This window comes from Cohnella silvisoli (assembly GCF_021190915.1).
In the GTDB taxonomy this organism is placed as follows: domain Bacteria; phylum Bacillota; class Bacilli; order Paenibacillales; family Paenibacillaceae; genus Cohnella; species Cohnella silvisoli.
Genome location: NZ_JAIOAP010000011.1, coordinates 57,276 through 254,331 on the forward strand (window position 1 = coordinate 57,276; position 197,056 = coordinate 254,331).

Here is a 197,056-nt window from a genome sequence, read left to right on the forward strand (position 1 = left end):
GGATAGCGATGAAGACGGGTAACCGTAAACATAGATTCAAACGCAAAGCCGGATTATTCGACTTATTTATGCTTATAATGATGACTCTACTCTTGGCAGGCTGCGGAACGGCAAAGCAGCAAGCCGGTACGGTCAGTACCGCATCTCCAGGCGACGTAACTCTGGTACTTGGGGCGTATTCCGTTGCGAAAGATGCGTTACAGGATATTTTGCCTCTTTTCCAAGCGGAATGGAAAGCCAAGACCGGACAACACGTCAACTTTCAAGAATCTTATGAAGCCTCTGGAACCCAGGCGCGGGCAATCATCGGAGGTTTCAAAGCCGATGTAGGTATTCTGGCGATGGAGAACGACTTTAATAAAATAAGCAAAGCCGGCCTGCTGCGGAAAGACTGGAAGAAAGATACCGATAACGCGATGATCACGCGATCCATTGTTGTGTTGGGGACTAGGCAAGGCAATCCACTGGGCATTAAGGATTTTGATGACCTGACGAAGCCGGGCGTTAAAGTGCTGTATCCGAATCCGAAAACGTCCGGCGGCGCGCAATGGGATATTAACGCTATATATGGTGCAGGATTGAAGCGTTCGGAGGAAGAAAACGGCGTCAAGGACCCGAAAGCGGCGAAGGAATTTCTAGCCTCGGTGCACCGCAACATCGAGTCGATGGATAAGAGCGGTCGCGCATCAATGGCCGCCTTCGAATATGGTGTGGGTGACGTTATTGTTACTTACGAGAATGAATTGCTCGCCCGAATCGCAAACGGCGTAGCGTATGATATCGTGGTTCCAAAGCGGACGATACTTATCGAGAATCCGGCGGTGGTCATCGACAGTTATGCCGACGAACATGGCGTCCGCAAAGCTGCCGATGCGTTCGTAGCTTTTCTTCACGAGAGCAAAGCGCAGGAAATATTCGCCGAGCATGGCTTCCGGCCGGTTCAGGCAGCTGCGGCCGATCATTGGCAAAGCCGCTTCAAGCAGCCGGAGGAGCTGTTCGACATTAGCTATCTCGGCGGATGGAAAGAAGTCGCGAGTACCCTTTATTCGCCCCGAGGCGTGTGGTATCAGGTGCTTGCGGGGAAGTGAACGGGAATCGCAATCGCGGACTGGGGCTCTGATGCCCCAGTTTTATTGATTTTCAGGAAGGGAATGGAACATAATTCGACGAATTGTTATCCAATATGGGGTGAAAATGTATGACTATTCGTGTTTGTATCTGCGATGACGATCCTGTCTTTCTAGATCTGCTATCAGATTATTTAAGCAAAAATGCGGATATAGAAGTCGTTGGGATATCGGAGAACAAAGCTGAATTAATGGAACTATTACGGACAGTAACCCTCGATGTACTGCTGCTGGATATGAACCTTTCTGGAGATTATCAAGGTGGATTAAACGCGGCGCTCGAAACGCAATGGTTAGGGCTGGACTTGAAGATCATCATCCTATCTTCATTTGATCTAGAAGAAGTTGTCTTGCAAGCGATGACGTTCGGTCGGGTAGTCAATTATGTAACGAAGGAATATTACAGAGACATTCCAGAAGCCATACGTCAGGCTCATGCAAGCAAGTCAAGTATTCATCACTCCTCGGCACGGAAGCTGGTTAATCGATTGATTAATACCCAGGAGGAGCAATTAAAATCGCAGATCACCAAGCTGCAAGTACAAATTTTACAATTGCTTAGCGAAGGGGATGATCGAAGCCAAATCGCGGATAAGCTATTCTATTCGGAGCAATCCATCAATAATGAGATATTTAAGGTAAGCAAGCTGTTGAAGGGTAAGTTTCCCTATCTGGAATGGCTGAGGCTCAAAAAGCAAAATACGAATGAGATTGTGGGTTTGGCTAAAAAGTTGAACATTATACCATAAAGAAATTTTCATTTAAATACTCTATTCATTGAGTATTTTTTTTTGTGTTCAAAAAACGATAATGGAGGATGAAGGAACTAACGAAAGAGGGTGTACTCATGGATATGGGGCGGTTAACATCCATATCTTTCTTTGGCGATTTTTCCATGACGGATATTCAGCAAGCCTCCCTTTATATGAGTGAAAGGACGTTTAACCGAAACTCGTTTGTATTCATGGAAGGCGAGGTCGGAGACGAATTGTATATCGTTCTGTCGGGAACCGTGGAAATCAACCGTTTCGAGAATGGCAGGAAGTCCGTGCTGACTACTCTCAAAGAAGGCGACTTTTTCGGGGAAATGTCCTTGTTCGACGATAGGGAGGTTCGATCGGCGAATGCGGAGGTGTTGGATACCGCCGTGCTTGCAGCCATTGAAAGGCGTAAGCTGCAATGCTTGCTTGAAACCAATCCGGGTGTTACTTATAAGCTGCTTACCGTATTGATTAAACGACTGAGAAGAGCCAACGATCGGATTCACGACATCACATTTCTAAACGTTCGAGCCCGAATTTATAAACAATTGCTTCGGCTAGCAGAAGAATATGGCATTAAGCTCAATCAAACCATCATGATTAATTTGCGGTTAACGCACCAGCAAATTGCCGATATGGTAGGCTGCACGAGAGAAATGGTATCGAAAGTGTTAAATGAGCTGCAGGAAGAACATGTCATTATGATCAATAAGAAACGAATTATCGTGAAGAACCAAATCATGTTGTCGGATAAAGTAATCAGTTTCTAATCGATTGTCGGCCGCCGGAGGATATCATGCCTACATTAGTTTTAATAACCGTTATCTTATTGTATATATACGGTCCGAAGAAGGAATCGATTAAATGGTTAATATTCGCGATGAGCTTCGCCGCTTTATACGATCTGGACCATCTGGTTAGTGGTTCTGCATTGCCACTTATTTTTTTGCATAAAGTTGTGACCCCGTATGGATTCCTGATGTTCTCTATCGTTCACTCGGAGCTCGTAAGCTCTCGAACGAAAAACGCATTGGCTGTCGGGCTGTTCTTCCCTATCGTTATGATGTGCGCTATCGCTGTCGAGAAACTCAATCTAGAGTTGGATTATCAAGTGTTGCTGCTGTGGGTTGCCCCCTACTATCTGACCACAAGCTTTCTACTCATCTTCGCGTATGTGAAGGAACGGAATCCCAAGAAGAAAAGATTGCGTCTAATCGCTGCGTGTGTCGTCGTTCCATCCACAATCGCCGATCTTTTTTTAGAAAATGTCGTTCAGGCACTCGGATTCCATGTAAATGAGTTTTGGTATATGTATATGTTTGCGGCGACCGGGTTTGTTATCTTCATCGTATTTGCGATCCGCTTCGGCGTGTTCGGCGTTAAAATCAAGTTTGAAAAGCAATTGTTGGATCAGACGATTACGGGGATCGCTTCGGGTACATCGATGCTTAATCACGCGTTGAAAAATCGAATCACCAACATCGACATGTTGGCTCTCCGAATGCAAGAAACCTCGAAGCTGTTGCAGTACCAGCATATTAACGGTGACGTCAAGCTCATTCTTGCCGAGACCAAGCATATGATGCAGATGGTTAAACGTATTCAGAAGCAAATAGAAGAGGTTGAGATTATAGAGGCTGCCGATAACTTAAATGAAATTGTCAGGCATGCGCTGCAATCCAATCAATATTTATTTGAAAGCAAGCATATTTCCGTCACCGTGAATGACCTTGCGCAATTCCGAATCCTGTGCGATAAGGTGCATTTGCAAGAAGTGTTTAGCAACGTGCTTCGAAACGCGATTGATGCGGTGGAGGCGGGCAAGGGAGTGCTTTCGATTACGGTCTATGACAACAAAAGAAACATTCTTATCGATATTGCAGATAATGGAAAAGGGGTCGCGAAGGAAGCAGTCCATAAAATATTCGACCCCTTCTATTCAACCAAACACAAGGAGGACAATTTCGGGCTAGGGCTGTCTTATTGTTATCTTGTCGTACGGAAGCATGGCGGAAAAATAGAAGTGGCGGGCAACGAGCCGTCAGGAGCGACCTTCACCGTTCATTTGCCCAAATCGCGCATCGTTTAGTAGTTACGAATCCTCGTCAACTAGCTTATAATCATTGTAGGGTTAGTTGGCGGGAGGGTAATCATTGCTTTATTCAGCCATTCTAGATCTTTCTCTTGCCGTTTTTCTTCTTTATTACGGTCCAAAGCAGGAGTCAAACAGGTGGGCGGTTCTTTTTTTGATTTTTACCGGTGTGGGCAGCTTTTCCGAAGTGGTTATGGAGCCGGATTTGCGCAGTTTCTTCTTTTTTATCCTTCAAGCTTGTTCTCCATATGGATTTGTTATGTTCGCTATTTCCTATTCCGAGGCTGTAACCCGGCGAACCAAGAACGTTTTGGCTTACGTGCTTCTCCTGCCTTTATTTGTGACGCTGCTCATCAGTCCGCTGAAGCCTGAAATACAGATTGATTTTATTCTCATGCTCTTATGGACGGCTCCTTATTATTTGGGGGGCTGTTTCTTGCTGGTTTCTTCTTATTTAAGGGAAAGGAATCGTGTAAAGAGAAAATATCGACTCCTTACGGCCTGCTTCTTTGTTCCACCCATTATCGCCATTGTCGTATTTAACCATATTACTAGAGCGGTTAAGCAAGATTTTGACGGCTACTTTAACTTATCAATCGTTGTTTGGTGCGGCTTTGCTTTTTTCATCATTGCAGCCATTCGTTTCGGAGTACTTGGGGTAAGAATAAGGTTTGAGAAACAGCTTCATGACCAGAAGATTAAAGGGATTGCATCTGGCGCCGCCATGTTTAATCATGCAGTGAAAAATCGCATAACCAATATTGACATGCTGACGGGAAGAGTGAGAGAGCTTGTAAAATCCGAACGCAACGAACAAATTGACGAAGATATTAAGCGGATTATGGCAGAAACAAAGCAGGTCATGCATATGGTCAAACGGATTCAGAAGCAAATTGAAGATGTGGAGCTAGTGGAAGGTACGGCGAACTTAATCGATTTGATGACACATGCATTGCATGCCAATCGTTATCCGCTCGAAAGTAAAAGTGTTTCTATTAGCACTGACTATTCCGTAAACTGCAATATGATGTGCGATAAGCTCCATCTACAGGAAGTGTTCAATAATTTAATAAGCAACGCGATCGATGCCGTGGAGGGTGAAGGCGGAACGCTTGCAATTAGAATATACGAAGCCAAGAGTGGAATCCGGATCGATTTTACCGATAATGGAACAGGAATGGTTAAGAAAGCCGAAGAGCAAATATTTGATCCGTTCTATTCAACGAAGCAGCGGGAGGAAAACTTCGGACTTGGTTTGTCTTATTGCTACCTAATCATGCAGAAGCACGGGGGAAGTATCAAGGTGTCAAGCAGTCAGGGCGCGGGGACAACCTTTACCCTGCACTTGCCGAAATATCGCAGAATACGAACTTCAAACAAAGGAGGTTAGAAGCATGATTTCGAAAAACTGCAAAGACAGAGTTAATTTATTCACAAGCTAGTTTCTAGTGCAGAGCGCATATTGTATAAGTAAGTTTATTAAGGATCCGGAAGGGCGATATGCCTCGAAGGATTCTTTTTTTGTTTGTTTTGTGAACCCGTTTACAGTTTTTAACATCAAACTCTTCTATACTTGCAGATATTAAGAGTATTGGGAGGATAAAAATGAAAAGCATTTATGTTAGAAAATGGACGATATTCCTGGTGATTGCATGTATGATGTTGTCGTCCTTCAGCTTCGTTTCTGCAGCGGAGTCTGCCAAGTCGGATGTAAAAGGCCATTGGGCGGAAAGCCAATTGAACCAATGGGTGGAGAAAGGGCTTATTAAAGGCTACGCGGATGGCACAGTGAAGCCGAACAACCCGGTTACACGCGTAGAATTGACCGCGCTCATTAACCGCGCTTTCGGATTTACGGAGAAGGCGGAGATCAACTTTAGCGATATGCCCCCTGGAAATTGGGCTTATGAAGAAGCTGCGATAGCCGTTAAGGCCGGTTACATAAAGGGCAAATTAGGCGGCACTTTCGGCGGCGGCAATCAATCAAGCAGACAAGAAGTCGCCGCAATCATCGCCAGATTGTTGAACTTGCAAGGCGATGAAACTACTGCTAAAGCCTATGTGGACGCATCTTCGTTCGCATCATGGAGCAAAGCGGCTATTGGCGCGGTATCGTCCAAGAAAATCATGCAGGGGTATGGGGATCAAACGTTCCGACCGCAAGCGCCGATTACGCGTGGAGAATTGGTCGTAACGCTGGATCGCGCCTTGAAATTGAAAGCGGTGAAAGATCCAACAGAGAATCAAGTAGATAAGAACACTTATAACGCCGCAGGAACTTATGGTCCGGTAAGTGGAACGGAAGCCATTAGCGGTGATGTTGCAGTTAATGTCCCAGGCGTCACCCTGCAGAATATGGTAATTAGCGGAAACCTGCTGCTTGCAGAAGGCATCGGCAGCGGGGATGCTTTCTTGAAGAACGTCACGGTTAAAGGCACGACGACCGTTCAAGGCGGCGGCGAGCACAGCATTCATCTGGACAATTCCGTGTTTGTTAAGATTATCGTAGACAAGAAGGGCGGCAAGGTGCGTCTCGTAGTAGAAGGAACAACACTCATTGAACAACTCATCAACAAGTCTCCGGTTAATCTCGAGTTGGGGAAAGACGCTAAGATCGTAAGCCTTATGGTTGATGCTCTATTGAAAGCGTTAGGTCAAGGCACCATCGAGAAAGCAATCATTAGCGATGAAGGGAAAGGCTCAGCTTTCGAGAAACAGCCTGTAAAGCAGGAAGGGTCAGGAGCGCCAACGCCAACGTCAACGTCAAACAATAGCGGCGGAGACGGTAATGGATCAATACCAACATCGATTACCGTAACAAGCACCCCTGTGATCGCGAATATCCCCGTTGCCAACGGCACGTCGCTAGTATCCGTTCTTGGCAATCTTCCTTCAACCGTGCAGATTACATTAAGCGACGGCACAACCCCGACCGTTAACGCAACATGGAACGGAGGGACGCCTGCTTATAACGCAAGCATAGCGGGAACGTATGTATTTTCTGGAAAACTGGCATTGCCTAAAGGAGTAACCAACCCGAACAATGTGCAAGCATCTGTTAACGTTGTTGTTTCAAAGGCATTGCCAACGCAAGTATCATCGACAATCGTAACAGGCGTAGTATCATCGTTCTCAGATATAAATGTTGCCAAAGGCACATCGCTGAAGTCTGTTCTTCTCGGATTACCAACAACTGTACAAATTACATTGAGCGATGGCACGAACTCGACCGTTAACGTAGCATGGGACGGAGGGACACCTGCATATGACGGGGATAAAGACGGAATGTATATATTCTCTGGAATGCCGGTATTATCAAGCGCAGTAAGCAATCCAAGCGGCGTCCAAGCAAAGATTAACGTGATTGTTTCGATTACCGTAACAAACGCATCTGCGATTTCCGATATTCCCGTTGCTATCGGCACATCGCTGTCATTGCCATCAACCATTAAGCTTACATTAAGCGATGGTACAACCCCGACCGTTAACGTAACATGGGACGGAGGAACACCTCAATATGACGGAAACAAAGCGGGAACGTATATCTTTTCTGGTTTGCCGGACTTGCCGGGCAGTGTAACTAATCCGAGCAACGTCCAAGCCAAAGTTAACGTTATTGTCGCAGCGCCGGTGCCAACACCAGTTACCGTAACAAACGCATTCGCGATCGCTGATATCGCCGTTGCCAACGGCACGTCGCTGTTAACTGCCGGATTACCGACAAACGTTCAGCTTATGTTAAGCGATAATTCAACTCCAACCGTTAATGTGACATGGGTTAGTGGAGCCCCTGAATACGACGGGAATACAGCAGGAACGTACACATTCTCTGGAATACTGGAATTACCGATCGGAGTTACTAACCCGACGAACGTCCATGCGTCGGTTAAAGTGATTGTTGCGCAAAGCCTTGCAGAGGCTGCACTAGCTGACATAAATACGAATGTAAAGTCAGCAATCACTAACGGGCTTCCAGCGACATTCACTGTACAGAATTTAATGGATGCTGGTGTAACGAATATAAACAATGCCTGGATAACCTTCTATCAATTTCAAGTAGCTGTGGTTAGGAATGCAAAAGGTAATACTGATTTGTTATTAACCGAACTGCAAGATGCCATTGATAAAATCAATACAGATGCAACGCTGGTACCAACAGCTGCAGCATTTATACCAGTGAATCACTTTAACAATCAGTCGCCTGGAAATAATAATTTGGAATCAGGGGATTTGATCCTTCTTACCTTCAATGTAAAGTTGGAGAAATTGAGCGCATTGGCCGCTATTCAAGCTGCTGTAGATGGTGCATTTGGTAGTGGTAATGCCACAGTAACGACAGGCAATAATATTACATTTAATATTATTGTTAACAACAATAAGAACATTCCTCTCCCTCCGCAGGGTGCGCTAATTACCCTTGCCGCCAACACGGTTCAAAACTATATGGACGGGATGATAAAGAACACAGCGCCTATAAGTTTTACAATTGAAGATAGTCTGAATCTGACACCGCAATTAAGCGGCGCAGATACAGCAGACACACAACATATCGTTCTAACCTTCACCGGCCAGTTGTCCGGTTCAAATGCGGATCTTGCAGCGTTTAGCGTATCTGGAATAGCTCCGAACCCAACTATTATCGGGGTTGTTGTTAACAACCAGACAGTAACTTTAATGTTAGATACTGCTATGGTCTCAACGGATCACATCAAGATCAGCTATACGCAGCAAAATAATGCCGACGATCTGCAGACTGCGGCAAGCGTCAAGGTTCAGAATTTCGTCGATGCAGACGTGAGCAACCATTTGATGATGGCGCCGTCGATAGCAGCCATTAACGCGGCGATTGATGGACTAGATGGAATTGTCACGCTAGAAAAGCTTCAGTTGGCGAGTATTTCCAATCTTAATGAGGATTACGCCTCTTATTACGCCTATTACTATCAAGCGTTGTTGAAAGATGAGAAGGATACTATTGGAGATTTGACAAAGGATGAAATTCAAGCAGCAGTGGATTTTATAAATGACTACCTGGAACCGCTAATCCTCATCTATGAAGCCATATTGGCGGGTGATGCCAGCGCAACGTTGAATCAATTGAAAGCCGCACAGATAAATAATATAGTCGACTCCTACGCTGATGATTATCAGGAAATATTCGTCCATTATCTGGCATTGACGCTTTCCGATCCATTGAGCTATGCTCAACTGCAAGATATTGTCGATAATACCGCTTCCATAATGGCATCTATCTCGGAAATTAACACTGCGATCGATGCTGGGGATGCGAACGCAACAGTAGCCGCAATGGATCAATCAGGAATGTTCGCAAATATTAACATGCTATATGCGAATGGATATCAAGCGGCATTATCCGATGCTAAAAACTTGCAGCAATCTAGCTTAAAGATAGCTCAAATTCAACAGATTATATTTGATGTAAATAGTATTACTTAAGCCAGAACGAAGCATAACCCCTATGATCATTGATCATGGGGGCTTTCTTTTTTCCATTTTGTGAAACAGTTCACAGTTTTAATAATCATATTCCTTTATGATTGCGGATATCAAGAATTTTGGGAGGATAAAAAATGGTAACCAATGGAATGAAAAAATGGACAGCAATCTTGCTGATCGTTAGCATGATGTTTTCTTCTTTTGGCTTCGCTTCTGCAGCGGAGTCCGGCAAGTCGGATGTGAAAGGACACTGGGCGGAAAAGCAGTTGAACCAATGGTTGGAGAAAGGCCTGATCAAAGGGTACGCGGACGGTACAGTGAAGCCGGACAACCCGATTACGCGTGCGGAATTGATTTCGCTCATCAATCGGGCTTTCGGATTTACCGAGAAAGCGGATGTGAGCTTCAGCGATGTCCAATCGAACAACTGGGCATACAGTGAAGTGGCGAAAGCCGTCAAGGCCGGATATATTAAGGGCAACGCCAACGGTACTTTTGCGCCCGGCAATAAGACGAGCAGGCAAGACCTTGCCGTCATCATCGCGAGGTTGTTGAAGCTGCAGGCTGATAATCAGAACGCGGTTGTTTTCAGTGATGCGGATCGTTTTGCTTCTTGGAGCAAAGAGGCTATTGGGTTGGTAGCAGCCAAGAAAATCATGCAGGGTTATACTGATCAGACGTTCAGACCGGATGCGCAGATCACACGTGCGGAAGCGGTTGTCACATTGGATCGTGCTTTGCAAGCGAAGGCAGAAACACAGAAAAGTGCGATTAACGCTGCTGGAACCTACGGTCCGAAGACCGGGTCGGAAACCATTGACGGCGATGTTGTCGTTAACGTCCCGGGTGTAACTCTACAGAATACGATCATCAACGGAAACCTGCTGCTTGCAGCAGGAATTGGCAGCGGCGACGCTTTCTTGAAGAATGTTACGGTTAAAGGCACGACTACAGTATCGGGTGGGGGCGAGAACTCTATCCATTTTGAGAACTCCGTTCTCGTCTCTATCGTTGTTGATAAGAAAGACGGTTCCGTGCGTATTGTTGCGGAGGGTAAGACTACAGTTGCACAAGTAATAGTAAAGTCATCGGTAACGATAGAGGAATCTTCTGTATCCGGCGACGGATTTAAGGACATTACATTGACTGACGTGCTTCCGGCAGGTTCCAAGGTCACGATGAAAGGTTCTTTTGAAAAGGTAGACGTGGTTGGGAAGAAAATCTCCATTGAAATTCCGGAAGGCAGTGTAACTGAATTAATTGTAGAAAAAACTGCAGATGTTACCCTGAATCTTGGTAAAGACGCTAAGATCATCAAGCTTATAATTGACGCAGTATTGAAAGTATTAGGTCAAGGATCAATTCAGAAAGCTATCATCAACGTCGACGGAAAAGGTTCAACTTTCGAGAAGCTGCCTTTGCTAGAAGAGGGGGCAGGAGCAACGGCAACCTCTACTTCCAGCACGGATTCATCTTCTCCATTAAGCAGCGCGAAAGCGATTACGGCTTTTAGTTTCGCTGAACAGACAGGAGCGGCAACGATTGATGCGAATGCTCACACTGTAAACATTCAAGTAATTAACGGAACCAACCTGAATGGATTAACAGCGACATTCACGTTATCGGCTGGGGCAACGGCGAAAGTAGTTAATACCGATCAAATCAGCGGAACGACACCCAATGACTTCAGCAACGCAGTAACCTATGTCGTAACAGCGCAGGATAACAGCATGCAGAGCTGGACGGTAAACGTAAGTGTAGCGGCGGCGCCAAGCAGCGCGAAAGCAATTACGGCTTTCAGTTTCGCAGAACAGACAGGAGCGGCAACGATTGATGCGAATGCTCACACCGTAAACATTCAAGTAATTAACGGAACTAACCTGAATGGATTAACAGCGACATTCACGTTATCGGCTGGGGCAACGGCGAAAGTAGGTGCCACCGCTCAAACTAGCGGAACGACAACTAATGACTTCAGTAACGCAGTAACCTATATCGTAACAGCGCAGGATAACAGTATGCAGAGCTGGACGGTAAACGTAAGTGTAGCGGCGGCGCCAAGCAGCGCGAAAGCAATTACGGCTTTCAGTTTAGCAGCTCAAACCGGAGCGGCAACGATTGATTCGATTGGCCACACTGTGAATATTCAAGTAGCTAACGGAACCGTCCTGAACGGTCTGAAGGCGACATTCACGTTATCGGCTGGGGCAACGGCGAAAGTAGGTGCCACCGCTCAAACTAGCGGAACGACAACTAATGACTTCAGTAACGCAGTAACCTATATCGTAACAGCGCAGGATAACAGCATACAGAGTTGGACGGTAAACGTAAGTGTAGCGGCAGCGCCAAGCAGTGCGAAAGCAATTACGGCTTTCAGTTTAGCGGCTCAAACCGGAGCGGCGATGATTGATGTGAATAACCATACTGTAGATATACAAGTAGCTTACGGAACAAACTTGAACAATAGTTTAGTAGCAACATTCAACTTATCAGCTGGGGCAACGGCAAAAGTAGGTGCCACCACTCAAATCAGCGGAACGACAGCCAATAACTTCAGCAACATAGTAACCTATGTCGTAACTGCGCAGGATAACAGTACGCAGAACTGGACGGTACTTGTAATTGTGGCTCCTAACAGTGCGAAGGACATCACTGCTTTTAGTTTCGCGGTACAGAACGGAGTGGCAACGATTGATTCGATTGCCCACACTGTGGATATTCAAGTATTTAGCGGAAACAACCTGAATGGTTTAGTAGCAACTTTCGCTGTATCTCCTGGGGCAACGGCAAAAGTAGGTGCCACAGCTCAAACCAGCGGAACGACAACCAATGACTTCAGCAACGCAGTAACCTATACCGTGACAGCACAGGATAACACTAAACAAGACTGGACGGTAAACGTAACCGTGGCAGGGCTAAGCAGCGCGAAAGACTTTACGGCTTTCAGTTTTGGGGCTGGAGATGCTGCTCCCGCAACAATAGATCCGATTAATCATACAATAGCTATTCAATTGCTTTCTGGAACTAATGTGAGCGTGTTACAGCCAACATTCACTATATCCAATGGCGCAACGGTTACCATAGGCGGTGTCAATCAAATCAGTGGAACAACGCAAAACTCTTATTTGAATCCTGTAGTTTACAAGGTCACAGCCCAGAACAACAGTGTGCAGAATTGGACGGTAACGGTTACCGTAGCAGCGACGGTTAGCAGCGCGAAAGCAATTACGGCTTTCAGTATTCCTGGACAAACCGGAAGCGCAGTGATCGATATGATTGCTCATACCGTAGATATTCAAGTTCCCAATGGAACCGTTGTGAGTGCTCTGAAAGCGACATTCACTTTATCTCCAGGCGCTACAGCAACAATAAATGGCACCGATCAATTTAGCGGATTTACTTCAAATAATTTCGGTTCCTTTATCGTCTATACAATAAAAGCGCAGGATAACAGCACACAGCCATGGAAGGTAACGGTTACCGTATTGGCAATACCAACCTTAACGGCAGCCGCGGCACAAGGTTCAACACCTGGATATTCGAAATTACTTAATGTAATTGCAGGTCCAGGAAATCACCTCTATGTACTCGTGCGAGGAAGTATTCTCCTAACTCCGAATGTTGGAGATCCAGCACCAAATAACATTTTGGGAGAATTAGATAATTATGTTGTCGGTACTGAATTCCCAGCAAGTGCAGTGAATAATCAAGTACACATCTATGAAGTGGATAGTAATGGTAAAGTCATGAAATTCCAACTGATTACGTTGACAGCCGCAGATATTAAGCCAATTGCAACTGGAAGTCCAGCACCATCCACAGTCGCAGTTGCAGCACAGGGTTCTGCTCCTGGAACTACTAAGATCATCGCCACGCCTTTCAATGTTGGGAGCCATATCGCTATTAAGTTAGCGTTCAGTACTACGAATGTACCACTCGTTGGAGATTCATTGCCGGCAGGACCGACTGTACTGAATAACTATATGGGCGACGAAATTGCAGGAATGGATAATACAACCAACAAATATATAGTGGTGTACGAGGTAGACTCAGCGGATAAAATAGTTGCTTGTAAAGAGATTAAACTGATAGCTGCTGATATTACGCCGGTGGGAGCATTGCCAACGTTATCTGCAGCTGTGACGCCAGGTACTGCCGCGGGAGCGACGTCCGTAACAGCAACAGTTAGCAATCCTCTGAATCATTTGGTCATTTACGGTTCGAAATCTGCATTTCTAAGTCTGAATATAGGGGATCCCGAACCAACTATTTCAAATGTGGGTCTTGTATCTCAATATACTTCTGGTTTAGATATCACATTCATGGATGCTGTAATGAAAATATATTTAGCCGTATATGAAGCAAATAGCGACGGAATTATAGTTAATTATAAGTTAATTACGCTGACCTCCGGGGACTTTAAACCGCAGCCAGCGGCAACGATAACGCCAGATGTGACGACAATTAATGAGGCTTTCAATAACTTGGGAGTATTGAACGGCGGCTCGATTGCTCTTAACTTAACGAACAGCACATTTGATTCTACAGGTGTAGACCCGATAACAGGGGATGTTACAAACGATGTTATTATAACCAGCTTGCCTGCGGGATTGAGCTATACCGCAACTTTAGCAAACTCAGGAAAAATTAATGTAGATATTACGGGAGCTGCAATCAATCATGCAGCTGCCGATAGTACAACGATATCGATAACGGTAAAAGCAGCGCTAATAAATGGGGCCGTGAGCGATATTATTATTGGTAATATCCAAATCATTTTTGTAGATTAATAATACTGCATTAACTAATCAAAACCGTTCATAGTCATCTTGGAGAGCCAATCGCATTCAGGCGGTTGGCTCTCTTGTTGCTACTTTTTTCCGATATATCGTCTCATTTTGTGAACCCGTTCACAGTTTTTCATATCGTATTCAACTATACTTGCGAGTATCAAGGGATCGAGGAGGAATTAGGTTGGAACAATCATTGTATGCAAAATTCGGGGGAGCAGAAGGGTTAGCTCCAGTGGTAGATGAGTTCTACAAACGCGTTTTGGGGGATGAAACGGTCAATCATTTTTTCAAACATACGGACCTGGACCAGCTGCGTAGGCATCAAACCCATTTCCTTAGCTTTGCTCTGGGCGGGCCTAATCAATATACGGGTAGATCCATGGAGAAAGCTCATCAGGGATTAAACCTTCAGGGCGAGCATTTCCAAGCCATCGCGAAGCATCTTCAAGGCACGCTTGAGCACTTCAATGTAAGCAAAGAGGATATTGCCAAGGTGTTCGAGCTTATCGTTCCGTTGGAGAGCAGCATCCTGCATAAGTGAACAATCTCTAAGAGCCAATCGCATTCAGGCGGTTGGCTTCTTTATGTCAATTTGAACATGAATTTGTTGCAAATTGTGTTCCAGTTCACATTATTTAAGCTGGAATTCATTTATCTTATAAAGTAAGAACAGATGAAAAGGAAGTGTATTCATGTTAAGGAAAAATGTGATCAATCGAAAAGTTGCCGCATTTATCATCACACTGATTATGGTGCTGTCCATGCTGCCTATCACGGCAATGGCTGATAGTGGCAGCACTGGGTCAGGCAAGAAGGTCATTACGCTTGATCCTTTGTTTCAGAATGCATTGATCAAGATTGACGCCATACAAGGAGCGGCTGCAGCACAGCTCATTAAAGCGCAGCGCGATCTATTGTTAAGCGCCATACAAGCGGCAGACAATCTAAACGATAAGGTCGCTTCTCATCAGAAGAAAGTGGAATTGCGCCTCTTTAAAGTGAATACGATCTTGAACACTTTCGGGGACGCGGTTGTTCCCAAGATAATAAGCAATGTGGAGTTAGCTTTGGCAGACACTCAAACGAATGTAGTCATCGCACAGAGCAAAGGAATTAATGTAACCCAGTCCAAGCAGCTAATTGATCAAGCGATAAGTTTGATTGCCAGTGCCAAAGGTACAACCGACCTTGCGGCTTCGCTGGATTATGCATTGCTCGCAGGCAATTCACTCGAACTGATTGGAACGCTTATCGGTTCAGTGGGAACGACTACGCCTCCAACTGTGACACCGACGCCAGCTACCACGCCACAGTCGACCTCACAGCCGACCTCGACCAATTTGTGGACGACCATCGAGACGCCGAGAGCATGGGATTATGTCCCGACCACGCCTAGTCAGTCCGCATGCGGCGCTTCAGGTACGATCTATGAGGTTGGGATCGGTCAGGCGTATACGAAGCTGTCTCAAGTGCCATGGCTTAAGCTGCTGCCTTGCGATACGGTTAATATTCATTGGCAGCCCGATCCGTATAAGGAAATTACGTTCCTCACGAACCGCGGGGCAGCTAATAAGTTTATCCGCATAACGGGGGTGCTTGGACCTAATGGCGAGCGTCCGGTCATTGATGGGAATGGCGCAACACAGACGCCCGGACTTCCATTTCTCAACCCTTTATTTGATAAAATCGGACTTTTTGTGATCAGCCCGCCCCAAGGCTACGCATGGGGATATAAGCCAGGCTATATCGAAATTTCGAACCTTGAAATCAAAAATGCCAATCAGACTAATCCATTAACGGATACTAAAGGAGCGGCTGCAGCTTGGCACAAATTTGCCAGCGGCATCTATATTGAACGCGGCGAGAATATTGCGATTATCAATTGCGACATTCATGATAACGGCAATGGTTTGTTCCAGAATTCGAAGTACGATGAACAAGGGCAGTCACGCTACCTGCTTGTAGAGAGAAACTATTTGCATGACAACGGCAATGCCGGCAGCGCAAGCGAGCATAACGCTTATACCGAAGGCGTAGGAACCGTATATCAGTACAATCGTTTTGGCAACACAAAGGCAGGCTCTTATGGCGATAATGTGAAGGAACGTTCTGCAGGCATCACGTTCCGTTATAATTTTTTTGAAGGCGGAGCGTTCATGATGGATTTGTTGGACCCGCAATCCAACGCTTCCTATGAGAAAATCCAAAAGGATGCATGGGGCAGCCTCTTGGTAAATTCAGTGTATATCTACGGAAATACGATGTTTATGCACACCGAGCCTAGCCCGACAGGCTGGCAGCATACTGTATTAGGCTTTGGGGATGGCCCATATAGCTGGGGCAATATCCGTAGCGGCAAAGTTTACTTCTATAACAATACGGTCGTTTCCCAGTATGATTATGAATTTTGGCATCAACCGGCTATTACACTGTTCAAGATCAATAACAATGCAGGGACGCCTACCGTACAAGCCAGAAATAATATTTTTCATGCGATGTCCGTTACACCCGGGGCTAAACCGGAACCATTCGCTATCTTCCATGGTTACGGCAATGCGGACTTCTCGAACAATTGGATAAGCCTAGGGTGGTTGAACGCCAATCCGAATGTGAATACGAAGCCCGGCAATGCCGATCCGGCAGGACCTTCGTGGGCTGGCAACGGAATGTCGAACATCTTGTCCAACCCGCAAAATAATCCAGGCTTCGTAGATGCCGCTAATGCTAATTTCGCCCTAATGGCAGGCTCACCGCTTATCAACGCAGGAGCAGCACTGGATCCGGAAGTGGTGAAGACGGGGAACGTACCAAGTTTCGAGTACCTGAACCATCAGTCCTTCCAGCCGCGTAAGGTAGATTCCCTGATTGATTTGGGCGCTTTTGAGAAATAGAGGTTAATCGATCGATTCATAAACTGACAAATTTCTCGTTTTGTGAACCAGTTCACAGTTTTTATATACCTCTTCCTCTATGATTGCGGTAACAAGAATTGTGGGAGGATATGGATGGCAAACAATAGAGTGGTAACTAATCAAATCTGTTCATAACGATGTCGAAAGAGCTAATCGCGTTCAGGCGGTTGGCTCTTTTCGGTGCAATTGCAATGCAGGCAGCTAAGGTTTTTTGCGCAGGGTTGTTATTAAGCGTTTCCATGAATCTGTCATGATATCTTCGAAAATGAGAGGGAGTTTATCAGATGGTACTAGGTAAGCAAAAGATTGCAATACTATTGGTTTTATGTTTATTTTTGCAAGGCTTGGGTTTGTTAGTAATGCCTTCGCAAAAGGCAGAAGCGGCGATTGACCCGACTTTGCAACCCGCAGTCGTTGCATCGGGAACAAGTCATACGTTATTCGTATTATCGGATGGTACAGTAAAGGTAAGCGGCTCGGATGCGAGCACAGGAGCTATGGGGTTAGGGAACACAACAGCAAGTTATTCGACTCCGACAGCTGTGCTAGGATTAACGAATGTTAAACAGGTAGCTGCTAACGGTTATAACTCATATGCGGTGCTTAAGGATGGCACTGTTAAAGCTTGGGGTCAGAATGCTAACGGTCAATTGGGTCTGGGAAATACAAGTGTGACTTACACACCAACTCTGATCTCTGGTCTTACGAATGTTAAGCAACTCGCCGTTGGTAACGGATTCGCTATTGCATTGCTTCAGGATGGCACACTGAAAGGGTGGGGGACGAATACCTACGGTGAATTGACCACGCTTGCGGCAACCAATTCACCGGCCGTTATTCCAGGGCTATCGAGTGTAAGGCAAGTTGCTGCAGGTGATAAGTTCGTGGTGGCCCTGCTGACGGATGGTACTGTAAAAACGTGGGGGTATAACAACTACGGGCAGCTTGGAACGGGGAATACGGCCAATCAAAGCAGCCCTTATACGATCTCCGCTTTATCAAACGCTATTCAAGTCGCAGCTGGTGGATCGCATACTATGGTGCTGCTTGCCAATGGCAGCGTGAGTTCATGGGGGTATAACAGCAACGGGCAGCTTGGGAATGGCAATACGACAAACAATGTTACTCCATCAACGATCTCCACGCTTAGCAACGTGAGGTATGTATCAGCAGGAGGGGACTCATCGTACGTCATCCTTATGGACGATTCCATTAAAACTTGGGGATATAATGTTTATGGGCAATTGGGCTTGGGTTCGACTTCTGCAATGTCGACACCGACATCTGTTTCGGCTTCGGTTATACCTGCTTATATCTATGGGAGCGGGACGGGCAACAATGCCTTTATGATTGGGCTGGATGGCAAAATCTATGGAACAGGTTACAACACAAGCGGCCAATTAGGGATTGGTAATGGTACAAATCAGAGTGTGTTTACTGTTGTCTCGGGTCTTACGACCACAGTGAGTATGCTGGATATGAATGTGTCTATAACTTCGGGCTTAAGTATTATTTCCGGTTCAACTTCGAACTCGTCGTTTTTACTTATCAACGGTACGGTTAAGGCGTGGGGACGTAACAATAATGGCCAGCTAGGCCTAGGTAACACTACAGATCAGACAACACCTACGGCGATTCCAGGACTGAGCGGTGTCAAGCAACTTACAGTGGGTCAATCTCATACGTTGGCCCTGATGGAAGACGGTACGGTCAAGGCGTGGGGGTATAACAGCTCCGGCCAGCTAGGCTTGGGTAACACGACAACTCAGACAACACCTACCGCGATAACAGGACTGAACGGCGTCAAGCAACTAGTAGCGGGTCAATATCATACGTTGGCGCTGATGGAAGACGGCACGGTCAAGGCGTGGGGGCGTAACGATTACGGACAACTAGGCATAGGCAATACGACGAATCAGACAACACCTGCAGCGATTACGGGATTGATTGGCGTAAAGCAACTGACAGCAGGTCCATATCATACGTTTGCCCTGATAGATAACGGCACGGTCATGGCGTGGGGGTATAATGCTAACGGTGAACTTGGTCTGGGTAACACGACGACACAGACAACTCCAAAAGTGATAACGGGACTAATTGGTGTAAAGCAACTGACAGCTGGTTATAATCATGCATTGGCCCTGATGGAGGACGGAACGGTCAAGGTATGGGGGCATAACGGTAGTGGTCAGCTAGGTTTGGGCAGCACAACAAATCAGACTATACCTACCACAATCACAGGATTCAGCGGTGTGAAGCAATTGGCAGCGGGTGAATCTCATACGTTGGCCCTAATGGAAGACGGATCGGTCAAAGCGTGGGGGGTTAATGGTAACGGCCAATTAGGTTTGGGTAACACGACGAATCAGACAACCCCTACTGCGATTCCATGGCTAAGCGGCGTCAAGCAACTGGTAGCGGGTCAATATCATACGTTGGCCCTTATGGATGAAGGCATAGTCAAGTCTTGGGGGCGTAATGATTTCGGCCAGCTTGGTATAGGAAACATAACAAATAAGACATCACCAACCTCAATTACGGGACTCATTAGCGTCAAACAACTGGTAGCGGGCTATAATTATACATTAGCCCTGATGGAAGATGGCACGGTCAAGGCGTGGGGACGCAACGATTACGGTCAGCTAGGCTTAGGCAACACGGTGAATCAGACAACACCTACTGCAATTTCAGGACTGATTGGCGTAAAACAACTAACAGCTGGTTATTATCATACATTGGCCCTGATGGAGGACGGAACGGTCAAGGTGTGGGGGTATAATGCTAACAGTGAACTTGGTTTAGGCAACACAATAAATCAGACAGCACCTACCGCGATTATGGGGCTGGTCAGTGTCAAACAACTGGTAGCAGGTTATTCTCATACATTAGCTCTGTTGGAAGATGGCACGGTTAAGGTGTGGGGGAATAACTATTACGGACAACTGGGCCTTGGCAACACGACAGCTAAGACAACACCTAACGTGATTCCTGAACTGAGCGGCGTCAAGCAATTGGCAGCAGGTTATTCTCATACATTAGCCCTGATGGAAGATGGTTCGGTAAAGGCGTGGGGGAGAAGCAATAACGGCCAGCTTGGCTTAGGCCCCTTGACAACTCAGACAACACCAACCGTGATTACAGGATTGATCGGCATCAAGCAACTGGCAGCAGGTGATTATCATTCGTTAGCCCTGATGGAAGACGGATCGGTCATAGCGTGGGGGTATAACAATAACGGCCAATTAGGTTTAGGCAACACGACGAATCAGACAACACCTACCGCGATTCCGGGACTGAGCGGCGTCAAGCGATTGGTTGCAGGTCAAAATCATTCGTTGGCCCTAATGGAAGATGGTATGGTCAAGGTGTGGGGGCTAAACAATTACGGTCAGCTAGGCTTAGGTAACACAACGTATGTGCAGGCAACGCCTACTCTGAATACGGGATTGAGCGGTGTAAAGAAACTTGCAGCGGGTTCTTCTCATACCTTGGCCCTGATGGATGATGGCACGGTCAAAGCGTGGGGGTATAACGAATACGGACAGCTTGGAGTGCCAGGTAATCGATATGTACCCACTACAGTAGATTACTTTTCCATAAATAGCTTCAAAGTAAGCGTAGTTTTTACCAGTTCATTCGACAGTTTGTCGTTTGTAAGCTTATATCTGGACAACGAGACAGAGCCAAGAGAGCGAACCACTACCGTCTTATCTGGAGGATCAGCATCTCTTAGCTTTCAATCCATCGCTTATGCAACGCTGCCAAGAGGAACGCACACTGCGCGTGTGGTCGCCCAAATTGGCGAACAAATCTACGAAAAGACGACTGCTTTCACCGTTACAGAAGGCAGCCTCAGCTATCCGCTTGATGTGGTTTCTTCAGCAAGCTCCATTACCGTACGCGGTAATACAGCCGAGACGACAACCGATTTAGCAACGGCGCCTTATCAAATTACAATTGGTTCTCAGTCTAGTGGCTGGTTTTCGCCGGGTTCAACCGCAGTTTCTTCGCCGCTGCTTGATTTCGCGGGAACCGGAAACAAAAGAATCGTTAAACTATCCAACGGCTGGTGGGCTGTGGCTGGTTATACGGGAACTGCTTCCTCCGGTATCCGGTTTATGGTGTCCAAGGACCAAGGAAATACATGGTCACAACTCGCCACTCTCGTGGATTCGGCCAACATTACTTCCCCCCCGGCAATTGCAGCCTCCGGGAACAATATCGTGGGTATCGTTCGGTATGGGACTAGCGGAGTCCGCAGCTTTGTTATCAATGCAATAACTCAAACGAATGACAATATGATCGCTCAGACCACTACAATCGACAGTGGTCAAACCGTTGTACCTGCTTCAAGCGGTGTTGCCATCGCAGTTGACACCAGCGGGAATGTACATGCCGTTTGGGTCAGTAAAAATGCTTCCTTTTCCAACAGCTACAATCTGCGTTATATCAAAAGCACAGATGGCGGGCTCACCTGGGCGGCGGTGCAGCAAGTCACTACACAGAACTTAGTAGGGAACAATTATGCTAACCCTTCTATATTACTTGTTAATGGAACAACACCGGTACTTTTCAGCGAATACGTAAGCGGAACGACCTATGCAATCTCTCAGCAATTATGGAACGGTTCAAACTGGACTGCATCGACCCCGGTTAGTGTTGCAACCTATCCGCAGCAAAGTCACCAGGTGTACGCGGACGGCTCCAACCTTTATATGGTTTGGTCGGCAGCGAGCAGCACCCAGCCGACGATTAATAACATTTGGTTTATCAAGTCGACCAACGGGGGATCGACTTGGACTTCACCTGTCAGCCTCATTTCCGGAAATACTGCAAGTCAAGAGCTGCCTGTCGTTACATCGGATAATCTTAATAAGCTGCATGTCGTATTTAGCGGCATTGACCCTGCTGTAAGCGCAACAGCTTATAATCTGCGCCTGATGACTTCTGCGAATAGTGGAGGCACATGGTCGGCACCGAAAACATTGACATTCCTTACCTCAGGGAATGCAACTAGCCCGATCGTCATGCAGGATGTCAAACTGAGCTACGGCACAGACAATCCTCTTGTCATTTACAACAACACATCAACGGGGCAAACCGAAATTCGCGGAACCGCAAATACCGGCGCGATCTTTACCGCATCCGCTTTGACCCCGGATACGAAGTATCTCGTCAAGTTTGAAGTTAAAGACAGCGGCGGGATCATCCGTATTGTTACTAAAGACGCTTACACACTTGCGATTAATCCGGCGATGACTATCCAGCAACTAACAGGACAAGCACCCATCCTGACCGTAACCGACACGAACCCGGGTACAACGAAATACCAAATCACGTCGGGCAACAAATATCTCAGCTCCGAAGGTCTGCTGGTTGCCCAGCCGGTCAGCTTCGCGCTGCCTGGCAAGATACTCACCTTGTCCAAATTAGATCGCCTGAAGACGTACAATTTCAAAATCAGGGCGATTAACCAAGAAGGGATCGCCACGAATTGGTCTTCGCTGGTTCGCGTTGGCCCTCCTATCGTACCGCCCGCGGTCCCTAAAAACATCAAATCTCAGCCGACGAGCAGCGCAATAACCTTAAGCTGGTCACCGGTTTCAGAAGCCACAGGCTATGAAATTGAAATAGACAATTCATCCACGCTCATTTCCAATGGCCGAAGCTTGAGTTATAAGCATGAGTCTCTTACACCGAATACCCTTCACCAATATCGTGTTCGCGCGGTGAAGAGCGGTACAGCCGGATCATGGAGCGCACCCCTTATTCAGCGTACGCTGTTAATCGCACCTGTCTATCCTACAAACATTATGCCAGCAGCAACAGCTAAGACCGTTACCTTAACGTGGAATACGGTTCAAGGTGCTGTCGCCTATGAAGTAGAGTGGGACGGTCAAAGGTTTACAGCAGGGCAACAATCGACCTTCAAACAGGTAGACCTACCGATGGCAAGCCGTCACACGTACCGCGTTCGTGCGCTTAATGCTGGCGGGGCAAGTCCTTGGAGTCCAACACAAATCATCAGTACAACGAACACCCTGCCCAGTGTTCCCGTTGTGGCTGCGCAGATTGTTTCAGACAAGTCGGTTAGCCTGCGCTGGGATACGGTACTTGATGCGCTTACCTATGAAGTAGAAGCAGATGGGGCTATCGTCAGCTTAATCGATGCGACAACGGCATCTTTTACGGGCCTTAACCCACAGACAACGCATCAATACCGCATTCGCGCAGTTAATGAACTGGGTGCGGGCAGTTGGAGTGCACCGATAAACATGACGACTTACTTACTCCCAACACCAAGCGGAATGACCGAGCAGCTCTCGGATACGTCCATCACATTTACCTGGACGGCCGTCACTGGCGCTGCTTCCTACGAGGTAGAAGCAGATGGGCAAGTGACAAGTGTATCGATGGCCACCTATTCACAAACCAGCCTTACGCCGGAAACGCCGCATACGTACCGTATTCGAGCGATAGGAACAAGCGGAGAGAGCGGATGGACGGAGCCGTTCATTTTCACCACACTCCCATCCAAACCAGCAGTTCCTGCAAATGTAACAGCCACTGCCTCCAAAAATCAGGTGTTTCTGAATTGGAGCGCCGTATCGGGCGCACTCGGTTACGACGTAGAGTTAGACGGCGTTGTCATCGTCGATAATTTCACCGACACCAACTACAGCGATACATTATTAAACCCTTTCTCGCAACATCAATACCGGATACGCGCGCGCACAGATGCCATTGAAGGCGATTGGAGTGCGTTAGTGAGTCTGCGTACATTGCCGGACAAGCCTACGATTCCATCTAACATTGCCGTTACTTCGACTGCCAATATCGTCTCCCTTTCTTGGGCAAGTGATCCAACGGCCACAAAATATGAAGTTGAAGTGGACGGGCAAGTGTTCGATGCAGGCGTAAAACCGGAGTACAAGCACCGCCGGGTCGTTCTGGGCACAGAGCACAAGTACCGAATTCGGACCACCAATGTGAGCGGTGTCGGTGCATGGAGCGGCAGAATCATTAACAATACGCTCGTTGCCCGCTTATCGAAAGCCGGAACGATCGATATGGGCATGGTCGGCAAAGACATCATGGACTTTAGCCGCTATACGCTTAAAGTGACGTATGATCCTAACGCCGTTGAAATCGTAGATTTATCTACCTTAACGGGAATGAAGGAACTCACGACCGGCCGAATCGCTGGCACCGATGTCATTGTCTCTGCATTCAGGCCAGGTGAAGTCACCTTTGTAACCGACAAAGCCATTTCGCCGGACGAATCCTGGACCGGTGTCATTAACAGCGTGCAGATGAAAGCGAAAGTATCTGGCGGATCCTCCATCACGTACAGCGTTATAGAAAGACCGGACAACCCGTAAACCTAGCACGATCCGATTTTCATTTCATAGGACGAATGCTCTACTTTCCTAAATAGCTACACCAAACCAAGCACTTATTCTATTTTCCGTTGGAGGATTCTATGAGCCGAACGCTACGCTTAATCGCGAACATCAGCCTGTTTATGCTACTCTTTACTACCCTCTTCTTTGACTATAGCGCGCTAGCCGCGCAAAATCCGCAAGCTGCAAAAGCTGCGCCTCGTCACAAAACAGAACTGATTGTCAAATACAAGAGCGGCGCTAAAAGCCAAAATATAAATGCTGCGATTAAAACCAAGCTTAAGCTGGAGAAGCTGGAGTCCAAGCATAAATCAAAGAAAAACCGTGTCGAGGTTCTACAGATTGCTGACGGCGACAACCTCGATCAGACGATTGCGGAGCTCAAAAAAGATCCGAATGTCGAATACGCCCAACCCAACTATCTGCTGTATGCGAGTGAACTCCCCCAGGATGCCCGTTTTGAGGAGCAATGGGGACTGCTTAACAACGGACAAAACATCGGCTTTCAAGCCGGCAGCGCAGGCGTCGATATCGATGCCGTTAACGCTTGGAACGTAACAACGGGTTCTTCATCCGTTCTCGTTGGCGTACTGGATACCGGTATCGATATGACGCACCCCGACCTTGCCGCCAATATCTACACCCATACAGCGGAAATCCCGGACAACGGCATCGACGACGATGGCAACGGCTATATTGACGATGTTCACGGTTATGATTTTGCGAATGAGGACGCCACCGTCTTTGATAGCAGTTCTGATGACAAGCATGGCACGCATGTCGCGGGCATTATTGCGGCTGAAGCCAATGACGTTGGCGTTCGCGGCGTTGCGCCGGGCGTAAGCCTCTTGCCGCTCAAATTCATGACCGGAGGCGCGGGATATACCTCAGACGCGATCGAGGCGATTGAATATGCGCAAAGCATGGGCGTAAGCATCCTTAATGCTAGCTTCGGCGGACCGGAAAGCAACCCTGCTCTTCAGGAAGCTCTTGCGCAAAGCGGGATGCTCATAGTTGCAGCTGCGGGCAACCACGGGGGAAATGTAGATACAAGCCCCGTGTATCCAGCATCTTATCAACTGACCAACCTCCTTTCCGTTACGGCAGTCGATAACCAAGGCAAGCTGGCGGCATTTTCCGGCTACGGTTCCACCGTCGATGTCGCAGCGCCGGGTGTTGGTATTATAAGCACGATCCCCGGGGGCGGTTATGCCTATTTAAGCGGTACAAGCATGGCTGCGCCTTTTGTCACAGGTATTGCTGCGCTCATTAAGAGTCAGTACCCGGATTTAACAGGCGCGCAAATTGCGGAGCGGATTAAAGGCACCGTTACGTTCGCAAGCAACCTTACCGGAAAAGTTGCAACAGAAGGCTGGGTAAATGCCGCTAGCGCACTCACGGGACAAGTCACGGCACCGCCTGTTAAGCCTAAATCACCAACCGATGAACCATCCAAGCCAGGTAATGGCGGCATGGTCGTCTCCTTAGCGGCTGAAGTTTCCCCAGCGCTTCTCGAGCAAATCCATTACGGAGAAGAAGGGGTTAATGTCGCGACGGGCAACTATGGGAAATCGGTAACCGACCTGAGCGTAAGCTCTCCCGGATTTATCGTGAACATTAGCCGGACTTACAATTCCAAGGATGACAGAACGACCAGCTCCATGGGACGCGGCTGGACGTTTGGTTTTGAAGGCAGTGTCAAGGATGACACGACCAGTCCGAACAGCCTTAAAGTCGTCAAGCTGCCAAGCGGCGGTGCGCAGGTGTTCGTTAAGAATCCAGATGGCAGCTACACCGCCAACGATTCCCACAGCACGCTTGTCAAATTACCCGACAACACGCATGTCCTTACGACGAAGGATCAATACACGTACGGATTTAATGTCGCAGGTTTTCTCACTTGGATGCAAGATCGCAACGGTAACCGCGTGAACATCGAGACGGATGCGCAAGGTAAAACCCGTAAAATCACCGATACGGTTGGACGGATCTTTACCGTCGGCTATAACGCAAGCGGCTACCTGACTTCCGTAACCGATCCAATCGGTCGTGTGGTCACATATGGCTACGACGCACAAAACCGGCTTAATCAAGTGACGGATCCGACGAACCAAATCATTGCAAAATACACGTACGATAGCTCGAACTACTTAACGGGTGTGCAAGATGGCGCAAACACCGTGCTTGAGACCAACACCTACAACCACGCCGCCGGGACAGATCAGCATAAGGTGATGAAAACGGCAAACGCGTATGGCAATGCTTTCCTATACACCTACGATAACCTCGCTCGCCAAACGACGATAAAGGATCTCGCAGGCCTTACCACGATCAAGTGGTATGACACGGCGGGGTATGTCGTCAAATCGCAGGATCCCGAGGGACGCTTGACGATAGCGGACTACTTCCTGGATGCCAACAGCTACAACAAGTTCGGGGAAGAGAAAAACATTTTTGACCGCAACGGGAATAAAACAACGTATGAGCGCGACAGTAACGGCAATATTACCAAGCAGATTAATCCGGACTACACCTTTAAGGAATACGCCTACGACACCAAAAACAATTTGATTTTAGAAAAGGATGAGCTCGGCAAACGAACCGAATATATTTACGATGCAAACAAAATCAGACTACTGCAAAAAGTTCAGCCCCAGAGCGGCACGGATGTGTATAGCGAAGGCGCAAACACGGATGATTATGCCATTACCACTTATCAATATTTCTCCGATGCGGAGTCTGCCCGGTTAGGCTATAGAGCGAAGGGATTGCTCCAAACCGAAACCGATCCGGAAGGCGGCACAGTCTCGTACACATACGATTCTGAGGGTAACAAACAAACCGTTACGGATGCGGCGGGAGATGTGACTACGTTCGCCTATAATGGTATTGGCTGGTTGACGGGGCAAACGTCACCTGCCGGTTACCAAACGGAATATGTGTATGACAAAGCGGGACGGCTGGTTCGAACCATGCAGGAGGGCGGGGAGACGAGCTTCTCGGCGTACGATACGATGGGACGTTTGGTACAATCGATTTCTCCCAACGTCTACAAACCCGAGGAAGATGGCTTAAATGATGTCGTGCCTACGAATGTATATAAAAACAATTCCGTTGGTGTACGGCTTGTCTATGAAACGAATGGCCTCTTAAAATCCAAAACCGACGCGCTAGGCAATGTAACTTCGTATACGTATGACGGTTATGGCAATCTCGCAAGCGAAACAAAGCCTAATGGTTCGGTTTACTTGTACCAATACGACGTCATGAACCGTCTCAAGAAAACGATGTTCAAGACGAATAATGAAAATGTTCCGGTTACGCTCGATACAACTTCTTATGCCGTACTTGCGGGTGGAAGCTCGCAGAAAAAACAAACGGTTTATTTTAGCGATGCGGATACAGCTATAACCACTTGGACCTATGATAGTAATGGCCGTGAGGCAAGTGTAATCAGGGCAGACGGAACAAGTGTATCTACCGACTACTTTGCCAATGGGACGATCAAGTCAACCAAAGATGCACGGGGGAATAGTACGTATTACCGCTATGATGGTCTGAATCGCCTGACGGGAAGCTGGTCCCCGCTTGATGGGGGTAAATATTCATACAAAGGCATCGCCTACGACCGTACGGGGCGTAAGACGATGGAACAAACGGGTAAGGATGCGGTTTCCTTGTACAGCATCCCATCCGGAGATCGCGTCATGTGGAGCAAAACCAGCTACACGACAGATGGGCTGGTTGCGCAAACGTTTACGAGTGCTGGCGGCCGTACCGCGTTCCAATATGACGAAGAAGGCCGCGTTGTCCGCGAGGATGTATTTACTTCTGCAGAGGAATCGCTTATCAACGAATATACTTATGACTATAGAAGCAAGCCCACCGAGAAGAAGCAGCACGTGCGCAACGGAGACCTTGCGGGCAACGATTTTACCGACGATAGCGACACCATATTGTTGACAAGCTACGCCTACGATGCGGAAGGAAATCTATTAAATCAAACGACACCCGATGGCATTGTTACAAGCATGACTTATGACCTCTTAGGCCGTGTTCTGAAGACGAAGACCGAAGGGGTAGATGAGAATGGATTGCCTACAGAAATTACAGCGTTCAGCACGTATGATTGGGCAGGGAAGACCCTTACGAACACAGATCCCAAAGGGAATCTCACCTCATTCGCCTATGACCAACGAGGCAACCTGCTTAATCAGACAGATGCACTAGGCGGCGTAACGGCTTATACGTATGATCGTGCGGGACGTAAAACCATTCAGGTGTCCCCGCAAAATTTTGATGCGAATAAAAGCTTAACGGATCTGAGCCGTACAACCTATGTATACGATAAGATGGGCCGTGTGCAGCTCGAGAAGGAAACCTTTACAGAGAAGAAAGTGAACCCTACGACCTATGCGTGGGTGGATACGCCAACCGAACTTGTAACCAAAGCCTACTTATATGATGCAAATGGCAATGTCATCAAAGAACTCGACGGAGAAGGCTATTTGGCGGGTACGGGGGCCTCTAATCTAGCTCGGATTCAAAGCGGTTATGGAACGGAAACGACCTACAATGCGGCTAACTTGCCTGTCACGCAAAGAGATGCGGTAAGCGTCGAACGCGGACTTAAATGGACGACGAAATGCCTCTATGATGGTGCAGGTAGACAAGTGGGCGTGATCAATGCCAAAGGCGTCGTGAGCGGAACTAAATACGACGATGCCAGCCGGGTAGTTGGTCAAACGGTCCGTGCTTCTTTGAATGCACCCGAAAAGGTGCTCAAGACAAGTACCTATGACTTAGCAGGCAGAGTCATAAGCGAAACAGACGGCAATGGGAATACAGCAACCTTTATGTACAATGCCTTTAGCCAAACGCGGACCACCTTTGAACCGGGTGATGACTCCATTGAGGCTTACACGACAACAAATCAATATGACGTTACGGGTCATCTCGTAAAAACAGAAGATTCACTTGGCGTTACGAACTTATCTGTGTATGATGCGCAGGGGAAAGAGATTAGCCATACCGAGCAGATGAAAGATGGGTCACAGGCGATTACAACGTCTGTTCGCTATGACAAAAACGGCAACGCCCGTTTTGTTACAGACGGTAATGGCAACGTGACAGAAAATCTCTATGATGCCTTAAACCGGCTGATTGAAACCAAAGCTTCGGTTACGGATGTCTCAGGTACCAAAACCACACATTCCACGACCTTTGGCTATGACAAAAACGGGAATAAGCAGTGGGAGCAAAACTGGCTGGGTAACCGCCAGACATTTACGTACGATGAACGCAATCGCTTGAGTTCCACCACCGATGCGGCGAATGTTGTCGTGCAGAAGCTGCAATATAACGCCAGCGATGTGCAAACGTCGGTTTACGACGCGCTTAATCGCCAAACGACGTATACTTTTGACCACAACAATCGCCAGCTTTCCGTTACGGATGCGGAAGGGCATACAACGTCGCAATCTTATAACGATGTGGGGCAAAAAGGCAGCCAAACCGATGGCTTAGGTCATTCCACGCAGTATTCGTATGACGAATTGGGCAAGCTTGCATCTGTCATCAATGCACTGGGTGAAACGACAGCCTATACGTATGATTTAAACGGAAACACGCTCACCCAGAAGGACGGTCGCGGGTTTGTCACTTCGTTCGAGTATAACTTAGCGAACAAACTTACCAAACGCATCGACCATGGCGGACGCAGCGGTAAAGCAGGGAGCTTCCTTTATAACCAAGCCAAAGTGGAGAGCTACTCCTATATGGGCAGCGGTCAAATGAAAACCAAAATCGACCGCAATGGGAACACCACCGCGTATGTTTATGATGCGCACGACCGTCTTCTTTCTCAAACAGTCACCGGTGTTGGTCTTGTGCCAAAGGATAATCAGATTTTCTACACGTATGACAATAACGGCAACCAACTCAGCATGAAAGACGGCACTGGCTTAACGAACCGTACCTACGATGAACTGAACCGAGTCATTACGAAATCCGTTCCAGGTATGGGGACAAGTACATTCCTATTAGACCAAACTGCAGGTCTCACGGCTGGATTTGTTTCCGAAGTCACGACCGATGTCAAAGGGAATGTGACAACGAAGATTTACGATAAAACGAATCGTCTATCTGAAGTCAAAGATGGTGCCTCGGTCCAAGCTTCTTATCTTTACTATGCAGACGGCAGCCAGCAGCAGGTTACTTATGCGAGTGGCGCCAAGGAAGTGTATACGTATTACAAAAACAATTTGCTGCTAAGCTTAAATAACTATCAAGGCACAACGCTGCTCGATACGTACTCGTACATCTACGACAACGCCAATAACCAAAAGTCGAAGACGGAGACGGTTAACGGCGTGTCTAAGGGAACGACTTTGTACACGTACGATGCCCTTAACCGACTAGAAACTATTACGGAGCCAAGCGGGAAAAAGACGGAGTATACGTTTGACCCCTCAGGGAATCGCCTGAGCGAGAAAACCACGCAAGACGCTGCGATAACGCTGATCTCTTACGGGGTGAATGAGCAAAATCACCTGTACGCCACAGCTGAAGTCAAATCGACAGGCGAGACACAGCAAACGAACTTTTATTATGACAACAACGGCAATTTGATTAACAAGACGTCTGAATTCCGCAAGAAGATTGACCCGGCGAACCCGCCGACGCCAACCTTCGGCCTATTTATTTATGGCCAGTCAAATCCAAACCCACGCATCTCCGATGTCCTTGATGGTGTAGCACGCTATGAGTACGATGGGTTTAATCAACTCGTTAAAGTGGGCACCGGCAATAGCGGCGCTATCTACCAATACAACGGCGACGGTCTTCGCGTCAAGAAAACGGCAGACGGGGTTACGACGTCCTATCTATACGAGTATGATAAAGCAGTGCTAGAGACAGATGGCAAAGGCAAACAAGCCGCCCGGAATCTCTACGGACTCAATCTGATCTCACGAACCATGGGCACAGACAGCTATTTCTACTTGTACAACGGCCACGCCGATGTAACGGCACTGATCTCACCTACGGGTATATTAGCCGCTTCTTATGAGTATGATGCTTTTGGTAATATCACGAACAAGACGGGTACTGTAAATAACCCGATTCGTTATGCGGGATACCAGTATGATGAAGAGAGCAAGTTCTATTACCTAAACGCGCGTTACTATGATCCAAAGCTAGCTCGGTTTTTAACGGAGGATACGTATCGTGGGCAGGCGAATGATCCGTTGTCGTTGAATTTGTATACGTACGTTGCTAATGAACCAATAAAGTATGTGGATCCAACGGGTCATTTAATTCAAGGTATGAACGGGGCAAGTATAACAAAGCCAAAGACAACATCCGGATCAACAATTAAAGCAGGAGATTCTGGAGATAAGGTAAAAGCCGTTCAAGAAATGCTTGTAAAAGCAGGGTATAATATTGCTACTGACGGTAATTTTGGACCCAAAACACAGGCGGCAGTTTTAAATTTTCAAAAGAGTCAAGGTATTAAAACCGATGGAATTGTCGGCAATCAAACGATTAATGTTTTAGGGGCATCAAATTCAACTAAAAATGCTCCTGACTCTATCAAAGAGGCGGTCATAAGTAACGCTAAAAAATCTTTAACAGGCAACATAAGCTCCGACACGATTTTAATGTCTAGCGGACAATTTCAACAAGCACTCCAACAAGTGGAGAGTACTAAGAAACAAGCGGGAACAGATCGGTATGTCACGACAACTGTCACGGAAAATAAAGTTGTGATTACGGGAACAGCTACTACTCCAAAACCTGTGCAACCGGAACCTGTAAAGTCAACTTCATCAATTACTAAAAACAGCAGTGATAACGATGTGGATATGACACAGTGGGTTGAGCAAATGTTTGGCAAACCAAAAAAGTCATCAGCAAAGAAAATTCTTGAGTTTGCAGAAGAAACATCAGGATATTCTGCGTTAAAGACGTTGGGGGATCCTAAATCAACCCAGTTAGATGTTTATGTTGCAATTGCTTCAATTGCACCAATACCGGGTCCAGATATAAAAATTACAAAAGAAAAAGTGGGGCAATCTAAGGGTACTTTCTATCATGTAACATCTAAGGAATCTGCACAGCAGATTATGGAATCTCAAATGTTAGGGAGACTTAATAATCAATGGGAATCAAGGGTGTTTGCTTGGACGGAACAACCTACCAAATCGCAAGCTAAGGCTGCAGGTATTGGAAGTCGTACGGAGTCTGTCATAGAATTCAAAACTAATGCTTCATTTGAACCAGATGTTGGAATTGTAAATCCAAAGATAAAAAACATTACAGTACAAACTACAGATACGCAGGGTGTACCAATAAACATCTTCGACACTAAAGAAGTTGGATTTAAGAAGAGGTGGTGGGAATTTTGGAAATAGAAAAAATTAATGTTGACATTATTGAAGGCTTATACTTCCCTAAAATGGAGAATTACGGGCAGATGATAGATTACATCAAAGAATTTCACTATATATTTGAAAAAGGAAAGTCTTATGGGATTATCGGTGAATGTGGCGAAGGAGGCTGGGGATTATCTTACAATTTGGTAGGTAGAGAACATTGTAAAGACGGTGATATTCTGATTAACCAAAAAACAGCAACAATGGAGGATTTAAAGAGCATTAGCTGGTATGTAGGGGAGAGTACACATAATCGATGGTTATTCTCAAATAAAAGTATTTTGAGTCAGCTTAAAAACGGTGTCAGTAATAATCAATTTAAAAATAGAAAAAGTGTTGAAGAAATTGTTGATATGTTTGGACTCTCCAAAGATCGATTGAAAATGAAATTCGAAGAATTAGGTTGGGAGAAATGGAGGACTTCGATTGCAATCGGTTTTGCAAATGGCAAGCAAGTATTCTGTTTTCCTTGGGTCTCTACAGGATGGATTAATGATTTAATTATGAATAGCGCTATTCATATTTGTATCGATGTTTTGAAAAAAAACGGGTCAATTATCATTCTACCCACACAAAGGGCAGAGAGCGTAGATTTTTTTCTAGACGATATTGTGTATCTCCAAAATCAAAGACATACAATTTCAAAACGTGCAAGAGAAGTTGTAGAGAATTATAAACAAAGTAAATTATTGAAAACTAATGAGTGAATCTACAGTTTTACTTTACCTTGATAGGCTAAATGCCTCTCAAGGTTTTTTTAAAAATAATAAGCACTATTGCCAAAGGACGGCCGCGGGTTTGTCACTTCGTTCGAGTACAACTTAGCGAACAAACTCACCAAACGGATTGACCATGGCGGACGCAGCGGTAAAGCAGGGAACTATGTGTATAATCAAGCTAAAGTGGAGAGCTATACATACACGGGCAGCGGTCAAATGAAAACCAAGATCGACCGCAATGGGAATTTAACATCTTATGTGTATGACGCGCACGGTCGTCTTCTTTCCCAGACGGTAACGGGTGCTGAGCTTGTGCCTAAGGACAATCAGATTTTCTACACCTATGACAACAACGGCAATCAGCTGAGCATGAAGGACGGCACGGGTTTAACGAGCCGTACCTATTTTAAACCGGGTCATCATGAAGTCCGTTCCTGGCATGGGGACAAGTACGTTCCTATTAGACCAAACGACAGGGCTCACAGCTGGATTTGTCTCCGAAGTCACGACCGATGTCAAAGGCAACGTGACGACGAAGATTTACGACAAAACGAACCGCTTGTCCCAAGTCAATGACGGCGCCACGGTCCAAGCTTCTTATCTTTACTATGCAGACGGCAGCCAGCAGCAGGTCACCTATGCTAGCGGTGCGAAGGAAGTGTATACGTATTACAAAAACAATTTGCTTAAGCTTAAATAACTATCAAGGGACAACACTCTTAGATACGTACTCGTATCTTTACGATAACGCCAATAACCAAACGTCGAAGACGGAGACGGTTAACGTCGTGTCTACGGGGACGACTTCATTCACGTACGATAGCCTTAACCGACTAGAGACGATAACAGAGCCTAGTGGCAAGAAGACGGCCTATACGTTTGATCAGTCAGGTAACCGTTTGAGTGAGAAAACCACGCAAGGCGCTGCGATTACGCTGATCTCTTACGGGGTAAATGAGCAAAATCGCTTGTACGCCACCGCGGAAGTGAAGTCGACCGGCGAGATGCAGCAAGTGAACTTTTATTATGATAACAACGGCAATTTGATTAACAAAACAACCGAGTCTCGAAAGAAGATTGATCCAGCGAACCCGCCGACGCCAACATTCGGTTTGTTTATATATGGCCGGTATTGACCTGATCCCACGCATTTCTGATGTCCTTGAGAGCGTAGTAGTATTTCCAAAGTTAGGCTTTTTCAGGATTGACTAACTAATCAAGGAGTAGCTCGCTCATCATTACGAACAAATCCAATAAATGGGTAAAAAACAGCCGACGCGGGAATACTCTATTCCGCACGGCTGTTTTTTTTGTCTTGTACGCGAAAACAGACAGGAAACGCCTGCTATTTTGACGAACTAATGTACGACTGCAAATAGGGAGGACTTACTTTGTTGAAACCAACCAGTATTCGAGCCATGAATTTCATTGTTTATTTGAAGATGGCGATGATTTTTGTCGTTCTCGTAGCATCCTTGTCCGTATCCAAAATACCGGAGGGCAAAATCGGAATCGTTGCGCTGAATATCACGATCCCGATTCTCTTCATGGTCGTGATGCTATTATTCATCCGCAGGCGCAAACAGTTTCCGGCTCTCATTACCGCGTTTATCGTCCTGTGGTTTTCCAATGATCAGATACAGCTTATCCTTTCCGTTGTCACCATCCTATTGTTTTTCTTGAAGCCGACCAGAGATTATTTCCGCAGCGTGAATGCGATTGCGCCGGAACTGGAGTCTGTGCAGGAAGAGCAAACGGAAATATCGGAAGAAGCGGACGGAGAAACGCGGGCGGAGCCTTTACCGAAACCGCAACCCCGGTCTAAGAAAGATCCGGAAGTCTATATTCGCGAAGCGACGCCCGAGGATGCGGACACGATCCATACGCTGATGCATATCGCCTTCGAAGAATTTAGGACTGCGATACCGCCTTCCGGCGCCTTGGAAGAAACGAGCGAATCGATATTAGAGGCACTTCGGGATCAAGGCGAATCGGCGGCTATTTTGTATGAAGACGATACGGCAACGGCAATGGTTAGGTTCAAGTACATCGACGATGCCATCTACTTCTTCCGGTTGTCCGTTATTCCGCCAAGGCGCAGAAGAGGTTATGCAAGACAACTTATTAAATGGATCGAGAAGCAAGGCGTAACGAAAGGAATGAACATTAGCCGTTGCAGGGTAAGGCAATCGGTTCAAAATAACTTAGTTCTCTATCAGGACATGGGTTATGAGATCGTGGATCAGGAGCTGATCGTTCGTCCTGCGGGAACAGTCAAAGCGCTTACGATGGAGAAGAAACTAGGGATAGGGTAACGGCTACGGAAAGCTTGTCCTCATCGACGATAAGCTTGGAACTGTCGACTTGATAAGGTTGGCCTTTAAGCGTCACTTCGCCTACTAGTCGTAGAATAAATAGCAGTTGCTCGATATCCGGCACGTCTGTTTCCGAAATAGAATGATCCGGGAGATGCCATTGCACCTTCATGGTTTCGAATCTTCCGTAGATTCTTGTTGCTTGCTTCGCCTTCTCGACCGATTTTCCAAAACAATTAATACAACGACACAGACACCGGCCAATATCCAGAACCACAAAGGTCGATCAAGACTCAAGCTGATTCGCTCCTTTCAACCTATATCTGTAATTTTCATCCAACTCTATTTTATGTTGAAGTTATTTCAAAAATCAACACATTTTTTGAATAATCTTCAAATACCTACGTGAAAAATCCCATATCCCTTATACTGAGGGCAAGAGGGGATGAAATAGTGACGACTTTCGGTAAACGACTAAAGGAAGCCAGAACGCATAGACAGCTTACTCAGAATGAAGTAGCCGGTAAGCTTGGTATTGATTTCACGACGATATCCAAGTACGAGAACAATAAATCGCAACCCGACAACGAAATTTTGCGGGAGCTCGCGAGCATGTATGAAGTTTCGCTGGACTGGCTAATTACCGGACAATTAAGCGGCGATGAGAAATCGTCGAACAAAATTCTCGTAAATGGCGTATTGGAGCCCTTGACCGAGGAAGAAGCCCGGCACCTGCTCGATAGCCTGGAAATGTTCCGTCTACTCAAAGCAAAGCGAAATAAGGATAAGGATAAGGAAAAATAATTCGTGTAAACGGCGCCCCTATGCTGCTTAAGGCGCCGTTTTTTGTTACAGACAAATACTTATGTTGCAGCAAAGAGAAGGAGACGCGACATGCTCCCAATAACAGATGAATCTGACAAGCGCGTTCAGACAAATATACGCAACGTCGGAATATTCGCGCATGTCGACGCGGGAAAGACGACAACGACCGAACAGATCCTTTTTCGCAGCGGACGAATTCGTTTCTTGGGCAGCGTCGATGAGGGCACGGCCCAGACGGATTGGTTGGAAGTGGAACGAACACGGGGGATTTCCGTCCGTTCGGCGGTTACTCGATTTCAGTGGAACGGTGTACAAGTGAATCTGGTAGATACTCCCGGACATGTCGATTTTCTCTCCGAAGTGGAACGGTCGCTTAGGGTGATGGACGGAGCGGTCCTTATCGTTTCCGCGGTCGAAGGCGTGCAAGCCCAGACGGAGGTCGTCTGGCAGGCTTTAAGAGATTTACGCATACCGACGCTTATATATATTAATAAAATGGATCGCATAGGCGCGGATCCTGCTGGAGTCGTTGCTGAAATCCATCGGCTGTTATCGGCCGGAGCGGTTCCGATACAAGCTCCCGAAGGAGTCGAAGGGGAGTTTAAGGGTGCAGTCGATTTGCTCGGTTTGAGCGGCAGCACTAATGCAAATGCAATACCAATAGCATCGGAGCTTCCGGAAAATGCACAGCAAAGCCGCAATCATTTGGAGGAGAAAATCGCCGAGCAGGACGACACGCTCCTTAATCGCTATTTCGATCAAGGCGAGCTAGCGGATGCGGAGCTTTTGCCTGTGCTTACGGCAAGCATTCGGGAAACGAAACTGTTTCCGGTGCTGTTCGGCGCTTCCAACAAAGGAATCGGCGTAGACAAGCTGATGGATGCGATTGTTTCTTTGCTGCCTCCTCCTGATGGAGAGGAAACCGCTCCTCTGTCGGGTGTCGTTTTCAAGCTTGAAAAGGACCCGATCATGGGGCGGATGGCTTATGTCCGTCTTTATGGCGGGATTCTTCGAAATCGGGACACCGTGCGCAACCATGCTTTGGATATCGATGAGAAGGTCACGCAAATCAGGAAAGTCGAGGGGCAGCGAAGCGAGGACGTCGGTATCCTGAAGGCAGGGGATATTGCCGCGGTATGCGGCTGGAGCCGGGTCCGTATAGGTGATATTATCGGCGCTCGCGAAGGAGTGCCGGGTGAAAGACGGCTAGCGGAGCCGCTCTTGACGGTGCAGGTCCATTGGAGCAACGAAGCGGAATATCCCGCGGTCGTAGCGGCCTTCCATGAATTGGCGGACGAAGATCCGCATCTTGACGTGCAGTGGCTGCAAGAGGACAGGGAGCTTCATCTGAGGGTGATGGGACCGATACAAGTGGAAGTGCTGGGACATATGTTGATCCAGAGATTCGGTCTAGCCGTTTCGTTCGGGGCACCTTCCGTTATATACAAGGAAACACCCGTACAACCGGGCGAAGGATTCGTTGCTTATACGATGCCCAAGCCTTGCTGGGCAATCTTGCGGTTTCATATCGAGCCAGGCGAACGGGGGAGCGGCTTGCAATACAGCGCTATCGTAAGATCCGAGAAGCTGCTGGACAGCTATCAGAACGAAGTGGCAAGGCGGGTGCCGGAAGCGCTGCAGCAAGGCTTGCGAGGTTGGCCGGTTACCGACTTAAAGGTGACTTTAGTCGAAGGAGAGCATCACGTCTGGCATACGCATCCGCTTGATTTTGTCATCGCGACTCCGATGGGTATCATGGACGGACTCGCGAATACGGGAACGATGCTGCTCGAACCGATACTTCGGTTTCGGCTTTCGACTCCGGAGGAATTCGGCGGAAAGCTGATGAGCGAGCTTGTCGTTATGCGTGGGGAGTTCGACACGCCGTTCGTGCGGCAGGGGCGGATGGAAATCGAAGGGAAGCTGCCTGTAGCAACCTCGCTTGATTTTCCCGCGCGTCTCGGGTCGTTGACCAAAGGGAGGGGAACGCTGACGACCTTCTTCGACGGGTACAAGGAATGTCCAGCAGATGTGAAAGCCGAGCGAGCAAGGCGGGGCGTTAATCCTTTGGACACCTCGAAGTATATATTGGCTACTCGTAATGCTTTGACACAATAAATAAGAAGATCCTCTTCGGAAACAACCGGAGGAGGATCTTCTTTGTGAACAAAAGATGCTGCTTGGGCCAGATAGCGGTATGCGATAACTTTATGTTAGTCAACCGCTGCAACATTCAATACAAACTTCTCCAGAACGTGTTTAACACCGTCGTCGTTGTTGCTAAGCGTGATGTAATCGGCGATTTCCTTCAGCGCCGGAACGGCATTCGCCATCGCGACGCCAAGTCCTGCGGTTTCGATCATCTCGTGATCGTTCATGGCATCGCCCATAGCGATCGTCTCTTCCATCGGAATGCCGTAATGCGCGGCAAGGAAACGCAAAGCGTGCCCCTTGGTTCCTTCCGGATGCAAAAATTCCAAATAGTTGGGCTTCGACTTGGTCAAATGCACTTTGGAGCCGAACAGCGCCTTAAGCTCGGGAAGCAAGGAATCCAAACGCGCCGGCTCGTCGATGATCAACAGCTTTGTTTGTTTTTCATGAGCAATAACGCGGCGGAAATCGGGTTCGATCGTATAAGGAATATTGGATTGCTTGGCATAGGCGCGGATTTTGTCGTTCTCTTCAGGGACATGCAGTCTGTCGTCGATATAGCTCTGCAGATGCAAACCATGAGCCAAGCAATATTCGTATAATTGTTCGGCAACATCGACAGGTACGGAGCGCTCGTACAGCACTTCCTCGTCCATCAGATTTTTGATCAGAGAGCCCTGATAAGTAATAATCGGTACGTTCAACCCGACTTGGCGGGCGATTTTCTGAGCGGAATCGAACATTCGTCCGGTCGCGATCGTCAAATGAGCTCCAAGAGCGATCGCATCGGTCATCGCTTGGCGGGTCGCATCGGACACCGTCAATTCATCGGTTAACAAAGTATCGTCTAAATCCATGGCAATAAGGCGGTAAGGCATCTGTTTCTCCCTCTCTGTCTCTTGATTATCGTACCATTGTAACGCAAATCCGCTTTATCGAAAAGCCAGTCATCCATGCTATAATGGTAGAGAATTTAAGAGGGAGTAGGGTGATCGTGACAATGACACGTCTGCGTTGGGGAATTCTTGGCTGCGCCGCGATAGCGGATCGGGCAGTCATTCCGGCTATTCATGCGTCGGAAACGGGGGAGCTGCTAGCGATAGCTAGCCGCAGCGAGGACAAAGCCCGCAGCAAGGCGGAGCAGTTCGGCATTCCTAAGTTTTACGGGAGCTATGAAGCGTTATTGGCGGATCCGGAAATCGATGCAATATATATTCCGTTGCCGAATCACTTGCATAAAGAGTGGACGATCGCGGCAGCCCAAGCAGGCAAGCATGTACTATGCGAGAAGCCGCTGGCTATGAATGCTCGGGAAGCGCAAGAGATGGTAGATGGCTGTAAAGAAGCGGGAGTCCATCTGGCTGAAGCGTTTATGTACAGGCATCATCCTCGCATCGCTAGGGTAAAAGAAATCGTCGCTAGCGGAGAGATCGGGGAACTGCGCGGCATTCGTGGAGTTTTTACATATAACGGAACCGCAAACAAAGAGGATATTCGGCAGGTAAAAGAATGGGGCGGCGGGGCGCTCTATGATGTTGGCGTGTATCCGTTAAGCGCAGCTCGGCTAATCATGGGGGTTGAGCCTGAAGCGGTTACCGTTCAAGCTCTTTTCTCTCCCGAACACGACGATGTGGACATGATGGCATCCGGGTTGGTAGAATTTCCGGGCAATGTCGCTTTAACTTTCGATTGCGGCATGTGGGCTTCTTTCCGCAACGAGCTTGAGATCGTAGGGACGGACGGTACGATCGTGCTGAAGCCTTCATTCGTGCCTTCGAAGGAAACCGACGATATTACCATTCAAGTCGGAGATAAGGTTCGCCGCGAAGGTCCGTACGGAGTCGACGCGTACGTAGCCCAATCCGATCAATTCGCTCGTACCGTATGGGGGGAGGAGCCGCCCGCATATTCCCCGCAAGATGCGGTCGATAATATGAGGCTGATCGATGCTTGTCTGGCATCTGCGCGTACTCGTCAGCGGATTGTTCTATAAGTTAATGTCCTGCTACGGAAAGCCCTCTTTTTCTGCCGATTGCAGACAAGGGAGGGCTTTTTTTCGCGTTTCTGCTGCAACCGAGCAGTTTGTAGCGTTTAAGCTCCATTTTCGATGCGCTTAAGCGCTTCAAGCGCTTTTCGGCCGATCGAGTCAGCCGTACTCATCACAATCTTCTTGCCTAATTCGGCAGATGCGTATTTAAAAGGATTTTTGCCTCCTATTCCATCTGAGCCCATCATATCGAGGTCATCGCTTTCGAGATCTGCGCTGCCTCTAAGAGCATCTAGATCTACCAGGTCGGGATTCGTATACATCATGCACGACGTTTCCCACGCTCCGGCATGATCCATCTGAAAAGGGATTTCTGTGCTGGGAGTATGATACGCTCCTTCGAAAATGGCAAAACCGGTGGATGTTTGGCCATCCGTTGCGGATTCGATTGCCCTTTGCATAATATCGCGCTGCTGCTCCACATTGTGTCCCGTCACACCCACTATCACTTTCCAACCGCTGTATACGAGAGCTTTTGCGATTCCTGTCATAGCTGCCTCGAACATTTCCTCTTCGTTAAAACTTAACGTGTAGCCCTCCCAATCTTTCGGTCCCCAATTTACAAATCCGAGCAATCCCTGATAAAACGGAGGCAGCACGACACCGCCATGCAGCAGCGCGGCTTCGGTGCAAACGGCATGGGCTTTAAACCCGTCCACGCCAAGAGGATTATGCAAGCCATGCCATTCCATAGCTCCGGCTGTAATGTAGGCGATCGGACATTGAGCTCGTATTTCTTTGACTTGCTGCGGCCTCAGAAACTCGTAACTGACTTTTTCATAAGACTTCATCATGATGGCGTCTCCTTTTCGGTTTTTGTGCATTGCCCGAGATCGATGTACGCGTAGAGCGGATAACCACTCATCCAAACCTTCTGCCTTTTCATTATCCGATTCTTCATTTTCCTCCTCCTTACCTCATTAGAAATGGTCTTACAATATCATTGTGAGAGACTGCCCAATTCGGCGTAAATATCGATTTCTCTGTTTTGGTTACGTTTTCATATCTTCTTGAACTGGAGTATGATTGACAAGATATGAGAACGTAATGGACGACAACAGTTCGATATTTACGCGGCTTACAGCCGACTCCCATAATAAAATTGTTCGAACATATAAATGGTCCATCCAGGGAGGTTAACGCATGAATCGCAAGAGAATGGCAAGCTGGGCGTTGGTCGGGACATTGGTTTTATCCGCTGTCCTGTCCGCCTGCACGGACAACAAAAACTCGAGCAATACGTCATCGCCGTCACCATCGTCATCATCGACTTCCAGCCCCGCACCGTCTTCGTCGGCTTCGGCCCCCGCTATGGCGGATGGTCCTCTTGGCAAATACGATCCACCCATCACGGTAACGACGGTACGCATGTTCAACAGCGGGCTGGAATTCGTGAAAGGCCAGGATTGGGACAACAACGTGTATACGAATGGACTGAAGGACGAACTTGGCATCATCGTGAAAAACCAGTGGATCGTCGATGACCAGCAATATACGAATAAGTTAAACGTATCGATGGTTTCCGGCGACCTGCCGGACGTCTTCGAAGTTACGCTGCAGCAGCTTCAATTGCTGGTGGAAGCCGGCGCGCTAGCGGACCTGACCGATGCCTACAACAAATACTCGTCCGATTTGACGAAAAAAAGCTTCGGCGAGGGCGACGGCATTGCGCTGAAAGCCGTTACGTTTAACGGCAAGCTGATGGCGATACCGAACGGCGGAACTACCGGACGGGAAGACTCGCAATTCATCTGGATTCGCAAAGATTGGCTCAAGAAGCTGAACCTGCAGCCGCCGGCAACGATGGACGACGTCGTCAATATCGCCAAAGCGTTCGCGACGGGCGATCCGGACGGCAACAACAAGAAAGACACTTTCGGACTGAACCTCGATTACAACCTTTTCAACGGTTGGGCGGGGCTCGATGGCTTCTTCAACGGTTATCACGCTTATCCGTACAACCCGGGAGGACCTACGGCGACCGGCTTGAACCTGATGTTCCTGAACAAAGGCGGTCAGTTGGACTACGCCGACATTCAACCGGAAGTGAAGACGGCTCTTGGCAAGCTGCAGGAGTTGTACAAAGCCGGAGCGATCAATCCGGAGTTCAGCGTCATGAGCGGGGAGAAATCGGCTGAACTCGCGACGGCCGGCAAAGTGGGCATGACGTTCGGCCAGTTCTGGAATGCGGGATGGCCGCTGAACGAAATGAAATCGAAGGATCCGAAGGTCGATTGGGGCGTGTTCCCGCTCGTCTCCGCAGATGATCAACCGGTGCTCAAGACAAGCAACTCGATTACGCCGACCCGCTTCTGGGTCGTGAGCAAAAACGCCAAAAACCCCGAAGCCGCCATCAAATTCCTGAATTTCTATTTGGAGAAAAACTACGGCGAAACCCGGGACGAAAACTACCATTCGGTTAAGCAGGACGGTAAAGACATTGCCACCTTCGGCCTGTCCCCAGTACTCGGAGGGTTTTCGGAAACGAACCAGAACGATTTCTACGCGGTGCAGGATGCATTCAAATCGAACGATCCGTCCAAGTTGAATCCGACGGCCAAAGGCTATTACGACGGAATCGTCAACTATCGCAAGGGCGACCTGAAAGCCTGGCCGAACGAGTTGATGTTCGGCACCGAAGACGGAAGCGCCTACGGCATTCTCGGAACTTATAAGAAGAACAACGAGTTCATGACCAACGCGTATCTAGGCGCTCCGACCGCGACGATGGCGAAGAACGGCCCGGCGCTCAAGGATCTTGAGGTCAAGGAATTCACGAAGATCATTATGGGCGAACAGCCGCTGGACACGTTCGACACGTTCGTGGACAACTGGAAGAAGCAGGGCGGACAGCAAATACTCAATGAAGTGAACGAATGGTTGAAGCAGCATCAATAAAGAACGGAGGGGTGGAGAAATCCTTCACCCCTTTCCTCATGGAAAGGAGGGGCGGACATGGCGCACAAACGATGGGCTCGGGAGATGCCGCTGCACCTGCTGGTTTGGACCGGCCTCGCGTTCGTACTGGTGTTCTGTTACGGACCGATGGTCGGAATCGTTATCGCTTTTCAAAGATTTTTGCCTACGAACGGTCTGTTCAATTCGAGATGGATCGGCTTCGATAATTTCCGGCAAATCGCGGAAATGCCGGACACGACCCGCGTCATTTTCAACACGGTATACATCGCAGTCATGAAAATGGTCGCCGGCTTGATCGCGCCGATCACGATGGCGCTTTTGCTGAACGAAATCGCCCAAAAGGCGTTTAAACGCACCGTGCAAACGATTATTTATTTGCCGCATTTTCTGTCCTGGGTCATCCTGTCCGGCGTTCTCATCGACATCCTGTCGCCCAACTTTGGAATCGTCAACGATTTGCTTGGCTCCCTGGGTATGCCGCATGTTTACTTTCTTGGCGATGAGAAGTGGTTTCCATTCGTATTGGTCGGAACCGATGTTTGGAAGGAATTCGGCTTCAGCACGATCGTCTTTTTGGCCGCGCTGACGGGCATTAACCCTGCGTTGTATGAAGCGGCGGTCATTGACGGGGCTTCGCGCTGGAAGCAAACGCTTTATATTACGCTGCCCGGCATTGTGCCGATCATGGTGCTGATGGCGACGCTCAGTCTCGGCAACGTGCTGAACGCGGGTTTCGATCAGGTGTTTAACCTGTACAACCCTTCCGTATACTCCACCGGGGATATCCTCGACACGTACGTCTACCGTATGGGACTGCAAAACTTCCAATTCGGCGTAGCGACGGCGGTCGGACTGTTTAAATCGGCGGTATCGTTCGTGCTTATTTCCGTCTCGTACGTGCTTGCATACCGATTCGCCAACTATCGCATTTTCTGAGGAGTGACGGGTATGGTCCAACATAGAACGATCGGCCGGCTGTTGTTCGTCTCGGCCAATTACTTGGTGCTCACCGTGCTCGCGCTGCTTTGCATTTTGCCGGTCGTCAACGTGCTGGCCGTTTCGCTGAGCGAAGGATATTACGTCGGGGCGGGTTTGGTGAAGCTGTGGCCGGTCGGATTTACGCTTAAATCGTACGCATTCGTTGCCGAGACTCCCGAATTCATCCGATCGGTGTGGATATCGGTGGAGCGGGTTGCGCTGGGCGGAGCTCTTAATATGCTGCTGACGGTGATCGTCGCTTACCCGCTGTCCAAAGAAGCGGGGCAACTGCGCCTGAGAACGCTGTATGTATGGCTGTTCGTGTTCACGATGCTGTTCTCCGGCGGATTGATACCCACCTACGTAGTTATCCGGGAGCTTCATCTGCTAGATACGATGTGGGCGCTTGTCCTGCCGGGCGCCGTGCCGATTTTCAACGTCATTTTGCTGCTCAATTTCTTCCGTTCGCTGCCTAAGGAACTGGAGGAAGCAGCGCACATCGACGGTGCCACCTACATGCAAACTTTGTGGCGGATCATCGTTCCGCTCTCCAAACCCGCTCTGGCGACCATTACGCTGTTCACGATCGTGGCGCACTGGAACGAGTGGTTTAATGGGCTTATTTACATGAACATGCCCGAGAAATACCCGCTGGCCAGCTATTTGCAGACGGTCATCGTGCAGCGCGACATCAGTCTGACGACCGATCCGATGATGATGGAACGGCTCGCCGATTTGAATAACCGGTCCGTTAAAGCGGCGCAAATTTTCCTCGGAGCGCTGCCGGTCTTTTGCGTATATCCGTTTCTGCAGCGTTTTTTTATGTCCGGTATCGTGATGGGAAGCATGAAGGAGTGAGCTTATGAGCGAAAAATTCGAAATCGCGGTTTATTATTTTCCGCAATATCACCCTGATCCGAGGAATGACGAATGGCATGGCAAAGGTTGGACGGAATGGGAGATGCTCCGCCGGGCGACGCCGCGGTTTCCCGGCCATGCGCAGCCGAAGGTCAGCGTCTTGGGCGAATACGACGAGTCGCTGCCGGAGACGGCGGAGAAGCAGATCGCGCTTGCCGCGGATCACGGGGTCGATACGTTCATCTACGATTGGTATTGGTACGACGGCAAGCCGTTTCTGAACGGAGCGCTCGACCGGGCTTACCTACGCGCGCGCAACAATGATCGTTTGAAGTTCGCGCTCATGTGGGCCAATCATGATTGGTGGGATCTGTACCCGGCGCCGGGCGGTTCGTTCGGGAACTTAACGTCAGGCCGAACTTCGCGGGAATCGTTCGAAGCGGCGACCGACTATATCATAACGAATTATTTAGCCCATCCCTCTTATTGGAAAGTCGAGGGGAAGCTGTATTTTTCTATTTTCGATTTCTACGGGCTGGTCGAAGGGCTCGGCGGTATCGAACAAACGAAGGCGGCGCTGCAATCTTTCCGCGACAAAACGTTGAAAGCCGGCCTTCCGGGCCTGCATCTGAACGCGATTCACGGCAGCGTGATGATCTTTTGCCGGTACAAGGACATCCCGGATGCCGACGTTCTGCTTCACGCTCTCGGATTCGACAGCGTGACGTCCTATAACTGGCATCAGGATACGCCGATGCCGAATTTCCCCGCTACCGATTATGCAGACTACGCCGAAGTCGCGATGCGTGATTGGGAGAAAATCAGGAAGCAATGGACGCTCCCCTATTATCCGTCCGTTTCCATGGGATGGGATCCAACTCCGCGGACGGATCAGTCGTTGAACTATGAACCGCTCGGTTATCCGTATACGGCCGTGCTGGTGGACAATACGCCGGAGCAATTCGAGAAGGTGCTGCGGCGCACGAAAGACGATTTGCGCGAGAAGGGTCAATCGATATTCATGATCAACGCCTGGAACGAGTGGACGGAAGGCAGTTATCTCGAACCGGATACCGTTCATGGAATGGGTTATCTGGAAGCGGTCAGGCGGGTGTTCGGCAGCTCCTGATTAGGTTGGACGAGGAAGGAAGGGATGGACGACCGGGCAGCGAACTTACAAGGAGATACTCCTAATCTGGATGAGAACTGGGTGCCTGAATATGTACAAACGCATCGGCGGTATTTTTCCGAAATTGGTCGTTGCTTTCCTGGCGGTCATCATCCCGTTGTGCGCGCTGGGGATCATGATGAACCGCATGGGTGAGGAGAGCGTACGAAGCGAGTGGGTGAGTTCGATGAGCTCGAGGACAATGTTCTATTTGAACACGCTCGAATTGGAAAACCGCCACATTCTGGACTTGCTTTCGGAAAACGTTTACGACTCGGATTTGTCCCATCTCAGCGTGTTGTCCGATATCATGTCCGAATTCGAATGGGCGGAAGCGGTCAAGCGGGTGCAGGCTAAGTTGCGAACCATTCGGCACTCCAGCATCTACGTGAAAAGCGCAAGCGCCCATATTCTAACGCTCGGCCGGACGATCAACGATACGAAGGGAATTCTCGGCGCCATCGACGAGGATTATGAAGCCGTCAAGCCGAAAGGACAATTCGACGATTCGGCCGTGCTGTCATGGCACGACCGGTTGTTCATCCGCCAAGCGTTCCCGAACGGGTCTCCCGACCCGTCTTTCGTGCTTTCCGTGGAGATCAACCGCAGCGAACTGCAGGGGACGCTGCGGAACATGGCGAATTACGGTCAGGCGGGTGCGGCTTTGATCAGCCTCTCCGGCGATTGGGACGTTGCGTTTGAGGAGTCGGCCGAATTCGCGTCTACATCCGCTTCAGAAGAGGGTGCCGATGCCGACGCCGTCGGAGGATTAAGGGAGTTCCTGCGTAAAGAAAACCCCGGCGAGCCTTCGGACAGCAGCGGGTCAATGGAGCTGAACGGGACTGCCATGCAAACGTCGTGCCGCTATTCGGGTTCACTTGGCGCTTATTTATGCCTCTATGTTCCGCAAAAGCAAATGTTCGGCCAGATCGCCGCTTACCGAAGCTGGTTCTGGGTACTGTCCGGAGCTTCCATTTTGATTATCCTGCTGTATTCCTACGGAATTTACCGGATGATCCACCGGCCGTTGCGGAAAATGATCCACTCGTTCCGAAGGGTTGAAGACGGAAGGCTTGAGCCGGTCGTGCCGCCGAAAGGAAAGGATGAGTTCCGGTATTTGTACCTCCATTTCAACCGGATGGTGGACTATTTGAAGACGCTCATTCACGACAATTACGAGCAGAAGCTCCGCGCGAAGCAGGCGCAGATCAAGCAGCTGCAGTCGCAGATCAACCCGCACTTTTTGTACAACACGTACTTCATTCTTTACCGGCTGTCCGAGTTCGGAGATTTGGAAAGCATCGGACGGTTCAGCCGTTATCTTGGCGAGTATTTCGAATTCATTACGCGCCACAAGGAAGACACGATTCCGATGGAACTGGAAGTACGCCATACGATGACTTATCTCGAAATCCAGAATATGAGGTTTTTTAATCGATTCGCCATCGAGGTCGCCGAGCTGCATGAAGATTGCCGATCCGTGTACGTGCCAAAGCTCGTCCTGCAGCCGATCGTCGAGAACGCCTTCAAATACGCGCTTGAACCGCGTATGGCGGGCGGACGGCTCCGGGTCTCATTCGAAAGAACCGACGACCGAATCCTCATCGAAGTGGAAGACAACGGGGAGCGGTTGACCGACGAGGAGCTCGAGTCGCTCGACCGCAAACTCAAGCAGTCGTGGGAAGAGGAAGAGAGCACCGGAATGATCAACGTGCACCGCCGCCTCCGGCTTCTGTGCGGGGAGGACAGCGGCGTTTCCGTCAGCCGGGGAAAATGGGGCGGCCTGAAGGTTACGCTAAGCATCCGCGTGGAGGACAAATAGGCTTAGAGGGAGGCGCGGGACATGTATAGATTGCTTATCGTAGATGACGAACCGATTATCGTCGAAGGTTTATACGATAAATTTCAGCAGCTCGCGGACAGTCCATATGAGGTTTACAAAGCGTTTAACGGCGAAGAAGCGCTGGAAGTCGCCCGGCGCGTCCGGGTGGATTTGCTGCTCACGGATTTGAAAATGCCGGGGATAGACGGCCTGGAGCTGCAAAATGCGGTCGGGCAATTGTGGCCGAAATGCAAAACGATTTTCCTGACCGGCCACACCGATTTTCATTCGATTCAAGCTTCTTTGCGCAGCGGCGCATTCGATTATGTGCTCAAGATGGAGGAAGACGCGAAGATCATTCAGGCCGTCTTCCGCGCGGCGGACAGAATCTCGGAAGAGAACTCGCTCGACCGGATGCTAAGCGATGCCCGCAACCGCTGGACGCAGGCGCTGCCGATTTTGCGCAAGGAATATGTGCTGGAGCTGCTGCACGGGGATCCCTCCACGCCGACCGGCCGAGCGGCGCGGTTCGCGGATCTGAAGCTTTCGCTGCGGTCGGATATGCCCGTGCACTTGTGCGTCGGGAGGGTGGACGAGTGGCGGGAAGACATTCATTCCGGCGACAAATCGCTGTTTCTGTACGGGGTCCACAATGTGATCGACGAACATTTCGCGGACGGTTACGATTGCCTATTCGTCACATATGGGCAGGATCGGTTTCTATGGCTTATGCAGCAGCGTCGCGAAGGGTCTGACGGAGCACGGAGCGATACGGGCGCTGCAGACCGGAAATCGCAAATACTAGGTTTGGTCGAATCGGTGCAAACCGCCTGCCGCACGTTCATGAAGCTGCCCTGCTCGTTCGTCGCCGGCTGCATGCCTTGCGATTGGGAAGAACTGTCCCGGAAATTCGGTCGGCTCGATTTCCAACTGACGCAAGGTCTCGGATTGGGCCGGGAAATGCTGTTATCCGATGGCTTCGCATCCGCGTCGACGGATTCGGAATTCCAGTTTCACGAGAGGGAAATCGGCCTGCTGACGCAAGCGCTTGAACGCAAGGACGGCATCGATTTCCACCGGAGGCTGGACGTCTTGTCCGCCGCGGTACGCGAGACGGATGGAATCCGCTCCGGCTCTGCCCTGGCGCTGTTCTATTCGCTATCCTCCGCATTTCTGCTGCTGTTGAATCGGAGGGGGCTGTTGGAGGCGCTGTCGGAGAAAATAGACATGAATAAGCTGCTGGGAGCGCAGGCGCATGCGACTTGGCGGGAGGCGGCGCGTTTTTTCGGCGAGCTTGCGGATCTGGTTATCGAGTCGGTGGAGGCGGAAAGCGGAAAAGAATCGAGCGAAGTCGTGCTGCGGGTGGAAAAGTTTGTCCGCGAGAACGTCGGAGGCGATCTGTCGCTGGCCAGGCTGGCTGAGGTCGTACATTTGACGCCATTCTATTTGTCTCGGCTGTACAAACAGCAGACCGGACACAACCTGACCGACTACATTACGGAACTGAAGCTGAGCCGCGCCAAAGAGCTGCTGGTTGGCACGACGAAAAAAATATACGAAATCGGCCTGGAGCTCGGCTTCCATTCTTCGCCGTATTTCAACCACTATTTTAAGAAGATGACGAACATGACGCCGCAGGAATACCGGGACACTTGGGCCCAGCGGGTGACATGATGGCTGTCTGCGATACGAGAAAGGAGTTTCGCCATGCATGAAATCGTCGATTTCATTCCCGTCATCTGGCGCGAGCCACTTGAACCGCGGACAGGCCGCTCCAACTTGGCGATTTGGTTGAACGGATTCACCGGTGCCAAAGAGGATGTCGCTCCCTTCCTGGAACAATTGGCGGCCGCAGGCTACGTGGCGGTTTCCTTCGATCTTTACCAGCATGGGGAGCGGCTGATGGAGCCTCAGGAAGTGATGGTGCGCAGAGTAGGCGGCAACCGGAGAAAATATTTCTGGGAGGTGCTGGGGCGCACGGCAGAAGATTTTCCGCGGGTCATCGATTGGGCATTCGCACGTTTCGGAAACTTCGGCGGCGTTGCGGTCGGTGGCGTCTCAATGGGAGGCGACATCGCGCTGACGGCCGCTTTGGTCGATCGGCGCATTCAAGGCGTTTGCTGCATGATCGCGACGCCGGAATGGATGAGGACGGGAGCGGAGGAGGCTCAAGGCGAGCCTGATTCTTATACCGCCGGCCTGTATGAACGGCTGAATCCGGCTACCCACTTGGAACGGTATGCGGAACGGAAGCCGTTCATCCATTTTGAGAACGCGGAGAAGGACCCATGCGTTCCTCCTGCCGCGGCCAGGCGGTTTATGGAGGAACTTCGCGTCCTGTACGGAGAAGATGCCGGGAAGCTGACTCTTCGTGAGGAGCCGGATCTCTACCATACCGCCACACCCGGCATGTGGAAAAATTGTCATACTTGGTTTCAACGAGCAATGGAGCACGGCTGAGAGGCACAATCTTGCTCCGGAAAGCCCTCTTTTTCTGCTGATTGCAGATAACGAGGGCTTTTCCACATTCTTTACAACTTATCGAATAGCCCCGCCAATAGTATGGCAGATTTGCAACCTAAAGCATGAACGAGTCGTTGTACCTTATAGACGATTCGTTTTTCAAGGAGGGCCATACGATGATTAAATCTCAAATTCGATTAAAAGCAACGTTGTCAGCTCTGATCTTATTATCTTTAGTTGTAAGTGCCTGCGGCGCCAAGGGAAAGTCCATTGAAAGCCCATCGCCATCTTCATCATCATCCTCTTCGACAACACCGGCTCCGACCGAGTCATCGTCGGCATCGCCAAGCGAAACGCCGAACGTATCGATACTTAAGCAATTTCAAGAACAAGCGATGGCAGGTCAGCCAGCGGATGAGTTGTTTGCTTCGTTTAAGCAGATCATCGGGGATGCACAGCCTGCCGAGGCCGACGAGATCGTTCGCGCTTTGGAGGCTTTTTACGAGAAAAACTTGCCTGATGCCGGGAAAAAGTTCGAAGCCGACAATGTTCAGCAGGTATTGACCGCTTTAAAATGGCCCATAAGCGAGGAACAGGCCGCAAGCATTAAAGTCGATACAATAAAGAGATTAGTTCAGGAAACGCTGGGCGGAGGATACAAGCTGGAAACTGCGGAAGGCTTTATTTTCCCGATCGTGGACTATGGCAAATTGCTTTCCTACGGGGACCGCGTAACGACTCCGATGAAAACCTATTTAGATTTAATGGCTACCGAATCGGAATCCGCTTCGGCCGAAGACGGCGGGCTCATCATAACTTTGGACGAGTTGTCTTCCCGGACGTTGGCAGCGGAGAGTTACGTTGTGAACTTCCCCGATTCCCCGGAAAGAAGCAGAGTAGAAGGCCAATTTATTAACTACTTATCCATGTATTTGGTGGGGCTCGACAATACGCCGATTTTTGACTATGACACCTTCGTTCTGTTGCCCGCCGTCAAAAAACAGTATGAGCAAATGGTCGCTTCGCACGCCGGGACGATTACCGGACAGATGACGAAGCAACTGCTGGACGTACTCGGTAAATCCGGGGATGCTGTGTTCGTCAAGAACAAAAACGGCGAACAAACGGACATTCCGGCAGTGAAACAATTCCGTGATCAAATCGAATCTAACGCCCGTTCCAAGCTTCCGGTTGGAAAAAAATAATTCAGGATATGCCAAAAACGCATAGCAGGACTTAAGCGATCCCCCATCGAATTGCTTAGCATAGGCGTCTTGGGGGGATAAGCATGAAGTCGATCGCCGTGCAGGAACTGAAGGAAAAGTTCGGCCTGGAGGTGCTGGCCGGGGGAAAAAATATGCAACGCGAGATAGTTCGGTCGAGGGTGCACCGTCCGGGATTGGAGTTCGTCGGGCACTTCGATTTTTTCCCGACAGAGCGAGTACAGGTTCTGGGGAAAAAAGAAATCAACTATTTGCACAAGCTGAGCGAGGATGAGCGGAACGAAAGGATTGGAAACATCGTCAAGTATCATCCGCCCTGCTTCATTGTAGCGGCGGGGCAGGACGGGTTGAAGTATTTGATCAAATATTGCAAGGAAGAAGGCATCCCCTTGCTGCGCACCGCCGAAACGACGACGGAGTTTATCGCCAAGCTGGACGCTTTCCTCGTCAAAGCGTTGGCGCCGGAAATCACGGTGCACGGGGTTTGTGTGAATGTATCGGGCATCGGCATATTGCTGCGCGGCAAGTCAGGCGTCGGCAAAAGCGAAACCGCCCACACGCTGATTCGTCGGGGGCACCGACTCGTGGCTGACGACGTCGTTGTGTTGAAAAAACTTGGTCCCGAAACACTGCTCGGCTCGCACGACGGAAAAACGCGGGAGTTTCTGGCTTTGCGCAGCATAGGGCTCATCAACGTCGTCCGGCTGTACGGCAGGAAAGCGTTCCAAGACGAGACCCGAATCGTGCTCGATATCGAGTTGACCCCATGGCAGGAAAACACGCTGAACAACGAGCTTGAGTTGGAGCATCGGTTTTCGGAATATCTCGGAGTGCGGGTACCGCATATCCAAATTCAGTTGCAGCCCGGGCGGGACGTGGCGGGATTGATCGAAGCGGGGGCCAACAGCTGGTATTTGCGGCAGCAGGGATATAGCGCGGCGGAGGAGTTCATCAAACGTCTTGAGGACGGCGGGCAGTAAGCGGATTATGCATATTCAGGGGGCCGCCTCGGAAGTCGTCGAACTTCCGGGGCGGCTCTTATCATGAAGCCTGTTGGCTCTTTTTTCTTATTTTAGCTACAAGCAAAATTCATGAAGTACGTGATATCGGGATATGCGACTATTGAATACACACGGCCTTCCGGCGCGTTTTCCGAAAGCTGTACATGACTAGATGGAAGAATAACACATAGGAAGCGAGTACTATCAAATATGTGGGAAACGAATGTGCCAGATTCCACCCTTTGTACTTGAAGATGCCTGCCATAACGGTCAACCACTCGAAACCGACTGCCAACAGAGCGCAGAATACTATATAAAACAGCACGGAAATCTCCCGAAAGCGAAACCGGTCATATACATACAAAAACAAATAGCCGAATGGCGGATACAAGTTCCAAGTTAAGAAATCCGCATAACTGTACTTTGGCGTGTCGTTAATATCGTAAAGATCAAGAGGGGGCGTGCCGAGGATAAGATCCGACATAATCGAAATCGCAAAGCAAAAGACGTAAATCAGTATGGAGACGGAAAAGGGAAAACGCCGGGGGAGTCGGAATAGCAGAGCGAATAAAAGCAGCAGGGACAAGAGTATGAACCACTCATTCTGATCGAAAAAAGAACCCGAATGCTTCATAGAGTTTCTTTCAACTCCCTGTCCAAAATGTAATGAAACCAACTATATGCCGCAGCAGCCAGCAGCAGCATGCTCAACCAAATCAGATACGACCAAGGAATCGTCCAATCGTTGTGAGTCAATACGCCAAAGCGTTCCTCGGCGTACTCTAGGCAGGTCAGGAGCCCGGCGAAAATAATGATCCAGCATGCTCGAGTGAGCCATTTTCGACAAGCGACGTACATAAGCAGCATCCCCATAATCAACAATGGGTTTAATATGAATATACCAATGATGTACGACCAGAATTTCTCGAGTTGCATTGAATATTCAACCCGCTTCAGATTAAGCGACACGACGAAAACGTAATTGGCCTGAACAAAAATAAACAACATCCATACAAATAGGATTTCCAACGAATGCAGTTTTTTGGGAACGGTAATGAAGCCGATCATCGCAATCAATGCGACGGATAAAAAGACGGTTACGGTCATTTAATCCTCCATGGCGGATCATCGGTTTTTAGTTTAAGGATAGAATGCCCATAGTTGGTAAAATGAATCCAAGATCGTTGAACGCGTGTCCGCCATATAGTTTCATCCAAGGGATTTTTCCGTTACAATACAAGGAGATGCCTTACACCGAAAGAGGAATACGCCATGAACGTCGTCGTTGCGACGCTGAACGCTAAATACATTCACACCTCGCTTGCCTTGAGATATTTGAAATCCTTCGCTCAGGGTGAGTTCGAGGTGGACATTGCCGAGTATACGATCAAAGACCCGTCGATGAGCATTGCGGCCGACCTATTCTCAAGGAAGCCCGATGTCATCGGCTTTTCCTGTTATATCTGGAATATCGAAGAAACGATCGTCGTCGTGGACATGCTTCGCAAAGTTATGCCCGATGTGAAGATTATGCTAGGCGGACCGGAAGTTTCCTATGACACGGATTATTGGATGAACCGGTTAATGTCGGTTGATTTCATCGTTATGGGCGAGGGAGAAGAGACGTTCCGAGACTTGCTGCGGCAAATTGCCGGGGAACGAAAGTATCATTTCGTGTTCGGAATGGCTTACCGCAAGGACGGAGAAGTCGTCATCACACCGCCGCGCCCGAAGCTGGATTTGAACGTCATTCCGTCGCCGCATCGATTCGATCAGGACTTGGTGCCGATGCGCAACCGAGTCGTCTATTTCGAGACGAGCCGGGGCTGTCCTTTCAGCTGCCAATTTTGCCTATCGAGTATTGAGGTTGGCGTGCGTTATTTCGATATGGAGCGGGTCAAGGCCGATTTGACTTATCTAATCGATAACGGCGCTAAGCTCATCAAGTTCGTGGATCGCACTTTTAACATCAAACGAGAGTATGCGATGGAAATCTTTCAGTTCCTGATCGATAATCATCGGGGCTGTGTGTTCCAGTTCGAGATTACCGCCGACATCATGCGGCCCGAAGTGCTCGATTTCCTTGCGGACAATGCGCCCCCGGGGGTGTTCCGCTTCGAGATCGGCGTACAATCGACGAACGATCCGACCAACCTCGCCGTTCAGCGCCGCCAGAATTTCGCCAAGCTGACGCGTACGGTCGTGAAGGTCAAGGAAAGCGGCAAGATCGATCAGCATCTGGATTTAATCGCCGGGCTGCCGCATGAAGACTACGATACTTTCCGTAAGACGTTTAACGACGTGTTCGCTTTAAGACCGGAAGAGCTTCAGCTCGGTTTCTTGAAAATGCTGCGGGGAACGGGGCTGCGGATCGACGCCGGGAAGTATGGTTATGTTTACTCCGAACGAGCTCCTTATGAGATGCTAGGCAACGATCTGATGCCGTTCGGGGATATCGTGCGAATTAAACGGGTGGAGGACGTGCTGGAGAAATTCTGGAACGCCCACCGGATGGACAGGACGATGGAATACTTGATCGAAGAGGCTTATCCGTCCCCGTTCGATTTCTTCCAAGCGTTCGGAGACTTCTGGGAATCGAAGGGCTGGAGCCGGATCGGCCATCAATTGGAGGATTTGTTCTCCAGGTTATGGGCTTTCCTGGAAGAGGATGCGCGGCCGGAGTTGGACCGTGACGTGGCATTCGGATTGTTGAAAATCGACTACTATTTGCAGCATAAATATAAACCGCGCAAGTTATGGTGGGACGAGCGGCTGGAGAAGAAGGATTGGACAGCCGGTTTGAAATATGCCGCCGAGAAATTGGGTATGGATGATCGCGAGTTGCAGAAGAAAGGGACGCTGGATCGTCTTCCTTTCGATTACGGGGTTTGGGTCGAGGAAGGACGAGTGGACTTATCCAATCCTTCGATGCTAGTGTTCTTATATTCCGGAGAAGAAGCGGGACCGCAATTGGTGGCGCTGCCGCAGCCGGACGGGCAAGCGGCAGTCGTTAAATAAAAGACGAGAGGTGACCGGTCAATGGTTTACAATGCAAGCTCCGATCGTTATTCGACTATGAAGTACAATCGCGTAGGACGTTCCGGCCTGAAAATTCCCGCGGTATCGCTTGGTCTCTGGCATAATTTCGGCGGTATCGATACTTTCGAGAACGGACGGGCTTTAGTCAGACATGCTTTTGATTTAGGCATTACCCATTTCGACTTAGCGAACAACTATGGTCCGCCTCCAGGCTCCGCGGAGCAAATGTTCGGCCAATTGATGGCGACCGACATGAAACCTTACCGCGACGAAATGGTGATCTCGACCAAAGCGGGTTATTACATGTGGGAAGGTCCTTACGGGGAATGGGGCTCGCGCAAATATTTGATCTCCAGTCTAGATCAAAGCCTTAAACGTATGGGTCTTGATTATGTCGATATTTTCTATCACCACCGTCCCGATCCGGGAACGCCTCTAGAAGAAACGATGATGGCGCTAGACCACATCGTACGTTCCGGTAAGGCGTTGTATGTCGGGATTTCCAACTATCGCGCACCTGAGGCGAAAGAAGCAATCGCGATTCTTAAGCAACTGGGCACTCCTCTACTTATTCACCAACCGCGTTACAGTATGTTCGACCGTTGGATCGAGGACGGGCTCCAAGACGTGCTCGAAGAGGGCGGAGTCGGATCCATCGTGTTCTCGCCGCTGGAGCAGGGCTTGTTGACCAATAGATATCTTGGCGGTATTCCGAAGGATTCCCGTGCTGCAGGCGCTTCGGTTTTCTTGAACGAGGGCAACCTGACAGCGGATAAGCTGGACAAAGTACGCCGGCTCAACGAAATTGCCTTGGAACGCGGCCAATCGCTTGCGCAGATGGCGCTAGCTTGGGTGTTGCGCGGCGATCGCGTTACGAGCGTGCTGGTCGGTGCGAGCAAGACGAGCCAGTTAGACGACAACGTTGCGATGCTAAGCCGCCTGGAATTTTCCGCGGAAGAGCTGGAGCGAATCGAAGCGATATTGAAATAGTATAGGTTTCGCCCGTCGGAGAGTCGCTTCCGTCGGGCGTTTTTGCATGCTGGAAGTTACTTTGGAGCGTCGTGGTTTAAGTTGGTCAAATATAATGTACTCTTTTGCCAAAATGATGGATTGCAGCGTCTAGCATTGGCTAGTATGATCGATGGAGATACCCGAGCATGCCATTGAGCAATAAGGAGACGATAGACCGATGACGAGCACCGTGATATCGAGACGGATAGAAGAGCTTGAGAAATTAGCTCCTCCGTTGACTGCTAAGCCTGACCTGGACAAATACTGGGAGCAGTCGCTGAAACAATTCGCTAATAAGCCTTTGAACGCGACGAAAATTCTCGTGGATACCCCTTTTCCGCACATGGAAGCTTATAAAGTCATATTCGAAGGCTTTGACGATACCCCGATTCATGGATGGTATTTATTGCCTCGTAATCGGCCCGATGATAAGCTCCCCTGCGTCGTTATCTACCACGGTTATACCGGGAGCAAGGGGTTGCCCGAAGATTATGCCTCGTACATATTAATGGGAATAGCCGTATTTGCTATCGACATTCGAGGACAGGCGGGAGAAACGGGCAACTTGATGCCTCAGGATTACGGGATGACAAGGGGCTGGATCACGCAAGGGATATTGTATCGGGATTCTTGCTACTACAGAGCGATTACGATCGATGCCTTGAAAGCATTGGATTGGGCAAGCGAGCAACCCGAAATTGACGCATCCCGCATTTGCGCTTCGGGCGGAAGCCAAGGCGGCGGGCTCGCGATGATTGCAGCGGCTTTGTCCGATAAACCGGCGATCGCTGTAGCCCATATCCCGAACATGTGCCAGATGGACTTCGGAGTATTGAATTCCAGCAGCTCACTAGTGGAAGCTGCCGCTTTCATCGAACGTTTTCCTCACCATCTCGAGACGGTTCTCGATACACTCAGTTATTACGACAACCTTAATTTGGCGCACCGCATCCGGATTCCAATCCTCGTAACGGTGGGCCTCAAAGACCCGGTTACGATGCCGGAGACGATTTATGCGGCATACAACCGCATCCAGTCGGAGAAGACGATTTTGCCGTTTCCGTTCTCCGGTCACGTCGTTACGGGCGAGCAGAATCGCAAAGGGCTGGAATTCATCTCTAAGCATTTTCGTTTAGGTTAGAAATACCCTTTCAGCAGCGGTCCTTGTATATTTCCCGCATCACATGCCCTAATTCGGGTAATATCAATCTTGTCATAGCCAGTCGCACCGCGCCCGTTGAACCGGGCATCGAGAATACGGCCGTCTGCCCCATGGTTCCGGCGATCGCCCGTGACAAGATGGCAGCCGAGCCGATATCCTCCGTAAAACTCAAATAGCGGAAAATTTCTCCGAAACCGGGCATTTCTTTGTCTAATTGATCTCTTACCGCCTCATAGGTCGTATCCCGTACCGCTATCCCGGTACCGCCATTCAGCAGAACGGCTTCCACTTGCGGATTTTCGGCGGCTTTTCGGAGCAGCTCCTTAATTCCTTCGTACTCATCCGGAACGATCGCATAGTCCGCAATGCGGAAGCCGGTTTCCTCCAGCAGCTGTCGGATCAATTGCCCGCTCTTATCCGTTTCCGGCGTACGGGTATCCGATACGGTTATTATCGCGCAGGAGACGCTTGACGGCGCTTCCCGTCGGTGTTGTTCCGTTGAAGTCAACACAATAAGCCCCTCCAAATCAAACGGCGAATCCATAAGGATTCGCCTTGTCATTATTATTTGTCCGTAGTAGGTTCTACAGGCCCGGTTGTTCCATCGTGTTGTCCGAATGGACGGTTGCAGCTTCGTGTTCTTTCTCAGGGAGTACCTCAGGTTGTTTCGCAGGTTCTTTCACCAGACGATCGACGACAGCCGGGACTACCAGAGTTAAGGCATAGGCCAGTGTCATCCACACGGTGTAGGAATGATGCTGTCCTTCGTTAAAAGCCGGGAATACCGACTCCCGATGCCATACCGTGTACGTACTGAGCAGCAAGCCGACCGCAGCCGCGACGAATCCGAAACGTGTTGCGGAGCCGCGTTCGCGGAACAGCTTGAGCCTTACGATCAAGGCCATCCCGATCAGCAGAAGGAAGGATAGCATTTCCAGCAAAAACAGCGACGATCCGAAATAAGGATCTTCCGTTTCGAGTACGACCCATTTCCCGAACAACAGGAAGAAAAGGGTAGGGACTGCCCATATCGCGACACCTAATCCAACTAAAATAATTCCTTGCCGCATGACAATCCATCCTTTCGCCATCCGCTTAGTCTGAGTACTCGCCCTATCATTTCGACAAAGATTGCCGTTTTCCTCTTAAGGGACTAAGCTGCGAAGTACGGTCATCGTGCCATCCAGCGTATATTGGCCTAGATTCGCCGGAAGAAGGAAGCAATCTCCCGCTTTCGCATCGACAACGCCGTTAGCCCAACCGATGCTGCCGGATCCTTCGCATACGATGAGGATGACGAAGCTGTCGGCGTTAGTGGAGAGACTCCATTCCCCCCGAACGACCCCTTTGTCCGTCGTAAAGTAAGGGGAAGAGGCCAGCGTAAGCCATTCGCCAGGTTTTGCTCCATCCGTATCCATTCGCGCCGCACCGGAACCCTCGTAGGCAGTTACGTTTAATGAATCCTCGATATGTAACTCGCGCGGTTTGCCGTCCAATCCGGGGCGATTATAGTCGTACAAGCGGTAGGTTGTGTCCGAGTTTTGTTGGATTTCCGCGACGACAACGCCCGCGCACAGCGCATGAACGGTGCCGGCAGGGATATAGAACGTGTCTCCCGCTTTCACGGTTACTTTCTGCAGGCTGTCCATAATACGTCCCTCTTCGATAGCTTTGGCCATTGAAGCCCGATCGACTCCCGGCTTCAGTCCATAGATGATTTTGGCATCCGGCTTGGCGGCGAGCACGTACCACATTTCCGTTTTGCCGATTTCGCCTTTCGGAAGCCCTTTATAATCGTCGTTAGGATGAACTTGGATCGACAGGTCGTCATTGCAATCCAGCAGCTTGATCAGCAGAGGAAAACGACCGTTGCTGGAATTGCCGCCTTTGGATCCAAACCAGGTATCTCCGTATAACTCGCGGATTTCGTCAAGACCTTTGCCAGCCAAGGCGCCGTTCGTGACATGCGATACGCCGTTCGGGTGATCGGCGATCATCCAGCCTTCTCCGATGACGCCCTTAGGCACATCGAATCCGAATTGCTCAAGCGCGCGGCCTCCCCAAACTCTTTCTTTGAATTCCGGTTTAAAATGCAATGGATACGGTTGTAAGCTCATTTTATTCGGTTCCCCCTCGCGTAGTTTGGAAAAATTCTATCGCTTCCCCATCCGGTCCATCGAAGAAAAAGTACTGGCTTCCATTTGGCAAAGTCGTAATGGCTTCGTCTAAGCCGGCAACATTCAAGGAGCTTAAACGGCGAAACTCCTCTTTAATATCGTCAACGGTAAACGCGATATGATGAACGCGCCCGGACTTAGCTACTTCCCCCGTAAAACCTTCGATCAATTCCACCTCGGTTTCCGAAGATGCCTGAAACGAGAGAAAAGCCAATCGAATGACGCCATTCGTGTGGTTAATCGTCTCCGTATGTTTAAGACCGATAACTTTCTCGTAAAAAGGAATGGATACTTCTAAAGAACTAACCATGATGCCGACATGCTCGATTTTGCGCGCTGCCATTTGTATTGTCCTCCTATCTTTTGTTCAAAGCGATTAAATAAGGCGCTGCCGCCTTCTGCGGAAACCGGTACACGACCGTTTGTGCTAGGGAGGGCTCGATTTCCGAAGCCCAAGCCAGCACGGCGTCCGCTTCCGCCTGCCCGCCCTCATGGCCGGGATAGACGACGACCGTAAGGATACCGCCGCTGCGAAGAAGCGGCAGCGCAGCATCCAATGCGGCTAATGTAGTAGGCGTTTGCGTAATTACAGCCTGCGATCCGCCCGGCAAGAAGCCGAGATTAAACATGATCGCGGCGATCTTCCCATGGTGTGCCGATGCGATCCGATCCTTCATAACTTCATGCCCGTCATGAACAAGAGTAACCGGAGCAAGCGATTCGCCGTCCGCTTCCGATTCCAGCCTGTTCCGGGTTTGCTCAAGCGCTTCGGACTGAATATCAAAGGCATAGACGGTTCCACCTGTACCCGCCGTACGCGCAAGGAACAAGGTGTCCGAGCCGTTGCCAGCAGTTGCGTCGATAACGATGTCACCAGGCCGTACTTTTTCCGCCACCCATTTCTGCGCTTGGCTAACAACAAAGAGAAAACCCATATTAAAGTCCCTTCCAAGCTTTACCCTGCCAGCTATTGCGCCGAACCAACTCGGCGTCGATGGCGTTCAGCACTTCCCATTTGCGCAGGCTCCACATCGGACCGATCAGCAAATCCCTCGGCGCGTCGCCCGTCAGCCGGTGGACGATCATCTCGGGAGGCAGCATCTCAAGCGAATCGATGACGAGCGATACGTATTCGTCTTGGTCGAGAAACCGGAGCAAGCCTTCGCGCCACTGGCGAACCATAGGCGTTTTGCGCATGAGATGAAGAAGATGAATCTTGATGCCTTGAACGTCCATTCGGGACACTTCCCGCACCGTTTCCAGCATCATCTCGCGTGTTTCGCCGGGCAGTCCGTGGATAATGTGGGCACAGACGCGGATGCCGCGGGCTCTCAACCGGTTAACCGCGTCCTTGAAGCAGTCGGTGTCGTGCGCGCGATTGATTAATTGGGAAGTGGATTCGTGTACCGTTTGCAAACCCATTTCCACCCACAGGTAGGTACGCTCGTTTAATTCGGCGAGATAATCGACGACATCGTCTGGCAAGCAATCGGGTCTAGTCGCGATAGACAAACCGACAACTCCCGGCTGCTCGACAATAACCTCATAATACTCGCGGAGCGTCTCCACCGGCGCGTACGTATTCGTATAAGCCTGGAAGTAGCCGATATATTTCGCTTCGGGCCATTTCAAGTGCTGGCGGTCCCTGATTTCATTAAACTGAGACACCAGATCGTTCCGCCGGCTCCCGGCGAAATCTCCGGAGCCTCTGGCGCTGCAGAACGTACAGCCGCCCGCGGCGATGCTCCCGTCCCGGTTCGGGCAAGTGAATCCCGCATCCAGCATGACCTTGAACGTCTTCGTGCCGAACGTCTCGCGCATTTCGTAATTCCAAGTGTGAAATCTTTTGTCCGCCCATAACAGGGGGTGTTGCGTATCCGTTCCAATCGTTGCCATCGATGCATCCGTCCTTTGAAGAAGTCGGTATAATTGTAGCGAAATTCGGGCGAAAATGCGAGGGCGGACGTTCATGCAGACGCTCTCATCCATTTAACCGATCGATAATCCCCATTCCCATCCCAAACTAACATCGAAATAAAGGCGATATTTCCGACGCTTCAACTTGCTATACCTAACATGATGTGTTATATTAAAAGTGCGCCAAATCAACAAACAAATCTAACATCACACTTATTTTTCATCGCCTAATTCATACCATTTCCATATCTCGGGCAAGCTAGGTGCAAAGTTAAAATTAACCGATTGGAGAGGTGACTGCAATGAATACAAGCGTACGGATACCGCAAGGGGACGAAACGGTTAAAGTGGAGTTGACGGTTAAAGAAGCGATGGCGCTGGCCGGAATCAAGTTTCACAATAACCACAATATCGAGGTTTCAGCCAAGAAAAAGCTGAATCACATCATCGAGGATCATTATATCGAGGAAAACCGTCCGATTAACTAAGTCGAGAATACTCGCACTCGTTAAGAAAGGTCGAATGCCCATTTTGGGTATTCGGCCTTTTTTGTGTTTGACAAATTCATGGATCGCTTATATAGTTAGTTACATAAGTAACTAACCGACTAACATGGTGGTGAATAAATGACAATATCGATGGACGACAGCCGCCCGATCTTCTTGCAAATCGCCGAACGGATCGAGAATGACATTATCGAAGGAGGACTGCCCGAGGAATCGCAGGTCCCCTCAACGAATCAGTTCGCGGCCTTCTATCAGATTAACCCGGCGACGGTAATGAAAGGTGTGAATTTGCTCGTGGACCAAGGCATTTTGTACAAGAAGAGAGGGATTGGCATGTTCGTGGCAACGGGCGTAAAGGCGAAATTGATGGAGAAGCGCAAGGAACTCTTTTACGAGCAATATATCGTGACGATGGTCAGGGAAGCGGATAAGCTGGGAATTACGGCAGATCAATTAACGGAAATGATTCGGAGAGGGGATAAAGCGTAATGGGTAACGTAGTGGAAACAAGCGGGCTGACGAAAACCTACGGTAAGGTAAATGCTGTCGACAATGTCAGTTTTACGCTGGAGGATGGCAAGATTTACGGGTTGCTTGGGAGAAATGGTGCAGGAAAAACAACGATCATGCATATGATCACTGCCCAATTGTTCGCGACCAGCGGCCAGCTTAAGGTATTTGGGGAAGAGCCGTTCGAGAACAATCGGGTACTCAGGCAAACCTGCTTTATTAAAGAAAGCCAGAAGTACCCGGATAATTTCCGCGTTGTGGACGTATTGAATGTTTCCCCGCTTTTTTTCCCAAATTGGGATCGGGAATTCGCGTATTCTCTCATTAAAGACTTTCAGCTGCCGCTCAAGCGGAGAATGAAGAAGCTGTCCAGGGGAATGCTCTCCTCCGTCGGCATTATCGTTGGTCTTGCCAGTCGTGCGCCGCTTACGTTTTTCGATGAACCCTACTTGGGTTTGGATGCCGTAGCAAGAAGCTTGTTTTACGATAGATTGCTTGAGGATTACGCAGAGCATCCGCGTACGATTGTGCTGTCAACCCATCTGATCGATGAGGTTAGCCAATTGCTCGAGCACGTATTGGTAATCGACAACGGCAAGCTGATTATTAACGAGGAAGCAGAAGCTCTAAGGGGCAGAGCATCTACAGTGGTTGGTTTAACCTCCAAAGTAGAGACATTCCTTGCCGGCAAGGAAGTCATTCATCGCGAGCCGCTCGGGGGATTGATTTCGGTAACGTTATTAGGCGCTTTAACTGCCCAAGACCGCAAAAAAGCCGCGGAACTCGGATTGGAAATTACGCCGGTATCGTTACAGCAAATGATCGTCTATCTAACGAACGGAAAAAACGCCAGAGAGGCAGGAGTTTCATGATGAATCGAGTAAAGGGAATTATACGGACGCATCTGACTGACAGGTTGGGGTGGATCTTTCTTCCGTGGATCATTCTTTCCAGCAGCTTCGCGTGTAATCTGATTATTGCCGGCCTGAGCGGAGAAGAGTTTTATACCGGCGGTTTGGCTTCCATCTATGTATACATGACGATACTCGGGATCATGATCGTTGCCCAAACGTACCCTTTCATTATCGGGTTCGGTGCTAGGAGAAAGGACTATTTTCTCGGGACGGCAGCAACGATTGCTATTGTTAGCGCGGTCTTCACGCTGATGTTATGCGTTCTTGCTGTCATTGAAGTACAATCGGGGGGCTGGGGCGTCAATCTGCACTTTTTCAATCTGCCCTATTTAAGCGAAGGTTCTGCGATCGAAAGAATTTGGATTCAGTTTAGCTTGATGACCAATCTTGTCTTCATCGGATTTTTCTTCTCTTGCATTTATCGCAAGTTCGGCCGCAATGGGATGTTCCTATTCTTTGTAGCATTGTCCGTTGTACTTTCATTCTCTACCTACTTCATTACTATCGCCAACGGATGGGATGAAATCTTTAATTGGTTGAGCGGAATCTCGGCCGTCCATCTTGCAACTGGATTGTTCGTTCTGACACTGGTATATTTAGGGTTATCCTATGGGTTGCTTCGCAGAGCGACGGTTTAAAATAGGATTAGCGAATTAAATGAGTCAAGGAGCCGCATAGAAGCATGAAACTACCCTTTAAATTGCTTAGCGCATATTTCCTCAGCATAGTTGCGGCGATTGGTTTCGGAGTCATCGCCTTACTGATCGGCAGAAACAAAATCTCCGTGTTCGATTTATCGATCATATCAACCGTCCAAGGCTGGGAAAACCCCGCGCTGACGACCGTAATGGAACGATTCAGTTGGTTAGGCACTACGCCCGTGGTGGTTTTCTTGTCGATTGGGATCTTAATATTCCTGGCGGCCATTCTCGGTCACCGGAAGGAGTTGCTGCTATTCATCGCGATTATCGGCGGAGCTCCCCTGCTTAACAGCGTTTTGAAATCTGTTTTCCGACGCGAAAGGCCGGATATCCACCGGCTTGCGGAAGAAGCAAGCTATAGTTTTCCTAGCGGCCATTCTATGGCTGCTTTTGCGCTTTACGGCGGGTTGATCTATTTGCTGTGGAGGCATGTGACGAGCAAAGCGGGCCGGGTTCTACTCGTTGCATTAGGTTCGATTATCGTGCTGTGTATAGGGATTAGCCGCATTTATTTAGGCGTGCATTACCCTAGCGACGTTATTGGCGGGTATTTGGCAAGCGGGGTATGGCTTAGCTTGTCGATTGGGATATTCCAGAGCATGGGAGGGAGAAGGAGATGATTAACAGAAGAGAGCTGCTCGTCTCGTATTCGAAGAAATTTTCGGTGCATCGGCGGATGTGGGAAACGGAATGGAACCGCAGGAACACAACGGACCTATCGTATCCGCAATTTCTGATTTTGAACATATTGGATCAGGAAGGTCCCAAACAGTCGAAGGAATTGGTCAATTTTTTTTCCATAACCTCGGGAGGAATAACGGCCATTGCCAATAAATTAATTTCGCAAGGGCTGATCGTCAGAACGCGTGATGATCATTTGGACCGCAGGGCGGTTCTCATGGAAATTAGCGATAAAGGCCGCGAAATATTGAAATCTTTGGAATCCGTAAGAGATCAATCGTTCGAAACCATCTTTGCATGTCTTACCGATGCCGAAATCGCTTATTTAGAACAGATATACGGGAAGTTGATTGGCGATAGGCCAGTGAGGTGAACAATAAGTAACAATAAATGAACAAAGAACGGGAATAGCGGCAGTCCGGAAGGACATGAAGCTTCCCGTTCTTTTATTTTGTGAATTATTCTACGATCAGTTTACCGACCATACTATCGTGTCCCGTACCGCACATAATCGAGCAGTTGAAATCGTAAGTGCCTGCTTTATCCAATACAATCGTTGCCGATTCGCCGTTTTTGATTTTTACGTTCAGGTCTTTAATTTCCAGACCGTGGTTTCCGCTATCGTTTTTCAGCGTCAAGACGATTGTATCGCCGACTTTGGCTTTGATCTCTTGAGCATCAAATTCAAAATTAGTTGCAGTTACCGTAATTTCCTTCGTTTCTCCACCTGCAGCAGGTGTGCTTGCAGAAGAGGAAGCAGAAGCTGGAGCAGAATCTGATGGTGACTCCGAAGAGCTCGGTGATGCGTTGTTATTGTTGTTGCTGCCGCATGCACTCAAGGCTAGTACTGCCGAAAGAGCCACAAGCGCAAAGAATAGAGTTGATTTTCTGGATAATTTCATCATATTGGTTCCCTCCTGAACTAAAATACAAGTGCTGATATTCCTTACTAGTAAGTAACCCGTCAACGAAGAAGTATACTCTTCGACATACGAACTCGTCAACTATTCTTTACCCAACCTTTTAGTTATTGAATAATATTCCAGCTATCTACATGGTAGTTGACGTTATATAAAAATAGGCGTAGTATTCGATTTGTAATATATCTTATTAGTAAGATACTAACTCGTCACATTAATTTAAGAAAGGGGTCTTTCATTCGAAAAACGCCGCGTACTGCCGGATCATTACCCATGATTCTATCAGGCAGCTCTTTCTGTGCGTGCATTTATCGTTAGGGAGATTTCGTTTATCGTCAGAATACAAATTTAGGGGGAACACACATTGAACAAAAAAATGGCTTTGTCCGGCGCCGTTATGGCTGCGGTACTTGCGCTGACTGCGTGCAGCTCGAATAATAACTCAGATGGGTCACCATCATCATCCGCGTCGGGTTCTCCGTCAGCTTCTGCTGCTTCACCGTCGGCATCACCGTCGGCAGGTACTAAGTTTGAAAGCTTTCCAACTTACGGATTCGATTTAGCGAATACACGCCACGTTCCTTTTAAAGAAATTACCGCAGACAATGTCAACGAGCTTGGCGTTGTTTGGTCGGCAGATCTGAAAACGTTGGATGCAGACGTTAAAAACGGTAACCAATCGTATCCGGTTGTTGTGGACGGAGTTATATACATCACGACCAGCGGCAACCAAGTATTCGCATTCGAAGGAGCAACAGGCAAGCAGTTGTGGCACTTTAAACCGAGCGCCGATCTGGCAAAGGACTTCGGTAAAGCCGGAATCGTCGCTAACCGTGGCGTCTCCGTCGGCGAAGGTAAAGTGTTCATGCTGACAATTGATAATCATATCGTAGCTTTGGATCAGAAAACCGGCGAGTTGGTCAATTCGGTCAAGATCTCAGACAGCATCGAAGGCGTAACGGTCGAAAATGGGTATTACGAAACGACTGTTCCTATCTATTACAAAGGCAACATTTATATTGGCAGCAGCGGAGGCGATAACGGTGTGCGCGGCTTCGTCGCTGCTTACAAGGCGAGCGATCTGACGCCTGCGTGGGATGCTCCGTTCTGGACTGTGCCGCCGAAAGGCCAAGATTGGTTGGCAAACAGCAAATACCATGGTGGGGGAGCAGTTTGGAATCCGGTTGCCATTGACGAAGAAACGGGCATTATGTACTTTGCGGTCGGCAACCCAGCTCCGGACTTCTATGGTGAAGATCGTCCGGGCGCGAATCCATATACGGATTCCGTTGTAGCCGTAGATAGCGCAACAGGCAAATTGATCTGGTCGCAGCAAGAAATCAGCCATGACTTGTGGGACTATGACGCTGCAGCTTCTCCGATGATCCTTAATGCAACCGTGAATGGGAAAGCGCAGAAGGTTGTCGTTGAAGGCGGTAAATCCGGCCAATGGTGGGCTTGGGACGCTGCGACTGGCGATGTCGTCTGGGACGGCATACCGTTTGCGAAAATCGACCACCCAAAACCGACTCCGGAAGGCGTGCTCGTCTATCCTGGCGTTCTCGGCGGAGAGAATTATGCTCCGGAAACGTATGACCCGGCTAGCAACTATGTCCTGATTCCAGGCATCGAATATCCAGCATTGATTAAGAGCGCCAAAAACCAAGATGGAGCTTTCGACAAGTCTTTCACCGGCGCTTGGGCATTCGGTACAGCTATGGGCGAAACGCCAGCCGATATCGTGCCTTACGGTACCATTACGGCAATTGACGTAAACACGGGTAAACAAGTATACCAGAACAAAACAAAAGACATGATGCGCGGAGGTCTGACGAGTACAGATACCGGACTGGCATTCTACGGCGAATTGGACGGTAAAATTAATGCGATGGATATTAAGTCGGGTAAAGTTCTCTGGACGTTCCAGACCGCCGGCGACAATATCCAAGCGGCTCCGGCATTCTTTACGGTTGATGGCAAGCAGTACCTGACCTTCACATCAGGCGGCACGAAGCCGAAAATTCACGTTATTGCAATTGGCGGCGACAAAACTCAAGGCAGTACGGGTACAGCTGACAACGGCAATGCACATGCTGCGAAATAATGAATTGCAATAGAGTTTGCGTAGTTGCGGGTTCTTAGGAACCCGCTTCTTGTGCGAGTAAAGGGGAGTTGCATCATGCGATTGCGATTATATTCCAAAGCGGCCGTCTTAGTTTTGTTAGCTTCCGCTCTTGCGGGTTGTACCGGTTCCAAATCGGACAACGAAGCCCAGGATTTTCAATTAAAAATAGACCAATCCGCGTTTTCCTTGAAGCAATGGAAATCGGACGGAACCCATAGATCTATCGTCAGCGGTACATTCATGCATGGAGATCAGCCGGTAGTCAATGCGATTCTGCATGCCGGTAACAGCAAACGGGACATTGAGACCCGCGATGATGGCTCCTTCCAGATTCTTCTGGATCAGAGCCTGTTAGGCCGGACGAGCGTACATGTAATATCGCTCGAGAAAGCAACGATTAATGGAAAACCGATCTCTCAGGATCTGACCGATAAAGGGAAGGCTGTTACTTCTGCATTTAATGTGAATTACCCAATTGAAATTATTTCAACCGCAATCTCTGCTCAAGACCCGAATCAAACGGAAATCAAGGGCAGGCTTAGAGCGGACCAGACGGCTTCTGTTGCATTTTTCCAAGAAGATAAATTCAAAATTGCGGGACTCGTGAAAGACGCAGACGGGAAGCCCGTGTCAGGGGCGGTCGTATGGATCGATCGAGATGCTGGGGAAGGCTTCGCCAAATCCACTCCGACCGACGAGAATGGACAATATAGTATGTACTACTTGCCGGAAGAGGATGAAGACACTAACCTCAGCGTTACAATAGGTACAGTGAAGTACACGCTTCCCGCGAATAAAGTATTTCATTTTCCGGAGGATACGAGTTTGAACGTGGATATCACTTTACCCCGCGAGGGCACGGTTATCGATGACAAACCTCCGACTCTTGTGAGCCATACTGCTCCCGGTGCCCTGTACCTTGGTTTGTTGGTCGGTCTCGATGTCGCGGAAAATGTGAATTATTCTGTAACGATACCGGATGCAGAGGGCAATTTCACCATTACCGTACCGACTAGCGTGTGGGAGAAAAATCCGACGTTCTTCGAAACGAATATGAAAAAGTTCATCGAGAAAGACAAGCTTCAATCCGGAGATTCGTTGCCTTCCTCCTTCATAGAAGTGGAGCAGAACGCTCCCCATAACATTAAGGCAAAGTGAACGCTAGATAATCGAATAACTTAAATAGCCGCGTCAGTGACGCGGCTTACTTATATTGCGATAGCTTATTCTACAATAATATTGCCTGTCATGTTGTCATGCCCTTGGCCGCATTGGATGGAGCAGTGGAACTCGTAAGTACCCGCTTTATCCAGTTTCACTTCTTGAGTTTGTTTGTTTTTGAGCTTTATGCCCAGTTCATCGCTCGTGAATCCGTGAACGCCAGACTTGTTAACCAATGTCAGCTTAAGCGTGTCGCCGACTTTAGCTTTAATCTCCGGTTGATCGAATTTCCAGTTAACCGCGGTAATTGTTACTTCCTTAACTGCTCCGCCGGCTGGTGCGCTTGCGGCAGGGGAGCTAGGTGCCGGCGAATTGCTGTTGTTTTTGCTATTCCCGCATGCGCTTAGCGCAAATACTGCTGCCAGAGCGACGAGAACAAACAATAAAACCGATTTTCTCATCAATAAAGTTCCTCCTGAAGTCTTTATTTTAGAGCGCTTTTCAGTAATATGCCCGGTTTCCAAGGAAAACGGTTCCGAAAAGAGTGGTTTATTGTGGAAACCTCCCTTTACAACGGGCGGCACATTGGGCAAAATAGGATTCATTAACGATAGGCAACCGAGCGTTGCGGGAGGATTAAGGGATGAGACTTCGCGGCAGAAAAAATATAAGGGAAAGCTTGGAGCGTCAGTCGGACCTGGTCGTGCTTGAGCCACAGAAGTTGAAAGGGCGTTGGCACGAGTTTTTCGGCAACGACAATCCGATTCGCATCGAGTGCGGCATGGGCAAAGGCCAGTTTATCAGCCGGATGAGCGTGAACAACCCGGAGATTAATTATATCGGGATGGATATTTACGACGAATTGCTGCGACGAGGCAGCGAGAAAGCGCGGACTTTGTGGAAAAACGAGAAGGGCGCCGACGAAGTTCCGAACTTGGCTCTCGTAAGGGGAAACGTGGAATTCCTCGAGAAAATGTTCGAACCGGGGGAGCTAGAGCGCATTTATTTGAACTTCAGCGATCCATGGCCGAAGTCGAAGCATGGCAAGAGAAGGCTCACTCACCCTCGTTTTCTAATGAAATACAAGGAAGTTCTAAGCGACATCGGGGAAATCCACTTCAAGACGGATTCGCTGACCTTGTTTGAATTCTCGCTCAATAGCTTCTCCGATGTCGAATATCAGATGCGCAATATTTCGTTGGACTTGCATCGCAACGGAGTTCGGGACGATCTCGTTCTTACCGAATACGAGACGAAATTCGTTGGCAAGGGAATGCCGATTTATCGGCTCGAAGCGGTTATCGGAGCTAAAGTTCAACAGGAACACAGACGCCAAGTGGCGGAGGACTTGGAGGAACAAGCTCGCAGAGGCAGCACGCGGAACTATGAGTCGGGTGACGATTCGGATTTGGATACGGACTCGGACACTGACGAATAAACAGCAAGCGGCCGTACCCGGGTGAGAGCCGGGTACGGCCGTTATAATAATCGTGCTTGCCCTGGGGCAAGCACGTTATTTTGTATAAGGGCTTAAATCCACAGCGAAAGTAACAGGGCAGTCGTGCTTCCGAGCAATGCGCCGGCTACCGTATCGCTCGGGAAATGAAGCCCGAAGTAGATGCGCGATAAGGCAACGCCGATTCCGATCGGCAACAATATGGGGATAAGCAAGGGCTCCGTGAGCATCCAGGGCGTCAGCATCGCGAAAGCCGCCGTCGTGTGGCCGGACGGGAACGAAGGGTCTTTGAGGGGATGGCGATTCGTGTTGATTTGCGGAAACACCTGATACGGGCGCAGCCTTGGCGCGCTTCTTTTGGCGATGGCAACGGGGATATGGCTGGCCACCACTGCTGCAAAGGCCGTCCAACCGGCTTCGCTCCACGGTTCCGGCGCGAATAAGCCGGCAGCCAGCGAGATGCAGAGACTAAAGGTAGCTCCAGCGATTAGGGACAAAGTATAGAAGAGCCAGTTCAATGCGGAACGGTTCCAACGAATGTTGACATGCAGGAATAATGGGCGTTCGACTTCCTGAAGCATGCGGTATATTCGGCTCATATTCCCTCTCCTTTTGTAAGCGGGCTGATCAGCCTGCCAGGTACTGATTATTCTTCCTGCATTAAGCATACAACTCAATTATTAAGCCAGTATTAAAGGATGATTTGACATCCCGATAACGTCCTTTATGTAAAATGGAGGAAACCGACGGGGAGGGATTACCCATGTCAGAAATCCGATTGGCTTTATTTACGGATACGTATTTTCCGGAGATTAACGGTGTAGCTAAGACATTGGAACGCTGGATCGGGTATTTGCGCAAGCAAGGCATCGAATGCCTTGTGTTCGCGCCTGCGAGGCCGCGCGGGGAGAAGACGGTATCGGAAGTTGCGGAAAGGCTGACAAGCTTGCCGTTCTTTCTCTATCCGGAATGCAGGCTTGCGGTTCCCCAGACCGGGAGCGTCGAGCGCAAACTGCTGAATTTCAAACCGACGGTAATTCATGTCGCGACACCATTCGGCACGGGCGTAGCAGGTCGGCATTTGGCGATTAAACACAGATTTCCACTAGTTGCCTCGCACCATACTCATTTTGTGCGATATTTGCCGTTTTACAATCTTCAATGGATGGGTAAACTTTTATGGAGATATTTGCATTGGTTTCACCGCCCTTGCAAACGAATATATGTGCCTTCGAGATCGGTTTTGGAGGAGTGCCGCAGGGATGGATGGGAAGGGCTTGAAATCTGGAGCCGCGGCGTCGATACGGAACGGTTTCACCCAGTTGTAGATCGTGAGGCGTTGCTTAATGAGGTCGGCATGCCAACCTCGCGCTTTATCGTGCTGTATGCCGGACGAATGGCACCGGAGAAGCAAACGGAAGTGGCGGTGGAGGCGGTTGACCGGTTTGCTTCGAGAACGGGCGCTGACGTGGAGTTTGTTGTTGCCGGAGATGGTCCTGCGGCAAACGATATCAAGGCATTGACCTTACGGCGAGGCATTCAAGCGCGATTTCTCGGTGCCATTCCCCAAAACCGGCTTCAGCAATGGATGGCAGCTTCGGACGTGATGTTATTTCCTTCGGCGACGGAAACTTTCGGCAACGTGGTGTTAGAAGCGATGGCATGCGGGTTGCCCGTAGTAGGCGCGGCTGGAGGGGCTGTGCCGGACACCATTCGGGACGGCGAGAACGGCCTGCTCTGCCAGCCGGGGGATGTAACTGCGTTTGCCGACAAGTTAGAGCGATTGTACAAAGACGCTTCCTTGCGGGCAAGGTTGTCTGCGGCAGGCGTTCACGAAGCGGGATATCGTTCGTGGGATGAAGTGTTTAAAGGGTTGAAGGCGAGCGTCGACGATGCGATAGGTACGTTAACTGCAACTTTATGAGTTTCCCAATCGTTAATTTACTGTGAACAGGGCATAGGTCTCCGGATAGAAAAAGAATGGAAATCGATGAAAAGCTGCGCTGAGACGTAGCAATTCCCGCCGCTTGCGATGCTCCGTTGCCGAGAACCCCGCATCTTGGCTGTAAGCCGCAAATATGGGGGGAATGCCCTTTTGACAAATGAACGCAAAATGGACAGAATCAAGAAAGTGTCTTTTAGAAGGTGCTCCTGAGAAAAATAACAAGTCAATTTAGAGAGAAAAACAAAAAAAAGAAAAAGGGATCTAGGGGGTACAACCGAATATGTTCAACAATCTTCTTTTGGTTGTTCAGGTGTTATTTTTCCTGATTGGCGCGTATCAAGTCATTTTGTCTTTTTTTGGATGGTACCGCAAGAGAGAGCGCATTACCCATAAGCCGACAAAGTCGTTTGCCTTATTGGTTGCCGCCCACAATGAACAAGCCGTTGTCGGAGCCTTGATTGAAAATTTACTTAAATTGGATTACCCTCGCGAGCTGTTCGACATCTTCGTTATTTGCGATAACTGCACGGACGGGACGGCGGATATTGTACGCAAATACCCAGGGGTTCATGCTTGCGAACGCTTTAACCCTAATCAAAGGGGAAAAGGCTTTGCCATCGAATGGATGCTTAAGGAATTATGGAAAAATCCTAAGCAATACGATTCCATTGTCATGTTCGATGCAGACAACCTAGTGGCAACCAACTTCCTGCAACACATGAACGAAGATCTTTGCAACGGACATCGGGTCATTCAAGGTTACTTGGACACGAAAAACCCGAACGACTCTTGGGTCAGTGCCGCGAATGGAATCAACTATTGGTTTTGCAACCGTTTATGGCAAATGCCGCGTTATAACTTGGGACTTTCCAACTTTCTCGGCGGAACGGGCATGTGTTTCGAGACAAAGCTGCTGAAGGAAATGGGTTGGGGAGCGACGAGCCTGGTCGAGGACTTGGAATTCACGATTCGTTGCATTCAACGCGATATTTATCCTAAATTCAACTACGATGCGCGCGTATACGACGAGAAGCCGATTACGTTTAAGGCCTCTTCCCGTCAGCGTCTTCGTTGGATGCAAGGGCATTTCGATATTACTCGCCGTTACATGCTTCCGCTTCTGTGGCAGGGAATCAAGGAACGCAGCATGGTTAAGATCGATGCGGCGCTATACGTTTTTAACGCATACAACTTCCTGCTCGGTTTCTTAATTACCGCCACGCTCTGGTTTGATCTTTTGCTGCCGGGCGAAGCGCATTTCGATTCTATTTATTCCATTGCGCCTGCATGGCTGGCAATACCGATTTCCATTTACATTTACTTGCAGGTCCCGCTTGCCATGTTGCTGGAGAAAGTGAATTGGCGCATTTACCTTAAGCTCGTTATGTTTCCGATTTTCTTCTTTACATGGTGGCCGATTACGTTCTACGCTTTCTTCACGCAGAACAACAAAACCTGGAGCCACACGGAGCATACCCGTGTTATCCGGCTGGAAGAAGTACAAGGCAAACAGATGTAATCGCAGCGGATCCTCGGACTCTCTCCGGGGATTTGTTGTATAATCACGGGTATAAGCATTGAGCGCTGATTGTGATAAAAGCGGGGAGGCAATCTCTTGGTGGAATCCAGAACGTTCAAAGGCCCTCTGTTAAGACCGCCCGGTGTAGGTACATGGATTTATGTAGATGTTCCATTTGATGCGGAATCGATATTCGGGAGCAAAGGGCAGGTTCGGGTGAGGGGAACGGTGAACGGTGCCGTCTTTCGGAGTACGCTGATGCCGCGCGGCGATGGCACTCATTACTTGGTCGTTGGCGGCGAGCTGCGCGAGGCGGCGGGTGTCTCCGTTGGAGACGAAGTTATGGTAAACTTGTCCGCGGATACGGATGAACGGATAGTCGAAGCTCCGGATGATCTGCAAGCCGAGCTTGCGGTTCATGAGGCGGCGAATAGGTTTTGGGCTGCTTTAGCGTATTCCTATAGGAAAGAGTACGTAAATTGGATAGAGGACGCGAAGCGGGAAGCGACTTGGCATTCAAGGATCGCCAAGGCGGTCCAGATGCTAGCGGAAGGTAAGAAATTGAAGTCTTAATGTCGCTATGGCAATACCGGTGATTTAGCGTTGACATCCCATGTGCAGCATGATATAGTGTTCGTTGTGACTGATTTATGTAAATTATTCAGCACGCACAAGCAGAAGCACCCGCTTCTCACCTGATCGGCAATTGCTGACGGGTATGCGTAGCCGACGAGATACGGCGATTGCAGGAACTTCGGTTTCCTTGCATGACCGTTAACGTTAGGACTAGGATGCGGGTCAATGCGACTCGTATTTTTTTGTTTTTACCCACAACTTAATCGACAGTTTATTTCGGAGGTGGAACATTATTAGCAAGGATCATCAACTCAACGAGGAAATCCGGGCGAAGGAAGTCCGACTGGTCGGCCCTGAAGGCGAACAAATCGGTATCAAACCTTTTCGTGAAGCGATGCAGATGGCAATTGACGCGAATCTTGACCTAGTTAACGTAGCACCGCAGGCGAAACCGCCGGTGTGCCGCATTATGGACTACGGGAAATTCCGTTATGAGCAGCAGAAGAAAGAAAAGGAAGCCAGGAAGAATCAAAAAATCGTCGACCTCAAAGAAGTTTGGTTTCGTGCTAACATTGAAGAGAATGACTACCAGACGAAGTATCGTAACGTCGTGAAGTTCTTGAATGAAGGCGACAAGGTCAAATGTTCCGTTCGGTTCCGCGGTCGTGAAATCACGCACGCGAAGCTCGGTCAGAAGATCTTGGAGCGGGTCGCGAACGAAGTAGCAGAAATTTGTATTGTAGAGCGCATGCCTAAGCTGGAAGGCCGCAGCATGATTATGATTTTGGCTCCGAAAGCCCACTGACAGGAGGATACAACTCATGCCTAAGATGAAAACTCATAGCAGCTTGAAAGATCGTTTCAAAATTACCGGAACAGGTAAAGTAAAACGGTACAAAGCTTATAAGAATCATTTGCTGTCCCACAAATCGGGACGCGCAAAACGCGTATTGGCTGGTCAGCCGTTGATGGCTCAAGGCGACGTTCGTCGTCTGCAGCAACAACTTGGCAACCTTAAATAATCGTCAACATCGTTATATGAACACTTCCGGGAGGTAATGAATCATGGCAAGAGTCAAAGGCGGATTCGTAACGCGCCGTCGTCGCAATAGAATGTTGAAATTGGCAAAAGGTTACTGGGGCGCGAAACATCGCCTGTTTAAGAAAGCTAAAGAACAAGTAATGAAATCCCTTATGTACGCATACCGCGACCGTCGTCAGACGAAACGGAACTTCCGCAAATTGTGGATCGTGCGTATTAACGCCGCGGCTCGCCAGAATGGCCTGTCTTACAGCAAGATGATGCATGGCCTTAAATTGGCCGGTATCGAAGTAAACCGCAAAATGCTTGCCGACCTAGCCGTGAACGACATCGGCGCGTTCAATTCGCTAGCCGGCGCTGCCAAAGAAAAAATCAACGCGTAATTTGCGTACAAGCAAGGGCTCCGGGAAACCGGGGCCCTTTACGTGTTTTTCCGGGATCATAGCCCCATTTTTCCGCAGGCGGACAGAGGTACATGCAGGACCAGCTCCTTTTCCATAAGCTACAAAACAACCAGGAAGGAGGTTTATACAATTGGCGCATATTACTCGTTCGCAAGCCCAGAAGATGGTGGGTAAAAGCATTTATGCGGTGCGTAAAGATGGTTCGGCAGTCTCGGGCAAACTTGTCCGTGTGAGCGGGGATCAGTTAGTCCTTGAGCAGCCGAAAGGTAAAAAGGTTCAGACAAAAGCCATATTCCCGCTTTTGTTATTTGATGTACTTGCTATTGACACATTTGATGGCTTTGGTTTTGATGGCTTCGGTGGTGGCTTTGGCTGGTGGTAAGTGGAAACTGAATAGCTGAAGCATCAGCGGAGCTTTGCGAGAGTGCCTTATCGGTACTCTCTTTCTGCATGTTCGGGGCTATTGGTACATATGCGAGATGCACTCGATATTTTCTCTTACTTTTCTCCTATTGGATTTATAGAACTCTCACAATTGCCGGGTAAAATTAAAATTGTAATCAACACAAACACAAAAAGGGAGTGTAGAACATGTTCAAAACGAAGAAAACATTGATCGCCGTCCTTTCCTCGGCACTGCTTATCACGGGTGCGGGAAGCGCCTTCGCGGCATCCGGCACAACGGCCTCGACAACAGCGAAAGCGGGAACGAGCAGCACTCAGGCAACAACGAAATCAAGCACCGCTGCAGTCAAACCGAAAGTTGAAAAAGAAGATCCGAATAAAGGCAAAACGGAAAAAGTACCTGCTGTGAAACACAAGGTTACCAAACATAAGATCATTAAACATAAAAAGCATAAAAAACATATCACAACCAAGCCAACAACCAAACCAGCACCGAAGCCAACAACCAAGCCAGCACCGAAGCCAGCCGTTCCCGTCAAGAAAACAACTGCCACGAAGTAATCTTTCGCAATAACGGCAATTCATCAGAACTACAAAGGCGGGAAGCTTAGTTCCCGCCTTTCTTTTTTATGTACTGAGTAGTAATCTTAGGGAAAACCATCGTTTGTCGGCCCATGGTACGTTAGGAGGCTTGTCATGTCCCGTATAATCGTTGTGGACGATGATCGGAATATTTGCCAATTGATATCGGAGTACTTGAAGAAAGACGGGCACGAGGTCGAGGAATTTTTCAGCGGTGACGGACTGATCGAACGGATCAAGAAGGAATCACCGGATTGCCTTATCTTGGACATAATGATGCCCGGCATCAACGGCCTGCAACTGCTAACCTTAATTCGAAGCTTCAGTGAAATGCCAATTATTATGGTTTCGGCGAGGGGAGAAGAGATGGATCGCATTATGGGGCTGGAGCTTGGCTGCAACGACTTTCTGGGGAAACCCTTCCATCCCCGCGAATTGGTAGGCCGAGTCAGATCCATGATGCGTCTGGTTGAATCTTATCAAACTCCGCGAACGGAAGCTCTAAAGCCGCCTATTCGGGCAGGAAATCTGCTGATTTCAGAGGAGTACCGAAAGGTACAGATAGAGAATGGGCCGGAGTTGTCGCTTACGATTCGTGAATTTGAGCTTTTGCTGCATTTTGCGAGAAATCCCAATCGTCCTTTTAGCCGAGAGCAGGTCATTCGTCAAGTTTGGGATTACGATTTCCTTGGCGATGTTCGGGTAGTCGATGAGTTGGTTAAACGTCTTCGAAAAAAAATACTCGATTTGGCCACAGGGATTAGTATCGACACGGTTTGGGGTTATGGCTACAAGGCCACGGTGGAAACGACGTGAAATCGCTAAGAGCCCGAATTTTGTGGTCGATGATGCTCGTAATGGTGTTTTCGGTAGTCGTGACGGTTGGATTCTGCTCCCACATCGTTTACCGAATGCTTGTCGATCAAACTAAAAATCAATTACTGCTCCAGCTTGATAAAGCCGTTAGCATTCTGGAGGGCGGAAGCCCCGATGATTTGGAGCCGAGCGATTTGACGCTTCGATTTAAGAATCATCAATTTAACGCAGATTTTTATGTGGTAGATGCTTCGGGGATTGTAGCAGCCGCAAGCAATGAGGACTTTATCGGCAACCCTCCAGTCCTTCAGCTGAGTAAAGAGTATGGACGCGATATGCTGCAAGGAAACAAAGTGATGTATGTACTGCAAAAAACGGAAGGATATACAGTTGTTCTTTACACGCCGGAAAAAATATTAAAGCGCATGTTTAATGAGGCACTCCTTCTTGTTTTTGCTTCTATTACCGTAAGCAGTCTGATTTTGTACGTCATCGGTTTTCTGCTGATTTGGAAAATCACGCGCCCGATCGTTAAGCTGAAGGAAGCCGTTAATCGTTATGATCCCTATCGGGGGTTGCTCACGGTAACTCGGGTAGGAGCGACTGAAATCGACGAACTGATGCTTACGCTGCAATCGATGTCGGGTCGAATTCGCAACCACCATGAGCACCAGATTGATTTCTTGCAAAATGTATCCCATGAGCTTCGCACGCCGTTGATGTCCATTCAAGGATACGCTAACGCGATTAAGGATCAAGTCGTGTCTCAGGAGAAGGGGCTTTCCATCATAACGGAAGAGTCTTATAGATTGATTCGAATGGTAGATCGGCTTCTCGAGCTAACCAGACTGGAAAACCCGGAACTCCCGCATGAGGAACAGCCGGTCGATCTAAACGAGATGGCAAGTCAAGCAAGCGAATTATTGTCCACCAATGCTGCCGACCAAGGGGTTCAGATCACATGGACGAAACGGGAAGTTATCATCATGGTCGCTGCGGAGCAGCTTTTTCAACTTCTGATCAATCTTCTGCAAAATGCGATTCGTTATGCGGCAACAGAGGTTCGCATTTCATTCGGAACGGATAAAGAAGGGTGGTTTCTTGCCGTAGAGGATGACGGGGAAGGAGTCCCAGCCGAATGGCAAAACCGGATTTTCGACCGCTATTTCAAGGGCGAGTCCGGTCAGACGGGTCTAGGACTCTCCATTTGCCGACGAATAGCGGAGAGCCTGCAAGCCGAGCTTAAATATGAAGCATCGGAATTGGGAGGTGCGCGTTTCTCTGTGGTAAAATCAAAAATAGTTTAGAGGTTTGACTAGTTCGATGACTTTTAATGCATAGATCGTTCGAAGGGTTTGATAACCGAGGCGATGGTAGAAGCGGAGCGCGCGCGTGTTTCCTTCATCGACGAACAATTGGGATATTGTGCAGCCCTTTTTGCGTCCATACTGCTCTGCGCGTGCCATAAGCTCCGTACCCCAATGTTTATTCTGAGCCGTTGAATCAACCGCAAGCAAGTCGATAAATAAAGTTGTGCCGCGAAATTCCATATGCAGAAACCCAAACGGAGTGCTTCTCCTGGACCGGGCAGCGACTAATGTAGCGCCCCTGCGCAGCCGGCGGGTAATTTCGTAATGTAATCGGCTGTCCCGGGGATGCTGCCACGGAGAGATCGGAACTAACTGCGTACGAACAAGCGCTACAATGCTTTTATCGTCACCTTGTTGTCGCCATCGAATCATGCGGGATTCATCCCCTGTTCTTATGTCCTCGGTTAAGTCAGTTTTGCTGAATGCCGATTGTACAACGTATGAACAAGGTGTTTGAACGGTAACGGCGAAGTTGTGTATTGACGAATGGCCTGGCGAAGAATATAATTGATGCTAAATCGACTGAAATACAAATGGCCGTGATGAGGAAAAAGCGATGGGGCTCTTATGCTCAGAGAGTGTCGGATTAGCTGAGACCGATGCCTTAACCCCTGTACGCGAAGTCTCCTCGGAGCTGTTCGCCTGAACGCCCGAAAGGGTCATTAGGGAGAATCGGATTGGCGCACGTTATTGCGCTTAAGGTATGAAATATTCCCTGACTATGTCAGAGGGAAGCATACTTTATAAGGCCGTCATCGCGAGATGTGCGGCAAACTCGGGTGGTACCGCGGAAGCAACAGCCTTTCGTCCCAAGACAGCCATATTGGCGTTGGGATGAAGGGCTTTTTTATTTGTAGAAAGGAGGAGTAAGGATGAGCACACAAGGGGTTACATTGAAGTCCAAGCAAGAATTAATCGAGAAGTGGAGCAAGCCGGAAGTCATCACGGGGTCGGAAATACTGCTTCGCAGTTTGTTACTGGAGGGAGCCGAGTGCGTCTTCGGATATCCGGGCGGAGCCGTTCTCTTCATCTACGACGCCATGCACGGCTTTAGCGATTTCCAGCATCTTCTGACGCGCCATGAGCAAGGAGCGATCCATGCGGCAGACGGATATGCGCGTTCTACTGGCAAGGTGGGCGTATGTATAGCTACTTCCGGGCCGGGAGCAACGAACCTGGTGACGGGGATCGCAACCGCATATATGGATTCCGTGCCGCTCGTTGTCATTACGGGTAACGTAGCGACTAGCTTCATCGGTACGGATGCCTTCCAAGAAGCCGATATCGTCGGCATTACGATGCCAATCACTAAACATAGTTATCTGGTACGCAAGGCGGAGGACCTGCCTCGCGTGATCCATGAAGCTTTCCATATTGCGAATAGCGGGCGTAAAGGTCCGGTGCTTATCGATATTCCTAAGGACGTATCCGCGGAGAAGATTTTGTTTCAGCCGGTAACAGAGGTGAACTTGCGCGGGTACAATCCGACGGTTCAACCGAACAAGATGCAAGTGGAAAAGATGCTGCGCGCGATCGAGAAGGCCGAGAAGCCCGTCATTCTTGCCGGGGGTGGCGTAATTTACTCCGGAGCGCATGAGGAATTGTACGAATTCGTTACGAAAACGGGCATTCCGACGACAACGACATTGCTCGGTCTAGGAGGTTTCCCAAGCGGGAACGAGCTTCACATGGGGATGCCGGGAATGCACGGGACGTATACGGCGAACACAGCCATTCAAAATGCGGATCTGCTTATCAACATCGGCGCAAGGTTCGATGACCGAGTAACAATGAAGCTCAAAGGTTTTGCGCCTCACGCTAAAATCGTCCATATCGATATCGATCCTGCGGAGATCGGCAAGAACGTTCCAACCGAGATTCCGATCGTAGGAGATGTTAAAGCGGTTCTCCAACTGGCCAATGCCGGCGCGAAACGCGCGGACAAAGCGGATGCATGGCGTGCTCAGGTCAGCCAGTGGAAAGCAATGAAGCCTAACAAATACAAGGATTCCGAAGTTGAACTGAAGCCGCAATGGGTCGTATCGATGATTCACGAAACGACCAAAGGCGATGCTATCGTAACGACGGACGTTGGTCAGCATCAGATGTGGGCAGCGCAATATTATCCGTTAAACAAGCCGCGGTCCTGGGTTACATCCGGAGGATTGGGCACGATGGGCTTCGGGTTCCCTTCCGCGATCGGCGCCCAGATGGGCAATCCGGACCGGACGGTCGTCTCCATTAACGGAGACGGCGGAATGCAAATGTGCGCGCAGGAACTGGCTGTCTGCGCAATTAACAACATTCCGGTCAAAGTCGCGATTATCAACAACCAAGTGCTTGGAATGGTACGACAGTGGCAGGAGATCATTTACGATAACCGCTACAGCCATATCGACCTTGCAGGTAGCCCTGACTTCGTAAAGCTTTCCGAAGCTTACGGGGTTAAAGCATTCCGTGCTTCGAACAAGGAAGAAGCGCGCAGCGCATGGCTCGAAGCATTGCAGCATCCCGGGCCAGCCGTCGTGGAATTCGTCGTTCGCAAGCATGAGAACGTGTTCCCGATGGTCACGCAAGGTTCGACAATTGGAGAGATGCTGATGGGGGATTCCGAATGAACCGTAAACATACGATAGCGATTCTCGTGAACGACCAGCCCGGCGTGCTGCAACGGGTGTCAGGCCTGTTCGGCCGCCGCGGCTTCAACATTGAGAGCATTACCGTCGGGTCATCCGAAGAACCGGGATTATCCCGTATGGTCATCGTTACTACCGGAGATGATCATACGCTGGAGCAAGTCCAGAAACAATTGTACAAGCTGATCGACGTTATTAAAGTCATTGACGTCAGCGGCAATCCGATGGTCGGCCGGGAACTCGGCTTGATTAAGATCGGAGCGGAACCTTCGGCGCGTCCGGAAATTCTCGGTATTGTGGAGACGTTCCGCGCCGCGGTTGTCGATATCGGCCCAACGACTTTGATCGTTCAGGTTGTCGGCGATACCGAGAAGATCGATGCCATGATCGAATTGTTAAAGCCCTACGGCATTCGCGAGCTTTCGCGCACGGGCGTGACGGCGATGAATAGAGGCGTCAGATAGTGTAGAATAGAGAAGTATTTTCAGCGCCCGCTCGGAGCGGGTGTTCGAGGAGAGAAAGGCCGGCAACGGAGATCTCTCTTGGAACGCCCGCTTCGAGGGTCGACAAATTATCTTTTAATCATTTTAAGGAGGAACACAATTCAATGGCAGTTAATTTATTTCATGAGAAAGACGCCGATCTTGGCGTTCTTAAAGGCAAAACAATCGCGGTAATCGGCTACGGCAGCCAAGGACATGCCCAAGCGCAAAACCTTCGCGACAGCGGTCTTAGCGTTATTATCGGACTTCGCTCCGGTAAATCCGCGGACAGCGCGCGCAATGATGGTTTCGAAGTGCTTTCTGTTGCAGATGCAACCCGTAAAGCGGATGTTGTGCAAATTCTCATGCCGGATGAAACGCAAGCGAGCGTATACAAGAACGAAATCGAGCCAAACTTGAAAAAAGGCGCAGCCCTTATGTTCTCCCACGGTTTTAACGTTCATTTCGGTCAAATCGTAGCTCCTGCGGATGCGGACGTCCTTCTGGTTGCTCCTAAATCCCCAGGCCACATGGTTCGCCGCACTTACGTTGAAGGCTTCGGCGTACCGGGATTGATCGCCGTTCACCAGAACGGAACGGGCAAAGCATTCGACATCGGTATGGCTTATGCCAAAGGCATCGGCTGTACTCGCGCGGGAGTTATCGAAACTTCCTTCCGCGAAGAAACCGAAACCGACTTGTTCGGAGAGCAAGCTGTTCTTTGCGGCGGTGCATCGGCGCTCGTTAAAGCCGGTTTTGAAACGCTGGTCGAAGCGGGATACGCTCCTGAAATGGCTTACTTCGAATGTTTGCACGAATTGAAGTTGATCGTTGACCTGATGTATGAAGGCGGATTGGCTTCCATGCGCCACTCCATCTCCAACACGGCTGAATACGGCGACTATGTAACAGGCCCTCGCATCGTAACGGATGAGACGAAAAAAGAAATGAAACGCGTACTCGAAGATATCCAACAAGGTAAATTCGCTCGCGACTTCATCCTTGAGAACCAATCCGGACGCGCATTCCTTACGGCTACTCGACGTAACGAAGCTGAGCACCCGATCGAAGTGGTTGGCGCTCAATTGCGCGGCATGATGCACTGGATCACGAAGTAATAAGGCAATAAGCTCATAGGAAACCCCGGCATAGCATAGCCGGGGTTTTTGTTAAAGAACCGGCGTCTAATGTGATCAGAAAACGGCGTGTACCGCGAATAGATTATGTTATAATTTGAACAAAGTCATGAAATGCTTCAGGAGGTGCGGGCACGACCCTACCATGAGAAAAATTTATATTTTTGATACGACGCTTCGGGATGGAGAGCAATCTCCCGGCGTTAACCTGAACACTCAGGAAAAAGTTGAAATCGCCTTGCAGTTGGAAAGGCTAGGAGTAGATCGGATAGAAGCAGGTTTTCCTATAGCATCCCCTGGCGACTTGGCGGCGGTGCACGCGGTTGCTCTCGCCGTGAAGAATGCAACCGTAATCGGACTTGCCCGTTCGCGGGAACAGGACGTGGATGCAGTTCGCGAAGCGCTGAAGGGTGCGCGCGACCCTGGAATCCATCTGTTCCTCGCAACATCGCCGATCCATCGCAAGCACAAGCTGCGGATGGAGAAGGAGCAAGTGCTGGAGACGGCGGAGCGGATGATTCGTTACGCGAAACAGTTTTTCGATAAAGTCGAGTTTTCTCCGGAAGATGCCGGACGTACCGAACTGGATTTCCTATGCCAAGTAACCGAAGTGGCTATTAGAGCGGGAGCGACCGTCGTGAACATTCCCGATACAGTCGGCTATTTGACGCCTTATGAATACGGTAATATTTTCAAGACTCTAAAAGAAAACGTGCCGGGAATCGAGAACATTCAGTTGTCCGCGCACTGTCATGATGATCTGGGGATGGCTACGGCAAACGCCTTGGCTGCCATCCTCAACGGAGCGGATCAAATCGAGGGTACGATCAATGGAATCGGCGAACGCGCCGGCAATACGTCACTGGAAGAAGTGGCGCTTACGCTTGCGACCCGGGCGGAATATTTCCAAGCGACAACGACCTTGAATTTGAAGGAAATTGCCCGCACAAGCCGTTTGGTCAGCAAGCTTACGGGTATGGTCGTACCGGGCAACAAAGCGATCGTCGGCGCCAATGCGTTCGCGCACGAGTCCGGAATTCATCAGGATGGCATGCTGAAGGAGAAAACGACGTACGAGATCATTTCTCCGGATACGATCGGGCTAAGGGATAGCAAGCTTGTTCTTGGCAAGCACTCCGGACGCCATGCTTTCCGGGAGAAGCTGATCGATCTTGGATACGAGCAGTTGACGGAAGATCAAGTGAATGCGGCTTTCGGTAAATTCAAGGATGTCGCGGACCGTAAGAAAACCGTCAGCGATGAAGATATCCGCGCGCTTCTTGAGGAGAAAATCATCGAGACCCCCGAAGTGTTCGCGCTGGAACAGCTTGTTGTTTCCTTCGACAGCCATTCGACTCCGAAAGCGACGGTAACGCTCAAAACTACTCAAGGAATCGTGAAACACGAATCCGAAGGCAACGGTACGGTGGATGCGATCTATCATGCGATCGATGCGCTTACCGGCGAAACCGTGGAGCTCGACGATTACACGATTAAATCCGTAACCGACGGGACCGATGCGTTAGGCGAAGTCCACGTTGTTCTTAAGCAAGAGGATTCTTCCGCGCAAGGCCGCGGAGTGAGTACCGATATCTTGGAAGCCAGCGCGCGCGCTTACGTCGATGCGTTGAACAGGCTTATCGACAAGCGCAACGCGCCAACCCGCAATCGCCGAGACAACGTCACGTTGATTTAACAGTTCAGGAATGGGGAGCGACAGATGAACTATCAATTTTCCGCGAGATTGGGCACTTTTTCCTCCTCGGCGGTCCGTGAAATTTTGAAGCTGACGCAAAGAAAATCGATCATTTCATTCGCCGGCGGTTTGCCCGCCGAGGAGCATTTCCCGGTCGCTGCGATCGGGGAAGCTTTCCAGCGGGTGCTGGCGGCAGGCAACAAGGCATTGCAGTACGGTCTAACGGAAGGCTACTTGCCGCTTCGCGAGAGCATCTGCGGTTGGATGGCGCGCAAAGGGGTAACCGTAACTCCGGACGACATGCTGTTGACGACAGGATCGCAGCAAGCCATCGATTTGCTGACCCGGATTTATATCGATCCAGGCGACGTGATTTTGGTGGAACGACCAACCTATTTATCCGCGCTGCAGGTGTTTCGTTCTTATGGCGCTACCCTGATATCCGTAGATACGGACAATGACGGAATGGATTTGGACGACTTGGCGGCCAAGCTGAAGCAGTACCGTCCGAAAATGATTTACGTTATTCCTACGTTCTCCAACCCAACAGGCAAGGCTTGGAGCCTGGAGCGTCGTAAAGGCGTGCTTAAGCTGTGCAGGGAGAGCGATACGCTCATCCTGGAGGATGATCCTTACGGCGAATTGAAGTTCGGAGATGCATCGGTAACGTACCCGTCGATCTTTTCCTTAGATGAGCATCCAAACGGTTCTTGCGTCGTCTACACGAGTACTTTCTCCAAAACCGTGGCACCCGCGCTTCGGACGGGTTGGGTCATGGCCGATCCCGAAATCATCCGCCATATGGCTCGCGCCAAGCAGGCTGCTGATTTACATTCCAGTTCGCTCGATCAGCAAACGCTGTATCAATTGATGGAGCATTTCGATCTGGACGGTCACATCGAGTTCGTCCGTAAGGAATACGAGTCTCGCATGCGCCAGATGGCAGACCTGCTGCGCGAGCAGCAATGGCCGGGCGTCGTGTGGAACGAGCCAAAGGGCGGCATGTTCTTCTGGTTGGAGCTGCCGGAATCGGTCGATACTGCAGACTTGCTCAAGACGGCAGTCGATTTGGGCGTTGCATTCGTACCGGGAATTTCGTTCTTCGCGGACGAAGACGCTAAGAAAAACACGATGCGGCTCAACTTCACCCATAATGATCTCGAAGGTACCGTCAATGGGATGAAACGGTTAAATCAAGCGATGGAGAGCGTACTGGTGAAGTGAGGATGAGGAACAACAGAGGAGTAAACCAAGGGAGTATAATGCTCCGATGGTTTACTCCTCTTCATTTACTCTTAATTTACTCTTCGTTAACCAGTACCCTCATTACGTTCTCCATAGAGCCGCAAGCTTTTTTCGATACTTGCTTTCTTCCTCTGTTTCAATCAGGTTTAACGCTTTTTGTTTTATTTCTTCATCTTTGACTTCATCATATAATTTTTTTAGACCTTGAATAATATCGGATCGAATCAAAGTATAATTTTTCTCGTCTTTACAGTTATCAAAACGATTAGCAAGCTGACTGACCACCATCTCTTTTTGTTCAGGTCCGGCTAAACCAATTTTCCAAACCGATTGCAAGCTGTGCCTTGCGGTGACAAACATCTTATCTTTTGTCACTTCCCATAAGGCTGGGAAATCCCTGAGTATTCTCTTCTCAGGATCGCTTTTGGCCAAACTGGAAAGAAATTGCGCAGCCCTTGATCTTCGATGATTATCAGGATGAGCCAGATCTTCCTTTAATTGATCCCATACTTCATAAGACCAATCCACTTCTTCTTCCGTAGCTTTCATAATATGGACGTAGGCCTCGTACCGAAAGTCTTTATCCTCATTGTCTGGATTATCAAAATAAGATCGAATAATACTGTCCATTTCCATCCTCCCACTTAATCCGGATCGATTTTGCGATACAACTGAATTGTCTTATGATTTTTTTCCTAGGTCAACTGCCATGATACACTATACTGGGCGACGTATACAGAGTCACCGTTAGGTCCATTGTTTTAATAGTCATTGCCTATAGAATCCATAGTTATTATCTATTTTGCCACTTGGGCACATATGTACTACAATTGAGAGATAGTCTCAATGGACAACCTATAACCTAAATTGGAGTGAATCATAACCATGTCAGAAGTTAAAAAAATTGCCGTCATCGCCGGCGACGGTATCGGTCCGGAAGTCGTAGCGGAAGCCGAGAAAGTATTGAAACGTACGGAGGAACTGTTCGGCTACAAATTCGAGCTTGAGCATGGCCTGTTCGGCGGTATCGCCATCGATGAAAGAGGCACGCCGTTGCCGCAAGACACACTCGAAATGTGCCGTAAAGCGGACGCTGTTCTGCTTGGCGCGGTAGGCGGACCGAAATGGGATAACAACTCGAAAGAGCTTCGTCCCGAAACGGGATTGCTCGGCATTCGGAAAGCTCTTGGCCTTTTCTCTAACATTCGTCCTGCTGTCGTCTTCGATTGCTTGAAGGACGCTTCCACCCTGAAGCCCGAAGTTCTAGAAGGCACTGACCTGATCGTTGTGCGCGAGCTAACGGGAGGCATTTACTTCGGCGAGAAATTCCGTCGTCAAGGCGCACATGGCGAAGAAGCGGTTGATACTTGCGTATACAATGTGACGGAAATCGAACGCATCGTGCGCCAAGCGTTCGAAGTCGCTCAGAAACGCAGCAAGAGATTGGCTTCCGTAGATAAAGCGAACGTACTGGAAACTTCCCGTCTATGGAGAGAAACGGTTAATCGTATCGCGCCGGAATATGCGGATGTTGAAGTGGAGCATGTACTCGTAGACAACTGCGCTATGCAGCTGTTGCGTCGTCCGTCGAGCTTCGACGTTATCGTTACGGAGAACATGTTCGGAGATATTCTGAGCGACGAGGCAGCGATGCTGACCGGTTCAATCGGGATGTTATCCTCCGCTTCGCTCGGTGAAGGCAGCTTCGGATTGTACGAGCCTGTCCACGGCTCTGCTCCTGACATTGCGGGACAAGGCATCTCGAACCCGATTGCTACGATTTTGTCGGTCGCGCTAATGTTCCGCCTTACTTTTGGCTACGAAGAAGCGGCAGCCGCAATCGAGAAAGCAGTTAAGAACGTACTTGATGCCGGACATCGCACGGGAGATATCGCAGTCGATAAGAGCAAAGCGATCGGAACGACGGCTATGGGCGATCTGATCGTTGCAGCTATAACGCGTTAATTATAATAATTCTAAAAAAAGAATTGTTATCATCTTGACTAGTTTGTCCGTGAATGGTACGATTTTTAGCGTGAGCAATAAACAGAAAGCACTGGCGACAAGGTCGGGCTTATAGGAGGTTTTTTGAAGATGGCAGAGCGTTTGGTAGGTCGTCCGGCACCGGATTTCTCTTTGGAAACAGCGCTAGGAGACGGCAAAGATTTCGGTAAAGCATCGCTGTCCGATTATCGTGGCAAATGGTTGGTATTGTACTTCTATCCGCTTGATTTCACTTTCGTATGTCCTACGGAAATTACGGCTCTATCCGAAGCGGCCGAAACTTTCAGAGGACTGAATACCGAAGTTCTCGGCGTCAGCGTAGACAGTAAACACAGCCACCGCGCTTGGATCAATACGCCTAAGAACGACAACGGTCTTGGCCAATTGAACCATCCGCTTGCTGCGGATATTACGAAGCAAGTCGCTCGCGACTATGGCGTCCTGATCGAAGAAGAAGGTATCGCGCTGCGCGGCCTGTTCATCATCGATCCTGATGGCGAATTGAAATATCAAGTCGTAAACCATAACGATGTAGGCCGCAGCGTTGAAGAAACCCTTCGTGTGCTGCAGGCGCTGCAATCCGGCGGTTTGTGCCCGATGAACTGGAAAGCAGGCGACAAGCACCTCGTCGCTAAGTGATAACATCAGCTTGATCAAGCAAGCTCCTCGGAAGAAATTTCCGGGGAGTTTTTAGTCTCTTGCAGTGTAAAAGCGGCAGGAATTGTGTTTATGGGTAGAGAATATAGTGAGAAGAATAAAGGATGCTTTTGAAGGAGGGGAAGGCGATGAGCTTCTGCTGCGGAGCTAGCATGATTGGAACAAAGGGGACGTTAAAGCACTATAGAACTCGGATTCACAACGTGCCGATATTGTTCTGTCCGGTTTGTCACCGTATCGAAGTGCACTATCTGGTGGAGAATGAATACGAAATTTTGGCCGAATATGCGCATGGCGACGGAGCGTCGGAAGTCGACTTCCATGATTATGTGGATGAATCGGACAAAGCCCTCCACGAGAATTGCGTCAACAACGAAGACGAAGATCCAATGCTTATCGTGCAAAGCCAGATCGATATGTCGCTTGATTTGCTTACATTCGCTAAGGAAATCGGTGATTCCGAATGGGAACAGCAATTGAAGAAACGCCTGATCGTTCTAAGCCAGAGGCGCCATAAACTGAAATTGAAACGAACTCCAGGAGGCACGATCTAAGAGGGCTGCTGGTGTAAGCATAGAAGATGAAACCATTGAGGACTGCCCTGAAGTAGATCTCTTCTGCTTAGGGTAGTCCCTTTATTTATTGTCGGGGGATACCCCCTCAAAATCGGACAGTCATTCGAATGTTATGAGTAAGGGGTGAGCGAGTGCTGCTCGTACTTTGGAAAAAATGGCGTCATTCATCGAGTAATTCGGCTCGTTCTCCGGACAACGCAGAGGCTCGAACTCCAGAACGTATGGTAGAGCAAATCCAGAATGGGGACCATGAGCTGAGAAATGAGCTGATTCGTCAATATCATCCATATGTTTTAAAAACAACCAGCCGATTTTTTCGCCGATATATCGATCCGCAGCAAGATGATGCTTTCAGCGTAGCGTTAGCTGCTTTCAATGAAGCGATTAGCGGGTATTCTCCCGAAGGCGGCAGGCTATTTTTGGGTTTCTCTGAAACGGTTATTAACCGGAGGTTGATCGATTACGTCCGGCAAGAAAGCAGGCATGCCGCAGTGGTCCCCTACAGCGCCTTCGATACGGAAGCTGAAGACGGCGGCGGCGAGATCAACCACATTGAAGTCTCGCAAGCTATAGAGGCATATAACCAAGAGCGAACGTCGGATGAGCGGAAAATGGAAATTGCAGCACTAACGGCAGAGATGGAACTGTATGGGATTACTTTTAATGATTTGGTCCAGCATTCTCCACGCCATCAAGATTCTCGGGAAGCATTGCTGAGGATGGGAAGAAGATTGGCAAGCGAAGAGACGATGTTCCGCTTCCTTCGCGAGAAACGTCAGTTGCCTATTAAAGAGCTATGCGAGGCTGAAGATATATCGCGGAAGACGGCCGAGCGCCATCGCAAATATTTGATCGCCGTCAGTCTGATCGCTTACGGCACATATCCATTTTTACAGGGATATATCGGATTGGACCGTTACGGAAAGGGGGAAACGCCATGAATCGGGGAACGGTTATGGCTCTGAATAAAAGAACGGCTGTCGTGTTAACGCCGGATGGGCAATTCGTACGGGTCAAAAGGCAAGCCCAGTTCGAGGTAGGTGAAGAGATAAGCCATTCTGTTGCTATTCGTTCGCTTCCCCGTGTTCGGCAACGGTTGTTGCAGGCTGGTGTTTTTGCTTCAGCTTTAGTGTTGGTCCTGTTAAGCTTTTTAATGTTTCGAACGCCTCCCGTTGTCGCTTACGTCACAATGGACATCAACCCTAGCATAGAACTGGGACTGGACGCCAAGGAACGGGTAAGAGAGCTGCGCGCGGTTAATAAGGATGCTGAGGTCATTATCGCAGGCTTGAAATATCGTGGTCAGGATTTGGAGAAGGTAATGAACGAACTGGCCCGCAAGCTAGTCGATAAGCATATCCTAACGCTGGATGACGGGGAAGTCGTAATTGCTAGCGTTCCAGTAAGAGTGGTAGGGGATCAATGGGAGACACAGGTTACGCGGAAAATGACGCAAATTCTCAACGATGCAACTAAGCGGGGAAATCCTGAAAAGGCGGTTAGTCTTGACGTAACGACGATTTCCTTGCCCGTGGAAGTGCGAAACGAGGCTGAGGCTAACGGAGTTTCTTCCGGTAAGATGGCCTTCTGGCTCATCTCGAAAAGCCAGGGGCACGAATTGTCGATCGAAACTTTGAAGAGCCAGTCGCTCAAGAAAATTGCCGCTTCGTGGGGAGGCGTCAATAAGGTTATGAGTAAATACGAGCAAAAGAAAGAAGACAAGGAAAACAAGGTTGAGAAAATAGACAAAAACAAGGACAAGAACAAGGACAAGAACAAGGACAAGGGTAAAAACGAAGACAAGAGTAAAAACGAAGACAAAGGCAAAAATGAAGACAAGGGAAAAAATGAAGACAAAAGTAGAAACGAAGACAAGAGTAAAAACGAGGATAGAAGTAACAGGGAGAACAAGCTAGACAACAAGGCAGAAAACAACGATGACAACAAGGACAAAAATAAAGACGGAACAAAAGACGAGGAAGATAAACCCGAAAAGGCTAACATGAAGAATGATAAGAGCAAACGCATCGACGATAATAAGCAGGATGATAAGTCCGATGACAACGACGATAACGAGGCTAAAAGCAAGAGAGAAAATAAGAAACGCGATAAGAAAGAATCATGGAATCGACTGATCGATGAGGCTAAACAGAATAGGCATTCGAACAGGGATGATGACTGATTTCAGCGTTCGTCATTGATCGACAACTTCTCCCGTTGACAGTGTTGCTCTTTAATGGCTATGATTTGATTAATTTGATCTTGCCATAGCAACAGCTTTGTTGATGGGAGGAATGCAAGATGGACGGATGGAGAACGCGTTATTTTCCGATTCTTGCCGAGTTTGTTCGAAGCGGGGGACAATTTGTCCGTCCTGAGACAAGGGAATTATGGAGAGAACTAAGTCATTTGCCAGCCGACGACATTCTGGAGCATCACGAAGAGAGCGTGAAGTTTCTGCTTTCCTATGCAGATCCCGAAGACCGGATGACTTTCGTTCACCGGTCTCTTTTGTTTATAACGGAGTTGCTTATTTCTTTGCGTCTACCGGAAGGGGCGGCGGCAAGAGAAGAGGCCGATGCGGAACGATTGCTTCTTAGCGCCAGCGCGATTCATTCGGCGCCTATGGAAGAAGAGCATCCGAATAAATTTGAAACCGTTCTCCAGCATATGGACAGCGGAATTGCTTTATTCGACGGCGCAGGCAATTTACGTTTCCTAAACGTTCAGATGTCGAGGATGCTACAAGCCCCTAGAAGATCGTTAATCGGCTGCACGCTTTATCAGCTTTTTTTTCATGCCAATCTCCAACTATCGGTTCGTAGAAACTTCTTGCGGATTTATAGGGAAATGGTATTGTATCGCCGATTCCGCGGTGAATTTCAGGACGCGAACGGGCGGTTCCTGCTCGTAAGCATTTCGCAAATCGAGGAATTGGACGGAGATTATTTGATTAGCGTTAAAGATGTTTCAGAGTACAAACAGATCGAACAAACCGCTTTTCAGAACGACAAGCTCGCAATGCTTGGGAAAATCGCCGCCGCTATAGCGCATGAAATTCGTAATCCGTTAACTTCGATTCGGGGGTTTATCCAACTGCTGAATCCTTATCTTAAGGAAGTCGGCAAACAAGAATATGGACGGATTATTCTCTCGGAGATTGATAGGGCCAACGATATCATATACGAGTTTCTTAACTCCTCCAAACCGTCGGCACCGATGAAGCAAACCGTTCTCGTGGGTCTTTTGCTTAAGGAATCGATATTGCTGTCGGAGAGCGAAGCGTTAATGAAGGGGTGCGAGCTGCATAGTGAAATTTTCGATCCCTATTTGACCGTTGCCGTAGACGTAAAACAAATCAAACAAGTATTTCTGAACATCGTGAAAAATGCAATGGATGCCATATATGAAGTGAAGGGCGAACGTAAAGGACTAATCGATATATCGGCAAGACGGGAAGGGAAATATGCCCTTATTTCGATTAAAGATAATGGCAAAGGAATGGAACGGGCAACCTTGAATCGTCTGTTCGATCCTTTTTTTACGACGAAAGATGAAGGCACGGGCCTAGGCCTGTCCGTTAGTTACCGCATAATTTGCAATCACGGCGGAACGATTCATGTCGATAGCCAGTTGAACGAAGGGACGGAATTTTTAATTTATTTGCCATATGTCGAGGGAAAAGAGTAGAATCTGGTTTAAGTAAGAGATTTCACTTAGGGTGGGAAACAATCCTCATGTTATGGACACGATGGCCTTTGAAATGGAAGACAACCCTGCAAGGAGTTAGGGGCTCGGATCAAGCTGCCGATTTGATTATTGTTATCACGGATCGGGCAGCCATCGAAAACAATCGCGAGCTGCTGCACCCGGAGTTGGATAAGGGCTTGCGCGATATGGCGAAGCGTGGTGCGTTCCAAGGCAAATCAGGAGATACGGCGTTGCTGCCGACTCTAGGGTTGATTCCGGAGAAGTACGCCTTATACGTTGGCTGCGAGTCTGCTCCTTATACTTCAAAGGCGCTGCGGGATGCTGCGGGCAGCCTAGGAGCGAAATTACTGGCCTACAAAATAAAGAAGGCTGTCTTTGTTGTGCCCGCAGGTTTGTCCCAATCCATGGTGGAGCGTCAATATAGGACGGCTTCTTGTGCAGTTATGGAAGGGTTACTGCTTGGGTTGTATCGGCGAAACAGCCACTCGATGTCGGGGAGAACGGTCTCGTCTCTGGAAGAAATCGAGTTTGTTGTTCGATCGGAAGTTGACGTTGATGAATGGAATATTGGCTTGCAGCAAGGCTTTCAAATTGCTGATGCGGTTTGTTATGCGCGCGAGCTGACGAACGAACCCGCGAATCGGCTTACACCGGAGCGGCTGGCGGAGGAAGCGCGATTGCTCGCTGATGAGTATGCATTGGATTGTCGAATATTCAATGAGGAAGATGCCGTTAAAGAAGGTATGGGCGGTCTGCTGGCCGTAGGCCAAGGAAGCGCCAATCCGCCTCGTATGATCGTCATTCATCATAAAGGTAAACCGGACTCCAAGGAGACGCTCGGTTTGATCGGCAAAGGAGTGACCTTCGATACAGGCGGAATATCAATTAAGAAGGCGGCAGGCATGGAGGAAATGATTTCCGACATGGGCGGCGCGGCGGCGATCATGGGAGTCATGAGAACGATTGGCGAGTGGAAGCCGGCTATGAATATCGTGGCGGTCATTCCGGCGGCGGAGAATATGCCTTCAGGAAGCGCATTTAAACCCGGGGATGTCATTCGCACCTACAGCGGGAAAACAGTCGAAGTACTGAATACCGATGCGGAAGGTAGAATCGTATTAGCCGATGGATTAACGACCGCATTACGTCATGGTGCGACATCGCTTATCGATGTCGCGACTTTGACCGGCGCAGTCATGCATGCTTTAGGCGATGTGACGACTGGAGCGCTCACCAATGAAGAAACTATGCTGCAGAGCTTTCTGCAATCTGCCCACCGTGCAGGGGAATACGTATGGCCTTTGCCAAGCCATCCGGAGTATGAGCGCTTACTCAAGAGCGAAGTGGCCGATGTGAAAAATCATGGAGGCACATGGGCGGGCGCGATTGCGGGGGGATTGTTCGTAGGTTATTTTGCCGAGGAGCGTCCTTGGATTCATCTGGATATCGGGGGAACGGCCTGGATGTGGGATGACCGAGGGTTCGAGAGCAAAGGCGGAACGGGCGTTATGGTACGTTCTTTGCTTGAATATATCCGTAATGAATCGGGTTATGTAGGTTAAGGGATATGCAACAACATGGGGGAACACTTGATGGGGAGATTTTTCAGGGGATTTCGGCAGACGCTGGCAATTCGGCAAAGCGAGTCGGAAAACCGCAGAGGCTTGCGTATTTCGCTAATCGAAGGAATACCCGCGAATATACTGGCCAACTTATTGGGCGGTCCGCTTCAGACCGTTTATTTGACCTATCTCGGATTCACGGCTTTTCATATCGGTTTAGTATTGGCGATACCTCCCTTCGCTTTGCTCGTTCAAATATTCATTGCTTTCGCCATGCAGACATGGCACAATCGCCGGGTTTTCATGGCTCTGTTCGGAATCATTCATCGAATCTTGTGGATAGGTACAGGACTTATTCCGCTTACCTTTTCGGAAGATTCATGGATTCCGATATATATTGCCTTATGGCTAAGCTCTATGATCTTTGCTCAGGCCTGCGGCGTCATCTGGACTTCGTTAATGGCGGATGTTGTTCCCCCGGCGATAAGAGGCAAATATTTCGGCATTCGCAACACGATCCATTGGGCTGTCGTATGCATCACTTTGCTAGCTGGCGGTCAGATCATGGAGTGGCTGCCGGGCACCCAAGGCTTCACCGTGTTGTTCTCGGTTAGCGCGGCGTGCGTCATCTGGAACGGATGGGCGTTGTCTCGATATCCGAATCCCCCGTTCCAGCCATCGGAGAGCGGCAAATCTCTCAAAATGTTAATCAGACCGTTTTCTGATCGGAGATTTCTATCGGCTACGTTTTTCATATCCTTATTCGTTCTTCTGATGAATATCGTTATCCCGCTATTTTCATACGTTATGCTAGAAATTATCAATCTAAGCACTAGCAAAGTAACCTTGATTATTATGCTGCAAAATTTAGTGATGATGATCAGTTACTACTATTGGGGCTTGTTAAACAGCAGATATTCTACGAATACGTTGCTATTATGGACTTTTCCGCTTATCGCGGCCTCTTGTGCGGTGTGGGCGGGAATGGCGATACTGCCCGTTATGCTCATCTTGATCGTTGTACATGTGCTGCTTGGCTTCGGTTTCGCCGGATATAATTTGCTAGTGTTTAATTTCTTGATCGGAGATTCGCCAAAGTCGGAGAGACCGATGTACGTAGCCGTATTCTCGGCTTTCACCGGAATCGCGGGGTTCATAGGACCGGTTGCGGGCGGTTGGTTATATGACCAAGCGGCGAGCGGACCGTTATGGTTGCAGACTTACGGGCTGACCACTTTCGCGGGCGCGGCTTTATTGGTTTTGGCGCTCGTTTTGGCCCCGTTTGTATTTAAGGACCGTCGCGGTCATAATTGAAATATCAACGTGGAAGGACGTGACATCATCATGGAATCCCAAAGATCCATCAAAGACCGCACGCCGCCAGGTCAGCGTTTAACGGATGGTTTTCCGGTACTGCATCATGGGGATGTGCCTCATTATCGGGATTTAAGCAAGTGGGATTTGAAAATATTCGGTCAAGTGGAGCAACAAGCGGTTATTCCCTATGATGAATTTATGAAGCTGCCGCGCCGAGAGTACGGCAACGACATTCATTGCGTGACTACATGGTCCAAACTTGATAACGTATGGGAGGGATTCCCGGTAGCCGCTGTAATGGAACGCGTGAAGCTGAAGCCCGAGGCCAAGTTCGTCATGCTTCATGCCGAGCAAGGATGGACGACTAATTTGCCTCTTGCGGATTTTCTGCGGGACACATCTTTCTTTGGAATCAAGCATAACGGAGCTGAGCTGACGCCCGAGCACGGCTATCCTGTTCGCATGGTCGTCCCTCATCTGTACTTCTGGAAAAGCGCCAAGTGGTTGCGCGGCATCGAATTCATGGTTAAAGACAAGCCGGGGTTCTGGGAACGGAATGGGTACCATATGTATGGCGATCCCTGGCAAAGCCAGCGCTACGATTTTGATTAAGTTGTCATTGAACATAGTAATCACAAAAAAGAGCGCTTAATGCGCTCTTTTTCTTGAATCAATAATTGATTAAACTAAAGGGCAAGATAGTGCGAATGATGCGAGAAATTATAATCAATAAGCAATTGGTTTCGGATATCTTAATAATTATTTGGGGGCCACTATGCAAAAGTTAAGTAATTCCTTCAGTAGAGCACTTAGAACATTTTCCTACTGGATAGCAAATGGTACTGTGGGACTACCAATACTTGAAGGTATTGATTATTCTTGTATATTTGAAGAACCGAGTGCTTTAGAACAAGCTTATGCCATTTTTGCAAATGTTATCGAGATGGATGAAAAAGGAATAGTTTGCAATGCCAAATATGCAGAAATGAGGGCAGCACAGTTTATTCGAAGTTATGTTGATAATAGTTATAAGGTTAAGCCCGAATTTGAAGGTTGGGAAGTTGCACTTTATTAGAGGGTATTAAGTATTGAGCTAATGGGTACTTTGGTTTATTGAAGTAACGGGCAGGACTACAAGTAACACTAGGCCGATTATTGTGTCCACTATCTTGTCTAAGACATTGAGCAGTAGACCAAAAATGTCATATCAAAACCGGTGCCCGAGCTTTGGAGCGCTGATTTTTTTGTTTCCCCGGGGCATACTCGCTAAATATATTTTTCAATTTTCTGGAAGTCTCAAAGGAAAAGTGAGAACCCTTAGCGAATAATGTTGCATCCACTCTAAATACCGAAGGTGATCCAATGAATTTTTGTCCACATTGCGGGGCTAAATTAGAGATTAAGTCGAATTTCTGTACTTCTTGCGGAAATGGCCTTCAATCTTCAGAAGTAACACCGAAACTAAAGAGAACAACTTCGGTTGTCACCGTAACCAAGAAAGAACCGAAAGAAAAGAAGGTGCCAACACCGTACGTGTTTGGACTGACCGGCATGGTTTTGTCTGCGGCTATTGCACTTGGCTTATTGAGCCTGGGCGACTTTGAACTTTATTCCTTCTCTTTATGGTTTGTTATTCCTATAGGTGGGATCGTACTTGGCATAATTTCAACGTCCGTTTATTTTTGGCGAATCGTTAAAAAGGGATTTAAGCCATCAAAACATCATTATATCATCGCAGCGGCGATGGCAATACTCACATTCTTTTTCATTCAGTACGGCGAATATCGAATGACCTACGTGGATGAGGGTAAGGAAATCAATCATCAATTTGATGGTGACCATATCAGTAACTATATGGACCAAGATGATAATGCCTTCACATTTGCGCATTACGTCACTTATAAGCTCAAAAACAGTAATTCTAGTTTATTGTACCGCGGCAGGGAGATCAGCGAGATTGACTCGTCCGCGGGGTATAATCTATTCAGTTGGATTTTGGACCTTGTCGGGTTCCTCTTAGGTGGCTTATCCTCGGGTTTATTATCAATCTCGGGGAAAACGCATTGTACGGCTTGCAAGCGCGCATACGTAAAGGAACATAGGCTGGGAGAGCTCAGTTTAGGGAAAGTAATTGAGACCCAAAGTGGACTTGTTCATGTCATTGAATCTAATAATTTTCCCGCTTTTATCGAAATGATCAATCGAGAAGATATTTTCAGTAACAACGAAGCCGAGGTCCATGAGGAGACATATGTAATCAAAATTGGGGCATGTCCAAACTGCCAGCATGGATATGTTATTATGAGATATTATTCTAAGAATTCAGAAGGCGAATACGACGAAAACGAATCTAAGAAAATCGTCATTCCGATTACGGATGCTTTTGCATCAGAAGCGATCTCTTATGTTTCTGCAGCTTGATTCAGTTATCCATTAGTGTACAGAATGTTCTATGCAGGCAGGCATCGGAGTTTTAGTTATATTAAACATTATGGCGTACAGCATCTTACCGCAAGCATCTCTTTATAGGTCCGAATTTCCTAACTGAAAATTTCAAATGCGGGTGAAGTGTTTTTTTGCGTTTTCAATTCAAGTTAGATGATTAAGCTAACTGGGAACGTTAGCTCAATAAGCACGAAGAGACGGCAGCCGTAACATTCGGCTGGTCTCAACAAAGGGCAGGATAGCTTAATTGTAATCCGCGGAACTCGTACTAAATGTAGTAATATAGGGTTTAGTAACAAAAAATTAAACGTTCATTTTTGAGGGGCAATCTCATGAAGAAAAGAAAGAAAATTAGGGATTTAATATATGTTAGCAGTGAGTATCAGACGAATTGTTTTTATTCGTATGGAGTAGAATTTCATGAATTTATGGACTGTGTAGATAATAGACCAGAGAACTTATTGCTACTAAAACATAATTTTGATAGTGCACAATTGAATCAATATTCTAGATTTGATTATGTTACAAAGCAAGAAATTAATGAATTAATTGAGGATAATGTTTATTGCTACGGAGATTTTTGTTGGGTGGACTTCTCGAAAGAAGAGGATTTGGATGCCTTAAGCAACAATCATATTGCAGAATTATTGTTTTTTGGTCATCTTGCTAAGCCATTACATAATATCCCGAAGGAGAGATTTGCCTATTTTGCACATGACGATGGCTGGTTTAACAAGCTCTATGTTACAGAACTAAATGATTATGAAATTCTTTTAGCCAGGATTATTGCTTTGAAACTTCATAAGATTACTGGAAGAAAAATATTTGCTATCCCAGAGGACATTTCATCGTTACTTATAGACTACACAAGGGATGGATTATTTATTGATTTATCAAAAGTTATAAAGAGTAAAGTTGAATTAAAAATACCGATAACCACAATCGGACATTTCACGGATATGGACAAAGTCTACGACATTAGAGACGAAATAAGTGATTACACTGTTTGGTTAGTATATTCAAAAAAGTTATGGAAGCTAATGAAAGAAGACTGATTTCATCTAATAATTCAGAGGTAGCCAGATCATTTGGCTTCGATTTCTCTATCATAAATCAATGTTTTGATTCAACTAACGGGGAACGATAGTTGTATAAAGTACGTCGCCCCCTTTAAGGAGCAAAGGTACGATTTCGACTGAAGGATGTAAAAAAGCGCCTCCGGAATTTCATTGCCGGAAGGCGCTTATTTTATCACCCGAAGGTGATCTCTTTAAACTTTTCTTTCCATGGAGAAACGGCCGGAATAGCTTGAAATAATTCTTCGGCTTTATTGGTGTATAGAATCTGGATCACTTTGGAGTATTCGATACATCCGGAGTCCTGAATGTACTGCATGCATTCCGTCTTCATCTGCAAAAACTCATCCGCATTCATTTGTCCCACATAGAATTGTTCGATCGGCGGAAATTCCTCATTGCTATCTGCCAATAGGAAGATGATTGGCAAAGTTCGTTTCTTCTGCAGGAGATCGTTTTTTACGTCATACCGGAGCAAATCGTTCACATCGTTCCCGATCTGGGCGATCACGCCTATACAGTCCGCCAATTCATTTATTCTGTCCGCGGTCTCACGGTCCAAGCCGTCGATTAGGGAGTAACCCATGAAACAAGCCAAACGGATCAACGATCCGGATTTACTCTGCACCATGTCGAAATAATCCGCTTCGGTGTTTACGGATTGGCTTACATCTTTGTGTTGCCCCTCAACGGACCGGGCGAGCAGCTTGCCGATTTCGTTGGGTATTCGGGAATGTCCAACCTCCCCGATTTCGGCCATGAAAATGGCAAGCATGGAGAGAACGGCATTCAAAGCATGCGACTGGGGACACTTCATCCATGGCTTCGAAAAGTTATCCTGATCTTGCAGGTCATCTACGATATCCAGAGACAAGATTATCATTTCCGTCAGAGCGGCAATCCGCTCGATGAATGGTGAAGTGCCTCCTAGCATGTAATGGGTATATATCGTCATGGATGACCATCGGGAGTTCTCATCCGTCTTTTCCTGGATGCATTCCTTTAACATCTTCTTCAGTTCTTCATCCTGAAAATGCTTGTCCACTCTATGCAGCATGTCTTCAAGCACGCCTCTGTTCAATCGGTTTCCCCTCAGCTTTCCTCGTTGTCCTGTCTGTTTTGCACAAACCTTCTGATCGCTTGAATTCTGTTCTGGACACCCAGCTTATCGTATATTTTCCTCAAATAGTTATCGACTGAACGTTTGCTGACATGAATAGTTTCGGCGATCTGATCATATGTCGCCCCGCTGACCATCATCGACATCATGCGGACTTCCTCGTCCGTCAACAACGCGGGATTGGAGGCGTCCGGGGAGGAAAGCTTGATTTTGTAGAAGATGGAGTGAGGCAGCACAATATGGTTGTCCAGAATGCAGGCTACCATATGTTTAAGTGTCTTCTCGCTCGTTCCTTTCGAGATGATTCCGCTTACCCTAAGCTCGAGTAATTTATGGACTAAATCGGATACATCCACACCGGTGAAAATCACAATATGCGCATGTGGAGAGATGCGTTTGATGTGCTCCGTCAATTTCGTTCCCGATTGATCCGGAAGCTGGTAATCAAGGAAGATCAATTCCGGGTTGTACGCTTCGACAAGCTCGATACACGTTCGGCCATCGTAAGCTACACCGACCACCTGAATCCGATCCATCTGCTCCAACAGCTGCTTAGTCGCTTCGGCCATCAAAGGATGATCGTCCACCACAATGGCTTTGATGGTCTTCGTCATGCCGTCCGCCCTTCTTTCATCGGGAATGCTGCCATGAATTTCATACCTTGCCCTTTGCCTGAGCTTAACTCAAAATGGCCGTTCAGAGACAAAATCCGGCTTTTCATATATTCCACGCCGGTCCTCGAAGCTCCGATTTCCCTTAGCACAGTGTCACCGGTGTCGAAGCCGACGCCGTCATCCTCGTAAGATAACACAAGACGTGATGCCGATGCCGAAATTTCTAGTTTGATTATGGAGGCCTGCGAATGTTTTTTGGCATTGTTCAGAAGCTCTTGTACTACGCGGAACAGGTGACGTTTCGTTTCCATGTCGCATGCTTCAATGAAGTACGCCCTCGCCGATTGAAACTCGATTTTAAAGTCAGCTGCGACAGCCTCCAGTTCTACCAGCTTCTCAATTGTTCTAATGAGGCCGATTTCTTGCAGTAGAAAAGGGTGCAATTCGAAACAGCTCTGCCGCAAATTCATGTTGATAATATCGATGTAATCGATGATCCCGTTCATTTGGGCTAGATCTTCCGGATTGAAATCGTATTTCTCCATGAGGGAGGTGCATCTTCGCTTGAGGAAAAACAAATCTTGCATCGTAGTATCATGAAGATCGTTGGCTATGCGCACCCTCTCCTTCTCCTGCAGCTCGAACATAAGTTTACGGAACCAAGCGAAATCCGCTGACACCCCCTCTTGCGGTATGTGCGCGGCCAGTTGCTCCAGCTTCATCGTAAGCTTGCGGATCAAATGAATATTTTCCAAGCTGACGGCCAAATACGAAATGATGAGATTCAACCATTGCGTCTCTTCAAATCCCAAATGCGTATTCGTCTTCTTCCGAGTTAAAATCAGATAGCAGGTATACTCCTCATTATGAACGAGTTCGTAGCGGGTGTACGAGGGATGCTCCAAAACATCAGATGCGGCTAATCGTTCCACCTCGTTGGCATCGATGTCCCCTTCGCTGATCACCTCTTCGGAATCTTTGTAACGGAACACAATGGCACCTCCGAATACCTGCAAAGTCCGAATAATATCGATCAGGATAATATCCTTCAACTCGCGGAAACTGGAGATAAGTCCTAGTTTTTTGGCGATCTTCTTGAGCGATTCCTGCAAACGATATTTTCTCGGAAACATAACGCGTTCGAGACTGGTCGTGAAGTATTCGAGAGAGTATAAAATCAAAGAAAGTAAGACGACACATAGAATAAAGGAGATGAACAGTCGGCTTGCATCCGATTCCTCAGGATACAGGAGGGAAATTACCCCGACAATCACGCTGCTGGGAAACAAGGAGAGCGCCGATGTTAAGGTGAATCTGCGAACAACCAAATCGATATCGTACAGTTTTTTTGAAGCCAGTAAATAGGTGAACGAAAGAGGGAAAAACAGGACAGCCCAACTCGAATAGAAGGAATCTACCCAGTAATACCCATACAATATTCTAGGAATAAAAGAAAAACAGATCAGCGGTGTAAAAGAAAGGATCAGAGACACCCATATCATCTTGATAAGGATAGAAGTATTTTTGTTTGATTTCCGGTACCTAATAAAGATATAGAATAAAAAAATCAAGTTCAGAAAAACTCCGAGAATAAAAAAAGGGACCATGATCATGCTAGTTGCCACGTATATATAATAGGTTGCATTTGTTATTATCCATAACCAGTATACAAGAAAGGTAAGTGGCACTATGGCGAACAAATAGCGAAGAAATCGATACGGTAGGTTCAAACCGCACTTTTCTTTGAAAAATATAATAAAAAAGTGCAATAAAACAATGGGAAGAAGCATTAAACAAGTACCGATTAAACTTTTACCTAACAAGTCCCCCCGGATTGAGGCTCCAAGGCTCATAAATGTGACACCGATATTAAAAAATAGAAAGGATAAGTGCTGTGCCGATCTTGATGAAGGCATCCATTTACATAGCAACGCGGCTACGAACAGACTGAAGACTTGGCCTGACAGACCCAACGTATCCGACAATGAAATCTTCTTGAAATTATTTGTATCAATCTTGAACTCAACACCATTTCTGGAGGCCAAGATGGTTTCCGCTTGTTCAAGCGTTTTCCATCGAATGACGGAAGAAAATTGATTGACATCCTCTTCGTTCACTTTAAGTATAATGTCCCCTAAGTTCAAGCCTGATTTTACTTTTCCATCTACTCGGATAACGGTCCATTCATTATTGGTTTTTTTCAAATCCACTCCGATATAAGCATAACTAGCCATAATATAAACGAACCATAGTTGGATGGGAATAAATAGATATATCAATATTTTTACTAACGATCCGAATTTCATCGTTTCCTTCTTCTCCTTTGTCGAATCTTGTAATATAATAGCTTTGTATAATAATCTATTAAGGCGGGATGGTTGGTTATGACAACGTTGGCTTGGTCTCCTGCATTGCGTCATGAGGTAAAAAGACTTAAATTTCTCAGAGTGTACGAAGATGAGCGCTCCTTGAGCAGTATCCAGCAAGCAGGCGGTTCCTTATCCGATCAAGAAAAAAGAGCGGTGGACAAAACTTTTTCCGCAAAGGCAAGTGATCAAGCAAACACATCTTACGATTACTGGATGTAACTAAAAGAAACTCGTAAGTCCAAACGAGGCCGTCTATTAATTTATAATAGACGGTCTCTTTTTTTGTTCTCCTAGTAGCTCGCTTGCATGCTTATGCAAACTTTTTTTGCATCAACATGCACTAAAAATGGGATGACCCTCTTAGTGCTTAGCTATATGATAATAATATACCACATTAACATTTTTTACCTTAAAAATTTGAGGAAAGGCGGGATCAAAAACGATGAATGTGGACCATGAGAATGACCGTCAATATATCATTCTTGCCGTCCAAACGGTGTTATCCTTGCATAAAAACAATTTATCGATAGATTCTCGGACAATCCAGGAAATATCGGAGGATATCGTGAGGAAAGCTCAGATGTTCAAGCGGATATCCGAGGAAATAGAAAGTGAATCAGAAAAACAGGGGAAGACGTGGGGAAAGTTGTTGCGCAAATTGAGTGACGAAGCGTTGATGGATAGTTACTATGAGGCAAACAAGCTTTTGCTGGAGGAAGAATTTATCGCATTATTGCTTGAGGAAATAAATAGAAGAGGAATCGACGTCGACTCCGTCCGAAAAAAACATCTTGTCCTAAATAGGGAGATTTCCATAGACTCGTAATTGAGACAATTCAGTTCGAAGTTATTATAAAAGAGGCACGGGCGTGATTTAATCGCTTGTGTTTTTTTGTTATGTTTTAGGACGCGAAATGATATTTGAGCGATTGGCTTAAAGAAAAAGGTTCTTTCTTGTAGGAAAATATTGTTATAATTGTTATGAGGTGATTCGATTGGCATGGAAACTATTCGACCCAAGTGGCGCCTATTTAACAGGGGACATCATACCTTTTACCCAAAAGGATTTTGACTTGGTTCCCCGCCATAAAGGTAATTAATAGTAAGAGAGGGGTGTGTGTATATCGACTCAGTAGAAATCGCGTCACACAGCCGTCAAATGCCGAATACTCAAAGACATTTTGTGAATTTGGCTGACATTATGTTTGCGTTTGCAACGAAGTATAGTTTTGACCGAGAGCAAGATGGATACATATCCTTAATCCCGAAAACCGGACTGAGCTCCCATTATCAAAAAAAGTACAATGCCTATCCTACAGCCGGGCTTCTTTGGGGGATTACACCTATTGTTACCGGTAAGTTGATTGGGTTATACTATATTTAAGGAGTTGATGCACATGGCAAGACAACGAAGAGGATTAGGAGTACGGGTAGGTCTTTCAACGCGACGCTCAGTCATTAAAGCTTTTCACGGCTTATTGGCAGTGCCGAGACCGATAAGCTACACGGACGAACAACTCAATGCTGATCTTCGTGCATCTCGGGAGATAATGATACGTGAAAGCAGCGAGGAAGCGATATTAGAGGCGAAGCGGATGGCAATGCAGCATATCTCAACCGTAGAAGGTCGGAATGGCGCACGCATATAATGACGAACCGCGTGAACTCGCTTAGCGCGGGTTTTTTTTGTAGTTGGATTTGCTTAGCGTAGATAACGGGATAGTGAAAAAATGAATACCATCAAATAGACTTATGCTAAACCAAGGGCGTGAATCATGAATTTTAGTGAATTAAAGCGCACTGTTCAAGAAAGCGATAATATCGTTTTTTTTGGTGGGGCAGGAACCTCGACGGAAAGCGGGATTCCTGATTTTCGTTCGGCAGATGGCTATTATTACATCAATAAAACTTCAAAATATACGCCAGAAGAAATATTGAGTCGCAACTTTTTTCTTGAACATACAGAAGAATTTTATCAGTTTTATAAAAAGCAAATGATTTATCCGAATGCGAACTATAATCCGGGTCACGAGGCTTTAGTTGAATTAGAATTTAGAGGTCAACTAAAAGCAATTATTACACAAAACATAGATGGGTTACATCAGATGGCTGGCAGCCGCAATGTCCTTGAATTGCACGGCTCGATTCAAAGAAATCACTGTATGAACTGTGGAACTTCTTACTCTTTGAAATATGTGTTAAATTCCATGAATACAGTACCGGAGTGTCAACAATGCACCGGGATTATAAAGCCGGATGTGGTTTTATATCAAGAGGAGTTAGACACGAAATTATTACAGAATGCGAAATCGTATATCGCTGAGGCCGAAGTTCTCATTGTTGCTGGAACTTCCCTCACTGTGCAGCCCGCTGCAGGATTAATACGGCATTATAGCGGTGACAAATTTATTCTAATTAATAAAAGCGCTACACCTTTTGATGGAATTGCAAATTTCATCATTCCAGATCGTATTGCTAAAGTCTTAGCGGCATTGATTAGTCATAATGTCGATTAACGAAAAATAGCGTTCCCCACCATGGGAAACGCTATTTTTGGGATCAAACATTTTTGAATATATGAAAACAGTATTTACTCAACCTCAAAGCCAGCGGCTTTCCACGCTGCTGTGCCTCCATCGATATAAGCGACGTCCGTAAACCCCATTTGTTTCAACAGATAAGCGCCTAGCGCTGCTTGTCCACCGGCTCCGCAGGTTACGAGCACAGGCCGGCTTCTATCGGAGAGGTCCGAATCGCGGAAATGCTCTGGAAGCTCTAAATCCGCGCGGATCGGCAGCATTCCTAACGAAATGTTTTTGCTGCTTGGAATCAATCCGCATGCTCCTGCAGCATCCGCATCCTGTACATCGACAACGAAAGTGTTCGGGTTAGCTTTGATTTTCTCGCGAGCCTCGGCCGAGCTCACTCCTGGAACGTTAGCGCGTGCTTCTGCCACCATTTGCTTAAAAGTAATTGCCATTCCAAATTCCTCCTTAAATTAAGTAACTGTTTCTAGATTAATATAGTTCATGCTCCATCACAAGAGAGTCACATAGTCACACACTTGACAACAGTAACTGTAACTAGTATTATTACAGTAAGGCAGTTGAAAATAAGGCGACTAGCAGAGAAAGAGAGCTCATCGTCGTTTTTTTTAACTGAAATGTAAGGGATTTTGTTACAGTTTGCGCATTATATTTTTCCGGATGGGTGGTGTAGGAGATGAAAGTTGAAGTGAGCGATTGGGTGCAAGCGAAAACGAACAACGGAGAATTGATTCATGGTTTTATCGATGCAGTGGATGAGGCACAGAGAATGGCTAACGTGATCGTCGTTAAGTCGGATAATGAAGAGTCGATAGGGAAACCTATCGCCGTGCGAGAACAATGGTTGAGGAAGCTGCCGGAATACGCGATTGAAGATGAGGGATCAATCCAAAGCCTGATCGATGTTGCTTTATCGACGAGGGATGAGCAATGGTTTAATGAACTTACCGAGAAATTAACGACCATTCAACGGAATACGCATACGGGTAATAATAAACCCGTTGCTTATCCATCTTCTACGAATCAATTAGGATATCCGGTCTGAAATAGTGGACATAACAGAAAGTAATTGGGGATAAATAAGCGTAATAAGGAGAACCTCTTCTCGAGAGCGGAAGAGGTTCTTTGGCATGATTGTTTACTAAGTACGCTTGAGTATAGTTCTTTTGCCGAGTGTTTGGTTTCGCTATAATAAGAGAGGAAATCAATTTCTATCCGATTAGGAGGATCATTTCGTGAGTATTAAACTACCTTTGAATAAGCACGGCTTCGAGTCAAGCCAACTCGTTCTCGGATGTATGGGTCTTGGCGGGGGATGGAACAGCAATCCTATTACGGCGCAGGATCTTAAGCAGGCGCACGCGGCCGTGGATGCGGCATTATCTATCGGAATCAACATGTTCGACCATGCGAATATTTACGGGTTCGGCAAGTCCGAGCAAGTATTCGGCCAAGTGCTGAAAGAACGCCCGGAGCTGCGGAAATCGATGATCGTGCAATCCAAGTGCGGAATCAGACCCGGAACGGACGATTATCCGCGGACGCGCTTCGATTTTTCCGAAGAGCACATCTTGACTAGCGTTGATGCAAGCTTGAAACGCCTCGGCATCGAGAAACTGGACATCTTATTGCTGCACAGGCCGGATCCATTGGCGGATCCGGAAGAAGTGGCTGAAGCGTTCAATAAGCTTAAGGCATCCGGGAAAGTCGGAAGCTTCGGCGTTTCCAATATGAGCGCAGCGCAAATGCAATTGCTGCAGGCAGACTTGGACGAGCCGCTCGTCGCCAATCAACTGGAGCTCAGCTTGCTGAAGCTGGATTGGCTGGATTCGGTCGTTCATGTCAATCAAGAAGAAGGCAAGCTCTCTTCCTTCCCGGAGGGAACGGTTGAATATTGCAGGCTCAACAATGTTCAGATCCAAGCTTGGAGCCCGTTGGCACGAGGGGTATACAGCGGCAAAGACATCTCCGAAGAGAGCGCGACGGTACAGGAGACGGCAGCCCTAGTTGCCCGTCTTGCCGAAGAGAAGAACACGACACGGGAAGTCATTACCCTCGGTTTCCTGCTTCGTCACCCGGCGAACATCCAGCCCGTTATCGGAAGCGCAACCCCGGAGCGGATTGTAGCTTGCGGTGGAGTTCACAAAAACACGTTGTCGCGCGAGGAATGGTACCATCTATACGTCACCTCTCGTGGACACGGTTTGCCTTGATGGCAGGCTAAGCAAAATAAACGAGCTTTCCTCCGCGGAAGGCTCGTTTCTTTATTTGCAGAATGGATGTAAAATGTAAGAGTACCCAATACGGAGAATAGAGGTGATGGAAGTGGAATTAATCGTAACGCCTTCCGCGCTGTCATGCTTCAAAGGGGAATGGGGATTCAGCGACGGAGAAGTCATTCGCGTATTCGTACGTTACGTTAGCGGTGGAGAGGTTCCATTTGCATTCGGCATTACGCGAGATACTCCATTAGATGCCGCTGTCACGACTGTCGCCGAGCTCTTGACTTTTTACATGGAAAGCAAGGACGTTTGGTTCCTGGAAGGCAAAAGTCTCAAGATCGATTGCCTGGGCGAGGATATCGTATTTCATTTCGCATAATGGCCTCAGTTGACAATGCAATAGAGGTAGCAAAGATAAACGGTTTGTTGTAAACTAATAATCATTATGTCGAGAAAAGCATACGCAAGCAGAGAAAAGGAGATTTAACGAACATGACGGTACATAGCAAAACGAGTCATTGCAAAATCGTGGATTGCACGGTTCGCGATGGTGGCCTCGTCAACAACTGGGATTTCAGCGTTGAGTTCGTGCAGGATCTGTACGAATCGTTGAATGCATCGGGCGTCGAGTACATGGAAATCGGCTATAAGAATTCCCCTAAATTGCTGAAAAGCGAAGGCAATGAAGGTCCATGGCGGTTTCTGGACGATGATTTCCTGCGCAAAGTGATCCCGGTAAAGAAAAACACCAAACTGTCCGCGCTAGTAGATGTTGGCCGCGTGGATGAAGCGGATGTATTGCTTCGCAGCGAGTCTATGCTGGACTTAATTCGCGTTGCTTGCTACGCGCGCGATACGGCTAAGGCGATCGAACTGGCAACCTTGTTCCATGAGCGCGGATATGAGACGACCATCAACATTATGGCTCTGTCAGGCGTTATGGATAATGAGCTGAATGAATCGCTTGCTATGATCAACGAGAGTCCGATCGATGTCGTGTACGTCGTCGATTCGTTCGGAAGCTTGGATCCCGACGACATGCGCTTCCTGGTGGAGAAATTCCGCCGCTCCCTTAAGAACAAGCGTCTTGGTGTCCATACGCACAACAACCTTCAGCTTGCGTTCGCGAATACGTTAACGGCAGCCCAATTGGGTGTGGAATTTCTCGACGCTTCCGTATACGGCATGGGTCGCGCCGCAGGCAACACGCCGACGGAGCTGTTGCTTGCCAAGCTCACTCGTCCGGAATACAGCTTGCGCCCGGTGCTCGGCATGATCGAGAAGCATATGATCAAGCTGCGGGAGAAGGAAGAGTGGGGTTATCTTATCCCTGACATGATTACCGGCACGTTGGATGAGCATCCGCGTTCGGCTATGGGATGGCGCGCGTCAGAGAAACGTGATCAGTTCACGGATTTCTACGACAAGATGACGACGCCGGAAATATTTCACAGTAAATAAGAACGTTAAATGTATGAAGGAGCCGACCGGCAAGTCGCAATGACTTGGGGTTAGCTCCTTTTTGTTGCGCCGAATAGGCAAGCTAATGCTGACCCTATCAATTGTTTCTCGACAAAATTCGTTCCTTACGCTATTCTTTTGACAAAAGATGGTCTGTTGGGGAGGGATTGAAATGAAGGACGAAGCCGGAGAAGGGTACACCGTAATTTCCCGGTTAAGAAGCCGCAAAAGTTTGCCGTCTTTATCGCCGGACTATGCATGGCATCCCCGATTGGATGAAGATATCGCAGCCCTATCGGAAGAACGATTGGCCGACGGACGCCCTGACGGCTTAATGTCTTCCCAAGCTTGGAAGGCAGCGCTGCATCTATGGAATGACAGCTTGGCTGCGGCGCATGAGCTAGTCGAGCATCTGGAAACTCCGTCAGGCGCGGCTCTGCACGGAATCATGCATCGGAGGGAAGGCGATTTCGACAACGCGAAATATTGGTTCCATCAAGCGGGCGATCATCCGGCTTTTCATGGTCTGCAATCAAGAGCGGCTAGCTTTCTGCGAGAGCAGAACATCCCTAGCGGCCCGCTGAAGGAAACGTTCGATAAAATGGTGATGCAGGGAAACTGGAATCCGTACCTTTTCATTAGCGCAATAGCCATTCAAGAAAGCCGTTACGGCGAAGAAGAAACGCGCAGCTTGTTGGAACACATTCAACAGTTGGAGCTTGAAGCGTTGATCCGTTTTCTCGAAGGTAGAATCGGCTTAAATAGCTTGAACTAATCCGCCTTCTTTTTACGAAACGGCCACCAATTGGCCTCTCCGAGCAGGAAAGCGAATGCCGGAACGATTAATGCCATGAATAGAGCGGCGTACAGCAGCAAACCGATTAAGGTACCCACTCCGATCTGAACAAGCGTGTCAACGCCCGAGAAGCTGAGGGCACCGAACGTTCCCGCCATAATGACGGCTGCCGAGCCGATGATTCCGCCGGTAGTTCTCATCGCTTTGTCCATCGCCATAACCGCTTCCCCGGGGCGATATTCTTCTTTGAACCGAGCCATCAGGAAGATGCTGTAATCGACCCCAAGCGCCACGATAATGAGGAAAATAAAAAAGGAAACCGTCCACGATAAACCCGGAAATCCTAATATTTTCACAAACAAAAACTCCAATAAACCCATCGTAATCAAATAGTTAAATCCAAGCGAAATAAGAACGTATAAAGGTGCCGCGATGGAACGAAGCAAAACGACTAACACGATGGCAATACCCGCGAGCACGAGCAATCCGGTTTTTACAAAATCACGGTAAGAAATGTCGCGCAGCTCATTGTACTTGGCCGAAATTCCGGTGGCGAACGCTTCCGGACTTTCAAGCGCGGTCGCATTCAGGCTTTCGCGAAGCTCCTGCGTAATTCCTTGAACCGCATTCAACGCATCGGAGGAATAGGGATTCGGTTCGAGAATAAGCTCGAACTTCGTCGTTAATCCATCCGGTGAAATATAATAGTCTAACGCTTGTTGTTTGCGCTTGGCTGCGGCACGCTCCGCAATGGCTTGTTCCTCCGTCTTCTTCTCTGGTTTAGAGACGCGTTTCATCCCGTCTAGCTGGGAAGCGAGCAATTCGCTTAAAGCGCCTTCCAGTTGCCGGATAGCCGGCCATATTCCGATATAACCCTGGCTTAGCGGAGCGGCTCCCAATGCTAACGCTTTAAGCCCTTCTAATAAAGATTGTTGTTGCTCCAATAAGGATTTGATGATGGAGTTGACATCGGGACTTTTAAGCTGTCCCGGGACCGTCAGCTCTTCCGGCTTATGTCCGAGAGGGCGAACGGCGCTTCTAACCTCTCTTACGCCCTGCACTCTCGTCAGTTCGGAGCTGGCCTGTTCCAGCGCGGCAAGTCCTGTCGGGGTGCGCATGGATTGCTTTGAAGTAATAGCCATCGTAACGGGGAATACTTCACCCTGGCTGAACGCCTTTTCCACTTGACGGAAACCGATCACGGACGCAAGAGCGGGGCTCATCTCCGAGATGTCGTCGAATGAGCGTTTGCCATGAAAGAGCAGCGTCAAAGGCGCGAGGAAAATAACTGCCGACAATAACACCATAACCGATCTCTTCGAAGCTAAGGAGGCGAGATTTCCCCAAATCCTTGAGTCATCGTGTCCGTTGGAGCTTGCTTGACGCAGAGGCCAAAAAATCGCTTTGCCGAATATGAGCAGCAAGGCGGGAGCTAGCGTCATAGATGCGAAGACGGTTACTACCATGCCTATGGCTACGCCAATCGCAGAGCGGTATAAGCCGAACTCTGCGAGACCGATGATAAGAAAGGCGATAAAGACGGTGCTCGCTGAGTAAATAATCGTTTTTCCTATCCCATTCATCATTCTGGACATGGCGGCTAGTGCGTTGCCGTCACCGCCTGACAGGAATTCTTCGCGATATCTCTGGATCATAAGGATGCAATAGTCCGTACCCGCTCCGAAAAGCACGGCGATGAGGAAGGATTCGGTGAAATGGGAAACCGGAACTCCGATTGCAGTTGCCGCTCCAATCAAACCTCGCGAAATGACAAAGCTGATCCCAATCGTGACAAGAGGAATAAGGGGAGTGACCGGCGATCGGAATACGAATAGTAAAATGACGAGCACGATACCTATAGTCAGTATTTCCGTTCTATGTAAACCGTTCTGAGAGGATTGCTGAAAGTCTTGGGATAGCGCTGCGCCGCCTGTCAATGCGGCCATCGTTCCAACCGGAGAGCTCTTGAGCAATTGTTTGAGCTGGTCCAGAGTCGTTCTCGTCTCATCCTGGAAGTCGGTCGTGGGCAAGTTGACGATAGCGAGCATCGTCGAACCGTCCTTGCTCAGCAATCGTTCGGCGAGTTCCGGCTGCGTCTGGGCCGTTAGCAAGCTGGTGATATGCAATTCTTCTTTGCGTGACTCTAATTGTGCTAGAAAATCGCTCATCCAGCTTTTATCCGCATCCCGTAATCCTCCCTTCCTTGAAAGAACGATTACCGCATTCGAAAAGGATCGCGAAGCCGGATTAATTTGCTGCAATAGCCTAGTCGCCTGAACGGACTCGGCGTTGGCTGGCAGAAACTTCTGTTCCGTATTGCGCACGACCGTTTGCAGATCCGGCAACAAGAAGAAAGAGAGGGAAGCTATCACAATCCATCCAACGAGAATAGCCCATCTCAGCTTGGATATCCATGTCATCCATTGATTCATGGCTGCCCGTAGCCCTCTAATTGTCCATCCCCTCGAATGGCGGCGGCGAGATGCTGCGGGTTAGGATGGAAAAATGCCCTTCCCCGCATCTGGCGCCCCCCGATCGTCGTTGCTTTCACGTCGACTCCGATTTCATCGGAATCCGCGAACTGTTTAAGAAGATTCTCGTCCGTCATGCCTTCAACGTCGATGAACCACAGGCGCGTGCCATATTCAGAAACGATCATGAGCTTGGCGCGTGAGAATGCGAGGCTCCAAGTTGCAGGCCCTTGATTAATGGCGAGATCCGCCAAGTCGTATGTTTCCACTTTTGAACCAATCCTCCCTTGCCGATATTATAATTGTAACGTTTTATCCGAAAAAGTTGCAAATCATAGTTGTGAAAGGGGAGAGATTGTGCGCAATTCGGCGATTTCCGTACAACCGTTGGGTGACCGCGCTCTTACGCTTTTATGGACGGGGCCCGTTTCGACCGCAGCTCTAGCTGCAAAAGCTCGTGCCGTCGAGGAACTAGCTTTTCCGTGGTTTCAGGAAGCGGTACCCGCTTACCGAACGATAACGATACATTTGTGTTATCATACTTTCTCCCTAAAGCTGGCTGCGGATGAGCTTGTTCGGTCATTGGACTCGATATCGGACAACCAACTGCCCCCGCCGAGGCAAGTAGAATTGCCGGTTGTCTACGGCGGCGAGCAAGGCCCCGATCTTGCGGAGAGCGCTAAGAGAAGCGGGATCACGGAGCAACAATTCGTTCAGCGTCATGCGGAGGCTGCTTATGAGGTTGCCATGATTGGATTCGCGCCCGGGTTTCCTTATTTAAACGGATTGAATAACACTTTGGCGCAGCCGCGCCATAGCACTCCGCGCATGAAGGTATCAGCGGGAGCGGTCGGCATAGCCGGTAACCAAACGGGGGTATATCCCGTTGCTTCGCCGGGCGGTTGGCAGATTATAGGCAGAACGTCGAAACGGTTATTCCGGCTCGAAGCGGATGATCCCTTTCTCCTTGCGCCTGGGGATATTGTGAAATTCGTTCCGGTTGAGGAGTTTGAGGAACTAGAGGAACTAGCTGAAGCTCCGATAGTCTCGCAGGACATACCGACTCCGGAGGAAGCGAAAAGGAATCAGCTGATTCCCGCGCTTACGGTGCTGAAGCCCGGACTGCTTACGACTGTTCAAGATCTGGGACGCAAAGGATGGCAAAGATTCGGTGTAAGTGTTGGGGGAGCCATGGATGAGGCGGCGGCGAGAACGGCTAATCTCCTTGTCAACAACGACGAGGATGCCGCCGTTCTGGAGTTGACCTTGATCGGCGGAAGTTATCTCATCGAGCAGGATTTGCTCATTTCCTTATGCGGCGCCGATCTTGAGGCAACTGCGAATGGGGAGCGATTGCCTATGAATCGACCCGTGTACCTGAGTCAAGAAACGACATTGTCTTTCGGGCGGGCCGTATCCGGCTGCCGAGCCTATCTCGCGATATCGGGGGGAATCGATGTTCCCTATCTGCTTGGAAGTCGAAGTGCGGACCCTAGGGCGCGGATGGGCGGGGGTTTCGGCAGAGCTTTGAAGACGGGAGATTGGCTTGGTTCTCTGCAGTCTTCTGAACAGGCGGATATGCTTAAAGCTAAGCTGAGAAAGAAAATGATCGATAGCCATGCCCGCTGGAGCTCCGTTAGCTGGTGTACGATGGGCTGGCCCGAGGGAGCAGCCTATCAGGCAACTCAAACTAACTTAATTGAGTCGCGCGTCATTACGTTGCGAGTGCTCCTAGGTGCCGAATGGGAGGAATTTTCGCCTGATTCACGGAAGCGGCTATTCAATGAGCCCTACCGTATTGAAGCTTCCTCCGATCGCATGGGACTGCGACTGTCGGGCGGAGCTATAATAAGGGATAAGCACGAAGAGCTGCAATCGCACGGTGTCGTCTCTGGCACCATTCAGGTCCCGCCGAACGGGCAACCGATAATTCTTGCGGCGGCCTGCCAACCTACCGGCGGCTATCCGAAGATCGCGCATGTCATAAGCGCGGATTTACCGCTGCTGGCTCAGGCGGTACCTGGGGATTGGCTTGGCTTTAAGCTGACCGATATCGGGACGGCTGAGCAAGCCCTTAGAGAGCGTGAGAAAGATTTGGCGATATTGAAAGCGGGAATGTCAATGTTTGCCCGCTCATAGGACTTAGAAAGGTAGGGGAGCGTAATTAGATGATAACGATCGATTTGAACGCGGATATAGGGGAAGGGTTCGGCGCTTATGAATGGGGTTCGGATGAAACCCTGTTGGAATACGTCTCTTCGGCTAATATCGCTTGCGGATTTCACGCGGGAGATCCGCATACGATGAGTAAAACCGTGGAAAGCTGCCTGAAGCACGGTGTTGCCATCGGCGCGCATCCAGGATTGCCGGACCGGCTTGGATTTGGCCGTCGCGAGATGGCGGTCACGCCCGAGGAAGCCGGTCACTTCGTTCTCTATCAAGTTGGGGCGCTCCAATCGTTCGTGCGAGCGTACGATGGCAGGCTGCAGCACGTTAAATTGCACGGGGCTCTATATCATATGGCGGCAAGAGATGAGCAAATGGCGCAAACGATCGTTAAGGTCATTCGCCTGCTTGAGCCCGAACTGCTGCTTTACGGTCCATCCGGAAGTTGTTTGCATGCCGCTGCAGATAGCGAAGGAATTCGTTTTATATCGGAAGGGTTTGCAGACAGGGCATATATGCCGGATGGAAGTCTGGTTCCTAGGCATTTGCCCGGAGCTGTAATAGAAAATACCGAATCTGCCGTTAACCAAGCGGTCTCTTTAGCAAGAGCCGGTCAAGTTCAAACCCTATGCCTTCACGGAGATACGCCCAAAGCCAAAGAGCATGCCGAGCAAATCGCTCATCGCTTGCGATCATCGGGTGTTTCCATACAACCGCCGGGAAGAATTTAGACGAAATTTGTCGAAATATTGTCGAATGATTTTCCAACTAGCAGGAAACCGACTATTCATGTGGAAAATATAGAGAGGAAACCTAAGTCTTTCTTCTTAGAATAGGTAAATCGTCGGGGGCCTGAAATGTCGATTAATCGCGCCGAATTAAAAACAATAGGGATGGTTATCGCAGCCGTTTCGGCTTTTTGTTTAATACAGTGGGGCAATGATTGGTTGGAGCAAATACTCGGACATATAAATCGTCAAGCCATGCATACAATGCTGGAATCGTTGGCATTCGCTATTTGTTTTGCTATTTTGATATTGGGCTGGATGGTTTTCGTACCGACATTATGCAGGCAACGGCTTATGACAGCCGCATTGTTCACGGGAATTGGCTTGCTTGATTTATTGCATACAGCCAGTTCTCCGGAAATGCCCTTATTCGATGCCGCTGTCGGAGATACGCCGAGTCTCCTCTTAAATTGGATCTCGCAATGGCTAAGCGCACTCGGACTTCTTATTGTTTTCTCGATGAGGAATCCGATGGTTAAGTCCCGAACTCGCATTTACGCGATTATCCCCGTTGTTTTTACGGTGGCGATCGTTTCGATATTTGTTTTTAAGACGCAAAATTGGAATCAATCGTTCATCGACAGGCTTGCTCCTATTCAACTAATCTCAACTTTGCTGCTTTATGCGGCAGGTATTTGTATCCTTTTGTTCCGCAATCGAATTGAAAGACCCGCATCTATGCTTACAATTGTCCAAGCGCTTATCTGGCTGTTTCTTGCCAAGATCGAAGAGTCGCTAGGAACAGGGACGGGCTCGCTGCAAAATCTGATCGGGGATTGCTTTAAGCTGGCGGGTTACTATTGCCTATTGAAGGGCATCTATTTCGTTCTGATCGAGGAGCCCTACAAACGGCAGAAGAAGACGGAAGCACGCATCAATTATTTGGCGTATCACGATGAGCTTACGGCACTGCCTAACCGTCGGTTATTCGCGGAACGGGTTAGGGCGGAGATGGGGCGTTCGGCGCTTGAAAGAAGCCGGTTCGCGTTATTATGGCTCGATTTGGACCGGTTCAAAACGATCAACGACTCCATGGGCCATGCTTTCGGAGATCGTCTGTTGGTCGCGGTAGCTGAAAGATTGGCTAAATTCACGGAAAAGCCGGAAAATGTATTCCGATTAGGCGGAGACGAGTTCACGGTAATTCTAAGCGATATTAATGGGGAAAAAGAAGCGGAGGCAGCCGCTCAGCGTCTGGTGGATGCATTCGAGCTTCCGGTGAAAGTCGGACCTTCCGCATTCCATATTACGAGCAGCGTCGGAATGGCACTGTTTCCGGATGACGGCAATTCTCTTGATCTGTTGCTGCAAAATGCCGATACGGCTATGTATAGCGCCAAAGAAGCTCGAAACAGCTGGAAGAGATACGCCATCCAGATGAATTTGAAAGCCAAAGAAAAGCTGCTGCTGGAAAACGATTTGCGTATCGCCCTGGAACTGGGACAGTTCCATCTCGCCTATCAGCCATTGGTTGATCTGGAGCATGAGATTCTGGTCGGGGCGGAAGCTCTGCTCAGATGGAGTCATCCTCAGAAAGGGGAGCTTCCTCCTTCTGAATTTATTCCGCTTTGCGAAGAGAACGGTTTTATTCTTCCACTTGGCGAATGGGTGCTTCGCAATGCTTGCCAGCAAATGAAAACTTGGCAGGACAAAGGCTTTCCTCCTATCGTAATGTCGGTTAACCTGTCCATTCGCCAATTCCGTCAGCACGATCTGTGCGAGCGTATCGAAAAGGTACTGGAAGAAACCGGCTTGTCGCCGCAATGGCTGGAGCTTGAGATTACGGAGAGTATTATGGCGGATGTAACCTTCGCGACAGAGATGCTGGAGCGCCTTAAGAAGCTTGGCGTCCGGATCAGCATCGATGACTTCGGTACAGGTTACAGCTCGCTTTATTATTTGAAACGTTTTCCGATCGACAAGCTGAAGATCGACCGATCGTTCGTTAACGATGTCTTGACCGATCGTAACGACGCGGCTATCGTTTCGGGCATTTCTGCTATGGCGAGAAACTTAAACCTGACGGTTACGGCCGAGGGGGTAGAAAGCGCGGGGCAAGTGGCTTTTCTCAAGGAGCTGAAGTGCCAGGAAGCGCAGGGGTACTTTTTCTCCCGGCCCGTTCCGCCCGAGCAATTTCTTTCGTTGTTCGAGTTGGATAAAGGCAAGCGCACTATGAAGGAGACGATCGCGTGAGCGAAGGGCATCAGGTCAGACACCATGCGGTCAGAGTTTTTGTTTACGGGTCGTTGCTGCCAGGCTTGACGAATTATAGTGTCATCGAGCCTTATTTGTTAGCGGCACATCCAGGGCGTATTCGCGGCAGACTCGTCGATTATGGCCCCTATCCGGCTTTATTGCTCGATCCGAATCGGTACGTTCGCGGCATGTGGATGGACATTCGTATAACAGGCATGCCAACGCTCGATGTTTTGGAAGGGTTTGTCGGAATAGAAGAATCAAACGATTACGAAAGAGTTTGGATAACGGATGCAGATGATCCCGCCTGGTCGGGCTGGGTGTACATATGGACGGAATCGCGAGGTTATCCTCTGGTAGACGGGGATTGGTGGCCGGATGTGGTTAGAGATAAGGGTGAGGGGCGGGTACGCGGTCGAATTTGATTAGATGGAAATGTGGCACTAACAATCGACACAACAAAAACCGTGAACAGGTATAGTTGCCTGCCCACGGTTTTTTTGTGTTTAACTTACCTAAATGTGTTTTATGCGGTTACCAGTTCCGCCCGAGCGAGCACAGCAGCTTCAGTCATACGCTTTAACGCGGCCAGCGTTTCGGGCTCGCCGCGCGTTTTGAGACCGCAGTCGGGGTTGACCCAGAGACGGTCTGCGGGGACGACGGCAAGTGAATCGCGAATGACCGCAAGCATCGTCTCGGTTTCCGGAACGACAGGGCTGTGAATGTCGTATACGCCGAGTCCGATGCCATTGGCATAGGGTTGATGCTCCAGTGCATGAATCAAGGAGCCGTGGCTTCTGGACGTCTCAAGCGAGATAACATCTGCATCCATCGCTTCGACGGCATCAATGATTTCATGATAGTCGCAGTAGCACATGTGAGTATGAATTTGGGTTTCATCGCGGACGCCTGCTACGCTGCGACGGAAGGAGCTAACCGACCACTGCAGGTATTCGGGCCATTCCCGGCGTTTCAGAGGTGCGATCTCGCGGAGCGCAGGCTCGTCGACTTGGATCATGCCTATGCCGGCTGCTTCCAGGCGCAACACTTCTGCATCCAATGCTCGCGCGATTTGATCGGCAATTTCCTTGCGGGAAATGTCGTTGCGGTAGAACGACCAAGCTAGCATAGTGATTGGACCAGTCAGCATCCCTTTGACCGGACGATCGGTCAACGACTGCGCATACAACGTATCCTCCAGCGTCATGGCGCCACGATCCATGACGTCTCCATAGATGACAGGAGGCTTGACGCAACGCGAGCCATAGGATTGCACCCAACCGTTCGTCGTAAAATGATAGCCATCCAGCAAATGGGCGAAATGTTCAACCATGTCGGTACGCTCGAATTCACCGTGAACTAGAACATCGATGCCGATTTCCTCTTGGCGGCGAATCCACAGTTCCGTCCGTTCCTGCAGCAGTTGGCGATAGGCATCATCGCTTAGTTTACCGCGACGCCAGTCTAGCCGGGCTTTACGGATATCGGCCGTTTGCGGAAGGCTGCCAATGGTTGTCGTAGGAAGGAGCGGCAAATTAAAGCGCTCAAGCTGCAAAGCATGGCGTTCAGCGAACGGCGCACGCCCCTTGACGCTCTCCTCGCTTGAGCCCTGAGCGGCTGCACGATGCCTAGCGGGATGGTTCCGCAGAGCAGCCAACGCTGCGCGGTTTTCCTCTAGACGGGGAGATAACTCGCCAACTCCGCCATTCAACCGAGCCTCTAATGCTTCGCTTAGCGCAACGACTTCTTCCAGCTTCTGATCCGCGAAAGAGAGCGAGCCGCGAACGATGTCGTCCCCGCTGGTCTCTACGGCAACGGTTACCGGTGAATGCAGCAAGCTGCAAGAGGGTTGAACGATTAGCTGGTCAGCTGGAAGTTGAGTCGCCAGTTCCTCAAGTAAACCCAAAGCTTGGTCCGGGTCTACCCTCCATATGCTGCGCCCGTCAACGACACCTGCGCCGAGTTTCTTGCCTATAGGCCAGCCGTATTTTCTAATCGCGTTCAGATTGTCATCTTTGCCCCGCACGAAATCCAGACCGATCGCATCGACAGGAAGAGAGAAGACGGCTTCCGGATGCTCAACTGCTCCGAAGTAAGTTTGAAGCTGAATGAGAAGCTTCGGATTCGAAGATTTAAGCGCACCGTATACTTCCTTCAATAACGCTAGATGTTCTTGCGGCACATCGGTTACGAGCGAAGGCTCATCCAATTGAACCCAACCGGCACCAGCCTTGACCAATTGTTCCAGAACGGAATTGTAAGCAGGGATGAATGAGCGAACAACGTCGGCGAATGCGGAGGAAGGTACGCCTTTGGCTAGTCGAACTAATGTATAAGGACCGATGAGAACGGGACGCGTTAACAAGCCGGCCTCGCGTTTGGCTTCCGTAAAAGCGTCCAGCCAAGGATTGAATACAAGCTTAGGATTCGGTTGGTCGGCTAACTCAGGTACGAGATAGTGATAATTCGTGTCGAACCATTTCGTCATCTCGCACGCAGGCGCACCTTCTATGCCGCGAGCCATCGCGAAATAGACGGCCAAAGAATCAGGGGTTCCCAGATGACGGAATCGACTAGGAATAAGATCGAATGCCGCAATATGGTCAAGCACGGAATCATACAAAGTAAAGTCTCCGGAGGGTACCCAGGCAACGCCTGATTTCTTTTGTCGGAGCAGACGTCGAATTCGCAATTCCCGCATTTCCTTCTGAAAGCTTTGTTCTTCGCGCTTCCCGCCCCAGAATTCCTCCAACAATTTTTTCCATTCGCGATTTTCCCCAATGCGCGGGTAGCCGAGACCGGCCGTCGATACGATTGCCATTACAAGCGCCACACCTTTCAATTGTTTTTTTGAACCTTCAAATGAACACCAAAAAAGCATCTTCGCCCCAATTTAGATAGTTTAAAAAGGCAAACATGCTTGTGCGATTATGCATAACATGTGCCGGATCATCCCTATCTTCCGTAGGTTCCTTGGCTGTTCCAAAACAACGGCAGGTCTCTCTGGCTGCGGATGAACGAGTTCTAATCATCCGATACAGTGGCGGGACCGCGTCGGATTCGCACCGACTTCCCTATTAAGCCGCTCACCATTCGCTAAAGCTTACGCTTTCGGACGAATTGCGGCGCCGTTGTTTCTTTGTATGAGGTTGTTATTTATAACTATACAATGTTATGCATATATATGCAATATAAAAGAAACCCTTCGTTCCCGATTACGGATGCGAAGGGTTTTTGTTCGATAAACTATTTTAAAGGTCGCCCCAGTTCAAGTTGGACGACTTGCTGTAGTTCGTTACCTTTTGCTCGAAGAAATCGGTTTTCATGCTGTTCATGTTGCTGAAGCTTTCGACCCAGCGCATCGGGTGCTCCGTAATTTCCGGATAGAGGATTTCGAGGCCGAGCATCTTCAAGCGTTCGTTGGATAAGTACTTAATGTAGCTGTCGATAATTTCCGCGGAGAGTCCGGGAATTTCGTTGTTCGTAATCGACTGGCCCCACGATATTTCCGTTTCGACGGCAAACTTCATCATCTGGCGCAGCTCTTCAACCAGTTCAGGCGTGAACAGGTCCGGATTTTCCTTGCGGATTTCGCGGAAAATGTTCTGGAACAACGCCAGGTGAGTCAACTCGTCGCGTTGGATGTACTTAATTTCGGATACGGTACCGAGCATTTTTCCTTGACGGCCGAGCGCATAGAAGAAGCTAAAGCCGCTGTAGAAATAGATGCCTTCGAGAATGTAGTTGGCCATAATCGTCTTAAGAAGATTTTTATGGGAAGAATCCGCGATGAAATTCTCGTACAAATCGGTAATGAACCGGTTGCGGGCAAGCAATCTCTCGTCGTTACGCCACAGATTATAGATTTCATCGCGGGCTTCCGCGGAGCATACGCTGTCTAGAATGTAGCTGTAGCTTTGGCTGTGAACGGCTTCTTGGAACGTTTGAACAGTCAAGCACAAGTTAACTTCAGGAGCCGTAACGTATTCGTTCACGTTTGGTAAATTCGCCGTTTGCAAGGAATCGAGGAAGATGAGGAAGCTGATAATCCGGTCATAGCTTTTGCGCTCCGCTTCCGACAGCAGCTTGTAATCTTTCGCATCCTGGGCGAGCGGAATTTCCTCGGGAATCCAGAAGTTGTTCATCATCGTGCGGTACATCTTCGTAGCCCATTCATATTTCACGTTATTGAGCTCGATCAGGTTGGTGGTGTTGCCTCCGATGATTCGGCGTTTGCCCCAGTCCTGGTCACCGTGCTCGTTAAACAGTTTTTTTCTCGTTAATTGCTCATCCATTTTCTTTGTTCCTCCTGAAAATAGTTGCCGAATAACCGCTGCGAGAATGCATTTCTCCTTCCGGCAGTTGTTGAAATCGACTTGTCTTGATTCCGATTGGCGGAAACAAGTCGATTTCAAAGACTGCACGTAAACTCTCCAGGAGAAACGATTCTCTCCGCTTACGCGGCAACATTAAATGATGAATCGCAAGACCAATCCATACCAAGGCCGAAAAAACGCCGGTTAACTCGCTTTTTTATATTAAGCGGAACAGCTTACGCAGTCTTCGACTTCGAGAGATTTGTTGCGGCAGTAGTAGACGGTTTTGAGTCCGTTTTCCCATGCGGCCATATACAGGTCAAGGAATTCCTTGGCGCTGATCGTCGGCGTAACGTATAGATTAAACGACTGAGATTGGTCGATGTGACGTTGACGACGGCCGGCAGCCTTGATGCTCCACAACTGGTCGATGTGATGGGCTTCCTTGTAGAACCACATGTTTTCCGGCGACAGGTTCGGCGCGGTTTGCGGGATAACGGCGTTCTTCTTCTCTTCGACCCAGAATTTCGCGAAGATCGGATCGATTCCAGCCGTTGATCCGCTGATCAGGGATGTGGATCCCGTAGGCGCGATGGCGAACAACCAAGCGTTGCGAAGGCCTTTGGAAGCGACGTCAGCCTGAAGCTCTTTCCACTCGGGGCTCGTGTAGTCGCGGCGCGTGAAGTATTCGCCCGTCTGCCATTCGCTGCCTTCGAATTGGGAATAGGAGCCTTTCTCTTCGGCTAATTCCATGCTCGCTTTAATCGCGCAGTAGTTGATCCATTCATACAGCTCGTCCGCTGCCGTAAGATGCTCTTCCGACTCCCAGGCGATGCGGTGATGGGCAAGCCACTGATGGTAACCGCTGGAGCCGAGTCCGACGGCACGGTACTTGTTATTCGTGATTTTCGCTTGCGCGGTCGGATAGTGGTTCAAGTCGATAACGTTGTCCATCATGCGCATCTGAACGGCAACCGTATCGGCGATCTCTTCCTTGGTCAAGTTGCGACCCAAGTTAATGGAGGACAGATTGCAAACGACGAAATCGCCGGCTTTGACTTGGGAAGTAATGATGCCGTCGTCTTGAGTGACCGAGATCAGCTCGGCGGCGCTCATGTTCTGGCAAATTTCAGTGCATAGGTTGGAGCAATAAATGGTACCTTTGTGTTTGTTAGGATTGGCGCGGTTCACCGTATCGCGATAGAACACGAAAGGAGTTCCCGTCTCGAAGCTGCTTGCAAGCAGCTTCTTCATAATGTCTATAGCCGGAACTTCGTCTCTCGAAAGCGAAGGGTTCTTAACGCATTCCTCGTAACGGCGTTCAAATTCATCGCCATAGGAATCCTCGATGGAGTAACCCATCGTCGTCCGAATTTCGTGCGGGTCGAACAAGTACCAGGAGCCGCGCTCCTGCACGGTTTTCATGAATATATCGGGTATGCAGACACCGGGGAAAATATCGTGCGCCTTCATGCGATCGTCCCCGTTGTTTGTTTTCAAGTTGAGGAAATCGAAAATATCCTTGTGCCATACGTCCAAGTAAACGGCAACCGCGCCTGAGCGAACTCCCAGTTGATCAACGGCAATCGCGGTATTGTTGTAATTCTTGATCCAAGGGATGACGCCGCCGGCGGCGCCTTTATATCCACGGATAGCGGATCCGCGGGATCTTACTTTTCCGACATAGATGCCCATGCCGCCGCCGAATTTGGATACTTGCGCAAAGTTCATATCGGTATTGTAAATGCCCCACAAATTGTCCGGAACCGTATCGATGAAACAACTGGACAACTGGTGGAACGGTTTGCGTGCGTTGGCAAGCGTAGGCGTAGCTACCGTCATGCGAAGGGAGCTAAGCGCATCGTAGAACTTGCGTGCCCAATGCAGCTTGTCCTTCTCTTTCATGGCTAAGTGCATGGCGACTCCCATGAACAATTCCTGCGGAAGCTCAAGCGTTTCGCCTTGAAGGCCGCGGATGGTGTAACGGTCCGATAACGTCTTGATGCCGATATAGTTGAAGAGGTAGTCCCGTTCAGGTACGATGTAGTTACCCAACTCGCGGATTTCCTCGCGGGAGTAATGCTCGAGAATGTATTTGCCATACAGGCCTTTGTCTGTCAAATACGTAATAAGGGAGTAGAAGTCGCCATATCCGAAATAACCGTATTTGCGGTGAACCGCGGCTTCCTTATATAAATCGTAGACGTGGAGTTTAGCGGCAACGAATTGCCAATCAGGCTCCTCTGCGGTTGTTTTCTCTACGGCTACGCGAATGAGCGTGGATTGGATCTCTTTGGTGGCGATATTGTTGCGGAAATGCGGCAGAAGCGCTGTTTCAAGCTCCAAGGAATCGCACCCGGGATACCCTACGCACGCGAAATCGATAACTTTTTTCATTTTGGAAAAAATAAGCTCTTCTACTTGACCATTGCGTTTAATTATGTTCAACCTATTACGCCCTCCATCCATGGATAACACAAGATATTGTTTCCGTATGAAGAAGTTATAACAATATGTAGCGAGTGTCAAGGGGGATACGGGCTATGGTTCCAGAGTCCCGATCATGAAGAAAACGAGAGAAAGAGAAAGCAGGAGGTCGTTTTTATGACATTATCCGATAAGATTCATCGGTTTTCGCAAGGTCATTTTCATGGAAAAATTTTTCGGGTGGGTTTGCTGATCCTATTGCTTGTATTCTCGGTTTTGAGTTTCGTAGGACATGCGGAAGCCCATGCCGCATTGGAACAAACAACGCCATCGGCGAATTCGCGTATGGACGTTAGTCCGCCGTCGATCGAAATCGTATTTAATGAAAAATTGGATAAAGGCGGAGCGAAGCTGCTCGTATTGAATGAGTCGTCCCGCAACGTTGCCAAGGGAAAACCGGAAAGCTTTAAGGAAGGCAAAGGGTTGCGGATTGCGCTGCCGAAGCTTGGCGAAGGATACTATACCGTCTCTTATTCCGTCATATCCGCGGATGGCCATCCGGTATCGGGCGCTTACGTATTTACGGTCGGCAATCCTGCTCCGCTGCCGGATGCAAGCCAGCTAGATCCCCATCAGCAGGTCGGACACTCGCATGATCACGGGGGAGCGGGCTTATCCCAGCAATCGTTTCTTCTTTATGCATCGAGAATTATGTATTATGCGGGGCTGCTTGTCGTTGCGGGTCTCGCATTATGGAGCTTGCATCGCCAATCAACTTCGGTCGTGCGTGAGATGCGCAATCAATCGCTGGCAATTGCGGGGAAATTCGCACTTATTGCGACGATGGCCTACGTGTTTTTCAGTTTGCAGGATTTAGGTCAAGGGGAGCCGCTATCGGAGTGGGGGCGGATATTGACGGAAACGACGATCGGAAAGCTCTACATAGCAGAGCTGTTGCTGGCATTGGCTGCTCCATTGTTGCCATCGCTCGGCTTGGCGGCGCGGCTATTCTGGGCTGTTGCAGCGCTATTCGTGGAAGCGTGGTCCGGACACGCCGCGGCGTTTAACCCAATCGCTTATACGATCGGATTGGATTTCGCGCATTTGGCCGCCGCCTCTCTATGGAGCGCAGGGTTGGTGCTGCTTCTGGCTATTTGGTACAAGGAAAGGCCGGAAGCGGGCAGATTTGCTCTTCTTTTCTCCAAATGGGCGCTTATTTCGTTCATGGTTCTGTGGGTAACGGGAGTGCTGTCCACTTTGGATTTCCTACCTTCTCTTGAATATTTGTTTTATACCGCATGGGGCAAATGGCTGATCGCCAAAGCCGCGATATCGCTGCTTGTAGCGATCACGGCGTTCATGATTCGGCTGCGTCTGAAGAAAGGCGACCTTCCGCATGGCAGTTTACTAAAGATAGATGTAGGATTATTGGCAGCCATCGTGCTGAGCGTGGGTGTGCTTACGTATCAAACCCCATTGCCCGCGAATAAAGAACTCAATTTTCACCGGATGGGAACCGAGATGCACGTTACGCTGAGAGTGACGCCGAACACGCCGGGAGATAACCAGTTTACGCTTAAAATATGGCTGCCGGAATCCATCGGGAAAGGTGTTCCGAAAACCGTGCAGTTACGCTTGTTGCCGCTGGATAAGGAAGGCATGGGATTCATCGATGTGCCGATTAAGGAGTATACCGATGAGGAAATGGACGCTTTTCCGGACTATAAGAAGTCCACTTATTCGGCGGAAGGGCCGTATCTACCGTTCGCTGGCCAATGGAAAGCGCAGATCCGGGTGACGGACTCCGAGGATAACGAGAAGGTCGTGGAGACGACTTATCGGATTTACTAGACAAAAATCCCATTCCACATCATCGTGGAATGGGATTTTTATTGGCTGCCCGCAGCGCGTGCCGACGTTAATCGGCAGTATGCGTTTTTCTCCACTCGGTGGGACTGTCCCCGAATTTCTTCTTGAACATCCGGCTGAAATAATGGATGCCGGGGTAGCCGACCGCTTCCGCGATGTCCTGAACGCTCATCTTCGTCGTGCGAAGGTAAGAGGTGGCGGCATGCATCCGCAGTTCGTACAAGTACTGCTGCGGAGTCAAATCGGTCATCTCCTTGAACAACCGGCTAATATAAGAGGGCGTATATCCGGATCGTTCCGCGAGTTTGTCCAAAGTGATTTCATGCGTAAAATACATTTCCGTGTACCGAATGAGGTCGTAAATATGATTATGGGCAGACCATCTATCGGACAGTTGGGCCGATGGCGCGGAATGGTTCTTGCGAGCTTCGCGAATATGAACAACATGATCGATCAAGAACAACAGCTTCTGGATATCGCAGGATACAATTCGCCGGAACGTCTCGTCGGTCCGCTTCAGGTGCGGGATCCACAGTGTTTGTTCGATCATAGTCAAGGTTGCCGCCAATCCCGCTATTTCGCTCCCGTTCCATTGAAGATTGCCTTGCATGGAATTCCAGGCGAGGATCGTATCTAAGCTTGGCATGTAATCGGAAGCTTGCAGTCGAAGCTCGACGAACCAGCATTGCAAAGAAGGCGTAATTTGTTTGACGTGATGCGGGGATGAGGGCGTAACGATGAACAAAGCAGGTCCTTTCGCTTTGTAAGTATGGTCGATCCAATGAATGAGCGCCTCTCCGGAAGAAATATACAGCAACTCGTGGAAGGGATGAATGCCGCCACCGATGTCTTTGTTTATTCCCTCTGAAACGATCTGTTCGAATTGCCGAATGTACATGAGGGTTCAGTCCTTTCCGCCTTTCCAGTCTGGGACTGCCATTCCTAGCCTCAATTTAATATAAGCCGCTAGTTTTGTAAATAAAACGCTCGGGGCTGCACCGGACCAATTGTTCCTGATTGTGTAAACCGGGGTTAGAAAGCAGGCGTCCAGCCGTGGAGAGCGAAATCATTCGTTACCGGATTTGATAAATACAACCTCTTGTTTGCGGGTTTAAAATGAGGGAGATACATCCTTGCAATTATGAAAGCGCTTCACGATGGATTGCACCCATGAAAATGGGAATTCGGAAGGAGGAAAAATGATGTCTACGAAACGCAAGAGAAAGATGGGAAGTTTCCTTGTCGTATTGCTAGCCTTTCAAGCTTTATCCCTTGTCGGCTCCGAAAGGGAGACGCAAGCGGCGGTGTTGCCGGCGGATCGAGGTGAGGCTCCCCAACTCGCGGCCTATTGGCCTTTCGACGAAGGAAGCGGGACGTCTGCCGCCGATGCGGCTGTCGACGATGCTGCGGCGAATAACGCGACCGTAGGCGCTTCATGGACGGCGAACGGAGTTCTGGGTAGCGCGCTCAGCTTTAGCGGCAGCAATAGCGCCATTATCGGCAATTCCCCAGAGCTTAATATTACCGGAGATCTTACCGTTTCCCTCTGGTTTAAGCTGGACCAAAGCCTCGCGGCCCAAACGAATGCTTACCCGATTTTGTATAACAATCAGGACGGTGCAGGACTGAAGGGCTATACCCTGTACGGGAACAAAGCTGCGAACACGATCAACTTCCGGGTGTTGAACGGAATCGGTTCCCCGGGCTATGTCGACGCTTATTTCAGCGCGTCGGGACTTGCCATCGGGCAATGGTACCATGTGCTGGGCACGTATAACGGGGGCGAGGTCAAGGTTTACTTGGATTCCGAGCTAAAGGATACCCGTCCGTTCAGCGGCGCCGTCGGCGCTACGACCACGAGCTATTCCATCGGCAACGCCTTTCAAGGCGCGATTGACGAGGTCCGGGTATACAAGTGGGCGATGAACGAAGATGAAGTTGTCGGCATTTATAAAGGAATACGCAATCCGTGGCGTTCGAACGCAAAGCTTTTCCAAGCTCCTGCCGCCTCGGACATCGAGTGGGTGGACAGCGTAGGGCCGGACTACAGCCTGAAATATAAAAATACCGAGTATTTGGGTAACATGTCCCGGGTTTTTGCCTACTATTCCGTTCCCTCCAACATTCCCGCAGGGCAGAAGGTGCCTGCAATCGTCTTGATCCACGGCGGAGGCGGGGAGGCTTATCAGCAGTGGGCCCAGCAGTGGGCGAGCTACGGCTACGCTGCGATCGCCATTGACTTGAACGGAAAGCAGGGCCAGGTCGCAATGCCGGATGGAAGGCCTTGGGACGCGGGGAATTTCAATACGACGGACGCGGAAGTTTTGGATACTTGGCACTATCACGCGGTCGCCGCTGCCATCCGCGCAGTATCTTTTCTGAAGTCGCGGCCAGAGGTAGATGCGGCGGAAATAGGCGCGATGGGTATTTCTTGGGGCGGCTTTACGCTGTCGAACCTGATGGGCGTCGACAATCGGCTGAGCCTGGCCGTTCCCGTGTACGGAACGGGTTACCTGAACGAGAACAGCCTGCTGCAAGACGCGGCCGGATCGATGTTCTCGAAGTCATGGGTCGATCATTTCGATCCGCACAACTACTTGGCTAACGCGAACATGCCGACCTTCTGGGTGACCGGCAATAACGACGACTATTTCCCGATCGACAGCTTCAAGAAATCTTCAGAGCTTCTCAAGGGAACGGTAAAAACCCGGATTAAAACCGACATGATCCACGATTACGGCGAACCGTGGAACAATACGCCCGAAATTCGAAAATTCGTCGATTCCTACTTTCTTGCGGGAACCCCGCTGCTCAAGTTCACTTCCTTGAACGACAACGGCACGACAGTTACGGCGAATTATGAGTCTTCTTCGGCCGCCTCCAGCGCCAAGTTGGTGTACACCGAGGATGCAAATTGGAAAGAGAACTACGGCACGGCCAACTTGCACACGAAGATTAACTGGAACGAGACGAGCGCCGCGGTCAACGCCGCGAGCGGCACATTGACCGCTTCGATTCCGTCCACGGCTAAAGCTTATTATTTGAACGCTTACGATAGCGCCGGCTCCAATCTCGTGAGCTCAAAAGTCGCGGTCAGAACGGCGGCCGACCCGGGCGGTTTCATAATTGCTAACGACGAACCAGCTTGGGGGTATGTTTTCGGGGGAACGACCAATGCCTGGGCCCTGTTATCCAACAGGGGCGCGGGCGATTACCAGAACGATGTGCATGCGACGACCGCGAACGGGGACTACTTCCAGTTTTCCTTTACGGGCTCCGGGGTCGATTACATTACGGAAAAGTCAGGGGCGCAAGGGAAGGTGGACATCTTTATCGACAACGTCTACCAGACGACGGTAGATGCCTATAGCTCCGGCTGGAACGCACAGCAAACCCTTTACAGCATAACCGGATTGCCGCAAGGGACGCATACGTTTAAAGCCGTGAAGCAGAGCGGCTCCTATCTCATTGTAGATGCCATGAAGGTCTATTACGGCAGCAATGTGATCGACGATTCCAGTGCAAGCATCGCTTACTCGGGCGGTACTTTTAGCAGCTCAAATCAGCTTGCTAATGCCATAAATCAGACCGAGCATTGGACGATGACTGCCGGCGCGTCCGCGGAGTATTCCTTCACGGGCGACTCCGTCAAGTATTTCGGCTCCAAGAATACGGATCACGGCATTGTCGATATCTACATCGACGGGACGCCGACGACATCTGTGGACACTTACGGGCCGACAAGGCAGTGGCATACAGAGTTATACGCCAAGACTTGGCCGACGAGTGGGCCGCATAAGATCAAGGTCGTCGCCAAAAATCAGAAAAACGCCGCATCGACGAGCATCGGCTTCGACTTGGACGCGTTCGTCTATACATGCGATCCGAGAGAGACGGCCATGCAGCCGTTATGGCAAGGGGATACGATGAACAACGAATCGATCCTGATGATTTCCGCGAACGGGCAATTGCCCGAAGCGCCGCTGCTCTTTACTCCGACAAAGATTTTATCGGTCAAGAGCGCCCGTCTCGACAAGGAATTCGTAGAAGGCAAGGATTGGGAATATGTAGGCGGCAAGCTGAAGCTGAAGGCAGGTACAAGCATCCCTTACATGAACCAGGCCGACATGTATCCTGCCACCTATGTTCCGAATGAAGCGGTTGGGCGGCCGGACGGCGGGTATCTCATTTTCCGCGAAGGGCCTTTCTTCCTTAACCGGCAGATCGTCGTTACCTATACCCATGCGACGAACGTTTGGAGCGGTCCGCAGCCGGCATTCGCTGGAAGCACCTTTACACACACGATGGCAAAGTTGAACAATGCCAGCCCGGTCAAGCTTGTCCTGTACGGGGACAGCATATCGGTCGGGGCGACCGCGAGCAGCTATATCAATTCTCCTCCGTACTTGCCTAACTGGGGAACGCTCGTGGCGTACAAGCTAGGCAAAAACTACAACTCGTCTATCCATTTCGTCAATCCTTCCGTCGGCGGCAAGATGTCGGACTGGGGCAAAGACAATGCCAAGACGCTCGTTGCCGACCAGAATCCCGATCTCGTCATCATCGCTTTCGGCATGAACGATGGAACTCCGAAGTTTCCTGATCCGGCGCTCGATCCGGTCACGTACAAGAACAACATTCAAGCGATCATCACGAAGGTTCGCGAGACGAATCCCCAGGCCGAATTCATTCTCGTCGGAACGACGCTGCCAAACCCTGAATCCAACTTCTTGGATAAACAGCCGCTGTATATGGCGAAGCTTGACGAAATCGCCGCGGCGAACACGGGTGTTGTGACGGCAAATATGACAGGCATACACCAGCAATTGCTTATGACCAAATATTTCAGCGATATGACGGGCAACAACGTGAACCATCCGAACGATTTTCTATCCCGTTGGTACGCGCAGTTCGTGTCCGGCTTGCTCATCCCATAACGATAAGGAAGGTGATCTTGACGCATGAGAAAAATATGCCAAATCCTTATTGCGGCTTGTTTGATCGTGGTTTCCCTGTCCGTTACCCCGGACCTCGCGTCGGCGGGCACCCAGGCGACCTATTATGTTTCGCCCGGAGGCAGCGATTCCAATCCCGGTACATTAGCCCAGCCCTTTGCGACCCTCCAGAAAGCGAGGGACGTCGTAAGAACGGTTAACGGCAATATGACCGGGGACATCGTCGTTTATTTGCGGGGCGGAACCTACGCACTGTCTTCTGCGTTGCAGCTAAACTCCCAAGACTCAGGAACGAACGGCTATCAGGTTATGTACAAGAACTATCCGGGGGAAACGCCAATCGTCAGCGGGGGCGTTCCAGTCACGGGATGGAGTCTGTACGATTCCTCGAAAAATATTTACCGTGCCTTCGTGGGAACGAGCTTCTATTCTCGGCACCTATACGTGAACGGCATTCGGGCTAATCGAGCGAGAAGCGAAACGACCCCGACGGGGTTCACGTTGGACTCGTCCAACGGATTTAACCTCCCTGCTTCCGGTTCGTATGCCAGTATGGGCAGTTGGGAAAACCCGTCCGACATCGAAATCCATGAGAACGTCCAATGGACGGTCCAGTGGGGAGCGGTCGACCACATCGCAAGCGGCAAAATCTATATGAAGCAGCCTTTCTGGAGAACGACCCAGTACCATGTACAATACGCCATCGGCATGACGTATCCCCAGGTGATCGAGAACGCGTACGAGTTGCTCGACACGGCTGGCGAGTGGTACTTGAACCGGACGACGGGATACTTGTACTACAAGCCGCTCGCGGGACAGAACATGAGCACCTCTTCATTTATTTTGCCGAAGCTGGAAATGCTGATCGACGGCAACCGCAGCGGGTCGCTGAACAGTCTGCTGCAGAACGTTCAGTTTACCGGAATCACGTTCTCCTACACGACCTACCTGAAGCCAGGTTCGAACGAGGGACACGCGGACCACCAGGCCGGAGTTACGCATATAAAGGCAACGGATCAAATGACGAGCGCGTTTAACGAGCTTTCCTCGTCGGCGTTGGACTTCAAGTTCGCCAAAGGCATCAAGTTCGAGAATTGCATCGTTGAGCACATAGGCTCGAGCGGCATCGCTTTCGACCTCGGAAGCCAGAACAATGTCGTGAACAACAATTTGATTCGAGACATTTCCATCAACGGCATCAACATCGGGGACGTCAATTACAGCGCCGTGAAAAACGGCTTGAACGAGCTCGGGATGAGCGACCGCAATCCTTCGGACGCGAGGGCCATCGTCAGCAACAACGTCGTTTCGAACAATACGGTCACGAAGATCGGCAATGAAATCCCAGGCGCCGTCGGCATATTCGGAGGCTTCGTCAAAAACCTGCTCATCGACCACAATACAATTTACGACGTTCCTTACAGCGGCATTTCCGTTGGCTGGGGATGGGGGGAAGCGGATTACTTTGTTTCCTACAATCCGGACGCGATCGGCAGCAATACCATTCAATACAACAGGGTGTACGATTATATGAAGGTGCTGTTCGACGGCGGCGGCATCTATACACTTGGCCAGCAGAACGGCTCCAAGATGCAGTACAATTATATTAGCGATCAGCATAACATGTACACCTACATTTACTTGGACAGCGGAACTTCCTATTATTCGATCGAGGACAACGTCATTGACGGCCGTAACGGGCAGACGAACTATTGGTTCATGGGCAACGATTACGGATTCGAGTATTTCAAAAGCCGCAACAACGACTGCGAATACAACTATTTCTCCAGTAACCTGTCTATTTTCAAAAACCCGACCGTCAGTTCCTGCGCCAACAACGTCTCGGTTAGCGGGGGCAATTGGGACACGCACGCTCTGGATATTATGGCTAGCGCCGGCGCGGGGAACGGCACGGTGTCGACGGTCCATCCGTGGAAAGGGGCGAATCTGGCCTATAACAAGACGGCAACGGCCAGCAGTTATTACCAGAACATTGCCGCATTCAACGCGGCCAAGGCTGTCGACGGCTTGCATTATACCCGGTGGGCTTCCAACAGCACTGCCGGTGGCTGGCTGGAAATCGATTTCGGTGCCGCCGTTACCTTCAATACAGCGCGTATCCGGGAATATGTCGATGCCGGCCAACAGATCAAAGCCTATCAGATCCAATACTGGAACGGCACTTCATGGGTTAACGCCTACAGCGGAGCCATTCCGTACGCTTACGAGACGGACAGCTTCGCTTTGGTGACGGCAAGCAAGGTCCGGCTGAACATTAGCCAGACGGGCGGGGGAACGCCTTCCGTCTGGGAATTCGAGGTGTACAACAATTCTAATTTTGGCAGCGGCAGCTATAAAATCAACAACCGGCCGCAGAATTTCATCATCACGCCGAATGCCCATTCGACGGGCGCTACGCATCTAATCCAATGGAACGACGATAAGGCGAGCGACCAATACTGGCAATTCGTGTCCGTCGGCTCGGGTTATTATAAAATCGTCAATTCGGCAAGCGGATTGGTCATCACCCCGTCCGGTCATGCGACAACCTCGGTGCAGCTTATCCAATGGGCGTACGAAGGAGCGCTTGACCAGCAATGGCAGTTCATCCCTACGGGCGACGGCTATTACAAGATCGTCAATCGGGGTAACGGACTGCTCATTACGCCGGACAATCACTCCGCTTCCGCAGCTAATCTCGTGCAAGCAACGGATGCTGGCGGCTTCGACCAGCATTGGGGTCTTGATCTCATTCAGTAACGGATATCATGCAGGAGATAACGCGAAATATGTCGAACACAACCATTCGAGGATGCAACGCCCGCTGCTAGGGCGACAGCTCGACTTCAACCCTATCAGAAGGCAGGGACGACACCGATGCGATGGCGAAACATTTGGCGGTTCTTCGATATCCGCAACCAAATCCGGAAAAAAATCGCGTTTACGTGCTTGATGATTCTTCTTCCGGCGTTGGCCGTCCCTGCCGTCCTTTACTATCAAAAATCGGCGCAAACGATGCAGACAATGATGTCCCAAAATATGTTCGACCTGACGGAAATCGTGGGCCGCGACATCGAAAGCTATATCGACGACGTGGAGACGCTGACAAATGCGCCCTATTATTCCTCCGAGACGCAGCAAACGCTGCTGACCTTGAAATACAAGGTCGGTTTGCAAAGGGCGGAAGCTGAATCCAAGTTGTTTAATACGATTGACGTGCTGCTCGGGCTCCGCAAAGACATTAACGGAATTTATATTTTCGACGATACGAACAACCGCTATTACAAAACGTCCGTAGGCGACGTAACGCCTTTCTATTCGTTCGTCGACCAGCCTTGGTTCGCGAAAATCAAATCGTTGCACGGAGAACGGCTTATTATCCCGACCCACAAAGCCGATTACTTCGTGTCGCCGAAAACCAAGTACGTGTTCTCTATCGGGAGAAGCATCGTAAGCAAAGAGACGAACGAAGAAATCGGTCTGATTTACGTCGATATGGACTTGCAAGTTATACGGAACATCTTGTCCAGCCTGAAGCAGAAAAAAAGCACTGAGTTTTTCATCGTGGACAACGAAGGAAGCCTGGTCTACAGCTATGACGAGAAAAATCTGGGCGAGCCCTTCGACCGGCCCGAATTAATGTCCGACGGCAAGCCTAGGGAAGGCAACCAAATCATTCGCTTGGACGACCGCCGGCAGCTGATGACGTCCAATTATTCCAAAAAGGTCGGCTGGTGGTATATCACCGCGACTGATTTGGAGCCGCTGCTGCAGCCGAACGAGAGAGCGATACGGAACATTATCCTCATCTCGACCGTCTTGCTGCTAGTCTTGCTGTCGATTATCTCATTTCTGGTCTCTTCCAGCATCACGAATCCCATTAAACAGCTGCAGAAAGCGATGAGGCAGTTGGATAACGATCGGTTTCTCCCGGTGGGGGGAATCCACACCCGAGATGAAATCGGTTCCTTGGTGAACTCCTATAACGATATGATTCGAAAGATCGCGGACCTGATCAACACGGTGTACAAGGCTGGCATCAAAGAAAGAGAAGCCCAATTGATCGCTCTTCAGACGCAAATCAATCCGCACTTTCTCCACAACACGCTCAATTCGATCAGCTGCATGGCAGAGGTGCAGGGCGTTCAGGAGATCAGCATCGTCTGCAAGGCGGTGTCCGACCTTTTCCGCTATAGCATTAAGGCAGGCTCCGGAGCGGTCGCACTTAGAGAAGAAATCGCCAGTATAAAGCAATATATGACCATTCAAAGCTTCCGCTACGAGAATCGGATTGAGGCGGTCTTCAACGTAGACGAATCGTTGCTGGACTGCAAGGTATTGAAGCTGTCGCTGCAGCCGATCGTCGAGAATGCCGTTTATCACGGGCTGGAGCCCAAGCGCGGCAAAGGCGTCGTTATTATCGGGATGGAAACGGAAGAGGATGCCCTGATTCTGTCGGTTTTCGACAACGGGATCGGAATGAACGAGACGCGATTGGCACGGATGAGACAGTCGCTGGTAGAGTCGATAGATATCACGAAGCAGGGACCCGCCGGAGGTGTTGGACTTAAGAACGTGCACGACCGACTTCAACTCTATTACGGGGATCACTACGGACTAAAAATAAATAGCGCCGAAGGCACGGGAACGTCGGTGCTGCTCCGGATGCCTTTGACTCTGGAAAAAGGGAGGGTTTCAAATGAAGATCCTAATCGTTGACGATGAAGTTTGGATGCGCCGGGGCATTCGTTCCATGCTTTCCGGCAGCTTCCCTCCCGGTCTCCTGATCGAGGAAGCCGACGACGGCATAGCCGCGCTGGAACGGTTGAGCGACTTTCGGCCCGATGTCGTAATCGTAGATATCCGGATGCCGGGGATGGATGGACTTTCCTTCATCGATAAGGCGGCACCCTTGCTCATATCCGCACAATTCATCATCGTGAGCGGCTATTCAGATTTCAAATACGCGCTGGAAGCGATCAAGCTACATGCTTGCAACTATTTACTGAAGCCGATTGACCGGGAACAATTGTTAGAATCTGTGCGCAATGCGTTCGCTATCAAAAGGGAAGCCGATCATATGAAGAAGCAAACGCAGCTGTTCGAGAAATCCGCCGCGTTCATGAAAGAGAGTTGGATTCAGGAATGGATGGAGCGGGAGCATTCCGCCGTGCAGCATCCCTCGGATCTGTTCGGCGTGGATCCGAGAAATTGTGCTGCAGCCTGCATATCCATCAGGGGGGAAATCGGCGGTAAGGGAATAGCTAGCTACGGATTATCGGAGAAAGAACTGGCTCTATTTACGCTTCGCAACTATGCCATAGAGTGGCTGACCTTGAAGTCCCGCGGGGCAGTATTCGAGTACAACGGGGCTTTGAACGTCCTGCTGCTCTCGGAAAACGGCAAAGGCGATTTGAAAATGATCTTGCCGCAATGCATGGATAATCTGGATGCCGTGGCGAAGAAGCTGAAATTTTTCTCGGTCCGGATGAGCTGCAGCCCGGTTCTGTCCGATGGCGAGGCTTTGCGAAATGCGGTGCGGCATTCCCTTAACGCATTGAAACGAGATATTTTCATTCAACCAGACGGTCCTGGAATCCCATCAGATATGGATTGGAAAGAAAATCAGCTCCAGCAATTGATTTATGTCGGGGACTGCGAGGGAATCCGCATGAATATCGAAAATGGGTTGCGAATTGCGGCTGGCAAACAGGACTCCATAAGCGCGTTGGAGCAATTCATCGACTATTTGCGGCTGCTTCTGGACAAGTGGACGATGGAAGACTCATCAAACCCGTCTCCCTCAGGCAAAACCGAGATTCAGGAACTGCTTCGTTATGACGACTTAGAACAATTGACCGAAGGGATTGCGGCTCCTTTCCGCCAACTGAGCGAAGAGCGCCTAAGAAACCGCCAGCCGGATGGCAAAAGGGCGGCAGAAGAGACCATGGCCTATATTCAAACCCATTACGGCGAGGATATATCTCTGACGCAGCTGGCGCAGAAGTACCATTTGACTCCGGCTTACTTGAGCGATATTTTCAAGGAGGTCGTCGGCATGAATTTCGTCTCTTACTTAACCAAGGTACGGATGGCAAAGGCGGGCGAATTTCTCAAGCTTTACGGCATCCAGGTCGGGCAAATCGCCGGGTTGGTAGGTTATGAAGATGAACGTTATTTCAGCACGTTGTTCAAGAAAACCTACGGGATTACCCCCACGGAATTTCGAAAGTCGCATCTTGTCTGAACGATCCGAAAATAATCGACAAAACGACCCGAATCCCTCTCGTATTCGGAAAATCCGGACGAGCCTATACTTAGTAAGGAAACAGCATAAAGAATACGGGAGGTCAACTTATGACAAACGCAAAGGTTTTAAGGTCAAGCTTCATGTTGGTTATTCTTGCAATATTGATAACGCTTACCGCATGCGGCGGGAACAAAGGAAACAATAGCTCAAGCTCCGCAAGCTCGCCGGCCGCATCCTCCGCTTCGTCCGAAGCCGCTTCGGAAGCTCCGAAGGAGAAAGTCACGCTGCGCATCGCTTCCGCTTACACGCCGGATCATACATTCGGCCCGGCTATCGCGCAGATCATCGACGAATTCACGAAGCAGCACCCCGAAGTAACGGTAGAGAAGGAATTCCTGCCGGTTGCGGAACTGGATAAGAAGCTGACGGCTGACCGTGCCGCCAATAATCTTCCGGAAATTTTCATAATCTTCCCTGGAGCCGGGACGGCCGATTACGTTAAAGAAAAGAAAATCATCGACTTAAGCGAGTACTTGAACGCCGACCCGGATTGGAAGGACGGATTCATCTCCGGCGCGCTCGACAATCTAAAGTTCGAGGGGTTCCCGGGTATTTATGCGGCACCGATTGGCGCCTACAGCACGGGCTTCTATTACAACAAGGAGCTGTTTCAGCAAGCTGGCGTCGAACCGCCCAAAACTTGGGACGACCTGCTCGCGGTCATCGGCAAGCTTAACGCGGCCAAAATTACGCCAATGGCGATCGGCGCAAGCGAGTCCTGGAGGTCCGAGCATCTGTTCACGGCATTGTTCTACAAGTGGAACGGAGCGGAGAAAGCGAAGGGTATTCTGAGCCGCGCGCTCCCTTACAGCTCTCCAGAAGTCATCGAGCCGCTCAACAAGATGGTTCAACTGGTCGAAGCGGGTGCATTCTCCAAGAACTACATCGCGAACAACTATGCGGCGGAAATTGCCGATTTCAACAACGGCAAAGCCGCCATGCGCTATTCCGGTTCATGGACGGTAGGCGAATCCACGGGCCCGAACTCGCCTGCGGGCTTCGGCGACAAAGTCGGATTCTTTCCGTTCCCTTACTTCGCGGACAAAGAAGAGCATAAAGATTCCTGGATGGGTGGCGTTTCCGATTCGTTCGCCGTATCCAGCAGGGCTGAGGGACATCAGAAGGACATGGCGATCGAGCTCGTCAAGACGTTGACCAGCACCGCTTCTTCCAAGCTGATTACCGAGATGGCCCATGATTTGACCGCAGTCAAAGCCGACGTGGATCCGGCGAAGAGTGGCAAGCTGATCGCGGAAGTGTCGAAAGCGATGAGCACGGGCAAGGAGTTCTCCGGTGACATCTCCGCGTTCGAGCCGTACAAGCCTGCCAACACCAAGCTGTACGACCTGACGCAAGCGGTGTTGCTCAAGGGCATAACCCCTGAGAAAGCCGCCAAGCAATTGGACGACGAAGTAGCCAAATCCAAGTAATCCATATACAAAGGGGAATAGACGTAAAAGCTTTCCGCTTTTACGTCTATTGCTTTCTAGGAGGGAGACAGAGAGATGGACAGACTGAAAAGCAGGCATTTGCAGATTGCGATGTTTTTGTTGCCCGCGTTGTTGTTCTATGCCGTATTGCTCGTATATCCGGTGTTAAGGACCTTCTTCCTTTCCTTGCACGAATGGAACGGTTTTGCCGGTTCAAAGGTAGAATACGTGGCATTTGATAATTTCAAGCTGGTGTTCGAGGACGAAATTTTCTGGAAATCGTTAAAGAATGTGATGGTCGTCATGCTCTTGAGCATTGCAATCCAAATTCCCGCCGGGTTGTTCCTGGCGCTGCTGCTCAATGGCAAATGGAAAGGCATCCGCTTCTTTAAGGCAGCTTTCTTCATGCCCGTCATCATGTCCGCCACTTCCATATCGCTGCTGTGGAAATTCATCCTGTATCCGGGCGACGGATTGGTAGACGGACTGCTTATGAAAATGGGGCTTGAAGACTCGATACGCGCCTGGCTCGCCGATCCATCGATCAATCTGTATACGGTGATCCTAATATGTTGCTGGCAGGGTCTTGGGGTTGTCATGATCATCTTTCTGTCGGGATTGGTATCCATACCGGACGCCATCAAAGAAGCAGCGCTTATTGACGGGGCCAATCGGAGACAGCGGTTGTGGTTCGTGACTCTGCCCTTGATCAGGGAAGCCGTCGCCATCAACGTCATCTTGCTGGTTATCGGCACGCTTAAAATTTTCGACAACATCTACGTGCTCACCGACGGCGGTCCGAACCACGCGACGGACGTTCTGGGCACCTTCTTATACAAGGAAGCTTTCCGCAACAACCGGTTCGGAATGGCTAGCGCCATAGCCGTCGTCATGTTCTTGCTTGGCTTTGTTTTGACGCTAGTCGCCAATCGGGCGATGAGAAGGGAATCCCTAGACGGGTAGGAGAGATAACGATGCAAACGACAACCTTAAAGATGCAATCCGCCCCTCGGACCCGGGTGAAGCCGATGCGGAATTGGAGCAGACTGCCATTGTACGTCTGCCTTACAATACTGGCTTTCGTGTTTATTTACCCCTTGATCTATACGATTCTCGCTTCGTTCAAAACGAACAGTGAAATTTTCTCCAACTATTTTGGGCTGCCATCGACATGGCATTTCGAGAATTATGCCAGCGCTTGGGTGAAGGGGAAAATCGGGAATTATTTTCTTAATAGCTTGTTCATATGCACGGTGTTTGTGGTCGCGGGGCTGTTTTTCTCCTCGATGGGCGCATACGTGATCGCCAGGGTGAAAGCCAAATGGCTCGTATCGGTGTTTTACTTTTTCGTCGCCGGGATGATGATTCCTGTACACTCCATCCTGATCCCGCTGGCGCAAATGGCAGTATCCTTCAAGTTGTCCGACAATTACTCGTTTCTCATCGGACTCTATGTCGCCGGGGGAATCCCGTACATGATCTTCGTGATGACGGGCTTCATGCGTTCTCTTCCGACGGAATTGGAGGAAGCCGTCATCATCGACGGAGGCGGGCTGTGGACGATTTACCGCAAAGTACTTCTTCCGCTAAGTCGGCCGGTTCTAGCCACGATGGGTATCCTTGGTTTCTTGTCCACCTGGAACGATCTGATCCTGGCGCTGCTCTTCATTAAGAAGTCCTCCATGTGGACGTTGTCGCTTGGCCTTATGAACTTCACGGGCTTGTTCACGACGGATTACGCCGGTTTGTGCGCGGCGATTATTCTGGTGAACATTCCGATTATCATCGTCTATCTGTTCTTGCAGGAGTACGTGGAGAAGGGGTTGACCTCGGGAGCCGTAAAAGGATAACGGGTGGACATTCTGACGGATATGATAAATACAAAGCTTAGAGAGGTCAGTAAACTTAAGTTGAACGAATCAACTAACAGGGTTATGAAAGTGAGGAATAAGCATGGACAGTAACGAACGGCAAGGGACCTGGCTATGGTACCCGGAAGACTATGAAATATGGCTGCATGCTAAAGTATCCGTGCTGCGGCAATTTAGGGGATATATTTGTCCGCCGCCTTGGCGCCTGGATTCTGCATATGACAACGTGAAATTCCGCAAAACATTCGATCTGGCCGCACCGGGGAAATTGACCCTCTCGGTTCAGGGAATGTTCGTGCTCCATTTCGATAGCAGCATGATCCCGACGCCTTACGAGCGGACGCCGGTTACGACCGTCGAAATTCCCGCCGGTAAGCACGAACTCATGGTTACCGTGTACAACGATAAGGCGGTTCCTGCCATTTATCCTTCCGGATGCGGAAACGAGAACGGCTGGGAAGTGACGTCGCACAACGGGACGTGGGTAAAAGCGGCTTCCTGGCAGTTTAACGAAATAGACGAGCCCCCCGGCGATTTTCCGTTCAGCTACGAGACGGTAGAGCCCGATTCGGTGAAAGAGCAGGGCGAAGGAACGCTTGTCGATTTCGGCAGGGAGACGTTCGGCTACGTTATTTTACTCGGAGTTATAGGGAAAGGGACAATCCGCTTATATTACGGAGAGTCGTCGGAGGAAGCATTGGCGGGTGAACTGGCCGAAACGTTCGATGAGCTCGTTGTCGACAGCGCCGTTCCGACCGACTACGTCACTCCGGTCACCCGCGCGTTCCGCTATATTCAATTGAAGCTGGATCCGGGTATAACCTATGCGGGGATTCGCCATGAATACGAATATTTGCCGATGGAGCGGCGCGGGGCTTTCCGCAGCTCCGACGAGAGGCTGAATCGGATTTGGGACCTGTCCGCCCATACGCTGCATATGAACATGCGCGAGTTCCTCTTTGACGGAATGAAGCGGGATCGCTGGGTTTGGGGCGGCGACGCGCATCTAGGCACGCAGATCAACAACTACGTATTTTTCGAGCAGGACGTCACAAAGCGGACGCTGGTCGCATTGCGGGGCAAGGACCCGGTGGAAAGGCACATCAATACGATCATGGACTTTACGTTTCATTGGTTCTTAAGCTTCCGCGAATATTACCTGAACACCGGGGACCTCGCGTTTATCGAGAGGAGCTATCCGAAGATGCTCACGTTGATGGAGTTTTGCCTCGGTCGCCGCAATGAAGCAGGGATGATGGAAGGCTTTCCGAACGATTGGGTGTTCATCGATTGGGCGCCAATGGATCTGCGCGGCGAGGTCAGCACCGAGCAAATCTTCCTCTGCCGCAGCTTGGAGACGATGGAGCTGTTCGCGGAGAAATTAGGAGACGACGGGAATAAGGAACGGTTCGGAAAGCTTGCGCGCGAACTGAAGGACCTCATCTTCAAACTATTCTGGGATGAGGGGCAAGGCGGATTTATTCATAGTAGATGGCAGAGCGAGCTGAATCGGCAAATCCTGAAATATCCGAACATTTTCGCCACGCGCTTCGGCTACTTGGATGAGAAGCAGCTCGATTCGGTGAAACAGAACGTCATGCTGAACGATTCGGTGCAGAAGATCAAAACACCGTTCATGAGGTTTTTCGAACTGGACGCGTTATGCCGGCTTGGGGAGCGTTCGCATGTCTTGGATGAAATCCGCAGCTACTGGGGCGGGATGATCGATTTGGGAGCGACCGCCTTCTGGGAGGAGTACGAACCAAGCGTACCGCCGCAAGAACAGTACGATATGTACGGCGACAAGTTTCGCAAGAGCTTATGCCATGCGTGGGGCGCCGCGCCGATCCTGCTGCTGGGCAAATACGTCTTGGGAGTGGAGCCGCTGGCGCCGGGTTACGCCGAGTACAGGGTCGAGCCTGACCTGTGCGGCTTGGACTGGATCGAAGGCAAGGTGCCGACGCCGGATGGCGAGATTGAGGTTTACATGGACCGCAACCGCGTCAGCGTGAAAACCTGCGGCTTTGGCGTCGGGGTATTGAGGATTGCCAGCCGTTCAATGCCCTCTGCGAATGATGGGAAGTTTGTCCAGATTGGAGAAGGCCTGTACGAATTACGGCTGACGCGTCCAGGACACCTGTACGAGGTGGAACTGGCAGCGGCAACTGTTGAAGTTAAATAAAGGATTGATGATTGCGTTGGGGCTGTCCATTGAAGAAATGGACGGCTCTTTCCTTTTAGTGATCAAGCTGTCCGTTCAATGTATAATAAAGCAAATGGCGTTGGAGGTGCTTGTCGGCATGGAGCGGAAAATGGATCAAGACAAGAAGCGGGATCGCATCAAGGAACAACAGCAGCCATATGGGGATCCGGAATATGATTTTCCATTCGAGGAAGAGGTGCGATTTGAGATCGTAGAAGGCATCCGGTATGATCTCAAACCCGCCCCTACCGTCACGCATCAGCAGCTATTGGCTGCTCTGTTCATTATGATCTATCAATCCTGCCATCCTAATGGGACCATTCTCTTTTCGCCGCTTGATGTCTATTTGGACGAAGACAACCATTATCAGCCGGATCTGGTATTTATTCTTCATCAGAATGCTTCTATTATTAACGAGAAAAGAATCGAAGGCGCTCCGGATTTAGTTGCCGAGATCCTATCGCCTAGTACGAGCCACAACGACAAAATCCGCAAGAAACGCCAATACGAACGGCATGGAGTTAAGGAATACTGGCTGATCGATCCCGTGCATCGGATTGTTGACCAGTTTGTTCTTGCCGCCGACAAATACGTACTGCATGAAACCTATGGGACTAGGGGCCGATTGTATTCGCCGCTGTTCTCATGCGTAGAGATCGATATGGAGCGCTTATTCAGCAACATTGTACGGAATGTAGACGAATAACTTTTTTTTGGAGAGCGGGGCATCAAAGTTGGACAACCAGAGGAAAGACCGACGCATTAAATGGCTCATTTTGTTGATTCCGACGTTGACGATCGGACTTTGGGAATATGTGCGGCATGCTTTCTTGCTTCCTTATTTTTCGATGGATCTGGGCAATTTGCTCGCTCCTTTTATCGTGTTGGCCGTTACTTTGACTTTGGTCAGAAGTTTGTTTTCCCGACTTGAGCAATCTCAGCAGGCATTGCAACGGGAAAAAGGGGCCAACGCGGCTTTGGAGGAACGGGAGAGGCTTGCCAGAGAGCTGCATGACGGCATCTCTCAATCTTTGTTTCTGCTGGCGGTCAAGCTCGATCAATTGGACGAAATGAAAACGGATGGACCGGTAAGGGATCTGGCGGCAGGACTGAGAGAAACCGTACGGGTCATACATGAGGATGTGCGTCAAGCGATAGCGAACTTGCGCCTTCCGCCTTCTCCCGCCGCCGCTGCATGGGTTGTACCGCTAAGGGAATTGCTTGGCGAGACTGCCGAGATAACGGAAGCGCAGGCGGAGTTTATTTGGAGCATACCGGATAAAAGCTTGACCGACAAGGAAAAGGTGGAGCTTCACGCTTGTTTGCGGGAGGCGCTTATTAACGTTCGCAAGCATGCGAAAGCATCCAAAGTGTTCGTTATTGGCGAAACGGATGGCTCAGGAGGTTTCCGGTGCGCGGTGGAGGATGACGGAAGCGGGTTTGGCAGTGATCCGATGCATGCGCCGGGGCGGTTCGGATTGCGAATGGTACGGGATCGTGCGAATGGTATGGGTTGGACTTTTCACGCGGAGCGCCGGGAAGATCGGACGGTCGTGGAATTGCTTAAAAGAGGAGGACAGCCCGTATGAGCGAACCGATTCGTATATTGTTAGTGGACGATCATCGGCATGCAAGGGAAGGCATGCGGACGATCGTGTCCGGCGTTCCGGATTTTCTCGTCGTCGGCGAAGCTTCCAGCGGTGAGGAAGCGTTAACGCTGATGGAGAGACTTTCTCCCGATCTTATTCTCATGGATATCAATATGCCGGGGATGGGCGGGCTCGAAGCCGTTAAGGTTATCAAAAGCGCGTTCCCTAGCGTGAAGATCATTATGGTAACCGTGTCCGATGACGTGTCGCATTTGTTCGAGGCACTCAAGAAGGGCGCGCAAGGGTATCTGCTCAAAAACTTGAACCCTTCCGCCTGGCGTGATTACTTAAGGGCGGTTGCGTTCGACGAAGCTCCGCTTAATCCGGAAGTCGCCATGTCCATTTTGCGTGAATTCGCGGATAGAAAGACGAATAGCCCTCCTGCACTCGTCAAAGGAAAGGGGCATGAGGACGGGGGGCTGACCCCGCGGGAGAAGGAAATTTTGCAGGAGGTAGCACGCGGGCAAACGAATCGCGATGTCGCGGCGTCCTTGGGGTTATCGGAGCATACGGTGAAAAACCACCTCAAAAACATTTTACAGAAGCTGCATCTGGACAACCGGGTTCAATTAACGAGATATGCGTACGAACGAGGAATGGTGGATTCGGAATAAATCCGGTAGCTGAATCGTCTCTATATCGTCACAAAGTGTCACGTGTATATGACTCTTTCGAGTCATGTACAGGGGAATAGAACAAGCTATACTGAGGGATATCATCAACCTATGGAAAAGAAAGGTCGGAATATCTCATGAAAAAAAGTATGATGCTTGTGCTCGTTCTGTTTTTATCGATTGGCTTTGCTGGTTTAGCTAGCGCACACGTGACCGTTCAGCCGAAGGAAGTACCGGCAGGCTCTTATCAGGTGTTTACGGTCCGCGTTCCATCGGAAAAAGAAGCCGCGACGACATCGGTGAAGCTTGCCATTCCTGACGGAGTAGCCGTAAGCCGCATTGAGCCGAAACCGGATTGGACTTATGAAATCGAGAAAGGCGCGGAAGATAAATTCGTCAGCGTCACTTGGAAAGCCACGGGCAAAGGACTCGGCGCAACCGAATTCGGCGAATTCAGGGTGCAAGGCAAAGTGGCCGACGATGCCAAAGAATTAGTATGGAAAGCGTACCAAACGTATTCCGATGGCGAAGTCGTGGAATGGACGGGTGCCGCGGACGCGGACAAACCGGCTTCCGTAACCGCGGTCACTGCTGCTGCAGGCGAAGGGGATGGACATGGCGCTGCACCTAGTGGCGCTTCCGGAGAAGCGGAAGACAAGGACGGTCGCGACACGCTGACATTGTCGCTTGCCGTAGCGGGTTTGATTGCCGGCGTGCTGGCGCTGCTGATTGCATTGTTCCGGAAGCGGACTTGATGCTCGCTTGGGAGAGAAAATCGTAAAATCAAAAAGCCTGAGAGCCGCTCCACCCTGCCGGGGTTGGAAGCTCTCTGGTTTTTTAATGTTCATTCGAAAAGCAATCCGATATAATACATCTAATACGTAAATGTATTATTGGGGAGCCGGATGATGAGAGAAAAGCTGAAAAAAGGACCTGTCGTGCTGTACGAGCAAATGAGAGTCAAAATCATGGAGCTTATTCGCGAGCGAGGGTTAAAACCCCACGATCCGGTTCCTTCGGAAACGGAATTGGCTAAAATGTACGGCGTAAGCAGCAGGACAAGCAAAGAAGCGCTGCTTCAGTTGGCTCGCGAAGGCATCGTGTACCGAATGCCTAGAAGAGGGACATTCCTAGCCAAGCTGCCGGACGATGGGGGTACTGGAGGCCAAACCCGGTTGCGGATCAAGGAAAGGCAGGCAGTAGGCGTTTTATTGCCTGATACTGACGAGTACGTGGGCCGCGTTCTTCAAGCGTTAACTGTAGAACTAATCGATCGCGGGTTTGAGGTGTTGGTTCGTTTTACATCCGGACTTTTGGAGAAAGAGGACGAGCTTGCCCGAGATCTGGTTGACGAATACTCGGTTGCGGGCCTCATCATCTATCCTGGGCGCCATGACACCCTAAGCGATCTTCTGATACAACTCCATACGAAACAATTTCCCGTCGTTATCGTCGATCGCGCGTTCCGTGAAATCAGCATTCCCAGCGTATATCATGACCATCTTCATGGCGCTTCGGAGTTGACTGCCTATTTAATTTCCAATGGGCATCGCCGCATCGGATTCGTTTCCGAGGAATTCCGCGGCGTTATGAGCAGGGAAGATCGCTTCAACGGTTATACGCAGGCATTCTTGGACGCTTCTTTGAGCTTGGATTTAAGTTTGGTGTATAAAATGGGGTCTCAGCGCAGTTTGACAAGGGAAGCCGAGGTACAATTGGATCGTTTTATCGCGGGCAATCGGGATATGACCGCCGCCGTATGCTCTAATGATTACGTTGCGCTATCGGTGATGCAATCCGCTTACCGTCTGGGAATTACAGTTCCCGAACAGTTGTCGGTTGTCGGATTTACCGATTTCACATTCGCGGAGCTGTTACCGGTTCCCTTGACGACCGTCGAGAAAACGGCGCCGGAATTAGGCACAGCCGCAGCAAAAATGTTGTCGGAGCTCATTGCTGATCCAACTGCGCGCCATTCGCCGCTCGTTATCCCTACGCGGCTAAAGGAACGTAAGAGCGTGAAGTCCTTGAATATCAATATATAATTGCACGCGAATATCCGATTATACGAAACGAACCGTCACGGAACAGATTTTGTTCTTAGACGGTTTTTTGCTGTGCGAAAAAAGAGGGTTGAATGTATCAGTGAAACAAAATAGTATTAAAAAAGAATCAATAATACGTCATGAAGGTGGTCAAGCGAATGCCTGCAAAATTGAAGCTGGGGATGAATTTGGGTTTTGCCATTAACAAGTACGTAGAACCCGAGATTTGGGCGAGGCTCGTTTCCGAGGGGATGGGCGTGCGGAACGTGCAGCTCGTGGCGGACCTACTAAATGTATTTCTTCCGGATGATTACGTGCAAGAACAAATCGAGCGAATCAATGCCAGTACGCAACGCTACAACCTGAACGTAACCTCTACGTTCACAAGCGCTTTTACGCGGGTTAACCATTTCATGCATCCCGATGTCGGCGCCCGTAAAATATGGCTGAATTGGTTCAAGAAATTCGCGAAAGCGTCGGCTGCGCTTGGGGCGAAGTCGACAGGGAGCCACTTTGGAATCCTCACTTTCGCCGATTATGACAACAAGGACCGAAGGGATTTTATCATTAACGATGCTTTGAAGCTATGGAAGGAACTTAGCTGGTATTGCCGCGATCTGGGTATGGAATACGTGATGTTCGAACCGATGTCCATCCCCCGGGAGATGGCGAACACGGTAGCGGATACCAAGGAACTGTTGGAGCGATTGAACGACGGAGCGGGTTTGCCTTTCAAAATATGTCTGGACGTCGGGCATGCCCCGCACCCGGATGACCGCGATCCATACCGGTGGGTGCGGGAGTTGGGCGCCGTTTCGCCGATTATCCATATTCAACAGACGGAGCTTAACCACAGTCGCCATTGGCCGTTCACGGATGAGTATAACGAGCTTGGAATCATTCACGGCGATAAGCTGCTGGAGGCTATCGAGCAATCCGGCGCCGAAGAAGCCGAGCTCGTGTTCGAGCTGTCGCACCGCGAGGCGTGGTCGACCGAGTTTCGGATCATCCAGGATCACCGGGATTCGGTAGAGTATTGGCGACGGTTCGTCAAGGAATAGGAGGAGGCGATCGGATGGAGACGATGAAGGCTTACGTGCTGAACGGCATAGGGGACTTAAGACTGCAGCAAGTTCCGAAGCCGATTCCGGAGACGGGCGAAGTACTGTTGCAAATAGCTGCTTGCGGAGTATGCGGCTCAGACATTCCACGCATCTACGAGAAAGGAACTTATCGATTTCCGACGATCCCCGGACATGAGTTTTCAGGCAGGATCGAGGCGGTCGGCAAGGGAGTGAAAGATCATCTAATCGGTCGGATGGCCGCGGTATTCCCGCTAATCCCTTGCCGCAAGTGTCCAAGCTGCGAGATCGGCTCCTACGCGACATGCAGTGCTTACGACTACAAAGGCTCGCGTTCCGATGGAGCGTTCGCCGAATATGTGTGCGTGCCGGCATGGAATTTGATCATGGCGCCTGAAGGATTGAGCGGCGAAGAGCTTGCCATGGCGGAACCGGCAGCCGTTGCCGTGCATGCGCTTCGCCGCGGGGGGCTTGATATTGGAGATCGCGTATTGATTAGCGGCGCCGGCCCGATCGGCTTGATGCTTGCCCAATGGGCAAGAGCTTGGGGAGCGTCACGGGTGCTGCTAGCGGATGTGGACGACCGGAAGCTTGCGTTCGCCGAGGCGAACGGATTTCAAGACACCGTTAATCCGACGAAGATGGACGTTCAAGCCTGGATTCTGGAGCGAACCGGCGCGGGAGTCGATCTGGCAGTGGAAGGCGCGGGACATCCCTCCTCTTGGGAAAATTGCCTGCGCGCGGCTCGACCGGGAGGACGGGTCGTGCTCATGGGCAACCCCTCGGGACCGATGGGCTTGTCGCAGATTGGTTATTGGGAGATGCTCCGCAAACAGCTGACGGTGGTCGGCACTTGGAATTCGGATTACGCGGAGTTTCCCAAGAACGAATGGAAGCTGGCGGTGGAAGCGATGGCAGAAGGAAAGATTCAGGTTCGTTCTTTGATAACCCATCCCGTGTGCTTCGATGAGCTTGGGGAAGCAATAGCGATGATGAAGGATAGACAACAATTTTATAACAAGGTCATGTGGACAAAGACATAGGGAGAGTGATTCGCAGTGAAAGCAGCAGTATTGGAGAAGTTGGAACAAATAGCGATGAGAGAGGTGCCGTTGCCTCAAATAGATAATGATAGCATTCTGATGAAGGTAGAGGCCGTGGGCATCTGCGGCAGCGACATCCGAATTTATCATCACGGAAACAGCCGCGTGGAGCTCCCGCAAATATTAGGGCATGAAGCGGCAGGACGAATCGTCGCAGTCGGCGCCAACGTGAAGAAGTTCAGTGCCGGAGATCGGATTTGTCTGGGCGCGGACGTGCCTTGCGGGGAATGCGTTTTCTGCGAGGCGGGAATCGGCAATAACTGCCAAATCAACTACGCCATGGGATATCAATTTGCCGGAAGCTTCGCCGAATATGTCTTGCTTAATAAGATGGTAGTCAATTTCGGTCCGATTCACAAAATAGCCGACGGAGTAAGCTACGAGGAAGCGGCGCTCGCGGAACCGTTAGCGTGTGTGCTTAACGGGCTTGAACTGTCTCAAGTAAAGCTGGGGGAAACGGTAGTCGTTATCGGCGCAGGACCGATCGGCATGATGCTGGTCGAAGTGGCGATGAAGATGGGGGCGAAAGTGCTGCTTGTGAATCGTTCCCGGCCGCGGCTGGAGATGGCAAAGCATCTTGGCGCGGCGGCGTACATTTGTTCCGGGGAAGAGAACGCGGTGGAGCGGGTGCTGGAGGAAACAGGAGGACTTGGCGCGGATGTCGTCATCACGTGCAACCCATCTCCGGAATCACAGGTTGACGCTATCTATATGGCCAAAAACCGGGCGCGCGTCAATTACTTTGGAGGTTTGCCGAAAGGGAAATCAATGGTCACGCTCGATACGAACATCATCCATTACAAGGAGTTGTTCGTGCACGGTTCTCACGGTTCCTTGCCCCGCCATCATCAACAAGCGGTCGACCTTATTAACAATGGAATCATCGATATGAGAAAATTCATAACCCACCGTTTTCCGCTAGACCAGATCGAGGAAGCGATCCTCACCGCCGTAAGCCATGCGGGTCTTCGCGTCATCGTAAATCCCTGAGGAGAAGAGGTGAAAATCTATGGCGGGAAAAATTTCTCCTTCCATGATGTGCGTGGACTTTCGGCGGCTTGAGGAAAGCGTGAAAGCACTCGAGCAAGCAGGCGTGGAATATCTCCACTTCGACGTTATGGACGGCCATTTCGTGCCGAATTTTACGCTTGGGCCCGATTTTATTCGTTGCGTCCGAGAAATGACAAGCATCCCTTTCGATTTTCATTTAATGGTGGAACGTCCGGAAACGGTTCTCTCCGTGTTCGACATTCGAGCAGGGGATATCGTATCCGTGCACCAGGAAGCTTCGATTCATCTCCAGAGAACGCTGCAGCACATTCGGGACATGGGGGCAAAGCCTTCGGTTGCCCTAAATCCCGCGACTCCCATCTATGCGATAGACGAAGTATTGGATGACCTGGAACTCGTTCTCGTGATGACGGTTAATCCGGGTTTCGCCGGTCAGAAGCTCGTTCCGTCGACGATTCGCAAAATCGCGGGACTGAAAGAGCGTTTGAAAGCGAATGGACACCCCGAGGTGGAGATCGAAGTGGACGGAAACGTCAGCTGGGACAATGCCGTTAAGATGAGACAGGCGGGGGCGGATCTTTTCGTCGCGGGTACATCCAGCGTTTTCCGTAAGGGAGAAGACATTCAAATGTTGATAGAGCGATTCAGAGCTTGTATCGCTTGAATAACCTCAGAGAGGAAAAATACAATATGACGGATAAAGAATATGCATTATTCGAAGAACGGCAGCAAGCAAGAGGCATCGACCTGAACACCGTAAAAGAGAAAATGAAGTCGCTCAAGATTGAAACGCCGTCGTGGGGATTCGGCGACTCGGGAACCCGGTTCAAGGTGTTTAAGAACCGAGCGGCAGCACGAACGCCGTACGAAAAATTAGAGGACGCCACAGAAGTACACCGTTTGACCGGACTATGCCCGTCCGTCGCAATTCACATTCCTTGGGACAAGACGGACAGTTATGAAAAACTGCGCCGCCATGCGGAAAGCTTGGGCATTTCGATAGGCGCGATTAATCCGAACCTGTTCCAAGACGAGGAATATATGCTCGGAAGCGTTACGAATGCAAATGCCGCCATCCGGCGAAAAGCGACCGATCATCTGCTGGAATGCGTGGATATCGCCAAAATAACAGGGTCGCGCGACGTAAGCCTTTGGTTCGCTGACGGCACCAACTATCCGGGACAAGGCGACATTCGGGCACGTAAAGGGTGGATGCAGGAATCGCTGGCGGAAATGTACAAAGCGATGTCGCCCGAAATGCGTATGCTGATCGAATACAAATTTTTCGAGCCGGCTTTTTACCATACGGATCTTGCCGATTGGGGCATGGCGTTTAATTTGGCGAATAAACTCGGGCCTCAGGCGGAAGTTCTCGTGGACACGGGCCACCACGCGCAGGGAACGAATGTAGAGCACATCGTTGCCTATTTGATCGATGAATGCAGGCTGGGCGGCTTCCATTTTAACAGCCGGAAATACGCGGATGACGATCTGATCGTCGGCGCTATTAATCCTTATGAGCTTTTTCTGATTTTTTATCAGATTATCGATGCATCCGCGGACGCAAATCCGGCGATTCGGGATACGGTTAACAAAATCGCGTACATGATCGACCAGTCGCATAACATCGAACCGAAGATCGAAGCGGCCATCCGATCGGTCTTGAATGTGCAGACCCAATACGCGAAGGCGTTGCTGATTGATCTGGAGGAAGTTAGGGAAGCGCAGGAACGGCAAGACGTGCTTGGCGCCGAGGCGGCCGTCCGTAAAGCATTCGAGTTCGATGTTGCTCCGCTGCTGGAGTCGTTAAGGGAAGAACAGGGGCTTGCTCCGAACCCAATGGAGGCTTATAAAAGCAGCAGCTATGCGAAAAGGGTCGGGGAGCGGGGATAATGCGCCGGGCGAGACATATTGCGGATGAAGGATTACTTTACTAGAGAGCATTCGTCTGTTACGATAAGAATAATGATATGAATCGGTGAGTGAAGCACACCCCGTCAAGCGTGGAAGACGCTGGGGGCGTGCTTTTTTTGCGTCCGTGGAGATTGGAATGGAAGGAAGTATAGTATAATGAAACTAACGGATCGACGTAAGAGTGAAAAGCTTAAGCTGGATCAGATTATGCGTGTACTGTTCCGGTTATCGAGAAGGTTGACGATTCAACTGATCAATGGGCTGTTCGAGGAGCAGTTTGCGAGCGAAGAGGTTAAATCGATTCACTATGGTAATGCTGAGTTCATTAAGGACGAATATGACCGAATTGTCGGTGATTTGTTTCTGAAATTGGATACGAGTCGCGGCATATTCCATTACCATGTCGAGTTTCAGACGTTAAATGATCAGTCAATGGTCATTCGGATGTTTCGATATGGATTTGAGAAAGCGATGGAACTGGCAATTGGGAGCGGAGAGGGCGAATTGCCATTGCTAGCGTTTCCTCGACAGGTCGTTATTTTTCTGGAGGAGAACGAGGCGATTGGAGATCGGCTTTCATTTAAACTGCGTCTACCGGATGGTACGGAAACGGTCTATGCGGTACCGGTCATTCGTTATTGGACCCTCACGCCTAGGGATTTGCAGGAGAAACGCCTGTATGCACTGCTCCCGTTGCAGGTATTCGGCTCTCGAAAGAATATGCGACGAATAGCTGCCAGCCATCACTCCGACGAGGAGAAGCGGCGCCTGCTCTCTAAAGAATTTGAACAGCTGAAGGACACCGTCGAACGGACGCTTGCGGTCATTAACGAATTGGTTACTCGCCAGCAACTGCCACTAGGGGATATGGATCGGATTTTGCAGGTGCTCAGCAATATATTGACATATTTATATCGCAACTACGGCAATGAATTTGTACAAATGAAACAGGAGGTAAGTACGATGATCAAGACGTTTATCGATCCTAAGATGGTGAAGAAAGGGAGAGAGGAAGGTATCAAAGTAGGAATTAAAGAAGGAATTAAAGAAGGAATTAAAGAAGGAATTAAAGAAGGAATTAAAGAAGGAATTAAAGAAGGAAAGGCCGAGGTTGCGCAAAATCTGCTTGGGCTTGGCGTTGAAATCGAAACGATCGTTCAAGCTACAGGTCTGACTGCGGAGGAAGTGTTGAAATTAGGGAAGAAAAATTGAACAGCCTGCTTGCTTGCGAGTTCACCATGCCCTATAATGGTGTGTAAATCTTAAATGCATGGATGGAGAAAAGTAAGCAGTGCCTTCTTTCAGGGAGGGAGCGCCGAAGACTGAGAGCGTTCCTAAGAAAACAGGCTGCCGAAGTTCGCTCCGGAGCAGTCCTTTGAACGATCGGCCGTGCCGATAAGTAGAAGGAACCGGTTGACGGCACGTTACGCCGTATTAAGCGGGAATGTCCTAAGCGCGATAAGCGCCTTAGCAGCTCTAATGGGCCGCAGAGACATTTCAACAAAGGGTGGTACCACGGTCTTTTCGTCCCTTACGGGAGAGAAGGCCTTTTTCTATTTCAATGCGATAAGGAGAGAATCGGGATGAAAGAACGATTAGAGGCTCTACGGCAAGAAGCGTTGGAGCAGCTTCAAAGCGTGGCGGATGCCACCAGCTTAAACGATCTTCGCGTTCAATATTTGGGTAAAAAGGGACAGCTAACCGAGATATTGCGCGGTATGGGAGCGCTCAGCGCCGAGGAACGTCCGGTGATCGGGCAAGTGGGCAACGATGTCCGTGCGGCGATCGAAGCCGTCATTACGGAGAAGCAAGAGGGATTCGACCGTGCTGCGACTGCCCACCGCCTGCAAGCGGAGACGATTGACGTTACGCTGCCGGGCAAAGCAGTTAACGCAGGGTCTATCCATCCGTTGAACAAGGTTGCCCAGGAAATCGAAGATATTTTCATCGGCATGGGTTACACGATCGCGGAAGGTCCCGAAGTAGAAACGGACTTCTTCAACTTCGAAGCGCTTAATCTGCCGAAAAACCATCCCGCGCGCGACATGCAGGATTCCTTCTATATAACGGATGAAATTTTGCTTCGCACGCATACATCTCCGGTACAAATCCGCACGATGAAGGCGATGAACGGCCAAACGCCGGTTAAGGTCATTTGCCCGGGTAAGGTGTATCGCCGCGACGATGACGATGCGACGCATTCGTTCATGTTCAATCAAATCGAAGGCCTCGTCATCGGACCGAACATTCGGATGAGCGACCTGAAAGGCACCCTGCTGCAATTCGTGCAAGAGATGTACGGTCCGCAAATGCAAATCCGGCTCCGTCCGAGTTTCTTCCCGTTCACGGAACCAAGTGCAGAGGTAGACGTGACCTGCGCGCAATGCGGCGGCGAGGGCTGTCGGATGTGCAAGCATACGGGTTGGATCGAAATTCTCGGCTGCGGCATGGTTCACCCTAAAGTGTTGGAGCACGGCGGCTACGATCCGAAGGAAGTGACTGGTTTTGCTTTCGGGATGGGTGTGGAGCGCATTGCGTTGCTTAAATACGATATTGATGATATTCGTCATTTCTACGCTAACGACACGAAATTTTTAAGTCAATTCGCAAAGATGTGATCAATTTATAGAAGGTTGAAGCAGCACAGAAGTATAGAGCAGTTACTTTGCGAAAATGAGGGGAGTATCCCATGAACGTATCTTATCGGTGGTTATCCGATTATATTGACCTTGGCGGCATTTCGCCGCAGGAACTGGCGGAGATGATGACACGCGGAGGAATCGAAATTGACTCCGTACCGTCCAGAAATGCGGGCGTTAGCGGAGTTGTCGTCGGTTATGTGAAAACGCGGGAGAAACATCCCGATGCAGACAAACTGAGCGTCTGCACGATCGACGCGGGCACTGGCGAAGACTTGCAAATCGTGTGCGGCGCCTCGAATATCGACGCGGGACAGAAGGTTCCGGTTGCTAAGGTTGGCGCTAAATTGCCCGGAGGTTTGGATATCAAACGCGCGAAGCTGCGCGGGGTTGAATCGCAAGGCATGATTTGCTCGGCTCGCGAGCTTGGAATCAACGACAAGTTGCTGCCCAAGGAGCAGCAGGAGGGTATTCTGGTGCTGCCTGCCGATACGGAGATCGGGCGCGACATTCTCGAAGTGCTTGCGCTTAACGACTCCATCCTTGAGCTGGATTTGACGCCGAACCGTTCAGATTGCTTAAGTATGATTGGAGTTGCCTATGAGGTAGCGGCGTTAACAGGACGTCCTTTAAATCTTCCGAATCCGGGTAAGGGTCTCTACCCGACGGCGGAATTAACTTCCGATTATATCAAAGTATCGATCAGCGATCCCGAGCTCTGCTCTCTATATACAGCTAGGTATATCAAAGGCGTGAAAATAGGGCCCGCACCTCAATGGGTCCAAAATCGTCTCATCGCTGCGGGAGTCCGACCGATTAACAATATCGTAGACATAACGAACTACGTCATGCTGGAGTATGGACAACCGCTTCATGCGTTTGATGCTGCGAAGATAGCCGGAGGCCGCATAGACGTTCGTCTAGCTAAAGCTGGTGAATTGCTCGTTACGCTTGACGACCAGCAGCGCAAGCTGGAGCCGCACATGCTCGTTATCGCGGATGCCGAGAAGGCGATTGCCCTAGCTGGCGTCATGGGCGGCGCTAATTCCGAAGTGACTTCGGATACAACGGACATTATTCTCGAATCTGCCAAGTTTGACGGCGGATCTGTACGCCGTACTTCGCGGCAACTAGGATTGCGTTCGGAAGCTTCGGCCCGTTTCGAGAAAGAAGTCAATCAGGCGTTCGTTCGCGAGGCTTTGGATCGGGCGTCGGCGCTAATCGCGCTGTATGCGGAAGGGCTTGTTACCGAAGGAGTCGCGGAAGCGAAAATTTCCTTTCCGGAACCCGTCAAGATTGAGCTGTCGTTGGGCCGAATTAACGGGATGCTCGGAACGGAGCTGTCTTCGTTGGAAATCAAGACGATTCTCTCTCGTTTGCAATTCAAAGCGGAAGTATCCGGTGAACGCTCTTGGAGCGTGACGGTACCCTCAAGGAGAGGAGATATAACCCGTGACGTCGACTTGGTAGAGGAAGTTGCGCGTTTGCACGGGTATGATGAAATTCCAACGACTCTGATCGAAGGGCTTACGACGACCGGTGCATTGACGAAACCGCAAGCCATTCGACGTGAGTTGCGGACAATAATGACGAATGCAGGCTTGCAGGAAGCGGTTTGCTATTCGGTGACGTCTTTGCAACGGACGAAATTGTTTAAGGAGCTTTCGGGGGAAACGAAGCCGATTGCGCTGGCTATGCCGATGAGCGAAGAGCGTAGCGTCCTCCGCACGGTGCTGCTGCCAAGCTTGCTGGAAGCGGCCGCATATAATCTCACTCGGAAAAACAATGATCTGGCGCTGCTCGAGATCGGCAACGTATACCATTCCGATGAAGCCGTGCTTACGCGTCTCCCGCAAGAGAAACCGCGCGCGGCATTGCTGCTTAGCGGCAATCGGCGTTCCGCCAGCTGGAATCGATCCGCTGAACCCGTTGATTTTTACGATGCCAAAGGAATTTTGGAGAAGGTTTTCGAACGGCTTGGCTTGGCCGGACGAGTTGCTTATGTGGCTGCCCAGCCTGTGGGCTTCCATCCCGGCAGAACGGCGGCCATTACGATCCACACGGAGCGCGGGACGGAAACGATAGGTTATGTTGGACAATTGCATCCGGAGTTGCAGCGCGATTTCGATTTGCCGGATACGTATGTGGCGGAAATTGAACTTGCTCCGGTCTACGAATATGCGGACCGTCATATTGAATATCGGACGTTGCCTCGCTATCCCGCGATGGAAAGAGATATCGCGGTCGTTGTTGACCGCGGCGTAGCCGGAGGCGCATTAACGGATGCCATTACCGCTGCGGCAGGAGAATTGTTGGAGTCTGTTAAAGTGTTCGATGTATATACCGGGGATCGGATCGGCAGCGACAAAAAAAGCGTGGCATTGGCGCTCGTATACCGGCACGGGGACCGTACGTTGACCGATGAGGAAGTTACGGAAGCGCATGCCCGGGTTTTGGCTCAATTGGAACAATCTTTCGGTGCGGAACTTAGGAAATAGGCAGGAAACAGTAAGGGAGGCAGCGAATACATCAAGACGCCGATTGGCGTGAGATGGATTCGCTGCTTTTGTTAACCAAGCTGTAGGTATAAACGGATACATAACTATGGACGCAATGGGAGGATCACGCTGTGGACAACAATGACAAAACGCGTGTGACCGTTGACATATACGGAACGCAATATACGCTAACGGGTCACACCAGTACGGATTATATGAAACGGGTTGCGGCTCTGGTCAACGAGCAGATGAGCAAAGTAAATAGCGGTTCACCTCGCTTGGATTTACCGAAATTGGCGGTGCTTGCCGCCGTTAACATGGGCGACGAGCTAATGCGCCTAAGGCGGGATACCGAACGGTTGCTGGAGGCGGAAACCGAGCGCAAGCATCTGGCCGAGGAACTGACGAGCTTGAGGGCTGAAACGGCTCAGGAGCTTGAACGTGTGAAGGCGCAGGCTGCCGAAGAGCTTGAGTTCGTGACGGCGCAGAAGTCGGAAGAGCTGAAAAACTTGAAGACGCAAACTTCGGCTGAACTTGAAAGCGTGAAGACGCGAGCTGCCGAAGAGTTAGAATTGGTGAAAACCCGCTTGACGGAAGCGCTTGTTAGAGCGAATACCGATGCCGCTCGGGAGCTTGAAAGCGTAAAAGCACAGGCGGCTGAAGCGCTCGAAAGCGCGAAGGCAAAAGCGGAGTTGGAGTTTGAACAAGCGAGGATCGATGCGGAACAGGAACTTGAAAGCATGAAGGCAAAGGCAGCAAAGGATTACGAGAACTTAAAGGAAGAATCAGCGCGAGAGCTTCAGAGGGTGAAATCTGAAGCGGGACAGGTGCACCAGAGATTGAAGTCACAAGCTGCTCAGGAACTGGAAAACTTAAAAAAACAAGCCGACGAGAAAGCGGAGAGGATTAGGTCCGAAGCCGAGCGGGAGATTGAGAGTTCGAAATCGGAAGCGTTGACGCTTGCTAATCAGCTTGCAACGGAGAAGGCGGCTTGGTTTACTAAGCAAACGGAGCTCAAGAACGGATTGACGTCTGAAATCGAGGCGATGAAGCAAAAGCATTTTGCCGAGGTTGAAGAGTTAACGAGTAAGTTCGCTACGGAGTCCAGCGAGCAGGATAAGAAGCATATCGCTGAACTGGAAACGTTGGAGAGTAAAAGGATAGCTGAAATAGATGCATTAGAGAGCCGAAGAAATGCTGAAATCCAAGCGATCGAGAGCAAGCGAGCCACGGAAATCGAGTTGTTTGAAAGTAAGAAGAATGTGGAACTTCAAGCGTTAAACGATAAATCAACAACGGAAATAAAAGATTTGGAAGCAATCTATACCGAAGAGCTTGATTTAGTAAGATCGGAATTAGAGACTTTAACTAGTGAACGTGATGGGTTGCAGGCTAAGGAACGCGAATGGCAGAAATTGCGGGGCCAGTTGGAAAGTGACCTTGAGCATTGGGCACGGGAAGCCGAAGACCAACGCAGAACCGTAATCGAGCAGCAGGAAATGCTGCAAGAGGTGGAAGGTCAAACGACGGAGCGGCTTAATGAGCAGAATTCCGCGAAAGAGAAGGCCGAGCGGGAGCGCGAGAAGGCTGTACAGGAACGTGAGAAGGTAGAGAGTGAGCGAGAAAAGGCCGAGCAGGAACGCGTGAAGTTGGAGCGTGAACGTGACCAAGCCGAGCAAGAGCGCGTGAAGGCTGTACAGGAACGTGAGAAGGTAGAGAGTGAGCGAGAAAAGGCCGAGCAGGAACGGGCGAAGTTGGAGCGTGAACGAGACCAAGCCGAGCAGGAGCGCGTGAAGGCTGTACAGGAACGTGAGAAAGTAGAAAGTGAGCGAGAAAAAGCCGAACAGGAGCGCGTGAAGGCTGTACAGGAACGTGAGAAGGTAGAGCTTGACCGAGAAAAGGCCGAACAGGAACGGTCGAAGCTGGAGCGTGAACGAGACGAGGTCGAGCAAGAACGCGTGAAGTTAGAGCGTGAACGAGAAAAGGCTCAGCAGGAGCGCGATGAACTTGCCCGCCAGCTAAAAGAGCGGGACGATTGGGAGAAAGCGTGGAGCGATTCCACGCAAGAGTTGCAAGCGCGCCTTGCGTCGGCGCAGCAAGAGCAGCGCGCCGCCACCGAGCGTGCGGCGGCGCTTGAGGCCCGCCTCGCCGAGCTTGGCGCGGCGGAGGAGGGCTTGCGCGAAGCCGCGTCGCGGGCGTCGCGCGAACTGGAGGCGGCGCGGTCAGAGGCCGCCGCCGTGGGGTCTCGCGGCGAGGCGGGCATCGCCGCCTCGCAGGATGAGCTGCGCGAGCAGGCGGCGCGCAGCGATCGGTTGCAGGCGGAGCTGGATGCGCTCAAGCAGGAGCATTCCTCGCTGAGCAACGAATATGCGAAGCTTCAGAACGAGTATAACGAGTGGATCGACTTGTTGGAGCAACCATAGTCGATTCCGAATATACGGCTAACCTCAAGTACTTCTCTTATGTCGGGTGGAGATTCCCTTTTCCCCCGGCCAAAGGGTAGTACTCTTTTTATAGCTCCTCTCTTCGAGAGTATCCACCCGTACCAATCTCTACTCATCGTCTAAAAAAGCGACTATAGAGAGCCTCCGCCTCCGGCCTCCCGTTTTTTACTTAACGATGTATCCGGAAACCACAACAAAAAAGGGCCATTTACCTGAAACGTTCTCCCGGTAATAAGCCCTTAAATTACTTAGCTCGCAATTAGCTAACGATAAGCTTAGCTTTCATTTGTGTATGTCCGTTGCCGCACATGATATTACATTTGATTTCGTATGTGCCCGCTGGCAATTTAACGATTTCCGATTTATTGCCTCGAATGGAGATGTCTTGTCCTATAATCTCGATGCCGTGTGCGCCCTTAGTGTTTTCCAATGTCAGCTTGACAGGAGTGTCTTTGGGAATGGTGTATTCCGATTTATCGAATTCCCAAGAAGTTGCAGTAATGACGAGTTCTTCGGAAGCAGATTCGCTTGGTGCGTCTGCTGATGGCGAGCTGTTCCCGGAATTGCTATCTTTGTTGCTGCTGCCGCATGCCGAAAGTGCCAGCAACAATGCAGTCGCTGTCAGAAAAAAGGCCAGTTTCTTGTACAATTCTATTCCCCTCCGTACGGATGAATTGCGGAAAGCGTCCCCAATTAACTTAGACTGCCTCTACGCATAGATAATTGTATCATACGTTATGTACGGGGAGTCGCGCATCCGATGGCGGAACGATGACATTATCCACTCCTCTCCGTAAAAAACAACCTCCTCGCCTAAAGGGCAAGGAGGTTGTTCCAAGCATCAAACCGTTCAGTCCCGACGTCTGCCATGCGCTGCTTCATAAGGTGTAGCGACCGGGATGAATAGATCGATAATCCCGATTACCAACGCTGCGAGCAGGGCGCCAATGACGGAGACATGAACATGACCGACTACGAACTGTGCCAGCCAAATGACGAGCGCGCTTGACAAGAACCCGACGATACCGCGACCGAAAGGAGTGACTTTTTTGCCGAAAATCCCTTCGATGATCCAACCGAGCACGGCAATCACGACAGCGAGCATGAGAGCGCTCCAGAACCCCCCGACTGAAAATTGGGGAACCAACCACCCTACCACCATCAGCACGATTGCCGAGACGATAAAGCGAACTACTGTTCCAAGAAAATTCATCTTATCAGCCTCCTCAACAGATAGTGTATCCTTAGTTTCAATCCGTATGAGTGGAAGGTTTCGCAAGATCAAATTGTTCGGCTATAATATAAAGTAAGGAGATGAATTTCGCCGTGAACGATAAGGCATTACATACATTGGAATACGATAAAATTATCCGTAAGCTGACGGGGCTGACCTCAACAAGCCTTGGCAAGGAAGAAGCGGAGAAGCTGTTTCCTTCCCGGGAGCTACCCATCGTGGAGCGGCGTCTAGCCGCGACGGATGAAGCCGTTAGGGCAGTCATGCTTAAAGGAACTCCGCCTTTCGGCGGAATCACGGATATCCGCTCAGCGCTGTACCGCGCCAAATTGCAGGGTATCCTTCAGCCGCCCGAGCTTATGGAAGTTGCGCAGTTTATTATGGGATCCAGGCGGTTGAGCCGATTCATTGCCGTTGCCGGCGAAGAAACCAAGCTCCCGCTTTTAACCGATCTTTGCGAGCCGCTGACCGACTTCAAGCCGTTAGAGGATGAAATCCGCAGATGCATTGACGAGCAGGGAGACGTTCTGGATTCGGCCAGCCCCGAGCTTGCTTCCGTACGCCGGGACATCCGGATTAATGCGGGCAGGGCTAGGGAAAAGTTGGAGAGCCTTATTCGTTCCAGCTCCGTGCAGAAGATGCTGCAGGACGCGCTCATCACGATGCGCAACGACCGGTATGTCATTCCTGTTAAACAGGAATATCGATCGCATTTCGGCGGTATCGTTCATGATCAGTCCGGAAGCGGCGCGACTTTGTTCATCGAACCCGAAGCGGTCGTGCAAATGAACAACAAGCTGCGGGAGCTCAAAATCAAAGAACAGAACGAAATCGAACGTATCCTCCGCAAGCTAAGCGAACAAACGGGAGAACGCGCGGAGTTGTTGACCGGCGACGCGGAAATTCTCGGGCTGATCGATTTTATTTTTGCCAAGGCATCGCTTGCACATGCGTATACCGCAACTTTGCCCGAAATGAATGATGAAGGACGGCTTCTTTTACGCAAAGCCCGCCACCCGCTTATTGATATCAAACAAGCGGTTCCTATTGATATTGAGCTTGGCGACACTTACACTTCAATCATTGTTACGGGACCTAATACGGGCGGTAAAACCGTTTCGCTGAAGACGATAGGCTTGCTTAGCCTAATGGCAATGTCGGGTTTGTTTATTCCGGCGGAGGATGGCAGCCGATTGTGCGTATTTGATGGGATTTATGCCGATATCGGCGACGAGCAAAGCATCGAACAAAGCTTAAGTACCTTTTCGAGCCATATGACCAATTTGATATCCATGTTAGGGCAGGTGACGCGCCACAGCTTGGTTCTTCTCGACGAGCTGGGAGCGGGCACGGATCCTGCGGAAGGCTCTGCTCTGGCGATCGCGATATTAGAACATCTGCAAAAACTAGGCTGCCGTCTTATCGCCACGACTCATTACAGCGAATTAAAAGCATATGCATACAACCGCGAAGGCATCATCAATGCCAGCATGGAATTCGACGTGGCTACTTTGCGCCCAACCTACCGCCTCTTAGTCGGCGTTCCCGGCCGCAGCAACGCTTTTGCCATCGCGGAACGTCTTGGACTTCCCCGCAGCATTATCGAACATGCCCGTGGCGAAGTCAGCGAAGATGAACTCAAGGTCGATTCGATGATCGCTTCGTTGGAGCAGGATCGCCTTCTTGCGCAATCGGAGCGCCAATCGGCCGAGAAGCTTCGTCGTGAAGCCGAGAAGCTGCAGAACGAAATTCAGGAGGAGCGCTTTAAGCTTCAAGAGCAAAAGGCGAAGTTATTGGAAGGGGCGCGCGAAGAAGCGCGGCTAGCGATAGCTAAAGCCAAGAGAGAAGCGGAAGAGATTATCAACGACTTGCGCCGCCTTGCAATGGAAGAGGGCGCCTCGGTCAAGGAGCATAAGCTGATCGAAGCCCGGCGAAGATTGGAGGATGCCATTCCTTCGCCGGTTGCCAAGCCGAACCGAGCTTCAAACGCCAAGCAAGGAAAAATAGAAGTCGGCGATGAAGTGAAAGTACTCAGCTTAAGCGGGCAAAAAGGGCATGTGGTTGAGCTAAGCGGCAGTTCGGAAGCCGTCGTACAGCTTGGGATAATGAAGATGAAGGTGGCATTGTCCGATTTAGAGCCGATTCGCAAATCGGGAACGGCCAATAAACCACCTGTTGCTCAGTCGGCAATCGTGAAACGATCTCGGGACGATAACGTTCGTACGGAGTTGGATTTGCGAGGTACGACGCTAGACGAGGCGATTATGGAAGTGGATCGGTTTCTGGATGAGGCATTCCTATCCAACCTTGGGCAAGTTTACATCATTCATGGCAAAGGCACGGGGGCTTTACGCACGGGGATTCAAGAATTCCTGCGCCGCCATAAGCATGTGAAGAGCTATCGGTTAGGCCAATTCGGAGAAGGCGGAGCGGGCGTTTCCGTAGCCGAGCTTCATTGACGGGGGGCAAGCGCAGTCATGCAGGGTATGGTCGATTCCTTAATGTCGCATCCGTTTTCCGCGGTTTTGGCTTATTTTTCGGTAGGTATTCTGTCGCTTATCGTATTTCTCGCATGTTTTGAACGGGTAACGAAATACGATGGGTGGAGCGAGATTCGTAAAGGCAATTTGTCCGTAGCGATGGCGACTGGCGGCAAAATATTCGGAATTTGCAATATTTTTCGGTTTTCCATCGAGGCGAACGATACGATTTATCAAAGCTTGCTTTGGGCAGGGATCGGATTCGTGTTGCTGCTTGTTGCTTACTTTTTATTCGAATTTTTGACGCCTGTTTTCCGAATTGACGATGAAATCGAGCGGGATAACCGGGCGGTCGGGTTTCTGGCCATGGTATTATCCGTTTCATTATCGTACATTATCGGCGCTGCGGTCATTTAATCGGAGGGATTGTGGATGAAGTATTTGTGGGGAACGCTGTTCGCTTTAGCTGTTTTGTTTATCATTATCGGCGTTATCTATATGATGAGGGAGGCGTAAACCCGTAATGGCTGTAGTCATATGTCCTTGGTGTCAAAGCGAGATTATGCAAGAAGAAGGCCAGGAGCCTGATAAAATATGTCCGGTATGCGATAACGAGCTTGATGGCTATCGTACTTTAAAGCTCAACGTAGGCGGGGCCGATGACCAGGATTACGAAGACGAAGACGATGAGGATGAGGAGCCAACCATTGTGTCCATCAATGATGACACGAGTTGGGAAGAGGTCGATTCGTTTAACGACGCCAGCGATGAAGAATTGCTGCAGTTCGAAGAGACCGTAGAGCAACTGCTTAACGAACAGGAGCTAGTACCCGAATGCCCGCTATGCCATGAATATATGATTGAGTGCGGTGAGCAGCTCATATCCGCGAATCAGTTCCGCCATAGAGTGACCGACGTAATAGGCGAAGACGTGATAGAGGCACCTTTCACGCTGACGATGTATTTGTGTCCTTCTTGTTTCTCTGTCCATTCGTTCCTTGGGGATTCCCATCGCCTTCAGGTCGTGCGCCGTTTAAGCCAAGATCCTGCGGATCGCAACGGCAAAGGGCGCGGAGTATGACCCGTATCGTCCAATCGGTCATCGAATTGATCGGGAATACCCCCGTAGTCGCATTGCAAAGATTAACCAGGCCCGAAGATGCCGAGGTACTCGTTAAGCTGGAGAAAATGAACCCGAGCGGCAGCGTTAAGGACCGAGCGGCTTCGGGATTGCTTATCGATGCGGAACAGCGTGGCCTCATTGGTCAAGGCAGCATCATCATTGAGCCGACAAGCGGCAATACGGGAATTGGCTTAGCGATGTACGCTGCAGCCAAAGGTTATCGGCTAATATTAGTTATGCCGGACAACATGACGGCTGAACGGATATCGCTTCTCCGCGCTTATGGCGCAGAGGTCGTGCTGACCCCGGCGGCGGAACGCATGCCAGGCGCCATTGCCAAAGCTAGGCAATTGCTTACCGAGTTTCCCGGCAGCTACATGCCTAACCAATTCGAGAACCGTGCTAATCCCGATATTCACCGGACGACGACTGCAGTGGAAATATTAGAGCAGACGGCTGGCCGGCTGGATGCTTTTGTCGCGACCGCAGGCACAGGCGGTACGATCACGGGCACAGGCGAAGCGTTAAAAGAAAAGCTTCCACAATTGCATATTGCGGTTGTCGAGCCGGCGGGTTCGCCCGTACTGTCTGGCGGACAACCCGGTTCTCACAAGCTGGTAGGGACAAGCCCGGGGTTTGTGCCTGCGATATTGAATACATCGGTTTACGATGAGATCATCCAAGTGAAGGACGAGGACGCTATCGAAACGACGAAGCAGCTTGCTCGCCAAGAAGGGTTGCTGGTCGGTCCTTCTTCCGGGGCTTCCGTCTGGGCTGCTCTTCGGATCGCACGCAGGCTAGGCCCGGGGAAACGAGTGTTATGTATAGCTCCCGATACAGGCGAGCGTTATCTAAGTATGGATATTTTCTGATTTTCTTGAGCAAAATACCCCCTGATGTTCAAATGACGGTGCAAGCGCGAGCAGCATGCTCAAGCTTTATTCCGTAACAGGAGGTAAGTAAATCTCATGCAAGCGATGACTGCCAAAGAGCTGGAGTATGTAGCCGACTCCATGTCCAACGAAGATTTGTTGATCAAGCAATGCACCGTTGCCGCGGCTACCGTTAGCAACGTGCAAATCCAGCAAGCGTGCTCCCACATGGTGGACGTGCACACGCAGCACTACGGAACGCTATTAAATGCTATCCAACAACACCAATCAATGGCGCCTACCCAGCCCCAATCCTAAGGAGGACAAATATGAACATCCAACCTTCGACTCAAACGTCCCTTCCCGAAGGGGATATGGCTTACACGATCCTTTCGGATCTCAAAAGGGTAACGCGCGAATACACGACGGCAGCTACGGAATCCGTTTGCCCGGAAATTCGGCAAATGTTTACCGAGCTGCTCAACAATACGCTTACCATGCAAGGCGAGCTATACGATGCAATGCAGCAAAACAATATGTATAATGCATCCTCTCCGGCCCTGAAGCAGGAATTGGACAAGCAATTAAAGCAATACCAGCAAACTCAGCAAAAAACGAACCAGTTCGTGCAGCAAGCCCAAACCGCGCAGGCACACATTCCGCCCAATTCTGCAGGTCAAAGCACGATTCCCGCTTACCAATAGCATCCGACTTCATCAAGCGCTTTAATTACCTATATCAAGTTCAGGCTACACTCCCCGGTCGGTACCGTATTCCGATACGGGGATTTTTAATGAAAACTCCCGTCCCCTGGATCGTGAATTTGTTTTTAGACGGAGCCTCCTTATTACCGCTTTTCATGCAGCCTGTTTTTGATGTATTATGAAGAGTAATTCAGGAGGGATCATGATGAACGAATTCAAGCTAAGTATCTTGGATCTGCTCAAGGAAGACGCCCGATTGTCTGCCGCTACGATCGCTACGATGTTAGGCGCAGAGAAAGAGGACGTTTCCGCCGCAATCGCGGAAATGGAGCGGGACCACGTAATCGTAAAGTACGCGACGGTTATTAACTGGAGCAAGGTGGACGACGAGAAAGTAACGGCGCTTATCGAAGTGGAGTGCACGCCGGAAAGAGGCCGCGGCTTCGAGAATATCGCCGAGCGCGTCTATTTGTACCCGGAAGTGAAATCGGTATATCTGATGTCCGGGGCATATGATTTGCTTGTCGAGATCGAAGGGAAAAATTTAAAAGAAGTCGCTTCCTTCGTTTCCAATAAGTTATCGACGATCGATTCGGTTATTTCCACCAAAAGCTTCTTCATTCTTAAGAAATATAAACAAGATGGCATTATTTTCGAAGAATTCGAGGATGATCACCGCTTGCTCGTATCGCCATAGATAGCAGTCCATCGTAAAGGAAGAATGCCCCATGATAAAAGATGAGGAAAAGCCGCAAATCGAGCAGGTGGAAGGGTCGCGCAGCGGCGGAATGCAGCACCATTTAGCTGCGAGCGCACGAGCGATACCGCCGTCGGGAATCCGGCGCTTCTTTGATCTAGTTAGCGCTAGCAAAGATAAAGACATCATCACATTGGGGGTTGGCGAACCGGATTTCGTGACTCCGTGGCGGATTCGGGATGCCGCCGTATATTCGCTTGAAAAAGGGAAAACGCAATATACTTCCAATGCCGGGATGCCGGAACTGCGCGAAGCCATCGGACAATACTTATATAACCAGTTCAACGTGGCCTACGATCCTGCCAAGGAAGTGATCGTTACGATCGGAGGCAGCGAAGGCATTGATTTGGCTTTGCGGGCATTAATCGAGCCCGGAGACGAGATCCTCGTTCCCGAGCCTTGTTACATCTCTTATTCTCCGATTACGTCCTTAAGCGGCGGTGTCCCCGTCGGTATCGAGACGTTCGCCGAGGACCAATTCAAGCTTACATCGGCTAGCTTGCAAGCGGCAATAACGCCAAAGTCCAAAATTCTCGTTCTCTGCTACCCGAGCAATCCGACGGGTACCATCATGACGTATGAAGAAATGCTGCCGATTGCCAAGATCGTGGAAGAGAACGATCTGATCGTTATTTCCGACGAAATTTATGCCGAACTAACGTTTAACGGAAATCATGTTAGCTTTGCATCTTTGCCGGGCATGAAGGATCGGACCATTCTCGTCAGCGGCTTCTCCAAAGCATTTGCCATGACCGGATGGCGGATGGGATATGCGTGCGGGCATCCCGATTTAATTAGCGCAATGCTCAAAATCCATCAATATACGGTCATGTGCGCGCCGATTATGGGGCAGGTAGCTGCATTGGAAGCTCTAACGAAGGGCGGGCTGGAGGAGAAGGACCGCATGGTCGAATCCTACAATCAACGCCGCCGCCTTGTCGTGCAAGGCTTCCGCGATATGGGACTTAAATGCCACGAGCCGCACGGCGCTTTCTATGCTTTCCCTTCCATTCATTCGACTGGACTAACCTCGGAGCAATTCGCCGAAAGATTGCTTCTCGAAGCTAAAGTTGCCGCGGTTCCCGGCCACGTATTCGGTAAAGGCGGAGAAGGATTTCTGCGCTGTTGCTATGCTACCTCTGTCGCTCAGTTAACGGAGGCAATGGAAAGGATTAACCTATTCCTGCGAAGTTTGGAATAAAAATTCAAAATTTTCAAAAATGATGTTCATTTTTAGAATGTTTTGCTATAATAACCATGGTTTTCAACCCGCCGAGAGTCGTTTAACGTCATGAGAAGGGGGAATGTACATGGCCGCGGCAGAACGAGATTCTATACCAATGACATCCATTCATGCCGATGCACCCATTATCTCTCATTACCCAAACCGGGTGGCGGATTTGGTAGAAGAAATAGATAGATTGCGTAAGGAAATGACGGAAACTTTTCTTCAGGAACATTCATTAATAGCGGATTCGGTCGTAGAGCTGAGCCGACAGCTTGATCTTAAGATCAACGAATATATGAAACAGGTTCTCCTGAGTCGAGAGTAGGTTCGGTGATGATTTCACCGGCCTCTTTTTTCTTTTTGGGAACAAAAGCGTTTGTGCTATAGTTAAATATACGAAGGGATAAGGGAGGACGAGCCATGCTTTGGTTAGTTACCGGAGGAATCGGCTGCGGCAAATCGGCGTTCGCCGAGGAGTTGGCGCTGACGGTTGGCCGCGAAGGAATCCGCTTGGCTTGTTCATCCTTTCCTGGAATTTCGACAGTCGCCTTTTATGAAGAGAAGGGCGCCCATTCGGATTTTTCATGGACACATTCGCAAGCTGACGAGACGTTGGCCCATAAGCTGAATGCGATTAATCTCGAATCCAATTTTTTTCGTGCGGACCGGCGTGTAATCGTTATAGATAGTTTGTCCGGTTGGCTCCGCGAAATTTATCACAGAACAGAGGCGGCCATCCCGGATGCGGAAGCTCGTATAGAAGCGGATTGGCAGGAAGTGCTTTCGGCGATCTTTGCTTATCAAGGGAAAATGATTGTCGTTACGGAAGATATAACGGCGGGATTATCGTTAAGTTCACGGGAACTTACCTATGCATATCGTCTTGCAGCCGCAAACCGCCTATTATTGGAAGCGAGCAACACCGTATACCGCATGTCTGCCGGAATGGCGACGGAAGTGAAGGGCTATCGATTGAAACGGGGGAATTTAACTCATGAAAATATATACCCGGACAGGTGACGAAGGAAAAACTTCGGTCATCGGCGGTCGTGTGACGAAGGACGATACCCGCGTGGAAGCTTATGGGACGATTGATGAATTGAATAGCTTTGTCGGTCAAGCGGCATCGGTGCTGGCTCGGGAAACGTCGGTCGATTGGGAAGATCTGCTCGAGCATCTAACGCTTATTCAGCATGAACTGTTTGACTGTGGGTCCGATTTGTCCTACGCGGTTCTCGACCCTCAGAAGATGAAGGTTACGCCTGTAATGACGGATCGATTGGAAAGCTGGATTGATTTGTACGAAGCGCAAACGCCTCCGATAACGAGATTTATTTTGCCTGGGGGCAGTGAGCCCGCCGCTTTATTGCACGTTTGCAGAACGGTCTGCAGGCGCGCGGAGCGAAGGGTCGTGACCCTTTCGTTGGAGCAAGATTGTCCGGACGAAGTCCGCAAATACTTGAATCGGCTGTCAGACTTCTTCTTCACGGCGGCGCGGGCAGCGAATGCTCGGCTTGAACTGCTCGACGTGGAATACGAACGCGGCGCGCAAGTGTTTCGGCGGAGGTCTTGATCGGAATGACGACAGAAGAAAACAGCAGCGCCGGTTATTATGCTCCAATCGAGTTTGTCGCGAATGCCTCCGATGACGGCCGTGGATTAAGGGATGTGCTTCGCAAAAGAATCGGCATATCCAGACGGTTGATGGTTCGTTTGAAAACATCGGAGGAAGGCCTTTCCGTTAACGGCCAGAAAGTGTGGTCTAATCATAAGATTTCCGAGGGAGACGTCATAAGCTTGCGTATGGAGACGGAAGTATCGGAAACGATATTGCCGCAGCCGATGGACTTGGACGTTGTTTTCGAGGATGACCATTTGCTCGTCTTGAACAAGCCGGCCGGAATTATCGTTCATCCGACGACAGGCCACTATCTCAATACGCTTGCTAACGGGGTTATGCATTATTGGCAGGAGCGCGGGGAGCGAATCCGGTTCCGGCCGGTGCATCGCCTGGATGAGAATACGTCTGGACTGGTTATTATCGCCAAACATCCGCTAGCCCAACAGCAATTGTCCGCGCAGATGATGGAAGGCACCGTTATGAAGGAATATCGGACATTCGTGTACGGTCGTCCGCCTGAATCGGAAGGCGAAATTAACTCGCCTATCGGCCGGCAGACGGAAGATCCGCACAGGCGAGTCGTTCGCGAGGACGGTGCGCCATCACAGACTTTCTATAAGGTAACGGCCAATTATCACGAACAAGCGAGCGCTGTTGATATCCGTCTAGGAACAGGCAGGACTCATCAGATCAGAGTTCATATGACCTCGATCGGCTGCCCGATTATCGGCGATAGTTATTATTCGGAAGAAAAGTGGATGGCGACCGATTTAGCCGCAAAGGTATCGGAGGTCATAGAACGGCAAGCGCTTCACGCGGCCCGGCTCGGATTTAATCATCCGGTAACGGGAGAAGCGATGCAGCTTGAGGCGGCGCTTCCAGAAGATATGCGGAGGCTGGAGCAGCTGCTTTTGGTCTATCGGAAAGAATAATAAGTCTAGCTGCCGTGACTATTAATAATCGAAGGGGCTTAATGATGTGGCTAAACAGTTGAAGGTATTTTATTTACCGACCTGCAGCACTTGCAAGAGTGCGATTAAAGCATTAAAGCAGCAAGGTTATGAGTTAGAATTGCAGGATATAAAGGCTGATCCTCCTGCACCGGATGAATTGAGCAAGCTTATCGAACTTAGCGGACTGCCCATTGCCAAGTGGTTTAACGTTTCCGGCGAAGTGTATCGGGAGATGGGCCTTAAGGACAAGCTTTCAAAGATGTCCGATAAGGAAAAAATAGAGTTGCTTTCTTCCAATGGAATGCTCATTAAACGCCCGATCGTATCGGATGGCCGTAAAGTATCCATTGGTTTCCGGGAGCAGGATTTCGGTCCGGTGTGGTATAAATGATGAAGAAGATGAACTTTCGATCACAGCGGCTTGATCGGCTTGGCTCCGCGATCTTCGCGGAAGTGGCGGAGTGGAAACAGGAAGCCCGCACGAAGGGACTTTCGGTTATCAATTTGGATATTGGCAGTCCGGATCAACCTCCGGCAGAGGAAGTTCGCTCTGTTCTAGCAGATGCAAGCTTGCGATCCGATACTTATCGTTATCCGGGAACGGAAGGAACGCTGGCGTTCAGGCAAACGGCAGCGAAATGGTTCCAGCATCGTTTCGGGGTTGAGCTTGATCCGCAGAGCGAAATCCTGTCGCTCATGGGAACGCAAGACGGTCTTGCTCATCTGCCGCTAGCGATTACCAATCCTGGTGATGCCGCATTGCTGCCCGATCCGGGATATCCCGTATATGGAGCGGGACTGGCAGTCGCCGGTGTCGAGGCGATTCCATTGCCTTTGCTTGCCGACAACGGTTATTTGCCCGATTTCGAGGCTATCCAGCAGCCTGTATGGGACAAGGTCAAATTCATGATTCTCAATTATCCGAGCAATCCTTTATCCATTACGGCAGATTTGGCTTTCTTCGAGCGGGCGGTCCATGCGGCGAAACGGCACGGAGTGCTGCTCGTCCATGATAATGCATATAGCGAGATGGCTTTCGATGGCGTGCGACCGCCGAGCGTGCTGGAAATACCGGGAGCTTCCGACATTGCGATCGAGTTCCACTCGTTATCGAAGTCATTCCATTTGGCAGGTACGCGTCTCGGGTTTGCGGTCGGGAACCGCGAAGTGCTTTCCTCCTTGCGCGCGCTCAAAAACAATATCGATTTCGGAGTATTCCTCGGAGCGCAGGAAGCAGGAATTGCTGCATTGGAAATGGACATCCATGAACCTAAGCCTATCGCCGCTTTATATGAGAAACGTAGAGATGTGTTGGTTAGTGCTCTCCGCGAACAAGGCTGGAACGTTCCCGCCCCTCAAGCGACGATGTTCCTTTGGGCTCCCATACCGGAAGGATGGTCGTCCCGTTCGTTCTCGCAAGCATTGCTTACGTCCACGGGGGTCGCATCCATCCCGGGTAACGCATTCGGGGAGCGCGGAGAAGGTTATGTTAGATTGGCATTAGTCGAGCAAGAGGATCGTCTTCTCGAAGCCGCGAAACGCATAGGCGGGTTTATTCGAACCGCACAACCATCGAAATGAAATGAGGCAATGAGAGTATGACGGATCAGAAAGTATTATTAGTGGACGGAATGGCTTTGTTATTTCGGGGATATTTCGCCAACTCCTACGGGGGTTACATTCGCAAAACGAAAGCAGGCTTGCCGACGAACGCCGTATTCGGTTTCGTTAAATATTTGCTGGACGCCTGCAAAACCTTTAATCCGACGCACATCGTTTGCTGTTGGGATTTAGGCAGCAAAACCTTCCGTACGGACAAGTTCGAAGGTTATAAAGGGAACCGTCCCGATGCGCCGGCGGAATTGATTCCGCAATTCGACCTTGTGAAAGAAGTGGTCACCGGCCTTAATATTCCGAACATCAGCTTCCCTGGTTACGAAGCCGATGACTGCATCGGTACCTTGTCTAAGCAGCTAAGCGCGCATATGGATGTTCTTGTGCTGACAGGCGACCATGACATGCTCCAATTGGTTGACGAACGCGTGAAGGTCATTATCATGAAAAAAGGACCCTCCAATTACGCTGTCTACGATTCCGAGAAGCTATTAGAAGAAAAACAACTTACCGCTAAACAATTTATCGATCTAAAGGGACTCATAGGCGATACTTCGGATAATTATCCTGGCGTAAAGGGCATTGGGGAGAAGACGGCAACGAAGCTGCTCATCGAATATCTCTCCATCGACGGCATACTGGAAAACCTGCATCAATTACCGAAAAGCGTGAAAACCAAAATCGAAGCTGATCTCGAGATGCTCCATTTATGCCGCGAGCTCGCTACGATCAGCTGCGACGCGCCGGTTACCTGCTTACCCGACGAGTGTCTCTGGCAGCCGGACCAACAAAAGATCTTCGCATTGTTCGAGGAATTGGAATTTAATAGTTTAGTGAAAGACGTTAGTCGGTTTATCGCGGTTTCCTAGTTATACATGTAAACCAGCCTGTGCCAACAGACATTGGAAAGGACCTTGACCATCTGGTTGAGGTCTCTTTTGCGATACCTGAGAAAATAGTATATAAAGCAAAAGAAATATCAACATTTTGATATATTGGAAGCGTTTTATTTTTAGTAATGTATTTTTAGATGGTGTTAGCAATCCGTCCGAAGGGAGGGTATGATCTGCCAAGCAAGAGAATTAAGGCGTCTAAGACTAATACGATGGAGGAGATTGTAATGCAAGGGATCAAGCAGTCCATCCAAGCAACGATTTTTACGAAGTTTAAAATCAAATTTTCACTCCTATTAACGTTATGCTTATTGTCTACGGCTTTTTTCTCAATTGCCAGCGTATATGCCGCCGCTCCGTCCGTGTGGATTCAGAATGCGTCAGATCGGGCGTTTCAAACGTCGACAATGCCAACGGGCGCGACTACAGCTATAACGCTTTATGCGGCTAGAAACGAATATCAAGCGGCGCAAATTCTGGTAAGGTCATCGTCATCACAATCCAATTTATTCGTGACAGCGAATGCTCTTACCGGACCGGGAGGCGCTACGATTCCCGCCTCGAGCATTAAAGTTACGATGGAAGTAACCCATATGGGGGTATGGGAGGTGCCTGGAGATTTTGAAATTCCGCCGGGTGGAAATGGTAATGGCAGTGCCGATTATACCGACTCTCTGGAGGATAACACTCCGCAAACGATCGCCGCCAATGTGACACAGCCCTACTATTACAGTGTATATACATCCCCGACTCAGACGCCCGGGACGTATACGGGTACCGCGGTTGTTAACAGCAGCGGAGGCAATGTGACGGTGAACGTGACGGTTGTCGTTTATAATGTGACGATCCCGCCAGCAAACCAGTCCACTTTTAAGATGAACAACTGGTTCGGATCCGCTGGCTGGGATTTTGCGGGTACAGAAAAAGTCACTCCTCTACAATATAACGTTACGATGTATGACGCGAATTGGTGGACGGTCATCGCTAATATTGCCGCCAATCATGCCAAACATCGGAATAACGTCATTCATGCGGACTTCCACGGCCTGCTTATTCCGGATACAACAATCGATATAAGCGGAAATATTACTTTCGGGTGGGCTACTTTTGACAGGTTCGTTCAAACGTTTATCGACGCGGGCGCATTGCAGTATATTTATGCTCCGCAGCAAATCCAACACATTGATGATCTGCCGAAAGTGGACATACTTGTTAGAAATGCAAATGGAGCGACCGTACATGATGTTGCCGATCCCGATACCCCAGTATCTAACGCGTATTTAGATAAGTTGTTTCCAGCTCTCAAAGCGCATCTTGATGCAAAAGGCTGGACGAACAAATTTTATATGAGTGCCGAAGATGAACCGGCTAATCAGGCGCAAGTTAATGCCGCAAATTGGTATTATTCCAAGTATAAAGCGGTTTTCGGCGCCAACGCACCTACGAATGAGGCGCATTATCTCGTGTGGTCCGGCATGGAAAACAATTTGACAACCTATACGCCTACGACAAATGCATACAACGAGAATACGGCTTTCTATCAAAAAATGAGAATTGAAAACGGCAAAGATTTATGGCTATATACAGCGATAGGTCCGCAGGACAACTATATGAACCGGTTCCTCAGCTATCATCTCGACAAAACGAGGCTGATCCCATGGCTGGGGTGGAAGGTTGGCGCAGTAGGATATCTCCACTGGGGCTGGAACTATTGGGTTGATTGGAATGGCTCGGCTTGGACTGCCCCTGACACGGAAAGAGGCGATGGGCATGGCTTCGGCGATTGGTGGCTCGTGCGTCCCAATAAGCCGGCATACGATATTTATGACAGTGTACGCAGCGAAAATCAGCTCTATGGACTTCAAGATTATGAACTTTTGAACATTTTGAAACAGACCAAACCGCTTGTCGCTAAAAGCATTACAGAATCCTTGATCACCAATTTTACGGTTTACACTCGATCAGGCGCTAATGTAGAGACCGCGCACAAACAAATTCTCGACGAGATTGTTTCGGCGCAAAGCGATACGAGGTTTGCATTTTTCGATGATTTCAGCAGCGGCAACGATGGAAACTGGGTGCATACGTTGGGTACATGGTCCGTATCAGGCGGAGAGTATAGCCAGACTAACGCTTCGCAATGGCAAGCGGTTTCTGCGGTGAAAGGTCGCTCCTATGGCGATTTTGCGTTGACCTTCGACACCAAGATCGTGAATGATGGCGGAAATCATACAAACTGGGCGGGAGCCGTCGTACGAAGCGCAAATGGTACGGATGTCGATACCGGATACTTGATTGCTCTGCGAAACAACGGGAAGATTTTTATTTACCGTTCCGGCACGACGCTTGCTGAAGTAACGGTGCCCGGTTATGTTGCCGGTCAATATACAACCGTGAAGGTTGTGACTAACGGTAATAATATCCAAGTGTTTGCGGGCAATAATGCCACTGCCCTATTGAATGTTAACGATAGCGGGTTCTCGGCAGGCAACATTGCGTTAATTACCGCGAGCAGCGCTAAATTCGACAACGTGGTTATTAATGCCGAACAGAACTATGCGGAAGGCAAGGCGGTTTCCGTATCTAGCTCATACACTGCAGACGGATGGTCTCCCCAAGCTGCTGTTGACGGAAGGAAATCTACTATAACGAATTCCGCCGGGTGGAGCAGCAATAACAGTACAACAACGAACCACAGCGAGTGGGTTGCCGTAGATCTAGGCAAAAGCTACAATCTAAGCCGTGTCGATCTTTATCCGAGAAACGACGGAGCGCAAACCGGTTACGGTTTCCCGATCGACTTCACCATTCAGACATCGACCGATAATGTCAACTGGACGACCGTTGTTACGCAGACGGGTTACGGACTCCCGGGCAATGCAGTACAGTCCTTTCCGTTTACAAGCGTCAATGCCCGGTATGTCAAAGTAAACGGAACGAACTTAAGATTAGATAACCAATCGTCCTATCGGATGCAATTCGCCGAGATTCAGGTTTTCGGCGGTAATCTGGCGGCAGGAAAGACGGTGACTGCTTCAAGCTCCTATGAAAGCGCATCGGATGGATGGGGAAAGGCAAATGCAACGGATGGAGCAAGGTTGTCGAACATCGGTTATTCGATGGGATGGAGCAGCAACAACACTCTGACTTCTAACCATACCGAGTGGGTAACCGTAGACCTTGGAGGCAGCAGCAAGTTCAACACGGTGAGCCTACTGCCGAGAAACGATGGAGCGAGTACGGGGTACTTTTTCCCGATCGATTTCACCATACAAACCTCTCCCGACAATGTAAACTGGACGACCGTGGTAACGCAAACGGGTTATGCGCAGCCAAGTAATGCGGTGCAAGCCTTTACTTTCGCCAGCACAACGGCAAGATATGTTAAAATTAATGCAACGAATCTAAGGTTTAACGAGGGAGCTTACCGGATGCAATTTGCCGAAATAGAAGTAAAATAACGGATAAAGGACTGGAGAGCTTCGGTTTAGCCAGTCCTTTATTTGCTTATATCGAATGCTAAATTAAAAAGCTGAGGATGAGAGAGATGACTACTGGAATGCAACCTCCACATAGGAAGGCCGAAGACGTACAGGACAACGGAGTAAAGGAAGTGCGACCTCTGTCCAACCTCCGATGGAAACTTCCACCTCTCTCTATTTTTCCGAAGCTGGTCCTTACGTTTTTACTTGTCCTCATTCCGCTCAATGCGCTGAGTTTAAGTATGAATCGAGCCGGGTCGAACAACGTTCGCGCGGAGATTTCGAAATTAATGACATCAAGAGTGCATTTTTACATGGATTCATTAGAGACGGAATTTGCGAGAATGATTAGACAGGGGCAAGAGTACATTGTCGACGATGATTTGCAACGATTGTCAATCGCATCGGAGGTCATGTCGGAGATCGACATCTGGGAAGCCACCCTTAGGTTGAAAAAGCGGCTGGAGCTGTTAAAAAGCTCGAGCCCGTATATTAGAAACGTAAGTGCTTTTATTCCGGCATTAGATCGGACGATTTCCTCAAACGAGTACATAAGCCCAATGTCAAAGGAAGAATTTCAGGGAATGCTCGTACCGCCTAGTCGGTTTGAAGCTCCTTTCTTAAGGTGGAAGGATCGGATTTTTTTCAGCTTTCCTTATCCGGACAACACGTTAATGCGCGGGAACCCATCATTGTTTGTTCTCTCGGTTGAAATCTCGAAGGACAAAATCGCAAAAGCGCTGCGGGGATTCGGAAGTGACGAGCAGGGCGGGGTTGTCCTATACAGCGGCAATCCAGGCTGGCTAGTCGCCAGCGATGCGGGGGCGGCAAGTTTCTTCGAAGAGAACCTCAATCCATCGGGTACTTATATCGGCACGGGGCTGGAATCTGTCAAAATCAATGAAGAAAAATATATGATTGCCCACGAATCATCGCCAAAGCTCAACTTTACCCTCTTGACGTATTTACCCGAAAAGAACGTTCTAGGACCGCTCAAGCAGTACAACATCGGGTTCTGGCTTCTGTCGTGTTTATCGGTCGTTATTATTGTTTTTTTCTCCTATCTGATCTTCCGTTTGATTCATAAGCCGCTCAAAAAGTTGATCAACGCCTTTCGAGAGGTAGAGAGAGGTAATTTAACCGTTGTCGTTAATCCGTTCAAAGATGAGTTTCGGTATTTGTACGACCACTTTAACGATATGGTGGAAAAGCTGAACGTTCTCGTTCACGAAGTATATGAACAAAAATACCGTATCCGTTCCTCCGAGCTTCGCCAATTGCAATCGCAAATTAACCCCCATTTCCTCTATAACAGCTTCTTTATTCTTTACCGCATGGCTAAGATTCAGGATTACGAGAACATTATACGATTTACTAAATTTCTCAGCGAATACTACCAATTCATTACGCGTACCGGGGTTGAATTCATACCGCTGGAGACGGAAGTGGCGTATGTCAAAACCTATGCGGAAATTCAAACCATTCGGTTTTCTAACCGGATTCAGGTTGAGTTCGGAGAGGTGCCGGGCCATTGTCTGAAAGTGTTCGTCCCAAGGCTGATTCTTCAGCCGATCATCGAAAACGCGTATGATCATGGCATGGAAAATAAATTATCCAATGGAAAAATAACCGTTTCGTTCGAGGAAAGAGCGGACTCGCTCGTCATTGCAGTAGAAGACAATGGCGAATCATTGACGGCTGTAACGCTCGACCATCTGGCTACAATGCTGAAGCTTCCTGCAGACGAGGTTGAGAGTACGGGATTAATTAACGTGCATCGCCGTATCCGTATCAAGTTTGGAGCACAGTACGGCCTCGCTTTCTCTCGCGGAATGGAAGGCGGTCTGAGGGTAGAATTGCTTATCCCGATCAAGAAGGAGGAAGATGGCCATATATAGATTACTGATCGTCGATGATGAGCCCTATATCGTTGATGGGTTATTCGAATTGTTTACGGGTTTGCCGAATCTTGAATTAGATGTATGCCGTGCATACTCGCCTATACAGGCAATGGAATGGATGGAGCTCGCGAAGATCGATATCGTGCTTACCGATATTCGCATGCCTGTCATGAATGGAATAGAGCTGCAGAAAAAAATGAATAAACAATGGCCTCGCTGTAAAGTCATCTTTTTGACCGGATATGATGATTTTGCCTATATTCAGGAAGCGCTGCGTAACGGCATCATCGATTACGTACTGAAGACGGAATATGACGAGGCCATCGTTAAGAGCGTTGAACAAGCGATTCAGGCGCTTACGACCGAGATGAGAAGCGAACAGTTTTTAATTGAAGCTCGAGAACAAATGAATCACGCGATTCCGGCGTTGCAGAAGGAATACATGTTGGCTTTTCTTGAGGGAGAAGTACCTGCAAATCAGCTCAAGTCCGACTGGTTGAGGGAGTTAAAGATCGCTCTAAATCCGCGAGAGCCTTGTTTGCTAGTCGTAGGAAGGGTCGATCGGTGGGAAAATGGTTTGAGTTATTCGGATACGGGCCTGTTCATGTACGCTGTCCAGAATGTCGCTAAGGAATGTTTATCTCCGTATCGGTTACAGCCGGTGCTTGCAGATCGCCGAACGTTTATTTGGTTTATCCAAGCAGAACAATCCATGGAAGTGGCAGAAGAGACACGCGAGGAATGGGAGAAAATCATCCGCTTCATACATGGCATGCTTGAAACGGTTCAGAACACCTGCAGGGAATTATTGAAACTGCCTATCTCATTGGCTTCGGGCAGTTTGTTTGCAGATTTCGACATGTTGCCTTCCGTTTATGTCAAATTGAATAAAATGTTAAGCCTTGGTCTCGGACAAACTAACGAAATGTTGTTGACCGACCGGTGGTATTCTGCAAACGAACTTCAAACCCCCGTGGATGATGCTCATCGTAAAGGCGAGAAAAGTCATCTACTAATAAAGAAGAACGTTTCCGAGCTTGAGAAAAGCCTTGAAAGCAGGCAGCAGGAAGAGTTCGACAAGCTATTGGACAAAATGAAAGCCACGTTCCTAACGGAACCTTACAATTACGGTCTTATACTCGAGTTGTATTATTTAATAATGACATTACTCCTTACTCATATTAACCGATTCAGCTCCGATGATCATTTGGTTTCCATGATCGACTTGGATAAGCTTACTCGTTTCGAAAATCATGGATCTGCTGCCGATGCGTTCGGTTATTTGCAATTCGCGGCACGGATTTTGTTCGCTAGGAAACGTAATGATCTGGATGAACGGACAAGCAGGGTTACCGAACAAATTAATCGTTATATCATGGCAAATCTGGAGAAAGATTTGTCACTGATGCGACTATCTGAACAAGTGTATCTGAATCCGACATATTTATCCCGATTGTATAAACAGACGATGGGAATCGGGTTGTCGGAATACATTGCCGAGGCAAGATTAAACAAATCCATGGAGCTTCTACGCGGACCTCAGTATAAAATCCACGAAATTGGAACAGCGGTAGGGTTTACTTCCGCCCCATACTTTACGACCTTTTTCAAAAAAATGACCCAAATGACACCTCAGGAATATCGCGATTCGACAAACTTGTAAACAGAACGTAAGGAACGTCAACATTCTGAAATGGAGAGAAAGCGGAGGGGGTTGCTACAATATAAATGTAAGTATAACTAAGGAGGGCACAAGAGATGAAGACCAGTAATAAGGGGTTCTTAGTAATTGCACTTATGCTATGCATCGTTCTAGTAACTGCTTGCAGCAGCAACAACAAAAACAATAACAGCAACAGTACGATGCCAACCTCGACGGCAACCGCTGAAGCAACTCAGACGGCTGAAGCGACTAAGTCGGCTGCGCCGGAAGAGATCGATCCGTTAGGCAAGTATGATACTCCGATTGAAATTTCGACCGCCCGCGGTATCACCGGCTCGATGAAGTTTCCAGCAGGGGATACGATTGATAATAATGTTTGGACAAGATCGTATTTAGAAGATATGGGCATTAAAGTTAAAAACGATTGGACAGCTGATGAGTCTACTTTCGAACAGAAAATGAATGTCTCGATCGCGTCCGGCAATTTACCGGATCTGCTGCCAGTAAAAGCCGTTCAGCTAAAGCAGCTTGTCGATGCGAATATGGTGGAGGACTTGACGGACGTCTGGAACAAGTATGCTTCTCCGTTGACGAAACAGATTTTTACCGAGGAAGGCAATATAGCACTCGATTCGGCAACCTTTGGCGGGAAATTAATGGCCATTCCCGCTGTTAGCGGCTCATTTGATGCATCAACGTTGTTATGGGTACGCAGCGATTGGCTGAAAAAATTGAATCTCCCTGAACCTAAGACCATAGACGACGTCGTGAAAATCGCCGACGCGTTTACGAACCAAGATCCCGACGGGAACGGTAAAAAAGATACGATCGGCTTGGAGCTGCAGAAGGAATTGTACGAGCGCAACAGCGGATACGCGGGAATTGACGGATTTATGTTCGGGTTTCATGCCTATCCCCGTTTCTGGATTAAAGACGCTTCCGGCAATTTGGTAAACGGCAGCATTCAGCCGGAAGTGAAGGCGGCGCTATTGAAGCTGCAGGAAATGTATAAAGCAGGGCTTATCGATAAGGAGTTCGGTTCCAAAGATACGAACAAAGCGGCAGAAGCTCAGGGTGCAGGCAAAAATGGCCTAAGTTACGGACATATGTGGAACCCGCTATTTCCGTTCAACGCCAGTCGCGACAATGATCCTAAAGCGGACTGGACGGCCTATCCGATCGTTTCGGTCGATGAGAAACCAGCCATGCCAGGGATAACCCAATCTATTAATGATTTTACGGCGGTGAAAAAAGGGTACGCGAATCCGGAAGCCGCTGTCAAAATGCTTAATCTATATATTGAAAGAAATTATGGCAAATCAAATACGTTGGAAACCCGTCAAAAGTACGCGAAAACGCCGGACGGAATTGAAGTGTTCAAGTTTGCCGTCATTAGGGCCGGATCTTCCAAGCAAAATCTCAACGTCCACTTGAGCGTCACTGAGGCGCTTAAATCGAAAGATACGTCCAAGCTCGATCCGGCACAAAAAGATACTTATGATCTAGTTACGAAGTATTTGAACGGAACAGGAACATCGGCGGAGTGGGCTCAAGATCGGATCTTCGGTGAAACCGGATCCTATAAGGCCATGAATGAATACGCCAATAAGAAATTGGATTTTTACAATGAGTTCTATGGTACGCCTACGGCGACGATGGCGGCAAAACAAACTACGTTAGAGAAGATGGAGTATGAAGTGTTTACGAAAATCATTATGGGCGATTCGATCGACAGCTTCGATAAATTCGTGGCGGATTGGAAAAAGGTTGGCGGAGACGAGATTACAAAAGAAGTAAACGAGTGGTACAAAAATAAATAATCGCTTGAGGGGGATATCTTGGAGGCGAAGCCCGAGGGGTATCCCCCTCCCTATTAGGGATGGAAGGAGTGCAAAGGAAATGCTACGGAATACTAGAATGCGTCAACTGCCGCTTCATCTGATGCTGCTGCCGGCACTCGTTATACTTGTCATTTATAGTTATTATCCGATGGCGGGAGCAGTCATCGCTTTTCAAAATTTCACGCCAGCCAAAGGCATATTTCGTTCGGAATGGATAGGCTTCGATAATTTTAACTATGTCGCCAATTTACCGGACACGCTTCGCGTGGTGTGGAATACGGTTTTTATTGCGCTTATGAAAATTATCGCCAATCTGGTGTTGCCTATTATTATGGCTCTCCTATTGAACGAGGTAATTAACAATCGATTCAAGCGTATCGTTCAAACGATGATCTATCTCCCGCATTTTTTATCGTGGGTTATTCTTAGCGGCGTCTTAATCGATATCTTGTCACCGTCCACTGGGATTGTGAACCATTTTCTTAGTTTGCTTGGAATAGAGCCGATTTATTTTTTGGGGAATAATGACTGGTTTCCGTTTGTTTTGGTTGCTTCGGACGTCTGGAAGGAGTTCGGCTTCAATACGATCATCTATCTAGCGGCGCTTACAAGCATTAACCCTTCCCTGTACGAAGCGGCAGTTGTCGACGGAGCGAGCCGCTGGAAGCAAACGTTGCACGTTACGCTCTCGGGGATGCTGCCGATCGTTATTTTACTTATGACACTCAGCCTCGGAAATGTGCTGAACGCCGGCTTCGATCAAATATTTAATCTGTATAATCCGCAAGTATACGAGAGTGGAGATATCATCGATACGTTAGTATATCGGCTCGGCTTTGTTAGCGCCCAATTCGGTGTTGCTACGGCCGTAGGTCTTTTTAAGTCCGTCGTTTCGCTTATTCTGATTTCCGCTTCATATTTTTTAGCCTACCGATTGGCGAATTACCGCATTTTCTAGAAAGGAGGAGGAACTTTGTACAGGTTATCTCCCAGCAGAAGATTGTTTCTTATTTGCAATTACATCGTTCTTTCCGGATTGTCAGTCATATGCCTGTTGCCGCTTATCAACATTCTTGCGATCTCGTTTAGCTCCAGCGGCCCGGCAATCGCCAATCTGGTGAAATTTTGGCCAGTGGAATTTACGTTCAGCTCGTACAAGTTCATTATGCATAAACAGGAATTTCTGACCGCTATGGTCGTTACGCTGAAGCGGTTTTCACTAGGCACTATAATTAGCATGGTGCTTACTCTGCTTGCCGCATATGCGCTGTCAAAGGAAGAGAGCGCGTTTAAGGGACGGACGTTATACGCTTGGATTTTCATGCTTACGATATTGTTCAACGGAGGGCTCATTCCGTGGTACATTGCGATTAATCAAACGGGGATGCTTGATACGATTTGGGCGCTTGTTATTCCTAATGCGGTTCAGGTGTTCAACGTTATTCTGCTGCTTAATTTCTTTCGCGGACTTCCCAAGGAGCTTGAGGAGGCAGCTTTTATAGACGGAGCCAGTCATCTGACGACCCTTATTCGCGTGTTTATTCCGGTTTCTGCACCGGCATTGGCCACGATCACGTTGTTCACAATCGTTTATCATTGGAATTCTTGGTTCGACGGATTGCTGCTTATGAACTCGCCGGCTCACTACCCGCTGCAAAGCTACCTGCAGACAGTCACGACCGTTCGTGATTTAACGCTCGTTTCTTCCCAGAGCTTAAACGATCTGAAGGATGTATCCGATCGAACGTCGAAGTCGGCGCAGCTTTTCCTCGGAGCGCTGCCCATCCTATTTGCCTATCCGTTTTTACAACGATATTTTATTAAAGGAATTGTACTAGGAAGCGTTAAAGAGTAGGGAAAATCGCGAGGTCGAAAAGCGGGGATGAATACGTATGATGGAACAACTGAATAGGTATGAGAGGCTGGAACAGGAAGGCGCTTTCGTCACATCCGATACGCTGATTGTCGGAGGTAACGAGCTTCTGCATCAGATCACGATGAAAGTTCTATCTAGAGAGAAGCATGGGAACGCCTATGCTGCGGTTCGATTCATCAACCGGGTGGATGAACAACTTCAATCCAGAATCAGAATAGCCTTTGGAGATGTATATAAGGACGATGAGGACGGTTATGTGATCGAGACGGATGAGGATGAAGTTCGAGTCTGTGCTGCTAGCATAAGAGGGCTTGTTTATGGCGCCTACAATTTGCAGCAGCTTGGGGAGAAGGGCTTTCTGCGAAAAGGGATTATCTACAACGTTCCCCTATGTTCATTCCGCGGTCTTAAAGTTTATCTCCCTGCCGATGAGGACATTGCATTTTTCAAATCCTTTATCGACATGGCCTGCTACTACCGCTATAACACGATCGTCATAGAGGTAGGCGGGGCGATGGAATATAGACGACATCCGGAAATTAACGAGGGATGGGCAGCGTACTGTCAAGAGATGCGCGAGTACTCGGGTAAAGCGACGGAAGTTCAGCACGGCTCCAAGTGGGAGAAAAATTCCATTCACTGCGAGAATGGAGGCGGAGGATGGCTTTCGCAGGCGACCGTTCGGAGTCTAGTCGTTTATTGTAAAGAAAGAGGCCTTACCGTCATCCCGGAAGTCCCGTGCTTAAGCCATTGCGACTATTTGCTGACGAGGCATCCGGAGTTGGCAGAGAGAAAAGATGATGCTTATCCGGATACGTTCTGTCCTTCCAACCCGGCAAGCTATGCGCTTTTATTCGATGTGTTGGATGAGGTTGCGGAAGTGTTCGAGCCGGGCACGATACACATAGGCCATGATGAATTTTATTCCGTAGGTGTATGCGATGAGTGCAAGGATAGAGATGCTGCTGAAATCTATGCGGAAGACTTGAAGAAGATCCATGACTATTTGGCTCAAAAAGGGATTCATGCGATGATATGGGGCGATAAGTTAATTAATTGCATCAGCAAGCGCGGAAATACCTATGGCGGCTCTACACGCGTTATACGTGATAAAGAAGGGAACTTTATGCAGTTTGTTCCTCCTACTTATAAGGCGATAGACAGGATACCGCAGGACATCCGCGTCATGCACTGGTATTGGTCAATGCCCCGGGAATACGACGAGGATTACCTTAGCCGTGACATGTATATGGTATACGGTAACTTCGAAGGGCCGGGAATACCCGAATGGAGCAGAAGGTTGTCGAAAGGCGTTCAAGGGGCAAGCATATCGAATTGGAGCGCGCTACGTGAAGACTATCTGCAGCGAAACGGAATTTTTTTCAACATGGCTTACTGCTGTAGAATGTTCTGGCAGGAAGGGTACGAGAAGAGTATGTACGCTGCTCTGGCGGAGCAAGCTTTTGCAGACCTATTCCGGTACAAAAACCGTGACGTGCTGTCTGGAGCGCATATTGAAATTACGTACGCTACAACCTTCAAACGCGATTACGCTTGGTTTTTCGATGGAACATTCATTGAGCCGGATAAGGATTACTTGGGAGATTATAAGATAACATTCGAGGATGGTTCCGTAATCACCCATCCTGTGAAATACGGGGAAAACATCTCTCATTTTGACAGATCGTGGACTACCCGAATGTCGGACGAATTTGATGTGTACGAATTTGATCGATCGCTGATCGAGGTATCCTATACCACTTTGCCTGTACGCGAGGGATCGCAAACGTATTATCAGATTGTGCTCGGCAATCCATTTCCGGAGAAAAAGCTAGTTTCTCTTGAATTTATGCCTAAGAAGGATCTGGATGCCTGTGTCATCGTTCAAAAAGTCATGATGAGGGATTAACATCTGAAAGGATGAAACTTAGATATGTCAGCCGCATTTCAGGTTATTAATCTTCAAGTCGAGTATAGCGTGAATCCCATTGGAATCGATCTATTTCAACCTCGTTTGAGTTGGGGATTTGAGTCGGGTCAACGGATGCAGAGCCAATTCGCTTATCAAGTACTCGTTGCTTCCAGCCAAGACAAGTTAGCAGCTGATATGGCCGATCTGTGGGACAGCGGCAAAGTAATCACTAATCAGAATTGCAACATTGTATATGCAGGTTTACCGCTTCAATCGGGGAAACGTTACTACTGGAAAGTGCGGGCTTGGGATGCCAATGATCAACCGTCAGCCTATAGTGACCAGGGCATTTGGGAAATGGCTTTGCTTCATTCGGAGGATTGGAAAGCGCAATGGATTGGGGTTATGGATAGAGACATACAGATATGGGCGGCAGAGAATACGGAAGATGGCTTGGGAACGCCGCTGCCGTTGTTCAGGTCTATTTTCCATCTGGAAAAGGAAGTGTTTAGAGCAAAGGTCTATATTTGCGGACTCGGACACTTTGAATTGCGACTGAACGGGGAGAAGGTCGGGGACCATGTGATGGACCCCGGTTGGACGAACTATAACAGATCCTGCTTGTACACGGTTTTTGATGTGACGGAGCACGTGCATACAGGTAATAATGCGGTCGGCGTAATGCTCGGAAACGGTTTTTATAATGTAACCGGGGGACGCTACGCCAAGTATTTAGGAAGCTTCGGCGATCCCAAGCTCATCCTGCAGCTGGAAGTCGAATATAGCGATGGAACGACGAAACGGATCGTAAGCGGAGAAGGTTGGCAAATAAGCCGGGGGCCAATTACATTCTCTTGTATTTATGGCGGAGAAGATTATGATGCAAGACTGGAGCAAACCGGGTGGGACCAAGCTGGATTTATCGAGGATATCCGGTGGCGTAGGGCTGAAGTGGTCACAGGACCACGCGGCAAGCTTCAAGCTCAGAACATACCTCCTATGAAAGTGATGAAAGCTTTCCAGCCCGCTCAAGTGAAGGAATGCTCGCCTGGCATGTATGTCTATGACTTCGGGCAAAATTTCTCGGGTTGGATTCGCATGACTGTCGAGGGAGCTTCCGGGTCGAAGGTGAAGTTAACCTATGGCGAATTGTTGGATGAGCAAGGGATGGTTAACCAGAAGTGGACAAAAAGTCCGAGTTATTTCTCCTATACGCTTAAAGGGGAAGGTGTAGAAACTTGGAGTCCGCGGTTTTCTTACTCGGGCTTTCGCTACATCCAGGTTGAAGGTGCCGTTCCGGACGATGGGCTTGCAGCTTCGGGCAGTCAATTGCCTGTGTTGAAACAAATCGAAGGACAGATGATCTATCCGGATGTGCGGGCAGCTGGCGCTTTTTCCTGTTCCAACCCATTATGGAATCGAATTCACGAGAATATTAACTGGGCGATACTGAGCAACATGAAGAGCGTGTTAACCGATTGCCCCCATCGGGAGAAATTGGGGTGGCTGGAGCAATCGCATCTGATGGGGCCTTCCATCATGTATAATTATTACGTGCCTAACTTATATCGCAAAATAGTTGGGGATATGAGCGAAGCACAGCTGGACAACGGTCTTGTCCCCGATATTGCCCCGGAATATACCGTATTCGAGGAAGGTTTTCGCGATTCTCCGGAATGGGGAAGCGCCTATATTATCGCGAACTGGTATGCCTATAATTGGTATGGAGACCGAGCCATGCTGGAACAACATTATGAGGGTACGAAGAAGTACGTTGACTATTTGACGACTCTTTCCAGCGGACACCTGCTGAGTCATGGATTGGGAGACTGGTGTGACGTTGGATCGGATGGGTTTCCGCTTCATACCCCCATACCCGTCACTGCCTCGGCGACGTATTACTATAATGCAGTAATCATGCAGAAAATCGCCGGAATCGTGGGGACAACGGAAGAAGTGCAGATTTTCGCGGAGCTCGCAGCCGAGATTAAAGCCGCCTTCAACGCCGAATTTCTCGATGATCGTATGGGTCAATATGCTACGGGTAGCCAGACGTCGAATGCGATGCCCCTTGCTCTCGGCATGGTGCCTGAATCGTTGCGGGTGAAAGTACTGGAGAACATCGTTCAGGACATTCGGGAAAAGGGGAACAGTCCCTCAGGCGGGGAAGTCGGTTTGCGTTTTATGCTGAAGGCGTTAACCGATGAGGATCAGGCGGAAATCATCTCCGCATTACTGAATAAAACCGACCATCCCAGTTACGGTTACCAAATCATGCACGGGGCTACGACGCTGACAGAACTATGGGACGGGCCTACAGCTGGACTTTCGCAAAATCATTTTATGTTCGGGCATCCGGAAGAATGGTTTTACTCGAGTTTGGCTGGCATTCGAATCAACTATGAAACGCCAAGTTTTCATCATGTTGTAATTGCCCCGCATATCGTAGACGGAATCCAGTGGGTTAAAGCGCACCATGACCTTAGACAAGGAAGAGTTGAAGTTCACTGGCAGCTGCATGAGACTCATATATTGCAGCTCGATGTGTCGATACCAGTGAACACCTCGGCTACCGTTTACGTGCCCGCAATAGATACGAACAACATATTGGAGAGTGGGCAACCTCTAAATCAAATCAATGAGATTACTTTATTGCGCCAAGATGGAAAGTATCTCTTGCTACAGATCGGATCGGGCAATTATCGTTTCTCAATAGTTTAGTGACGCACAATCAAATAGAAATGAAAAGAGAGGTTTACTAGTGAAGCAGACGTTTGCTATGCAGTGCTACACTAGAGGCATAACACGGCAACATGACCTTTCTTGCGATAATCCCGGGCGGACGTCCGGGTTATTTTTTTGAACATTTAACTGGTGAGATGATGGAACTTCACGGAAGGAGTGGGAAATCGGCGTGAAACCGTTTATGGACAACAACTTTTTGCTTCACAATCCCGTATCGGAACGCTTGTATCATGACTATGCCGCACGTCAGCCGATTATCGATTATCACTGCCATTTGAGCCCTCAAGAAATCTATGAGGATAAGCGCTTCAACAACTTAACGGAAATATGGTTATACGGGGATCATTACAAATGGAGAGCGATGCGAGCGAATGGCATACCTGAAACTCTCGTTACCGGGGGACCCGGAGTCAGCGATTACGATCGTTTTATGGCTTGGGTCAAGACGGTCCCAATGACGCTTGGGAACCCGCTATACCATTGGTCGCACTTGGAATTGCGGCGTTATTTCGGCATTGAAGAGATGATTAACGAGAAGAACGGACCTCTTATATGGGAAAAAGCTAACGCGATTTTACGGTCGGAGAATTTTTCAGTGAGGAAGCTTATCCGGGAGCAGCATGTTCGCGTTATTTGTACGACAGATGATCCGACGGATACGCTAGAATACCATGAAGGAATTAAAGCCCTCGATAACTTCGACTGCCTAGTCCTCCCGTCGTTCCGGCCGGATAAAGGCTTGGAAATACGCAGAAATACGTTTATCCCTTGGGTGAAAAAGTTGGAACAGGTTTCGGCATTGCCCGTAAGCAGCTATGAAAGTTTTCTTGCTGCTATAGACAATCGGCTTGAACATTTCGCCAAGGTTGGCTGTAAAGTTTCCGATCACGCGCTTGATCAGGTTTATTATGCCGAAGCCTCCTTGGAGGAAGTGTCGGTTATCTTTGCCAAAGCGCTTAACGGGGAACGGCTCAGCTTGGAAGAGGAGCAGAAGCACAAAACCTATACGTTAATCCACCTGGGACAACAGTATGCGAAGCGGGGCTGGACGATGCAATTGCATATCCACGCTTCCCGTAACAATAATAGCCGGATGTTTAAGGAGCTAGGTCCTGATACCGGGTACGATTCCATTTATGACGGACAGCTTGCCTATCCGCTGATGAAGCTTTTAGATAAAATAGAAGCCAGTAACTCTCTGCCGCAAACCATTCTGTATTCATTAAATCCGAAGGATTATTATGTTCTTGGCACGATAATGGGGAGCTTTCAGGATGGCAATGTTCCGGGGGAAATCCAGCTTGGTTCCGCCTGGTGGTTCAACGATACGAGGGACGGCATGCTTGAGCAGATGAACGCGCTCGCCAACCTGGGGCTGCTCAGCCGGTTTATCGGCATGCTTACGGATTCCCGCAGTTTCTTGTCTTTTTCTAGACATGAATATTTCCGTAGGATCCTATGTAATAAACTCGGAGAATGGGTGGAAAAGGGCGAAGTACCTCACGATCTGGAGCTTCTAGGTGGCATGGTGGAAAATATTTCTTACCGAAACGCCAAAAATTATTTTAACTTTTAATATACATTCAAATAGGCTTTGCTTCAGCAACCACTCTTTGGTATGCTACTAATAAATGGTCGTGAAGAACACGCCGCTTGCTCCCAGTGCTGGGATGCAGGCGGCGTGTTGTCGTTTGCGCCAAGGGAGGGAAATAGAATGAACGAGAAGGAACCCGATGAAAAATCGGAAAAGAGAGCCTCGATTCCTCATGACGAAGCTTTCAAAAAGCTGCTGCAAACTTTTTTTGCCGAATTTATCGAGTTGTTTTTTCCGCAATTGGATTTACTGTTGGATCATAGTCATACGCGATTGCTGATGCAGGAACTGCTCGTCGATATCGTCGGTGAAGAAGCGAGGAGCTTGGATTTATTGCTGGAAACCCGTTACAAAGCATTGGATGCCTTCATCCTTGTTCACATGGAGCCCCAGTCTTACAGGCAAGATGATTTCAATCAACGAATGTTTATTTATTTTAGCCGTTTATTCGAGCGGCATCGTAAAGAGCATAAGCTCATCATTCCGATAGCCATCTTCACATCCGATCATATAACGGATGAACTGGATACGTTTACGATGATGATTCCTGAACATGATATCCTACGGTTTCAGTTCTTGAAAGTGGAGCTGAAGCGTCAGGACTGGAGGCGATTTATAACGTCCGATAATCCTGTGGCTGCTGCGCTGCTAGTGAAAATGGGATATAATGATAAGGATAAGAGAGAAATGCGTTCGGCTTACTTACGTATGATTTTACGATTGAGAAAAAAGTTGGATGAAGCGCGGTTCGCGCTCATCATGTCCGTGGCTGATTTGTATTTCGAGCCTAATAAAGAAGAAGATGAAGTGATACTGCGCGAAATTTGGAAGCAATATCCGGAGGAAGGTGGAACGATTATGGAGCTCATGCCTGCATGGAAACGCTGGGGCTACGAGGAAGGAATTGAAGAAGGCATCGAGAAAGGCATCGAGAAAGGCATCGAGAAAGGCATCGAGAAAGGCATCGAACAGGGAAAAGCAGAAGGTAAAGCCGAAGAACGGAAAATGATCGTCCGCAAATTGCTGAACAAAGGGTTTCCCCCTGAACAAGTTTCCGAGACACTGGAAATTTCTCTGCAAGAAGTCCGAGAGTTGGCGGAACACTAAAGGTTATCAAAAAGCTAGACCCTCAAGCCTGAAATTTTACAAGGTGTGAGGGTCTATTTGCATCTATCTATTCCCTCTCTGATTGCTCGCTCCCGGAGAGATCATGAAGCTCGTGGTCTCCCGGATAGTGGCGTTCCAATCCAGCATGCAGCTCGCGATTCTCATAATTGAACGTGTTGGGAGGACGCTGATCATCACGCCACGGGGTGCTCTTGCCTAGTGATTCCACGAGCATCGTGGAGCCGTATGAACCTTCGGGGAACTCTTCGGGAATTAGATCGTTGCGTTGAGATTCGACCGTTGCAAGGTCGGTTGTCGGTTGTTTTTTCTCCGAGCGAAACGAAAACATGCTGGAAACCTCCCTTCAGAATGGGGCAATTTCCATTAGAATGTCCGTCTCCGCCTATCGTTAGTCGGTAAAGTTTACCGCGCCAAGTACAAGCGTGAGAAACTGCGCCAGTTCTGCGGCTTCTTCCTCGTTGAGCCGGAAGATGGATTCAAGCACGCCTTCCTCCTCTAGATCATCGGGACCAAGAATGGCGCTGCGGCCGAACATCATGTCGGTCACGAGTTTTTTGCCGTAAAATCGGTTCGTTGAAAGGATAGCGAGGTCAAATCGCTTAAGACCGGGTGTTACGAAAGTGACGAATCGGGTCGTCGTTTGTTCCGTAGAGTCCGATAAGAAATCGAAATCCTTCATGTTCATCGGTAAAAGTCCTCCTTGATGTCGCTGCTTTCCCTATTATAAATCATTCAAAGGGTATTGCCTAACCTGGATAATTTTGATAATCTGAAGTTGTTCATGTTTGCACGAGAGAGGAAGCACCTCCATCGCCGTCCGGCGGGAGGTGCTTTTTTTCGTTCCCCTAGGTCGGCTTTGCTGCTTGAACGCTCAATTATAACGCCGCTGAAGCGGCCTAGGAGGATTCGGGATGCAGGTTGTGTTTTTGAACCAATTCGAACGTGTGACTGGGCAAACGGAAGATCGTGCGCAAGTGTTTATCGGGGAGGTGCAAGGAATTTGGAGCGCTGGTTGGCGCTCCGTACAGTTGGAAACCTCTGCGGTAGAAGATGTATGGTACGAAGGGATGAGCTGGGAGGAACTGCTCGCTGCGTTCCGTCATGGGGTAGCAAGTAAAATGAAGGAGGGCTTCCAACCTTTGATCGATGGCATGCTCGAGGAGACCCCTTTCTGGGAGCGTCGTCCGGCACTCCCGTTATTGCTTCAGTGTTATGCAGATTCGCATGAAGCAGAGGAGGTTGTGTCGGCATTGCGTGTCTGGAGAAGAACGAAATCCGTGGAGGAGAAGAAGTCGGCCTACCTTATTGCAACAAACCGCGAGCTGCAGATGTTGGCGGTATTCCTGCCGAAAACGCTAGAGGAGCTAGGTCAAATTCCAGGCTTCGGGAAAGTTAAGACTGAACGATATGGCAACGATCTAATCGAGTTGCTCAAGGATATGGAGAGAAACCATACTTTCCCCTTAGAAGCATGGGTAACTGCCGCAGTTAGCGAGGACCAGCTATCCTCATGGATGTTCCAAGTGAAAGAGGAGAAATATGGAAAAGTGTTGGCAACGGTGCAGGAGAAACGTTCGCTTCTGCTTGGTATCCGGGAAGGGTGGACGCTGGGCCAGCTTGAAGGGGAATTGAATTGTCCGCGGCGCAAGCTGTTGGAGAGAATCGAGCGCCTTGATGAAGAAGGTTACGACGTGCTTCCGGTCGTAGACAAGGAATTGCTGGAGTTGGCTCCCGAAGAATCCCTACAGATCGAGACGGCCCTTCAGCAGCTGGGCGATAAGTATTTGAAGCCTCTCCTGCGCAAAGTTTACGGAGAATCCGGTTCAAACGAACAGGAAGTAGAGAGACAATACGAGAAACTGCGAATGATGCGAATTCGATTCCGTCGTGTGAGCAAGGCGGTAGGCTAAGGATTACTGATCGGAAAACGTTCTAGCCCGTTCCCCAGAATAAGGGAGCGGGCTGTGTTTTTCACATATTGTACTTGCTTTAATTAGCTGACTCACAGCCAATCCTTTTTTCGGAAGAAGTAGAACATCCCGAAACCGATAACGGCCATGCACACGAGCAACACAACCGACCCCATGCTTTCATGCATGCCCGGTATATAATCAAAGTTCATTCCGTATATCCCAGTGATAAACGTCAGCGGCATGAATATGGTAGTTAAAGCTGTAAAAACTCGCATGATTTCATTCGCGCGGTTAGCCAGACTCGATTGGTATGCCTCGCGTAAGTTGCCCATTAGGTCCCTATAGGTTTCGAATGTTTCATAAATTTTGACGGCATTCTCGTGAATGTCTCCGAAATACTTCTGCAGCTCGTTGTCAATGAGGCGCAAATCTTTTTTATTCAAGGTGGCAATGAGCTCGCGCTGCGGTCCGAGAACTTTTTTAAGCCAGAGGATTTCACTGCGAAGCCCTATAATCTCGGTAAGATGGGTTTTCTTCGTATGCATGAGAATGTCTTCTTCAAGGCTTTCGATGCGGGCTTCGATCCGATCGCCGACGGTGAAATAATTGTCGACGACGATGTCGACTAGGTGATAGAGGAAGCGGTCAGCGTGGTCAACTTCCTGCTCCCACAAGATAGGCTTAACACTCCGTAACTCGTTGATCTTCTGACGAGTGACGGTAATCAAATAGTGACGACCGAGGAAAATGTTCAAGGCGCGCAGGAAAATTTCTTCGTCGTCGAAACGGATGCTATTAATTACGAGAAAATATTGATTTTCGTAGATCTCGAGTTTTGGACGTTGCTCTTCTTCCGTAAGACAGTCTTCTACGGCAAGGTCATGGAGACCGAATAAAGGCTGGAGTACGATAAGATCGTCAACGTCCGCATCAATCCAATAAAAGCCGTTCGCAGGCGGGGTAAGCGTGTCATGTATGCTTTCGATAGGCGTGAATACGCCATTGTTAACCAATCTGATTTTCATGGAAATCGCTCCTTTGCATGTCCGTTCAAGATCATGCAGGACGCTTTCCGCGTGCAGAAACATTCTTAGCCGGGGCAGCCGGACAAAGAAGCAATTCCCATTGCGGAATACGATCCTGCTTTATTCATGAGATTGCCTTTGGGCCTGGGCGTATCGCCTTCCATGTCCGGTTTCCCCCTTTATAGTCCATTTGATTGCGTGTCGATATTGTACTGTTAACGTGTTAAGTATAATCCTCACCCCTGCACCTTACAAGGATAAAATAAGACAATGTTAATGGGAAATGAGCACCTGTCAATTTGCTGAGAAAATGTCACCTTAACTCTTCCGAGAAAATGTCACTTTTACGGTGTTTCCAAACCACCGTTAGGTGGCTTGGACTGTCGTTGATTTTGTGGTATTCTTTACTTGCTTTTGA

Annotated in this window: 159 protein-coding genes, 1 riboswitch and 1 other annotated feature; of the genes, 128 read left to right on the forward strand and 31 right to left on the reverse strand. The window is 49.3% G+C overall.

Translation table 11 applies throughout. From position 1 onward, the window contains the following. The first annotated feature begins 8 nt into the window (after window positions 1–8). From K7P76_RS19965 to K7P76_RS20035, 15 genes are all read left to right on the forward strand, one after another. On the forward strand, window positions 9–1,088 hold the full coding sequence (locus K7P76_RS19965) for a sulfate ABC transporter substrate-binding protein (RefSeq protein WP_232187076.1): 1,080 nt from the start codon (window positions 9–11) through the stop codon (window positions 1,086–1,088). 110 nt (window positions 1,089–1,198) lie between these two features. Further along, complete coding sequence (locus K7P76_RS19970; protein WP_232187077.1) at window positions 1,199–1,876, forward strand: response regulator; 678 nt, start codon at window positions 1,199–1,201, stop codon at window positions 1,874–1,876. A gap of 68 nt (window positions 1,877–1,944) precedes the next feature. Beyond that, window positions 1,945–2,658 carry a Crp/Fnr family transcriptional regulator gene (locus K7P76_RS19975; protein ID WP_232187078.1) on the forward strand — a complete coding sequence of 238 codons (714 nt, stop codon included), beginning with the start codon at window positions 1,945–1,947 and terminating at the stop codon, window positions 2,656–2,658. Between the two features lie 26 nt (window positions 2,659–2,684). After that, window positions 2,685–3,977, forward strand: coding sequence for a sensor histidine kinase (locus tag K7P76_RS19980; RefSeq protein WP_232187079.1), 1,293 nt, complete (start codon window positions 2,685–2,687; stop codon window positions 3,975–3,977). A gap of 64 nt (window positions 3,978–4,041) precedes the next feature. Continuing rightward, window positions 4,042–5,370: a sensor histidine kinase gene (locus tag K7P76_RS19985; protein WP_232187080.1), complete on the forward strand. Its 1,329-nt coding sequence runs from the start codon at window positions 4,042–4,044 to the stop codon at window positions 5,368–5,370. A 215-nt stretch (window positions 5,371–5,585) separates the two neighbouring features. After that, window positions 5,586–9,437 carry an Ig-like domain-containing protein gene (locus K7P76_RS19990; protein ID WP_232187081.1) on the forward strand — a complete coding sequence of 1,284 codons (3,852 nt, stop codon included), beginning with the start codon at window positions 5,586–5,588 and terminating at the stop codon, window positions 9,435–9,437. Window positions 9,438–9,571: 134 nt separating this feature from the next. Beyond that, a complete protein-coding gene (locus tag K7P76_RS19995) occupies window positions 9,572–14,227 on the forward strand; it encodes an SGBP N-terminal domain-containing protein (protein ID WP_232187082.1) in 4,656 nt (1,551 codons plus the stop codon). 184 nt (window positions 14,228–14,411) lie between these two features. Continuing rightward, complete coding sequence (locus K7P76_RS20000) at window positions 14,412–14,771, forward strand: group I truncated hemoglobin (protein ID WP_232187083.1); 360 nt, start codon at window positions 14,412–14,414, stop codon at window positions 14,769–14,771. Between the two features lie 151 nt (window positions 14,772–14,922). Next, window positions 14,923–17,121 carry a right-handed parallel beta-helix repeat-containing protein gene (locus tag K7P76_RS20005; protein WP_232187084.1) on the forward strand — a complete coding sequence of 733 codons (2,199 nt, stop codon included), beginning with the start codon at window positions 14,923–14,925 and terminating at the stop codon, window positions 17,119–17,121. A gap of 380 nt (window positions 17,122–17,501) precedes the next feature. Next, the gene (locus K7P76_RS20010; protein ID WP_232187085.1) at window positions 17,502–24,524 is read left to right on the forward strand and encodes an RCC1 domain-containing protein; all 7,023 of its coding nucleotides are present in this window, start codon (window positions 17,502–17,504) and stop codon (window positions 24,522–24,524) included. A 101-nt stretch (window positions 24,525–24,625) separates the two neighbouring features. Then, the gene (locus tag K7P76_RS20015) at window positions 24,626–32,959 is read left to right on the forward strand and encodes a S8 family serine peptidase (RefSeq protein ID WP_232187086.1); all 8,334 of its coding nucleotides are present in this window, start codon (window positions 24,626–24,628) and stop codon (window positions 32,957–32,959) included. Continuing rightward, window positions 32,950–33,687, forward strand: a complete 738-nt coding sequence (locus tag K7P76_RS20020; RefSeq protein WP_232187087.1) for an ATP-binding cassette domain-containing protein — start codon at window positions 32,950–32,952, stop codon at window positions 33,685–33,687. Before K7P76_RS20015 ends, K7P76_RS20020 begins: the two co-directional genes overlap by 10 nt. A gap of 433 nt (window positions 33,688–34,120) precedes the next feature. Next, window positions 34,121–34,399 carry a hypothetical protein gene (locus K7P76_RS20025; RefSeq protein ID WP_232187088.1) on the forward strand — a complete coding sequence of 93 codons (279 nt, stop codon included), beginning with the start codon at window positions 34,121–34,123 and terminating at the stop codon, window positions 34,397–34,399. 88 nt (window positions 34,400–34,487) lie between these two features. Next, a complete protein-coding gene (locus K7P76_RS20030; RefSeq protein ID WP_232187089.1) occupies window positions 34,488–34,835 on the forward strand; it encodes an RHS repeat domain-containing protein in 348 nt (115 codons plus the stop codon). Window positions 34,836–35,090: 255 nt separating this feature from the next. After that, complete coding sequence (locus tag K7P76_RS20035; protein ID WP_232187090.1) at window positions 35,091–36,014, forward strand: GNAT family N-acetyltransferase; 924 nt, start codon at window positions 35,091–35,093, stop codon at window positions 36,012–36,014. On the opposite strand, the gene K7P76_RS20040 is transcribed toward K7P76_RS20035, so the two are convergent. Continuing rightward, window positions 35,983–36,186 carry a hypothetical protein gene (locus K7P76_RS20040; RefSeq protein WP_232187091.1) on the reverse strand — a complete coding sequence of 68 codons (204 nt, stop codon included), beginning with the start codon at window positions 36,184–36,186 and terminating at the stop codon, window positions 35,983–35,985. The two genes, K7P76_RS20035 and K7P76_RS20040, sit on opposite strands and share 32 nt — an antisense overlap. 281 nt (window positions 36,187–36,467) lie before the next feature. Between K7P76_RS20040 and K7P76_RS20045 the strand changes: the two genes are divergently transcribed. Beyond that, window positions 36,468–36,818 carry a helix-turn-helix domain-containing protein gene (locus K7P76_RS20045; RefSeq protein WP_232187092.1) on the forward strand — a complete coding sequence of 117 codons (351 nt, stop codon included), beginning with the start codon at window positions 36,468–36,470 and terminating at the stop codon, window positions 36,816–36,818. A 90-nt stretch (window positions 36,819–36,908) separates the two neighbouring features. Then, window positions 36,909–38,957, forward strand: a complete 2,049-nt coding sequence (locus K7P76_RS20050; protein ID WP_232187093.1) for a GTP-binding protein — start codon at window positions 36,909–36,911, stop codon at window positions 38,955–38,957. Between the two features lie 95 nt (window positions 38,958–39,052). Here K7P76_RS20050 and K7P76_RS20055 read toward each other — a convergent pair whose 3' ends face one another. After that, window positions 39,053–39,868 carry a Cof-type HAD-IIB family hydrolase gene (locus tag K7P76_RS20055; RefSeq protein ID WP_232187094.1) on the reverse strand — a complete coding sequence of 272 codons (816 nt, stop codon included), beginning with the start codon at window positions 39,866–39,868 and terminating at the stop codon, window positions 39,053–39,055. Between the two features lie 122 nt (window positions 39,869–39,990). Between K7P76_RS20055 and K7P76_RS20060 the strand changes: the two genes are divergently transcribed. Further along, entirely contained in the window at window positions 39,991–40,983 is a 993-nt protein-coding gene (locus K7P76_RS20060; RefSeq protein ID WP_232187225.1) for a Gfo/Idh/MocA family protein, read from the forward strand. A 98-nt stretch (window positions 40,984–41,081) separates the two neighbouring features. On the opposite strand, the gene K7P76_RS20065 is transcribed toward K7P76_RS20060, so the two are convergent. Beyond that, complete coding sequence (locus K7P76_RS20065; RefSeq protein ID WP_232187095.1) at window positions 41,082–41,831, reverse strand: creatininase family protein; 750 nt, start codon at window positions 41,829–41,831, stop codon at window positions 41,082–41,084. Between the two features lie 349 nt (window positions 41,832–42,180). Here K7P76_RS20065 and K7P76_RS20070 point away from each other — a divergent pair, with 349 nt between their 5' ends. The 9 genes from K7P76_RS20070 to hprK all read left to right on the forward strand — a co-directional run bounded on the left by K7P76_RS20070 (window position 42,181) and on the right by hprK (window position 53,448). Then, the gene (locus K7P76_RS20070; RefSeq protein ID WP_232187096.1) at window positions 42,181–43,935 is read left to right on the forward strand and encodes an extracellular solute-binding protein; all 1,755 of its coding nucleotides are present in this window, start codon (window positions 42,181–42,183) and stop codon (window positions 43,933–43,935) included. A gap of 57 nt (window positions 43,936–43,992) precedes the next feature. Continuing rightward, window positions 43,993–44,892 carry an ABC transporter permease gene (locus tag K7P76_RS20075; protein ID WP_232187097.1) on the forward strand — a complete coding sequence of 300 codons (900 nt, stop codon included), beginning with the start codon at window positions 43,993–43,995 and terminating at the stop codon, window positions 44,890–44,892. Window positions 44,893–44,904: 12 nt separating this feature from the next. Next, window positions 44,905–45,792, forward strand: coding sequence for a carbohydrate ABC transporter permease (locus K7P76_RS20080; protein ID WP_232187098.1), 888 nt, complete (start codon window positions 44,905–44,907; stop codon window positions 45,790–45,792). A 4-nt stretch (window positions 45,793–45,796) separates the two neighbouring features. After that, on the forward strand, window positions 45,797–46,921 hold the full coding sequence (locus K7P76_RS20085) for a glycosyltransferase WbsX family protein (RefSeq protein WP_232187099.1): 1,125 nt from the start codon (window positions 45,797–45,799) through the stop codon (window positions 46,919–46,921). Window positions 46,922–47,012: 91 nt separating this feature from the next. Continuing rightward, window positions 47,013–48,782, forward strand: a complete 1,770-nt coding sequence (locus tag K7P76_RS20090; protein ID WP_232187100.1) for a sensor histidine kinase — start codon at window positions 47,013–47,015, stop codon at window positions 48,780–48,782. A gap of 21 nt (window positions 48,783–48,803) precedes the next feature. Then, the gene (locus K7P76_RS20095) at window positions 48,804–50,456 is read left to right on the forward strand and encodes a response regulator transcription factor (protein ID WP_232187101.1); all 1,653 of its coding nucleotides are present in this window, start codon (window positions 48,804–48,806) and stop codon (window positions 50,454–50,456) included. Between the two features lie 33 nt (window positions 50,457–50,489). Next, a complete protein-coding gene (locus K7P76_RS20100) occupies window positions 50,490–51,242 on the forward strand; it encodes a dienelactone hydrolase family protein (protein WP_232187102.1) in 753 nt (250 codons plus the stop codon). A 179-nt stretch (window positions 51,243–51,421) separates the two neighbouring features. Next, window positions 51,422–52,450 carry a hypothetical protein gene (locus tag K7P76_RS20105; RefSeq protein WP_232187103.1) on the forward strand — a complete coding sequence of 343 codons (1,029 nt, stop codon included), beginning with the start codon at window positions 51,422–51,424 and terminating at the stop codon, window positions 52,448–52,450. 83 nt (window positions 52,451–52,533) lie between these two features. Further along, on the forward strand, window positions 52,534–53,448 hold the full coding sequence (hprK, locus tag K7P76_RS20110; protein WP_232187104.1) for an HPr(Ser) kinase/phosphatase: 915 nt from the start codon (window positions 52,534–52,536) through the stop codon (window positions 53,446–53,448). 139 nt (window positions 53,449–53,587) lie between these two features. Here the strand turns inward: hprK and K7P76_RS20115 are convergent, their stop codons facing one another. Together K7P76_RS20115 and K7P76_RS20120 are read right to left on the reverse strand one after the other, a co-directional pair. Further along, entirely contained in the window at window positions 53,588–54,103 is a 516-nt protein-coding gene (locus K7P76_RS20115) for a hypothetical protein (protein ID WP_232187105.1), read from the reverse strand. Then, a complete protein-coding gene (locus tag K7P76_RS20120) occupies window positions 54,100–54,576 on the reverse strand; it encodes a hypothetical protein (protein ID WP_232187106.1) in 477 nt (158 codons plus the stop codon). Before K7P76_RS20120 ends, K7P76_RS20115 begins: the two co-directional genes overlap by 4 nt. Window positions 54,577–54,741: 165 nt before the next feature. Between K7P76_RS20120 and K7P76_RS20125 the strand changes: the two genes are divergently transcribed. The 3 genes from K7P76_RS20125 (at window position 54,742) to K7P76_RS20135 (ending at window position 58,660) form a co-directional block, all read left to right on the forward strand. Further along, window positions 54,742–56,487, forward strand: a complete 1,746-nt coding sequence (locus K7P76_RS20125) for a B12-binding domain-containing radical SAM protein (RefSeq protein WP_232187107.1) — start codon at window positions 54,742–54,744, stop codon at window positions 56,485–56,487. A 21-nt stretch (window positions 56,488–56,508) separates the two neighbouring features. After that, complete coding sequence (gene mgrA / locus K7P76_RS20130) at window positions 56,509–57,498, forward strand: L-glyceraldehyde 3-phosphate reductase (protein WP_232187108.1); 990 nt, start codon at window positions 56,509–56,511, stop codon at window positions 57,496–57,498. Between the two features lie 199 nt (window positions 57,499–57,697). Further along, a complete protein-coding gene (locus tag K7P76_RS20135; protein ID WP_232187109.1) occupies window positions 57,698–58,660 on the forward strand; it encodes an acetylxylan esterase in 963 nt (320 codons plus the stop codon). Between the two features lie 10 nt (window positions 58,661–58,670). On the opposite strand, the gene K7P76_RS20140 is transcribed toward K7P76_RS20135, so the two are convergent. From K7P76_RS20140 to mnmL, 6 genes are all read right to left on the reverse strand, one after another. Next, a complete protein-coding gene (locus K7P76_RS20140; protein WP_232187226.1) occupies window positions 58,671–59,195 on the reverse strand; it encodes a MogA/MoaB family molybdenum cofactor biosynthesis protein in 525 nt (174 codons plus the stop codon). Window positions 59,196–59,265: 70 nt separating this feature from the next. Next, complete coding sequence (locus K7P76_RS20145) at window positions 59,266–59,751, reverse strand: hypothetical protein (RefSeq protein WP_232187110.1); 486 nt, start codon at window positions 59,749–59,751, stop codon at window positions 59,266–59,268. A gap of 75 nt (window positions 59,752–59,826) precedes the next feature. Then, window positions 59,827–60,798 (reverse strand): type I phosphomannose isomerase catalytic subunit, encoded by a 972-nt coding sequence (locus tag K7P76_RS20150; RefSeq protein WP_232187111.1) that lies wholly within the window; start codon window positions 60,796–60,798, stop codon window positions 59,827–59,829. Between the two features lies 1 nt (window position 60,799). Continuing rightward, complete coding sequence (locus tag K7P76_RS20155) at window positions 60,800–61,201, reverse strand: VOC family protein (RefSeq protein ID WP_232187112.1); 402 nt, start codon at window positions 61,199–61,201, stop codon at window positions 60,800–60,802. A 13-nt stretch (window positions 61,202–61,214) separates the two neighbouring features. Continuing rightward, window positions 61,215–61,793 (reverse strand): tRNA 5-(aminomethyl)-2-thiouridylate-methyltransferase MnmM, encoded by a 579-nt coding sequence (gene mnmM, locus K7P76_RS20160; RefSeq protein ID WP_232187113.1) that lies wholly within the window; start codon window positions 61,791–61,793, stop codon window positions 61,215–61,217. A gap of 1 nt (window position 61,794) precedes the next feature. Then, a complete protein-coding gene (gene mnmL, locus K7P76_RS20165) occupies window positions 61,795–62,754 on the reverse strand; it encodes a tRNA modification radical SAM protein MnmL/YtqA (protein ID WP_232187114.1) in 960 nt (319 codons plus the stop codon). A 323-nt stretch (window positions 62,755–63,077) separates the two neighbouring features. Here mnmL and K7P76_RS20170 point away from each other — a divergent pair, with 323 nt between their 5' ends. From K7P76_RS20170 to K7P76_RS20195, 6 genes are all read left to right on the forward strand, one after another. Beyond that, complete coding sequence (locus tag K7P76_RS20170; protein ID WP_232187115.1) at window positions 63,078–63,263, forward strand: hypothetical protein; 186 nt, start codon at window positions 63,078–63,080, stop codon at window positions 63,261–63,263. A gap of 138 nt (window positions 63,264–63,401) precedes the next feature. After that, a complete protein-coding gene (locus K7P76_RS20175; protein WP_232187116.1) occupies window positions 63,402–63,770 on the forward strand; it encodes a GntR family transcriptional regulator in 369 nt (122 codons plus the stop codon). Next, on the forward strand, window positions 63,770–64,663 hold the full coding sequence (locus K7P76_RS20180; protein WP_232187117.1) for an ABC transporter ATP-binding protein: 894 nt from the start codon (window positions 63,770–63,772) through the stop codon (window positions 64,661–64,663). Before K7P76_RS20175 ends, K7P76_RS20180 begins: the two co-directional genes overlap by 1 nt. After that, on the forward strand, window positions 64,660–65,343 hold the full coding sequence (locus K7P76_RS20185) for a hypothetical protein (RefSeq protein ID WP_232187118.1): 684 nt from the start codon (window positions 64,660–64,662) through the stop codon (window positions 65,341–65,343). The genes K7P76_RS20180 and K7P76_RS20185 overlap by 4 nt, the downstream gene beginning before the upstream one ends. Window positions 65,344–65,387: 44 nt before the next feature. Then, on the forward strand, window positions 65,388–66,026 hold the full coding sequence (locus K7P76_RS20190; protein WP_232187119.1) for a phosphatase PAP2 family protein: 639 nt from the start codon (window positions 65,388–65,390) through the stop codon (window positions 66,024–66,026). Continuing rightward, complete coding sequence (locus K7P76_RS20195; RefSeq protein WP_232187120.1) at window positions 66,023–66,460, forward strand: MarR family transcriptional regulator; 438 nt, start codon at window positions 66,023–66,025, stop codon at window positions 66,458–66,460. Before K7P76_RS20190 ends, K7P76_RS20195 begins: the two co-directional genes overlap by 4 nt. 85 nt (window positions 66,461–66,545) lie before the next feature. Here K7P76_RS20195 and K7P76_RS20200 read toward each other — a convergent pair whose 3' ends face one another. Continuing rightward, complete coding sequence (locus K7P76_RS20200) at window positions 66,546–66,992, reverse strand: cupredoxin domain-containing protein (protein ID WP_232187121.1); 447 nt, start codon at window positions 66,990–66,992, stop codon at window positions 66,546–66,548. A gap of 379 nt (window positions 66,993–67,371) precedes the next feature. Between K7P76_RS20200 and K7P76_RS20205 the strand changes: the two genes are divergently transcribed. Together K7P76_RS20205 and K7P76_RS20210 are read left to right on the forward strand one after the other, a co-directional pair. Next, window positions 67,372–69,111 carry a pyrroloquinoline quinone-dependent dehydrogenase gene (locus tag K7P76_RS20205; RefSeq protein ID WP_232187122.1) on the forward strand — a complete coding sequence of 580 codons (1,740 nt, stop codon included), beginning with the start codon at window positions 67,372–67,374 and terminating at the stop codon, window positions 69,109–69,111. A 75-nt stretch (window positions 69,112–69,186) separates the two neighbouring features. Next, window positions 69,187–70,290, forward strand: a complete 1,104-nt coding sequence (locus K7P76_RS20210) for a carboxypeptidase-like regulatory domain-containing protein (RefSeq protein WP_232187123.1) — start codon at window positions 69,187–69,189, stop codon at window positions 70,288–70,290. Window positions 70,291–70,355: 65 nt separating this feature from the next. Here the strand turns inward: K7P76_RS20210 and K7P76_RS20215 are convergent, their stop codons facing one another. Then, a complete protein-coding gene (locus K7P76_RS20215; protein ID WP_232187124.1) occupies window positions 70,356–70,754 on the reverse strand; it encodes a cupredoxin domain-containing protein in 399 nt (132 codons plus the stop codon). A gap of 182 nt (window positions 70,755–70,936) precedes the next feature. Here K7P76_RS20215 and trmB point away from each other — a divergent pair, with 182 nt between their 5' ends. Then, complete coding sequence (trmB, locus tag K7P76_RS20220) at window positions 70,937–71,731, forward strand: tRNA (guanosine(46)-N7)-methyltransferase TrmB (protein ID WP_232187125.1); 795 nt, start codon at window positions 70,937–70,939, stop codon at window positions 71,729–71,731. A gap of 92 nt (window positions 71,732–71,823) precedes the next feature. Here the strand turns inward: trmB and K7P76_RS20225 are convergent, their stop codons facing one another. Next, entirely contained in the window at window positions 71,824–72,348 is a 525-nt protein-coding gene (locus tag K7P76_RS20225; RefSeq protein ID WP_232187126.1) for a phosphatase PAP2 family protein, read from the reverse strand. A gap of 164 nt (window positions 72,349–72,512) precedes the next feature. On the opposite strand from K7P76_RS20225, the gene K7P76_RS20230 reads away from it, so the two are divergent. The 10 genes from K7P76_RS20230 (at window position 72,513) to K7P76_RS33495 (ending at window position 80,345) form a co-directional block, all read left to right on the forward strand. Next, the gene (locus tag K7P76_RS20230) at window positions 72,513–73,673 is read left to right on the forward strand and encodes a glycosyltransferase family 4 protein (RefSeq protein WP_232187127.1); all 1,161 of its coding nucleotides are present in this window, start codon (window positions 72,513–72,515) and stop codon (window positions 73,671–73,673) included. Between the two features lie 301 nt (window positions 73,674–73,974). Beyond that, on the forward strand, window positions 73,975–75,213 hold the full coding sequence (locus K7P76_RS20235) for a glycosyltransferase family 2 protein (RefSeq protein WP_232187128.1): 1,239 nt from the start codon (window positions 73,975–73,977) through the stop codon (window positions 75,211–75,213). A gap of 99 nt (window positions 75,214–75,312) precedes the next feature. Then, the gene (locus tag K7P76_RS20240) at window positions 75,313–75,786 is read left to right on the forward strand and encodes a YdeI/OmpD-associated family protein (protein WP_232187227.1); all 474 of its coding nucleotides are present in this window, start codon (window positions 75,313–75,315) and stop codon (window positions 75,784–75,786) included. A 295-nt stretch (window positions 75,787–76,081) separates the two neighbouring features. Then, a complete protein-coding gene (gene infC / locus K7P76_RS20245) occupies window positions 76,082–76,594 on the forward strand; it encodes a translation initiation factor IF-3 (protein WP_232187228.1) in 513 nt (170 codons plus the stop codon). A gap of 16 nt (window positions 76,595–76,610) precedes the next feature. After that, a complete protein-coding gene (gene rpmI / locus K7P76_RS20250) occupies window positions 76,611–76,811 on the forward strand; it encodes a 50S ribosomal protein L35 (RefSeq protein WP_130606452.1) in 201 nt (66 codons plus the stop codon). 43 nt (window positions 76,812–76,854) lie between these two features. Beyond that, on the forward strand, window positions 76,855–77,214 hold the full coding sequence (gene rplT, locus K7P76_RS20255) for a 50S ribosomal protein L20 (RefSeq protein WP_116062642.1): 360 nt from the start codon (window positions 76,855–76,857) through the stop codon (window positions 77,212–77,214). Between the two features lie 151 nt (window positions 77,215–77,365). Next, on the forward strand, window positions 77,366–77,617 hold the full coding sequence (locus K7P76_RS20260; protein WP_232187129.1) for a hypothetical protein: 252 nt from the start codon (window positions 77,366–77,368) through the stop codon (window positions 77,615–77,617). Window positions 77,618–77,826: 209 nt separating this feature from the next. Next, window positions 77,827–78,201 (forward strand): hypothetical protein, encoded by a 375-nt coding sequence (locus K7P76_RS20265; protein ID WP_232187130.1) that lies wholly within the window; start codon window positions 77,827–77,829, stop codon window positions 78,199–78,201. 135 nt (window positions 78,202–78,336) lie between these two features. Then, entirely contained in the window at window positions 78,337–79,038 is a 702-nt protein-coding gene (locus K7P76_RS20270) for a response regulator transcription factor (protein WP_232187131.1), read from the forward strand. Next, entirely contained in the window at window positions 79,035–80,345 is a 1,311-nt protein-coding gene (locus tag K7P76_RS33495) for a sensor histidine kinase (protein ID WP_232187132.1), read from the forward strand. Before K7P76_RS20270 ends, K7P76_RS33495 begins: the two co-directional genes overlap by 4 nt. On the opposite strand, the gene K7P76_RS20280 is transcribed toward K7P76_RS33495, so the two are convergent. After that, on the reverse strand, window positions 80,331–80,780 hold the full coding sequence (locus tag K7P76_RS20280) for a GNAT family N-acetyltransferase (RefSeq protein ID WP_232187133.1): 450 nt from the start codon (window positions 80,778–80,780) through the stop codon (window positions 80,331–80,333). The two genes, K7P76_RS33495 and K7P76_RS20280, sit on opposite strands and share 15 nt — an antisense overlap. A 500-nt stretch (window positions 80,781–81,280) precedes the next feature. Between K7P76_RS20280 and ilvB the strand changes: the two genes are divergently transcribed. The 5 genes from ilvB to K7P76_RS20305 all read left to right on the forward strand — a co-directional run bounded on the left by ilvB (window position 81,281) and on the right by K7P76_RS20305 (window position 87,582). Further along, on the forward strand, window positions 81,281–83,026 hold the full coding sequence (gene ilvB / locus K7P76_RS20285; protein ID WP_232187134.1) for a biosynthetic-type acetolactate synthase large subunit: 1,746 nt from the start codon (window positions 81,281–81,283) through the stop codon (window positions 83,024–83,026). Further along, window positions 83,023–83,508, forward strand: coding sequence for an acetolactate synthase small subunit (gene ilvN, locus K7P76_RS20290; protein ID WP_232187135.1), 486 nt, complete (start codon window positions 83,023–83,025; stop codon window positions 83,506–83,508). Before ilvB ends, ilvN begins: the two co-directional genes overlap by 4 nt. A 71-nt stretch (window positions 83,509–83,579) precedes the next feature. After that, window positions 83,580–84,644 (forward strand): ketol-acid reductoisomerase, encoded by a 1,065-nt coding sequence (gene ilvC, locus K7P76_RS20295; RefSeq protein WP_309244781.1) that lies wholly within the window; start codon window positions 83,580–83,582, stop codon window positions 84,642–84,644. 163 nt (window positions 84,645–84,807) lie between these two features. Beyond that, window positions 84,808–86,358 carry a 2-isopropylmalate synthase gene (locus K7P76_RS20300; RefSeq protein WP_232187137.1) on the forward strand — a complete coding sequence of 517 codons (1,551 nt, stop codon included), beginning with the start codon at window positions 84,808–84,810 and terminating at the stop codon, window positions 86,356–86,358. 24 nt (window positions 86,359–86,382) lie between these two features. After that, a complete protein-coding gene (locus K7P76_RS20305; RefSeq protein ID WP_232187138.1) occupies window positions 86,383–87,582 on the forward strand; it encodes an aminotransferase-like domain-containing protein in 1,200 nt (399 codons plus the stop codon). 102 nt (window positions 87,583–87,684) lie between these two features. Here the strand turns inward: K7P76_RS20305 and K7P76_RS20310 are convergent, their stop codons facing one another. Then, a complete protein-coding gene (locus K7P76_RS20310; RefSeq protein ID WP_232187139.1) occupies window positions 87,685–88,233 on the reverse strand; it encodes a hypothetical protein in 549 nt (182 codons plus the stop codon). 255 nt (window positions 88,234–88,488) lie between these two features. Between K7P76_RS20310 and leuB the strand changes: the two genes are divergently transcribed. The 12 genes from leuB (at window position 88,489) to K7P76_RS20370 (ending at window position 100,929) form a co-directional block, all read left to right on the forward strand. Next, window positions 88,489–89,568: a 3-isopropylmalate dehydrogenase gene (gene leuB / locus K7P76_RS20315; protein ID WP_232187140.1), complete on the forward strand. Its 1,080-nt coding sequence runs from the start codon at window positions 88,489–88,491 to the stop codon at window positions 89,566–89,568. 129 nt (window positions 89,569–89,697) lie between these two features. Next, window positions 89,698–90,246: a peroxiredoxin gene (locus K7P76_RS20320; RefSeq protein WP_232187141.1), complete on the forward strand. Its 549-nt coding sequence runs from the start codon at window positions 89,698–89,700 to the stop codon at window positions 90,244–90,246. Window positions 90,247–90,392: 146 nt separating this feature from the next. Then, complete coding sequence (locus K7P76_RS20325) at window positions 90,393–90,818, forward strand: hypothetical protein (RefSeq protein ID WP_232187229.1); 426 nt, start codon at window positions 90,393–90,395, stop codon at window positions 90,816–90,818. A 152-nt stretch (window positions 90,819–90,970) separates the two neighbouring features. Beyond that, window positions 90,971–91,780 carry an RNA polymerase sigma-I factor gene (sigI, locus tag K7P76_RS20330; protein ID WP_232187142.1) on the forward strand — a complete coding sequence of 270 codons (810 nt, stop codon included), beginning with the start codon at window positions 90,971–90,973 and terminating at the stop codon, window positions 91,778–91,780. Next, window positions 91,777–93,021 carry an anti-sigma factor domain-containing protein gene (locus tag K7P76_RS20335; protein WP_232187143.1) on the forward strand — a complete coding sequence of 415 codons (1,245 nt, stop codon included), beginning with the start codon at window positions 91,777–91,779 and terminating at the stop codon, window positions 93,019–93,021. The genes sigI and K7P76_RS20335 overlap by 4 nt, the downstream gene beginning before the upstream one ends. A 119-nt stretch (window positions 93,022–93,140) precedes the next feature. Further along, complete coding sequence (locus K7P76_RS20340; RefSeq protein ID WP_232187144.1) at window positions 93,141–94,529, forward strand: ATP-binding protein; 1,389 nt, start codon at window positions 93,141–93,143, stop codon at window positions 94,527–94,529. A gap of 47 nt (window positions 94,530–94,576) precedes the next feature. Then, window positions 94,577–96,112, forward strand: coding sequence for a leucyl aminopeptidase (locus K7P76_RS20345; RefSeq protein ID WP_232187145.1), 1,536 nt, complete (start codon window positions 94,577–94,579; stop codon window positions 96,110–96,112). 30 nt (window positions 96,113–96,142) lie between these two features. Then, window positions 96,143–97,426: an MFS transporter gene (locus tag K7P76_RS20350; RefSeq protein WP_232187146.1), complete on the forward strand. Its 1,284-nt coding sequence runs from the start codon at window positions 96,143–96,145 to the stop codon at window positions 97,424–97,426. 30 nt (window positions 97,427–97,456) lie between these two features. Beyond that, window positions 97,457–98,041: a sulfite oxidase-like oxidoreductase gene (locus K7P76_RS20355; RefSeq protein WP_232187147.1), complete on the forward strand. Its 585-nt coding sequence runs from the start codon at window positions 97,457–97,459 to the stop codon at window positions 98,039–98,041. A gap of 163 nt (window positions 98,042–98,204) precedes the next feature. Further along, complete coding sequence (locus K7P76_RS20360) at window positions 98,205–98,504, forward strand: DUF7677 family protein (RefSeq protein ID WP_232187148.1); 300 nt, start codon at window positions 98,205–98,207, stop codon at window positions 98,502–98,504. 287 nt (window positions 98,505–98,791) lie between these two features. After that, window positions 98,792–99,850: a zinc ribbon domain-containing protein gene (locus K7P76_RS20365; RefSeq protein ID WP_232187149.1), complete on the forward strand. Its 1,059-nt coding sequence runs from the start codon at window positions 98,792–98,794 to the stop codon at window positions 99,848–99,850. Window positions 99,851–100,206: 356 nt separating this feature from the next. Continuing rightward, window positions 100,207–100,929: a hypothetical protein gene (locus K7P76_RS20370; protein ID WP_232187150.1), complete on the forward strand. Its 723-nt coding sequence runs from the start codon at window positions 100,207–100,209 to the stop codon at window positions 100,927–100,929. A 196-nt stretch (window positions 100,930–101,125) separates the two neighbouring features. Here K7P76_RS20370 and K7P76_RS20375 read toward each other — a convergent pair whose 3' ends face one another. The 3 genes from K7P76_RS20375 to K7P76_RS20385 are packed head-to-tail and all read right to left on the reverse strand — an operon-like array spanning window position 101,126 to window position 104,990. After that, a complete protein-coding gene (locus K7P76_RS20375) occupies window positions 101,126–102,031 on the reverse strand; it encodes a polyprenyl synthetase family protein (protein ID WP_232187151.1) in 906 nt (301 codons plus the stop codon). Window positions 102,032–102,042: 11 nt separating this feature from the next. Then, the gene (locus K7P76_RS20380) at window positions 102,043–102,684 is read right to left on the reverse strand and encodes a response regulator transcription factor (protein ID WP_232187152.1); all 642 of its coding nucleotides are present in this window, start codon (window positions 102,682–102,684) and stop codon (window positions 102,043–102,045) included. Then, window positions 102,681–104,990 carry a sensor histidine kinase gene (locus K7P76_RS20385; protein ID WP_232187153.1) on the reverse strand — a complete coding sequence of 770 codons (2,310 nt, stop codon included), beginning with the start codon at window positions 104,988–104,990 and terminating at the stop codon, window positions 102,681–102,683. The genes K7P76_RS20380 and K7P76_RS20385 overlap by 4 nt, the downstream gene beginning before the upstream one ends. A gap of 78 nt (window positions 104,991–105,068) precedes the next feature. On the opposite strand from K7P76_RS20385, the gene K7P76_RS20390 reads away from it, so the two are divergent. The 4 genes from K7P76_RS20390 (at window position 105,069) to K7P76_RS20405 (ending at window position 107,569) form a co-directional block, all read left to right on the forward strand. Continuing rightward, entirely contained in the window at window positions 105,069–105,272 is a 204-nt protein-coding gene (locus K7P76_RS20390) for a hypothetical protein (protein ID WP_232187154.1), read from the forward strand. Between the two features lie 223 nt (window positions 105,273–105,495). Then, window positions 105,496–105,879, forward strand: a complete 384-nt coding sequence (gene sda, locus K7P76_RS33500; RefSeq protein WP_309244779.1) for a sporulation histidine kinase inhibitor Sda — start codon at window positions 105,496–105,498, stop codon at window positions 105,877–105,879. Window positions 105,880–106,450: 571 nt separating this feature from the next. Then, window positions 106,451–106,702 carry a hypothetical protein gene (locus K7P76_RS20400; protein WP_232187155.1) on the forward strand — a complete coding sequence of 84 codons (252 nt, stop codon included), beginning with the start codon at window positions 106,451–106,453 and terminating at the stop codon, window positions 106,700–106,702. A 126-nt stretch (window positions 106,703–106,828) separates the two neighbouring features. Beyond that, on the forward strand, window positions 106,829–107,569 hold the full coding sequence (locus tag K7P76_RS20405) for an NAD-dependent protein deacylase (protein ID WP_232187156.1): 741 nt from the start codon (window positions 106,829–106,831) through the stop codon (window positions 107,567–107,569). 74 nt (window positions 107,570–107,643) lie between these two features. On the opposite strand, the gene K7P76_RS20410 is transcribed toward K7P76_RS20405, so the two are convergent. Further along, complete coding sequence (locus K7P76_RS20410; RefSeq protein ID WP_232187157.1) at window positions 107,644–108,033, reverse strand: rhodanese-like domain-containing protein; 390 nt, start codon at window positions 108,031–108,033, stop codon at window positions 107,644–107,646. Window positions 108,034–108,275: 242 nt separating this feature from the next. Between K7P76_RS20410 and K7P76_RS20415 the strand changes: the two genes are divergently transcribed. The 5 genes from K7P76_RS20415 to K7P76_RS20435 all read left to right on the forward strand — a co-directional run bounded on the left by K7P76_RS20415 (window position 108,276) and on the right by K7P76_RS20435 (window position 112,057). Beyond that, complete coding sequence (locus K7P76_RS20415) at window positions 108,276–108,644, forward strand: IDEAL domain-containing protein (RefSeq protein ID WP_232187158.1); 369 nt, start codon at window positions 108,276–108,278, stop codon at window positions 108,642–108,644. Between the two features lie 190 nt (window positions 108,645–108,834). After that, the gene (locus tag K7P76_RS20420) at window positions 108,835–109,812 is read left to right on the forward strand and encodes an aldo/keto reductase (protein WP_232187159.1); all 978 of its coding nucleotides are present in this window, start codon (window positions 108,835–108,837) and stop codon (window positions 109,810–109,812) included. A gap of 106 nt (window positions 109,813–109,918) precedes the next feature. Then, window positions 109,919–110,200 carry a HesB/YadR/YfhF family protein gene (locus K7P76_RS20425; RefSeq protein ID WP_232187160.1) on the forward strand — a complete coding sequence of 94 codons (282 nt, stop codon included), beginning with the start codon at window positions 109,919–109,921 and terminating at the stop codon, window positions 110,198–110,200. Between the two features lie 113 nt (window positions 110,201–110,313). After that, complete coding sequence (locus K7P76_RS20430) at window positions 110,314–111,282, forward strand: aldolase catalytic domain-containing protein (RefSeq protein ID WP_232187161.1); 969 nt, start codon at window positions 110,314–110,316, stop codon at window positions 111,280–111,282. Between the two features lie 172 nt (window positions 111,283–111,454). Then, window positions 111,455–112,057, forward strand: a complete 603-nt coding sequence (locus tag K7P76_RS20435) for a hypothetical protein (RefSeq protein ID WP_232187162.1) — start codon at window positions 111,455–111,457, stop codon at window positions 112,055–112,057. Here K7P76_RS20435 and K7P76_RS20440 read toward each other — a convergent pair. Beyond that, complete coding sequence (locus K7P76_RS20440; protein ID WP_232187163.1) at window positions 112,054–114,510, reverse strand: MMPL family transporter; 2,457 nt, start codon at window positions 114,508–114,510, stop codon at window positions 112,054–112,056. The genes K7P76_RS20435 and K7P76_RS20440 overlap by 4 nt on opposite strands. Beyond that, complete coding sequence (locus K7P76_RS20445; RefSeq protein ID WP_232187164.1) at window positions 114,507–114,818, reverse strand: hypothetical protein; 312 nt, start codon at window positions 114,816–114,818, stop codon at window positions 114,507–114,509. Before K7P76_RS20445 ends, K7P76_RS20440 begins: the two co-directional genes overlap by 4 nt. An 88-nt stretch (window positions 114,819–114,906) precedes the next feature. Between K7P76_RS20445 and pxpB the strand changes: the two genes are divergently transcribed. The 4 genes from pxpB to K7P76_RS20465 all read left to right on the forward strand — a co-directional run bounded on the left by pxpB (window position 114,907) and on the right by K7P76_RS20465 (window position 120,124). Beyond that, window positions 114,907–116,688 (forward strand): 5-oxoprolinase subunit PxpB, encoded by a 1,782-nt coding sequence (gene pxpB / locus K7P76_RS20450; RefSeq protein ID WP_232187165.1) that lies wholly within the window; start codon window positions 114,907–114,909, stop codon window positions 116,686–116,688. 29 nt (window positions 116,689–116,717) lie between these two features. Next, window positions 116,718–117,446: a LamB/YcsF family protein gene (locus tag K7P76_RS20455; protein ID WP_232187166.1), complete on the forward strand. Its 729-nt coding sequence runs from the start codon at window positions 116,718–116,720 to the stop codon at window positions 117,444–117,446. 126 nt (window positions 117,447–117,572) lie between these two features. Beyond that, window positions 117,573–119,696 carry a putative bifunctional diguanylate cyclase/phosphodiesterase gene (locus K7P76_RS20460; protein ID WP_232187167.1) on the forward strand — a complete coding sequence of 708 codons (2,124 nt, stop codon included), beginning with the start codon at window positions 117,573–117,575 and terminating at the stop codon, window positions 119,694–119,696. Next, window positions 119,693–120,124 (forward strand): gamma-glutamylcyclotransferase family protein, encoded by a 432-nt coding sequence (locus K7P76_RS20465; protein WP_232187168.1) that lies wholly within the window; start codon window positions 119,693–119,695, stop codon window positions 120,122–120,124. The genes K7P76_RS20460 and K7P76_RS20465 overlap by 4 nt, the downstream gene beginning before the upstream one ends. 101 nt (window positions 120,125–120,225) lie before the next feature. Here K7P76_RS20465 and metE read toward each other — a convergent pair whose 3' ends face one another. The 3 genes from metE to K7P76_RS20480 all read right to left on the reverse strand — a co-directional run bounded on the left by metE (window position 120,226) and on the right by K7P76_RS20480 (window position 126,463). After that, a complete protein-coding gene (gene metE / locus K7P76_RS20470; protein ID WP_232187169.1) occupies window positions 120,226–122,520 on the reverse strand; it encodes a 5-methyltetrahydropteroyltriglutamate--homocysteine S-methyltransferase in 2,295 nt (764 codons plus the stop codon). 165 nt (window positions 122,521–122,685) lie between these two features. After that, a riboswitch (cobalamin riboswitch) is annotated at window positions 122,686–122,834 on the reverse strand. 116 nt (window positions 122,835–122,950) lie between these two features. Further along, window positions 122,951–123,994: a ribonucleotide-diphosphate reductase subunit beta gene (locus K7P76_RS20475; protein ID WP_232187170.1), complete on the reverse strand. Its 1,044-nt coding sequence runs from the start codon at window positions 123,992–123,994 to the stop codon at window positions 122,951–122,953. 243 nt (window positions 123,995–124,237) lie between these two features. Next, complete coding sequence (locus K7P76_RS20480; RefSeq protein WP_232187171.1) at window positions 124,238–126,463, reverse strand: ribonucleoside-diphosphate reductase subunit alpha; 2,226 nt, start codon at window positions 126,461–126,463, stop codon at window positions 124,238–124,240. A gap of 156 nt (window positions 126,464–126,619) precedes the next feature. On the opposite strand from K7P76_RS20480, the gene K7P76_RS20485 reads away from it, so the two are divergent. Continuing rightward, window positions 126,620–128,293, forward strand: coding sequence for a copper resistance CopC/CopD family protein (locus K7P76_RS20485; RefSeq protein WP_232187172.1), 1,674 nt, complete (start codon window positions 126,620–126,622; stop codon window positions 128,291–128,293). 67 nt (window positions 128,294–128,360) lie between these two features. On the opposite strand, the gene K7P76_RS20490 is transcribed toward K7P76_RS20485, so the two are convergent. Next, complete coding sequence (locus K7P76_RS20490; RefSeq protein ID WP_232187173.1) at window positions 128,361–129,209, reverse strand: AraC family transcriptional regulator; 849 nt, start codon at window positions 129,207–129,209, stop codon at window positions 128,361–128,363. A 304-nt stretch (window positions 129,210–129,513) separates the two neighbouring features. Between K7P76_RS20490 and K7P76_RS20495 the strand changes: the two genes are divergently transcribed. The 22 genes from K7P76_RS20495 (at window position 129,514) to zapA (ending at window position 162,058) form a co-directional block, all read left to right on the forward strand. Beyond that, complete coding sequence (locus K7P76_RS20495) at window positions 129,514–133,248, forward strand: LamG-like jellyroll fold domain-containing protein (protein ID WP_232187174.1); 3,735 nt, start codon at window positions 129,514–129,516, stop codon at window positions 133,246–133,248. A 24-nt stretch (window positions 133,249–133,272) separates the two neighbouring features. After that, window positions 133,273–136,026, forward strand: coding sequence for an RICIN domain-containing protein (locus tag K7P76_RS20500; protein ID WP_232187175.1), 2,754 nt, complete (start codon window positions 133,273–133,275; stop codon window positions 136,024–136,026). A 117-nt stretch (window positions 136,027–136,143) separates the two neighbouring features. Beyond that, a complete protein-coding gene (locus K7P76_RS20505; RefSeq protein ID WP_232187176.1) occupies window positions 136,144–137,985 on the forward strand; it encodes a sensor histidine kinase in 1,842 nt (613 codons plus the stop codon). Then, window positions 137,966–139,513: a response regulator transcription factor gene (locus K7P76_RS20510; RefSeq protein WP_232187177.1), complete on the forward strand. Its 1,548-nt coding sequence runs from the start codon at window positions 137,966–137,968 to the stop codon at window positions 139,511–139,513. The genes K7P76_RS20505 and K7P76_RS20510 overlap by 20 nt, the downstream gene beginning before the upstream one ends. A gap of 110 nt (window positions 139,514–139,623) precedes the next feature. Further along, window positions 139,624–141,006: an ABC transporter substrate-binding protein gene (locus tag K7P76_RS20515; RefSeq protein WP_232187178.1), complete on the forward strand. Its 1,383-nt coding sequence runs from the start codon at window positions 139,624–139,626 to the stop codon at window positions 141,004–141,006. A 75-nt stretch (window positions 141,007–141,081) separates the two neighbouring features. Next, window positions 141,082–141,969 (forward strand): carbohydrate ABC transporter permease, encoded by an 888-nt coding sequence (locus tag K7P76_RS20520; protein WP_232187179.1) that lies wholly within the window; start codon window positions 141,082–141,084, stop codon window positions 141,967–141,969. Window positions 141,970–141,980: 11 nt separating this feature from the next. Beyond that, a complete protein-coding gene (locus tag K7P76_RS20525) occupies window positions 141,981–142,856 on the forward strand; it encodes a carbohydrate ABC transporter permease (protein WP_232187180.1) in 876 nt (291 codons plus the stop codon). A gap of 103 nt (window positions 142,857–142,959) precedes the next feature. Further along, a complete protein-coding gene (locus tag K7P76_RS20530; protein ID WP_232187181.1) occupies window positions 142,960–145,059 on the forward strand; it encodes an alpha-L-rhamnosidase-related protein in 2,100 nt (699 codons plus the stop codon). After that, a complete protein-coding gene (locus K7P76_RS20535) occupies window positions 145,046–145,786 on the forward strand; it encodes a Uma2 family endonuclease (RefSeq protein WP_232187182.1) in 741 nt (246 codons plus the stop codon). Before K7P76_RS20530 ends, K7P76_RS20535 begins: the two co-directional genes overlap by 14 nt. A 28-nt stretch (window positions 145,787–145,814) precedes the next feature. Then, entirely contained in the window at window positions 145,815–146,669 is an 855-nt protein-coding gene (locus tag K7P76_RS20540; protein WP_232187183.1) for a sensor histidine kinase, read from the forward strand. Continuing rightward, the gene (locus K7P76_RS20545; protein WP_232187184.1) at window positions 146,666–147,343 is read left to right on the forward strand and encodes a response regulator; all 678 of its coding nucleotides are present in this window, start codon (window positions 146,666–146,668) and stop codon (window positions 147,341–147,343) included. Before K7P76_RS20540 ends, K7P76_RS20545 begins: the two co-directional genes overlap by 4 nt. A gap of 137 nt (window positions 147,344–147,480) precedes the next feature. Beyond that, window positions 147,481–148,098: a YcnI family copper-binding membrane protein gene (locus K7P76_RS20550; protein WP_232187185.1), complete on the forward strand. Its 618-nt coding sequence runs from the start codon at window positions 147,481–147,483 to the stop codon at window positions 148,096–148,098. A gap of 150 nt (window positions 148,099–148,248) precedes the next feature. Continuing rightward, window positions 148,249–149,388 (forward strand): GntR family transcriptional regulator, encoded by a 1,140-nt coding sequence (locus K7P76_RS20555; RefSeq protein ID WP_232187186.1) that lies wholly within the window; start codon window positions 148,249–148,251, stop codon window positions 149,386–149,388. 158 nt (window positions 149,389–149,546) lie between these two features. Next, window positions 149,547–150,449 carry a sugar phosphate isomerase/epimerase family protein gene (locus K7P76_RS20560; protein WP_232187187.1) on the forward strand — a complete coding sequence of 301 codons (903 nt, stop codon included), beginning with the start codon at window positions 149,547–149,549 and terminating at the stop codon, window positions 150,447–150,449. Window positions 150,450–150,463: 14 nt separating this feature from the next. After that, window positions 150,464–151,513 (forward strand): galactitol-1-phosphate 5-dehydrogenase, encoded by a 1,050-nt coding sequence (locus K7P76_RS20565; protein WP_232187188.1) that lies wholly within the window; start codon window positions 150,464–150,466, stop codon window positions 151,511–151,513. Window positions 151,514–151,528: 15 nt separating this feature from the next. Then, window positions 151,529–152,563 carry an alcohol dehydrogenase catalytic domain-containing protein gene (locus K7P76_RS20570; protein WP_232187189.1) on the forward strand — a complete coding sequence of 345 codons (1,035 nt, stop codon included), beginning with the start codon at window positions 151,529–151,531 and terminating at the stop codon, window positions 152,561–152,563. 19 nt (window positions 152,564–152,582) lie between these two features. Then, window positions 152,583–153,248, forward strand: a complete 666-nt coding sequence (rpe, locus tag K7P76_RS20575; RefSeq protein ID WP_232187190.1) for a ribulose-phosphate 3-epimerase — start codon at window positions 152,583–152,585, stop codon at window positions 153,246–153,248. 26 nt (window positions 153,249–153,274) lie between these two features. Continuing rightward, the gene (gene rhaI, locus K7P76_RS20580; RefSeq protein WP_232187191.1) at window positions 153,275–154,477 is read left to right on the forward strand and encodes an L-rhamnose isomerase; all 1,203 of its coding nucleotides are present in this window, start codon (window positions 153,275–153,277) and stop codon (window positions 154,475–154,477) included. A gap of 177 nt (window positions 154,478–154,654) precedes the next feature. Further along, on the forward strand, window positions 154,655–155,710 hold the full coding sequence (locus K7P76_RS20585; RefSeq protein WP_232187192.1) for an Rpn/YhgA-type helix-turn-helix domain-containing protein: 1,056 nt from the start codon (window positions 154,655–154,657) through the stop codon (window positions 155,708–155,710). A 50-nt stretch (window positions 155,711–155,760) separates the two neighbouring features. Next, window positions 155,761–156,033, forward strand: a binding site (T-box leader). Window positions 156,034–156,081: 48 nt separating this feature from the next. Continuing rightward, window positions 156,082–157,116: a phenylalanine--tRNA ligase subunit alpha gene (gene pheS / locus K7P76_RS20590; protein WP_232187193.1), complete on the forward strand. Its 1,035-nt coding sequence runs from the start codon at window positions 156,082–156,084 to the stop codon at window positions 157,114–157,116. Window positions 157,117–157,187: 71 nt separating this feature from the next. Beyond that, window positions 157,188–159,635, forward strand: coding sequence for a phenylalanine--tRNA ligase subunit beta (gene pheT / locus K7P76_RS20595; RefSeq protein ID WP_232187194.1), 2,448 nt, complete (start codon window positions 157,188–157,190; stop codon window positions 159,633–159,635). A 131-nt stretch (window positions 159,636–159,766) separates the two neighbouring features. Next, entirely contained in the window at window positions 159,767–162,058 is a 2,292-nt protein-coding gene (zapA, locus tag K7P76_RS20600) for a cell division protein ZapA (protein WP_232187195.1), read from the forward strand. A 280-nt stretch (window positions 162,059–162,338) separates the two neighbouring features. On the opposite strand, the gene K7P76_RS20605 is transcribed toward zapA, so the two are convergent. Beyond that, the gene (locus tag K7P76_RS20605) at window positions 162,339–162,728 is read right to left on the reverse strand and encodes a cupredoxin domain-containing protein (protein ID WP_232187196.1); all 390 of its coding nucleotides are present in this window, start codon (window positions 162,726–162,728) and stop codon (window positions 162,339–162,341) included. Window positions 162,729–162,929: 201 nt separating this feature from the next. Then, complete coding sequence (locus K7P76_RS20610) at window positions 162,930–163,292, reverse strand: phage holin family protein (protein WP_232187197.1); 363 nt, start codon at window positions 163,290–163,292, stop codon at window positions 162,930–162,932. Window positions 163,293–163,405: 113 nt separating this feature from the next. Between K7P76_RS20610 and K7P76_RS20615 the strand changes: the two genes are divergently transcribed. The 25 genes from K7P76_RS20615 (at window position 163,406) to K7P76_RS20735 (ending at window position 193,679) form a co-directional block, all read left to right on the forward strand. Next, window positions 163,406–165,772 (forward strand): endonuclease MutS2, encoded by a 2,367-nt coding sequence (locus K7P76_RS20615; protein ID WP_232187198.1) that lies wholly within the window; start codon window positions 163,406–163,408, stop codon window positions 165,770–165,772. Window positions 165,773–165,790: 18 nt separating this feature from the next. Further along, the gene (locus K7P76_RS20620) at window positions 165,791–166,210 is read left to right on the forward strand and encodes a DUF350 domain-containing protein (RefSeq protein ID WP_232187199.1); all 420 of its coding nucleotides are present in this window, start codon (window positions 165,791–165,793) and stop codon (window positions 166,208–166,210) included. A gap of 106 nt (window positions 166,211–166,316) precedes the next feature. Beyond that, the gene (locus tag K7P76_RS20625) at window positions 166,317–166,874 is read left to right on the forward strand and encodes a hypothetical protein (RefSeq protein WP_232187200.1); all 558 of its coding nucleotides are present in this window, start codon (window positions 166,317–166,319) and stop codon (window positions 166,872–166,874) included. Next, entirely contained in the window at window positions 166,871–167,788 is a 918-nt protein-coding gene (gene cysK, locus K7P76_RS20630) for a cysteine synthase A (RefSeq protein ID WP_232187201.1), read from the forward strand. Before K7P76_RS20625 ends, cysK begins: the two co-directional genes overlap by 4 nt. 96 nt (window positions 167,789–167,884) lie before the next feature. Then, the gene (locus tag K7P76_RS20635; RefSeq protein WP_232187202.1) at window positions 167,885–168,106 is read left to right on the forward strand and encodes a hypothetical protein; all 222 of its coding nucleotides are present in this window, start codon (window positions 167,885–167,887) and stop codon (window positions 168,104–168,106) included. An 11-nt stretch (window positions 168,107–168,117) separates the two neighbouring features. Continuing rightward, on the forward strand, window positions 168,118–168,492 hold the full coding sequence (locus K7P76_RS20640; RefSeq protein WP_232187203.1) for a spore coat protein: 375 nt from the start codon (window positions 168,118–168,120) through the stop codon (window positions 168,490–168,492). 205 nt (window positions 168,493–168,697) lie between these two features. Continuing rightward, window positions 168,698–169,189 carry an Lrp/AsnC family transcriptional regulator gene (locus K7P76_RS20645; protein WP_232187231.1) on the forward strand — a complete coding sequence of 164 codons (492 nt, stop codon included), beginning with the start codon at window positions 168,698–168,700 and terminating at the stop codon, window positions 169,187–169,189. A gap of 31 nt (window positions 169,190–169,220) precedes the next feature. Then, the gene (locus K7P76_RS20650) at window positions 169,221–170,450 is read left to right on the forward strand and encodes an aminotransferase class I/II-fold pyridoxal phosphate-dependent enzyme (protein ID WP_304518414.1); all 1,230 of its coding nucleotides are present in this window, start codon (window positions 169,221–169,223) and stop codon (window positions 170,448–170,450) included. Window positions 170,451–170,559: 109 nt separating this feature from the next. Next, window positions 170,560–170,802, forward strand: a complete 243-nt coding sequence (locus K7P76_RS20655; RefSeq protein ID WP_232187204.1) for an aspartyl-phosphate phosphatase Spo0E family protein — start codon at window positions 170,560–170,562, stop codon at window positions 170,800–170,802. A gap of 95 nt (window positions 170,803–170,897) precedes the next feature. Continuing rightward, window positions 170,898–171,497: a bifunctional adenosylcobinamide kinase/adenosylcobinamide-phosphate guanylyltransferase gene (locus K7P76_RS20660; protein ID WP_232187205.1), complete on the forward strand. Its 600-nt coding sequence runs from the start codon at window positions 170,898–170,900 to the stop codon at window positions 171,495–171,497. After that, window positions 171,472–172,050: a cob(I)yrinic acid a,c-diamide adenosyltransferase gene (locus K7P76_RS20665; RefSeq protein ID WP_232187206.1), complete on the forward strand. Its 579-nt coding sequence runs from the start codon at window positions 171,472–171,474 to the stop codon at window positions 172,048–172,050. The genes K7P76_RS20660 and K7P76_RS20665 overlap by 26 nt, the downstream gene beginning before the upstream one ends. 5 nt (window positions 172,051–172,055) lie before the next feature. After that, window positions 172,056–173,030, forward strand: a complete 975-nt coding sequence (locus K7P76_RS20670; RefSeq protein WP_232187207.1) for an RluA family pseudouridine synthase — start codon at window positions 172,056–172,058, stop codon at window positions 173,028–173,030. A 46-nt stretch (window positions 173,031–173,076) separates the two neighbouring features. Then, on the forward strand, window positions 173,077–173,442 hold the full coding sequence (locus K7P76_RS20675; protein WP_232187208.1) for a Spx/MgsR family RNA polymerase-binding regulatory protein: 366 nt from the start codon (window positions 173,077–173,079) through the stop codon (window positions 173,440–173,442). Continuing rightward, window positions 173,442–174,632 (forward strand): aminotransferase class I/II-fold pyridoxal phosphate-dependent enzyme, encoded by a 1,191-nt coding sequence (locus K7P76_RS20680; RefSeq protein WP_232187233.1) that lies wholly within the window; start codon window positions 173,442–173,444, stop codon window positions 174,630–174,632. Before K7P76_RS20675 ends, K7P76_RS20680 begins: the two co-directional genes overlap by 1 nt. Before the next feature lie 17 nt (window positions 174,633–174,649). Then, a complete protein-coding gene (locus K7P76_RS20685) occupies window positions 174,650–175,534 on the forward strand; it encodes a 5'-3' exonuclease (RefSeq protein ID WP_232187209.1) in 885 nt (294 codons plus the stop codon). Between the two features lie 251 nt (window positions 175,535–175,785). After that, the gene (locus tag K7P76_RS20690) at window positions 175,786–179,019 is read left to right on the forward strand and encodes a discoidin domain-containing protein (protein WP_232187210.1); all 3,234 of its coding nucleotides are present in this window, start codon (window positions 175,786–175,788) and stop codon (window positions 179,017–179,019) included. Between the two features lie 311 nt (window positions 179,020–179,330). Continuing rightward, the gene (locus tag K7P76_RS20695) at window positions 179,331–180,938 is read left to right on the forward strand and encodes a sensor histidine kinase (protein ID WP_232187211.1); all 1,608 of its coding nucleotides are present in this window, start codon (window positions 179,331–179,333) and stop codon (window positions 180,936–180,938) included. Continuing rightward, window positions 180,925–182,604, forward strand: a complete 1,680-nt coding sequence (locus K7P76_RS20700) for a response regulator (RefSeq protein WP_232187212.1) — start codon at window positions 180,925–180,927, stop codon at window positions 182,602–182,604. The genes K7P76_RS20695 and K7P76_RS20700 overlap by 14 nt, the downstream gene beginning before the upstream one ends. 95 nt (window positions 182,605–182,699) lie before the next feature. Continuing rightward, window positions 182,700–184,424 carry an extracellular solute-binding protein gene (locus K7P76_RS20705; protein ID WP_232187213.1) on the forward strand — a complete coding sequence of 575 codons (1,725 nt, stop codon included), beginning with the start codon at window positions 182,700–182,702 and terminating at the stop codon, window positions 184,422–184,424. Between the two features lie 79 nt (window positions 184,425–184,503). Beyond that, entirely contained in the window at window positions 184,504–185,403 is a 900-nt protein-coding gene (locus K7P76_RS20710) for an ABC transporter permease (protein WP_232187214.1), read from the forward strand. A 15-nt stretch (window positions 185,404–185,418) separates the two neighbouring features. Next, the gene (locus tag K7P76_RS20715; protein ID WP_232187215.1) at window positions 185,419–186,300 is read left to right on the forward strand and encodes a carbohydrate ABC transporter permease; all 882 of its coding nucleotides are present in this window, start codon (window positions 185,419–185,421) and stop codon (window positions 186,298–186,300) included. 37 nt (window positions 186,301–186,337) lie between these two features. After that, the gene (locus K7P76_RS20720) at window positions 186,338–188,230 is read left to right on the forward strand and encodes a family 20 glycosylhydrolase (protein ID WP_232187216.1); all 1,893 of its coding nucleotides are present in this window, start codon (window positions 186,338–186,340) and stop codon (window positions 188,228–188,230) included. 24 nt (window positions 188,231–188,254) lie between these two features. After that, on the forward strand, window positions 188,255–190,954 hold the full coding sequence (locus K7P76_RS20725; protein ID WP_232187217.1) for an alpha-L-rhamnosidase: 2,700 nt from the start codon (window positions 188,255–188,257) through the stop codon (window positions 190,952–190,954). A 193-nt stretch (window positions 190,955–191,147) separates the two neighbouring features. Further along, entirely contained in the window at window positions 191,148–192,554 is a 1,407-nt protein-coding gene (gene uxaC / locus K7P76_RS20730; protein ID WP_232187218.1) for a glucuronate isomerase, read from the forward strand. 138 nt (window positions 192,555–192,692) lie between these two features. Further along, on the forward strand, window positions 192,693–193,679 hold the full coding sequence (locus K7P76_RS20735) for an Rpn family recombination-promoting nuclease/putative transposase (protein WP_232187219.1): 987 nt from the start codon (window positions 192,693–192,695) through the stop codon (window positions 193,677–193,679). Between the two features lie 67 nt (window positions 193,680–193,746). Here K7P76_RS20735 and K7P76_RS20740 read toward each other — a convergent pair whose 3' ends face one another. Both K7P76_RS20740 and K7P76_RS20745 read right to left on the reverse strand, forming a co-directional pair. Continuing rightward, entirely contained in the window at window positions 193,747–194,028 is a 282-nt protein-coding gene (locus K7P76_RS20740) for a hypothetical protein (protein WP_232187220.1), read from the reverse strand. Window positions 194,029–194,088: 60 nt separating this feature from the next. Beyond that, the gene (locus tag K7P76_RS20745) at window positions 194,089–194,385 is read right to left on the reverse strand and encodes a DUF3055 domain-containing protein (RefSeq protein WP_232187221.1); all 297 of its coding nucleotides are present in this window, start codon (window positions 194,383–194,385) and stop codon (window positions 194,089–194,091) included. 226 nt (window positions 194,386–194,611) lie between these two features. Here K7P76_RS20745 and K7P76_RS20750 point away from each other — a divergent pair, with 226 nt between their 5' ends. Further along, the gene (locus K7P76_RS20750; protein WP_232187222.1) at window positions 194,612–195,610 is read left to right on the forward strand and encodes an HRDC domain-containing protein; all 999 of its coding nucleotides are present in this window, start codon (window positions 194,612–194,614) and stop codon (window positions 195,608–195,610) included. 92 nt (window positions 195,611–195,702) lie between these two features. Here K7P76_RS20750 and corA read toward each other — a convergent pair whose 3' ends face one another. Next, window positions 195,703–196,638, reverse strand: coding sequence for a magnesium/cobalt transporter CorA (corA, locus tag K7P76_RS20755; RefSeq protein ID WP_232187223.1), 936 nt, complete (start codon window positions 196,636–196,638; stop codon window positions 195,703–195,705). Between the last annotated feature and the right edge of the window lie 418 nt (window positions 196,639–197,056).

Bases quoted from the DNA above. Each gene is read 5' to 3' on its own strand.
- K7P76_RS19965 (WP_232187076.1), top strand. From the start codon at position 9: ATGAAGACGGGTAACCGTAAACATAGATTCAAACGCAAAGCCGGATTA.
- K7P76_RS19970 (WP_232187077.1), top strand. From the start codon at position 1,199: ATGACTATTCGTGTTTGTATCTGCGATGACGATCCTGTCTTTCTAGAT.
- K7P76_RS19975 (WP_232187078.1), top strand. From the start codon at position 1,945: ATGAAGGAACTAACGAAAGAGGGTGTACTCATGGATATGGGGCGGTTA.
- K7P76_RS19980 (WP_232187079.1), top strand. From the start codon at position 2,685: ATGCCTACATTAGTTTTAATAACCGTTATCTTATTGTATATATACGGT.
- K7P76_RS19990 (WP_232187081.1), top strand. From the start codon at position 5,586: ATGAAAAGCATTTATGTTAGAAAATGGACGATATTCCTGGTGATTGCA.
- K7P76_RS19995 (WP_232187082.1), top strand. From the start codon at position 9,572: ATGGTAACCAATGGAATGAAAAAATGGACAGCAATCTTGCTGATCGTT.
- K7P76_RS20005 (WP_232187084.1), top strand. From the start codon at position 14,923: ATGTTAAGGAAAAATGTGATCAATCGAAAAGTTGCCGCATTTATCATC.
- K7P76_RS20010 (WP_232187085.1), top strand. From the start codon at position 17,502: ATGCCTTCGCAAAAGGCAGAAGCGGCGATTGACCCGACTTTGCAACCC.
- K7P76_RS20015 (WP_232187086.1), top strand. From the start codon at position 24,626: ATGAGCCGAACGCTACGCTTAATCGCGAACATCAGCCTGTTTATGCTA.
- K7P76_RS20025 (WP_232187088.1), top strand. From the start codon at position 34,121: ATGAAGTCCGTTCCTGGCATGGGGACAAGTACGTTCCTATTAGACCAA.
- K7P76_RS20040 (WP_232187091.1), bottom strand. From the start codon at position 36,186: ATGAAGGTGCAATGGCATCTCCCGGATCATTCTATTTCGGAAACAGAC.
- K7P76_RS20050 (WP_232187093.1), top strand. From the start codon at position 36,909: ATGCTCCCAATAACAGATGAATCTGACAAGCGCGTTCAGACAAATATA.
- K7P76_RS20055 (WP_232187094.1), bottom strand. From the start codon at position 39,868: ATGCCTTACCGCCTTATTGCCATGGATTTAGACGATACTTTGTTAACC.
- K7P76_RS20060 (WP_232187225.1), top strand. From the start codon at position 39,991: ATGACACGTCTGCGTTGGGGAATTCTTGGCTGCGCCGCGATAGCGGAT.
- K7P76_RS20065 (WP_232187095.1), bottom strand. From the start codon at position 41,831: ATGATGAAGTCTTATGAAAAAGTCAGTTACGAGTTTCTGAGGCCGCAG.
- K7P76_RS20070 (WP_232187096.1), top strand. From the start codon at position 42,181: ATGAATCGCAAGAGAATGGCAAGCTGGGCGTTGGTCGGGACATTGGTT.
- K7P76_RS20075 (WP_232187097.1), top strand. From the start codon at position 43,993: ATGGCGCACAAACGATGGGCTCGGGAGATGCCGCTGCACCTGCTGGTT.
- K7P76_RS20080 (WP_232187098.1), top strand. From the start codon at position 44,905: ATGGTCCAACATAGAACGATCGGCCGGCTGTTGTTCGTCTCGGCCAAT.
- K7P76_RS20085 (WP_232187099.1), top strand. From the start codon at position 45,797: ATGAGCGAAAAATTCGAAATCGCGGTTTATTATTTTCCGCAATATCAC.
- K7P76_RS20090 (WP_232187100.1), top strand. From the start codon at position 47,013: ATGTACAAACGCATCGGCGGTATTTTTCCGAAATTGGTCGTTGCTTTC.
- K7P76_RS20095 (WP_232187101.1), top strand. From the start codon at position 48,804: ATGTATAGATTGCTTATCGTAGATGACGAACCGATTATCGTCGAAGGT.
- K7P76_RS20100 (WP_232187102.1), top strand. From the start codon at position 50,490: ATGCATGAAATCGTCGATTTCATTCCCGTCATCTGGCGCGAGCCACTT.
- K7P76_RS20105 (WP_232187103.1), top strand. From the start codon at position 51,422: ATGATTAAATCTCAAATTCGATTAAAAGCAACGTTGTCAGCTCTGATC.
- hprK (WP_232187104.1), top strand. From the start codon at position 52,534: ATGAAGTCGATCGCCGTGCAGGAACTGAAGGAAAAGTTCGGCCTGGAG.
- K7P76_RS20115 (WP_232187105.1), bottom strand. From the start codon at position 54,103: ATGAAGCATTCGGGTTCTTTTTTCGATCAGAATGAGTGGTTCATACTC.
- K7P76_RS20120 (WP_232187106.1), bottom strand. From the start codon at position 54,576: ATGACCGTAACCGTCTTTTTATCCGTCGCATTGATTGCGATGATCGGC.
- K7P76_RS20125 (WP_232187107.1), top strand. From the start codon at position 54,742: ATGAACGTCGTCGTTGCGACGCTGAACGCTAAATACATTCACACCTCG.
- mgrA (WP_232187108.1), top strand. From the start codon at position 56,509: ATGGTTTACAATGCAAGCTCCGATCGTTATTCGACTATGAAGTACAAT.
- K7P76_RS20135 (WP_232187109.1), top strand. From the start codon at position 57,698: ATGACGAGCACCGTGATATCGAGACGGATAGAAGAGCTTGAGAAATTA.
- K7P76_RS20145 (WP_232187110.1), bottom strand. From the start codon at position 59,751: ATGCGGCAAGGAATTATTTTAGTTGGATTAGGTGTCGCGATATGGGCA.
- K7P76_RS20150 (WP_232187111.1), bottom strand. From the start codon at position 60,798: ATGAGCTTACAACCGTATCCATTGCATTTTAAACCGGAATTCAAAGAA.
- K7P76_RS20155 (WP_232187112.1), bottom strand. From the start codon at position 61,201: ATGGCAGCGCGCAAAATCGAGCATGTCGGCATCATGGTTAGTTCTTTA.
- mnmM (WP_232187113.1), bottom strand. From the start codon at position 61,793: ATGGGTTTTCTCTTTGTTGTTAGCCAAGCGCAGAAATGGGTGGCGGAA.
- mnmL (WP_232187114.1), bottom strand. From the start codon at position 62,754: ATGGCAACGATTGGAACGGATACGCAACACCCCCTGTTATGGGCGGAC.
- K7P76_RS20170 (WP_232187115.1), top strand. From the start codon at position 63,078: ATGAATACAAGCGTACGGATACCGCAAGGGGACGAAACGGTTAAAGTG.
- K7P76_RS20175 (WP_232187116.1), top strand. From the start codon at position 63,402: ATGACAATATCGATGGACGACAGCCGCCCGATCTTCTTGCAAATCGCC.
- K7P76_RS20180 (WP_232187117.1), top strand. From the start codon at position 63,770: ATGGGTAACGTAGTGGAAACAAGCGGGCTGACGAAAACCTACGGTAAG.
- K7P76_RS20185 (WP_232187118.1), top strand. From the start codon at position 64,660: ATGATGAATCGAGTAAAGGGAATTATACGGACGCATCTGACTGACAGG.
- K7P76_RS20190 (WP_232187119.1), top strand. From the start codon at position 65,388: ATGAAACTACCCTTTAAATTGCTTAGCGCATATTTCCTCAGCATAGTT.
- K7P76_RS20195 (WP_232187120.1), top strand. From the start codon at position 66,023: ATGATTAACAGAAGAGAGCTGCTCGTCTCGTATTCGAAGAAATTTTCG.
- K7P76_RS20200 (WP_232187121.1), bottom strand. From the start codon at position 66,992: ATGATGAAATTATCCAGAAAATCAACTCTATTCTTTGCGCTTGTGGCT.
- K7P76_RS20210 (WP_232187123.1), top strand. From the start codon at position 69,187: ATGCGATTGCGATTATATTCCAAAGCGGCCGTCTTAGTTTTGTTAGCT.
- K7P76_RS20215 (WP_232187124.1), bottom strand. From the start codon at position 70,754: ATGAGAAAATCGGTTTTATTGTTTGTTCTCGTCGCTCTGGCAGCAGTA.
- trmB (WP_232187125.1), top strand. From the start codon at position 70,937: ATGAGACTTCGCGGCAGAAAAAATATAAGGGAAAGCTTGGAGCGTCAG.
- K7P76_RS20225 (WP_232187126.1), bottom strand. From the start codon at position 72,348: ATGAGCCGAATATACCGCATGCTTCAGGAAGTCGAACGCCCATTATTC.
- K7P76_RS20230 (WP_232187127.1), top strand. From the start codon at position 72,513: ATGTCAGAAATCCGATTGGCTTTATTTACGGATACGTATTTTCCGGAG.
- K7P76_RS20235 (WP_232187128.1), top strand. From the start codon at position 73,975: ATGTTCAACAATCTTCTTTTGGTTGTTCAGGTGTTATTTTTCCTGATT.
- rpmI (WP_130606452.1), top strand. From the start codon at position 76,611: ATGCCTAAGATGAAAACTCATAGCAGCTTGAAAGATCGTTTCAAAATT.
- rplT (WP_116062642.1), top strand. From the start codon at position 76,855: ATGGCAAGAGTCAAAGGCGGATTCGTAACGCGCCGTCGTCGCAATAGA.
- K7P76_RS20265 (WP_232187130.1), top strand. From the start codon at position 77,827: ATGTTCAAAACGAAGAAAACATTGATCGCCGTCCTTTCCTCGGCACTG.
- K7P76_RS20270 (WP_232187131.1), top strand. From the start codon at position 78,337: ATGTCCCGTATAATCGTTGTGGACGATGATCGGAATATTTGCCAATTG.
- K7P76_RS20280 (WP_232187133.1), bottom strand. From the start codon at position 80,780: ATGATTCGATGGCGACAACAAGGTGACGATAAAAGCATTGTAGCGCTT.
- ilvB (WP_232187134.1), top strand. From the start codon at position 81,281: ATGAGCACACAAGGGGTTACATTGAAGTCCAAGCAAGAATTAATCGAG.
- ilvN (WP_232187135.1), top strand. From the start codon at position 83,023: ATGAACCGTAAACATACGATAGCGATTCTCGTGAACGACCAGCCCGGC.
- K7P76_RS20300 (WP_232187137.1), top strand. From the start codon at position 84,808: ATGAGAAAAATTTATATTTTTGATACGACGCTTCGGGATGGAGAGCAA.
- K7P76_RS20305 (WP_232187138.1), top strand. From the start codon at position 86,383: ATGAACTATCAATTTTCCGCGAGATTGGGCACTTTTTCCTCCTCGGCG.
- K7P76_RS20310 (WP_232187139.1), bottom strand. From the start codon at position 88,233: ATGGACAGTATTATTCGATCTTATTTTGATAATCCAGACAATGAGGAT.
- leuB (WP_232187140.1), top strand. From the start codon at position 88,489: ATGTCAGAAGTTAAAAAAATTGCCGTCATCGCCGGCGACGGTATCGGT.
- K7P76_RS20320 (WP_232187141.1), top strand. From the start codon at position 89,698: ATGGCAGAGCGTTTGGTAGGTCGTCCGGCACCGGATTTCTCTTTGGAA.
- K7P76_RS20325 (WP_232187229.1), top strand. From the start codon at position 90,393: ATGAGCTTCTGCTGCGGAGCTAGCATGATTGGAACAAAGGGGACGTTA.
- K7P76_RS20335 (WP_232187143.1), top strand. From the start codon at position 91,777: ATGAATCGGGGAACGGTTATGGCTCTGAATAAAAGAACGGCTGTCGTG.
- K7P76_RS20340 (WP_232187144.1), top strand. From the start codon at position 93,141: ATGGACGGATGGAGAACGCGTTATTTTCCGATTCTTGCCGAGTTTGTT.
- K7P76_RS20345 (WP_232187145.1), top strand. From the start codon at position 94,577: ATGTTATGGACACGATGGCCTTTGAAATGGAAGACAACCCTGCAAGGA.
- K7P76_RS20350 (WP_232187146.1), top strand. From the start codon at position 96,143: ATGGGGAGATTTTTCAGGGGATTTCGGCAGACGCTGGCAATTCGGCAA.
- K7P76_RS20355 (WP_232187147.1), top strand. From the start codon at position 97,457: ATGGAATCCCAAAGATCCATCAAAGACCGCACGCCGCCAGGTCAGCGT.
- K7P76_RS20360 (WP_232187148.1), top strand. From the start codon at position 98,205: ATGCAAAAGTTAAGTAATTCCTTCAGTAGAGCACTTAGAACATTTTCC.
- K7P76_RS20365 (WP_232187149.1), top strand. From the start codon at position 98,792: ATGAATTTTTGTCCACATTGCGGGGCTAAATTAGAGATTAAGTCGAAT.
- K7P76_RS20370 (WP_232187150.1), top strand. From the start codon at position 100,207: ATGAAGAAAAGAAAGAAAATTAGGGATTTAATATATGTTAGCAGTGAG.
- K7P76_RS20380 (WP_232187152.1), bottom strand. From the start codon at position 102,684: ATGACGAAGACCATCAAAGCCATTGTGGTGGACGATCATCCTTTGATG.
- K7P76_RS20385 (WP_232187153.1), bottom strand. From the start codon at position 104,990: ATGAAATTCGGATCGTTAGTAAAAATATTGATATATCTATTTATTCCC.
- K7P76_RS20390 (WP_232187154.1), top strand. From the start codon at position 105,069: ATGACAACGTTGGCTTGGTCTCCTGCATTGCGTCATGAGGTAAAAAGA.
- sda (WP_309244779.1), top strand. From the start codon at position 105,496: ATGAATGTGGACCATGAGAATGACCGTCAATATATCATTCTTGCCGTC.
- K7P76_RS20400 (WP_232187155.1), top strand. From the start codon at position 106,451: ATGGCAAGACAACGAAGAGGATTAGGAGTACGGGTAGGTCTTTCAACG.
- K7P76_RS20405 (WP_232187156.1), top strand. From the start codon at position 106,829: ATGAATTTTAGTGAATTAAAGCGCACTGTTCAAGAAAGCGATAATATC.
- K7P76_RS20410 (WP_232187157.1), bottom strand. From the start codon at position 108,033: ATGGCAATTACTTTTAAGCAAATGGTGGCAGAAGCACGCGCTAACGTT.
- K7P76_RS20415 (WP_232187158.1), top strand. From the start codon at position 108,276: ATGAAAGTTGAAGTGAGCGATTGGGTGCAAGCGAAAACGAACAACGGA.
- K7P76_RS20425 (WP_232187160.1), top strand. From the start codon at position 109,919: ATGGAAGTGGAATTAATCGTAACGCCTTCCGCGCTGTCATGCTTCAAA.
- K7P76_RS20430 (WP_232187161.1), top strand. From the start codon at position 110,314: ATGACGGTACATAGCAAAACGAGTCATTGCAAAATCGTGGATTGCACG.
- K7P76_RS20435 (WP_232187162.1), top strand. From the start codon at position 111,455: ATGAAGGACGAAGCCGGAGAAGGGTACACCGTAATTTCCCGGTTAAGA.
- K7P76_RS20440 (WP_232187163.1), bottom strand. From the start codon at position 114,510: ATGAATCAATGGATGACATGGATATCCAAGCTGAGATGGGCTATTCTC.
- K7P76_RS20455 (WP_232187166.1), top strand. From the start codon at position 116,718: ATGATAACGATCGATTTGAACGCGGATATAGGGGAAGGGTTCGGCGCT.
- K7P76_RS20460 (WP_232187167.1), top strand. From the start codon at position 117,573: ATGTCGATTAATCGCGCCGAATTAAAAACAATAGGGATGGTTATCGCA.
- metE (WP_232187169.1), bottom strand. From the start codon at position 122,520: ATGGCAATCGTATCGACGGCCGGTCTCGGCTACCCGCGCATTGGGGAA.
- K7P76_RS20475 (WP_232187170.1), bottom strand. From the start codon at position 123,994: ATGGATGAGCAATTAACGAGAAAAAAACTGTTTAACGAGCACGGTGAC.
- K7P76_RS20485 (WP_232187172.1), top strand. From the start codon at position 126,620: ATGACATTATCCGATAAGATTCATCGGTTTTCGCAAGGTCATTTTCAT.
- K7P76_RS20490 (WP_232187173.1), bottom strand. From the start codon at position 129,209: ATGTACATTCGGCAATTCGAACAGATCGTTTCAGAGGGAATAAACAAA.
- K7P76_RS20495 (WP_232187174.1), top strand. From the start codon at position 129,514: ATGTCTACGAAACGCAAGAGAAAGATGGGAAGTTTCCTTGTCGTATTG.
- K7P76_RS20500 (WP_232187175.1), top strand. From the start codon at position 133,273: ATGAGAAAAATATGCCAAATCCTTATTGCGGCTTGTTTGATCGTGGTT.
- K7P76_RS20505 (WP_232187176.1), top strand. From the start codon at position 136,144: ATGCGATGGCGAAACATTTGGCGGTTCTTCGATATCCGCAACCAAATC.
- K7P76_RS20510 (WP_232187177.1), top strand. From the start codon at position 137,966: ATGAAGATCCTAATCGTTGACGATGAAGTTTGGATGCGCCGGGGCATT.
- K7P76_RS20515 (WP_232187178.1), top strand. From the start codon at position 139,624: ATGACAAACGCAAAGGTTTTAAGGTCAAGCTTCATGTTGGTTATTCTT.
- K7P76_RS20520 (WP_232187179.1), top strand. From the start codon at position 141,082: ATGGACAGACTGAAAAGCAGGCATTTGCAGATTGCGATGTTTTTGTTG.
- K7P76_RS20525 (WP_232187180.1), top strand. From the start codon at position 141,981: ATGCAAACGACAACCTTAAAGATGCAATCCGCCCCTCGGACCCGGGTG.
- K7P76_RS20530 (WP_232187181.1), top strand. From the start codon at position 142,960: ATGGACAGTAACGAACGGCAAGGGACCTGGCTATGGTACCCGGAAGAC.
- K7P76_RS20545 (WP_232187184.1), top strand. From the start codon at position 146,666: ATGAGCGAACCGATTCGTATATTGTTAGTGGACGATCATCGGCATGCA.
- K7P76_RS20550 (WP_232187185.1), top strand. From the start codon at position 147,481: ATGAAAAAAAGTATGATGCTTGTGCTCGTTCTGTTTTTATCGATTGGC.
- K7P76_RS20555 (WP_232187186.1), top strand. From the start codon at position 148,249: ATGATGAGAGAAAAGCTGAAAAAAGGACCTGTCGTGCTGTACGAGCAA.
- K7P76_RS20560 (WP_232187187.1), top strand. From the start codon at position 149,547: ATGCCTGCAAAATTGAAGCTGGGGATGAATTTGGGTTTTGCCATTAAC.
- K7P76_RS20565 (WP_232187188.1), top strand. From the start codon at position 150,464: ATGGAGACGATGAAGGCTTACGTGCTGAACGGCATAGGGGACTTAAGA.
- rpe (WP_232187190.1), top strand. From the start codon at position 152,583: ATGGCGGGAAAAATTTCTCCTTCCATGATGTGCGTGGACTTTCGGCGG.
- rhaI (WP_232187191.1), top strand. From the start codon at position 153,275: ATGACGGATAAAGAATATGCATTATTCGAAGAACGGCAGCAAGCAAGA.
- K7P76_RS20585 (WP_232187192.1), top strand. From the start codon at position 154,655: ATGAAACTAACGGATCGACGTAAGAGTGAAAAGCTTAAGCTGGATCAG.
- pheS (WP_232187193.1), top strand. From the start codon at position 156,082: ATGAAAGAACGATTAGAGGCTCTACGGCAAGAAGCGTTGGAGCAGCTT.
- pheT (WP_232187194.1), top strand. From the start codon at position 157,188: ATGAACGTATCTTATCGGTGGTTATCCGATTATATTGACCTTGGCGGC.
- K7P76_RS20610 (WP_232187197.1), bottom strand. From the start codon at position 163,292: ATGAATTTTCTTGGAACAGTAGTTCGCTTTATCGTCTCGGCAATCGTG.
- K7P76_RS20620 (WP_232187199.1), top strand. From the start codon at position 165,791: ATGCAGGGTATGGTCGATTCCTTAATGTCGCATCCGTTTTCCGCGGTT.
- K7P76_RS20625 (WP_232187200.1), top strand. From the start codon at position 166,317: ATGGCTGTAGTCATATGTCCTTGGTGTCAAAGCGAGATTATGCAAGAA.
- cysK (WP_232187201.1), top strand. From the start codon at position 166,871: ATGACCCGTATCGTCCAATCGGTCATCGAATTGATCGGGAATACCCCC.
- K7P76_RS20635 (WP_232187202.1), top strand. From the start codon at position 167,885: ATGCAAGCGATGACTGCCAAAGAGCTGGAGTATGTAGCCGACTCCATG.
- K7P76_RS20640 (WP_232187203.1), top strand. From the start codon at position 168,118: ATGAACATCCAACCTTCGACTCAAACGTCCCTTCCCGAAGGGGATATG.
- K7P76_RS20645 (WP_232187231.1), top strand. From the start codon at position 168,698: ATGAACGAATTCAAGCTAAGTATCTTGGATCTGCTCAAGGAAGACGCC.
- K7P76_RS20650 (WP_304518414.1), top strand. From the start codon at position 169,221: ATGATAAAAGATGAGGAAAAGCCGCAAATCGAGCAGGTGGAAGGGTCG.
- K7P76_RS20655 (WP_232187204.1), top strand. From the start codon at position 170,560: ATGGCCGCGGCAGAACGAGATTCTATACCAATGACATCCATTCATGCC.
- K7P76_RS20660 (WP_232187205.1), top strand. From the start codon at position 170,898: ATGCTTTGGTTAGTTACCGGAGGAATCGGCTGCGGCAAATCGGCGTTC.
- K7P76_RS20665 (WP_232187206.1), top strand. From the start codon at position 171,472: ATGAAAATATATACCCGGACAGGTGACGAAGGAAAAACTTCGGTCATC.
- K7P76_RS20670 (WP_232187207.1), top strand. From the start codon at position 172,056: ATGACGACAGAAGAAAACAGCAGCGCCGGTTATTATGCTCCAATCGAG.
- K7P76_RS20680 (WP_232187233.1), top strand. From the start codon at position 173,442: ATGAAGAAGATGAACTTTCGATCACAGCGGCTTGATCGGCTTGGCTCC.
- K7P76_RS20685 (WP_232187209.1), top strand. From the start codon at position 174,650: ATGACGGATCAGAAAGTATTATTAGTGGACGGAATGGCTTTGTTATTT.
- K7P76_RS20690 (WP_232187210.1), top strand. From the start codon at position 175,786: ATGCAAGGGATCAAGCAGTCCATCCAAGCAACGATTTTTACGAAGTTT.
- K7P76_RS20695 (WP_232187211.1), top strand. From the start codon at position 179,331: ATGACATCAAGAGTGCATTTTTACATGGATTCATTAGAGACGGAATTT.
- K7P76_RS20700 (WP_232187212.1), top strand. From the start codon at position 180,925: ATGGCCATATATAGATTACTGATCGTCGATGATGAGCCCTATATCGTT.
- K7P76_RS20705 (WP_232187213.1), top strand. From the start codon at position 182,700: ATGAAGACCAGTAATAAGGGGTTCTTAGTAATTGCACTTATGCTATGC.
- K7P76_RS20710 (WP_232187214.1), top strand. From the start codon at position 184,504: ATGCTACGGAATACTAGAATGCGTCAACTGCCGCTTCATCTGATGCTG.
- K7P76_RS20720 (WP_232187216.1), top strand. From the start codon at position 186,338: ATGATGGAACAACTGAATAGGTATGAGAGGCTGGAACAGGAAGGCGCT.
- K7P76_RS20725 (WP_232187217.1), top strand. From the start codon at position 188,255: ATGTCAGCCGCATTTCAGGTTATTAATCTTCAAGTCGAGTATAGCGTG.
- K7P76_RS20735 (WP_232187219.1), top strand. From the start codon at position 192,693: ATGAACGAGAAGGAACCCGATGAAAAATCGGAAAAGAGAGCCTCGATT.
- K7P76_RS20740 (WP_232187220.1), bottom strand. From the start codon at position 194,028: ATGTTTTCGTTTCGCTCGGAGAAAAAACAACCGACAACCGACCTTGCA.
- K7P76_RS20745 (WP_232187221.1), bottom strand. From the start codon at position 194,385: ATGAACATGAAGGATTTCGATTTCTTATCGGACTCTACGGAACAAACG.
- K7P76_RS20750 (WP_232187222.1), top strand. From the start codon at position 194,612: ATGCAGGTTGTGTTTTTGAACCAATTCGAACGTGTGACTGGGCAAACG.
- corA (WP_232187223.1), bottom strand. From the start codon at position 196,638: ATGAAAATCAGATTGGTTAACAATGGCGTATTCACGCCTATCGAAAGC.